At 66.7% G+C, this 220,461-nt stretch carries 205 protein-coding genes, 2 tRNA genes, 1 other RNA gene and 2 pseudogenes (2 of these 210 only partly in view); 98 read left to right on the forward strand and 112 right to left on the reverse strand.

All coding sequences use genetic code 11. From position 1 onward, the window contains the following. The 6 genes from ACSX1D_RS00250 to ACSX1D_RS00275 form a co-directional block, all read right to left on the reverse strand. Window positions 1-491, reverse strand: partial view of a hypothetical protein gene (locus ACSX1D_RS00250; RefSeq protein ID WP_439860478.1) — the 5' portion only. It extends 244 nt beyond the left edge of the window; 491 of the gene's 735 nt are visible here — the first part of the coding sequence; it begins with the start codon at window positions 489-491; its stop codon lies off the left edge, out of view. A 53-nt stretch (window positions 492-544) separates the two neighbouring features. Next, on the reverse strand, window positions 545-925 hold the full coding sequence (locus ACSX1D_RS00255; protein ID WP_208707829.1) for a RidA family protein: 381 nt from the start codon (window positions 923-925) through the stop codon (window positions 545-547). A 148-nt stretch (window positions 926-1,073) separates the two neighbouring features. Continuing rightward, window positions 1,074-3,182, reverse strand: a complete 2,109-nt coding sequence (gene spoT, locus ACSX1D_RS00260; RefSeq protein ID WP_439860479.1) for a bifunctional GTP diphosphokinase/guanosine-3',5'-bis pyrophosphate 3'-pyrophosphohydrolase — start codon at window positions 3,180-3,182, stop codon at window positions 1,074-1,076. A 59-nt stretch (window positions 3,183-3,241) separates the two neighbouring features. Then, window positions 3,242-3,505 carry a DNA-directed RNA polymerase subunit omega gene (rpoZ, locus tag ACSX1D_RS00265; RefSeq protein ID WP_208707831.1) on the reverse strand — a complete coding sequence of 88 codons (264 nt, stop codon included), beginning with the start codon at window positions 3,503-3,505 and terminating at the stop codon, window positions 3,242-3,244. 118 nt (window positions 3,506-3,623) lie between these two features. Continuing rightward, complete coding sequence (gene gmk, locus ACSX1D_RS00270; RefSeq protein WP_439860480.1) at window positions 3,624-4,244, reverse strand: guanylate kinase; 621 nt, start codon at window positions 4,242-4,244, stop codon at window positions 3,624-3,626. 65 nt (window positions 4,245-4,309) lie between these two features. After that, window positions 4,310-5,173: a YicC/YloC family endoribonuclease gene (locus tag ACSX1D_RS00275; protein ID WP_208707833.1), complete on the reverse strand. Its 864-nt coding sequence runs from the start codon at window positions 5,171-5,173 to the stop codon at window positions 4,310-4,312. A 142-nt stretch (window positions 5,174-5,315) separates the two neighbouring features. Between ACSX1D_RS00275 and rph the strand changes: the two genes are divergently transcribed. Continuing rightward, window positions 5,316-6,038, forward strand: a complete 723-nt coding sequence (gene rph, locus ACSX1D_RS00280; protein WP_439860481.1) for a ribonuclease PH — start codon at window positions 5,316-5,318, stop codon at window positions 6,036-6,038. Between the two features lie 29 nt (window positions 6,039-6,067). Then, the gene (locus tag ACSX1D_RS00285) at window positions 6,068-6,439 is read left to right on the forward strand and encodes a DUF4870 domain-containing protein (RefSeq protein ID WP_439860482.1); all 372 of its coding nucleotides are present in this window, start codon (window positions 6,068-6,070) and stop codon (window positions 6,437-6,439) included. 57 nt (window positions 6,440-6,496) lie between these two features. Here the strand turns inward: ACSX1D_RS00285 and ACSX1D_RS00290 are convergent, their stop codons facing one another. After that, on the reverse strand, window positions 6,497-7,276 hold the full coding sequence (locus ACSX1D_RS00290; RefSeq protein ID WP_439860483.1) for an exodeoxyribonuclease III: 780 nt from the start codon (window positions 7,274-7,276) through the stop codon (window positions 6,497-6,499). 93 nt (window positions 7,277-7,369) lie between these two features. Here ACSX1D_RS00290 and pyrE point away from each other — a divergent pair, with 93 nt between their 5' ends. Next, the gene (gene pyrE, locus ACSX1D_RS00295; RefSeq protein WP_208707837.1) at window positions 7,370-8,011 is read left to right on the forward strand and encodes an orotate phosphoribosyltransferase; all 642 of its coding nucleotides are present in this window, start codon (window positions 7,370-7,372) and stop codon (window positions 8,009-8,011) included. A gap of 25 nt (window positions 8,012-8,036) precedes the next feature. After that, complete coding sequence (locus ACSX1D_RS00300; RefSeq protein ID WP_439860484.1) at window positions 8,037-8,630, forward strand: DUF4124 domain-containing protein; 594 nt, start codon at window positions 8,037-8,039, stop codon at window positions 8,628-8,630. 35 nt (window positions 8,631-8,665) lie between these two features. Here the strand turns inward: ACSX1D_RS00300 and argB are convergent, their stop codons facing one another. The 4 genes from argB to coaBC are packed head-to-tail and all read right to left on the reverse strand — an operon-like array spanning window position 8,666 to window position 13,936. Then, a complete protein-coding gene (gene argB / locus ACSX1D_RS00305) occupies window positions 8,666-9,571 on the reverse strand; it encodes an acetylglutamate kinase (protein ID WP_439860485.1) in 906 nt (301 codons plus the stop codon). Between the two features lie 27 nt (window positions 9,572-9,598). Continuing rightward, a complete protein-coding gene (locus ACSX1D_RS00310; RefSeq protein WP_439860486.1) occupies window positions 9,599-12,199 on the reverse strand; it encodes a phosphomannomutase/phosphoglucomutase in 2,601 nt (866 codons plus the stop codon). 43 nt (window positions 12,200-12,242) lie between these two features. Beyond that, window positions 12,243-12,698: a dUTP diphosphatase gene (gene dut, locus ACSX1D_RS00315; protein ID WP_439860487.1), complete on the reverse strand. Its 456-nt coding sequence runs from the start codon at window positions 12,696-12,698 to the stop codon at window positions 12,243-12,245. 29 nt (window positions 12,699-12,727) lie between these two features. Continuing rightward, window positions 12,728-13,936 (reverse strand): bifunctional phosphopantothenoylcysteine decarboxylase/phosphopantothenate--cysteine ligase CoaBC, encoded by a 1,209-nt coding sequence (gene coaBC, locus ACSX1D_RS00320; protein WP_439860488.1) that lies wholly within the window; start codon window positions 13,934-13,936, stop codon window positions 12,728-12,730. Between the two features lie 137 nt (window positions 13,937-14,073). Between coaBC and radC the strand changes: the two genes are divergently transcribed. The 3 genes from radC (at window position 14,074) to rpmG (ending at window position 15,430) form a co-directional block, all read left to right on the forward strand. Continuing rightward, window positions 14,074-14,748, forward strand: a complete 675-nt coding sequence (gene radC, locus ACSX1D_RS00325) for a RadC family protein (protein ID WP_439860489.1) — start codon at window positions 14,074-14,076, stop codon at window positions 14,746-14,748. A gap of 279 nt (window positions 14,749-15,027) precedes the next feature. Then, a complete protein-coding gene (rpmB, locus tag ACSX1D_RS00330; RefSeq protein ID WP_003242523.1) occupies window positions 15,028-15,264 on the forward strand; it encodes a 50S ribosomal protein L28 in 237 nt (78 codons plus the stop codon). 10 nt (window positions 15,265-15,274) lie between these two features. Continuing rightward, window positions 15,275-15,430: a 50S ribosomal protein L33 gene (gene rpmG / locus ACSX1D_RS00335; RefSeq protein ID WP_003464575.1), complete on the forward strand. Its 156-nt coding sequence runs from the start codon at window positions 15,275-15,277 to the stop codon at window positions 15,428-15,430. A gap of 73 nt (window positions 15,431-15,503) precedes the next feature. Here rpmG and ACSX1D_RS00340 read toward each other — a convergent pair whose 3' ends face one another. The 3 genes from ACSX1D_RS00340 to ACSX1D_RS00350 all read right to left on the reverse strand — a co-directional run bounded on the left by ACSX1D_RS00340 (window position 15,504) and on the right by ACSX1D_RS00350 (window position 18,304). Beyond that, entirely contained in the window at window positions 15,504-16,412 is a 909-nt protein-coding gene (locus ACSX1D_RS00340) for a haloalkane dehalogenase (protein WP_439860490.1), read from the reverse strand. 192 nt (window positions 16,413-16,604) lie between these two features. Continuing rightward, complete coding sequence (locus ACSX1D_RS00345; RefSeq protein ID WP_439860491.1) at window positions 16,605-16,970, reverse strand: cupin domain-containing protein; 366 nt, start codon at window positions 16,968-16,970, stop codon at window positions 16,605-16,607. A 20-nt stretch (window positions 16,971-16,990) separates the two neighbouring features. Further along, complete coding sequence (locus ACSX1D_RS00350) at window positions 16,991-18,304, reverse strand: aspartate aminotransferase family protein (RefSeq protein WP_439862381.1); 1,314 nt, start codon at window positions 18,302-18,304, stop codon at window positions 16,991-16,993. A gap of 257 nt (window positions 18,305-18,561) precedes the next feature. Between ACSX1D_RS00350 and ACSX1D_RS00355 the strand changes: the two genes are divergently transcribed. Beyond that, window positions 18,562-20,055 (forward strand): aldehyde dehydrogenase, encoded by a 1,494-nt coding sequence (locus tag ACSX1D_RS00355; RefSeq protein WP_439860492.1) that lies wholly within the window; start codon window positions 18,562-18,564, stop codon window positions 20,053-20,055. Between the two features lie 142 nt (window positions 20,056-20,197). Then, the gene (locus ACSX1D_RS00360) at window positions 20,198-21,358 is read left to right on the forward strand and encodes an MFS transporter (protein ID WP_439860493.1); all 1,161 of its coding nucleotides are present in this window, start codon (window positions 20,198-20,200) and stop codon (window positions 21,356-21,358) included. A 25-nt stretch (window positions 21,359-21,383) separates the two neighbouring features. Here the strand turns inward: ACSX1D_RS00360 and ACSX1D_RS00365 are convergent, their stop codons facing one another. Further along, window positions 21,384-22,697: an NAD(P)/FAD-dependent oxidoreductase gene (locus ACSX1D_RS00365; protein WP_439860494.1), complete on the reverse strand. Its 1,314-nt coding sequence runs from the start codon at window positions 22,695-22,697 to the stop codon at window positions 21,384-21,386. A 176-nt stretch (window positions 22,698-22,873) separates the two neighbouring features. Between ACSX1D_RS00365 and ACSX1D_RS00370 the strand changes: the two genes are divergently transcribed. Beyond that, window positions 22,874-23,227 (forward strand): YkgJ family cysteine cluster protein, encoded by a 354-nt coding sequence (locus ACSX1D_RS00370; protein ID WP_208707849.1) that lies wholly within the window; start codon window positions 22,874-22,876, stop codon window positions 23,225-23,227. 9 nt (window positions 23,228-23,236) lie between these two features. On the opposite strand, the gene dadR is transcribed toward ACSX1D_RS00370, so the two are convergent. Continuing rightward, window positions 23,237-23,725: a transcriptional regulator DadR gene (dadR, locus tag ACSX1D_RS00375; RefSeq protein ID WP_159972404.1), complete on the reverse strand. Its 489-nt coding sequence runs from the start codon at window positions 23,723-23,725 to the stop codon at window positions 23,237-23,239. A gap of 155 nt (window positions 23,726-23,880) precedes the next feature. Between dadR and dadA the strand changes: the two genes are divergently transcribed. From dadA to ACSX1D_RS00400, 5 genes are all read left to right on the forward strand, one after another. Continuing rightward, the gene (gene dadA / locus ACSX1D_RS00380) at window positions 23,881-25,179 is read left to right on the forward strand and encodes a D-amino acid dehydrogenase (protein WP_439860495.1); all 1,299 of its coding nucleotides are present in this window, start codon (window positions 23,881-23,883) and stop codon (window positions 25,177-25,179) included. 193 nt (window positions 25,180-25,372) lie between these two features. Further along, complete coding sequence (gene alr / locus ACSX1D_RS00385; RefSeq protein WP_439860496.1) at window positions 25,373-26,446, forward strand: alanine racemase; 1,074 nt, start codon at window positions 25,373-25,375, stop codon at window positions 26,444-26,446. A gap of 96 nt (window positions 26,447-26,542) precedes the next feature. Beyond that, complete coding sequence (locus ACSX1D_RS00390) at window positions 26,543-27,091, forward strand: cupin domain-containing protein (RefSeq protein WP_439860497.1); 549 nt, start codon at window positions 26,543-26,545, stop codon at window positions 27,089-27,091. 123 nt (window positions 27,092-27,214) lie between these two features. Further along, complete coding sequence (locus ACSX1D_RS00395) at window positions 27,215-27,631, forward strand: c-type cytochrome (protein ID WP_439860498.1); 417 nt, start codon at window positions 27,215-27,217, stop codon at window positions 27,629-27,631. A gap of 127 nt (window positions 27,632-27,758) precedes the next feature. Further along, complete coding sequence (locus ACSX1D_RS00400) at window positions 27,759-29,894, forward strand: acetyl-CoA hydrolase/transferase C-terminal domain-containing protein (RefSeq protein ID WP_439860499.1); 2,136 nt, start codon at window positions 27,759-27,761, stop codon at window positions 29,892-29,894. On the opposite strand, the gene ACSX1D_RS00405 is transcribed toward ACSX1D_RS00400, so the two are convergent. Both ACSX1D_RS00405 and rep read right to left on the reverse strand, forming a co-directional pair. Next, window positions 29,878-30,450, reverse strand: coding sequence for a xanthine phosphoribosyltransferase (locus ACSX1D_RS00405; protein ID WP_439860500.1), 573 nt, complete (start codon window positions 30,448-30,450; stop codon window positions 29,878-29,880). The genes ACSX1D_RS00400 and ACSX1D_RS00405 overlap by 17 nt on opposite strands. 67 nt (window positions 30,451-30,517) lie before the next feature. Further along, window positions 30,518-32,530 (reverse strand): DNA helicase Rep, encoded by a 2,013-nt coding sequence (gene rep, locus ACSX1D_RS00410; RefSeq protein ID WP_439860501.1) that lies wholly within the window; start codon window positions 32,528-32,530, stop codon window positions 30,518-30,520. 179 nt (window positions 32,531-32,709) lie between these two features. Here rep and ACSX1D_RS00415 point away from each other — a divergent pair, with 179 nt between their 5' ends. Together ACSX1D_RS00415 and ACSX1D_RS00420 are read left to right on the forward strand one after the other, a co-directional pair. Next, window positions 32,710-34,374 carry a putative bifunctional diguanylate cyclase/phosphodiesterase gene (locus tag ACSX1D_RS00415; RefSeq protein ID WP_439860502.1) on the forward strand — a complete coding sequence of 555 codons (1,665 nt, stop codon included), beginning with the start codon at window positions 32,710-32,712 and terminating at the stop codon, window positions 34,372-34,374. A 216-nt stretch (window positions 34,375-34,590) separates the two neighbouring features. After that, window positions 34,591-36,270 carry a putative bifunctional diguanylate cyclase/phosphodiesterase gene (locus ACSX1D_RS00420; RefSeq protein ID WP_439860503.1) on the forward strand — a complete coding sequence of 560 codons (1,680 nt, stop codon included), beginning with the start codon at window positions 34,591-34,593 and terminating at the stop codon, window positions 36,268-36,270. A 7-nt stretch (window positions 36,271-36,277) separates the two neighbouring features. Here ACSX1D_RS00420 and ACSX1D_RS00425 read toward each other — a convergent pair whose 3' ends face one another. Continuing rightward, complete coding sequence (locus tag ACSX1D_RS00425; protein ID WP_439862382.1) at window positions 36,278-37,657, reverse strand: NorM family multidrug efflux MATE transporter; 1,380 nt, start codon at window positions 37,655-37,657, stop codon at window positions 36,278-36,280. 138 nt (window positions 37,658-37,795) lie between these two features. On the opposite strand from ACSX1D_RS00425, the gene ACSX1D_RS00430 reads away from it, so the two are divergent. Next, window positions 37,796-38,716, forward strand: coding sequence for a LysR substrate-binding domain-containing protein (locus ACSX1D_RS00430; RefSeq protein WP_439860504.1), 921 nt, complete (start codon window positions 37,796-37,798; stop codon window positions 38,714-38,716). A gap of 24 nt (window positions 38,717-38,740) precedes the next feature. On the opposite strand, the gene ACSX1D_RS00435 is transcribed toward ACSX1D_RS00430, so the two are convergent. Both ACSX1D_RS00435 and ACSX1D_RS00440 read right to left on the reverse strand, forming a co-directional pair. Further along, window positions 38,741-40,237 (reverse strand): YifB family Mg chelatase-like AAA ATPase, encoded by a 1,497-nt coding sequence (locus ACSX1D_RS00435; protein WP_439860505.1) that lies wholly within the window; start codon window positions 40,235-40,237, stop codon window positions 38,741-38,743. Between the two features lie 36 nt (window positions 40,238-40,273). After that, on the reverse strand, window positions 40,274-40,546 hold the full coding sequence (locus ACSX1D_RS00440) for an accessory factor UbiK family protein (RefSeq protein ID WP_439860506.1): 273 nt from the start codon (window positions 40,544-40,546) through the stop codon (window positions 40,274-40,276). Between the two features lie 427 nt (window positions 40,547-40,973). Between ACSX1D_RS00440 and glnK the strand changes: the two genes are divergently transcribed. The 4 genes from glnK (at window position 40,974) to sutA (ending at window position 44,544) form a co-directional block, all read left to right on the forward strand. Beyond that, window positions 40,974-41,312, forward strand: a complete 339-nt coding sequence (gene glnK, locus ACSX1D_RS00445) for a P-II family nitrogen regulator (protein ID WP_003096476.1) — start codon at window positions 40,974-40,976, stop codon at window positions 41,310-41,312. 38 nt (window positions 41,313-41,350) lie between these two features. Then, window positions 41,351-42,664, forward strand: coding sequence for an ammonium transporter (locus ACSX1D_RS00450; RefSeq protein ID WP_439860507.1), 1,314 nt, complete (start codon window positions 41,351-41,353; stop codon window positions 42,662-42,664). Window positions 42,665-42,742: 78 nt separating this feature from the next. Beyond that, the gene (locus ACSX1D_RS00455; RefSeq protein ID WP_208707863.1) at window positions 42,743-43,993 is read left to right on the forward strand and encodes an ammonium transporter; all 1,251 of its coding nucleotides are present in this window, start codon (window positions 42,743-42,745) and stop codon (window positions 43,991-43,993) included. Window positions 43,994-44,217: 224 nt separating this feature from the next. Continuing rightward, window positions 44,218-44,544 carry a transcriptional regulator SutA gene (sutA, locus tag ACSX1D_RS00460; protein WP_439860508.1) on the forward strand — a complete coding sequence of 109 codons (327 nt, stop codon included), beginning with the start codon at window positions 44,218-44,220 and terminating at the stop codon, window positions 44,542-44,544. Window positions 44,545-44,610: 66 nt separating this feature from the next. On the opposite strand, the gene ACSX1D_RS00465 is transcribed toward sutA, so the two are convergent. From ACSX1D_RS00465 to lptM, 7 genes are read right to left on the reverse strand one after another with little or no spacing between them, the layout of a single operon-like run. Then, window positions 44,611-45,306, reverse strand: a complete 696-nt coding sequence (locus tag ACSX1D_RS00465; protein ID WP_439860509.1) for an HAD family hydrolase — start codon at window positions 45,304-45,306, stop codon at window positions 44,611-44,613. Beyond that, window positions 45,303-46,199 (reverse strand): tyrosine recombinase XerC, encoded by an 897-nt coding sequence (gene xerC / locus ACSX1D_RS00470; protein WP_439860510.1) that lies wholly within the window; start codon window positions 46,197-46,199, stop codon window positions 45,303-45,305. The genes ACSX1D_RS00465 and xerC overlap by 4 nt, the downstream gene beginning before the upstream one ends. Window positions 46,200-46,220: 21 nt before the next feature. Continuing rightward, the gene (locus ACSX1D_RS00475) at window positions 46,221-46,589 is read right to left on the reverse strand and encodes a glyoxalase superfamily protein (RefSeq protein WP_439860511.1); all 369 of its coding nucleotides are present in this window, start codon (window positions 46,587-46,589) and stop codon (window positions 46,221-46,223) included. Window positions 46,590-46,644: 55 nt separating this feature from the next. After that, window positions 46,645-47,343, reverse strand: coding sequence for a DUF484 family protein (locus ACSX1D_RS00480; protein WP_208707868.1), 699 nt, complete (start codon window positions 47,341-47,343; stop codon window positions 46,645-46,647). Further along, window positions 47,340-48,170: a diaminopimelate epimerase gene (dapF, locus tag ACSX1D_RS00485; RefSeq protein ID WP_439860512.1), complete on the reverse strand. Its 831-nt coding sequence runs from the start codon at window positions 48,168-48,170 to the stop codon at window positions 47,340-47,342. The genes ACSX1D_RS00480 and dapF overlap by 4 nt, the downstream gene beginning before the upstream one ends. A gap of 5 nt (window positions 48,171-48,175) precedes the next feature. Beyond that, window positions 48,176-49,423 (reverse strand): diaminopimelate decarboxylase, encoded by a 1,248-nt coding sequence (gene lysA / locus ACSX1D_RS00490; RefSeq protein WP_439860513.1) that lies wholly within the window; start codon window positions 49,421-49,423, stop codon window positions 48,176-48,178. Between the two features lie 9 nt (window positions 49,424-49,432). Then, a complete protein-coding gene (gene lptM / locus ACSX1D_RS00495; RefSeq protein ID WP_208707871.1) occupies window positions 49,433-49,558 on the reverse strand; it encodes an LPS translocon maturation chaperone LptM in 126 nt (41 codons plus the stop codon). A gap of 364 nt (window positions 49,559-49,922) precedes the next feature. Here lptM and cyaY point away from each other — a divergent pair, with 364 nt between their 5' ends. The 3 genes from cyaY (at window position 49,923) to rnk (ending at window position 50,975) form a co-directional block, all read left to right on the forward strand. Next, window positions 49,923-50,255, forward strand: coding sequence for an iron donor protein CyaY (cyaY, locus tag ACSX1D_RS00500; protein WP_208707872.1), 333 nt, complete (start codon window positions 49,923-49,925; stop codon window positions 50,253-50,255). Between the two features lie 22 nt (window positions 50,256-50,277). Then, entirely contained in the window at window positions 50,278-50,442 is a 165-nt protein-coding gene (locus tag ACSX1D_RS00505; protein ID WP_208710092.1) for a DUF1289 domain-containing protein, read from the forward strand. Between the two features lie 119 nt (window positions 50,443-50,561). After that, on the forward strand, window positions 50,562-50,975 hold the full coding sequence (rnk, locus tag ACSX1D_RS00510; RefSeq protein WP_439860514.1) for a nucleoside diphosphate kinase regulator: 414 nt from the start codon (window positions 50,562-50,564) through the stop codon (window positions 50,973-50,975). 37 nt (window positions 50,976-51,012) lie between these two features. Here the strand turns inward: rnk and ACSX1D_RS00515 are convergent, their stop codons facing one another. The 3 genes from ACSX1D_RS00515 to ACSX1D_RS00525 form a co-directional block, all read right to left on the reverse strand. Continuing rightward, window positions 51,013-53,868 (reverse strand): class I adenylate cyclase, encoded by a 2,856-nt coding sequence (locus ACSX1D_RS00515; protein ID WP_439860515.1) that lies wholly within the window; start codon window positions 53,866-53,868, stop codon window positions 51,013-51,015. A 120-nt stretch (window positions 53,869-53,988) separates the two neighbouring features. Further along, a complete protein-coding gene (locus ACSX1D_RS00520; RefSeq protein ID WP_439860516.1) occupies window positions 53,989-54,234 on the reverse strand; it encodes a TIGR02647 family protein in 246 nt (81 codons plus the stop codon). A gap of 151 nt (window positions 54,235-54,385) precedes the next feature. Continuing rightward, a complete protein-coding gene (locus tag ACSX1D_RS00525) occupies window positions 54,386-54,673 on the reverse strand; it encodes a hypothetical protein (protein ID WP_439860517.1) in 288 nt (95 codons plus the stop codon). A 191-nt stretch (window positions 54,674-54,864) separates the two neighbouring features. On the opposite strand from ACSX1D_RS00525, the gene ACSX1D_RS00530 reads away from it, so the two are divergent. Next, on the forward strand, window positions 54,865-55,326 hold the full coding sequence (locus ACSX1D_RS00530) for a chemotaxis protein CheX (RefSeq protein ID WP_439860518.1): 462 nt from the start codon (window positions 54,865-54,867) through the stop codon (window positions 55,324-55,326). A 9-nt stretch (window positions 55,327-55,335) separates the two neighbouring features. Here ACSX1D_RS00530 and ACSX1D_RS00535 read toward each other — a convergent pair whose 3' ends face one another. Together ACSX1D_RS00535 and argH are read right to left on the reverse strand one after the other, a co-directional pair. Beyond that, on the reverse strand, window positions 55,336-56,097 hold the full coding sequence (locus ACSX1D_RS00535) for an endo alpha-1,4 polygalactosaminidase (RefSeq protein WP_439860519.1): 762 nt from the start codon (window positions 56,095-56,097) through the stop codon (window positions 55,336-55,338). 465 nt (window positions 56,098-56,562) lie between these two features. Beyond that, window positions 56,563-57,957: an argininosuccinate lyase gene (gene argH, locus ACSX1D_RS00540; protein WP_208707880.1), complete on the reverse strand. Its 1,395-nt coding sequence runs from the start codon at window positions 57,955-57,957 to the stop codon at window positions 56,563-56,565. Between the two features lie 257 nt (window positions 57,958-58,214). On the opposite strand from argH, the gene ACSX1D_RS00545 reads away from it, so the two are divergent. The 9 genes from ACSX1D_RS00545 to ACSX1D_RS00585 all read left to right on the forward strand — a co-directional run bounded on the left by ACSX1D_RS00545 (window position 58,215) and on the right by ACSX1D_RS00585 (window position 66,978). After that, the gene (locus ACSX1D_RS00545; RefSeq protein ID WP_439860520.1) at window positions 58,215-59,297 is read left to right on the forward strand and encodes a sensor histidine kinase; all 1,083 of its coding nucleotides are present in this window, start codon (window positions 58,215-58,217) and stop codon (window positions 59,295-59,297) included. Further along, complete coding sequence (locus ACSX1D_RS00550; protein WP_439860521.1) at window positions 59,294-60,040, forward strand: LytR/AlgR family response regulator transcription factor; 747 nt, start codon at window positions 59,294-59,296, stop codon at window positions 60,038-60,040. Before ACSX1D_RS00545 ends, ACSX1D_RS00550 begins: the two co-directional genes overlap by 4 nt. A gap of 130 nt (window positions 60,041-60,170) precedes the next feature. Continuing rightward, window positions 60,171-61,109: a hydroxymethylbilane synthase gene (gene hemC / locus ACSX1D_RS00555; protein WP_439860522.1), complete on the forward strand. Its 939-nt coding sequence runs from the start codon at window positions 60,171-60,173 to the stop codon at window positions 61,107-61,109. Beyond that, window positions 61,106-61,879, forward strand: coding sequence for a uroporphyrinogen-III synthase (locus tag ACSX1D_RS00560; RefSeq protein ID WP_439860523.1), 774 nt, complete (start codon window positions 61,106-61,108; stop codon window positions 61,877-61,879). The genes hemC and ACSX1D_RS00560 overlap by 4 nt, the downstream gene beginning before the upstream one ends. Window positions 61,880-61,895: 16 nt before the next feature. Then, window positions 61,896-63,041, forward strand: a complete 1,146-nt coding sequence (locus ACSX1D_RS00565; protein WP_439860524.1) for a uroporphyrinogen-III C-methyltransferase — start codon at window positions 61,896-61,898, stop codon at window positions 63,039-63,041. Next, the gene (locus ACSX1D_RS00570; RefSeq protein WP_439860525.1) at window positions 63,038-64,285 is read left to right on the forward strand and encodes a heme biosynthesis HemY N-terminal domain-containing protein; all 1,248 of its coding nucleotides are present in this window, start codon (window positions 63,038-63,040) and stop codon (window positions 64,283-64,285) included. Before ACSX1D_RS00565 ends, ACSX1D_RS00570 begins: the two co-directional genes overlap by 4 nt. A gap of 159 nt (window positions 64,286-64,444) precedes the next feature. Continuing rightward, a complete protein-coding gene (locus tag ACSX1D_RS00575) occupies window positions 64,445-64,936 on the forward strand; it encodes a disulfide bond formation protein B (protein WP_439860526.1) in 492 nt (163 codons plus the stop codon). A gap of 268 nt (window positions 64,937-65,204) precedes the next feature. Beyond that, the gene (gene rsd, locus ACSX1D_RS00580; protein ID WP_439860527.1) at window positions 65,205-65,678 is read left to right on the forward strand and encodes a sigma D regulator; all 474 of its coding nucleotides are present in this window, start codon (window positions 65,205-65,207) and stop codon (window positions 65,676-65,678) included. A gap of 367 nt (window positions 65,679-66,045) precedes the next feature. After that, a complete protein-coding gene (locus tag ACSX1D_RS00585; RefSeq protein WP_439860528.1) occupies window positions 66,046-66,978 on the forward strand; it encodes an AlgP family protein in 933 nt (310 codons plus the stop codon). Here ACSX1D_RS00585 and ACSX1D_RS00590 read toward each other — a convergent pair. Further along, a complete protein-coding gene (locus tag ACSX1D_RS00590) occupies window positions 66,975-67,439 on the reverse strand; it encodes a TIGR02444 family protein (RefSeq protein WP_439860529.1) in 465 nt (154 codons plus the stop codon). The two genes, ACSX1D_RS00585 and ACSX1D_RS00590, sit on opposite strands and share 4 nt — an antisense overlap. A 50-nt stretch (window positions 67,440-67,489) precedes the next feature. Between ACSX1D_RS00590 and ACSX1D_RS00595 the strand changes: the two genes are divergently transcribed. The 4 genes from ACSX1D_RS00595 to ACSX1D_RS00610 all read left to right on the forward strand — a co-directional run bounded on the left by ACSX1D_RS00595 (window position 67,490) and on the right by ACSX1D_RS00610 (window position 71,482). After that, window positions 67,490-69,406 (forward strand): ATP-binding cassette domain-containing protein, encoded by a 1,917-nt coding sequence (locus tag ACSX1D_RS00595; RefSeq protein ID WP_439860530.1) that lies wholly within the window; start codon window positions 67,490-67,492, stop codon window positions 69,404-69,406. Next, window positions 69,403-69,990 (forward strand): mechanosensitive ion channel domain-containing protein, encoded by a 588-nt coding sequence (locus tag ACSX1D_RS00600; protein WP_439860531.1) that lies wholly within the window; start codon window positions 69,403-69,405, stop codon window positions 69,988-69,990. The genes ACSX1D_RS00595 and ACSX1D_RS00600 overlap by 4 nt, the downstream gene beginning before the upstream one ends. A 6-nt stretch (window positions 69,991-69,996) precedes the next feature. Beyond that, on the forward strand, window positions 69,997-70,755 hold the full coding sequence (locus tag ACSX1D_RS00605) for a TerC family protein (protein ID WP_439860532.1): 759 nt from the start codon (window positions 69,997-69,999) through the stop codon (window positions 70,753-70,755). A 97-nt stretch (window positions 70,756-70,852) separates the two neighbouring features. Then, window positions 70,853-71,482 carry a LysE family transporter gene (locus tag ACSX1D_RS00610; protein ID WP_439860533.1) on the forward strand — a complete coding sequence of 210 codons (630 nt, stop codon included), beginning with the start codon at window positions 70,853-70,855 and terminating at the stop codon, window positions 71,480-71,482. A gap of 12 nt (window positions 71,483-71,494) precedes the next feature. On the opposite strand, the gene ACSX1D_RS00615 is transcribed toward ACSX1D_RS00610, so the two are convergent. Next, window positions 71,495-72,277 carry an SDR family NAD(P)-dependent oxidoreductase gene (locus tag ACSX1D_RS00615; RefSeq protein WP_439860534.1) on the reverse strand — a complete coding sequence of 261 codons (783 nt, stop codon included), beginning with the start codon at window positions 72,275-72,277 and terminating at the stop codon, window positions 71,495-71,497. Between the two features lie 145 nt (window positions 72,278-72,422). Here ACSX1D_RS00615 and ACSX1D_RS00620 point away from each other — a divergent pair, with 145 nt between their 5' ends. Continuing rightward, window positions 72,423-72,875 carry a YaiI/YqxD family protein gene (locus ACSX1D_RS00620; RefSeq protein ID WP_439860535.1) on the forward strand — a complete coding sequence of 151 codons (453 nt, stop codon included), beginning with the start codon at window positions 72,423-72,425 and terminating at the stop codon, window positions 72,873-72,875. On the opposite strand, the gene ACSX1D_RS00625 is transcribed toward ACSX1D_RS00620, so the two are convergent. The 4 genes from ACSX1D_RS00625 to ACSX1D_RS00640 form a co-directional block, all read right to left on the reverse strand. Then, on the reverse strand, window positions 72,872-73,339 hold the full coding sequence (locus tag ACSX1D_RS00625) for a thioesterase family protein (RefSeq protein ID WP_439860536.1): 468 nt from the start codon (window positions 73,337-73,339) through the stop codon (window positions 72,872-72,874). The two genes, ACSX1D_RS00620 and ACSX1D_RS00625, sit on opposite strands and share 4 nt — an antisense overlap. Window positions 73,340-73,456: 117 nt before the next feature. Beyond that, on the reverse strand, window positions 73,457-74,119 hold the full coding sequence (gene elbB, locus ACSX1D_RS00630) for an isoprenoid biosynthesis glyoxalase ElbB (protein ID WP_208707897.1): 663 nt from the start codon (window positions 74,117-74,119) through the stop codon (window positions 73,457-73,459). 13 nt (window positions 74,120-74,132) lie between these two features. Next, on the reverse strand, window positions 74,133-74,963 hold the full coding sequence (locus ACSX1D_RS00635) for a dienelactone hydrolase family protein (protein ID WP_439860537.1): 831 nt from the start codon (window positions 74,961-74,963) through the stop codon (window positions 74,133-74,135). Between the two features lie 145 nt (window positions 74,964-75,108). Continuing rightward, window positions 75,109-75,672, reverse strand: a complete 564-nt coding sequence (locus ACSX1D_RS00640; protein ID WP_439860538.1) for a DedA family protein — start codon at window positions 75,670-75,672, stop codon at window positions 75,109-75,111. A gap of 213 nt (window positions 75,673-75,885) precedes the next feature. On the opposite strand from ACSX1D_RS00640, the gene hemB reads away from it, so the two are divergent. Beyond that, window positions 75,886-76,899: a porphobilinogen synthase gene (gene hemB, locus ACSX1D_RS00645; RefSeq protein WP_439860539.1), complete on the forward strand. Its 1,014-nt coding sequence runs from the start codon at window positions 75,886-75,888 to the stop codon at window positions 76,897-76,899. A 17-nt stretch (window positions 76,900-76,916) separates the two neighbouring features. Next, a complete protein-coding gene (gene ppk1 / locus ACSX1D_RS00650; protein ID WP_439860540.1) occupies window positions 76,917-79,118 on the forward strand; it encodes a polyphosphate kinase 1 in 2,202 nt (733 codons plus the stop codon). Here the strand turns inward: ppk1 and ppx are convergent. Further along, window positions 79,105-80,607: an exopolyphosphatase gene (gene ppx, locus ACSX1D_RS00655; protein ID WP_439860541.1), complete on the reverse strand. Its 1,503-nt coding sequence runs from the start codon at window positions 80,605-80,607 to the stop codon at window positions 79,105-79,107. The genes ppk1 and ppx overlap by 14 nt on opposite strands. A 247-nt stretch (window positions 80,608-80,854) precedes the next feature. Between ppx and trxA the strand changes: the two genes are divergently transcribed. From trxA to ACSX1D_RS00675, 4 genes are all read left to right on the forward strand, one after another. Continuing rightward, complete coding sequence (gene trxA / locus ACSX1D_RS00660) at window positions 80,855-81,181, forward strand: thioredoxin TrxA (RefSeq protein ID WP_208707902.1); 327 nt, start codon at window positions 80,855-80,857, stop codon at window positions 81,179-81,181. 247 nt (window positions 81,182-81,428) lie between these two features. Next, on the forward strand, window positions 81,429-82,688 hold the full coding sequence (rho, locus tag ACSX1D_RS00665) for a transcription termination factor Rho (RefSeq protein WP_208707903.1): 1,260 nt from the start codon (window positions 81,429-81,431) through the stop codon (window positions 82,686-82,688). A 130-nt stretch (window positions 82,689-82,818) separates the two neighbouring features. Further along, window positions 82,819-84,285 carry a 4-hydroxy-3-polyprenylbenzoate decarboxylase gene (ubiD, locus tag ACSX1D_RS00670; protein ID WP_439860542.1) on the forward strand — a complete coding sequence of 489 codons (1,467 nt, stop codon included), beginning with the start codon at window positions 82,819-82,821 and terminating at the stop codon, window positions 84,283-84,285. After that, window positions 84,285-85,253: a CDP-6-deoxy-delta-3,4-glucoseen reductase gene (locus ACSX1D_RS00675; protein WP_439860543.1), complete on the forward strand. Its 969-nt coding sequence runs from the start codon at window positions 84,285-84,287 to the stop codon at window positions 85,251-85,253. The genes ubiD and ACSX1D_RS00675 overlap by 1 nt, the downstream gene beginning before the upstream one ends. A 53-nt stretch (window positions 85,254-85,306) precedes the next feature. Here ACSX1D_RS00675 and ACSX1D_RS00680 read toward each other — a convergent pair whose 3' ends face one another. After that, a complete protein-coding gene (locus ACSX1D_RS00680; RefSeq protein ID WP_439860544.1) occupies window positions 85,307-86,284 on the reverse strand; it encodes an NADPH:quinone oxidoreductase family protein in 978 nt (325 codons plus the stop codon). A gap of 157 nt (window positions 86,285-86,441) precedes the next feature. Between ACSX1D_RS00680 and ACSX1D_RS00685 the strand changes: the two genes are divergently transcribed. Then, entirely contained in the window at window positions 86,442-86,846 is a 405-nt protein-coding gene (locus tag ACSX1D_RS00685; protein ID WP_439860545.1) for a flagellar basal body-associated FliL family protein, read from the forward strand. 13 nt (window positions 86,847-86,859) lie between these two features. On the opposite strand, the gene ACSX1D_RS00690 is transcribed toward ACSX1D_RS00685, so the two are convergent. After that, window positions 86,860-87,309: an EVE domain-containing protein gene (locus ACSX1D_RS00690; protein WP_439860546.1), complete on the reverse strand. Its 450-nt coding sequence runs from the start codon at window positions 87,307-87,309 to the stop codon at window positions 86,860-86,862. A gap of 198 nt (window positions 87,310-87,507) precedes the next feature. On the opposite strand from ACSX1D_RS00690, the gene ACSX1D_RS00695 reads away from it, so the two are divergent. Continuing rightward, the gene (locus tag ACSX1D_RS00695) at window positions 87,508-87,639 is read left to right on the forward strand and encodes a hypothetical protein (protein ID WP_439860547.1); all 132 of its coding nucleotides are present in this window, start codon (window positions 87,508-87,510) and stop codon (window positions 87,637-87,639) included. A 30-nt stretch (window positions 87,640-87,669) separates the two neighbouring features. Here the strand turns inward: ACSX1D_RS00695 and ACSX1D_RS00700 are convergent, their stop codons facing one another. From ACSX1D_RS00700 to ACSX1D_RS00715, 4 genes are all read right to left on the reverse strand, one after another. Then, on the reverse strand, window positions 87,670-88,266 hold the full coding sequence (locus tag ACSX1D_RS00700; RefSeq protein WP_439860548.1) for a 5-formyltetrahydrofolate cyclo-ligase: 597 nt from the start codon (window positions 88,264-88,266) through the stop codon (window positions 87,670-87,672). Between the two features lie 50 nt (window positions 88,267-88,316). After that, window positions 88,317-88,495: non-coding RNA, 6S RNA (gene ssrS, locus ACSX1D_RS00705), on the reverse strand. Between the two features lie 30 nt (window positions 88,496-88,525). Beyond that, window positions 88,526-88,840, reverse strand: a complete 315-nt coding sequence (locus tag ACSX1D_RS00710) for a cell division protein ZapA (RefSeq protein WP_208707909.1) — start codon at window positions 88,838-88,840, stop codon at window positions 88,526-88,528. Continuing rightward, window positions 88,837-89,046, reverse strand: a complete 210-nt coding sequence (locus ACSX1D_RS00715) for a TIGR02449 family protein (protein WP_208707910.1) — start codon at window positions 89,044-89,046, stop codon at window positions 88,837-88,839. The genes ACSX1D_RS00710 and ACSX1D_RS00715 overlap by 4 nt, the downstream gene beginning before the upstream one ends. 146 nt (window positions 89,047-89,192) lie before the next feature. Between ACSX1D_RS00715 and ACSX1D_RS00720 the strand changes: the two genes are divergently transcribed. From ACSX1D_RS00720 to gcvP, 9 genes are all read left to right on the forward strand, one after another. Then, the gene (locus ACSX1D_RS00720) at window positions 89,193-89,744 is read left to right on the forward strand and encodes a YecA family protein (RefSeq protein ID WP_439860549.1); all 552 of its coding nucleotides are present in this window, start codon (window positions 89,193-89,195) and stop codon (window positions 89,742-89,744) included. A gap of 35 nt (window positions 89,745-89,779) precedes the next feature. Further along, window positions 89,780-91,114, forward strand: a complete 1,335-nt coding sequence (gene pepP / locus ACSX1D_RS00725) for a Xaa-Pro aminopeptidase (RefSeq protein ID WP_439860550.1) — start codon at window positions 89,780-89,782, stop codon at window positions 91,112-91,114. Window positions 91,115-91,118: 4 nt separating this feature from the next. Then, window positions 91,119-92,306: a 2-octaprenyl-6-methoxyphenyl hydroxylase gene (gene ubiH / locus ACSX1D_RS00730; protein WP_439860551.1), complete on the forward strand. Its 1,188-nt coding sequence runs from the start codon at window positions 91,119-91,121 to the stop codon at window positions 92,304-92,306. A 158-nt stretch (window positions 92,307-92,464) separates the two neighbouring features. Beyond that, window positions 92,465-93,682 (forward strand): 2-octaprenyl-3-methyl-6-methoxy-1,4-benzoquinol hydroxylase, encoded by a 1,218-nt coding sequence (locus tag ACSX1D_RS00735; protein WP_439860552.1) that lies wholly within the window; start codon window positions 92,465-92,467, stop codon window positions 93,680-93,682. A 170-nt stretch (window positions 93,683-93,852) separates the two neighbouring features. Beyond that, window positions 93,853-94,854, forward strand: coding sequence for an extracellular solute-binding protein (locus ACSX1D_RS00740; protein ID WP_439860553.1), 1,002 nt, complete (start codon window positions 93,853-93,855; stop codon window positions 94,852-94,854). Window positions 94,855-94,973: 119 nt separating this feature from the next. Then, window positions 94,974-96,590, forward strand: a complete 1,617-nt coding sequence (locus ACSX1D_RS00745; RefSeq protein WP_439860554.1) for an ABC transporter permease — start codon at window positions 94,974-94,976, stop codon at window positions 96,588-96,590. A 232-nt stretch (window positions 96,591-96,822) separates the two neighbouring features. Further along, window positions 96,823-97,920 carry a glycine cleavage system aminomethyltransferase GcvT gene (gene gcvT / locus ACSX1D_RS00750; protein WP_439860555.1) on the forward strand — a complete coding sequence of 366 codons (1,098 nt, stop codon included), beginning with the start codon at window positions 96,823-96,825 and terminating at the stop codon, window positions 97,918-97,920. A gap of 126 nt (window positions 97,921-98,046) precedes the next feature. Continuing rightward, window positions 98,047-98,436 carry a glycine cleavage system protein GcvH gene (gcvH, locus tag ACSX1D_RS00755; RefSeq protein ID WP_439860556.1) on the forward strand — a complete coding sequence of 130 codons (390 nt, stop codon included), beginning with the start codon at window positions 98,047-98,049 and terminating at the stop codon, window positions 98,434-98,436. Between the two features lie 85 nt (window positions 98,437-98,521). After that, window positions 98,522-101,398: an aminomethyl-transferring glycine dehydrogenase gene (gene gcvP, locus ACSX1D_RS00760; protein ID WP_439860557.1), complete on the forward strand. Its 2,877-nt coding sequence runs from the start codon at window positions 98,522-98,524 to the stop codon at window positions 101,396-101,398. Between the two features lie 54 nt (window positions 101,399-101,452). On the opposite strand, the gene ACSX1D_RS00765 is transcribed toward gcvP, so the two are convergent. The 4 genes from ACSX1D_RS00765 to ACSX1D_RS00780 all read right to left on the reverse strand — a co-directional run bounded on the left by ACSX1D_RS00765 (window position 101,453) and on the right by ACSX1D_RS00780 (window position 105,009). Beyond that, window positions 101,453-101,758 carry a DUF2388 domain-containing protein gene (locus ACSX1D_RS00765; protein ID WP_439860558.1) on the reverse strand — a complete coding sequence of 102 codons (306 nt, stop codon included), beginning with the start codon at window positions 101,756-101,758 and terminating at the stop codon, window positions 101,453-101,455. Between the two features lie 169 nt (window positions 101,759-101,927). After that, a complete protein-coding gene (locus ACSX1D_RS00770; RefSeq protein ID WP_439860559.1) occupies window positions 101,928-102,377 on the reverse strand; it encodes an NfeD family protein in 450 nt (149 codons plus the stop codon). Between the two features lie 3 nt (window positions 102,378-102,380). Beyond that, the gene (locus ACSX1D_RS00775; protein WP_439860560.1) at window positions 102,381-103,331 is read right to left on the reverse strand and encodes an SPFH domain-containing protein; all 951 of its coding nucleotides are present in this window, start codon (window positions 103,329-103,331) and stop codon (window positions 102,381-102,383) included. Between the two features lie 88 nt (window positions 103,332-103,419). Next, window positions 103,420-105,009 (reverse strand): L,D-transpeptidase family protein, encoded by a 1,590-nt coding sequence (locus ACSX1D_RS00780; protein WP_439860561.1) that lies wholly within the window; start codon window positions 105,007-105,009, stop codon window positions 103,420-103,422. A 137-nt stretch (window positions 105,010-105,146) separates the two neighbouring features. Here ACSX1D_RS00780 and ACSX1D_RS00785 point away from each other — a divergent pair, with 137 nt between their 5' ends. Then, entirely contained in the window at window positions 105,147-105,845 is a 699-nt protein-coding gene (locus tag ACSX1D_RS00785; RefSeq protein ID WP_439860562.1) for a murein L,D-transpeptidase catalytic domain family protein, read from the forward strand. A 9-nt stretch (window positions 105,846-105,854) separates the two neighbouring features. Here ACSX1D_RS00785 and ACSX1D_RS00790 read toward each other — a convergent pair whose 3' ends face one another. From ACSX1D_RS00790 to ACSX1D_RS00800, 3 genes are all read right to left on the reverse strand, one after another. Further along, window positions 105,855-107,552: a sensor domain-containing diguanylate cyclase gene (locus ACSX1D_RS00790; protein WP_439860563.1), complete on the reverse strand. Its 1,698-nt coding sequence runs from the start codon at window positions 107,550-107,552 to the stop codon at window positions 105,855-105,857. A 19-nt stretch (window positions 107,553-107,571) separates the two neighbouring features. Then, a complete protein-coding gene (locus tag ACSX1D_RS00795) occupies window positions 107,572-109,356 on the reverse strand; it encodes a GspE/PulE family protein (RefSeq protein WP_439860564.1) in 1,785 nt (594 codons plus the stop codon). A gap of 115 nt (window positions 109,357-109,471) precedes the next feature. Beyond that, complete coding sequence (locus ACSX1D_RS00800) at window positions 109,472-109,807, reverse strand: hypothetical protein (RefSeq protein ID WP_439860565.1); 336 nt, start codon at window positions 109,805-109,807, stop codon at window positions 109,472-109,474. Window positions 109,808-109,934: 127 nt separating this feature from the next. On the opposite strand from ACSX1D_RS00800, the gene ACSX1D_RS00805 reads away from it, so the two are divergent. After that, window positions 109,935-110,402, forward strand: a complete 468-nt coding sequence (locus ACSX1D_RS00805) for an Lrp/AsnC family transcriptional regulator (RefSeq protein WP_439860566.1) — start codon at window positions 109,935-109,937, stop codon at window positions 110,400-110,402. A 67-nt stretch (window positions 110,403-110,469) separates the two neighbouring features. Here ACSX1D_RS00805 and ACSX1D_RS00810 read toward each other — a convergent pair whose 3' ends face one another. Next, window positions 110,470-111,834: a CYTH domain-containing protein gene (locus ACSX1D_RS00810; RefSeq protein WP_439860567.1), complete on the reverse strand. Its 1,365-nt coding sequence runs from the start codon at window positions 111,832-111,834 to the stop codon at window positions 110,470-110,472. A 113-nt stretch (window positions 111,835-111,947) separates the two neighbouring features. On the opposite strand from ACSX1D_RS00810, the gene ACSX1D_RS00815 reads away from it, so the two are divergent. The 4 genes from ACSX1D_RS00815 (at window position 111,948) to argA (ending at window position 116,600) form a co-directional block, all read left to right on the forward strand. Further along, a complete protein-coding gene (locus ACSX1D_RS00815; protein ID WP_439860568.1) occupies window positions 111,948-112,625 on the forward strand; it encodes a TIGR00153 family protein in 678 nt (225 codons plus the stop codon). A 38-nt stretch (window positions 112,626-112,663) separates the two neighbouring features. After that, complete coding sequence (locus ACSX1D_RS00820) at window positions 112,664-113,932, forward strand: inorganic phosphate transporter (RefSeq protein ID WP_439860569.1); 1,269 nt, start codon at window positions 112,664-112,666, stop codon at window positions 113,930-113,932. 69 nt (window positions 113,933-114,001) lie between these two features. Further along, on the forward strand, window positions 114,002-115,153 hold the full coding sequence (gene argE / locus ACSX1D_RS00825) for an acetylornithine deacetylase (protein ID WP_439860570.1): 1,152 nt from the start codon (window positions 114,002-114,004) through the stop codon (window positions 115,151-115,153). A 148-nt stretch (window positions 115,154-115,301) separates the two neighbouring features. Continuing rightward, window positions 115,302-116,600: an amino-acid N-acetyltransferase gene (gene argA, locus ACSX1D_RS00830; RefSeq protein WP_439860571.1), complete on the forward strand. Its 1,299-nt coding sequence runs from the start codon at window positions 115,302-115,304 to the stop codon at window positions 116,598-116,600. A 150-nt stretch (window positions 116,601-116,750) separates the two neighbouring features. On the opposite strand, the gene ACSX1D_RS00835 is transcribed toward argA, so the two are convergent. The 10 genes from ACSX1D_RS00835 to ACSX1D_RS00880 all read right to left on the reverse strand — a co-directional run bounded on the left by ACSX1D_RS00835 (window position 116,751) and on the right by ACSX1D_RS00880 (window position 128,271). Continuing rightward, window positions 116,751-118,556: a hypothetical protein gene (locus ACSX1D_RS00835; RefSeq protein ID WP_439860572.1), complete on the reverse strand. Its 1,806-nt coding sequence runs from the start codon at window positions 118,554-118,556 to the stop codon at window positions 116,751-116,753. After that, on the reverse strand, window positions 118,553-119,044 hold the full coding sequence (locus ACSX1D_RS00840) for a DUF3304 domain-containing protein (protein WP_439860573.1): 492 nt from the start codon (window positions 119,042-119,044) through the stop codon (window positions 118,553-118,555). The genes ACSX1D_RS00835 and ACSX1D_RS00840 overlap by 4 nt, the downstream gene beginning before the upstream one ends. Further along, the gene (locus ACSX1D_RS00845; protein WP_439860574.1) at window positions 119,041-119,502 is read right to left on the reverse strand and encodes a DUF3304 domain-containing protein; all 462 of its coding nucleotides are present in this window, start codon (window positions 119,500-119,502) and stop codon (window positions 119,041-119,043) included. Before ACSX1D_RS00845 ends, ACSX1D_RS00840 begins: the two co-directional genes overlap by 4 nt. Then, window positions 119,499-120,341, reverse strand: a complete 843-nt coding sequence (locus ACSX1D_RS00850) for a DUF4123 domain-containing protein (RefSeq protein WP_439860575.1) — start codon at window positions 120,339-120,341, stop codon at window positions 119,499-119,501. Before ACSX1D_RS00850 ends, ACSX1D_RS00845 begins: the two co-directional genes overlap by 4 nt. Continuing rightward, window positions 120,338-122,401, reverse strand: coding sequence for a type VI secretion system tip protein TssI/VgrG (tssI, locus tag ACSX1D_RS00855; protein WP_439860576.1), 2,064 nt, complete (start codon window positions 122,399-122,401; stop codon window positions 120,338-120,340). The genes ACSX1D_RS00850 and tssI overlap by 4 nt, the downstream gene beginning before the upstream one ends. Window positions 122,402-122,576: 175 nt before the next feature. Next, window positions 122,577-123,095, reverse strand: a complete 519-nt coding sequence (locus tag ACSX1D_RS00860; protein ID WP_108490538.1) for an Hcp family type VI secretion system effector — start codon at window positions 123,093-123,095, stop codon at window positions 122,577-122,579. Between the two features lie 342 nt (window positions 123,096-123,437). Next, the gene (rmf, locus tag ACSX1D_RS00865) at window positions 123,438-123,641 is read right to left on the reverse strand and encodes a ribosome modulation factor (protein ID WP_208707938.1); all 204 of its coding nucleotides are present in this window, start codon (window positions 123,639-123,641) and stop codon (window positions 123,438-123,440) included. Between the two features lie 111 nt (window positions 123,642-123,752). Beyond that, window positions 123,753-125,333 (reverse strand): glutamate--cysteine ligase, encoded by a 1,581-nt coding sequence (gshA, locus tag ACSX1D_RS00870; RefSeq protein ID WP_439860577.1) that lies wholly within the window; start codon window positions 125,331-125,333, stop codon window positions 123,753-123,755. A gap of 220 nt (window positions 125,334-125,553) precedes the next feature. After that, window positions 125,554-125,940: a PaaI family thioesterase gene (locus ACSX1D_RS00875; protein ID WP_439860578.1), complete on the reverse strand. Its 387-nt coding sequence runs from the start codon at window positions 125,938-125,940 to the stop codon at window positions 125,554-125,556. 3 nt (window positions 125,941-125,943) lie between these two features. Next, window positions 125,944-128,271 (reverse strand): Tex family protein, encoded by a 2,328-nt coding sequence (locus ACSX1D_RS00880; protein ID WP_439860579.1) that lies wholly within the window; start codon window positions 128,269-128,271, stop codon window positions 125,944-125,946. Window positions 128,272-128,494: 223 nt separating this feature from the next. Here ACSX1D_RS00880 and ompR point away from each other — a divergent pair, with 223 nt between their 5' ends. Together ompR and ACSX1D_RS00890 are read left to right on the forward strand one after the other, a co-directional pair. Next, entirely contained in the window at window positions 128,495-129,229 is a 735-nt protein-coding gene (gene ompR, locus ACSX1D_RS00885) for an osmolarity response regulator transcription factor OmpR (protein ID WP_439860580.1), read from the forward strand. Window positions 129,230-129,287: 58 nt separating this feature from the next. Next, window positions 129,288-130,601: an ATP-binding protein gene (locus ACSX1D_RS00890; protein WP_208707943.1), complete on the forward strand. Its 1,314-nt coding sequence runs from the start codon at window positions 129,288-129,290 to the stop codon at window positions 130,599-130,601. A gap of 37 nt (window positions 130,602-130,638) precedes the next feature. On the opposite strand, the gene rimK is transcribed toward ACSX1D_RS00890, so the two are convergent. Together rimK and rimB are read right to left on the reverse strand one after the other, a co-directional pair. After that, window positions 130,639-131,544, reverse strand: coding sequence for a 30S ribosomal protein S6--L-glutamate ligase (gene rimK / locus ACSX1D_RS00895; protein WP_208707944.1), 906 nt, complete (start codon window positions 131,542-131,544; stop codon window positions 130,639-130,641). Continuing rightward, window positions 131,541-132,008 carry a retropepsin-like aspartic endopeptidase RimB gene (gene rimB / locus ACSX1D_RS00900; RefSeq protein WP_208707945.1) on the reverse strand — a complete coding sequence of 156 codons (468 nt, stop codon included), beginning with the start codon at window positions 132,006-132,008 and terminating at the stop codon, window positions 131,541-131,543. Before rimB ends, rimK begins: the two co-directional genes overlap by 4 nt. Window positions 132,009-132,123: 115 nt before the next feature. Between rimB and ACSX1D_RS00905 the strand changes: the two genes are divergently transcribed. Continuing rightward, a complete protein-coding gene (locus ACSX1D_RS00905; RefSeq protein ID WP_439860581.1) occupies window positions 132,124-132,522 on the forward strand; it encodes an RNA-binding S4 domain-containing protein in 399 nt (132 codons plus the stop codon). Here the strand turns inward: ACSX1D_RS00905 and ACSX1D_RS00910 are convergent. Continuing rightward, a complete protein-coding gene (locus ACSX1D_RS00910) occupies window positions 132,510-133,340 on the reverse strand; it encodes a phosphatase PAP2 family protein (protein ID WP_439860582.1) in 831 nt (276 codons plus the stop codon). The two genes, ACSX1D_RS00905 and ACSX1D_RS00910, sit on opposite strands and share 13 nt — an antisense overlap. A gap of 97 nt (window positions 133,341-133,437) precedes the next feature. Here ACSX1D_RS00910 and hslO point away from each other — a divergent pair, with 97 nt between their 5' ends. The 3 genes and pseudogenes from hslO to ACSX1D_RS00925 all read left to right on the forward strand — a co-directional run bounded on the left by hslO (window position 133,438) and on the right by ACSX1D_RS00925 (window position 138,073). Then, entirely contained in the window at window positions 133,438-134,331 is an 894-nt protein-coding gene (hslO, locus tag ACSX1D_RS00915; RefSeq protein WP_439860583.1) for an Hsp33 family molecular chaperone HslO, read from the forward strand. Window positions 134,332-134,489: 158 nt separating this feature from the next. After that, entirely contained in the window at window positions 134,490-136,031 is a 1,542-nt protein-coding gene (locus tag ACSX1D_RS00920) for a phosphoenolpyruvate carboxykinase (RefSeq protein ID WP_439860584.1), read from the forward strand. A gap of 93 nt (window positions 136,032-136,124) precedes the next feature. Further along, a pseudogene (locus tag ACSX1D_RS00925) lies at window positions 136,125-138,073 on the forward strand (RecQ family ATP-dependent DNA helicase). On the opposite strand, the gene ACSX1D_RS00930 reads toward ACSX1D_RS00925, so the two are convergent. The 4 genes from ACSX1D_RS00930 to ACSX1D_RS00945 are packed head-to-tail and all read right to left on the reverse strand — an operon-like array spanning window position 138,070 to window position 141,490. Then, complete coding sequence (locus ACSX1D_RS00930; RefSeq protein ID WP_439860585.1) at window positions 138,070-138,687, reverse strand: ABC-type transport auxiliary lipoprotein family protein; 618 nt, start codon at window positions 138,685-138,687, stop codon at window positions 138,070-138,072. The pseudogene ACSX1D_RS00925 and the gene ACSX1D_RS00930 overlap by 4 nt on opposite strands. After that, window positions 138,684-139,601 (reverse strand): MlaD family protein, encoded by a 918-nt coding sequence (locus ACSX1D_RS00935; RefSeq protein WP_439860586.1) that lies wholly within the window; start codon window positions 139,599-139,601, stop codon window positions 138,684-138,686. Before ACSX1D_RS00935 ends, ACSX1D_RS00930 begins: the two co-directional genes overlap by 4 nt. Further along, window positions 139,602-140,390 (reverse strand): ABC transporter ATP-binding protein, encoded by a 789-nt coding sequence (locus ACSX1D_RS00940; RefSeq protein ID WP_439860587.1) that lies wholly within the window; start codon window positions 140,388-140,390, stop codon window positions 139,602-139,604. Then, on the reverse strand, window positions 140,387-141,490 hold the full coding sequence (locus ACSX1D_RS00945; RefSeq protein WP_439862246.1) for an MlaE family lipid ABC transporter permease subunit: 1,104 nt from the start codon (window positions 141,488-141,490) through the stop codon (window positions 140,387-140,389). Before ACSX1D_RS00945 ends, ACSX1D_RS00940 begins: the two co-directional genes overlap by 4 nt. Before the next feature lie 263 nt (window positions 141,491-141,753). Here ACSX1D_RS00945 and ACSX1D_RS00950 point away from each other — a divergent pair, with 263 nt between their 5' ends. From ACSX1D_RS00950 to ACSX1D_RS00965, 4 genes are all read left to right on the forward strand, one after another. Then, window positions 141,754-141,915, forward strand: a complete 162-nt coding sequence (locus ACSX1D_RS00950; RefSeq protein ID WP_208707956.1) for a hypothetical protein — start codon at window positions 141,754-141,756, stop codon at window positions 141,913-141,915. A 359-nt stretch (window positions 141,916-142,274) separates the two neighbouring features. Then, complete coding sequence (locus ACSX1D_RS00955) at window positions 142,275-142,616, forward strand: cupin domain-containing protein (RefSeq protein ID WP_208707957.1); 342 nt, start codon at window positions 142,275-142,277, stop codon at window positions 142,614-142,616. A 237-nt stretch (window positions 142,617-142,853) separates the two neighbouring features. Further along, on the forward strand, window positions 142,854-143,264 hold the full coding sequence (locus tag ACSX1D_RS00960) for an HPF/RaiA family ribosome-associated protein (protein ID WP_208707958.1): 411 nt from the start codon (window positions 142,854-142,856) through the stop codon (window positions 143,262-143,264). Between the two features lie 376 nt (window positions 143,265-143,640). Then, window positions 143,641-146,964 (forward strand): EAL domain-containing protein, encoded by a 3,324-nt coding sequence (locus ACSX1D_RS00965; protein WP_439860588.1) that lies wholly within the window; start codon window positions 143,641-143,643, stop codon window positions 146,962-146,964. Window positions 146,965-147,018: 54 nt separating this feature from the next. Here ACSX1D_RS00965 and ACSX1D_RS00970 read toward each other — a convergent pair whose 3' ends face one another. From ACSX1D_RS00970 to ACSX1D_RS00980, 3 genes are all read right to left on the reverse strand, one after another. After that, window positions 147,019-149,505: a bifunctional diguanylate cyclase/phosphodiesterase gene (locus ACSX1D_RS00970; protein WP_439860589.1), complete on the reverse strand. Its 2,487-nt coding sequence runs from the start codon at window positions 149,503-149,505 to the stop codon at window positions 147,019-147,021. A 16-nt stretch (window positions 149,506-149,521) separates the two neighbouring features. Continuing rightward, window positions 149,522-150,574: a polyamine ABC transporter substrate-binding protein gene (locus tag ACSX1D_RS00975; RefSeq protein ID WP_439860590.1), complete on the reverse strand. Its 1,053-nt coding sequence runs from the start codon at window positions 150,572-150,574 to the stop codon at window positions 149,522-149,524. A gap of 334 nt (window positions 150,575-150,908) precedes the next feature. Next, window positions 150,909-152,210 (reverse strand): MFS transporter, encoded by a 1,302-nt coding sequence (locus ACSX1D_RS00980; protein WP_439860591.1) that lies wholly within the window; start codon window positions 152,208-152,210, stop codon window positions 150,909-150,911. Between the two features lie 189 nt (window positions 152,211-152,399). Between ACSX1D_RS00980 and ACSX1D_RS00985 the strand changes: the two genes are divergently transcribed. After that, window positions 152,400-155,234 carry an AMP-binding protein gene (locus ACSX1D_RS00985; RefSeq protein WP_439860592.1) on the forward strand — a complete coding sequence of 945 codons (2,835 nt, stop codon included), beginning with the start codon at window positions 152,400-152,402 and terminating at the stop codon, window positions 155,232-155,234. Window positions 155,235-155,299: 65 nt separating this feature from the next. Here the strand turns inward: ACSX1D_RS00985 and ACSX1D_RS00990 are convergent, their stop codons facing one another. The 3 genes from ACSX1D_RS00990 to ACSX1D_RS01000 form a co-directional block, all read right to left on the reverse strand. Continuing rightward, window positions 155,300-155,770 carry a glycine zipper domain-containing protein gene (locus ACSX1D_RS00990; protein WP_439860593.1) on the reverse strand — a complete coding sequence of 157 codons (471 nt, stop codon included), beginning with the start codon at window positions 155,768-155,770 and terminating at the stop codon, window positions 155,300-155,302. Window positions 155,771-155,820: 50 nt separating this feature from the next. Beyond that, complete coding sequence (locus tag ACSX1D_RS00995) at window positions 155,821-156,291, reverse strand: glycine zipper 2TM domain-containing protein (protein WP_439860594.1); 471 nt, start codon at window positions 156,289-156,291, stop codon at window positions 155,821-155,823. Between the two features lie 281 nt (window positions 156,292-156,572). Beyond that, window positions 156,573-157,661, reverse strand: coding sequence for a substrate-binding domain-containing protein (locus tag ACSX1D_RS01000; protein WP_439860595.1), 1,089 nt, complete (start codon window positions 157,659-157,661; stop codon window positions 156,573-156,575). A 202-nt stretch (window positions 157,662-157,863) separates the two neighbouring features. Here ACSX1D_RS01000 and ACSX1D_RS01005 point away from each other — a divergent pair, with 202 nt between their 5' ends. From ACSX1D_RS01005 to ACSX1D_RS01020, 4 genes are all read left to right on the forward strand, one after another. Continuing rightward, window positions 157,864-158,358 carry a formate dehydrogenase subunit gamma gene (locus ACSX1D_RS01005; protein WP_208707967.1) on the forward strand — a complete coding sequence of 165 codons (495 nt, stop codon included), beginning with the start codon at window positions 157,864-157,866 and terminating at the stop codon, window positions 158,356-158,358. Further along, window positions 158,355-159,944: a formate dehydrogenase beta subunit gene (locus ACSX1D_RS01010; RefSeq protein WP_439860596.1), complete on the forward strand. Its 1,590-nt coding sequence runs from the start codon at window positions 158,355-158,357 to the stop codon at window positions 159,942-159,944. The genes ACSX1D_RS01005 and ACSX1D_RS01010 overlap by 4 nt, the downstream gene beginning before the upstream one ends. 15 nt (window positions 159,945-159,959) lie before the next feature. Then, window positions 159,960-162,803 (forward strand): formate dehydrogenase subunit alpha, encoded by a 2,844-nt coding sequence (gene fdhF / locus ACSX1D_RS01015; RefSeq protein ID WP_439860597.1) that lies wholly within the window; start codon window positions 159,960-159,962, stop codon window positions 162,801-162,803. An 82-nt stretch (window positions 162,804-162,885) separates the two neighbouring features. Continuing rightward, a complete protein-coding gene (locus ACSX1D_RS01020) occupies window positions 162,886-163,128 on the forward strand; it encodes a formate dehydrogenase subunit delta (RefSeq protein ID WP_256625539.1) in 243 nt (80 codons plus the stop codon). Between the two features lie 271 nt (window positions 163,129-163,399). Here the strand turns inward: ACSX1D_RS01020 and ACSX1D_RS01025 are convergent, their stop codons facing one another. Together ACSX1D_RS01025 and ACSX1D_RS01030 are read right to left on the reverse strand one after the other, a co-directional pair. Continuing rightward, window positions 163,400-163,978 (reverse strand): c-type cytochrome, encoded by a 579-nt coding sequence (locus tag ACSX1D_RS01025; RefSeq protein ID WP_439860598.1) that lies wholly within the window; start codon window positions 163,976-163,978, stop codon window positions 163,400-163,402. Beyond that, window positions 163,975-165,039: a hypothetical protein gene (locus tag ACSX1D_RS01030; protein WP_439860599.1), complete on the reverse strand. Its 1,065-nt coding sequence runs from the start codon at window positions 165,037-165,039 to the stop codon at window positions 163,975-163,977. Before ACSX1D_RS01030 ends, ACSX1D_RS01025 begins: the two co-directional genes overlap by 4 nt. A 248-nt stretch (window positions 165,040-165,287) precedes the next feature. On the opposite strand from ACSX1D_RS01030, the gene ACSX1D_RS01035 reads away from it, so the two are divergent. Next, a complete protein-coding gene (locus ACSX1D_RS01035) occupies window positions 165,288-166,223 on the forward strand; it encodes a LysR family transcriptional regulator (RefSeq protein ID WP_439860600.1) in 936 nt (311 codons plus the stop codon). 149 nt (window positions 166,224-166,372) lie between these two features. On the opposite strand, the gene fdhD is transcribed toward ACSX1D_RS01035, so the two are convergent. Beyond that, window positions 166,373-167,218, reverse strand: coding sequence for a formate dehydrogenase accessory sulfurtransferase FdhD (fdhD, locus tag ACSX1D_RS01040; RefSeq protein WP_439860601.1), 846 nt, complete (start codon window positions 167,216-167,218; stop codon window positions 166,373-166,375). A gap of 124 nt (window positions 167,219-167,342) precedes the next feature. Continuing rightward, window positions 167,343-167,999 carry a GMP/IMP nucleotidase gene (gene yrfG / locus ACSX1D_RS01045; protein WP_439860602.1) on the reverse strand — a complete coding sequence of 219 codons (657 nt, stop codon included), beginning with the start codon at window positions 167,997-167,999 and terminating at the stop codon, window positions 167,343-167,345. A gap of 136 nt (window positions 168,000-168,135) precedes the next feature. Between yrfG and nudE the strand changes: the two genes are divergently transcribed. Together nudE and cysQ are read left to right on the forward strand one after the other, a co-directional pair. Next, window positions 168,136-168,702 carry an ADP compounds hydrolase NudE gene (nudE, locus tag ACSX1D_RS01050; protein ID WP_208707973.1) on the forward strand — a complete coding sequence of 189 codons (567 nt, stop codon included), beginning with the start codon at window positions 168,136-168,138 and terminating at the stop codon, window positions 168,700-168,702. Beyond that, on the forward strand, window positions 168,699-169,520 hold the full coding sequence (cysQ, locus tag ACSX1D_RS01055; RefSeq protein ID WP_439860603.1) for a 3'(2'),5'-bisphosphate nucleotidase CysQ: 822 nt from the start codon (window positions 168,699-168,701) through the stop codon (window positions 169,518-169,520). Before nudE ends, cysQ begins: the two co-directional genes overlap by 4 nt. Window positions 169,521-169,676: 156 nt before the next feature. On the opposite strand, the gene ACSX1D_RS01060 is transcribed toward cysQ, so the two are convergent. Continuing rightward, window positions 169,677-171,584, reverse strand: coding sequence for a beta-ketoacyl synthase (locus tag ACSX1D_RS01060; protein ID WP_439862247.1), 1,908 nt, complete (start codon window positions 171,582-171,584; stop codon window positions 169,677-169,679). Between the two features lie 249 nt (window positions 171,585-171,833). On the opposite strand from ACSX1D_RS01060, the gene ACSX1D_RS01065 reads away from it, so the two are divergent. After that, complete coding sequence (locus ACSX1D_RS01065) at window positions 171,834-173,486, forward strand: acyl-CoA synthetase (RefSeq protein WP_439860604.1); 1,653 nt, start codon at window positions 171,834-171,836, stop codon at window positions 173,484-173,486. A 193-nt stretch (window positions 173,487-173,679) separates the two neighbouring features. Here ACSX1D_RS01065 and dctM read toward each other — a convergent pair whose 3' ends face one another. From dctM to ACSX1D_RS01090, 5 genes are all read right to left on the reverse strand, one after another. Next, complete coding sequence (dctM, locus tag ACSX1D_RS01070; RefSeq protein ID WP_208707976.1) at window positions 173,680-174,963, reverse strand: TRAP transporter large permease; 1,284 nt, start codon at window positions 174,961-174,963, stop codon at window positions 173,680-173,682. Beyond that, window positions 174,960-175,607, reverse strand: coding sequence for a TRAP transporter small permease (locus ACSX1D_RS01075; protein ID WP_439860605.1), 648 nt, complete (start codon window positions 175,605-175,607; stop codon window positions 174,960-174,962). Before ACSX1D_RS01075 ends, dctM begins: the two co-directional genes overlap by 4 nt. A 145-nt stretch (window positions 175,608-175,752) precedes the next feature. Then, window positions 175,753-176,745 (reverse strand): C4-dicarboxylate TRAP substrate-binding protein DctP, encoded by a 993-nt coding sequence (dctP, locus tag ACSX1D_RS01080; RefSeq protein WP_439860606.1) that lies wholly within the window; start codon window positions 176,743-176,745, stop codon window positions 175,753-175,755. Window positions 176,746-177,050: 305 nt separating this feature from the next. After that, the gene (locus ACSX1D_RS01085) at window positions 177,051-178,445 is read right to left on the reverse strand and encodes a sigma-54-dependent transcriptional regulator (RefSeq protein ID WP_439860607.1); all 1,395 of its coding nucleotides are present in this window, start codon (window positions 178,443-178,445) and stop codon (window positions 177,051-177,053) included. Next, window positions 178,442-180,256 carry a sensor histidine kinase gene (locus ACSX1D_RS01090; RefSeq protein WP_439860608.1) on the reverse strand — a complete coding sequence of 605 codons (1,815 nt, stop codon included), beginning with the start codon at window positions 180,254-180,256 and terminating at the stop codon, window positions 178,442-178,444. Before ACSX1D_RS01090 ends, ACSX1D_RS01085 begins: the two co-directional genes overlap by 4 nt. A 186-nt stretch (window positions 180,257-180,442) precedes the next feature. On the opposite strand from ACSX1D_RS01090, the gene ACSX1D_RS01095 reads away from it, so the two are divergent. Next, on the forward strand, window positions 180,443-182,068 hold the full coding sequence (locus ACSX1D_RS01095; RefSeq protein WP_439860609.1) for a methyl-accepting chemotaxis protein: 1,626 nt from the start codon (window positions 180,443-180,445) through the stop codon (window positions 182,066-182,068). A gap of 16 nt (window positions 182,069-182,084) precedes the next feature. Here the strand turns inward: ACSX1D_RS01095 and rfbD are convergent, their stop codons facing one another. The 10 genes from rfbD to ACSX1D_RS01145 all read right to left on the reverse strand — a co-directional run bounded on the left by rfbD (window position 182,085) and on the right by ACSX1D_RS01145 (window position 190,179). Beyond that, a complete protein-coding gene (rfbD, locus tag ACSX1D_RS01100; RefSeq protein WP_439860610.1) occupies window positions 182,085-182,954 on the reverse strand; it encodes a dTDP-4-dehydrorhamnose reductase in 870 nt (289 codons plus the stop codon). Beyond that, complete coding sequence (gene rfbC / locus ACSX1D_RS01105) at window positions 182,951-183,496, reverse strand: dTDP-4-dehydrorhamnose 3,5-epimerase (RefSeq protein WP_439860611.1); 546 nt, start codon at window positions 183,494-183,496, stop codon at window positions 182,951-182,953. The genes rfbD and rfbC overlap by 4 nt, the downstream gene beginning before the upstream one ends. Further along, entirely contained in the window at window positions 183,493-184,365 is an 873-nt protein-coding gene (gene rfbA, locus ACSX1D_RS01110; RefSeq protein ID WP_439860612.1) for a glucose-1-phosphate thymidylyltransferase RfbA, read from the reverse strand. The genes rfbC and rfbA overlap by 4 nt, the downstream gene beginning before the upstream one ends. Window positions 184,366-184,377: 12 nt before the next feature. Next, on the reverse strand, window positions 184,378-185,433 hold the full coding sequence (gene rfbB, locus ACSX1D_RS01115; RefSeq protein ID WP_439860613.1) for a dTDP-glucose 4,6-dehydratase: 1,056 nt from the start codon (window positions 185,431-185,433) through the stop codon (window positions 184,378-184,380). 154 nt (window positions 185,434-185,587) lie between these two features. After that, window positions 185,588-185,663: transfer RNA gene (locus ACSX1D_RS01120), tRNA-Thr, on the reverse strand. A 249-nt stretch (window positions 185,664-185,912) separates the two neighbouring features. After that, window positions 185,913-187,178 (reverse strand): methyltransferase, encoded by a 1,266-nt coding sequence (locus tag ACSX1D_RS01125; RefSeq protein ID WP_439860614.1) that lies wholly within the window; start codon window positions 187,176-187,178, stop codon window positions 185,913-185,915. A 26-nt stretch (window positions 187,179-187,204) separates the two neighbouring features. After that, window positions 187,205-187,894 carry an ABC transporter permease gene (locus tag ACSX1D_RS01130; protein WP_439860615.1) on the reverse strand — a complete coding sequence of 230 codons (690 nt, stop codon included), beginning with the start codon at window positions 187,892-187,894 and terminating at the stop codon, window positions 187,205-187,207. Then, entirely contained in the window at window positions 187,891-188,586 is a 696-nt protein-coding gene (locus ACSX1D_RS01135; protein ID WP_439860616.1) for an ABC transporter permease, read from the reverse strand. The genes ACSX1D_RS01130 and ACSX1D_RS01135 overlap by 4 nt, the downstream gene beginning before the upstream one ends. A gap of 50 nt (window positions 188,587-188,636) precedes the next feature. Further along, the gene (locus ACSX1D_RS01140; RefSeq protein ID WP_439860617.1) at window positions 188,637-189,389 is read right to left on the reverse strand and encodes an ABC transporter substrate-binding protein; all 753 of its coding nucleotides are present in this window, start codon (window positions 189,387-189,389) and stop codon (window positions 188,637-188,639) included. Between the two features lie 16 nt (window positions 189,390-189,405). After that, window positions 189,406-190,179 carry an ABC transporter ATP-binding protein gene (locus tag ACSX1D_RS01145; RefSeq protein ID WP_439860618.1) on the reverse strand — a complete coding sequence of 258 codons (774 nt, stop codon included), beginning with the start codon at window positions 190,177-190,179 and terminating at the stop codon, window positions 189,406-189,408. A gap of 1,109 nt (window positions 190,180-191,288) precedes the next feature. On the opposite strand from ACSX1D_RS01145, the gene ACSX1D_RS01150 reads away from it, so the two are divergent. Next, on the forward strand, window positions 191,289-193,484 hold the full coding sequence (locus ACSX1D_RS01150; protein ID WP_439862248.1) for a putative bifunctional diguanylate cyclase/phosphodiesterase: 2,196 nt from the start codon (window positions 191,289-191,291) through the stop codon (window positions 193,482-193,484). 1,029 nt (window positions 193,485-194,513) lie between these two features. Here ACSX1D_RS01150 and ACSX1D_RS01155 read toward each other — a convergent pair. Then, a complete protein-coding gene (locus ACSX1D_RS01155; protein WP_439860619.1) occupies window positions 194,514-195,686 on the reverse strand; it encodes an iron-containing alcohol dehydrogenase in 1,173 nt (390 codons plus the stop codon). Window positions 195,687-195,866: 180 nt separating this feature from the next. On the opposite strand from ACSX1D_RS01155, the gene ACSX1D_RS01160 reads away from it, so the two are divergent. Further along, window positions 195,867-196,754, forward strand: coding sequence for an AraC family transcriptional regulator N-terminal domain-containing protein (locus ACSX1D_RS01160; RefSeq protein WP_439860620.1), 888 nt, complete (start codon window positions 195,867-195,869; stop codon window positions 196,752-196,754). A gap of 5 nt (window positions 196,755-196,759) precedes the next feature. On the opposite strand, the gene ACSX1D_RS01165 is transcribed toward ACSX1D_RS01160, so the two are convergent. Continuing rightward, window positions 196,760-197,749 carry a GlxA family transcriptional regulator gene (locus ACSX1D_RS01165; protein ID WP_439860621.1) on the reverse strand — a complete coding sequence of 330 codons (990 nt, stop codon included), beginning with the start codon at window positions 197,747-197,749 and terminating at the stop codon, window positions 196,760-196,762. Window positions 197,750-197,917: 168 nt separating this feature from the next. Here ACSX1D_RS01165 and ACSX1D_RS01170 point away from each other — a divergent pair, with 168 nt between their 5' ends. The 5 genes from ACSX1D_RS01170 to ACSX1D_RS01190 all read left to right on the forward strand — a co-directional run bounded on the left by ACSX1D_RS01170 (window position 197,918) and on the right by ACSX1D_RS01190 (window position 203,208). Continuing rightward, complete coding sequence (locus ACSX1D_RS01170; RefSeq protein WP_439860622.1) at window positions 197,918-199,108, forward strand: aromatic ring-hydroxylating oxygenase subunit alpha; 1,191 nt, start codon at window positions 197,918-197,920, stop codon at window positions 199,106-199,108. A gap of 14 nt (window positions 199,109-199,122) precedes the next feature. Then, entirely contained in the window at window positions 199,123-199,290 is a 168-nt protein-coding gene (locus ACSX1D_RS01175; protein WP_437210569.1) for a rubredoxin, read from the forward strand. Further along, window positions 199,287-200,432, forward strand: a complete 1,146-nt coding sequence (locus ACSX1D_RS01180) for an NAD(P)/FAD-dependent oxidoreductase (RefSeq protein ID WP_439860623.1) — start codon at window positions 199,287-199,289, stop codon at window positions 200,430-200,432. The genes ACSX1D_RS01175 and ACSX1D_RS01180 overlap by 4 nt, the downstream gene beginning before the upstream one ends. A gap of 15 nt (window positions 200,433-200,447) precedes the next feature. Further along, entirely contained in the window at window positions 200,448-201,575 is a 1,128-nt protein-coding gene (locus ACSX1D_RS01185; protein WP_439860624.1) for a helix-turn-helix domain-containing protein, read from the forward strand. A 115-nt stretch (window positions 201,576-201,690) separates the two neighbouring features. Continuing rightward, entirely contained in the window at window positions 201,691-203,208 is a 1,518-nt protein-coding gene (locus tag ACSX1D_RS01190) for a class I adenylate-forming enzyme family protein (RefSeq protein WP_439860625.1), read from the forward strand. Between the two features lie 894 nt (window positions 203,209-204,102). Here the strand turns inward: ACSX1D_RS01190 and ACSX1D_RS01195 are convergent. From ACSX1D_RS01195 to ACSX1D_RS01255, 13 genes and pseudogenes are all read right to left on the reverse strand, one after another. Continuing rightward, window positions 204,103-205,854: a DUF927 domain-containing protein gene (locus ACSX1D_RS01195; protein WP_439860626.1), complete on the reverse strand. Its 1,752-nt coding sequence runs from the start codon at window positions 205,852-205,854 to the stop codon at window positions 204,103-204,105. Continuing rightward, on the reverse strand, window positions 205,851-206,723 hold the full coding sequence (locus ACSX1D_RS01200) for a toprim domain-containing protein (RefSeq protein WP_439860627.1): 873 nt from the start codon (window positions 206,721-206,723) through the stop codon (window positions 205,851-205,853). Before ACSX1D_RS01200 ends, ACSX1D_RS01195 begins: the two co-directional genes overlap by 4 nt. A 132-nt stretch (window positions 206,724-206,855) precedes the next feature. After that, complete coding sequence (locus tag ACSX1D_RS01205) at window positions 206,856-207,212, reverse strand: hypothetical protein (protein ID WP_439860628.1); 357 nt, start codon at window positions 207,210-207,212, stop codon at window positions 206,856-206,858. Next, on the reverse strand, window positions 207,213-207,431 hold the full coding sequence (locus ACSX1D_RS01210; protein WP_439860629.1) for a helix-turn-helix transcriptional regulator: 219 nt from the start codon (window positions 207,429-207,431) through the stop codon (window positions 207,213-207,215). A gap of 107 nt (window positions 207,432-207,538) precedes the next feature. Further along, window positions 207,539-208,531 (reverse strand): hypothetical protein, encoded by a 993-nt coding sequence (locus ACSX1D_RS01215; protein WP_439860630.1) that lies wholly within the window; start codon window positions 208,529-208,531, stop codon window positions 207,539-207,541. Window positions 208,532-208,634: 103 nt separating this feature from the next. Further along, a complete protein-coding gene (locus ACSX1D_RS01220; protein WP_439860631.1) occupies window positions 208,635-209,843 on the reverse strand; it encodes a tyrosine-type recombinase/integrase in 1,209 nt (402 codons plus the stop codon). Next, window positions 209,830-210,282 (reverse strand): Arm DNA-binding domain-containing protein, encoded by a 453-nt coding sequence (locus ACSX1D_RS01225; protein WP_439860632.1) that lies wholly within the window; start codon window positions 210,280-210,282, stop codon window positions 209,830-209,832. The genes ACSX1D_RS01220 and ACSX1D_RS01225 overlap by 14 nt, the downstream gene beginning before the upstream one ends. Before the next feature lie 164 nt (window positions 210,283-210,446). Continuing rightward, window positions 210,447-210,522: transfer RNA gene (locus ACSX1D_RS01230), tRNA-Phe, on the reverse strand. An 89-nt stretch (window positions 210,523-210,611) separates the two neighbouring features. After that, on the reverse strand, window positions 210,612-210,884 hold the full coding sequence (locus ACSX1D_RS01235; RefSeq protein ID WP_208707992.1) for an oxidative damage protection protein: 273 nt from the start codon (window positions 210,882-210,884) through the stop codon (window positions 210,612-210,614). Next, a complete protein-coding gene (mutY, locus tag ACSX1D_RS01240) occupies window positions 210,881-211,960 on the reverse strand; it encodes an A/G-specific adenine glycosylase (protein WP_439860633.1) in 1,080 nt (359 codons plus the stop codon). The genes ACSX1D_RS01235 and mutY overlap by 4 nt, the downstream gene beginning before the upstream one ends. Beyond that, complete coding sequence (locus ACSX1D_RS01245) at window positions 211,957-214,188, reverse strand: AsmA family protein (RefSeq protein ID WP_439860634.1); 2,232 nt, start codon at window positions 214,186-214,188, stop codon at window positions 211,957-211,959. Before ACSX1D_RS01245 ends, mutY begins: the two co-directional genes overlap by 4 nt. Before the next feature lie 60 nt (window positions 214,189-214,248). Further along, window positions 214,249-214,434, reverse strand: a pseudogene (locus ACSX1D_RS01250) (NAD(P)/FAD-dependent oxidoreductase); the annotation flags it as partial. 108 nt (window positions 214,435-214,542) lie between these two features. Then, window positions 214,543-214,941 carry an acetyl-CoA sensor PanZ family protein gene (locus ACSX1D_RS01255; RefSeq protein ID WP_439860635.1) on the reverse strand — a complete coding sequence of 133 codons (399 nt, stop codon included), beginning with the start codon at window positions 214,939-214,941 and terminating at the stop codon, window positions 214,543-214,545. 366 nt (window positions 214,942-215,307) lie between these two features. Here ACSX1D_RS01255 and hisB point away from each other — a divergent pair, with 366 nt between their 5' ends. From hisB to ACSX1D_RS01295, 8 genes are all read left to right on the forward strand, one after another. Then, window positions 215,308-215,901, forward strand: a complete 594-nt coding sequence (hisB, locus tag ACSX1D_RS01260) for an imidazoleglycerol-phosphate dehydratase HisB (protein ID WP_208707997.1) — start codon at window positions 215,308-215,310, stop codon at window positions 215,899-215,901. Then, entirely contained in the window at window positions 215,902-216,540 is a 639-nt protein-coding gene (hisH, locus tag ACSX1D_RS01265; protein ID WP_439860636.1) for an imidazole glycerol phosphate synthase subunit HisH, read from the forward strand. Next, a complete protein-coding gene (locus ACSX1D_RS01270; RefSeq protein WP_439860637.1) occupies window positions 216,541-216,801 on the forward strand; it encodes a DUF2164 domain-containing protein in 261 nt (86 codons plus the stop codon). 38 nt (window positions 216,802-216,839) lie between these two features. Further along, the gene (hisA, locus tag ACSX1D_RS01275) at window positions 216,840-217,577 is read left to right on the forward strand and encodes a 1-(5-phosphoribosyl)-5-[(5-phosphoribosylamino)methylideneamino]imidazole-4-carboxamide isomerase (RefSeq protein ID WP_439860638.1); all 738 of its coding nucleotides are present in this window, start codon (window positions 216,840-216,842) and stop codon (window positions 217,575-217,577) included. 83 nt (window positions 217,578-217,660) lie between these two features. Beyond that, window positions 217,661-218,431, forward strand: coding sequence for an imidazole glycerol phosphate synthase subunit HisF (hisF, locus tag ACSX1D_RS01280; protein WP_439860639.1), 771 nt, complete (start codon window positions 217,661-217,663; stop codon window positions 218,429-218,431). A gap of 145 nt (window positions 218,432-218,576) precedes the next feature. Continuing rightward, on the forward strand, window positions 218,577-219,311 hold the full coding sequence (locus ACSX1D_RS01285) for a substrate-binding periplasmic protein (RefSeq protein WP_439860640.1): 735 nt from the start codon (window positions 218,577-218,579) through the stop codon (window positions 219,309-219,311). A gap of 103 nt (window positions 219,312-219,414) precedes the next feature. After that, a complete protein-coding gene (locus tag ACSX1D_RS01290) occupies window positions 219,415-220,170 on the forward strand; it encodes a substrate-binding periplasmic protein (RefSeq protein ID WP_439860641.1) in 756 nt (251 codons plus the stop codon). A 130-nt stretch (window positions 220,171-220,300) separates the two neighbouring features. Continuing rightward, a protein-coding gene (locus tag ACSX1D_RS01295) for a substrate-binding periplasmic protein (protein ID WP_439860642.1) crosses the window boundary here: on the forward strand, window positions 220,301-220,461 show its 5' portion. Its footprint extends 595 nt past the window's final position; only the first 161 of its 756 coding nucleotides appear in the window; it begins with the start codon at window positions 220,301-220,303; its stop codon lies off the right edge, out of view.

A 220,461-nucleotide genomic window follows, 5' to 3' on the forward strand; every position in this document is an offset into this window, starting at 1 on the left:
GCATGGAACAGCACCAGGCCGCCTTCACCCAGGCCCTGGCGAATGCTCCAGGTGCCACCCAGGTAGGCGCCGTACAGCGCCTGCTCGAAGCGGCTGCCGGGCGGGGCATAGCTGCTGCCGGCGGTCGGGGCGCGGACGAAACGCTGTTCGGGCCAGGTACCGCTGGCCGCCTGCACCAGTTCGGCATCATCGAGGCTGAGGTATTCGTGGTAGTCGCCGTAGAAGTCGACCCGCAGGCGCTGCTCGGTTTCGCTCACCAGCTGGCCCTCGTCGTGCTCGTAGCCATTGCTGAAGCTGGCGCGCCGGCGTTGCGGTTCGATCCGCCACTCCAGGTTCGGCCCGTAGGCGAGCAGGGCCTCGCGCAGATGGCCGCCCTGGCGCGCGGCGTCGATCGCCGCCTGGTTGATCCAGATGCCGTCGGGGTCGCCGGGCTGGCTGGCGCAGCCGGCGAGCAGGCAGATGAACAACGGCGCAATGAGCAGCGGGCGCATCGGTGACTCCTTGCACGCAGTAGAAAGGCGGGGCCTGGGCCCCGCCGGCGGACTTATTCGAGTACCAGAATAGCGTCCATTTCCACTTGCGAGCCGCGCGGTAGGGCGGCTACACCGATGGCGGCGCGGGCCGGATAGGGCTGCTGGAAATAACGGCCCATGATCTCGTTGACGGTGGCGAAGTGGGCCAGGTCGGTGAGGAAGATGTTCAGCTTGACGATGTCCTTGAACGAGCCGCCAGCAGCCTCGGCCACTGCTTTGAGGTTCTCGAACACCTGGACGGTCTGCGCTTCGAAGCCTTCGACCAGCTCCATGGTCTTGGGGTCCAGCGGAATCTGCCCGGACATGTAGACGGTGTTGCCGGCCTTGATCGCCTGGGAATAGGTGCCGATGGCGGCAGGGGCCTTGTCGCTGGTGATGACGCTCTTGCTCATGGGAACTCCTGAAACTGTTGCTCTGAATGGGGCACTGCGTCGCGCCGGGTGCGCGCCGCGCAGCCGCGGGCGACTAGGGTCGGCGAAAGCCGGGGGCGCTGTCAAAGTACAGCTGCAAGAAAGTGACCGATTGGTCCGACGTCGGCGTTCAGGCGCGCACGCGGGTGATGCGGATGACGCCGGCGAGGGCACGCAGCTTCTTGATCACCCGGGCCAGGTGCACACGGTCATGCACGCTGACCACCAGCTGGACCACGCTGATGCGGCCGTCGCGCTCGTCCATGCTGATCTTCTCGATGTTGCCGTCGGCGGCGTTGACGCTGCCAGCCAGCAGGGCGATCAGGCCACGCTGATGCTCCAGCTCGACGCGCAGCTCGACGTTGAACTCGCCGGTGACGTCCTTGGCCCAGGACAGCTGGATGCACTTCTCCGGGTTGTGGCGGATCTCGCCGATATTGCGGCAGCTCTCCAGGTGCACCACCATGCCCTTGCCGGCCGACAGGTAGCCGACGATGGGGTCGCCGGGGATCGGCGTGCAGCACTTGGCGTAGCTCAGCACCAGGCCTTCGGTGCCGCGAATCGCCAGCGGGCCTTCGGCGTTCGGCAGTTCGTCGCCGCCCTCGGCCAGCAGCCGGCGGGCGACCACATAGGCCATGCGATTGCCCAGGCCGATGTCTTCCAGCAGGTCCTCGATCAGCTCCAGGCGGTACTCGCCGAGTACCGTCTTGACGCGCTCGCCCGGAATCTTCTCCAGGTGGCTGTCGAAGCTGGCCAGCACCTTGTTCAGCAGGCGCTCGCCGAGGCTGATCGACTCGGAGCGGCGCTGCAGCTTGAGGGCGTGACGGATGTGGGTGCGCGCCTTGCCGGTGACTACGAAGTTGAGCCAGGCCGGGTTGGGGCGCGCGCCAGGCGCGCTGACGATCTCCACGGTCGAGCCGCTCTGCAGTGGCTCGGACAGCGGCGCCAGGCGGCGGTTGATGCGACAGGCGATGCAGGTGTTGCCGACGTCGGTGTGCACCGCATAGGCGAAGTCCACCGCGGTGGAGCCCTTCGGCAGCTCCATGATGCGGCCCTTGGGCGTGAACACGTAGACCTCGTCCGGGAACAGGTCGATCTTCACGCTCTCGATGAATTCCAGCGAGTTGCCGGCGCGTTGCTGCATTTCCAGCACGCCCTTGACCCACTGTCGCGCGCGGGCGTGGGTGCCCTTGGGCTGGTCGTCGCCCTCGGACTTGTACAGCCAGTGGGCGGCGATGCCGTTGTTGGCCATCTCCTCCATCTCGCGGGTGCGGATCTGGATCTCGATGGGCACCCCGTGCATGCCGAACAGGGTGGTGTGCAGCGACTGGTAGCCGTTGGCCTTGGGAATCGCGATGTAGTCCTTGAAGCGCCCGGGCAGCGGCTTGTACAGGTTGTGCACGGCGCCGAGCACGCGGTAGCAGGTGTCGACCTTGTCGACCACGATGCGGAAGGCGTAGACGTCCATGATCTCGTTGAACGCCCGGCGCTTGCCGCGCATCTTCTGGTAGATGCTGTAGAGGTGCTTCTCGCGGCCGACCACTTCGCCTTCCAGGCCGTCGCGGGCCAGGCAGTGGACCAGCGATTCCTCGATCTTGTTGACGATTTCCTTGCGGTTGCCGCGGGCGCGCTTGACCGCGGCGCGGATGCGCTCGGAGCGCATCGGGTGCATGGCCTTGAAACCGAGGTCCTCGAACTCCACGCGCAGGCTGTGCATGCCCAGGCGGTTGGCGATCGGGGCGTAGATCTCTAGGGTTTCCTTGGCGATGCGCCGGCGCTTCTCGCCGGACAGCACTTCCAGGGTGCGCATGTTGTGCAGGCGGTCGGCCAGCTTGACCAGGATCACGCGGATATCGCGGGCCATGGCCATGGCCATCTTCTGGAAGTTCTCGGCCTGGGCCTCGGCCTTGGTCTCGAAGTTCATCTGGGTCAGCTTGCTGACCCCGTCGACCAGTTCGGCCACGGTCTCGCCGAACTGCGCGTTGAGCGCTTCCTTGGCGATGCCGGTGTCTTCGATCACGTCATGCAGCATCGCCGCCATCAGGCTCTGATGGTCCATGTGCATGTCGGCGAGAATTCCCGCCACGGCGAGCGGGTGGGTGACGTAGGCTTCGCCGCTACGGCGGCGCTGGCCGTCGTGGGCTTGTTCGGCGTAGAAATAGGCGCGGCGGACCAGGTTGACCTGGTCGCCGTCGAGATAGGTCGAAAGGCGATCGGCGAGGGCGTCTATGTTCGCCATGGGTGTTCCCCCTGGCGAGCCTTGTGAGTCCGCGTCGTGCCGCTTCGACCAGGCATGGCTTACAGAGGCTCGTTGGCCTCTTCCTCGAAGGCGGCGAACAGCGGCTCTTCTTCGACGATCTCGTCCTGGGCGATGACGTCATAGTCGACCAGGCCAGCGGCGATTTCGCGCAGGGCGACCACGGTCGGCTTGTCGTTTTCCCAGGCCACTTTCGGCTCCTTGCCGCCGGTGGCGAGCTGGCGCGAACGCTTGGTGGCGAGCATGACCAGCTCGAAGCGGTTATCAACGTTGTCCAGGCAATCTTCGACGGTTACGCGGGCCATGGTGTTCCTCGTAGCAAATGCAAATAAAGAGCTGGGCCCGGATGGGCGAGCGGACTGAATAGTCTAAAAAATCACCAGCATTAAGGGAAGCACTGTTTTCTCTGCGGGCGCTTGGGATTCAGGCCAGCAGCTCGCCGAGCAGGCCGCTGTGGCGCTGCTGTTGCACCCCCTGCAGCAACTGGTTGGCGCGGAAGATGGCCTTCAGGTCGCTGAGGGCGTGGGCGAAGTCGTCGTTGATCACCAGGTAGTCGTACTCGACGTAGTGGCTCATCTCGCTGACCGCCTCGCGCATGCGCCGCTCGATGATCTCGCCGCTGTCCTGGCCGCGGTTGGTCAGACGGTGGCGCAGGGCCTCCTGGGTCGGCGGCAGGATAAAGATGGACTTGGACTGCGGCATCAGCCTGCGCACCTGCTGGGCGCCCTGCCAGTCGATCTCGAGGATCAGGTCGTAGCCTTCGGCGAGGGTCTGCTCGACCCAGTGCTGGGAGGTGCCGTAGAGGTTGCCGAATACCTCAGCATGCTCGAGAAAGGCATTCTGGTCGAGCATGCCGTGGAACTGCTCGTGGCTGACGAAGTGGTAGTTTACCCCGTCCACCTCGCCGGGGCGCATGGCGCGGGTGGTGTGCGAGACCGAGACGCGGATCATCGCTTCGCTGTCGATCAGTGCCTTGACCAGGCTGGTCTTGCCGGCGCCGGAGGGCGCGGAAATGATGTAAAGGGTGCCGGTGGTGAGGCTCATGGCTGGGTCCTGGAAAAAGCGTGGGTCGTAGGGTGCGGCGTACTCGCCCGGGCGTCGGGCTGCGGCTACTCGATGTTCTGTACCTGCTCGCGCATCTGCTCGATCAGCACCTTGAGGTTGACCGCCGCCTGGGTGCTGCGTGGGTCGAAGGCCTTGGAGCCCAGGGTGTTGGCCTCGCGGTTGAGTTCTTGCATGAGGAAGTCCAGGCGCCGGCCGGCCGCGCCGCCGGCCTTGAGCACGCGGCGCACTTCGCTGACGTGGGTGCTGAGGCGGTCGAGTTCCTCCGCCACATCGCTCTTCTGCGCGAGTATCACCAGTTCCTGCTCCAGGCGCTGGGGATCGAGGTCGGCCTGCATCTCGCGGCAACGCTCGAGGATCTTCTGCCGCTGCGCGTCGAGCATCTGCGGCACCAGTTCGCGCAGGGCCGCGACTTCCTCAAGGATGCCGTCGAGGCGTTCGCCGAGCAGCTTGGCCAGCTCGGCGCCTTCACGGGAGCGGCCGCTCTTGAGCTCGCCCAGGGCCTGGTTGAACAGCGCCAGCGCGGCCTTGTTGAGCGCCTGCGGGTCGGCGGCATCGGCCACCAGCACGCCCGGCCAGCCGAGCACTTCCAGGGGGTTGAGCGGTGCCGGCTGCTGGATCAGGCTGGCGACGCTTTCCGCGGCGGCGACCAGCTGTGCGGCGCGTTCGCGGTCGACCTGCAGCGGCTTGCCGGCGCTGTCCTCGGCGAAGCGCAGGGTGCATTCGACCTTGCCCCGCGACAGCCCCTGGCGCAGCGCCTCGCGCACGGCGCCCTCAAGGTCGCGGAATGCCTCCGGCAGGCGCAGGTGCGGTTCCAGGTAGCGATGGTTGACCGAGCGCAGCTCCCAGCTCAGGGTGCCGTTTGGCCCGGCCTGTTCGGCGCGGGCGAAGGCCGTCATGCTGTGGATCATGGGGGCGAACCTCGCGGAATGTCGGGACGAAAGGCGCAGGATTGTAGCGCAGTGAGTCGGTCCCTCCCAATTGGTCATGTCGTCGCCGGGCCATGGCCCCTATAATGCTGGGCAGATTTAACTCCAGAGCAGGTATTCCTTGATGAAACGTCCCAGTGGCCGCGCGGCCGACCAGTTGCGCTCGATCCGCATCACCCGCAACTACACCAAGCACGCCGAGGGTTCGGTGCTGGTGGAGTTCGGTGATACCAAGGTGATCTGCACGGTCAGCGTCGAGTCGGGAGTGCCGCGCTTTCTCAAGGGCAAGGGCCAGGGCTGGCTGACCGCCGAGTACGGCATGCTGCCGCGGGCCACCGGCGAGCGTAACCAGCGCGAGGCCAGCCGCGGCAAGCAGGGCGGGCGCACCCTGGAGATCCAGCGGCTGATCGGCCGTTCGCTGCGCGCGGCGCTGGATATGTCCAAACTCGGCGAGAACACCCTGTATATCGATTGCGACGTGGTCCAGGCCGATGGCGGTACCCGCACTGCGTCGATCACCGGGGCCATGGTCGCCCTGGTCGATGCGCTGAAGGTGATCAAGAAGCGCGGCGGTCTGAAGGCTGGCGACCCGCTCAAGCAGATGATCGCCGCGGTGTCGGTGGGCATGTACCGGGGCGAGCCGGTGCTCGACCTGGACTATCTGGAGGACGCCGCCGCCGAGACCGACCTGAATGTGGTGATGACCAGCGCCGGTGGCTTCATCGAGGTGCAGGGTACCGCCGAAGGCGCGCCGTTCCAGCCCGAGGAGCTGAACGCCATGTTGGCGCTGGCGCAGAAAGGCATGGGCGAGCTGTTCGAGCTGCAGCGGGCGGCGCTGGCCGACTGAGGCCTTTTACCGAGCGGAGGAGGGTGACGATGGACGAGCATGCACAGGCGCCGGTGCCGGTCCCGAGCCAGGAAGCGCGGCAATGGGCGATGTTCTGTCACTTCGCCGCCTTTCTCGGCTTCGTCTTCCCCTTCGGCAACTTGATCGGTCCGCTGATCGTCTGGCAGATCAAGAAGGATCTCGACCCCTTCGTCGACGCCCAGGGCAAGGAGGCGCTGAATTTTCAGATCAGCGTGGCGATTGCCTTCATGCTCAGCGTGCTGCTGATGCTGGTGGTGGTCGGTTTCCTGCTGGCCGGCCTGGTCTCCATCGGCGCCATCGTGTTGACCATCATCGCCGGGATCAAGGTCAACGAGGGGCAGGCCTACCGCTACCCCTTCAACTGGCGGTTGATCAAGTAGGCGCGCTGCAAGACACAAAAAAGCCGGCAGAAGCCGGCTTTTTTGTGTCTGTTCGTCCTACAGGCTGAGAATCCAGTCGTAATCGACGATCAGCGGCGCGTGCTGCGAGAAGCGCGGCTGGCGCGGCAGGCGCGCGGTGCGCACGCTGCGACGCATGCCCGGGGTGAGCAGCTGATAGTCGAAGCGATAGCCCAGATTGAGCATCTCGGCCTGCTCGCTGTCCGGCCACCAGCTGAACTGGTCACCTTCGCGGCTGACTTCGCGCAGGGCATCGACGTAGCCCATGCTGCCGATTACTTCATCCAGCCAGGCTCGTTCCGGAGCGAGAAAGCCGGGTGACTGCTGGCAGTCGCGCCAGTTCTTCACGTCCAGCTTCTGGTGCGCCACGTACAACGAGCCGCAATAGATGTACTCGCGGCGCTTGCGGCGCTGCTTGTCCAGATAATGGGTGAAGTCGTCCATGAACTTGAACTTCTGGTTCAAGCCCTCGTCCCCGCTCTGCCCGGATGGCAGCAGCAGGGTGGCGATACTTACCTTGTCGAAATCGGCCTGCAGGTAGCGCCCGTAGCGATCGGCCATTTCAAAGCCGAGTCCACTGATTACCGCCTTGGGTTGCAACCGCGAATAGAGTGCCACGCCACCTTGGCTCGGCACTTCAGCATCGCAGGCATAGAGGAAATAGCCATCCAGTTGGAAGGCTTGGTCGTCCAGCTCAAAGGCGGAGGCGCGGGTGTCCTGCAGGCAGATGACGTCGGCATTCTGTGCTTGCAGCCAACTGAGCAAACCGCGCTCGACTGCAGCATGAATACCATTCACGTTCACACTGATGATCCGCATAAATGGCCCCCAAAAACACGTGCGTGTATGATACCCGAGCTCGACTTCAATTAGCTAAATTCCTAGCCAAATCCGTGCCGTCCGGGACTTCCCATGCAAGCGTACCAGCGCGAATTCATTCGTTTTGCCATCGAGCGCGGGGTGCTGCGCTTCGGTGAGTTCACCCTCAAGTCCGGGCGCACCAGCCCCTATTTCTTCAACGCCGGGTTGTTCGACAGCGGTCTGGCACTGGCCCAGCTCGGGCGTTTCTATGCGGCGGCGGTGGTCGATAGCGGGATTCCCTTCGACGTGCTGTTCGGCCCGGCGTACAAGGGGATCCCCCTGGCGGCGACCACCGCGGTGGCCCTCGCCGAGCACCATCAGCGCGATCTGCCCTGGTGCTTCAACCGCAAGGAAGCCAAGGATCATGGCGAGGGCGGCACCCTGGTCGGCGCCCCGCTGGCCGGCAAGGTGCTGATCATCGACGATGTGATCACCGCCGGCACCGCGATTCGCGAGGTGATGCAGATCATCCGCGCCCAGGGCGCCGAGGCCGCCGGTGTGCTGATCGCGCTGAACCGTCAGGAGCGCGGCCAGGGCCAGTTGTCGGCGATCCAGGAGGTCGAGCGTGACTTCGGCATGCCGGTAGTGAGCATCGTGTCACTGCAGCAGGTGCTTGAATACCTGGCAGGCGATGCGCAACTCAAGCAGTATCTACCGGCAGTTGAGGCGTATCGCGCCGAATATGGAATCTAACCTGCGCACATAGGGTGTTGCTTCGATGCCAAGACTGGTCGTGATGCGTTGCCTGCTGCTTCTCGGACTGGCGCAGCCGCTGGCGGTAGCGGCGGCCGAGTTCTATCGCTATGTCAACGATCAGGGTGTCACGGTGCTCAGCCGTCAGGGCGTGCCGCCGGAATTTATCGCCAAGGGCTACCAGGTGCTGAATGAGCAGGGGCGGGTCATCCAGGTGGTGCCGCCGGCACCGAGTGCCGATGAGCGTCGGCGCCTGCTCGCAGAGAAGGCTCGCGCCGGCAGCGACGCGCAGCTGCTGCGCCTGTATACCAGTCCCGAGGACGTCGATCGGGCCCTCGAGCGCAAGTTGGCCGAGCTGGATGCGCTGATTGGCGTGGCCCGCGGCAACCTGCAGTCGGCGCGCACCCAGCAGGGCAACCTGCAGAGCCAGGCGGCCGAACATGAGCGCGCCGGCCGAGAGGTACCGGAGCACCTGATCACGCAGATCGACAATCAGATCGCCGAGCAGCAGCGGCTGAAGAAGGACATCGCCCGTTATCAGGGCGCGCGCAAGCAGGCCCAGGCCAGCTTTGCCGCCGACCGGGCGCGCCTCAGCGAACTGCTGGGGGCACGCCCTTAATCCTCATTTAAGACTGGTCGGCCGCTGTCCTTGGCTCAGGGGCGCTTGCGGTTGCAGATCAGGGTGCCGACGCCGCTGTCGGTGAAGATCTCCAGCAGTACCGCGTTGGGCACCCGACCGTCGATGATGTGCGCGCTGGTCACCCCGGCCTGCACCGCTTCCAGGGCGCAGCGGATCTTCGGCAGCATGCCGCCGTAGATGGTGCCGTCGGCGATCAGGGCGTCGACCTGCTGGGTGGTCAGTCCCGTCAGGACCTCACCCTGCTTGTCCATCAGCCCGGCGATATTGGTCAGCAGCATCAGCTTCTCGGCCTTCAGCGCCTCGGCGACCTTGCCAGCGACCAGGTCGGCATTGATGTTGTAGGACTCGCCGTCGGCGCCGACGCCGATCGGCGCGATCACCGGAATGAAGTCGCCCTTGACCAGCATGTTCAGCAGGTCGGTGTTGATCCCGGTGACCTCGCCGACATGGCCGATGTCGATGATCTCCGGCTGGGTCATCTCCGGGGTCTGGCGGCTGACCTTGAGCTTCTTGGCGCGGATCAGGCCGGCATCCTTGCCGGTCAGGCCGATGGCGCTGCCGCCATGCTGATTGATCAGGTTGACGATGCTCTTGTTGACCTGGCCGCCGAGCACCATCTCTACCACGTCCATGGTGGCGGTGTCGGTGACGCGCATGCCGTCGATGAAGTGGCTCTCGATCGACAGGCGCTTGAGCAGGTCGCCGATCTGCGGGCCGCCGCCGTGCACCACCACCGGGTTGATGCCGACCGCCTTCATCAGCACGATATCGCGGGCGAAGCCTTCCTTGAGTTCTTCGCTCTCCATGGCGTTGCCGCCGTACTTGATCACCAGGGTCTTGCCGACGAAGCGGCGGATATAGGGCAGGGCTTCGGATAGAACCTTGGCCACCTGGGTGGCGGCATCACGCTCGAGGGTCATGCGGGACTCCAATGCTGAATCGCTCATTCAAAACGGTAGATTAATGTCGGCGGCAACGCGCTGCAGCTGGCCGCGGAACACGGCCTTGATGCGTTCCAGTTCCTGTTCGCTGTCGGCCTCGAAGCGCAATACCAGCACCGGCGTGGTGTTGGAAGCGCGCACCAGGCCCCAGCCCTTGGGGTAGTCGACGCGTACGCCGTCGAGGCTGGTGATGTTGCCCTCGCCCCACACGCCGTCGCGCTGCAGGCTGTCGATCAGGCCGAACTTGCTCTGCTCGGTGACCTGGATGTTGATTTCCGGGGTCGAGATGTCGCTGGGGAAGGCGGCGAATACCTGTTCGGCGTCGCGCTTGTCCTGGCTGAGGATCTCCAGCAGGCGGGCGGCGGCATAGATGCCATCGTCAAAGCCGAACCAGCGCTCCTTGAAGAAGATGTGCCCGCTCATCTCGCCGGCCAGCAGGGCGCCGGTCTCCTTCATCTTCTTCTTGATCAGCGAGTGGCCGGTCTTCCACATCACCGGGCGACCGCCGTAGCCGCTGATCAGCGGGGTCAGGCGACGGGTGCATTTGACGTCGAAGATGATGTCGGCGCCGGGGTTGCGCGACACCACGTCCTTGGCGAACAGCATCAGCAGGCGGTCGGGGTAGACGATGGTGCCGGCGTTGGTCACCACGCCGACACGGTCGCCGTCGCCGTCGAAGGCCAGGCCGACATCGGCCTGCTCCTCCTTCACCTTGGCGATCAGGTCGACCAGGTTCTCGGGCTTGCCCGGGTCCGGGTGATGGTTGGGGAAGGTGCCGTCCACCTCGCAGTACAGCGGGATCACCGTGCAGCCGAGGGCCTCGATGAGCTGCGGGGCGATCACCCCGGCGGCGCCGTTGCCGCAGTCCACCACCACCTTCAGTGGCTTGGCCAGGGCGATGTCGTCGCGGATCTGGCGGAAGTAGCGCTGCAGCACCTCGACCTGCTCGACCGTGCCGACGCCGCTGGCCAGGTCGTTGCTGTCAATGCGCGTCTTGAGCGCCTGGATCTGCTCGTTGGCCAGGGTGTCGCCGGCGATGACGATCTTGAAGCCATTGTAGTCCGGCGGATTGTGGCTGCCGGTGAGCATCACCGCGGACTTGCCGCTGAGGACGTGGGCGGCGTAGTACACCACCGGGGTCGGCACCATGCCGACGTCGCTGACGTTGCAGCCGCAGTCCAGCAGGCCCTGGATCAGTTGCTGCATCAGTTCCGGCCCGGACAGGCGGCCGTCACGACCCACGGCGATATTGGCTTCGCCCTGTGCCAGGCTCTGCGAGCCGATCGCGCGACCGACCCAGTAGGCGGTCTCGGCGGTCAGGCTGCTGCCGACCACGCCACGGATGTCGTAGGCGCGGAAGATATCGGCGGGGAGGGTCGGGGCGGTTTGCGGAGTACTCATTGCGGGTGTCTGCTCCAGTCCCAGGAGATCCTGGTCGTCGTCGAGAATGTCGATATCGAGGATATCGGTGTCTTGAAACAGCGGATCGATCAGGTCCGCCGGCGTGTGTGCTGCCGTCGCGGCAGCCGCGGAGTGGGCGCCCTGGGGGCGCTCTTTTGCCGCTGTGCCCTGCGCCCCCTCATGGGTACGGCGCGGCATGCGGGCCAGGGTCTGGGCCAGGCCGTCCAGTGCCGGCAGGCTCAGGCTGAAGGCTTTGACGGCCTTGCCGGCCGAGAGTTCGCCGACCAGCTGGCCGAGCTGTCGGACGTCGGCGCGCAGGCGGCGCTGCAAGCCGTTGTGCAGCAGCATCAGGCCAGTCAGCGCACCAGCCAAGACCAGCATGGCGGCCAGGGCAAGCAGTGGCAGGGAAATGGGGGTAGGTTCCAGGGCCGTTCCTGGGGTAAAGCTGAGCTTCCAGTTGCGGTTGCCGCTGTCGAAGCTCTGCCCGGTGCCCTGGCCCTGGCCGCGCTGGGCCAACAGCTGTGGGGCGGCACCACTGAACTGCTGGAACAGCTGCAACTGGCCGACTCCGGCCGGCAGCGACGGCAGGCTGCTCAGCAGGTGGTTGAGGTCGAACGCCAAAAGCAGGGTGCCCTGCAGCGGCTGGTCGTCGCTCAGACGCACCGGCGCGACGCTGTACAGCAGCCAGCGTTCGCCGACCTTGTAGGCTTCTACCGCGGGCGTCTGGCCGTTTTCAGCCCGGCGCAACAGGTCCAGGGCGGCGAAGTTCATTGGTGCGTCGCGCTGCATGTCCTGGGTTGCCTGGCCGTGACCGTTGAGGTGGGCGTCGACCACGCCGCCCCAGTAGCGAAGGTCGCGCTCGGCGGCGCGAATCCGCTCCGGCTCCTGGCTCTGCAGGGCTTCCAGCAGGCCGGGGTTGCGTGCGGCGCTGTGGGTGTCGCCGGCCAACTGGACCAGCGACTGGCGCAGCGCCGCGGCCTGCCCTTCGCCCCAAGCCTGGACCAGTTGCTGCTGATGCTGCAGGGCGTTGCTCAGCACGCCAAACCAGAGCAGTCCAGCGGCCAGTACCGCGCCTAGCGTGGTGGCCAGCAGGCCGGGCAGCAGTGCCCGCAGAAGCTGCCGGTCCGCGCCGGCGGCCCCTTTCGCCGTCGTGCCTGGCGAGGGGCTGGCGTGGGCGTCCTTGGCGGTGCGCTTGAAGAGTTTCATCGAAGGGCTCCTCGGCGGTTCATCCTAGAATGGTTAAGTGCGCTCAATGGCTGCCCGAGTGTCCGAAGCCGCCCGCGCCGCGTTGGCTCTCGTCGAACTCCTCGACCAGCTCGAAGTGCGCCTGTACCACCGGTACCAGGATCAGCTGAGCGATGCGCTCGCCGACGGCGATGGTGAAGGCGCTCTGGCCACGGTTCCAGCACGAGACCATCAGTTCACCCTGGTAGTCCGAGTCGATCAGGCCGACCAGATTGCCCAGCACGATACCGTGCTTATGGCCGAGCCCCGAGCGTGGCAGGATCATCGCCGCCAGGCCCGGGTCGCCGATGTAGATCGACAGGCCGGTGGGGATCAGCACGGTCTGCCCGGGTTCCAGGGTCAGGTCCTGCTCGAGCATGGCGCGCAGGTCGAGCCCGGCCGAGCCCGGGGTGGCGTACTGCGGCAGGGGGAACTGGTCGCCGAGGCGCGGGTCGAGAATCTTGGCTTGTAGGGCGTGCATGTCGGGCTCTGTAGTCGGTGAATGGGGCGTCAGGCGCGGGGCAGGCGCTCGGCGATGAAGGCCAGCAGCTGGCGCGCGATCTTGCTCTTGCTGGTCTGGGCGAAACCGTTCTGCTGCAGCTCGCGGTCGATCACCGTGATGGCGTTCTCCTCGCTGTTGAAGCCGATGCTCGGGTTGGCCACGTCGTTGGCGACGATCAGGTCGAGGTTCTTGTCCTTGAGCTTGCGCGAGGCGTATTCCAGCAAGTTCTCGGTCTCGGCGGCGAAGCCGACGCTGAACGGGCGGTCGTCGCGGCGCGCCAGGGTGGCGAGGATATCCGGGTTGCGCACCATCTGCAGGAGCAGGCCATCGCCGTTGGCCGGGTCCTTCTTCAGTTTGTGCTGGGCGACCACTTCCGGGCGGTAATCGGCGACGGCGGCGGCGGCGATCAGCAGGTCGCAGGGCATCGCGGCTTCGCAGGCGGCGAGCATGTCGCGGGCGCTGATCACGTCGATGCGCTGGACTCGGTCCGGTGTCGGCAGGTGCACCGGGCCACTGACCAGGGTGACCTTGGCGCCCGCCTCGACAGCCGCCTCGGCCAGGGCGAAGCCCATCTTGCCGGAGCTGTGGTTGGTGATGTAGCGCACCGGGTCGATGTTTTCCTGGGTCGGGCCGGCGGTGATCAGGACATGCATGCCGGTCAGCGAGTGGCGCTCGAAGCAGTCGGCGGCGCACTGGGCCAGCTGCTCGGCCTCGAGCATGCGGCCGAGGCCGACGTCGCCGCAGGCCTGCTCGCCGGCGGCCGGGCCGAACAGGCGCAGGCCGCGCTCGGTGAGCGTGCGGGCATTGGCCTGGGTTGCCGGGTCGCGCCACATCGCCTGGTTCATCGCCGGCGCCAGGGCAACTGCGGCGTCGGTGGCCAGCACCAGGGTGGTCAACAGGTCGTCGGCCACGCCCTGGGCCAGGCGGGCCATGAGGTCGGCGGTGGCCGGGGCGATCAGCACCAGGTCGGCCCAGCGCGCCAGTTCGATATGGCCCATGGCGGCTTCGGCCTCCGGATCGAGCAGGTCCAGGTGCACCGGATGGCCGGACAGCGCCTGCAGGGTCAGCGGGGTGATGAACTCGCGGCCGCCCTGGGTCATCACCACCCGTACTTCCGCGCCCTGATCCTTGAGGCGGCGGACCAGTTCGGCACTCTTGTAGGCGGCAATGCCTCCCCCCACGCCGACGATGATGCGTTTGCGATAAAGCCGCTGCATAGGCCTGCCTTTTATAAGAGGTGGATGTGCGTCGCGGCGATGCCGCCTCCCCAGGCCGATCGCCGCGCAAAAAGATGGGCTACGATAGCACAGCGGCCGCAGCGGAGTAGCGGCGCCCAGCTCGACACGGAGGTGCGATGAGCATTCGCGACTGGCCCGCGGCGGAGCGTCCGCGGGAGAAACTGCTGGCCCTGGGGGCCGCCACCCTGAGTGACGCCGAACTGCTGGCGATCTTCCTGCGTACCGGCGTGGCCGGGCAGAGCGCGGTGGATCTGGCGCGCCATCTGCTTGGCGATTTCGGCGGCCTGCGCGCCCTGCTGCAGGCCGATCTGCCGGCCTTCAGTCGGCGCCTGGGGCTGGGCCCGGCGAAGTTCGCCCAGTTGCAGGCGGTGCTGGAAATGGCCCGCCGCCACCTGGCCGAACAGTTGCGGCGGGACTCGGCGCTGGAGAGTCCGCAGGCGGTGCGCGACTACCTCAAGGCGCTGCTGCGTCATGAGCCTCACGAGGTGTTCGGCTGCCTGTTCCTCGACGCCAAGCATCGGGTGCTGGCCTTCGAGGCGCTGTTCCACGGCTCCATCGACAGCGCCAGCGTCTATCCGCGCCAGGTGGTCAAGCGCGCGCTGGCGCACAATGCGGCGGCGCTGATCCTGACCCACAACCACCCCTCGGGCGTGGCCGAGCCGAGCCAGGCGGACCGCCTGCTGACCCGAAGATTGAAGGATGCGCTGGAACTGGTGGATGTGCGGGTCCTCGATCATTTCATCGTTGGCGACGGCGAGCCGCTGTCTCTGGCGGAGTATGGCTGGTTGTAGCTCGGTCGGTGCGACGAGCGGTCGAGTGCTGCGGTAGCCCATGCCCGTGGCCGGATGGCGAGGACGGGGCGTCCGTGGAAAAATGCGGAAAGTGCGTTTTGCCTTGTTGCTCAGGGGGCTTTCTGGTATAAAGCAGCGCTCTTTTCTAGGGGCCCGGTTGTTGCGCTTTCAGGTGTGACCGGTAAGACCCTCGAGAAACGCGGCGCAGAGCGCCAATGACATTGAGTTTAAGCGGCCAACCCATGCCGGGTTGGGCATGTGGTTTTAGAGGGCTGAGGCATGTCGAGAGTCTGTCAAGTTACCGGTAAGGGTCCGGTAACCGGGAACAACATTTCCCACGCAAACAACAAAACCCGTCGTCGTTTCCTGCCGAACCTGCAGCACCATCGCTTCTGGGTCGAGTCCGAGAAGCGCTTCGTGCGTCTGCGCGTATCCGCCAAGGGCATGCGCGTTATCGACAAGCGTGGCATTGACGTAGTGCTGGCCGAGCTGCGCGCTCGCGGCGAAAAGGTTTAAGGAGCAAATCATGCGCGAACTGATCCGTTTGGTGTCCAGTGCCGGTACCGGCCACTTCTACACCACCGACAAGAACAAACGCACCACCCCCGACAAGATCGAAATCAAGAAATTCGATCCGGTCGTGCGCAAGCACGTGATGTACAAGGAAGCCAAGATCAAGTAATTGATCCGCAGCCTTGTCGAGAAAGCCCGCCTATATGGCGGGCTTTTTCTTGGCCGGATTTCGTTGCCGGCAATCAGCTCGTCGCGGCGATGAACTGCACCACAACCTCTGCGAGCCTTTCGCCCTGGTCTTCCTGCAGAAAGTGACCGCCATTGACGATAGTGGTGTGGGCTTGGCCCTGGGAGCCGGGAATCAGTTTCTGCATCAGCTTGTCGCCGCCGGCAGTGATGGGGTCCGAGTCGCTGAAGGCGGTGAGAAATGGCTTCTGCCATTGCCGCAGCAGGGTCCAGGCCTCGCGGTTCTTGGCGGCCGCCGGGTCGTCGGGGGTGATGGGCACCAGCAAGGGAAATTGGCGCGCGCCTTCCTTGTAGCGTTCCTCCGGGAAGGGGGCATCGTAGGCGTCGATGACGGCCTGGGGCAGCTCCGTGGTGGTGGCGCCCTTGATGATGCCGCCGGCCGGAAACACCGTTACTTCCTGGGAGAACTTCTGCCAGCTGCGGAACGCCGCGCCAGGATCGTGATCACCCGTCGGCAGCATGGTGTTGGCGGCGACCACCCGGGCGAAGCGCGCGGGATTGTCCGCCACCAGGCGCAGGCCGATCAGCCCGCCCCAGTCCTGGCAGACCAGGGTGATGTCCTCGAGCTGCAGCAGCTCGAGCAGCGACTGCATCCAGTCCACGTGGCGCTGGTAGCTGTAGTCGGCGCGCCGGCTGGGCTTGTCGGAGCGACCGAAGCCCACCAGATCGGGGGCGATCACGCGATGCCCGGCCGCCACCAGGATGGGGATCATTTTCCGGTAGAGATAGCTCCAGGAAGGCTCGCCGTGCATCAGCAGCACGGGAGGCGCCGTGGCTGGCCCCTCGTCCAGATAGTGCACCCGCAGCTGGCCGCCCTCGGTGTCATCGACCATCAGGTAGTGCGGGGCAAAGGGGTATCCAGGCAGGTTGGCAAAGCAGGCCTCTGGCGTGCGCAGGAACTCCATGACGCGGTCCTCCGTATAGTGGTCTGCGCATTCTGGTCGCCCCCGGTGTCGCCGGACAGTCCGTTGGACGCGCCGAATGCCGCGTCATCACCCGCACTGCTGCCCCCGAGGCCAGGCCGTACCGGTCGATTATCCCGTCGGCAGAAAAAAGCCCGCGCAAGGCGGGCCAAAGGCTGATGCATGAATGGCTAGTCAGGGCTGCGTCTGTTCGAAGATGACGTAGACCTTGCGGCAGGGCTCCAGCACCTCCCAGGTGCCTTCGAACCCGGCGGGGATGACGAAGCGGTCGCCGGCGCGCACGGTCTTGGCGTTGCCGTCCGCATCGCGCAGCACGGATACGCCCTGGAGGATCTCGCAGTATTCGTGCTCGCTGTAGCTGACGCTCCACTGGCCCACCGCGCCTTCCCAGACGCCGGCGCTGAACTGGCCGCAGGGGCTGGCGTAGTGGTTGCGCACGCTCTGCTCCGGGTTGCCCCTGAGGACCTTTTCCTGCACCGGACGGTAGTGCTCGGCAGCGCTGTTGGCCTGGGCGAAATCGACGATCTGCTGGATATTCATCGGCGTGTCCTTTGAACGGGTTATTGGGCCCTGCGGATCGAAGCGGCGAGCTTCTCCACCAGGGTGTCGATCTGGGCTTTCTCGACGATCAGCGGTGGCGACATGGCCAGGGTGTCGCCGGTCACGCGGACCATCAGGCCGTCGTGGAAGCACTGCTCGAACACCTGGTAGCCGCGCTTGCCGGTGCCCTGATCGCTGGGCGCCAGCTGCACCCCGCCGACCAGGCCGACGGCGCGGATGTCGATCACGTTGGGCAGGTCCCGCAGGCTGAGCAGGGCATCCTGCCAGTAGTCCTCCAGCTCGATGGTCCGTTCGAACAGGCCCTCCTGCTGGTAGATGTCCAGGGTCGCCAGGGCCGCGGCGCAGGCCACGGGGTGGCCAGAGTAGGTATAGCCGTGGAACAGTTCGATGCCGTCCGGACCCTGCATGAAGGCGTCATGGATCTTCTCGTCGACGAACACAGCGCCCATGGGGATGGCGCCGTTGGTCAGGCCCTTGGCGCAGGTGATGATGTCCGGGGTGACGCCCCAGCGCTGGGCGGCAAAGGCCTTGCCGACGCGGCCGAAGCCGGTGATCACCTCGTCGAAGATCAGCAGGATGCCGTGCTTGCGGGTGATCTCGCGCAGGCGTTGCAGATAGCCCACCGGAGGCAGCACCACGCCGGCCGAGCCGGACATCGGCTCGACCATCACCGCGGCGATGTTCTCGGCGCCGTGCAGGGCCACCAGGCCCTCCAGCTCGTCGGCCTTGTCGACGCCGAACTCCGGCAGCCCCTTGCTGAAGGCATTGCGGGCGATATCCAGGGTGTGCGGCAGGTGGTCGACGCCGGGCAGCTGCAGGGCGAAGGCCTTGCGATTGTTGACCATGCCGCCGACCGAGATGCCGCCGAAGCCGACGCCGTGGTAGCCCAGCTCGCGGCCGATCAGGCGGGTGCGGGTGCCCTGGCCGATGGCGCGCTGGTAGGCCAGGGCGATCTTCAGGGCGGTATCGGCCGACTCGGAACCGGAATTGGTGAAGAACAGCTTGTTCAGCCCGGGCGGGGCGATCTCGGCCAGTCGGCTGGCCAGCTCGAAGGGCAGCGGGTGGCCCATCTGGAAGGTCGGGGCGAAGTCCAGGGTGGCGATCTGTCGGCTGACCGCTTCGCTGATTTCCCGACGACCGTGGCCGGCGTTGCAGCACCAAAGTCCGGCCGTGCCGTCCAATACCTGACGGCCGTCGTCGCTGGTGAAATACATGCCGGCGGCGCTCTTCAACAGGCGCGGTCTGGCCTTGAACTGGCGGTTGGCGGTGAAGGGCATCCAGAAATCGTCGAGGCCGTGGGTTTTTCTGTTCATCTGCTGGTGGCTATCGATGGTCATGCGGGCTGTCCGAACGAGCGAGAGAGGAGCGTGGGAAAGTGATTTCGCCCAGTCTATGTTCGATAAAATGAACATTACAAGAGGATCGCTGGTGGCTTTGTCAAAAATATTGAAAATCTGTGGCCCTCTGGTTTAGTGTTGCCGGCAGGATTCGGCCCGCTCGGGCCTTGCAGAATTATTGACAGTGCGGGAGCCTGCTCCATCGCGCTTTTTACTGATAAGAGGATGCTTGCATGACTAGCCTGACTCGCGCCGACTGGGAACAACGCGCCAAGACCCTGAACATCGAGGGTCGTGCCTTCATCCACGGCGAATACCGTGGGGCGGCGTCTGCTGCGACTTTCGAGTGCATCAGCCCGGTGGATGGGCGCCTGCTGGCGAATGTCGCCAGCTGCGATGTGGCCGACGCCGAGCTGGCGGTGCAGGATTCCCGGGTGACCTTCGATTCCGGCGTCTGGTCGCGTCTGGCGCCGGTCAAGCGCAAGGCCGTGATGATCCGCTTCGCCGAGCTGATCGAGCAGCACGGCGAGGAGCTGGCCCTGCTGGAAACCCTCGACATGGGCAAGCCGATCAGCGACTCCCTGGGTATCGACGTGTCCAGCGCCGCCCGCGCCATTCGCTGGAGCGGCGAGGCGATCGACAAGATCTACGACGAGGTGGCCGCCACGCCGCATGACGAACTGGGCCTGGTGACCCGCGAGCCGATCGGCGTGGTCGCGGCCATCGTGCCGTGGAACTTCCCGCTGCTGATGAGCTGCTGGAAGCTCGGCCCGGCGCTGTCCACCGGCAACTCGGTGATTCTCAAGCCGTCCGAGAAGTCACCGCTGACCGCCATCCGCCTGGCCCAGCTGGCCATCGAGGCCGGCATCCCGGCCGGGGTGTTCAACGTGCTGCCGGGCTACGGCCACACCGTCGGCAAGGCCCTGGCCCTGCACATGGACGTCGATACCCTGGTGTTCACCGGCTCGACCAAGATCGCCAAGCAGCTGATGGTCTACGCCGGCGAGTCGAACATGAAGCGTGTGTGGCTGGAGGCCGGCGGCAAGAGCCCCAACATCGTCTTCGCCGACGCCCCTGACCTCAAGGCCGCCGCCGAAGCCGCGGCCGGCGCCATCGCCTTCAATCAGGGCGAGGTGTGCACCGCTGGCTCGCGCCTGCTGGTGGAAAACTCGATCAAGGAGCAGTTCGTGCCGCTGGTGGTCGAGGCCCTCAAGGCCTGGAAGCCGGGGCATCCGCTGGACCCGCAGACCAACGTCGGCGCCCTGGTCGATCAGCAGCAGCTCAATACCGTGCTCGGCTACATCGAGGCGGGGCAGGCCGACGGTGCCAAGCTGGTCGCAGGCGGCAAGCGCACCCTGGAGGAGACCGGCGGCGTGTATGTCGAGCCGACCATCTTCGATGGCGTCAGCAACGCGATGAAGATCGCCCGCGAGGAGATCTTCGGCCCGGTGCTGTCGGTGATCGGTTTCGCCGATGCCGAGGAAGCCGTGCGCATCGCCAACGACACGCCCTACGGCCTGGCCGCGGCGGTGTGGACCAGCAACCTGTCCAAGGCCCATCTGACCGCCAAGGCGCTGCGCGCCGGCAGCGTGTGGGTCAACCAGTACGATGGCGGCGACATGACCGCGCCGTTCGGCGGCTTCAAGCAGTCGGGCAACGGCCGCGACAAGTCGCTGCACGCGTTCGACAAGTACACCGAGCTGAAGGCCACCTGGATCAAGCTGTAAGCTCGGGCTACGACGGGCGGGCAACCGCCTGAAGGTCCGCCCTTCGGGGCCGGCTCCCATGAGCCACACCTGCGGCCGGGTTCCCTTGGGAAACCCGGCCGTTTCGTTTTCACCGGCCACGATGACAGGAAGGAGTCGGGTAATGCGTTGGGGTACCTATTTCGCCGTCTGTTCGGCGGTGATCAGCATCGGCCTGGCCCTCGGCGTGACCATGCCGCTGGTGTCGCTGCGCCTGGAGGGCTGGGGCTATGGCTCCTTCGCCATCGGCGTGATGGCGGCCACCCCGGCGGTGGGGGTACTGCTCGGCGCCTCGCTGGCCGGTCGCCTGGCCGGCTGGTTGGGCACCACCCGGCTGATGCAGGCGAGCCTGTTGTGCAGCGCGCTGTCGGTGGCCTTGCTGGCACTGTTGCAGGACTATGTCATCTGGCTGGCGTTGCGTCTGCTGATCGGTGTGGCCCTGACCCTGGTATTCATTCTTGGTGAGAGCTGGATCAATCAGCTGGCGGTGGAGAAGTGGCGCGGCCGGCTGGTGGCGCTGTACGGCACCGGCTACGCCTTGAGCCAGCTCTGTGGGCCGCTGCTGCTGACCGCGCTGGGCACCGCCAGCGACCGCGGTTTCTGGGCCGGCACCGTGCTGCTGATCGGCGGCTCGCTGTTGCTGGTGGGCCGCAGTGGCGCGCCCCGGGTCGATGCGCAGAGCGCCTCGGGGCGGGGCCTGCCGGCCTTCTGCCGCAAGCTGCCGGCGATCGCCTGGGCGGTGATGCTGTTCGCCGCGTTCGAGGCGATGATGCTCACCCTGCTGCCGATCTACGGCCTGCGCCAGGGCTTCACCCAGGAGGTGGCGCTATTTATGGTCAGCGTGGTGGTGGTCGGCGATGCGGCCCTGCAGCTGCCGATCGGCCTGCTCGCCGACCGCTTGTCGCGGCGCAGCCTGTTCCGCGGTTGTGGGGTGATCCTGCTGGGCTCAAGCCTGGCCATTCCGCTGCTGCTGCACTCGTCGCTGATCTGGCCGCTGCTGGTCCTGTTCGGCGCCAGCGCCGGTGGCCTGTTCACCCTGTCGCTGATCCTCATCGGCGAGCGTTACCGCGACGACCAGCTGGTACGGGCCAATGCCCATGTGGCGCAGCTGTGGGGCATCGGCTGCCTGCTCGGCCCGCTGGCCACCGGGGCGGCCAGCCAGTGGCTGAACAGCCATGCGCTGCCGCTGCTGATGGCCCTCGGCGCCGCGGTGTTCGTGGCGTTGGCCTGGCGCGACAGCGGCTTCGAAACGCCCCTCGCCACCGCGTCGACGGCGGGCGATTAGTCCGGTTGGCGCGTACCGTCGCGCCTTAAACCAGCTCCTTGAGCCGATGCCAGAGCATGCCCAGGGCCAGCAGTGGCGAGCGCAGCAGGCGGCCGCCGGGGAAGGTCAGGTGCGGCACCTTGGCGAACAGCTCGAAGCCGCCGCCGGCCTGGCCGGCGATGGCCTCGGCCAGCAGCTTGCCGGCCAGGTGGGTGGCGTTGACCCCGTGGCCGGAATAGGCCTGGGCGTAGAACACATTGGCCTGCTCCTTGAGCCGGCCGATCTGCGGCAGACGGTTGGCGCCGATACCGATCATGCCGCCCCACTGGTAGTCGATCCGGACGTCGCGCAGCTGCGGAAACACCTCGAGCATCTTCGGTCGCATGTAGCCGGCGATGTCCGCCGGGTCGCGTCCGGAGTAGTGGCAGGCGCCGCCGAACAGCAGGCGGCGGTCGGCGGACAGGCGGTAGTAGTCGAGTGCCACGCGCTGGTCGCACAGGGCCATGTTGCGCGGAATCAGCGCCCTGGCCTGGTCTTCGGAGAGCGGCTCGGTGGCGATGATATAGCTGCCGGCCGGCAGCACCTTGCCGCCCAGGGTCGGGTTCAGCTCGCCCAGGTAGGCGTTGCAGCCGAGCACCAGCTGGGCGGCGCGCACTGTGCCGTGGGCGGTGTGCACCTTGACCTCACGGCCGTAGTCGATACGCGTCACCGGCGAGTTCTCGAATAGTTGCACCCCCAGGGCCTGCGCCGCGGCGGCCTCGCCGAGGGCCAGGTTGAGCGGGTGCAGGTGCCCCGAGCCCATGTCGATCAGGCCGCCGACATAGCGGCTGGAGCCGACCACCTCATGCACCTGCTCGGCCTGCAGCAGGCGCAGTTCGTGGCGGTAGCCGAGAGACCTGAGCTCTTCCAGATCCTCGGCGAAGGCGGCCAGGTGGCTGGGCTTGTTGGCCAGGTCGCAGTAACCCCAGGTCAGGTCGCAGTCGATGGCGAAGCGCTCGACGCGCTGGCGGACCAGTTCCACCGCCTCCAGGCCCATCAGCTTGAGCTGGCGCACGCCGTCGGTGCCGATCACCGGCTCGAACTGCTCGACCCCGTGGCCGACCCCGCGGATCAGCTGGCCGCCGTTGCGTCCGCTGGCGCCCCAGCCGATCTTGCGCGCTTCCAGCAGCACCACCGAGAAGCCCTTGTCGGCCAGCTCGATGGCGGTGTTCAACCCCGAGAAGCCGCCGCCTACCACGCAGACGTCGGCCCGCAGCTCGCCGCCCAGGGGCGGGAAGTCGAGCTGGCGATTGGTGCTGGCAGCGTAGTAGGAGGCGGCATGCTGGGTGCTGTGCACGGGCTGGCGAACGCGGGCGTTCATGTGTGAAATCCTGATTTTAGTGTTTGGAAAATTTTACGAAGGATAAGCGCGGTTTCCGTCCGGCGCCAAGGGGCAGGGGCAAAAAACTCGACGCTGGTCGGCAAATCAGCCGAGCGGGCAGCCTCCAGGGACAACCGGGGGTAAGATGCGCGGATTTTCTCCCGGACCCTTCTGCGATGAGCTGCACCAGCCGCAAGATCGACTACCTGCGTTTGCAGATTCCCTCGTTCACCTGCGAGCCGGGCTGCCACGACTGCTGTGGCCCGGTGACGGCCTCAAGCGAGGAGATGGCGCGGCTGCCGGTCAAGAGCGTTGCCGAGCACGACGCCGCGCTGGCCGAGTTCAACTGCGTGCACCTCGGCCCCCAGGGCTGCCAGGTGTACGACCAGCGTCCGCTGATCTGCCGCTTGTTCGGCACCACCCCGAGCCTGCCCTGTCCGCGCGGCCGCGGGCCGGAGCAGCCGACCGAGGCCGCCGTCGAGCGCCAGGTCCACCGGCTGATCGCCAGTACCCGCCAGGTGCTGGTCTGAGCGTGCCGGCTATTCCGGCACCGGCAGGGCCAGGGACTCCTTCACCTCTTCCATGACGATATAGCTCTTCGATTCCCGCACATGGGGCAGCTTGAGCAGGATGTCGCCGAGCAGCTTGCGGTAGCTGGCCATCTCGTTGATCCGCGCCTTGACCAGGTAGTCGAAGTCGCCGGACACCAGGTGGCACTCCAGCACGTGGGGCAGCTTGAGCACCGCGCGGCGGAACTCCTCGAAGGTGTCGCCGGACTTGTAGTCCAGGCTGATCTCGACGAACACCAGCAGGCTGGCCTTGAGGTTCTGCGGGTTGAGGCGCGCGTGGTAGCCCATGATGATGCCCTCGCGCTCCAGGCGCCGCACCCGCTCGGTGCAGGGCGTGGTGGACAGGCCGACGCGCTCGCCCAGCTCGGTGAAGGAGATGCGCCCGTCCTCCTGGAGGATGCGCAGGATGTTGCGGTCGATCTTGTCCAGCTCGCGCCGGCTCTGGTGCTGGGTGCGCATGGTGGATGCCCCTCCGTGAAAGTGGTTTTTGCCGAGAAATCTCGCCAAATATAGTAGTCAATATAGTGAGAAACACTGGCTGCTGCTCAATATACTGTGCCCATCAACTCTCTGGACAACAAACGCCAGCGCATAGTCGCGGCGAGGAGTGAAGCATGCGGGTTCTGGTTCTGGGCAGCGGTGTCATCGGTACGGTCAGCGCGTACTACCTGGCTCGTCAGGGCTTCGAGGTGGTGGTGGTCGATCGCCAGCCCGCGCCGGCCATGGAGACCAGCTTCGCCAACGCCGGCCAGGTATCGCCCGGCTATGCCTCGCCCTGGGCCGCGCCCGGCGTGCCGCTGAAGGCCATCAAGTGGCTGCTGCAGAAGCACGCACCGCTGGCGATCAAGGCCACCGCCGACATCGACCAGTACCTGTGGATGGCGCAGATGCTGCGCAACTGCACCGCCAGCCGCTACGCGGTGAACAAGGAGCGCATGGTGCGCCTGTCCGAGTACAGCCGTGACTGCCTCGACGAACTGCGCGCCGAAACCGGCATCGCCTACGAAGGCCGTCGCCTGGGTACCACCCAGCTGTTCCGCACCCAGGCCCAGGTGGACAACGCCGCCAAGGATATCGCCGTGCTGCAGCAGTCCGGCGTGCCCTTCGAGCTGCTCGATCGCGATGGCATCGCCCGCGCCGAACCGGCCCTGGCCCAGGTCAAGGACAAGCTGGCCGGCGCCCTGCGTCTGCCCAACGACCAGACCGGCGACTGCCAGGTGTTCACCACCAAGCTGGCCGAGATGGCCAAGCAGATGGGTGTCGAGTTCCGCTTCGGCCAGAACATCCAGCACCTGGACTTCGCCGGCGACCGGATCAACGGCGTGTGGATCGACGGCAAGCTGGAAACCGCCGACCGCTACGTGCTGGCCCTCGGCAGCTACAGCCCGCAGATGCTCAAGCCGCTGGGCGTCCGTGCGCCGGTCTACCCGCTCAAGGGCTATTCGCTGACCGTGCCGATCGTCAATCCGGACATGGCGCCGGCCTCGACCATCCTCGACGAGACCTACAAGGTCGCCATCACCCGCTTCGACAACCGCATCCGGGTCGGCGGCATGGCCGAGATCGCCGGTTTCGACCTGAGCCTCAACCCGCGCAGGCGCGAGACCCTGGAGATGATCGTCGGTGATCTCTACCCCCAGGGCGGCGACCTGAGCCAGGTGGACTTCTGGACCGGCCTGCGCCCGGCGACCCCGGACGGCACGCCGATCGTCGGTGCCACCAGCTTCCGCAATTTGTTCCTCAACACCGGTCACGGCACACTGGGCTGGACCATGGCCTGCGGCTCCGGTCGCTTGCTCGCCGACCTGATGGCCAAGAAGCGTCCGCAGATCAGCCCCGAAGGCCTGGACATCTTCCGCTACAGCAACAAACAGGAGACGCCCAAGCAGGTCAGTCCGGTGCCGGCGCACTGAGACCGGCCAGGCGTCGGGGCCCGCATGTTCTTAGCGGACAGGCGGGTCGAGGTGATGGCGGCGGCGAGCGTCTGCGCCATCATGAGCGAATAGGCGTCGCGTTCCCTCGGCCACGAATGCGACGCACAATCCTGCTTGGCCCGGCTCTGCCGGGCTTTTTTATTCACCGTGCCCCGTTAGAAGTGTGAGAGCCATGCGTCCAGCCCGCGCCCTGATCGACCTGCAAGCCCTGCGTCACAACTACCAGTTGGCCCGCGAAGTTTCGGCCGCCAGGGCGCTGGCGGTGATCAAGGCGGATGCCTACGGGCATGGCGCGGTGCGCGTCGCCCAGGCGCTGGAGGAGCAGGCCGATGGCTTCGCCGTGGCTTGTATCGAGGAGGCCCTGCAGCTGCGTGAGGCCGGCATCCGCGCGCCGATCCTGCTGCTCGAAGGCTTCTTCGAGGCCGACGAGCTGGCGTTGATCGAGCTACACGAGCTGTGGTGCGTGGTGCATGCCCAGTGGCAAATCGAGGCGATCGAATGCAGCGCCCTGAGCAAGCCGCTGACCCTGTGGCTGAAGATGGACTCCGGGATGCACCGGGTCGGCCTGGCGCCGGCCGACTACCAGGCGGCCTACCGCCGCCTGCTGGCCAGCGGCAAGGTCGGCAAGATCGTGCTGATGAGCCACTTCGCCCGGGCCGACGAGCTGGACTGCCCGCGCAGTGACGAGCAGCTGGCGATATTCGAGCAGGCCCGCCAGGGCCTGGTGGCGGAAGTCAGCCTGCGCAACTCGCCGGCCGTGCTCGGCTGGCCCAACATCCCCAGCGACTGGGTGCGCCCCGGCATCATGCTCTACGGCGCCACGCCGTTCGAGCAGGAGCAGGCCCTGGCCGCGCGCCTGCAGCCGGTGATGACCCTGGAGTCGAAGATCATCAGCGTGCGCGAGCTACCGGCCGGTGAGCCGGTCGGCTACGGCGCGCGCTTCGTCACCGAACGGCCGACCCGGGTCGGGGTGGTCGCCATGGGCTATGCCGACGGCTACCCGCGGCACGCGCCGACCGGCACCCCGGTGACCATCGACGGCCAGCCCAGCCGGCTGATCGGCCGGGTGTCGATGGACATGCTCACCGTCGACCTCAGCGACCTGCCTCAGGCCGGCCTCGGCAGCCGGGTCGAGCTGTGGGGCAAGCAGGTGCTGGCCAGTGACGTGGCGATCCGTGCGGGCAGCATTCCCTACCAGCTGTTCTGCAACCTGCGCCGAGTGCCGCTGATCTACTCCGGGGATTGAGCCGGGCAGGATTTGCAACTGAGCTGTTGTAAATACTGAACGCTGTTGCCATGATACGGGCACTCTTTCCGTATCTTCCCCAGGGGGACTCCAGCATTGGACGTCGGTGCACGACTGCAATCCATTCGCAAGCTCAAAGGCCTTTCCCAGCGTGAACTCGCCAAGCGCGCGGGCGTCACCAACAGCACCATTTCGATGATCGAGAAGAACAGCGTCAGCCCCTCGATCAGTTCGCTGAAGAAGGTGCTGGCCGGCATTCCCATGTCCCTGGTGGAGTTCTTTTCCCTGGAAATGGAGCAGGACGGTCACAACCAGGTGGTCTACAAGGCCGGCGAGCTGATCGACATTTCCGATGGTGCGGTGACCATGAAGCTGGTCGGCAAGGCCCATCCCAGCCGCGCCCTGGCGTTTCTCGACGAGACCTATCCGGTTGGCGCCGATACCGGCGACGAGATGTATACCCACGATGGCGAAGAGGCCGGGATGCTGGTCGAGGGGCGTCTGGAGCTGACCGTGGGCAGCGAGGTGTTCATCCTCGAGCCCGGCGACAGCTACTACTTCGAGAGCAGCAAGCCGCATCGTTTCCGCAACCCCTTCGACGAGCCGGCGCGGCTGATCAGCGCCACCACCCCCGCGAATTTCTGAGCGTTCGGCTCAGCAACCCTGCGACAAACTGGGTTGTTTCGGCCCGGCGGCCTTCCCGTTATACTGTCGCCCGCTCGCGAAACCGTGGCCGCGGGCGTGACTAGCCACGATGAGGGTGTATCCGTGAATCTAATTAACAAGATGCTGCTGGCGCCTGCCGCCGTGTTGGCCCTGTGGGCAGTGACTGCTCAGGCCACGACCAATGACGAGATCGCCGAGCGCCTCAAGCCGGTCGGTGAAGTCTGCGTGATGGGCGAGGAGTGCAAGGGCGTCGAAGCGGTCGCGGCCTCCGCCGGCGGCGGTGCACGCACCGCTGACGACATCGTCGCCAAGCACTGCGGCGCCTGCCACAGCGCCGGCGTGCTGGGCGCGCCGAAGATCGGCGACACCGCCGCCTGGCAGGCGCGTGCCAGCAACGGTGTGGATGGCCTGCTGGCCAATGCCATCGCCGGTATCAACGCCATGCCGCCGAAAGGCACCTGTGGCGATTGCTCGGATGACGAGCTGCGCGCCGCCATCGAGAAGATGTCCGGCCTGTAAGGCGAGGCCGTCGTTCTCGCAAAGCCGCCTTCGGGCGGCTTTTTGCATTGTGTCGGTCGCGGTGCAGCAAAAGCCCGGGATTTGCAGTCCAACCTGACATGCCAGGGATGCCGTCAGGAGTCGCCAGATGCCAGAGGTGTGTTCCATCGAGCAGGCCGTCGATCGCGTGCTCAGTGCGATCGACGGGCCGATCCATCTGGGCCTGCCCCTGGGCCTGGGCAAGCCGAACCGCTGGGTCAACGCCCTGTATGCGCGGATCAGGCAGCTGCCGGAGCGCCAGCTGACCATCTACACGGCGCTGTGCCTGGGCCGCCCGCGCGCCACCCAGGAGCTGCAGCGGCGCTTTCTCGAGCCCTTCGTCGAGCGCGTCTACGGCGACTATCCGGAGCTGGATTTTCTCGCCGACCTGCATGCCGACCGGCTGCCGGCCAATGTGCGCATCGAGCAGTTCTTCCTGCAGCCCGGCAGCCTGCTGGACAGCGCGGCGGCGCAGCAGGACTACAACAGCTGCAACTACAGCCAGGTCACCCGCGACCTCGATGCCAAGGGCATCAACCTGATCGCCCAGCTGGTCGCCCGTGACCCGCAGCGTCCGGGCTGCTTCAGCCTGAGCTGCAACCCCGACATCACCCTCGACCTGCTGCCCTTGCTGGAGCGGCGTCGCGCGGCCGGCGAAACCATCCTCTGCCTGGCCCAGGTGCATGAGGGCCTGCCCTATATGCCGGGGCCGGCGGAGGTCCCCCGCGAGTGCTTCGACCTGCTGTTGCAGGAGCCGGAGCGCAGCACCCTGTTCTCCACCCCGAGCCTGCCGGTGAGCCTGCAGGACCAGTGCATCGGCCTGCATGCCAGCAGCCTGGTGCGCGACGGCGGCACCCTGCAGATCGGCATCGGTGCCATGGGCGACGGGTTGACCGCGGCGCTGCTGGCCCGGCATGTGGACAACGCGGCCTACCGGGCCGGACTCGAGGCCTTGCAGGGCGACGCCTGGGCCGCGCAGGTCGACGCGGTGGGCGGCCGAGAGCCCTTCGCCGAGGGCCTGTACGGCTGCAGCGAGATGTTCGTCAATGGCCTGCTGGCGCTGCTCGAGGCCGGTGTGCTGCGCCGGCGGGTCTACCCCGAGCTGCGCCTGCAGCAGCTGGCCAGCGCCGGTGCGCTGGATGGGGAAGGGCGGCCGCACAGCGTGCAGGCGCTGCTCGACGCCGGCTTGCCGGCCCGCCTGGATGCCGCCGGCCTGGCCTGGCTGCAGGGCAACGGCCTGCTGGGCGCAACCCTGCAGGTGCGCGACGAGCGCCTGCGCCTGGCCGATGGATGCGAGCTGTCGAGCGACCTGCAGGACCCCTATACCCAGTCCGCGCTGCAGCCCCACCTGGGCTCGGCGCGCGGCGGCGTCCTGCTGCACGGCGGTTTCTTCCTCGGCCCCGCCGATTTCTATGGGCGCCTGCGCGGGCTGGCGCCCGAGCGCCTCGGGCAGATCGCCATGACCGGCATCGGCTACGTCAACCAGCTGTATGGCGAGGAGGCGCTCAAGCGCCTGCAGCGCCGCGATGCGCGCTTCGTCAACAGCGCGTTCTGCATGACCCTGCTGGGTGCCGGGGTGGCCGACCAGCTGGAGGATGGGCGAGTGCTCAGTGGCGTCGGCGGGCAGTACGACTTCGTCGCCCAGGCCCAGGCGCTGGAAGGTGCGCGCTCGATCCTGCTGCTGCGCAGTTGGCGCGAGTCGGGCGGGCGGCTGAGCTCCAACATTGTATGGCGCTACGGCCATGTCACCATCCCCCGTCACCTGCGCGACCTGGTGGTGACCGAGTACGGCATCGCCGACCTGCGCGGCAAGACCGACGCCGAAGTGATCGAGGCGCTGCTGGGCATCAGCGATTCGCGCTTCCAGCCCGAGCTGATCGAGCAGGCGCAGCAGGCCGGCAAGCTGCCGCGCGACTTCCGCCTCGCCCCGCACTTGCGCGACAACCGCCCGGAGCGCCTGCAGGCCGTGCAGGCGCGCCATCCGCGGCTGTTCGACGAGTACCCGCTGGGCAGCGACTTCGGCCGCGAGGAGCGCGACCTGCTGCGGGTGCTGAACTGGCTGAAGGGCAAGTTCAAGCTCAGCGAGGCGCTGGAGCTGGGCAAGGCCGCCCTGGAGGCGCCGCCGCCGGCCGACTTCGCCCGTCACCTGGCGCGCATGGGCCTGGCGCAGCCGGACGGCTGGCGCGAGGAACTGTACCAGCGCTTAGTGCTGGCCGGCCTGCACGCGACTATTCCAGAAAGCTGACGGTGCCGCCGGCCAGGGAGCTGATACGGGCCAGGGACTCGACCCGGTAGCCGCGGGCATCGAGGTCGGTGCGGCCGCTCTGGAAGGACTTCTCGATCACCACGCCGACCCCCGCGATGCTCGCGCCGGCCTGGCCGATCAGGTCGATCAGCGCCCGGGCGGCGTGGCCGTTGGCCAGGAAGTCGTCGATCAGCAGCACATGGTCGTCGGCATTGAGGTGCTTGGCGGAGATGGCGATGGTGCTCTCGGTCTGCTTGGTGAAGGAGAACACCTTGGAGGTCAGCAGGTCGTCCTTGAGCGTCAGCGACTGGTACTTGCGGGCGAAGATCACCGGCACGCCCAGTTCCAGGCCGGCCATCACCGCCGGGGCGATGCCGGAGGCCTCGATGGTGACGATCTTGCTGATGCCCTGGCCGGCGAAGCGCCGGGCGAATTCATGGCCGATCTGCTGCATCAGCCGCGGGTCGATCTGGTGGTTGAGGAAGGCGTCGACCTTGAGCACCTGCTCGGAGAGTACGCTGCCTTCTTCGCGAATCTTCTGCTTCAGTGCTTCCACGCGGATTCCCTCTTGGTTCTTCGTCTGATGCCCGGTCTGCGCCGGAGTCTTTGCATGTAGCGCTGCTTTAGGCCTTTTTCAGCAGGGCGCGCATATTGGCCAGGGCCGAGTTGCCGGTGGCGGCCTTGACCTCGGCCGGGGCGTCTTCCTGGCCTTCCCAGACCAGGTCCTCGGGCGGCAGCTCGTCGAGAAAGCGACTCGGCGAGCACTCGATGATCTCGCCGTACTGCTTGCGCTTGGCGGCAAAGGTCATGGTCAGGTTGCGCTTGGCCCGGGTGATGCCGACGTAGGCCAGGCGCCGCTCTTCCTCGACGGTGTCGGCCTCGATGCTGGAGCGATGGGGCAGGATGTCCTCTTCCACGCCGAGGATGTACACCGAGGGATATTCCAGGCCCTTGGAAGCGTGCAGGGTCATCATCTGCACGCCTTCGGCGCCTTCCTCTTCCTCCTGCTGGCGCTCGAGCATGTCGCGCAGCACCAGCTTGCCGATGGCGTCCTCGATGGTCATGTCGCCGTCTTCGTCGCGCTCCAGGGTGTTCTTCAGCGCGTCGACGAGGAACCAGACGTTGCCCATGCGCGCGTCGGCGACCTTGTCGCTGGAGGCGTTCTGCCGCAGCCAGTTCTCGTAGTCGATGTCCATCACCATGCTGCGGATCGCGGCGATCGGGTCATTCTGCGCGCACTGCTGGCGCACCCCGTCCATCCAGCGGGTGAAGCGCGCCAGGCGCTCGGTAAAGCGGCTATCCAGCACTTCCTGCAGGCCGATCTCGCCGGCGGCGGCATACATGCTGATCTTGCGCTCGGTGGCGTAGTTGCCGAGCTTTTCCAGGGTGGTGGAGCCGATCTCGCGGCGCGGCACGTTGATCACCCGCAGGAAGGCGTTGTCGTCGTCCGGGTTGACCAGCAGGCGGAAGTAGCTCATCAGGTCCTTCACCTCCTGGCGGGCGAAGAAGCTGGTGCCGCCGCTCAGGCGATAGGGGATCTGGTGGTGCTGCAGCTTCAGCTCCATCAGCTTGGCCTGGTAGTTGCCGCGGTAGAGAATGGCGTAGTCGCTGTAGGGGCGCTGGGTACGCAGGTGCTCGGTGAGGATCTCCAGGGCCACCCGCTCGCACTCGGCGTCCTCGTTGCGGCAGCGGATCACGCGAATCTCGTCGCCCATGCCCATCTCGCTCCACAGCTGCTTCTCGAAAGCGTGGGGGTTGTTGGCGATCAGCACGTTGGCGCACTTGAGGATGCGGCTGGTGGAGCGGTAGTTCTGCTCCAGCATCACCACCTTCAGCGACGGGTAGTCCTCCTTCAGCAGCATCAGGTTTTCCGGCCGGGCGCCGCGCCAGGCGTAGATCGACTGGTCGTCGTCGCCGACCACGGTGAACTGGTTGCGCGTGCCCACCAGCAGTTTCACCAGCAGGTACTGGCTGGCGTTGGTGTCCTGGTATTCGTCGACCAGCAGGTAGCGGATGCGGTTCTGCCATTTCTCCAGGATGTCGGCGTGCTCCTGGAACAGCTTCACCGGCATCAGGATCAGGTCGTCGAAGTCCACCGCGTTGTAGGCCCTGAGGGTGCGCTGGTAGTGCAGGTAGACGATGGCCGCGGTCTGCTCCTTGGGGTTGCGCGCCTCGGCCAGGGCCTGCTCGGGCAGGATCAGGTCGTTCTTCCAGCTGCCGATGTAGTTCTTCACCTCATCGATGCCGTCGTCGCCGGCATATTCCTTCTGCATGATGTCCGACAGCAGCGCCTTGATGTCGCCTTCGTCGAAGATCGAGAAGCCCGGCTTGTAGCCGAGGCGCGCGTATTCCTTGCGGATGATGTTCATCCCCAGGTTGTGGAAGGTCGACACCGTCAGGCCGCGTGCCTCGGCGCCCTTGAGCAGGCTGCCGACCCGCTCCTTCATCTCGCGGGCGGCCTTGTTGGTGAAGGTCATGGCGACGATGTGCTGGGCGCGGATGCCGCAGTTCTGCACCAGATGGGCGATCTTGCGCGTGATCACGCTGGTCTTGCCGGAGCCGGCGCCGGCGAGCACCAAAAGAGGGCCGCCGACGTAGTTCACGGCTTCCTGCTGCCGAGGGTTCAGTCGGGACATGGGCGGTCTGGGGTCTGGTAAAAAGGTCGCAAATTCTATCAGCAATGCATGCTGCGGCGCAGGCGGCGACCCTGGCGGTTGGTCGCCTGAGGAATCTCGCGTATAAATTTTGATGCTTAATTAGGTTAGTGCAGCTATAAGTTAAAGTAAGTTCTTAGGTTGTGAGCTGCGGAGGTGTCGTGTCCTGCCAAAGCGATTTCTGCCGACTGCTGGTTTTGACGACAGAAAACCATTGGGTAAGCCTGCTTGACGCCATGCTGGCGGAGCAGGACGAGCCCGCTTGGTTGCTGGTCGCCAGCAGCTGGCAGGAGGCCCTGCAGCGCTACGCCCATTGCCCCCCCGACTTCGTCTTCAGCACCCTGCAGTGCCAGCCCAGCGCCGAGCAGTGCCCGCAATTGCCCATCCTGTTGCTCGAGCGCCCGCCCCAGGGCCCCTTGCTCGGCGCCCAGGACTGGCTGGCGCGCGACAGCCTGAGCGCCGAGGTGTTGCGCCGCTGCCTGGATTACAGCCGACAACGCCAGGCCTTGCAAACCCTGGCCGACCGCGACCCGCTCACCGGGGTGGTCAACCGCCAGGGCTTTCAGAACCTGCTGCACAAGCGTCTGCAGCACAACCGCGGGCGCGGACTGCTGCTGGGCTATCTGGACCTGGACAATTTCAAGCATGCCAACGACAGCCTGGGGCACCGCGGCGGGGATCAGCTGATCCAGCAGGTGGCGCAGCGCATCCGCGACGTGCTCGCCCCCCACGACTGCCTGGCTCGCCTGGGCAGCGACGAGTTCGCCCTGCTGCTGGACGTCAGTCAGTCCAGTGCCAGGGTCGAACCCACGGCCCAGGCGCTGATGCAGGCCCTGGCCGAGCCTTACTGGGTCCAGGGCGAGAGCCTGACCCTGGGCTGCAGCCTGGGGCTGGCCTATGGCCGTGCCGGGGAGGACGCCGACCCGCTGCTGTGGCACGCCCATATGGCCATGCAGCAGGCCAAGCACAAGGAAGGCTGTACCTACCACCTGTACGACGAGCGCATCTCCAGCCAGGTACGTAGCCTCGCCGATGTCGAGGCCGAGCTGCGCCGGGCCCTGCGCCGCGACGAGCTGGAGCTGCATTACCAGCCGCGCCAGGACCTGGTCAGCGGTGCGATAGTCGGTGTCGAGGCGTTGATTCGCTGGCGCCACCCCGGCCGCGGCCTGCTCTACCCGCTGGACTTCATTCCGCTGGCCGAGCAGAGCGGGTTGATCGTGCCGCTGGGCTACTGGGTGGTGGACCGCGCCCTGCGCGACCTGCGCTGGCTGGCCGAGCGCGGCATGCTCCTGCACCTGGCGATCAACCTGTCGTTCAGCCAGTTCCAGGACAGCCAGCTGCTGCCCACGGTCAAGCGCCTGATCGAGAGCTGCGGGGTCGATGGGCGCTGGCTGGAGTTCGAGCTGACGGAGACCGCCATGATGCGCCGCAGCGACTACGTGCTGGACACCATGAGCACCCTCGGCGACCTGGGCGTGCGCTTCTCCCTGGACGATTTCGGCACCGGTTTCTCCTCCTTCGTGCACCTGGCCAGCCTACCGATCTCCCTGCTGAAACTGGACAAGAGCTTCGTCTCGGGCATGGCGGTGCGCCCGGACCAGTCGCGGCTGGTCAATGCGATGATCAGCTTGGCGCGCAACCTCGGTCTGGAAGTGGTCGCCGAGGGGGTGGAGAGCGAGGCGGAACTGGCGCTGCTGCAGCAGTTCGGCTGTGATCAGGGCCAGGGCTACCTGATCAGCAAGGCCCTGCCGCTGGCCGAGCTGCAGCAGTTTCTCCTGCGCCAGCCACGGCGCGAGGAGCCGTTGCTCAGCCTCTCCCTGGGCTGAGCCGAACCGGCCACGCTGTTCGGTTCCGGCCGCCGATCTGCCCGCCGGGCATGATCTCGCTCACAGCTTGCGGTCCTGTCGCTGGCCGCCATCAGCGTAGTTCGGTAATTTGTCGCGCTCTCCGGCATCACTGGCCGGGCCCGTCACCAGGAGGTGCGGGTGGGACAGCGCCGACCGCCGGCGCCGTCAGTTCCCCCATCCAGCCAAGGAAGTCGTGTGGCCGCGTCAGCCCAACCCCTGCGTTTGCTCCTGTTGACCGATTCGGCGCCCTGGACCGCCAGGCTGCGCGCGCAGCTGATCGCCCTGGGCGCCGAGCAGGGACTGATCACCGCGCCGACCTGGGCGGCGGCCCGCGGATTGTTCGAGGGCTCCGGCCAGGCGCTGCTGCTGTGCACGCCCGAGCACCTGCCGACGGCGGGGGGCTGCGATCTGCCAATCGTGCTGCTGCTGGAGCGGGAGCCCGAGGCCGGCCAGGCGCCGGCCGGGGTCAGCGACTGGCTGGTGGCCGAGACCTTCGGCACCGACGCCTTGCGCCGCTGCCTGCGCTATGCCTGCGAGCGCAGCGGTTTGCAGGCCAGCCTGCGGCGTCTGACCGAGCAGGACGCCCTGACCGGGGTGGCCAACCGCCAGGGCTTCCATAACCTGCTGGCGGCCCGCCTGGCCGAGAGCGGGGGCGCCGGACTGGTGCTGGGCCATCTGGACCTGGACAACTTTCGCAGCGTCAACGATGCCCTCGGCTATCAGGCCGGCGATCGCCTGATCCTGCAGGTGGTGGCGCGCCTGCGGGCGCAGCTGCAGCCCGGCGACCAGCTGGCCCGCCTGGGCAGCGACGAATTCGCCCTGCTGCTCGACGCTCGCCGTGGCGCCGGCTACGTCGAGCGCCTGGCCGCGCGTATTGGCGAGGCCCTGGGCGAGCCCTACTGGGTCGATGGCGAGAGTCTGCTGCTGGGCAGCAGCCTGGGCCTGGCCCAGGCCCGCGCCGGAGGCAGCGCCGATGCGCTGATGTGGCACGCGCATATCGCCATGCAGCAGGCCAAGAGTCAGCAGGGCTGCACCTTCCATGTGTTCGACGAACGCCTGCATCGCGCGGCGCGCAGCCAGTCCGAGCAGGAAAGCGAACTGCGCCGGGCCCTGCGCCGCGACGAGCTGGAGCTGCACTACCAGCCACGGCTGTGCCTGAAGAGTGGCCGCATCGTCGGCCTGGAGGCGCTGGTGCGCTGGCGCCACGGCGAACGCGGCCTGCTGGCGCCGAGCGAATTCGTACCGCTGGCCGAGGAGAGTGGCCTGATCGTGCCGCTCGGCTACTGGGTGATCGCCCGCGCCCTGCGCGACATGCAATGGTTGCGCGGACGCGGCCTGCCGCCCCTGCACATGGCGGTCAACCTGTCGTTCCGTCAGTTCCAGGACGGCCAGTTGCTGGCCACCCTGGCCCGGCTGATCGAGTCGCGCGGGGTGGACGCCGAGTGGCTGGAGTTCGAGCTGACGGAAACCGCGGTGATGCGGCGCAGCGATCGGGTGCAGCAGACCATGCTGGCCCTGGGCCGGCTCGGCGTGCGCTTCTCCCTGGACGACTTCGGCACCGGCTTCTCCTCCTTCGTCCACCTCAACAGCCTGCCGATCACCCTGCTGAAGATCGACAAGAGCTTCGTCGCCGGCATGGCCGTGCGCCCGGAGAATCGCCAGCTGGTGCGGGCGATGATCAACCTGGCGCACAACCTCGAGCTGCAGGTGGTCGCCGAGGGGGTGGAAACTCCCGAGCTGCTCGAACTGCTGCGCCAGTTCGGCTGCGACCAGGTGCAGGGCTACCTGATCAGCAAGCCGCTGCCGCTCAGCGAGCTGGCGCGTTTCCTGGTATTCGACCAGCGCCAGGCCTTGCTCGGCATGCCGATCGCCTAGGCATCCGCTAGACGGGCAGCGCCCGCGCTGGCACCGGCCGCAGCAGGCGCGCGGTCTTCCACTCGAAGCCCAGGCTCAGGCCGAGCGCCGCGCAGGCCAGGCCGCCGGCCAGGCCCCACCACACCCCCGCGGCGCCCCAGCCCAGCGGGAAGGCCAGGGTCCAGGCCAGGGGCGCCCCGACCGCCCAGTAGCAGGCCAGGCCGACCAGCAGGGTGGTCTTGGCATCCTTGAGGCCGCGAATGGCGCCCATGGCGATGGTCTGGATGCCGTCGAACAGCTCGAACCAGGCGGCGATGGCCAGCAGCCCGATCGCCAGGGCGACGACTTCGCGGTAGGCCGGGTCGTGCGGGTCGAGAAACAGCCCGACCACCCAATGCGGCGCCAGCCAGAACAGCGCGGCGAAGGCGAACATGCACAGCGCGCCGAGGCCGATGCCCAGGCGTCCGGCCAGGCGTGCCTGGCGCAGGCGCCCGCCGCCGTAATGCTGGCCGATGCGGAAGGTGATGGCGTAGGAGATGCCCACCGGCACCATGAAGGCCACGTACACCGACTGGATGGCGATCTGGTGTGCGGCCAGCTGATCGCTGCCGAGCGCGCCCATGCACAGGGCGGCGAAGGCGAACAGCCCGGACTCCACCGCGTAGGTGCCGCCGATCGGCAGGCCCAGGCGCAGCAGCTCCTGCAGCTCGGCCCACTGCGGGCGCAGCAGGCCGCGCAACAGCGGGTAGGCGGCCGCGCCCGGCCCGCGCAGCAGTTGCCAGGCCAGCAGCAGCGCCATGGCGTTCATCACCAGGGCGGTGACCAGGCCGATGCCGGCCAGGCCCAAGGCCGGCAGGCCGAACCAGCCCTCGATCAGCGCGTAGTTGAGGACGAAGTTGGCCAGGGCGCCGCCGATGCTGATGGCCATCACCGGGCCGGGGTTGCCGATGGCGCTGGTGAAGCCGCGCAGGGCCATGAAGCTCAGGTAGCCGGGCAGGGCGAATACCAGGGTGGACAGGAACTGCGTGGCGCCGGCCACGCTCTGCGGCGCCTGGCCGAAATACAGCAGCAGCGGTCCCAGATTCCACAGCAGCAGGCCGGCGCCCAGGGCCAAGGCCCAACCCAGCCACAGGCCATTCTGGGTCAGGTGGATGACCCCGGCCCTGTCATCGGCGCCATGCCGGATGGCCACCAGGTTGCCAACCGCGCCGATCACGCCGACGCAGAAGATCGACACGAAGGAATAACTGGCCGCGCCCAGGCCGCCGCCGGCCAGGGCCCCGGGGCCGAGCAGGCCCATCATCACCGTATCGGTGAAGACCATCAGCACATGGGCCAGCTGGGCGGCGATCAGCGGGCCGGCCAGGCGCAGGATGGCCAGGAGTTCGCTGCGAAGGGCTTGCTTCATCATGAGTCTGGCTCAGTGTTAGGCTTGCCGGGTATTCCCGGCATGGGACGAGTAGCAGCTATTTTGCTGGGCTGGATGAGGTCGGCACAAAGGGATAAATGCGATGCCTTGGATGACTAATACTCATGGTTGCGGACGATGACCCGGCGCCTGCCGCCGCTCTATGCCCTGCGCGCCTTCGAGGCCGCGGCTCGACATAGCTCCTTCACCCGCGCCGCCGAGGAGCTGGCCATCACCCAGAGTGCGGTCAGCCGGCATATCCGCACCCTGGAGGAGCACTTCGCCTGCCGCCTGTTCGAGCGGCGCGGGCGCAGCCTGCGGCTGACCGAGTCGGCGCGCCTGCTGCTGCCGGGGCTACGCGACGGCTTCGATGCCCTGGAGCGGGCCTGCACCACGTTGCGGGTGGACGACGCCATCCTGCGCCTGAAGGCGCCCTCGACCCTGACCATGCGCTGGCTGCTGGCGCGCTTGTCGCGTTTGCGCCTGCAGCACAGCGACATCGAGGTGCAACTGACCAGCGCCTGGATGGACGTGGACCGAGTGGACTTCCACCGTGAGCCCTTCGACTGTGCGGTGCTGCTCGGCAGTGGCGGTTTCGACGATGAGTGGGACAGCACGCTGTTGTTTAGCGAGTGGCTGATCCCCGTGTGTGCCCCGGCTGCGGCGGGTGCGGGGGAGTGGGACCTGGCGCGGCTACAAGAAGCGGAGCTCCTGCACCCGACCCCTGACCGCCGTGACTGGCGCCAGTGGCTGCAGGCCATGGGCCTGAGCGAGCAGGTGCCGCTCAAGGGCGGCCAGGTGTTCGACACCCTGGAGCTGGGCATGGTCGCCGCGGCGCGTGGCTATGGCGTGTCGATCGGCGACCTGGTGATGGTCGCCGAGGACGTCGAGCAGGGGCGCCTGGCGCTGCCCTGGCCCTGCGCCGTGCCCAGTGGCAGCAGCTACTACCTGGTCTGGCCCAAGGCCCGGCGTGGCCAGGAGCGTTTCCGTCTGCTGCGTGACTTTCTCCTGGCCGAGGTGGCGGCAATGCACTTGCCGGCGGTCGAGCGGCGCGTCTGACGGCCGGCTGCGCGCCGGCGAGCCTCAGCGCTGCGGCTCGCCGCGATACTGCAGGGCCTCGGCCAGGTGGCTGCGGGCGATGTGCTCGGCCTGCTCCAGGTCGGCCAGGGTGCGCGCCACCTTGAGCACCCGGTGGGCGGCGCGCAGGGACAGGCCGAGGCGCTCGCAGGCGCCCTCCAGCCAGCGCTGGTCCTCGGTCGCCAAGGCGCAGTGCTGGCGCAGCCCTGCCAGGTCGAGGAAGGCGTTGGCCAGGCCCTGGCGCGCCAACTGTCGTTGCCGCGCCGCGGCGACTCGGGCGGCGGCGCTGGCGGTGTCGATACCGTCGCTGGCCGGCGCCTGCAGGGACGTGGTTTCGCGGGCTACGGTCAGGTGCAGGTCGATGCGGTCGAGCAGCGGGCCGGAGAGCTTGCCGCGGTAGCGGGCGACCTGCTCCGGGGTGCAGCGACAGCGGCCGCTGGGGTCGCCGAGGTAGCCGCAGGGGCAGGGGTTCATCGCCGCCACCAGCTGGAAGCGCGCCGGGAAACGCACCTTGTCGCGGGCCCGGGCGATGACGATCTGCCCGCTTTCCAGGGGCTCGCGCAGCACCTCGAGGACCTTGCGGTCGAACTCGGGCAGTTCGTCGAGAAACAGCACACCCTGATGCGCCAGGGTGATCTCGCCGGGTTGCGGGCGGCTGCCGCCGCCGACCAGGGCCGGCCCGGAGGCGCTGTGGTGGGGCGTGCGGAACGGTCGTTGCGGCCAGGCGTCCAGCGGCGCGTGGCTGGCCACCGAGTGTATCGCCGCCACTTCCAGGGCCTCCTGCTCGTCCAGCGGCGGCAGCAGGCCGGGCAGGCGGCTGGCCAGCAGGGTCTTGCCGGTGCCGGGCGGGCCGCTGAACAGCAGGTTGTGCGATCCGGCGGCGGCCACCAGCAGGGCGCGCTTGGCGGCGGCCTGGCCCTGCACCTCGGCCAGATCCGGATAGGGGCGGGTCTGGCGCAGCAGGCCACGGGACTGGAAGGGCTCGAGGGGCGTCTGGCCGCTGAGGTGGGCGGCCAGCTCCAGCAGGTGCTCGACGGCGATCACCGTCAGTCCCGAGGCCAGGCTGGCTTCCTCGGCATTGGCCCTGGGCACCACCAGGGTGCGGCCGGCGGCGCGGGCCGCCAGGGCGGCGGGCAACACCCCCTGCACCGGGCGCACAGCGCCGGACAGGGCCAGCTCGCCGAGGCACTCGAGCGACTCCAGCGCGGCGCCGGGCAGCTGGCCGCTGGCGGCGAGAATCCCCAGGGCGATGGCCAGGTCGAAGCGCCCGCCGTCCTTCGGCAGGTCGGCGGGGGCCAGGTTCAGGGTGATGCGCCGGGGCGGGAAGTCGAAGGCCGAGTTGAGGATGGCGCTGCGCACGCGATCCTTGCTCTCCTTCACCGCCGTCTCGGGCAGGCCGACCAGCGCCAGGGACGGCAGGCCGTTGGCCAGGTGGGCCTCGACGGTGACCGCGGGCGCCTCGACGCCGACTTGGGCGCGGCTATGGACTATGGCCAGGGACATCGATCACTCCTTGATCGTCTGCCTCGCGGGAGCGCGTTACTCGGCGGGCGGTTGCGGCTCGCTGGCGAGGCGGGCTTCGAGTTCGGCCACCTTGGCCTCCAGCGCCTCCAGGCGGGCGCGGGTACGCGCCAGCACGGTCATCTGGCTGTCGAACTCTTCCCGGCTGACCAGGCCGAGCTTGCTGAAGCCGCTCTGCAGCAGCGCCTTGAACTGGGCTTCGAATTCGCTGCGCGGCAGCGGCGTGTCGCCGTTGAACAGGCGCGAGGCATGGGCGCCGAGGGCGTCGAGCAGGGCTTTGGGTGGCAGCATGACGGGGGTTCCAGTGACAAACGGCGGCAGTGTAGCACGCGCCCCGCAGCTGGGCGCCGGCCACCGGTTAGGTCAGCGCCGCGCACGATTATCGCGCGTCCGGCGCCGGGGGCATGCACCGATATTGTGCGTTTGCCGTGCGGCAAACCCAGGGCGAAAGCCACACGCAGGGGTTAACTGCCTGAAAAAAGGCGTATTTCAATGAACTGGCAAGGTTTCTGCTTATGCCTTATTAACCATGCACCAATGCGGTTTCGGTGCGCCAGTCGAGGCGGTGGAGTGCCTCGACTGCAGCGGTTGACGGAGATTGGTGCCGTAGCGGCCGAGTTAGGGCGGTCGATGCATTACAAAAGCCAGGCACTGCGCATAGACTTGAGCCGGGTTCGTAATTCCTGGGGCAAGTCCACCTTACACGGGAGAAAGTTACATGAAGCTAGTCACTGCCATCATCAAGCCGTTCAAGCTGGACGACGTCCGTGAGTCACTGTCGGAGATCGGCGTGCAGGGCATTACCGTCACCGAGGTCAAGGGCTTCGGTCGGCAGAAGGGTCACACCGAGCTGTACCGCGGCGCCGAATACGTGGTCGATTTCCTGCCGAAGGTGAAGATCGACGTGGCCATCGCCGACGACCAACTGGATCGCGTGATCGAGGCCATCACCAAGGCCGCCAACACCGGCAAGATCGGTGACGGCAAGATTTTCGTGGTCAACCTGGAGCAGGCCATCCGCATCCGTACCGGCGAAACCGATACCGACGCGATCTAAGCGCCCTTCGAACCCCCCAAAGCCCCAGGAGTTAAACCATGACTCTGCGAACATTCGCAGGGCTAGGAGCCCTATTGTCTCTCGTTCCGGGCCTTGCCCTGGCCGACGAGGCAGGCCTGAACGGCGGCGATACAGCCTGGATGCTGGTCGCGACCGTCCTGGTCCTGTTCATGACCATACCCGGTCTGGCGCTGTTCTACGCGGGCATGGTGCGTTCCAAGAACGTGCTGTCGGTGCTCATGCAGTGCTTCGCCATCTGTGCCCTGATCAGCCTGCTGTGGGTGGTCTACGGCTACAGCATGACGTTCGACACCACCGGCATGGAGCAGGGGGTGGTCAACTTCAATTCCTTCGTCGGCGGCCTGTCCAAGGCCTTCCTAACCGGTCTGACCCTCGACAGCCTGGTGGCGGGCGTGCCGGAGAGCGTGTTCATCACCTTCCAGATGACCTTCGCCATCATCACCCCGGCGCTGATGGTCGGTGCCTTCGCCGAGCGTATGAAGTTCTCGGCCATGCTGGTGTTCATGGCGATCTGGTTCACCCTGGTCTACGTGCCCATCGCGCACATGGTTTGGGGCGGTGACGGCGCGCTGATGTGGGATTGGGGCGTGCTGGACTTCGCCGGTGGCACCGTGGTGCACATCAATGCCGGGATCGCCGGCCTGGTGGCCTGCCTGGTGCTGGGCAAGCGCAAGGGCTTCCCGACGACCGCCATGGCGCCGCACAACCTGGGCTACACCCTGATCGGCGCGAGCATGCTGTGGGTCGGCTGGTTCGGCTTCAACGCCGGCTCGGCGGTGGCCGCCAATGGCACCGCGGGCATGGCCATGCTGGTCACCCAGATCGCCACGGCCACGGCGGCCCTGGGCTGGATGTTCGCCGAGTGGATCACCCACCGTAAGCCCAGCGTGCTGGGCATCGCCTCCGGCGCGGTGGCGGGCCTGGTGGCGATCACCCCGGCCTCGGGTACCGCGGGGCCCATGGGCGCCCTGGCGATCGGCCTGGCGTCCGGGGTGATCTGCTTCTTCTGCGCCACCAGCCTGAAACGCAAGCTGGGTTATGACGACTCCCTGGACGTCTTCGGCGTGCATGCGGTCGGCGGCATGGTCGGGGCCGTTCTTACCGGTGCGTTCGCCGCACCGGCCCTGGGGGGCTTCGGCGAGGTGGAAAACATCCCGGCGCAGCTCTGGGTACAGGTCGAGGGCGTGGTCTTCACGGTGGTCTACACCGCGGTGCTGACCTTCCTGATCCTGAAAGTGATTGAGTTGGTAATGGGCCTGCGCGTCAGCGACGAGGAGGAGACGGTCGGTCTCGACCTCGCCCTGCACAACGAGCGTGGCTACAACCTGTAAGCACACGGAGCGCGTCCGTCATCTGGGCGGGCGCCCTAACCGAACGGCGCGATGACGCGTCACGGCAAGAGGTGAATCATGGACAACACGGCATTGACTGCTTTGCAGTACGGTTTCGATACCTTCTATTTTCTGGTCTGCGGCGCCCTGGTGATGTGGATGGCGGCGGGTTTCGCCATGCTCGAGGCGGGGTTGGTGCGGGCCAAGAACACCACCGAGATTCTCACCAAGAACATCTCCCTGTATGCGGTCGCCAGCGTCATGTACCTGCTGATCGGCTACCACATCATGTACTCCAGCCCGGAGGGCGGCATCCTGCCGAGCCTGGGCTTCCTGCTCGGCGCGGAGAATGGCGCCGACGCGGTGCTCGGCGGCGCTGACGATGCGCCTTACTACTCGGCGCGCTCCGACTTCTTCTTCCAGGTGGTGTTCGCCGCCACCTGTATGTCGATCGTTTCCGGTGCGGTGGCCGAGCGCATGAAGCTGTGGGCGTTCCTCGCCTTCGCGGTGGTCATGACCGGCTTTATCTACCCGGTGCAGGGCTTCTGGAAGTGGGGCTCGGGCTTCCTCAACGAGGCCGGTTTCCTCGACTTCGCCGGCTCCGGTGTGGTGCACATGGCCGGTGCCTCTGCCGCCCTGGCCGGGGTCCTGCTGCTCGGTGCGCGTAAAGGCAAGTACGGTGCCGGCGGCCAGATCAACGCCATCCCCGGTTCCAACCTGCCCCTGGCGACCCTCGGCACCTTCATCCTGTGGATGGGCTGGTTCGGCTTCAACGGCGGCTCGCAGCTGAAGATGAGCACCGTCGAGGACGCCAACGCGGTGGCCCAGGTGTTCGTCAACACCAACATGGCGGCCGCCGGCGGCCTGATCGCGGCGATGATCGTGGCGCGCATCCTGTTCGGCAAGACCGACCTGACCATGGTCCTCAACGGCGCCCTGGCCGGCCTGGTGGCGATCACCGCCGAGCCGCTGACCCCGAGCGCGATGCAGGCGACCCTGATCGGCGGGGTCGGTGGCGTGCTGGTGGTGTTCTCGATCCTCGGTCTGGACAAGCTGAAGATCGACGATCCGGTCGGTGCCATCTCGGTGCACGGCGTGGTCGGCATCTGGGGCCTGCTGGCGGTCTGCCTGACCAACGGCGATGCCAGTCTCGGCGCTCAGCTGCTGGGTATCGCTTGCATCTTCGCCTGGGTCTTCGTCGCCAGCCTGATCGTCTGGTCGATCCTCAAGGCGGTGATCGGCCTGCGGGTCAGCGAGGAGGAAGAATACGAAGGTGTGGACCTCGCCGAATGCGGCATGGAAGCCTATCCGGAGTTCACCAAATCCTGATCGGCCGGGCTTTCCACGGGGGCGCCTTCGGGCGCCCTTTGTTTTTTCTCACGGCACGCTAGAATGCCCGTCGTTGAGCACGCTGCCGCTGGCAGCGGCGCCTTGGAGGCGACTTGCCCCCGGCTGTGGTAGCGGGCAAGGGCATTGGAAATTTTCCGGCGGTGTGCGATAGGTTACGCAGCTGGGCTATAACTAACCTGCTTTTGCAAGTCATGAGGTTGAACATGAGCGACGACGATCTGGAACAAGACGACCTGGACGGGGCCGACGAGGACGACGGCGAGGAGCTGGCCGCAGCGGACACCGGCGACAGCGGTGATGACGGCGACGACGAGGCGGCAACGCCGGTCAAGAGCAAGGCCAAGAGCAAGGCCGCGGCCGACGCCGAAGAACTGCCGAGCGTCGAAGCCAAGCAGAAGGAGCGCGATGCCCTGGCGCGCGCCATGGAAGAATTTCTCGCGCGCGGCGGCAAGGTGCAGGAGGTCGAGCCCAATGTGGTCTCCGACCCGCCCAAGAAGCCCGACAACAAGTACGGCAGCCGCCCCATCTGAGGGCTGCGCCGCGCTGTCAGAGCCCGCCTGCCGGCGGGCTTTTTTATGCCTCGCCGGCGCCCGGGCTCAGGACCAGCGCTGCAGCAGCGCCGGCAGTTCGGCCAGGCTGGCGATTTCCGCGTCCGGCGTGCCGGCCGCCTGCCAGGCCTTGCCCTCGGGATTGAACCAGATCGCCCGCAGGCCGGCGGCCTGGGCGCCGCCGATGTCGTCGCTGGGGTGATCGCCGATATGCACCGCGTGCTCGGCCTTCACCCCGGCGCGGGCCAGGGCTTCGGTAAAGGGCTTGGGGTCGGGCTTGCCGACGCCCAGCTCCTCGGCGCACAGGGCGAACTGGAAATAGTCGGCCAGGCCCAGGCGGCGCACATCGGCGTTGCCGTTGGTGATCACCGCGAGCTTGAAGCGGCTGGCCAGGGCTTCCAGGGTCGGATGCACCTCGGCGAACAGCTCGACCTGATGGCGCGCGGCGAGGAATACCTGGAAGCCACATTCGGCCAGGGTGGCAGCGTCCTCATGGGGGTAGCCGGCGCTCTCCAGGGCGTTGAACAGGATGCGCCGACGCAGTTCGCTGAGGCGGTGCCTGAGCGCCGGCTCGTCATCCAACAGCTGGGCGCGAATGGTCCACAGGTGATCCACCGGCATGGCGCCCAGGCGCGGGGCGTGCAGGGTCAGCCAGTTGCGCAGCGCCGCTTCGGCATCCTGCATCACCGGGGTCACGTCCCACAGGGTGTCGTCGAGGTCGAAGGTGATCAGTTCGATGGTCATTCTGCGCCGCCTTTGCGTTTGGCCCGGGGGTGAGCACGGTCATACACCGTGGCCAGGTGTTGGAAGTCCAGGTGGGTGTAGACCTGGGTCGTGGCGATGTCGGCATGGCCGAGCAGCTCCTGCACCGCCCGCAGGTCCTGGGAGGACTCCAGCAGGTGGCTGGCGAAGGAGTGGCGCAGCATGTGCGGGTGCAGGTGCTGGCCGAGCTCGCGCACCCCGGCCTGGCGCACGCGCAACTGCACGGCGCGCGGGCCGAGGCGCCGGCCCTGCTGGTTGATGAACAGCGCGCCGTCGATGGGGCCGGCCAGGGCGCGCAGGGCCAACCATTGTTCCAGGGCCTGGCGGGCCATGCGCCCGAGTGGCAGTTCGCGGGTCTTGTTGCCCTTGCCGCAGACCCGCACCAGCCCCTCGGTCAGGTCGAGGCCGTCGAGATTCAGGCCGACCAGCTCGGACAGGCGCAGCCCCGAGGAGTAGAACAGCTCGAGCATGGCCTGGTCGCGCCGGGCGAGGAAGTCGTCCTCCACCGCGCCGTCGAGCAATTGCGCGGTGCGGTCGGCGTCCAGGGTCCTGGGCAGGCGGCGCTCGCCCTTGGGCGGGGCCAGGCCACTGGCCGGATCGTGTTCGGCCAGGCCCTCGCGGATCAGGTAGCGGTACAAGCCGCGCACCGCCGAGAGCAGGCGCGCCAGGCTGCGGCCGGACTGCCCCTGCTGGTGCAACTGGGCCACCAGGCGGCGCAGCTGGCGGCTATCCAGGGCGGTCCAGGCGGGCAGCGCCTGGGCCTCGCAGAATGCCAGCAGCTTGCCGAGGTCGCGGCGATAGCCGTCCAGGGTGTGGGCGGACACCTGGCGCTCGCTGCGCAGGTGTTCGAGGTAGGCGTCGAGGTGGCTGTGCATGGAGGCTCCCGACGGGGCGGCTCAGCCGCCGGCCGAGCTGGTGAATATCAGTCGATTGCCGAAGGGATCGCAGATCGGCATGTCGCAGCTGCCCCAGGGCATCTGCGCGACGCTCGGCCGGGCATAGCCATAGTCCTTGGTCAGCAGCTCCTGGTGCAGCGCCTGCACGTCGTCGGATTCGATGCGCAGCGCCGCGCCGGGACAGCAGTCGCCGTGATGCTCGGAGAGGTGCAGCACGCAGCCGCTCCGGGAAATCTGCAGGTACAGGGGCAGGCCCGGTTCGAAGCGGTGCTGCCAGTCGACCCGGAAGCCGAGGAAGTCGAGGTAGAAGGCGCGGGCCTTGGCCTCGTCGAATATCCGCAGGATGGGCGTGGTGCAGCTGAGCTTCATACGGGGTTCTCGTGGTGCTGGAGCTGAGCGGCAGCGACCCCGCGTCGGGCGCGGGCTAGCGCACCGAGCGCAGCGGGGTGGCGAAGCGCGGCAGTACGCGGGCCAGGACTTCGGCGATATAGCCGAGGAACAGGGTGCCGAGGGAGCTCTTGTAGTGCTGCGGGTCGGCGCTGCCGATGGCCAGCACGCCGTGCAGGCCCTGGTGCGCCACGGCCACCACGGCGGCCGAGCCGACCTGCTCGGCGTCCTCGGCGCCGAACAGGAACGCCAGTTCATGCTTGCGCAGTACCCCGCAGATGGTCTTGCCGCCGGCCAGCAGGCCGCCGATGGCCTGGTGCGCCTCGGCGCCGCTGACCGTGCGGCCGACCGGCAGCGGCGTTTCGCTGAACAGGATCAGGCTGACGAAGGGCACCTTGAACTCGCTGCGCAGGCTGTCCTCGACGGCGCTGACCACTTCTTCCAGGCTGCCGGCATCGAGCAGGTCGAGCACCAGGCGGCGGGTCTTGTCGAACAGCCGGTCGTTCTCCCGGGCCACGTCCATCAGCTGCGACAGGCGGTGGCGCATCTCGATGTTGCGCTCGCGCAGCAGCTTGACCTGGCGCTCGACCAGCGACACGGTGTCGCCGCGCTGATGGGGAATGCGCAGCTCGGGGATCAGCTCGTCGTGGTCGATGAAGAATTCCGGATGCAGGCGCAGGTAGGCGGCGACCGTCTCCGAATCGAGTGGCTTGGGCGAGCTCTGCTGGTCGGTCATAGGCGAACCTGTCCTTCGAAGACGCGGACTGCGGGCCCGGTCATCATAACGGGCTGGCCGGGGCCTGCCCACTCGATGGACAGGCGCCCGCCGGGCAGCTCGAGCTGCACCGGCGAATCCATCCAGCCCTGGCGAATCGCCGCCACCGCCGCGGCGCAGGCGCCGGTGCCGCAGGCCTGGGTCTCGCCGGCGCCGCGTTCCCACACCCGCAGGCGCGCGCGCTGGCGGTCGATGACCTGGAGAAAACCGACATTGACCCGCTGTGGAAAGCGCGGGTGATGCTCGAGCTTCGGCCCCAGTTCATGCACCGGCGCGCTGTCGACGCTGTCCACGCGCAGCACCGCGTGGGGGTTGCCCATGGACACGGCGGCCAGTTCGACCGTCTGCCCGTCCACCTGCACCGGATAGCTCAGCGCCTCGTAGTCGGCCTGGAAGGGGATCTGCTGCGGCTCCAGGCGCGGCGCGCCCATGTTGACGCTGACCTGGCCATCGTTACGCACGTCCAGTTCGATGATGCCGCCCTTGGTCTCCACGCGGATCTGCTTCTTCACCGTCAGGCGCTTGTCCAGCACGAAGCGGGCGAAGCAGCGCGCGCCGTTGCCGCACTGCTCCACTTCCGAACCGTCGGCGTTGAAGATGCGGTAGCGGAAGTCGACGTCCGGGTTGCTCGGCGGCTCGACGATCAGCAGCTGGTCGAAGCCGATCCCGGTGTGGCGGTCGCCCCACTGCTTGGCGTTCTTCGGCTGGATGTGCGCGTGCTGGCTGACCAGGTCGAGGACCATGAAGTCGTTGCCCAGACCGTGCATCTTGGTAAAGCGCAATAGCATCGAGGTCACTCCGGCAGGCGGCTTTCGCCCGCAAAGAGTTCGTCGAGGGGCTCGCGGCGGCGCACCTCGAAGGCCTGCTGGCCGTCGACCATCACCTCGGCGGCGCGGCCGCGGGTGTTGTAGTTGGAACTCATGACGAAGCCGTAGGCGCCGGCCGAGCGCACCGCCAGTAGGTCGCCCTCGGCCAGGGCCAGCTCGCGTTCCTTGGCCAGGAAGTCGCCGGTCTCGCAGATTGGTCCGACGATGTCGTAGGCGCGGGCGGCGCCGTCGCGCGGCTGCACCGCCACCACGTCCATCCAGGCCTGGTACAGGGCCGGGCGGATCAGGTCGTTCATCGCCGCGTCGACGATGGCGAAGTCCTTGTGCTCGGTGTGCTTGAGGTATTCGACGCGGGTCAGCAGCACGCCGGCGTTGGCCACGATCGAGCGGCCCGGCTCGAACACCAGGGCCAGGTCACGACCGGCCAGGCGCTCGCGCACCGCCTTGATGTAGTCACCGGCCAGCGGTGGCTGCTCGTCGCGGTACTGCACGCCGAGGCCGCCACCCAGGTCCAGATGCCGGATCTGAATACCCTGTTCGGCGAGGCGGTCGATCAGCCCCAGCAGGCGATCCAGGGCATCGAGGAAGGGTGGCAGGTTGGTCAGCTGCGAGCCGATATGGCAATCGACACCAACCACCTCCAGGTTCGCCAGCGCGGCGGCGCGGGCATAGACCGCCTCGGCGTCGGCGATGGCGATGCCGAACTTGTTTTCCTTCAGCCCGGTGGAGATATAGGGGTGGGTGCCGGCATCGACGTCCGGGTTGACCCGAAGGGAAATGGCGGCGGTCTGGCCCAGCTCGGCGGCGACCTGCTGCAGGCGTTCCAGTTCGTCGGTGGACTCGACGTTGAAGCAGTGCACGCCTACTTGCAGGGCGCGGCGCATGTCGTCACGGCTCTTGCCGACACCGGAGAAGACGATCTTGCCAGGCTCGCCGCCGGCGGCCAGGACGCGTTCCAGTTCGCCCCGGGAGACGATGTCGAAGCCCGCGCCGAGGCGCGCCAGGGCATTGAGCACGCCCAGGTTGGAGTTGGCCTTGACGGCGAAGCAGACCAGGTGCGGCATGCCCTGCAGGGCATCGGCGTAGGCGTGGTACTGCGCCTCGATGTGCGCGCGCGAGTAGACGTAGGTGGGCGTGCCGAAGCGCTGGGCGATGGCGGACAAGGCCACGCCCTCCGCGAACAGCTCGCCGTCGCGGTAGTTGAAGACTTCCATGAGCCGTCCTTATTCGTCTTGCGTGGAGGCGGAAGGACTGTCGTCCGGCAGGTACAGCGGGCCTTTCTGGCCGCAGCCCGCGAGCAGGGAGGTGACGGCGACGAGCGCAATGAGGGCAGTTAGCAGCCGCTTCATGGGGAAATCCTTGTAAAAAAGCATGATTGGCCCGGAGTATACCGGCCCCCCGAGGCCTTGCCTATGCGCTGGGATTCCCGTCCGGCGGGGCTTTGCCGCTGTTCGCCAGGCCTCGCCGAGCAGGCGCCGAATCGCCGGGCAAATGCACCGTGCGCGCGGCCGCGCGGTCGCCGGCCGCTAAAACAGGGGCGCCAGTTGGGCGAAGTCGGTTTATCCTTCCGCCAGTTGCCGGAGGCGACAGGCCGGCGGCCGGTGCGGCAACTGTGCGCCGACCAGGCCTTGCAGCCTGGCGTGATCGCCCGCCGTACTGGTCGGCGCCTCCAGAGCCCGCCTGATAGACCCGAATTATTCCGAGGACAGCCCAATGAGTTTGACCGAAGCCCGCTTTCACGACCTGGTCGACGCCACGCAGCAAGCGGTGGAAGACATCTTCGATGACAGCGACCTGGACCTCGACCTGGAGAACTCCGCCGGGGTGCTGACCGTGCGGTTCGAGAACGGCAGCCAGCTGATCCTCAGCCGCCAGGAGCCGATCCGCCAGCTGTGGGTCGCGGCCCGCTCCGGCGGCTTCCACTTCGACTACGACGCGGCCAGCGAACGCTGGATCTGCGACAGCAGCGACGAGCAGCTCGGCGAGATGCTGGCGCGCATCACCCTCGACCAGGCCGGGGCCGATCTTGAGTTCGACGAACTCTGAGGCGCGAGGCGCCGCAACCGAGGTGGTCGCCTCGCCGTGCCGGCGCCAGTGCTGCCTGGACCCTGGGGACATGTGCATGGGTTGCGGGCGGCTGCTGGCGGAGATCCTCGAATGGGGCCGCGCCGACAATGCGCGGCGCCGGCTGATCTGCCAGGAGGCCCAGGCGCGCCTGCAGGCGCGGCGCTGACCGGCTGGTCTTGTTTAATTGCCCGGCTGTGTTACGGTCGCTCGAAATCACTCGCAAAACCCCGCCGTCCTGGCGGGGTTTTGCTTTTTTCGCCTCCCGACAAGGAGATCCGCACGACCATGAACAGCGCACCGCCGATCACCATTACCCGCCTCGACCTGCAGCGTCTGGAGCGTCTGCTCGACAGCCTGGAGGACTTCGGCGCGGGCGCCGTCGCCCTGCAGGCCGAGCTGGATCGCGCCGAGGTGGTCGGTCACGACGAGGTGCCGGCCGGGGTGGTGACCATGAATTCGCGGGTGCACTGTCGTGAGCAGAGCACTGGCAAGGACTATCACCTGACCCTGGTCTATCCCCAGGATGCCGGCAGTGAGGGCCGGGTGTCGATCCTCGCCCCGGTCGGCAGCGCCTTGCTCGGCCTCAGCGTCGGCCAGCACATCGACTGGGTGGGGCCGGGCGGCAAGCCGCTGAAGTTGGCCCTGCTGGCGGTGGAGTACCAGCCCGAGGCCGCTGGCGAGTATCGCCGCCAGGGTTGAGCGCCCGGTGCCGGCGCTAACCGGACCCCAGGTGCGCTCAGGCCCGTTCCAGGGCGCTGTTCAGCGCCGCTTCCAGTTCGGCCTTGTAGCGCAGGTACTGAATGGTCTGGGCCTGGCCGTTGCCGAGCACCGCGGACAGGTCCAGGTCGGTGATGTAGCAGCGATAGCGCTCGCCGGTGCGGCGCTGGGCGAGAATGTGGCGGGCCGCGGCGGCGAACAGGCCGCCGCGGTATTCCAGCTCGGAAAACTCGCGATGATTGCAGTACAGGGTGACGCTGGGGCGTCGTCCTGCGGCCGGCTCGACTATCGCCTGGACGTCATAGAACGGATGGTTGACCGGTGCCTGCGGCGGCGGGCGCCGCTCCAGGCGTTGCGCGCGCAGCGGCGCGGCCGGCAGCACCTGGTAGTAGAGCACTTCCGGCGGCGCCTGCGGCACCGGGCTGTCCAGCGGCAGCACAGCGTTGCGCCGGTACAGGAAGGCGCGCAGGAAGCGCTGCAGCGGGTTCAGCAGGCTCTGTTCGTCGTGAAACGGCACCGACTGGCGCCACAGCGCGTTGTGCTCGTCCAGCACGGTCAGCTCCGCCGTCGCCTCGCTCTCGTGCAGGCGGTAGAACACCTGGATGCACTGGGGCCGGCCGAGGGGCAGGATCAGCGCCAGGTCTTCGCCCTCCAGGGCGTTGCGGTCGAGGTGCAGCGGGCTGTAGTCCGGCTGCGGGTTGCCCAGGTGGGCGAGCAGCGCGGGCAGGTCGTGCAGCACCGTGTGGCGCGTCTGGCCGGGGAGCAGTTCGAGCACATGGTAGTGCTGCTGGATCTGCAGCAGGTAGCGGTTGCGCTGCTTCGCGCTGAGGTGCTGGAGAATATCGCGCAACAGGCCGTCGACCCGTTCGGCGATGGCCATAGCGCGGTTGCGGCAGAAGCAGCGCACCTGCAGGCGCGGCTTGGCCGCGGCGGCCGGCAGGCTGTCGAGCAGGCCGCGCAGGCACTCGAGCAGGGCGTTCGGCCCGGTGTAACGGCGCACGGTCAACTCGTTCCAGCTGTTCAGGCTGACCTGATCGAGGGTCAGAATCAGGTTTTCCCGGGTCCCCGAGTAGCCCAGCGCATCGGTGCGTTCGCTGGTCATGTGCAGGTCCATCTGGCTGTGCTGGCGCAGCGGGTCGAGGCCGACATTGACCAGCAACAGGACCTCGCATGGCGCGCTGGGGCGCAGCAGCGCGGTTTCCTCGAGCGGCGCCAGGGGCAGCGGCAGGGCCTGCTGCAGACTGCCCAGCAGGTTGTTCAGTTCGGACTCGCTGAGGTCGCTGCTGCCCGGGTGCAGCGACAGCCGGGTGCCGCTGTCGATCACCCCGTTGCGGTGGCACCAGGCGAGCAACTCGATCAGCTCGCCGGCGCGCTTGAGCGGGGCGAAATCCGTCCACTCCTGGGCGCCCAGGCTGCCGCGGAACAGCGCCCATTGATTGTCCTTGGGTGCGTGCGGGCTCGGACAGTGCACCAGGGTGAGGATGTCTTCGCCCAGGTCCGGGGCGATGCCCGGGTTGATGATCTCGATCTTGCCGGCCTTGCGCTCGAAGGCGGCATACAGGCGCCGGCCGAGGACCCCGAGGTCGCGGCGATTGAGCGAGCTGCCGGCCTGCTCGCGGCGGGCGAATTGCGAGAGGAAGCGATAGCTGTAGGTCAGCTCGTTGACCAGCATGCGCCGCTCGGCGCTGACCTGGCGCAGCTTCCACTGGCTGCGGCTGTCGAGCATCGCCAGCTGCTGGGTGTCCCACTGCCATTCGTCGATCAGGCGCTCGAGCAGCAGGCGTTGCCAGCTCTTGCGCGAGTCGCGCGGCGCGCGGCTGAGCTTGCGGTTGACCTTCAGGTACAGGCAGCGCCGCACCAGGGCCAGGCGCTCGGTTTCGCCGCGCCCGCTCAGGTACTCCTCCAGGCGCCGGTAGACCAGCACGTAGGGGTCCAATTCGTCGAGGTCCAGGCGGTTGGCGTAGACCGCCTGCTTGAAGCGCAACGACAGGCATTCGACCTGGGGATGCTCGCTGGCGTAGACCTCGGTGAGCAGCAGTTTGAGCACCGACTTGTAGGGTGATTCGATGCCCTTGTACAGCTGCCACATGCCGGCGCCGATGAACTCCTGCGGCGGGATGCGCGCCAGGTGGCCGAGATCGAGTACCTCCTCGGCGCGGATGAAGCGCTTGCTCAGCAGGGCGCAGGTGTAGTCGTGGTAGCGCGCCTCCTCGTACACCGGCACCAGCCACCACAGCGGCGTGCGCCCGGCCAGCCAGATCGCCGAGCGGTAGAACTCGTCGAGCAGCAGGTAGTGCTGGGTGGTGCCGCAGTCGTCCGAGGTCAGCTGGGCGTCGCGGTCACCGATGCTGAAGCGGGCCGGGTCGACCAGGAAGAAATGCGCCTCGGCGCCCTGGGTCGCGGCCCAGGCCTCGAGCAGGGTGCATTTCTTGCCCAGCTCGGCGAGCTCCTGGGGGGCGAGGTCCGGGGCGTGGCAGACCCACAGGTCCATGTCGCTCTGCTCGGCCTGGGCCACCGTGCCCAGGCTGCCCATCAGGAACAGCCCGTGAATCGGTTGCGGCGTCGGGCCGCGGCGCGGCTTGTAGGCGAAGGAGCGGGTCAGGCGTTGCGCCTCGGCGAGCAGGGCGTCATCGGGCTCGAAGCCGGACAGCCCGGCCGGGGTCAGGCCCGAGACATAGCCGGGGAGCAGCGGGTGGTTGACGTGGAACAGCAACGGCAGCAGGCGCAGGACCAGTTGCTGGCGGCTCGACAGCGCCTGCAGGGCGCGCTGCAGGCGGCCGTCGTTGACCTTGAGAAAGCGCGCGCGCAGCTGCGTCAGCACCTTGCGGTCGATGCCGTCGTCGATGTCCGGGCGGATTTCCTGGTTGCTGCTCATGTCGGGGCTCTGCGGGGATAGACGTCGCGGCTAGCGGCCGTCAGGGCCTCGCGGCGCAGTACGGAATGCGCTCCAACCGCCGCTCGCGCTGCCGAGCGGCGGCTTGGCTGGCGCAGTGGGTCAGGCCGTTTCGCTTACGTTGAGGATGGTCAGCAGACTCTGTGCATGTTCGGCCGCGTCCAGCCCGAGGCTGGTCAGGTAGCCGCCGTCGGCCTGAGTGACCAGGCCCTTGTCGTGCAAGCGTTGGGCCGCGGCGATGGCCTGGGGTGCGGCGACGTGATGAACCTTGAGGCCCTCCTGGGTGTTGCCCAGGTTGAACAGCGCAAGCAGTTCCAGTTCGGCGACCAGATCAGGGGTGAAGGTCATAGATGCTCCCGGTTCTTGTTGTCTTGCGCCGGACACCGCTGGTGCCCGACTGGTAGGTGCCCGCCACGGTCATTCGCCGCGTCGGGTGCGTGCAGTGTAGCGACCCCGGTGTTGGCGTGCCGGCTGCCACGACTAGCGTAGTGGGGCGAACTCACGCCGGCTCTGACGGATCATCCGGCAGCTCGGGCAGCGCGCGCAAGGCCTGCTCGTAGGTGGCGCCGTCGAACGGCCGGTCTGCGGCGAGCATGGCCTTGACCTCGTGGGCCAGGACCAGGGCCATCATCTGCAGGATATCTTCGCGTTCGAAGCCGATCAGGGTCAGCTTGTTCAGCACGGCGCGGGCGGCTGGTGGCTCGCCGGCTTCGATCTGGTTTTCGATGGCCTGCAGCAAGGCTGCTTCGGCGAAGGCTTCGTCTTCTGCTTCTGGGTGTTCGCTCATGGCGTGCGTCCTGGGGCTGAGCCGACAGTGTGCCACGGCCGGCGCCGGTGCGCCCTGGCATTCTCCTCGGGATAGGGGCGGCCGGACGCTGGCCAATGGTCGCGTGCTCGGCGTAGTCTGTGGTCCTGATTATTCTCGAAGCGGACGCCGTGCCCGGCATTGGCGCGGCTGCAGACCTGGAGGCAGCACCCATGCGGGCGGAATTCGTCAACCCCTTCCTGGCCTCGATGCTCGAGGTGATGAGCACCATGGCCAATCTCGAGCTGACGCCCGGCAAGCCGCAGCGCAAGACCGACGAGCGGGCGCTGGGCGATGTCTCCGGACTGATCGGCATGCTGGCCCCGCAGACCCGCGGCTCGATGTCCGTGACCTTCCAGAAGTCGCTGGCCCTGGAGGCCATGCGGCGCATGCTGGGCGAGGCGCCGGCGGAGATCAACGACGAGGTGACCGACATGGTCGGCGAGATCACCAACATGGTCACCGGTGGCGCCAAGCGCCGCCTGGCCGAGCAGGGCTTCGACTTCGAGATGGCCACCCCGGTGGTGGTGGCCGGAGCCGATCACAGCATCCGCCACCATGCCCAGGGGCCGCGCATCTACATGCCGTTCGAGTCGAAGTACGGCCGCGCGATCATCGAGATCTGCTTCGAGTAACCGCAGCGCTTACTTGCAAGGCGTGCCAACGCCCTTCAGCGAGCGCTTGAAGAACTGCAGGCGATAGCCCGATGCCGCGGCCTGTGTGCACAGGTTGCTGCTGTAGGCGCGGTAGTCGGCGATCAGCACCGCCTTGCCCTGCTGGCGGAACAGCCGGTAGCCGTCGCATTCCTTGTAGACGTAGCAGCTTTCGTTGATGGCGAAGTCGAAGTCGTCGACCAGCTGCGGCAGCAGTTCCACGGCGTTCTTCAGGCCGACGGCGAGGTCGCGTTGGTGCGCTTCGCGGGCCAGCCAGCGGTTGAAGTCGAGCTGATCGGCCGCGGTCAGTTGCAGGCCGTTGGCATTGCTGTAGCCATCCACATTGTCCGGGTCGACGCCGTGGCAGCCCTTGCTGACCGCCAGGTCCAGGCGCTTGCTGAGCAGGGCGCGCACGTCGGCGCGGCGAATGTCCAGCCAGCGCTCGCCCGGCCAATCGGCCAGCGGTGCGCCGAGCGCGGCGGCCGGGTAGTCCGCGGCATCCGGGCGCCAGTCTTCCCAGGTGCCGGCGCTGAAGTAGCAGATGACGATGCGCCCGACGGCCTTGAGGTCGCCGATGGTTTTCGCCGGCGTGTCGTACAGGTCGATGTCGTATAGCTGGCGGTCGGGCTTTTGCAGCCTGCCGTCCAGTTGCATATGCCAGCTCACCTGGCTGGGAATCACCAGCGGCGTGGCGCAGGCCGGGAGCAGGCCGAGGCCGGCGAACAGGAGAAGGCTGAGTAGGATCCGTTTCATTGCGCTGTACTCCCGGGCAGGCGCCGTTTCGCGCGAGATGGCCCGGACGATCCGGGCGTGCTTGGCAGTCAGCCTAGAGCCTAGAACGATCTGTCGTGCGGTACTGCGTCACGATTCTGGCGTATTGTTTGTTGACGCTGTGATTGCGGCGAGCCTGTCGCCTCTCTCCTGTGCGCCAGGCCAGCCTCGCGCGCTGCGGGCGGGGACATCATTCGGCCAGGCTGATGCCGGAGTCGCCCAGGTCCTCGGCTACGCCCCACCACTTGGGCAGGCCATCCTCGATCCGCAGCGCAGGCCTCCTGCTGGTGCACATGCATGCCCGGACTGAGGGCGAGCGCCGGGATGAGCGCGGCGTAGACGTCGACCAGGGCCTTGTCCGGGTGCTCGGTGAACAGGTGTCCGCCGCACGCCTTGCACCATTGCCGTGATCCGGCGGCGCCTTGCGCGCCGCCGTTCAGGCCGCTGTCAGCGGGTGGCCAGCAACGTTTGGCCGCGCTTGACCGCCGCGCGCACCTGATCGGGGGCGGTGCCGCCGATATGGTTGCGGGCATTCACCGAACCTTCCAGGGTCAGCACGGCGAACACGTCCTGCTCGATCTGGTCGCTGAACTGGCGCAGTTCGTCCAGGCTCATCTCGGCCAGGTCCTTGCCGTTGTCGACGCCGTACTTCACCGCATGGCCGACGATTTCGTGGCAGTCGCGGAACGGCAGGCCCTTGCGCACCAGGTAGTCGGCCAGGTCGGTGGCGGTGGAGAAGCCGCGCAGCGCCGCCTCGCGCATGATCGCGTGCTTGGGCTTGATCGCCGGGATCATGTCGGCGAAAGCGCGCAGGCTGTCGCGCAGGGTGTCGGCGGCGTCGAACAGCGGTTCCTTGTCTTCCTGGTTGTCCTTGTTGTAGGCCAGCGGCTGGCCCTTCATCAGGGTCAGCAGGCCGGTCAGGGCGCCGAACACCCGGCCGGTCTTGCCGCGCACCAGTTCCGGCACGTCCGGGTTCTTTTTCTGCGGCATGATCGAGGAGCCGGTGCAGAAGCGATCCGGCAGGTCGATGAACTGGAACTGGGCGCTGGTCCACAGCACCAGCTCCTCGGAGAAGCGTGACAGGTGCATCATCGCCAGGCTGGCCGCGGCGCAGAACTCGATGGCGAAGTCACGGTCCGAGACGCCGTCCAGCGAGTTGCCGCCGATGGTGTCGAAGCCCAGCAGCTGGGCGGTGATCTGCCGGTCGATCGGGTAGGTGGTGCCGGCCAGGGCGGCGCTGCCCAGGGGCATGCGGTTGGTGCGCTTGCGGCAGTCGACCAGGCGCTCGTAGTCGCGCGAGAGCATCTCGAACCAGGCCAGCAGGTGGTGGCCGAAGGTCACCGGCTGGGCGGTCTGCAGGTGAGTGAAGCCGGGCATGATGGTCTCGGCCTCGCGCTCGGCCTGCTCCAGCAGGCCCTGCTGCAGGCGGGTGAGTTCGGCGAGGATCAGGTCGATCTCGTCGCGCAGCCACAGGCGGATGTCGGTGGCCACCTGGTCGTTGCGGCTACGTCCGGTGTGCAGCTTCTTGCCGGTGACGCCGATGCGCTCGGTGAGCTTGGCCTCGATATTCATGTGCACGTCTTCCAGGTCGACGCGCCAGTCGAACTGGCCGGCCTCGATCTCGCCCTGGATCTGCGTCAGGCCGTCGATGATGCTGTCGCGCTCGGCGTCGGTGAGCACGCCGACCTGGGCCAGCATGCTGGCGTGGGCGATGGAGCCCATGATGTCGTGGCGGTACAGGCGCTTGTCGAACTCGACGGAGGCGGTGAAACGGGCGACGAAGGCGTCGACGGGCTCGCTGAAGCGGCCGCCCCAGGATTGGTTGGTCTTCTCTGTGCTCATGGGATTCGCTCGGCTGGTGCGCAGATTCGTGCGGGCCGTGGATAACGGCCGGCGCGGCGGAAAAAGTCCGTCGATAATAACAGGGTCGCGGGCAAATTCGCCGCGCCGCTTTTTCCCTGGCTCAGGCGGTGGTTGAGGCGCGTCCAGTGTAGGGCGGATCACAAATCCGGGTGCCGGCACGTGTTTTCAGGGATTTATTTCACCCGGCCGGAGCCGGCCAGCTTGCCGCCCGGGCGCGCTAAACGGAAACTGCGCCGATGCATATTCAATGGTTCAACAATAAAAATAGCGACGAGCCGGACGATGACTTCTTCATCCCGGAACTCTGCCAACCGGAAGCGCTGCTGAGCATGGTCCTGCTCGCCGAGTTGCTGGTACTGGTGCTGGTGCTCGCCGAACCCATGCTGCCCGGTTTCAACTGGGTACGGCTGGCGCTGACATCGCTGTTCGTGCAGTGGATCGTGCTGCTGTCGGCGGCCCTGCTGTGCCGCCTGCGGCCATTGCTGGCGCGCCTGCGCGCGGCGCTGGCCGGGGGACTGTCCTGCGCGATAGTGGTGGCTCTGACCCTGGCCTGCACCGCGGTGGCCGATTATTACCAGCTCGGCGGGCCGCTGCCGCACGACGGCGAGGTCAACCTGTACCTGCGCCACGCCCTGATCAGCATGATCATGTCGGCACTGCTGCTACGCTACTTCTATCTGCAGAGCCAATGGCGTCGGCAGGAGCAGGCTGAATTGCGTGCGCGCATCGAGTCCTTGCAAGCGCGGATCCGCCCGCATTTCTTGTTCAACAGCCTGAACAGCATCGCCAGCCTGGTCGCAGTCGATCCGTACAAAGCCGAACAGGCGGTACTGGATCTGTCCGACCTGTTTCGCGCCAGCCTGGCCAAGCCGGGCAGCCTGGTGCCCTGGATTGAGGAGCTGGAACTGGCCAAGCGCTATCTGTCGATCGAGCATTACCGGCTCGGCGAGCGGCTACAGTTGCAGTGGGAGGTAGCCGACGTGCCGAATGATTTGCCGATACCGCAGCTGACCTTGCAGCCGTTGCTGGAAAACGCCCTGGTCTACGGTATCCAGCCGCGCATCGAAGGGGGGCTGGTGCAGGTCGAGGCGAGCTACACGGATGGGATCTTCCGCCTGTGCGTGAGCAATCCCTACGAACAGCAGGGCGAACCGCAGACTTCGCGCGGAACGCACCAGGCGCTGAACAATATCGATGCGCGCCTCGCTGCACTCTTCGGGTCACGCGCCAGCCTCAGCGTGGAGCGTCGTGACGGCCGCCACTACACCTGTCTACGCTATCCTTGTGCGAGACTCATGCAGGAAGCCAGTGCATTATGAATGTCCTGATAGTCGATGACGAACCCTTGGCCCGTGACCGCCTCAGCCGTATGGTCGGCGACCTCGATGGCTATCGAGTCCTCGAGCCTGCTGCCAGTAACGGCGAAGAGGCGCTGACCCTGATCGACAACCTGAGGCCGGATATCGTGCTGCTGGATATCCGTATGCCGGGCCTCGACGGTCTGCAGGTCGCGGCGAAACTCTGCGAGCGCGAGGCGCCGCCGGCCGTGATCTTCTGTACCGCCCACGACGAATTTGCCCTGGAGGCGTTCAAGGTCAGCGCGGTGGGCTATCTGGTCAAACCGGTGCGCCCGGAGAACCTCAGCGAGGCGTTGAAGAAGGCCGAGCGGCCGAACCGCGTGCAGCTCGCCGCCCTCACCCGGCCGGCCGCCGAGACCGGTGGCGGGCCGCGCACTCACATCAGCGCGCGTACCCGCAAGGGCATCGAACTGATTCCGCTTGACCAGGTCATCTACTTCATCGCCGACCACAAGTACGTGACGCTGCGCCATGAGGGCGGTGAGGTGCTGCTCGACGAACCCCTGAAGGCCCTGGAGGACGAATTCGGCGAGCGTTTCGTGCGCATCCACCGCAATGCCCTGGTGGCCCGCGAGCGCATCGAGCGCCTGCAGCGTACGCCGCTCGGCCACTTCCAGCTGTACCTCAAGGGCCTGGATGGCGACGCGCTGATCGTCAGCCGCCGTCATGTGGCCGGGGTGCGCAAACTGATGAATAGCCTCTAGCGGCGCGCATCGGCCCGCGCCCTGGTGAATCGGGCGGCCGCCGGCGCGCGGCCACGCAAGGCATTCGGCCGCAGGCTTCCGGCCGATCAGCCTGTTATCATCCTCGGCGGTTCGAATTCTGGAATTGCCCATGTCCCGTGAAATCCGCATTGCCACCCGTAAAAGCGCCCTGGCCCTGTGGCAGGCCGAACACGTCAAGGCCCGCCTGGAGCAGGCGCACCCGGGCCTCAAGGTCAGTCTGGTGCCCATGGTCAGCCGCGGCGACAAGCTGCTCGATGCGCCGCTGGCGAAGATTGGCGGCAAGGGCCTGTTCGTCAAGGAACTGGAAACCGCGCTGCTGGAGGATCAGGCCGACATCGCCGTGCATTCGATGAAGGATGTGCCGATGGACTTCCCCCAGGGGCTGGGGCTGTACTGCATCTGCGAGCGCGAAGACCCGCGTGATGCCTTCGTCTCCAATCGCTTCGACAGCCTCGACGAACTGCCGGCCGGTAGCGTGGTCGGCACCTCCAGCCTGCGCCGCCAGGCCCAGCTGCTGGCCCGGCGCCCCGACCTGAAGATCCAGTTCCTGCGCGGCAACGTCAACACCCGCCTGGCCAAGCTCGATGCCGGCGACTACGACGCCATCATCCTCGCCGCCGCCGGGCTGATCCGCCTCGGTTTCGCCGAACGCATCCGCGCCTCGATCAGTGTCGAGGACAGCCTGCCGGCTGGCGGGCAGGGCGCGGTGGGCATCGAATGCCGCAGCGCCGACAGCGAGATCCACGCCTTGCTGGCGCCCCTGCACCATGTCGACACCGCCCTGCGGGTGACCGCCGAGCGCGCGTTGAACAAGCGCCTGAACGGCGGCTGCCAGGTGCCGATCGCCTGCTACGCGGTGCTCGAAGGCGGGCAACTGTGGCTGCGCGGTCTGGTCGGTCAGCCGGACGGCGGGCTGCTGCTGCGCGCCGAGGGTCGCGCGCCGGAGACGGCAGCCGAGCAGCTCGGCGTGCAGGTCGCCGAAGCCCTGTTGGCGCAGGGGGCGGCGGGCATACTGCAGGCGATCTACGGCGAGGCCGATCCCGAGTGAGTGCCTGGCGCCTGCTGCTGACCCGTCCGGCCGAGGAGTGCCCGGCACTGGCGGCGACGCTGGCCGCCGAGGGCATCCACAGCAGCAGCCTGCCGCTGCTGGCCATCGAGGCGCTGGCGGAAACCGCCGAGCAGCGCGCCACCATCCTCGACCTGGATCGCTATTGCGCGGTGATAGTGGTGAGCAAGCCCGCGGCCAGATTCGGCCTGGAGCTGCTCGATCGCTACTGGCCGCAACCGCTGGCCGAACAGCCCTGGTTCAGCGTCGGCGCGGCCACCGCGCAAATCCTCGGCGACTACGGCCTGCCGGTGCATTGCCCGGACGAAGGCGACGACAGCGAGAGCCTGCTGGCCCTGCCGCAGCTGCAGCAGGCGCTGCGCGCGGCTGTCACGCCGCGGGTGCTGATCCTGCGTGGCGATGAGGGCCGCGAGCTGCTCGCCGAGCGACTGCGCGAGCAGGGTGTGCAGGTCGACTATCTGCCGCTGTATCGCCGGCGGCTGCCGGACTATCCCGAGGGTGTCCTGTATGAACGGGTGCGCGTCGAGCGGCTGAACGGCCTGGTGGTCAGCAGCGGCCAGGGCTTCGATCATCTGCGCCAGCTGGCGGCCGCGCACTGGCCCGAACTGGCTCGGCTACCCTTGTTTGTACCCAGCCCGCGCGTCGCCGAGCAGGCGCGCGCCGCGGGCGCCGAGATTGTTGTGGACTGCCGCGGCGCCAGCGCCACGGCGTTGCTGGCGGCGTTGCAGGCGCAACCTGCCCCTGACCTCTGATGCAAAGGATGGACACGTGAGCGAAGCGACTTCCCCGAACGAGCAAGAGCAACCGACGCCGGATGTACCCGAGGCGGCACCGGCAGGCAAAGCCGAAGAACCGTCCAAGCCGGGCAAGGTTGTCCTGCTGCTGGCCATTCTGGCCCTGTTGCTGGCCATCGCCGCGGTGCTGGCCGGCGGATGGGGCCTGTGGCAGTTGCGCGCCCTGGAGGCCAGGGATCAGCAGCGCCTCGAGCAGTTGCAGGCAGCGCGCGAGCAGGCCGAGGTTGCGGCGCAACGGGCCGAGGGCCTGAGGGCACGGCTCCAGCAGCTGCCCGCGGCGGCGGAGCTGGAGGAGCGCCGGCGCCTGCTCGCCCAGCTGCAGGGGGATCAGCAGCTGCTCAACAAGCGGCTGGAGACCGTACTTGGCGCCAGCCGCCAGGACTGGCGCCTGGCCGAGGCCGAGCATTTGCTGCGCCTGGCCAGCCTGCGCCTGTCCGCCCTGCAGGACATCGACAGCGCCAAGGCGCTGGTGCTAGGCGCCGACGAGATCCTCCGCGACCAGGACGACCCGGCGGCCTTCGCCGCCCGCGAGCAGCTGGCGAAGAGCCTGGAGGCCTTGCGCGCGATCCCCAACCCGGATCGCACCGGACTGTTCCTGCAGCTCGGCGCCCTGCGTGATCAGGCCGCACAGCTCAGCGCCCTCAACCCGGTGTTCGAAAGCCAGGGTGGCGTGCTGAGCGACCTGGCCGCCCAGGGCGATGGCGCCAGCTGGTGGTCCCAGGGGCTGCATACCCTGTCGCAGTACTTCCGTATCGACTTCAGCGCCGACCAGAACATCCGGCCGCTGCTCGCCGGGCAGAGTCTGACCCAGGTGCGCCTGGCGCTCAGCCTGGCCCTGGAGCAGGCGCAGTGGGCCGCGTTGCATGGCCAGACCCCAGTCTACCGGCAGGCCCTGCTGCAGGCCGCCGAGGTGCTGGATGCCCATTTCGACCGGGAGAATCCGGCGAGCCGGGCCCTGCGCACGCGCATCGATGAGCTGATCGGCCAGACCGTCGAGGTCGTGGCGCCGGACCTCGGCAACTCGCTGACTGCCGTGCAGGCCTACCTGGAGCGCAAGCAGTCGGCGCGTGAGCCGCTGGCGCCCGAGGGCGCCCAGAGCGACGAGGAGGCGCGTCCATGAAGCGTGTCTTGGTATTGCTCGCCGTGCTGCTGGTAGTGGCCGGCGTGGCGCTGCTCGGCGTGGCCATCGTCGAGCACAAGGGCTACGTGCTGTTCGCCTATCAGGGCTTCCGTTACGAATCCAGCCTGTGGGCCTTCCTCGCCCTGCTGGTGGCGCTCTGGCTGCTGTCGCGGGTGCTGCGCCTGCTGCTGCGCCTGTTGGTGACCTCCGGGCGGCTGATCAACCCCTGGTCGGGCCTGCACCGCAGCCGCCGCGTGCGTGTGGCCTCCGAGCAGGGTTTCGTCGACCTGGCGGAAGGCCGTTGGGTACCGGCCCTGCGCTACCTGCGCAGAGCGGCCGAAAGCGACCCGCAGCCCTTGATGTATTACCTGAGCGCGGCGCGGGCGGCGCACAAGCTGGGACAGCACGAGGACAGCGATGCGCTGCTGGAACGGGCGCTCAAGCGTCAGCCGGATGCCGAACTGGCGATTGCCCTGACCCATGCCAGGCTGCAGCACGCACGCGGGCAGAGCGATTCGGCCCGGGAAACCCTGGAGATCATGCGCGAGCGCCACCCGCAGAATCGCCAGGTGCTGCGCCAGCTGCAGCGCCTGTATCTGCAGGCCGGCGACTGGTCGGCGCTGCTCGGTCTGTTGCCGGAGCTGCACAAGCACAAGGTCCTCGGCGCCGCCGAGCTGTCCGAGCTCGAGCGCCAAGCCTGGCGCGGCCGCCTGACTGCCGTCGGCGAGGGCGCCGCGGGCGATGTGCCGGGCGCCCTGGAGGCGCTCAAGCAAGCCTGGGAGCAGCTGTCGTCAGCGCATCGCCAGGAGCCCGAATTGCTCGCCGTGTACGCCGAACAGTTGCGCGTGCTGGGCGCCGAACAGGAGGCCGAGGCGCTCCTGCATCACGCCCTGAAGCGCGATTACGACGGCCGCCTGGTGCGTCTCTACGGGCTGCTCCGCGGCAAGGATCCGGCGCGTCAGCTGCAGGCGGCCGAAGGCTGGCTGAAGCAGCACCCGCAAGACGCCGGCCTGCTGCTGACCGTCGGCCGGCTGTGTCTGCAGAATCAGTTGTGGGGCAAGGCCAAGGAGTATTTCGAGAGCAGCCTGGTGTTCCAGCGTGACCCGGAAACCTGCGCGGAGCTGGCGCGTCTGCTGGCGCGGCTTGGTGAAGTCGAGCGCAGCAATCAGCTGTTTCAGGAGGGCCTCGGCCTGCTCGATCAGCGCCTGGGCGGCCTGGCGCTGCCACAGCCGGCCCTGAACTAGTCGCGCGGAACCGGCGTGGCCGAGGGCAGACCGCCCCCGGCACTGGACGTACGGCACGTTTCGGCCGATGGCTAACCGCTCTGGCCGGTTGGTTTGCCTTGATCGGCCGAGGCGCTTTCCTCTACCGTAGGCGGCTTCGTTTTCCATCCCGGAGCCGTCATGCCCTTGGCCAGCCCCCGTTCTCTCTATTCCCTCGCGTTTCTCGGCTGCCTGGCGCTGATGGCCGCGGCGCTCTATCTGGAACACGTGGTCGGCCTGGAGCCCTGCCCCCTGTGCATCGTCCAGCGCGTCTGCGTGATCGGTTTCGGCCTGGTTTGTCTGGTCGCCGCGTTGCACGCGCCGGGCCGCGGCGGTCGTCGGGCCTATGCCGGGTTGGGGTTGCTGTTCGCCGCTGCGGGTGGCGGCACGGCCGCACGCCAGATCTGGCTGCAAGGGGTGCCGGCGGACCAGCTGCCCGCCTGTTTGCCAAGCCTCGACTACATGATGGAGGCCCTGCCGTTCCAGGAGATCGTGCGCCTGGTGCTGCACGGTTCGGCCGATTGCGCCGAGGTCAGCTGGACCCTGTTCGGCCTGAGTATCCCGGAGTGGAGCCTGCTCGGATTCGTCGCCATGCTGGGCTTCGCGTTGCTCCAGTTGTTGCGCCGCGACTGATCCTGCGGTGACATCGCCGGACGCGCCGGCACAAGGCTCTTCGCGAATGGACGTCCCGGCGAGGTGCAGAGCGCTGATTAAACGACCGTATGAAATTTTCTCCCGCCTGTGCCTTGTCGATGTCGGCCCCCGGGCATAATCTGGCTCGCACGCACCGCCGGAAAGTTGCCATCACGCGGTTGCCTTCCCAAGACCATGCACCGATTGACAAAAAACCGTCTCGGATCGGACGAATAACAGGAATACCGATAAGGGAAGAGAGGTCGTCATGCTCGAGAGTTGTCAGAACGCCCAGGAACGTTGGGGTGGGGTTCACCTGCTGATCGACCGCTGGTTGCAGGAGCGCCAGGAACTGATCGCCGCCTTTGCGGCCATCAGCGACTCAGGGCGCGCCCCCAGTGCCAATGCGCAAAGCTTGCAGCGCTTTTGTGAAGTGCTGGTCGACTACGTGTCGGCCGGGCATTTCGAGGTCTACGAGCAGTTGACCAACGAGGCCAAGGCCTTCGACGATCAGCGCGGTCTCGAGCTGGCCAAACAGATCTACCCGCGTATCGAGGCGATCACCGAAGTGGCGCTGTCGTTCAACGACCGTTGCGACAATGGCGACTGCCGCGACAGCGTGTCGCTGGGCGAGGAAGTGCAGCGCCTCGGCCAGCTGCTGCACGAGCGCTTCGAGCTGGAGGATTGCCTGATCGAGGTGCTGCACAACGCCCACCAGCAGCAGGCTGAAGCCGCCGTTTGAGTCGTTCGCGGCGCCGCTGGGCGGCCTTCGCGCTGAAGGCTGGGATCAGGGCAGGCCGCCTTCGCCGATTCGAGCAAGTGACTGCCGGGCGTTGTCACGCGCCCGCCCTCATTCCTCAGCAGAGCCTTTTGGCGCGTGCAGTCCCTGGCCGGGCTGCGCCGTCTGCCCCCTGATCATGTCTTCGCCCAGGGCCTCTTCTTCTAGGGCGTGGTGACGAGCCGCGTGTTATGTCCATCCCGCATCCACTTCGCATTGGCGCGCCCATTTTTGCTGGTCGACCCAGTGGCGCCGGGGCAATAACTGAACTAGCGACCGGCGGTGCGGGCGACTAGTATGGGCTGCATCTACACCCGCCAGGAGGCGCGACATGTCGGCCAAGAAAAACCCTAAGAAGTCTGCGGTTGGTACCCCCCTGCATCTGCTTCAGCAGCTATCCCACAGTCTGCTCGAGCATCTGGAAAAGGCCTGCTCGCAAGCGCTGAGCGATGCCGAAAAGCTGCTGGCCAAGCTGGAGAAGCAGCGCGGCAACGCCCAGGAAAAGCTGCACAAGGCGCGTGGCAAGCTGCAGGACGCCGCCGCCGCCGGCAAGGCCAAGACCCAGGCCAAGGCGAAGGCCGTGGTGGCCGAGCTGGAAGACCTGCTCGACACCCTGAAGACCCGGCAGACCGAGACCCGCAGCTATATCCAGCAGCTCAAACGAGATGCCCAGGAGAGCCTCAAGCTCGCCCAGGGAGTGGGTAAGGTCAAGGAAGCGGCGAACAAGGCGCTGAGCAACCGTGAAGCCAAGGCCCCGGCTGCGAAGGCGCCAGCCAGGGCGGTGGCCAGTACGGCCACGGCCAAGGCAGCCGCCAAGCCTACGAGGAGCACCGCGGCCAAGCCGGCGACGAAGAAGCCGGCTGTTGCCAAACCGGCTGCCGCAGCGGCGACCGGCGCGACCGCGGCGAAACCGGCTGCCAAGTCCGGCGCCCGCACTGCCGCCAAGGCGCCCGCCAAGCCGGCGGCAGCCAAGACCACCGCGAAACCCGCGACGCGCACTGCGGCCAAGCCAGCCGCCAAGCCCGCGGCGGCAAAAACCACCCCCGCGAGCGCTGCAGCCGGCAAAGCGGTCGCCAGCAAGGCACCGCGGAAAACTGCAGCAAAGCCTGCGGCCACACCGACCGCCAAGCCGGCGCCGAGGAAACCGGCGGTGCGCAAGCCGGCGGCGGCCAAGCCTGCCGCCAGCCCCTCGGCGGCCCCGGCTGCGCAGCCAGCGGCAGCCGCATCGGGTGCGGCGCCGGATACGCCGCCGGCCGAGTCCTAAGTTTGCCGGGCGGCGCTGCGCAGTTGGCGCAGCGCCTCGTCGTCCGCGCTCACCCCAGCGGGCGCCAAGGCGCCCAGCCAGGCATCCAGCGTTTGCCCGTCGACGGCCGGCCAATCGTGGCTGGCCACCGCCAGGCGCTGCAGTTGCACCCGCTCGGCTTGCAGTTCCAGGCGTTTGACCTGCTCGCGCAGCGCTGCCAGCGCCTCGTCGCCCTGGGCGTCGTCGCGCCAGTCCCGACGTACCTGGCGCAGGCGCTCGACCACCAGGCGCTGCCAGGGCTGTGCGATCGCTTGCAGTTGTCCGCTGCGCGCTGCGCTGCAGGCGACGCCGCGGCACCCGAGCCAGATGGCGCAGATCAGCAGGCAGACATCGGCGCCGCGCGCCTGCAGCCGCAGGCAGGCCGCCTCGACGCCGGGGCGTTGGTAGTACTCTTCGGCGAAACGCCACAGATCAGCGGGCATGGTGCTTTCCGGGTGTGCGGCGGGCGACTCTGATAGACTTCGCCGCCATTATGATCCGACTCCAGAACCTCACTCTACAGCGTGGTCCGCAGCGCCTGCTAGAAGGCGCCGAACTGACCCTGCACGCCGGCCAGAAGGCCGGACTGATCGGCGCCAATGGCGCCGGCAAATCCAGCCTGTTCGCTCTGCTGCGCGGCGAGCTCGGTCCCGACGCGGGCGATTGCCTGCTGCCGGCGGACTGGCGCATCGCCCACATGCGCCAGGAGGTCGACAACCTCGAGCGCCCGGCGGTCGACTACGTGCTCGACGGCGACGCCCACCTGCGCGGCCTGCAAGCCGAGCTGGCGGCGGCCGAGGCCGCCCAGGATGGCGCCGCGATTGCCCGCCTGCACACCGAGCTGGACAGCGCCGACGGCTACACGGCCTCCACCCGCGCGCGCAAGCTGCTGGCCGGCCTGGGTTTCGAGCATGGCCAGATGGATCGCCGCGTCGGCGACTTCTCAGGCGGCTGGCGGATGCGCCTGAACCTGGCCCAGGCGCTGATGTGCCCATCGGACCTGTTGCTGCTGGACGAGCCGACCAACCACCTGGACCTGGACGCGATCCTCTGGCTGGAAGGCTGGCTGAAGAGCTACCCCGGCACCCTGCTGCTGATTTCCCACGACCGCGACTTCCTCGACGCCGTGGTCGATCACGTGGCCCATCTGGATCAGCAGAAACTGACCCTGTATCGCGGCGGCTACTCGGCCTTCGAGCGCACCCGTGCCGAACGCCTGGCGCAGCAGCAGCAGGCCTACGAGAAGCAGCAGGCGCAGCGCGCGCACATGGAGAAATACATCGCCCGCTTCAAGGCCCAGGCGACCAAGGCCCGTCAGGCGCAGAGCCGGATCAAGGCCCTGGAGCGCCTCGAGGAGCTGGCCCCGGCCCATGTCGACTCGCCCTTCGACTTCAGCTTCCGCGAGGCCAGCAAGATCTCCAGCCCGTTGCTGGACCTGGCCGAGGGGCGTCTCGGCTATGGCGACAAGGCCGTGCTGGAGCAGGTCAAGCTGAGCCTGGCGCCGGGCGCACGCCTGGGCCTGCTGGGGCCGAACGGAGCGGGCAAGTCGACCCTGATCAAGAACCTGGCCGGCGAGCTGCAACCCCTTGGTGGTCGCCTGCAGAGCGGCGAGAACCTGGTGGTCGGCTACTTCGCCCAGCACCAGCTCGACGCCCTCGATGACAAGGCCAGCCCCTTGCTGCACCTGCAGCGCCTGGCGCCGAGCGAGCGCGAGCAGACCCTGCGCGACTTCCTCGGCGGCTTCGATTTCCGCGGCGCCCGCTGCGACGAGCCGGTGCTGAACTTTTCCGGCGGCGAGAAGGCGCGCCTGGCCCTGGCGCTGATCGCCTGGGGCCGGCCCAACCTGCTGCTGCTCGACGAGCCGACCAACCATCTCGACCTGGAGATGCGCCTGGCCCTGACCCTGGCCCTGCAGGAGTTCGCCGGGGCGGTGGTGGTGGTGTCCCACGACCGCCACCTGCTCAAGAGCACCACCGATGAATTCCTCCTGGTCGCCGATGGCCGCGTGCAACCGTTCGACGGCGATCTCGAGGACTACGCCCGCTGGCTGCTCGACTACCGGGCTCGCCAGGCGCCGGTGCCGGCGAACGCCGCCGAGGGCGGACTGGACAAGACCGACAAGCGCGCCCAGCGCCAGGCCGCAGCGGCGCTGCGCCAGCAGCTGGCACCGCACAAGCGCGAGGCCGACAAGCTGGAGCGCGAGCTGGGCCAGTTGCACGAGCGGCTCGCCGCGGTCGAAGCCCGCCTGGGCGACAGCGCCCTGTACGAGGCGGGGCGCAAGGACGAGCTGCGCGACCTGCTGGCCGAGCAGGCCAAGCTGAAGGGCCGCGAGGCCGACCTCGAGGAGCGCTGGATGCTTGCCTTGGAAAGCCTCGAAGCCTTGCAGGCCGAGCTCGAGGCCGCCAGTTGAATCCGCTGCTGCTCGAGTGGCCCTGGCTGGCGACCTGGAGCGAGCCGCTGCTGCGCGCGGGCCAGGTGCTGCTGATCCTGTTGCTCGCCTGGCTGCTGCAGCGCCTGCTGGCACGCGGCCTGCGGCGACTGGGCGCACGCTACCCGCAGGTGCCGGCGACGGTGCTGGCGTCCCTGCGCAACGGCCTGCGCTGGCTGGTCGTCGGCGGCGCCGTACTGCTGGTGCTGGAGCGCCTCGGCGTGTCCGCCCAGGTGCTGTGGACCGCACTGAGCGGTTTCATGGCGGTGGCGGCGATCGCCTTCTTCGCCATCTGGAGCGTGCTGTCCAACCTGTTCTGCGCGCTGCTGATCTTCACCCTGGCGCCGTTCCGTCTGGGCGACAGTGTCGAGATCATCGAGAGCGCCGAGAAGCCCGGGGTCAAGGGCCGGGTGCTGGCGATCAACCTGTTCTACACCACCCTGGAAGACCAGGGCGGCGAAAGCCCCGGGGCGCTGGTACAGGTGCCCAACAGCCTGTTCTTTCAGAAGGCCGTGCGCCGCTGGCGCAACGGCACCTATCCCACATCCCGCAACTACGAGATCTAACGCATCATGGAATGGCTACTAAGCCCGGAAATCTGGGTCGCATTTCTCACCCTGACCGCCCTGGAGATCGTCCTCGGCATCGACAACATCATCTTCATTTCGATCCTGGTCAGCCGCCTGCCCAAGGAGCAGCAGCCCAATGCACGCTTCTTCGGCCTGGCCCTGGCGATGGGCACGCGGATCGCGCTGCTGCTGTCGATCACCTGGGTGATGCGCCTGACCGACGACCTGTTCCAGGTCTTCGGCATGGGCGTCTCCGGGCGTGACCTGATCCTGTTCTTCGGCGGTCTGTTCCTGCTGTTCAAGAGCACCATGGAGATCTACCACAGCCTGGAGGGCGCCGAGGAGGCGCAGCAGGCCGGCGGCAAGGCCTATGGCTTCATGGGCATCATCGTGCAGATCGCCATCATCGACATCGTCTTCTCCCTGGATTCGGTGATCACCGCCGTCGGCCTGGTCGACAACGTGCCGGTGATGGTCGCCGCCATCGTCATCTCGGTGATCGTGATGATGCTCTCGGCCGGCACCATCAGTGACTTCATCGACAAGCACCCGAGCCTGAAGATGCTCGCCCTGTCGTTCCTGATCATGGTCGGCACCCTGCTGGTGGCCGAGTCGTTCGGCGTGCATGTGCCCAAGGGCTACGTCTACTTCGCCATGGCCTTCTCCCTGGCGGTGGAGGCGATCAACATCCGCCTGCGCGGCGCCATGGCGCGCAAGCGCGGCGAGGAGCCGGTGCACCTGCGCAAGGGCTCGCCGGACTGAGCGGCGAGGCTGGTCGTCGCCTGTAGCAAGGGGTAGGCTGAGAAGCCTGCCCTTTTTTCTGGGCCGCCCTTCAATCATTCGTTTCGAGGTATTCGCCATGGCCCTGCAGACCTGGCTCGCGTTTTTTGTCGCCTGTTGGGTGATCAGCCTGTCGCCCGGGGCCGGGGCCATCGCCTCGATGTCGTCCGGCCTGCAGTACGGTTTCTGGCGCGGCTACTGGACCGCCCTGGGCCTGCAGCTCGGCCTGGCCCTGCAGATCGCCATCGTCGCCGCCGGGGTCGGGGCGATCCTCGCCACCTCGGCGCTGGCCTTCAGCCTGATCAAGTGGTTCGGCGTGCTGTACCTGGTCTACCTCGGTTACCGGCAGTGGCAGGCGCTGCCCGCCGACCTGGCCACGGCGCCCGAACAGCGCCCCATCGGCCGGCCGCTGACCCTGGTGCTGCGCGGCTTTCTGGTCAATATCAGCAACCCCAAGGCGATCATCTTCATGCTCGCGGTGCTGCCGCAGTTCCTCGATCCGCAGGCGCCGCTGCTGGCGCAGTACCTGCTGATGGGCGTGACCATGATCTGCGTCGACCTGCTGGTGATGGCCGGCTATACCGGCCTGGCCTCGCGGGTCCTGCGCCTGCTGCGCACGCCGCGTCAGCAGCGGCTGATGAACCGCAGCTTCGGCGCCCTGTTCGTCGGTGCCGCCGCGCTGCTGGCCACGGTGCGCCGCACCGCCTGATGCGCGGCCCGCCTACCATTCGATCGGCTGGCCGTCCCAGGCCCAGAAGCTGCCGGATTGCTCGGGACCATGGCGCGCCACCTGCTCCAGCAGTCGCTCGGCGGCGAAGCTGGCGTGGAACAGCTGCGCGGCCGGCACATTGGCCTGAAAGGGCCGTGACAGCTCGGTGTCGGTGGTGCCCGGATGCAGCGCCAGCACCGTGCTCTGCGGATTGAGGCGGCTCAGTTCGATGCTGGCGGTGTGCAGCAGCTGATTGAGCGCCGCCTTGCTCGCCCGGTAGCTGTACCAGCCGCCGAGGCGGTTGTCGCCGATCGAGCCGACCCGCGCCGAGAGTGTCGCCACGGTGCACGGGTGGCGCCCGCGCAGCAGCGGCAGCAGGTGCTTGAGCAGCAGGATCGGGGCGAAGGCGTTGACCCGGAAGGTCGCCTGCAATCCGGCCAGATCGAGCTGAGCCAGGCCCTTCTCGGCCTTCGCCGCGCCGTGCTGCAGCACGCCGACTGTGCACAGCAGCAGGTGCAGTCGGGCAATACGCGGCTTGAGCCGAGGCGCCAGTTCGGCCAGCTGCGCCTCGTCCGTGGCATCGACGTCCAGCAGGTGCAGGCGCTGGCCATGCTGCCGGGCCAGCGCGGCGAGGCCCTCGGACTGGCTGGCCTGGCGGGCCTGGCGGGCCAGGGCCCACACGCCGGCTACGTCGGCGCGGGCCAGCAGCTGTTCACAGAGGGCCAGGCCGATGCCGCGGCTGGCGCCGCACACCAGCACCTGCGCGGGTTCTTCCAGGCGTTGCCAGTAGGACATGGGGGCGCTCCTGTCACTCGCCCGGCGGCCGGGGGTGGCCCGCCGGTTGCGTCGGCCAGTATGGACTCATCGGCGAAAGCCGGCATCATGGGCGTCTGGCGGGCCACACCCGTTCGCCATTTCAGTCAGAGGAGAGTGCCGGTCGATGCGTATCTGGATAGATGCCGATGCCTGCCCGCGGGCGGCGCGGGATCAGGTGGTGAAGTTCGCCTTGAAGCGCGCCTACGAGGTGGTGCTGGTGGCCGGGCAGCCGGTGGCGCGGCCCAGCTTCGCCTGCGTGCGCCTGATCGTGGTGCCGAGCGGTCCGGATGCGGCCGACGACTACCTGGTCGAGCATGCGGTGCCCGGCGAACTGGTGATCTGCAGCGACGTGCCGCTGGCCGACCGCCTGGTGAAGAAGGGCGTCGCCGCCCTCGATCCGCGTGGTCGCGAGTTCGACGAGCGCAATATGGGCGACAAGTTGGCCACCCGTAACCTCTTTACCGAGCTGCGCGAGCAGGGCCAGGTCGGCGGCGGCCAGGGCGCCTATTCGGACAAGGACCGCCAGGCCTTCGCCAACGCCCTGGACCGCATCCTCACCCGCCTGAGCCGCGCTTAGCCGCACAGATAGGTGCCGGTGCCCACCGCGACCAGGACGCCCTCGTCGTTGTGCAGCTCGCTGCGTACCACCGCTACCTTGTTGCCCGAGCGCAGCAGCACGGCGTTGGCAGTGAAGCTGCGGCCGCGACCGGGGCGCAGGTAGTCGATGCGCAGGTCGATGGTGCCGAGCTTGGACAGCCGGTTCAGGCGCTCGGCGCCTGGCAGCTGATGGTGCCGCTCGAAGGCGCCGATCAGCGCCATGGCGCCGCCGGCGACGTCGAGCAGCGAGGCAATCACCCCGCCATGGAGGATGCCGTGGAGGAAGTTGCCGATCAGCTCGTCCTTCATCGGCAGGACCATCGTCACTCGCTCCGGCGACAGCTGCTCGAGCTGAATGCCGAGCACCTGGTTGAACGGGATGCGCTGCATGAAGCTGCTCACCGCCTCTTGCAGCTCCGCGGTGAATTCGTAGGGTTGGGTCATGGAAGTGCGCGCCTATGCTGGATTGCCCGCCACGCTGCCGCAGCGCGGCGGACTTGGCCAGTGGCGCGGCGGGAGTGCCGCGCGCATTGGCCGGATCGACCTGCGCGGTCGGCCGTCTCAGTCGTGGTGGGTCAGTTCGAGGATGCGGTCGACCAGCTTGTTGATCCCCGAGGCGGCCTCGCTGATCGACTGGGCGAGCATGTAGGCCGGGGTGCTGACCAGCTTGCGCGGGCCGTCTTCGATGATCTCGCTGACCTCGCACTCGCGGTGCACCGCGCCCATCTGGGTCAGGGTCGCGGCGGTGTCGTGGTCGTTGCCAATGGTGCATTCCACGCCATTGCCGAAGATCCGCGCCGCCAGCACCGGCGAGATGCAGATCAGGCCGACCGGCTTGCCGGCACTGGCGAAGGACTTGGCCGCGTTCAGCACGTCCGGCTGCACCTTGAGGTTGGCGCCGCTCAGGGCGAAGTCCGAGAGGTTCTTCGCCGCGCCGAAGCCGCCGGGCATGATCAGCGCATCGAAGTCGTCGGCGTGCAGCTCGCGCACGTCCTTGATCTTGCCGCGGGCGATGCGCGCGGATTCCACCAGCACGTTGCGGGTCTCGTCCATCTCGTCGCCACTGTAGTGATCGACCACGTGCAGCTGCTCCACGTTCGGCGCGAAGCACTGCACCTGGGCGCCGCGCTGGTCGAGGCGCAGCAGGGTGATCACGCTTTCATGGATCTCGGCGCCGTCGTAGACGCCGCAGCCGGAAAGAATCACTGCGACTTTCTTGTTCATCGAATACTCCTGGTCATGGGGCTCGGCCAAGGTGGCTGCGCAGGAAGCTTGTGGCCCGCTGCTGGGCATCCTTGGCGAGTTGTGGTTGGTAGGTGGCCAGATCGCTGAGGTGGTCGAACACGTGATCGGCGTGGGCGTAGCGCTGTACCTGGACCGCCCCCGGCTGCAACTGCTGCACGGCCTCCAGGCACTGGCGGTGATCGGTGATGTGGTCTTCGCCGGCCAGCAGCATCAGCTGCGGCGGCTGCGCACTCATGTGCCGGCGCAGCTGGGCGGGAAAGCCGCAATAGGGGTAGTAGAGAATTGCCGCCCTGACCCGCTCGAGCCCCTGTCGTCCGGGCGCGGCGAAGCCATGACCGGCCGCGCCGGCGTAGGCCAGGGCATCGAGGACGCTCCAGCCGCCATGGGAGAAGCCGAGCAGGGCCAGGCGCCGGCCGTCGACCCGCGGCAGCTCGGCGGCCAGCTCGATGGCGGCATACACGTCCAGGGCACGCTGGTTGCCCCACAGCTGCTTGCCGGCACACACCGGACGCCAGTCGTCGATGCCGCGGGCCCCGTGGCTGTCGACGAACAGCGCGGCGTAGCCGGCGGGCAGCAGCCAGTCGTTGACGCTGTCGAGCAACGCCTGGCGCTGACCGCTGCAGCCGTGGAACACCAGTACGGTGGCGAAGGGGCCGCTGCCGGCCGGGGTGAACAGGCGCAGGTGCGGGGCCAGGCGGGCCTTGGCGCTGGCCAGGTCGTCGGCTTCTGGCAGCAGCGCCGTGCGATAGGGGTAGAGACCGAGCAGGGCGGCAATGCTCAGCAGGGCCAGGGCGATCAGGAGCCAGCGAAGGGGTTTGCGCATACGGTCTTCACGTGTCACTCGGGCGGTCGCCGGGCCTCGCCTGAGGCGCCGGCGGAGGGTTTGCCATCCCTAGCAATCCTAGTCGCAGACTGCGCCGCGCGATACGCGCCGGGGTGAATTCGCCCGCGCCCGGCCGGCAGGCAGCCTAGTGTTCGGAATCGGCCCCTCGGCGCAGGCGCCGGCGCAGCCAGAGCGCCAAGACGACCAGCAGCAGTGCGGCGAAGACATACAGCTGATAGCGGCGCAGATCGTCGAGCAGGGTTTCCAGGGCCGCGCCCAGATGGTAGGCGGCCAGGCCCAGGCTGCCGGCCCACAGCGCCGCGCCTATACCATCGAGCAGCAGGTAGCGGCGCCAGGAATAGCCGGACAGGCCGATGGCCAGCGGCATCACCGTGCGCATGCCGTAGAGGAAGCGAAAGCTCAGCACCCACAGGTCCGGATAGCGGCGCAGGTGGCGCAATGCCTTGTCGCTCAGGGCGTGCCAGCGCGGCCGGCGATCGAGAATCTCGCGGCCGTGGCGCCGGCCCAGGTGGTACCACAGCTGATCGCTGGCATAGGTGCCGCAGAAGGCGCACAGCACCACCCATTCGAGGCTCAGGTAGTCGCGCAGGGCCAGGTAGGCGGCCAGCAGCAGCGACACCTCGCCCTCGAGGAAGGTGCCCAGGACCAGGGCCGGGTAACCGAATTGGTGCAGCAGGTCTTCGAGCATGGGGTCAACCGCAGGATCAGGGGGTAGCCTACTCCCTCGTGCGCCTCGGGGAAAACCGTGGCCGGCATCGACGGACGGGCGCCGGCATGGCCACAATGGGCCTCCGGCCGCTGCGACCCGCCGTCGCAGACTCGATCCCGCTGTCATCTATTGGTCATAATGACCGCTTATAACTGTCACACTCGCCCGTTCGCGCGGGCTCTGGAGTCTGCCGTGAGCTTTACCCCCGCCAATCGCCTGTTCCCTGCCACTCGCCTGCGCCGCAATCGTCGCGACGATTTCTCCCGGCGCCTGGTGCGCGAGCATCGCCTGAGTGTCGACGACCTGATCCTGCCGGTGTTCGTCCTCGACGGCGAAGGCCGCCGCGAGGCGGTGGAGTCGATGCCGGGCGTCGAGCGCCTGTCCATCGACCTGCTGCTGCAGGAGGCGGAAAAATGGGTGGCCCTGGGCATTCCGGCGCTGGCACTGTTTCCGGTGACGCCGCTGGAGAAGAAGTCCCTGGATGGCGCCGAGGCCTGGAACCCGGACGGCATCGCCCAGCGCGCGATCCGCGCCCTGCGCGCGCGCTTCCCGGAACTGGGGCTGATCAGCGACGTGGCCCTGGACCCCTTCACCACCCACGGCCAGGACGGCATCCTCGACGACAGCGGCTACGTGCAGAACGACATCACCGTCGATGCCCTGGTCAAGCAGGCGCTGTCCCATGCCGAGGCCGGTGCCCAGGTGGTCGCGCCCTCGGACATGATGGACGGCCGCGTGCAGGCGATCCGCGAGGCGCTGGAGCTGGCCGATCACAGCAACGTGCGCATCATGGCCTATTCGGCCAAGTACGCCAGCGCCTACTACGGCCCGTTCCGCGACGCGGTCGGCTCGGCGGGCAACCTCGGCAAGAGCAACAAGTACAGCTACCAGATGGACCCGGCCAACAGCGACGAGGCGCTGCACGAGGTGGCCGCCGACCTGGCCGAAGGCGCCGACATGGTCATGGTCAAGCCGGGCATGCCCTACCTGGACATCGTCGCCCGGGTGAAAAGCGAATTTCGCGCGCCGACCTTTGTCTATCAGGTCAGTGGCGAGTACGCCATGCACATGGCGGCGATCCAGAACGGCTGGCTCTCCGAGGCGGTGATCCTCGAGTCGCTGACCGCCTTCAAGCGCGCCGGCGCCGATGGCATCCTCACCTATTTCGCCGTTCGCGCGGCAGAACTCTTGCAGCAGGGGCAGTAGTCCCCCAGGACCAGACGATGAATACCGAAGGACTCTCCCAGAGCGAACTGCTCGAGCCGCAGGCGCCAGCCGTCGAGTTGCCGGAAGTGCCGGAGCCGGCGCCGGTCGAGGCGCCCACCCCGGCGCCGCCTCTGGTGGTGCCGAGCCTGGACGACAGCAGCCTGTACATCCATCGCGAGCTGTCGCAGCTGCAGTTCAACATCCGCGTGCTGGAGCAGGCGCTGGACGAGTCCTATCCACTGCTGGAGCGGCTGAAGTTCCTCTTGATCTTCTCCAGCAACCTCGACGAGTTCTTCGAGATTCGCGTCGCCGGGCTGAAGAAGCAGATCAACTTCGCCCGCGAACAGGCCGGTGCCGACGGTCTGCAGCCGCACCAGGCGCTGGCGCGGATCAGCGAGCTGGTGCACGAGCAGGTCGGCCGCCAGTACGCGATCCTCAACGACGTGCTGTTTCCGGCGCTGGCCAAGCACAACATCAACTTCATCCGCCGCCGCCACTGGAACACCAAGGTCAAGGCCTGGGTGCGCCGCTACTTCCGCGACGAGATCGCGCCGATCATCACGCCGATCGGCCTCGACCCGACGCACCCGTTCCCCTTGCTGGTGAACAAGAGCCTGAACTTCATCGTCGAGCTGGAGGGCGTCGACGCCTTCGGCCGCGACTCGGGCCTGGCGATCATCCCGGCTCCGCGCCTGCTGCCACGGGTGATCCGGGTGCCGGAGGAGGTGGGTGGCGCGGGCGCCAACTACGTGTTCCTCTCCTCGATGATCCACGCCCATGCCGATGACCTGTTCCAGGGCATGAAGGTCAAGGGCTGCTACCAGTTCCGCCTGACCCGCAACGCCGACCTGTCGGTGGACACCGAGGACGTCGAGGACCTGGCCCGCGCCCTGCGCGGCGAGCTGTTCTCCCGGCGCTACGGCGACGCGGTGCGCCTGGAGGTGGTCGACAGCTGCCCGAAGAACCTGTCCGACTACCTGCTCAAGCAGTTCGGTCTGACCGAGGGCGAGCTGTACCAGGTCGGCGGCCCGGTCAACCTGACCCGGCTGTTCAGCATCACCGGCCTGGACAGTCATCCGGAGCTGCAGTACACGCCGTTTACCCCGGTGATTCCCAAGCTGCTGCAGAACAGCGAGAACATCTTCAGCGTGGTCAGCAAGCAGGACATCCTCCTGCTGCACCCCTTCGAGTCGTTCACCCCGGTGGTCGACCTGCTGCGCCAGGCGGCGAAGGACCCCCACGTGCTGGCGATCAAGCAGACCCTGTACCGCAGCGGGGCGAACTCGGAGATCGTCGACGCGCTGGTGGAGGCGGCGCGCAACGGCAAGGAGGTCACCGCGGTGATCGAACTGCGCGCGCGCTTCGACGAGGAATCCAACCTGGCCCTGGCCAGCCGCCTGCAGGCCGCCGGCGCGGTGGTGATCTACGGTGTGGTCGGGTTCAAGACCCACGCCAAGATGATGCTGATCCTGCGTCGCGAGAACGGCGATATCGTCCGCTACGCCCACGTCGGCACCGGCAACTACCACGCCGGCAACGCCCGCCTGTACACCGACTACAGCCTGCTCACCGCCGATGTGGCCCTGGGCGAGGACGTGGCCAAGCTGTTCAGCCAGCTGATCGGCATGGGCAAGACCCTGCGCATGAAGAAGCTGTTGCACGCGCCCTTCACCCTGAAGAAGACCCTGCTCGACCTGATCGCCAAGGAGACCGCGGCCGCCGCCGAGGGCAAGCCGGCGCAGATCATCGCCAAGTTCAACTCGCTGACCGATGCCAAGATCATCCGCGCGCTGTACAAGGCCAGCCAGGCCGGGGTGAAGATCGACCTGGTGGTGCGCGGCATGTGCTGCCTGCGCCCGGGCATTCCCGGGGTGTCGCACAACATCCAGGTGCGTTCGATCATCGGCCGCTTCCTCGAGCACACCCGGGTGTTCTACTTCCTCAACGAGGGCGAGGAGAAGATCTACCTGTCCAGCGCCGACTGGATGGAACGCAACCTGGACAAGCGGGTCGAGACCTGTTTCCCGGTCGAGGGCAAGAAGCTGGTCACCCGGGTGAAGAAGGAGCTGGAAAGCTACCTCACCGACAACACCCAGGCCTGGGTGCTGCAGCCGGACGGTCGTTATCTGCGCTGCAGCCCGACCGGCAATCAGAACCCGCGCAGCGCCCAGGCGGGCCTGCTGGAGAAGCTGACGGCGCCGGTGGTCAGCGCACGCTGAGGTCGATGCCGACGCGCTTGAGCCACTCCGCTTCCTGGGTGAAGTCGGCCTGGGTCAGCGGGTTGGCGGCCAGCCAGTCGTCCGGGAAGTGGATCTCCAGGCTGCTCTCGGCCGCGCGCAGCTGCACCTTGGGCATCTCCTGGGTACCGCGGATGTGATGGAAGAGGATGGCGAAGCGCAGCAGCACGCACAGGCGCACCAGCTTCACACCCTCGGCGCCGAAGTCGGCGAGCTTGTCCTTGGGGATGTTGCGCCGATGGCCGCGTACCAGCAGCGCCAGCATCTGCTGGTCGAGGCGTGAGAAGCCGGCCAGGTCGGAATGCTCGACCAGGTAGGCGCCGTGCTTGTGGTACTGGTAGTGGGCGATGTCCAGGCCGATTTCGTGGACCCGCGCAGCCCACACCAGCAGTTCGCGGTGCCAGTCGTCGCTCAGGCCCCAGCTGTCCTTCACCTGCTCCAGCGCTTCCAGTGCCTTGCTTTCGACCCGCGCGGCCTGCTCCAGGTCGACGTGGTAACGCTCCATCAGTGCGCTGAGGGTGCGTTCGCGCACGTCCTCGTGATGGTGGCGGCCGAGCAGGTCGTAGAGCACGCCTTCGCGCAACGCCCCCTCGGAGTGGCTCATGCGCTGGATGTCGCAGGCATCGAAGATCGCCTCGAGAATCGCCAGGCCAGCGGGGAAGATGCCGCGCCTGTCCGGCTTGATGCCATCCAGGTCGAGCTTGTCGACGTCGCCGAGCTTGAAGAGCTTGCGCTTGAGCCAGGCCAGGCCTTCGGGATTGACCTCGCCGCTGCCCAGGCCGGCGGCCTGGATGGCCAGGCCGATGGCCTTGATGGTGCCCGAGGCGCCCACCGCATCTTCCCACTTGTGCCGGCGCAGGGCGTGCTCGATGCCCATCACCTCCAGGCGCGCCGCGGTGTAGGCCTGGGCGTAGCGCGCCGGGGTGATCTTGCCGTCGCGGAAGAAGCGCTGGGTATAGCTCACGCAGCCCATCTGCAGGCTCTCGCGCAGCAGGGGCTCGAAACGCAGGCCGACGATGAACTCGGTGCTGCCGCCGCCGATGTCGGCGACCAGGCGTTTGCCCGGGGTGGCGGCGATGCTGTGGGACACGCCGAGGTAGATCAGGCGTGCCTCCTCGCGTCCGGAGATGACCTCCACCGGATGGCCGAGTATCTCCTCGGCGCGGCGGATGAACTCGCCACGGTTGCGCGCCTCGCGCAGGGCATTGGTGCCGACGATGCGCAGCGCGCCCTCCGGCAGGCTGGCAGTCAGCTGGGCGAAGCGGCGCAGGCAGTCGAGGCCGCGGACCATGGCCTCTTCGCTGAGCAGGCGCTCCTCGTCGATGCCAGCGGCCAGCTGGACCTTGTCGCCGAGGCGCTCGAGCACGCGGATCTCGCCGTGATCGGCCTTGGCCAGAACCATGTGGAAGCTGTTGGAGCCCAGGTCGATAGCTGCAATCAAGGGAAAAGACTCGGCTGGAGTGTGCGGCATGGGGCATAGGTCTCGGTGCGGAACCATGCCATCCTGCCACGATAGGCCGGGTGAGCCAACGCATACCGACGCCGCAGGCGCCCCCGCGGCCCGCACAACTGACCGCCTTCAATCTCGGCTGGCAACGCCTGCGCGCAGGTGAATTTGTGCGGGTCCATAGTTAAGCTCAATGGTGTCTGCCTTCCTGTGCCAGGCAAGCCGGGCTATGATGTCGATCACTTTTTGCTTCCGAACACGGAGACTTTCCATGAGCGAATTCATCACCAACGTCAGCGATGCTAGCTTCGATGAAGAAGTTATCCAGGCTGAGGGTCCGGTATTGGTCGATTACTGGGCTGAGTGGTGCGGCCCATGCAAGATGATTGCCCCCGTTCTCGACGAGATCGCCCAGACCTACCAGGGCAAGCTGAAGGTGTGCAAGCTGAACATCGACGAGAACCAGGATACCCCGCCGAAGTACGGTGTGCGTGGCATCCCGACCCTGATGCTGTTCAAGAACGGCAACGTCGAAGCGACCAAGGTCGGCGCACTGTCCAAGTCGCAGTTGGCAGCCTTCCTCGACAGCAACATCTAAAGTCGCTGTGTGGCAAAAAGGCCTCGTATTTGCGGGGCTTTTTTCCGTCTGAAGGCTAGACGCCTTCGTCAGGCCGGTGTTACATTCGGCCTCGCTGCATTTCCTATGCAGCCCTCTGCAAGCCGTCGCCGACGCATTCCTACTCGAATACTCTCGCTACACCAGTAGGCGATCCGTTCGCCTTCTCAGCGGCGCGGCCTCCCAAGCTAATAGCTTATTCTCCCTCCTTCATGATTACGTCATTCCTATGAATCTGACCGAACTCAAGCAAAAGCCGATCACCGAACTGCTGGAAATGGCCGAACAGATGGGCATCGAGAACATGGCCCGTTCGCGCAAGCAGGACGTGATTTTCTCGCTGCTGAAAAAACACTCGAAAAGCGGCGAGGAAATTTCCGGTGATGGCGTGCTGGAGATCCTCCAGGACGGTTTCGGCTTCCTCCGCTCCGCAGACGCCTCCTACCTGGCCGGCCCGGACGACATCTACGTCTCGCCCAGCCAGATTCGCCGCTTCAATCTGCGCACGGGCGACACCATCGTCGGCAAGATTCGTCCGCCGAAAGAAGGCGAGCGTTACTTCGCGCTGCTCAAGGTCGATACGATCAACTACGATCGCCCGGAAAACGCGAAGAACAAGATCCTGTTCGAGAACCTGACGCCGCTGTTCCCCAACAAGCGTCTGGTCATGGAAGCCGGCAACGGCTCCACCGAAGACATCACCGGTCGGGTGATCGACCTCTGCGCGCCGATCGGCAAGGGCCAGCGTGGCCTGATCGTGGCGCCGCCGAAGGCCGGCAAGACCATCATGCTGCAGAACATCGCGGCCAACATCACCCGCAACAACCCCGAGTGCCACCTGATCGTCCTGCTGATCGACGAGCGCCCGGAAGAAGTGACCGAGATGCAGCGCACCGTGCGCGGCGAAGTGGTCGCCTCGACCTTCGACGAGCCGCCGACCCGCCACGTGCAGGTCGCCGAGATGGTGATCGAGAAGGCCAAGCGCCTGGTCGAGCACAAGAAGGACGTGGTCATCCTGCTCGACTCCATCACCCGCCTGGCGCGCGCCTACAACACCGTGATCCCGAGCTCCGGCAAGGTGCTCACCGGTGGTGTCGACGCCCACGCCCTGGAGAAGCCCAAGCGCTTCTTCGGCGCCGCGCGCAACATCGAGGAAGGCGGGTCGCTGACCATCCTCGCCACCGCGCTGGTGGAAACCGGCTCGAAGATGGACGAGGTGATCTACGAGGAGTTCAAGGGCACCGGCAACATGGAGCTGCCGCTGGACCGGCGGATCGCCGAGAAGCGCGTGTTCCCGGCGATCAACATCAACCGTTCCGGCACCCGCCGCGAAGAGTTGCTGACCGCCGAGGACGAGCTGCAGCGCATGTGGATCCTGCGCAAGCTGCTGCACCCGATGGACGAGATCGCCGCCATCGAGTTCCTCATCGACAAGCTGAAGGCGACCAAGACCAACGACGAGTTCTTCCTGTCGATGCGTCGCAAGTAAGTCGCTGGGCTGTCGCAAAGGCCGGGGAAACCCGGCTTTTGTGCATCTGCATCCCCGCTATCCTTCTGAATAACCCAGTTCGGCGCTAAACTTCGCGCCCCCACTGGCCTGCCCGAGACGAGGCTCCTGCATGCAGTATCGCGACCTGCGCGACTTTATCCGCGGTCTGGAACAGCGCGGTGAACTCAAGCGAATCCATACCCCGGTTTCCCCGGTGCTGGAGATGACCGAGATCTGTGACCGCACCTTGCGCAAGGCCGGCCCGGCGCTGCTGTTCGAGAACCCCACGGGCTTCGCCATGCCGGTGCTCGGCAACCTGTTCGGCACGCCCAAGCGGGTGGCCCTGGGCATGGGCGCCGAAGAGGTCGCCGAGCTGCGCGAGATCGGCAAGCTGCTGGCCTTCCTCAAGGAGCCGGAGCCGCCGAAGGGTCTGAAGGACGCCTGGTCCAAGCTGCCGATCTTCAAGAAGGTCCTGGCCATGGCGCCCAAGGTGCTCAAGGACGCGCCCTGCCAGGAGGTGATCGAGGAGGGCGAGGATGTCGACCTGGGCAAGCTGCCGGTGCAGACCTGCTGGCCCGGCGATGTCGGGCCGCTGATCACCTGGGGCCTGACCGTCACCAAGGGGCCGAACAAGGAGCGGCAGAACCTCGGCATCTACCGCCAGCAGGTGATCGGCCGCAACAAGCTGATCATGCGCTGGCTCAGCCACCGCGGCGGCGCCCTGGATTTCCGCGACTGGTGCGAGAAGTACCCGGGCCGCCCCTACCCAGTGGCGGTGGCCCTGGGCGCCGATCCGGCGACCATCCTCGGCGCCGTCACCCCGGTGCCCGACAGCCTTTCCGAATACGCCTTCGCCGGCCTGCTGCGGGGCAACAAGACCGAGCTGGTCAAGTGCCGCGGCAATGACCTGCAGGTGCCGGCCAGCGCCGAGATCGTCCTCGAGGGGGTGATCCATCCGGGCGAGATGGCCGATGAGGGGCCCTATGGCGACCACACCGGCTACTACAACGAGGTGGATCGTTTCCCGGTGTTCACCGTCGAGCGCATCACCCGCCGCCGTGAGCCGATCTACCACAGCACCTACACCGGGCGGCCGCCGGACGAGCCGGCGATTCTCGGTGTGGCGCTCAATGAAGTCTTCGTGCCGATCCTGCAGAAGCAGTTCCCCGAGATCACCGACTTCTACCTGCCACCCGAAGGCTGTTCCTACCGCATGGCGGTGGTGACCATGAAGAAGCAGTACCCGGGCCATGCCAAGCGCGTGATGCTCGGCGTCTGGTCGTTTTTGCGACAGTTCATGTACACCAAGTTCGTTATCGTCACCGATGACGACGTCAACGCGCGGGACTGGAACGACGTGATCTGGGCCATCACCACGCGCATGGACCCCAAGCGCGACACGGTGCTGATCGACAACACGCCGATCGACTACCTCGACTTCGCCTCGCCGGTCTCGGGGCTAGGCTCAAAGATGGGCCTGGATGCCACCCACAAGTGGCCGGGCGAGACCACGCGCGAATGGGGTCGCGCCATCGTCCAGGACGAGGCGGTGAAGCGACGGGTCGATGAACTGTGGAACGAGTTGGGAATTGATTGATGCGTGTCACTCTGCAACCTTCTGGTGCGGTGCTCGAGACTCAGCCGGGTGAGCGCATTCTCGATGCCGCCCGGCGCCTGGGCTACGACTGCCCGCAAAGCTGTCGCAACGGCAATTGCCATGTCTGCGCGGCGCTGCTGGTCGAGGGGCGCGTGCAGCAGGCCGGCGCCGAACTGGACCATGGCGAGCTGCTCACCTGTCTGGCCGAGCCGTTGGGCGACTGCGTGCTGCACTGGGACGGGGTGATGGCGCCCGGCGAGCTGGCGGTGCGCGAGCTGAGCTGTCAGCTGGTCGATTGCGTCGACGTTGGCGGCGATGTGTTCCGCGTGCACCTGCTCACGCCGGCTGGCAAGAGCCCGCGCTACCATGCCGGCCAGTACCTGCTGCTGCAGCGCGAGAATGGCGAGTACGCCGCCTTCTCCCTGGCTTCGGCGCCGCACCGTGGCCGCGAGCTGGAGTTGCATATCCTCGCGCGCGACGAGGCGACCCGTGGCTTGCTGGCCTTCCTCCGTGGCCAGGGCTTCGCCCGGGTGCAGCTGCCGTTCGGCGACACCCACCTGGCCGAGCTGCCGGAAGGGCCGCTGGTGCTGATCGCCGCCGGCACCGGCATGGCGCAGATGCACAGCCTGATCGAGCACTGCCGCGCCGCCGGCTTCAGGCATCCGGTGCACCTGTACTGGGGTGCCCGGCGCCCCGAGGACTTCTACCGGCTGCCGTGCTGGAGCGATTGGCAGGGGCTGGACAATCTGTTCCTGCATCAGGTGGTCAGCGACCAGTGCGGCTGGTCCGGGCGCTGCGGCCTGCTGCACGAGGCGGTGCGCGAGGACTTCGCCGACCTCAAGCCGCTGCACGTCTACGCCAGCGGCTCGCCGGCGATGGTCTACGCGACCCTGGATGCGCTGGTCGAGGCCGGCATGGACGCGCACCAGATGCGCGCCGACGTGTTCGCCTATGCGCCCAGGGGCTGAGCGCCGTTCATGAAAAAGGCCGCCAATCTGGCGGCCTTTTTCGTTGGCGCGGTCTACCTGATCTGCACCACCAGCTTGCCCACCGCCTGGCGCCGGCCGAGGCAGTCGATCGCCGCGCCGGCCTGCTCCAGTGCGAAGGTCTGCGAGACCAGCGGCTTGAGCTTGCCCTCGGCATGCCAGGCGAACAGCTGCTGGAAGTTGGCGGCGTTGTCCTGGGGCTGGCGTTGGGCGAAGGCGCCCCAGAATACGCCGACCACCGCGGCGCCCTTGAGCAGGGCCAGGTTGACCGGCAGCTCGGGGATGCGCCCGCTGGCGAAGCCGACCACCAGCAGGCGGCCGTTCCAGGCGATGCTGCGTACGGCTGCGTCGAACTGGTCGCCGCCCACCGGGTCGTAGATCACGTCGGCGCCCTGGCCGCCGGTCAGGCGCTTGACCTCGTCTTTCAGGCTCTGCTCGCTGTAGTTGATCAGCTCGTCGGCGCCCGCGGCCCTGGCCACTTCCAGTTTCTCCGCGCTGCTGGTCGCGGCGATCACCTTGGCGCCCATGGCCTTGCCGATCTCCACCGCGGCCAGGCCGACGCCGCCGGAGGCGCCAAGCACCAGCAGGGTCTCGCCGGCCCGCAGGTTGGCCCGCTGCTTGAGCGCGTGCATCGAGGTGCCGTAGGTCATGCCGAAGGCGGCGGCGCTGACGAAGCCCATGCTCGGCGGGATCGGCATGGCGTTGTAGCCGGGCACGGCCACCTGCTCGGCGAAACTGCCCCAGCCGGTCAGGGCCATCACCCGGTCGCCGACCTTGAGGTGGCCGACCTTCTCGCCGACCGCGCTGACCACGCCGGCGGCTTCGCCGCCCGGGGAGAAGGGGAAGGGCGGCTTGAACTGGTACTTGCCCTCGATGATCAGGGTGTCGGGGAAGTTGACCCCGGCGGCGTGCACCTCGAGGAGGATCTCGTTCTTCTTCGGCTCGGGGCTGGCGACTTCGTCCAGGACCAGGGTTTCGGCGGGGCCGAAGGCTTTGCACAGCACGGCTTTCATCGGGCGTTGTCCTCTGTGGTTATGCCCCCGCAGTGTAGGAAGCCGGCGGCGGCGGTCAACGAGCATGGTCGACCCTGATTGCGCGGCATAAGCGCCGGGCTTGGGTGCCGGCCCGGCAATGGCTATGCTAGGCCGCAATCTAGTGGAGATCTCGCTCGTGAAAGTCCTTATCGCTGCACTGCTCGCCCTGTCGCTGCCCCTGTCGGCCCTGGCCGAAGAGGAGGAGAAGGCCGCCAAGCCGCAGGTGATCTACCACAACCTGTTCCCGGCACTGGTCGGCAACTTCGGCGGCGGGCCGAAGCTGAAGTTCTACAAGGCCGATGTGGCCCTGCGCGTCAGTGGTCCCGAGGCCCAGGCCAAGCTGAAGCACCACGAACCGCTGATCCGCAATCAGCTGGTGATGCTGTTCGCCCAGCAGACCGAGGAGGGCCTGAGCGCGGCGGATGCCAAAGAGGTGCTGCGCCAGGAGGCGTTGAAGCAGGTGCAGCAGGTGCTGGCCCAGGAAGAGGGCCAGCCGGTGGTCGAAGACCTGCTGTTCAACAACCTGATCCTGCAGCGCTGACGAGGGCCTGCGCCTAGCGCAGGGCCAGGATCGCCGCCCACTGCTCGGTGCTGACCGGCATCACCGACAGGCGGCTGCCGCGCTGCACCAGGGGCAGCTCGAGCAGGGCGCTCTGCTGCTTCAGCTCGGCCAGCGGGATGACGCGGGCGAAGGCCTCGACGAAGCTCACGTCGACCGCGCTCCAGGGGTTCTTCGTGGCGCTGGCCTTGGCGTCGAAGTAGTGGCTCTGCGGGTCGAGCGCGCTCGGGTCGGCATAGGCCGGGCGGCTGATGCGGGCGATGCCGGCGATACCGGGCTCGGGACAACTGGAGTGATAGAAGAAGAATGCGTCGCCGGCCTGCATGGCGCGCAGGAAGTTGCGTGCCTGGTAGTTGCGTACTCCGTCCCAGCGGGTTTCACCGAGACGCTGCAGGTCGTGGATGGAGAGTTCGTCCGGTTCCGATTTCATCAGCCAATAAGGCATGAACTTTGCTCCATTTGGTCGGTCCGTTTATCGGGCTGATGGTCGCACGAGCCACCGACAACCGTTTGGCGCCAGATATTGCGAGGCTGCCGCAGTTGGTCGACAATGCCCGGCCTCGTGCCAGGCGCCTCGCGCGACCGATAAAAATAACGCCGCCGGTCCACCGCGCGCAGTGTGCCTTGAAGGAGGAGGCATTCGATGAAACGCAAGCCAGATCTATTGTGGGTATTGGTCATCCTGTTCAGCCTGGGCATGGTTACCACGGGTTACACCCAGAGCCTTTGGGATCGCCAGAGCCAGCCGCCGGTCGAGGCCGCTCAACAGCCCTGAGGCCCTCGCCCGGGGCCGCTTCGCCTGCCGTCAGTACCAGCCCTTGTCCGTTACCGTCGCCTCGAGCGGCACATCCCAGCTGGCCATGGTCAGCCGATCCACCTGCTGGCATTCGTGGGCCAGGCCCAGGAGGGTCGGCTTGTGCCAATTTTTGCGCATGTCGCGATAGCCCAGGCTGCGATCGTAGAAGCCGCCGCCCATGCCGAGGCGACCGCCATGGCGGTCGAAGCCGACCAGCGGCAACAGAATCAGGTCCAGCGCCCAAACCTTGCGTTGCTGTGCCCGATTGCGCCTGGGCTCGGGAATGCGGAAGCGGTTCGGGCTCATCTTCTCGTGGGCGCGTACCCGCTGAAACACCATCTTGCTGCGCGGCCAGTCGCTGAGCACCGGCAGGTAGGTGGCCTTGCCCCGGCGTTGGGCGGCGCGTAACAGTGGCCTGGGGTCGATCTCGCCGTCGTTGGGCAGGTACAGGGCAATGTGCCGGGCCCGGCGGAACAGCGGGTGCTGCGCCAGCTGGCGATACAGGCCCTGGGCGGCGCGGCGCTGGGCCTGGGGGCTGAGGCGGCGGCGGGCCTGGCGTAGCAGGCGGCGCAGTTGCGGGCGAGACAGGTCGTTGGCGTCGTGCATGATTCAGGCGGGTAAACCATCGCCGCGGACGGGCGCTGGGTAAAGAAGGGTGACTCCCCGACGTGCCGCTGTCGGTTTAGCCCTTGAACCCGAGAGTTCAAGGTGGAGGTTGCAGGAGGCGTTAAGGCTTTCCGTCAGGCGGACATGCACACCTGCCTCAACATGCAACCCCCGGGTTTGTGCGTATCGGCTCAGGGACATCACCAACTGGCGCACACCCCAGGGAGTGGCGGCCAGTATACCCGAATCGAGGCTGACGTCAGCCATTGTGACCATCGCCGTCGCTGCCCAGGGCGGTATCGACCCGCTCGAGCAGGCTGCGCACGTGGTCGCGGGTGCTGCTGGTGTGCTGTTCCAGGTGCTGCTGCTTGTGCAGCAACTCGTGGGAGATGTTCAGGGCGGCCATCACCGCCACGCGGTCGGCGCCGATGACCTTGCCGCTCGAGCGGATCTCGCGCATCTTGCCGTCCAGATAGCGGGCGGCGCTCTCCAGGTTGGCGCGCTCATCCGGCGGGCAGGCGATGCAGTATTCTTTGTCCAGGATATGGACGGTGACGGTATTCGACTGGGTCATGAGTCCTGCTCCAGGGCTTTCAGGCGCGAAATCATCGATTCGACCTTGTGCCGGGCCATTTCGTTCTTTTCGATCAGATGGGCGCGTTCCTCGCGCCAGGCCTTTTCATTCGCCAGGAGAAGTCGGTTGTGGGCCTTAAGCTGCTCGACGCGCTGGATCAGCAGGTCCAGCTTGGTCGTAAGGGCGTGCAGATCGGCGTCTTCCATGGGCTCTCGCTAAGGCAAGGATTGACCGGACTATATAGGAGCGGGCGGCCTCAAGGTCAAACCCTCGGATGGTCTTGCCGCGCCTGCCGGTGCTAGGATACGAGGCCTTCATTCTAGTGATTGCGCCGTCTGGCGCCTAGTTATCTATGCCGACTTCCAGTTCCGCCTATGCCGCCTTCGCCGCGTTGCTCGCCAGCAGCGCCAATCCCGTTTCTCCCGCCGAACTGCACGGCCTGCTGCTGGGGCGCAGTTGCGCCGGTGCCGGCTTCGAGGTCGCTCCCTGGCTGGCGGATGCCGCCGAGCTGCTCGGCGGCGCCCCCGAGGACAATGTACGCCAGGCGCTGATCGGCCTGCAGGAGATGGTCAAGGGTGAATTGACCGGCGAAGAGGTCACCGTGGTCCTGCTGCTGCCTTCCGACGAGGCGCCGCTGCAGGAGCGGGCCAAGGCGCTGGGCCTCTGGTGCCAGGGCTTTCTCGGCGGCTTCGGCCTGACGGCCGGCGACCGCGCGCTGAGTGCCGAAGCCATGGAGGTGCTGCAGGACCTGTCGGCCATCGCCCAGGTGCAGAACGCCCTGGAGGAGTCGGAAGACGGCGAGAACGACTATATGGAAGTGATGGAATACCTGCGCGTCGCGCCGCTGCTGTTGTTCAGCGAATGCGCCAAGCCGGTGGCGGCCGCCAAACCGTCGCTGCACTGATTCTTCATGCCCCCCACACCGGACCCTGCCTGCCAATGACCAGCATCCCCAAGTCGGAATACGCCCGTCGGCGCAAGGCGCTGATGGCGCAGATGGAGCCCAACAGCATCGCCATCCTGCCGGCCGCGCCGGTGTACATCCGCAACCGCGATGTCGAGCACGTGTACCGCCAGGACAGCGACTTCCAGTACCTATCCGGCTTTCCCGAGCCCGAAGCGGTGATCGCCCTGATTCCGGGGCGCGAGCACGGCGAATACGTGCTGTTCTGCCGCGAGCGCGACCCCGAGCGCGAGTTGTGGGACGGCCTGCGCGCCGGTCAGGACGGTGCGATCAGCCAGTACGGCGCCGACGATGCCTTTCCCATCGGCGACATCGACGACATCCTCCCCGGCCTGATCGAAGGCCGCGAGCGGGTCTACTACGCCATGGGCACCAACCAGGAATTCGACCGCCACCTGATGGAGTGGATCAACGTGATCCGCTCCAAGGCGCGCCAGGGCGCCCAGCCGCCGAACGAGTTCGTCGCCCTCGACCACCTGCTGCACGACATGCGTCTGTACAAGAGTGCCGCCGAGATCAAGGTAATGCGCGAGGCCGCGCAGATTTCCGCCCGTGCCCATATCCGCGCCATGCAGGCCAGCCGTCCCGGCCTGCACGAGTTCCACCTGGAAGCCGAACTGGACTACGAATTCCGCAAGGGCGGGGCGAAGATGCCGGCCTACGGCTCGATCGTCGCCGCCGGCCGGAACGCCTGCATCCTGCATTACCGCGAGAACGACGCGCCGCTCAAGGACGGTGACCTGGTGCTGATCGACGCCGGCTGCGAAATCGACTGCTATGCCAGCGACATCACCCGCTGCTTCCCGGTCAACGGCCGCTTCTCGCCGGAGCAGAAGGCCATCTACGAGTTGGTGCTGGCGGCCAACGAGGAGGCGTTCAATCACATCGCCCCGGGCAAGCACTGGAACGAGGCCCATGAAGCGACGGTGCGGGTGATCACCGCCGGCCTGGTCGAACTCGGCCTGCTCGCGGGTGAAGTCGACGAACTGATCGCCAGCGAGGCCTACAAGCCATTCTATATGCACCGCGCCGGCCATTGGCTGGGCATGGACGTGCACGACGTCGGCGACTACAAGGTCGGCGGCGTCTGGCGCGAGCTGGAGGTCGGCATGGCCATGACCGTCGAGCCGGGCATCTATATCGCGGCCGATAACCCGAACGTGGCCAAGAAGTGGCGCGGCATCGGCGTGCGCATCGAGGACGACGTGGTGGTGACCAAGGAGGGTTGCGAGGTACTCACCACCGGCGTGCCGAAGACCGTCGCGGAGATCGAGGCGCTGATGGCCGCGGCGCCGCGCGAGGTGGCCTGAGGCCATGCAGCGCGCCCATCTCGCGATCATTGGCGGCGGCCTGGTCGGCGCCAGCCTGGCCCTGGCCCTGCAGGGCGCGGCCAAGGCGCGCGGCTGGCAGATCTGCCTGATCGAGGCCTTTACCCCCGGCGACGCTTACCAGCCCAGCTACGACGCGCGCTCCACCGCGCTGTCCTACGGCTCGCAACAGATCTACCAGCGCCTGGGCATCTGGCAGCAGGTGACCAAGCGCGCCGAGCCTATCCGGCAGATCCACGTCTCCGACCGCGGCCGCTTCGCCGCGGCGCGCCTCAGTGCGATGGAGGAGGGCGTGCCGGCGCTCGGCTACGTGGTGGAGAACGCCTGGCTCGGCCAGTGCCTGTGGCAGGCCCTGGATCCGGAGGTGGTCAGCTGGCGCAGCCCGGCCCAGGTCACGCGTCTCGAGGCGCTGCCGGCAGGCTATCGCCTGACCCTGGACGATGACTCCAGCCTGGAATGCGAGCTGGCGGTGCTCGCCGAAGGCGGCCGCTCCGGTCTGCGCGAACAACTCGGCATCGGCGTCAGCCACCGCCCCTACGGGCAGAGTGCGCTGATCGCCAACCTCAGCCCGCAGGAAGCCCATCGCGGCCAGGCCTTCGAGCGTTTCACCGAAGACGGGCCGATGGCCCTGCTGCCGCTGCCGGACAACCGCTGTGCGCTGATCTGGACCCGGGCCGAGGCCGATGCCGAGCGTTTGCTGCGCCTGGATGAGGCGGCCTTTCGCGCTGAGCTGCAACAGGCCTTCGGTTACCGCCTCGGCGCCATTGGCCAGGTCGGCGCCCGTCATCTCTATCCGCTGGCGTTGATCGAGGCCCAGGAACAGGTGCGCCCGCACCTGGTGGTGCTGGGCAACGCCGCCCACAGCCTGCACCCGATCGCCGGCCAGGGTTACAACCTGTCGCTGCGCGACACTCAGGCGCTGGCCGAGGCACTGTTGGCCAGTCGCGCACCGCTCGGCGATTTCGCCGTGCTGCAGGGTTACCTGCAGCGCCAGCAGAGCGACCAGCAGCTGACCCTGGGCTTCTCTGACCGGGTCACCCGCCTGTTCAGCAATGGCGAACCGCTGCTCGCCGCCGGGCGCAACCTCGGCCTGCTCGGCCTGGACCTGTTGCCGCCGGCCAAGCGCTGGTTCGCCCGTCAGGCCATGGGCCTGGGCACCCGCGCGCAGTCTTGAGCCGGCGCATGGACAAGAACCGCGCGAGGGCCTTGTCGCCCTCGACTGCGCCGCTCTCCCCCTGGTGCCTGGGCGGCGGTCAAGCGCCGGCACGGGTATACACGACTCTCTACTTGCGGCTCGAGCCCCACGCGCGTCGCGCCGCCTAAGGAATGGACATGGATGCGGATCTGATCATCGTCGGCGCCGGTATGGTCGGCAGCGCCCTGGCGCTGGCGCTGCAGGACGCGGGCCTGGAAATTCTGCTGGTCGATGGCGGGCCGCTGAGTGTCGCGCCGTTCGACCGCAACGGCGCCTTCGAGCCGCGCGTCAGCGCGCTCTCGGCGGCCAGTCAGCGGGTGCTCGAGCGCCTCGGCGTATGGCCGGGCATCGCCGCACGGCGGGCCAGCGCCTACGGCGAGATGCAGGTGTGGGACGGTGCCGGCACCGGGCATATCCACTTCAGCGCGGCCAGCGTGCATGCACAGACCCTCGGTCATATCGTCGAGAACCGGGTGGTGCAGGAGGCCCTGCTCGAGCGCCTGCACGACAGCCGGGTGGGCCTGCTGGCCGGTGCGCGCCTGGAACGCCTGCGCCGCTCCGGCGACGGCTGGCTGCTGAACCTGGAGGATGGCCGTGAGTTGCGCGCGCCGCTGCTGGTGGCTGCCGACGGCGCCAACTCGGCGGTGCGCCGCCTGGCCGGCTGCGCCACCCGCGAATGGGATTACCTGCACCATGCCATCGTCACCAGCGTGCGCTGCAGCGAGCCGCACCGGGCCACGGCCTGGCAGCGCTTCACCGATGACGGTCCGCTGGCCTTCCTGCCCCTCGCTTCGGGCGACGGGCAGCACTGGTGCTCGATCGTCTGGTCCTGCGTGCCGGAGCAGGCCGAGCGCCTGATGAACCTGCCAGACGAGGCCTTCTGCGAGGCGCTGGGCAGGGCCTTCGAGCATCGCCTGGGGCGGGTGCTGCAGGCCGATAGACGCCTGCGCATTCCGTTGCGCCAGCGGCATGCCAAGCGTTACGTCGAGGACGGCCTGGCGCTGATCGGCGATGCCGCGCACAGCATTCACCCGCTGGCCGGGCAGGGGGTCAACCTGGGCTTTCTCGATGCCGCGGTGCTCGCCGAGGTGCTGCTGCACGCTCTGGGGCGCGGCGAGCGCCTGGCCGAAGAGCGGGTGCTGAGCCGCTACGAACGCCGGCGCATGCCCCACAACCTGGCGATGATGGCGGCGATGGAGGGTTTCGAGCGGCTGTTCCAGGCCGATCCGCTGCCGCTGCGCTGGCTGCGCAATGCCGGGCTCAACTGGGTCGACGGCCAGCCCGAGGCCAAGGCGCTGTTCGTGCGCCAGGCCCTCGGCTTGTCCGGCGACCTGCCCGAGTTGGCGCGACCCTGATCCGTGGCAGGGTCACTGCAGGCATTGCCTGCCGCCCCAGGTGCTCGGCCGCCGCTGTTCGCGATCTTGTCGTTGCCGGGACGGTGGCGTCGGAAATGCCTGGTTGAGAAACTAAATAGGATTCACTACTATTTGCCGACTGAGTTCACCTTCGACCAAGAGGCAGATCCATGCAAGTAAGCAAGCGTTTGTTCGCCGCCCTCACCCTCACCGCGCTGGCCGGCGCCGTGCAGGCCGCTGATGAAGTGGTGGTCTACTCCGCGCGTATCGACGAGCTGATCAAGCCGGTGTTCGACGCCTACACCGCCAAGACCGGTGTGCCGGTGAAATTCATCACTGACAAGGAGGCGCCGCTGCTGGCGCGCCTGAAGGCCGAGGGCGAGAACACCCCGGCCGACATGCTGATCACCGTGGATGCCGGCAACCTCTGGCAGGCCGAGCAGGAAGGCGTGCTCAAGCCGATCGAGTCGGCCGTCATCGAGCAGAACATCCCGTCGCAGTACCGCTCCAGCACCAATAGCTGGACCGGCCTGTCGCTGCGCGCGCGGACCATCGTCTACTCCACCGAGCGGGTCGAGCCGAGCGAACTGACCACCTACGAGGCCCTGGCCGACGAAAACTGGGAAGGCCGTCTGTGCCTGCGCACCAGCAAGAAGGTCTACAATCAGTCGCTGACCGCCACCCTGATTGAGAACCATGGCGCGGCCAAGACCGAGGAGATCGTCAAGGGATGGGTCAACAACCTGGCCACCGACGTGTTCTCGGATGACACCGCGTTGATCAAGGCCATCGACGCCGGCCAGTGCGACGTGGGCATCGTCAACAGCTACTACTTCGTCCGCCTGCTCAAGCAGAAGCCGGACCTCCAGGCCAAGCTGTTCTGGCCGAATCAGGACGGCCGCGGCGTGCACGTCAACCTGTCCGGTGCCGGTGTGACCAAGCATGCACCGCATGCCGAGGCGGCGCAGAAGCTGCTGGAGTTCATGACCACCGCCGAACCCCAGGCGATCTTCGCCAACCTGAATCAGGAGTTCCCGGCCAATCCGCAGATCGACCCGTCGCCGGATGTCGCCGCCTGGGGCCGCTTCAAGGCCGACAGCGTGCCGGTCGAGGTGGCGGGCAAGCGTCAGGCCGAGGCCACCATGCTGATGGATCGCGCCGGCTGGAACTGATGAAGGCCGGGTAGGGGGGATGGCGCTTTTTACATCCACCCTACCGCCAACCGGCTTTATACTCCCGACGCCCCGGCCTAGTCCGGGGCGTTGTGCTTTCTCAGTTCCGAGGATTCTGCGTGGCCCACCCTGCCCAGCGTCGCTGGTATCCCATCGCCTTTGCCGTTGCCCTTCTGGTGCTGTTACCTCTGAGCGTGCTGCTGTTCAGCTGGCACGAAGTGGACCGGCAGATCTGGGCCCACCTGTGGCAGACCCAGCTGCTGCGGCTGATCGGCAATACCCTGGTGCTGGTGCTCGGGGTGGCTGTCGGGGTGACCCTGCTCGGGGTCAGCCTGGCCTGGCTCACCAGCCTCTGTGAGTTCCCGGGTCGGCGCTGGCTGGATTGGGCGCTGATGCTGCCGTTCGCCATCCCCGCCTATGTGCTGGCGTTCGTCTTCGTCGGTCTGCTGGACTTCGCCGGGCCGCTGCAGAGCCTGCTACGCGAGCTGTTCGGCAGTGGCCTGCGGCTGCCGCCAGTGCGCTCCACCGGCGGGGTGATCATCGTCCTGGTGCTGGTGTTCTACCCCTACGTCTACCTGCTGGCGCGCAATGCCTTCCTGGCCCAGGGCAAGGGCCTGATGGAGGCGGCGCGGGTGCTGGGCCTGAGTCCCTGGCAGGCGTTCTGGCGGGTGGCCCTGCCGGTGGCGCGACCGGCCATTGGCGCCGGCCTGGCCCTGGCGGTGATGGAGACCCTGGCCGACTTCGGCGCGGTCTCGGTGTTCAACTTCGACACCTTCACCACGGCCATCTACAAGACCTGGTACAGCTTCTACAGCCTGACCAGCGCCACCCAGCTGGCCAGCCTGCTGCTGTTCGCGGTGATGCTCGCGCTGTATGGCGAACGCCGCGCCCGTGGCGCGGTGCGACCGAGCAACGAGCGGCCGCGCGGCAAGGTGCTGTATCACCTCACCGGCGGCCGGGCGCTGGCAGCCAGTGCCTGGTGTGGCCTGGTGTTCGCCTGCGCCTTCGTCATCCCGGTGCTGCAGTTGCTGGTGTGGTTCTGGCAGCGTGGGCGTTTCGATCTGGATGAGCGCTACAGCGCGTTGATCCTGCACACCCTCTATCTGGGCGGCCTGGCGGCGCTGGTCACCGTCAGCGTGGCCCTGCTGCTGGCCTTCTCCCGGCGCCTGGCGCCGACCCGGCTGATGCGCTCGGCGGTCGGCCTGGCCAATCTCGGCTATGCCCTGCCCGGCTCGGTGCTGGCCGTGGCGATCATGCTGGCGTTCAGCTATCTGGATCGCCACCTGGTGATACCGCTGTCCGGCTGGCTGGGCGGAGCCGGTCAACCGATGTTGCTGGGCAGCCTGTCGGCGCTGCTGCTGGCCTACCTGATCCGCTTCCTGGCGGTGGCCTATGGGCCGCTGGAGAACAGCCTGGCGCGAATCCGCCCGTCGCTGCCGGAGGCCTCGCGCAGCCTCGGCGTCGGCGGCGTCGGGCTGTTCCTGCGGGTCTACCTGCCGCTGCTGGTGCCCGGCGCCTTGTCCGCGGCGCTGCTGGTGTTCGTCGACGTGCTCAAGGAGATGCCGGCCACCCTGCTGATGCGCCCCTTCGGCTGGGACACCCTGTCGGTGCGGGTCTTCGAGATGACCAGTGAGGGCGAATGGGCGCGCGCCGCGCTGCCGGCCCTGACCCTGGTGCTGGTCGGCCTGCTGCCGGTGATCCTGCTGATTCGTCGCTCCGCCCGGCGCGTCGGTTAAGCGCAGCGGGCGGCGCCCCAGCCGCGCCTTTCCGGCCGGCTCATGGGCGCCTCCGACCGGTGAGCCGCCGGCCGAGATGACCCGCCCCGACCTTGCGGCTACAATGCGCGCCATTCGCTGCGACCGGTCATTGCCATCGGGAGGGCGGAATCCCCGCAAGCGCCCGACTCATGGGCGCAGCGCGGATTTCAGCGCCTGCTCGCAGCCCTGCCAAGCCCGGAAGGAGATACCTATGGGACAGCGCACAGCTCTTTACGACCTGCACCTCGCCTTGGGGGCCAAGATGGTCGACTTCGGCGGCTGGGACATGCCGCTGCACTACGGTTCGCAAGTCGAGGAGCATCATCAGGTGCGTCGCGACTGCGGGGTCTTCGACGTGTCGCACATGACCGTGGTGGACGTGTCTGGCGAGCAGGCCAAGGCCTATCTGCAGCACCTGCTGGCCAACGATGTCGAGCGCCTGCAGGTGCCCGGCAAGGCCCTCTACAGCGCCATGCTCAACGAGCAGGGCGGGGTGGTCGACGACCTGATCGTCTACCTCACCGGTGCCTCGGCGGTACAGCCCAGCTACCGCCTGGTGGTCAACGCGGCCACCCGCGACAAGGACCTGGCCTGGATGCGTCTGCAGGGCGCCGGCTTCGCCGTCGAACTGGATGAGCGCGCGGAGCTGGCCCTGCTGGCGATCCAGGGCCCGCGGGCACGGGCCAAGACCTCGGAGCTGGTGACCCAGGCGCGCGCCGCGCTGATCCACGAGCTGAAACCCTTCCAGGGCCTGGCCGAAGGGGACTGGTTTATCGCCCGCACCGGTTATACCGGTGAGGACGGCCTGGAAATCATGCTGCCGGCCGACCAGGCGGTGGCCTTCTTCAACGACCTGGTGGGTGCCGGCATCTCGCCGATCGGCCTCGGCGCCCGCGACACCCTGCGCCTGGAGGCGGGCATGAACCTGTACGGCCAGGACATGGACGAGCAGGTCTCGCCGCTGGCCGCCAACATGGCCTGGACCGTGGCCTGGGAGCCGGCCGCGCGCCGCTTTGTCGGGCGTGGCAGCCTGGAGGCGCAGCGCGCGGGCGCCGGCCAGGCCAAGCTGGTCGGCCTGGTGCTCGAGGAGCGTGGCGTGCTGCGCGCCCATCAGGTGGTGCGGGTCGAGGGCGTGGGCGAAGGCGAGATCACCAGCGGCAGTTTCTCCCCGACCCTGAACAAATCCATCGCCCTGGCCCGCGTACCGGCGGCCACCGCCGAGCGCGCCGAGGTGGAGATCCGCGGCAAGTGGTACCCGGTGCGCGTGGTCCAGCCGACTTTCGTGCGCCATGGCAAGGCCTTGATCTAGGCTTGGCCAAGGGCCTGGCGCAGCGCCAGCGGCTCGATTTCTTAGAGGCAGGTCCGCCGCGATCACCGGCGCCTGCTAAATTTTCCAGACGGCGCGGTCGCCGTCATGTCAGATGAGGAACGACACATGAGCACTATCCCCGCCGATCTGCGCTACGCCGCCAGCCACGAATGGGCCCGCCTGGAGGCGGACGGCAGCGTCACCGTGGGTATCTCCGACCATGCCCAGGAAGCCCTCGGCGACGTGGTCTTCATCGAGCTGCCGGAAGTCGGCAAGACCCTGTCCGCCGGCCAGGAAGCCGGGGTGGTGGAGTCGGTCAAGGCCGCGTCCGACATCTATTCGCCAATTGGCGGCGAAGTGATCGCCATCAACGAGTCCCTGGCCGACAGCCCCGAGAGCGTCAACGGCGACCCCTATGGCAGCTGGTTCTTCAAGCTCAAGCCGAGCGATGTCAGCGAGCTGGACAAGCTGCTCGACGCCGCCAGCTACAAGGCCAACGCCGACGCGGACGCCTAATCGTCCGGGCAGAACTCTGAGTTTTTCCTAAGCTGATAGAGCCTCGCATCGTCGAGGCTTTGTCTTTTTTAGCAGAGTGATGGCCATGCCCCAGACGCCCCGCCTTTCCCAGCTGCAGCAGCCCGACGCCTTCCTGCGTCGCCACCTCGGTCCGGATGCCGCCGAACAGCAGGCCATGCTGGCGAGCCTAGGCCTGCCCAGTCGCGCCGCGCTGATCGAACAGACGGTGCCGCCGGCGATCCGCCTGAACCGTCCGCTGGAGTTGCCGGCGGCCCTCGACGAACAGGCCGCCCTGGCCAAACTGTGGGGCTATGCCGAGCAGAACCAGGTGTGGACCAGCCTGATCGGCATGGGCTACCACGCTACCATCACCCCCACGGTAATCCTGCGCAACGTGCTGGAGAGCCCGGGCTGGTACACCGCCTACACGCCCTATCAGCCGGAGATCGCCCAGGGGCGCCTGGAGGCACTGCTGAATTTCCAGCAACTGACCATCGACCTGACCGGTCTGGAGCTGGCCAGCGCCTCGCTGCTCGACGAGGCCACCGCCGCCGCCGAAGCCATGGCCCTGGCCAAACGCGTGGCCAAGAGCAAGAGCAACCTGTTCTTTGTCGACGAGAACTGCCATCCGCAGACCATTTCCGTGGTGCAGACCCGCGCCGAGGCGTTCGGCTTCGACCTGGTGGTCGAAGCCGTGGACAAGCTGGGCGAACACCAGGTATTCGGTGCGCTGCTGCAATACCCGGATACCCACGGCGAGATCCGCGACCTGCGGCCACTGATCGAGCTGCTGCACGCCCAGCAGGCGCTGGCCTGCGTTGCCTGCGACCTGCTCAGCCTGTTGCTGCTGACCCCGCCGGGCGAGCTGGGTGCCGACGTGGTGTTCGGTTCGGCGCAGCGCTTCGGCGTACCGATGGGCTACGGCGGCCCCCACGCGGCCTTCTTCGCCACCCGCGACGCCTTCAAGCGGGCCATGCCCGGGCGGATCATCGGTGTGTCCAGGGACACCCGCGACAACGTCGCGCTGCGCATGGCCCTGCAGACCCGCGAGCAGCATATCCGCCGCGAGAAGGCCAACTCCAACATCTGTACCGCCCAGGTGCTGCTGGCCAACATCGCCAGCTGCTACGCGGTGTACCACGGCCCCGAGGGCCTCAAACGCATCGCCCAGCGCGTGCACCGGCTGACCGCGATCCTCGCCGCCGGCCTGGCGCAGAACGGCATCGCCCGCGACAACCGGCATTTCTTCGACACCTTGACCCTGGAGGTCGGTGGCAGCCAGGCGGCGATCATCGAGTCGGCCAAGGCGGTGCGGATCAACCTGCGCATCCTTGGCCGCGGCAAGCTCGGCGTCAGCCTCGACGAGACCTGCGACGAGCGGACGGTGATGCAGCTGTTCGCGGTCTTCCTCGGCGCCGACCACGGCCTCAGCGTGGCCAAGCTGGACCAGGGCGAGGTCGCCGACGGCATTCCCGCGGCGCTGCTGCGTAGCTCCGGCTACCTGAGCCATCCGGTGTTCAACGCCCACCACAGCGAAACCGAGATGCTGCGTTACCTCAAGCAGCTGGAGAACAAGGACCTGGCGCTGAACCAGGCGATGATTCCGCTCGGTTCCTGCACCATGAAGCTCAATGCCACCAGCGAGATGATCCCCATCACCTGGCCGCAATTCGCCAACTTGCACCCCTTCGTGCCGCAGGACCAGGCCCTGGGCTACAAGGCGATGATCGACGAGCTGGAGGCCTGGCTGTGCGCCATCACCGGCTTCGATGCGGTGTCCATGCAGCCCAACTCCGGGGCCCAGGGCGAATACGCTGGGCTGCTGGCGATCCGCCGCTACCACGAGAGCCGCGGCGACAGCCAGCGCACCATCTGCCTGATTCCGGCCTCGGCCCACGGCACCAACCCGGCCTCGGCGCAGATGGCCAGCATGCGCGTGCAGATCGTCGAGTGCGACGTCGAGGGCAACGTCGATCTCGACGACCTCAAGCGCAAGGCGGCCGAGGCCGGCGAGCAACTGGCCTGCCTGATGGCCACCTACCCCTCGACCCATGGCGTCTACGAGGAAGGCATCCGCGAGATCTGCGAGGTGATCCACCGCCATGGCGGCCAGGTGTACATGGATGGCGCCAACCTGAACGCGCAAGTGGGGCTGACCCGTCCGGCCGATATCGGCGCCGACGTGTCGCACATGAACCTGCACAAGACCTTCTGCATTCCCCACGGCGGCGGTGGTCCGGGCATGGGGCCGATCGGCGTGCGCGCGCACCTGGCGCCCTTCGTCGCCAACCACCCGGTGGTCGAGCTGCAGGGGCCCAACCCGCAGAACGGCGCGGTCAGCGCGGCGCCCTGGGGCAGCGCCAGCATCCTGCCGATCAGCTGGATGTACATCGCCATGATGGGCCCGCAGCTGGCCGATGCCACCGAACTGGCGATTCTCGGCGCCAACTACCTGGCCAACCAGCTGGGTGGCGCCTTCCCGGTGCTGTACAGCGGCCGCAACGGCAGGGTGGCCCACGAGTGCATCCTCGACCTGCGCCCGCTCAAGGCGGAAACCGGGATCAGCGAGGAGGACGTGGCCAAGCGCCTGATCGACTACGGCTTCCACGCCCCGACCATGTCCTTCCCGGTGCCTGGCACATTGATGATCGAGCCGACCGAAAGCGAGAACAAGCACGAGCTGGACCGATTCATCGAGGCCATGTTGAGCATTCGCGAGGAGATCGCCAAGGTGCAGCGCGGCGAATGGCCGGCCGAGGACAACCCGCTCAGGCACGCCCCGCATACCCTGGCCGACATAGTCGGGCCCTGGCAGCGGCCCTACAGCACCGAGGAGGCGGTGACCCCGACGGCCCACTGCCGAGCCCACAAGTACTGGCCGACGGTCAACCGGGTGGACAACGTCTATGGTGACCGCAACCTATTCTGCGCCTGCGTGCCGCTGGATGCTTATCGGGAGTGAAGATGCTCAAACGCCTGCGGCCAGCCATGGGCGGCCGCAGGCGCTGTGCCGCGATTAGTGTGGCTCGGCGGCGAGGATGGCGCCGGCCAGCTCCATGTCGCTGGCCTGCAGCTCGGGGTGTTCGCGGCGCACCTGCTGCAGCGCCGCCTCCAGATAGGGTCCGCGAATCTGCCCGGCGCTGGCGATAAAGCTGCTGGCGTCGTCCTGGGCCGGCACGATGAGCTTCTTGTCCTTGAAGGTCAGGTAGGTCGAGGCCGTGGTCGCCCCGGACGAGAGGATGTCGCGCCAGGTGGTTTCGGCGAATGCCGGCGCGGCGGCCAGGGACAGGGCGGCAAGGAGGGGCAGGCTGAAGTGGTGCATGCGAATGACTCCCGGGCAGTGGTGATATAGCTCAGAGTCCCAAGGGGGGCGCGGGTTCCGGCGATATGACCAATTGCATCGGCAGCCGGCTCGGGTCTACCCCCAATCATGCTGGCGCAGCCGCGAGCGACCGTAGCCTACGGCCCTCGCGGACAGGCTAGGCGCGTCCTCATGCCGCCGCTTCGACCTTGAGCAGCACGCCCTCCTGGCCGATCACCTTGACCGTGCTGCCGGCCGGCAGGTCCGGGCCGCTGACCAGCCACAACGAGTCACCGGCCTTGATCTTGCCGCGCCCACCGCTGATCGCCTCATGCAGGACGAACTGGCGACCCAGCAGTTCGCTGCCGCGATCGTTCAGCCCGGGCTGATCGGACGGTTTAGCCGCGGTGCGCTGGCGCCGCCACCAGAACACTGCGGTGAGTACCGAGAGGCTGCCGAACAGGAGAAACTGCACCGCCCAGGGCAGGTCGGGGAACAGGTAGGTGAGCACGCCGACGCCGGCGGCGGCCATGCCGATCCACAGCAGGTAGCCGCCGGCGCCGAATACCTCGAGGATCAGCAGCAGGGTGCCGAAGGCCAGCCAGTCCCAGAACGACAGGTGTTGCAGGTACTGCCACATCGCTTAGCCCTTCCGCTCGCTCGAGGCCGACCCGGCATGGGCCGTCCCGGCGAAGGTGGCTTTGACGATCTCGCCGATGCCGCCCACCGCGCCTATCACCTGGCTGGCCTCCAGTGGCATGAGGATCACCTTGCTGTTGTTGGCCGAAGCCAGCTTGCCCAGGGCGTCGACATATTTCTGCGCGACGAAGTAGTTCACCGCCTGCACATTGCCGCTGGCGATCGCATCCGACACCACGCGGGTGGCTTCGGCTTCGGCGGCCGCGGCACGTTCGCGGGCCTCGGCTTCGAGGAAGGCGGCCTGGCGCTCACCCTCGGCCTCGAGAATCTGCGCCTGCTTCTTGCCTTCGGCCGTGAGAATCGCGGCCTGGCGCAGCCCTTCGGCCTCGAGGATCTGCGCGCGCTTGATGCGCTCGGCCTTCATCTGGCCGGACATGGCGGCCATCAGGTCTTCGGGCGGGCTGATGTCCTTGATCTCGATGCGGGTGATCTTGATGCCCCAGGGCGCGGTGGCCTCGTCGACGGTCTTGAGCAGACGCTCGTTGATCGCATCGCGCTGGCTGAGCATGGCGTCCAGCTCCAGGGAGCCGAGCACGGTGCGGATATTGGTCATCACCAGGTTGCGGATCGCATGTTCGAGGTTGTTCACCTCGTAGGCGGCCTGGGCGGCGTTGATCACCTGGAAGAAGCACACCGCGTCGATCTGCACGGTGGCGTTGTCGGAGGTGATCACCTCCTGCGGCTCGATGTCCAGCACGCTCTCCATGACGCTGAGCTTGCGGCCGATGCGGTCCATCACCGGCACGATGATGTTGAGCCCGGGTTTCAGCGTGGTGGTGTAGCGGCCGAAACGCTCCACCGTCCACTGGGAGCCCTGGGGCACCACCTTGAAACCCATGAAGACCACGGCCACGGCGAGGCCGACGAAGAGAAAGATGACACTGCCGATTTCCATTAAAAGCTAGCTCCTTGTGCTGTGCGGATCGGGCGCGATTGTATGCCTATAGTCGCTGCTTTGCCGGAGCGCCAGGCCGGGCTGTGATTCAGTGCCCAGGCTTTTGCAGGGCGGCGAGCAGGCGGGCGTCGCGGGCATAGATGTCGTTGCGCAGAATCAAGGTGCCGTCCGGGTCCACGTGGGCGGTCCAGTAGGCCATGACGATCGGCAGGCGCCGCTTGATCGGGTAGTTCTGCGTGCGCTTGCTGGCCAGGCGCCGGAGGATCTCCGCGCAGTCCTCGGCCGGCAGCAGGGTCTGCAGCAACTGCAGAATCCCTTCGATGCGCACGCAACCCGAACTGAAGGCCCGTGGCGACTTGGCGAACAGGTGCTGGCTCGGGGTGTCGTGCAGGTACACGGCGAAGGGGTTGGCAAAGCGGATGGTCAGCTGGCCGAGCGGGTTATCCGGCCCGGCGTCCTGACGCAGGATGATGCGCCCCGGGTTCTCCCAGTCGATGCCGGCCGGGTCGAGTGGATTGCCGGCATAGTCGAGCACGCGCATGTTGTGCTGTTGCAGATAGTCCGGGTCGCGGAGGATCTCCGGGACCTTGTCCTCGCGCAGGATGGTCGGCGGCACGCTCCAGGTGGGGTTGAGCGTCAGGCGGCTGACAAGCGACTTGAGCTGCGGCGTCTGCCGGTCCGCGCGGCCGACCACGGTGCGGCCCTGCCAGCGCAGCTGCCGATTGCGGTAATAGCTGAGCAGGCCGCCGGCGATATCCACCAGCAGGGTCTCCGCCTCGATGTCGCCGGCCAGCCAGCGCCAGCGCTCCAGGTTGACCCGTAACTGACCGAGGCGGTCGGCGGCAGGGGTGTTCAGCGCGCTCAGGGTGTCGGGGCCGACCAGGCCATCGGCCTGCAGGCCGTGACGGCTCTGGAACTGCTCTACTGCCGCCAGCATGGCGGGGTCGTACAGTGTGTCGTCGGCCTGCGGGCGTTCTCCGAGGTAGCCGCCGGCCACCAGGCGCGCTGCCAGCAGCGCCACCCGTTCATCACGCGTGCCCGGGCGCAGCAGGCGTCCGGGAGGGATCGGCGTCCATTCGATCACGGGCTGGCGCCGACGCTCGGCGTAGGCGCGACGCAATGCCTGGTACTGCGCCAGTTGTGGGCGCGCGGCGGCGAAGGCCGCCGCCGGCCGTTCCAGGCCGCGCCGGGCCAGCTCGAGCAGCGCGGGGCGTGGTGTTGGCGAGGCGCTCTGCGGGGCGCGCCAGAATGGCTCGAGGGTTTCCTGTGGCAGGCGCCCGAGCGACAGGTGCTGCAACGCGCGAAGGTAGCTGCGACTGGCCTGTAGTTCGGCGCAGACGCTTTGCTGTTCGGCGGATGAAGAGGCGTGGGCGGGCCAGTCCAGAGGGTAGTCAGTCGGGTCGAGCCCGTCGTCGCGCAGCTGCTCCAGCTCGCTCAGCAATGCCGCTCGTCGGCTGGGCTCCTGCCAGAGCGGGGCGAAGGCGCGACGCTGGTAAAACTCATGGAGTCGGCCGGACGCCTCTAGCTCGGTGGCTGCAAGCCCGGGCGCGCAGGTTTCGGCGCGTTGCTCGAATGTCAGGCGGATGCTTTCCTGCAGCGGCTCGCTGGCTGCGCAGGCAAGGGTGACGGCGAACAGCAGACAGCCGGTGATGAGGCCATGTGCGGTTTTTTTGTACACTTGTCGACTCCAGCCCATGGTTCGCTAGCAAGCCTAGTCGAACAGGCTTTCATCCATTACGCAAACCATGGCCGCAGTCGATCGGAGCCCGGCACCCAACGGGGCGGGACTAGGAGCAAGGCTTTGATGGGGGGAGTGTGACCAGACTGCTTCGGCGCCTGTGCCTTTTCGGTGTGTGGATTTTCCTGTTTGCGTCGCCACTGCAGGCCGGCGGAGCCCCGGCCGCGGGCCTGTCGGATAGCCTGGCACGGGTGGCCCCCGGACTGGATCGCCAGGTCCTGCAGCATGCCGTGGCGGCCATGCAGTGCGCGGTCAATCATGGCGCCGACCCGGCGCGTCGCCTGGCGGTGATCGACTATTCGCTGCCGTCCACGGCCAAGCGTCTGTGGATCTTCGACCTCGAGCGAAAGGAGCTGGTGCTGCACGATCTGGTCGCCCATGGGCGCCTGTCCGGGGAAAACCACGCCAGGCGCTTCTCCAATGTGGTCGACAGTTTCCAGTCGAGCCTGGGCCTGTTTCGCACCGCCGAAAGCTACCGCGGCAAACATGGCTATTCATTGCGCATGGATGGCCTGGAGCCGGGGGTCAACGATCGCGCCCGGGAACGGGCCATCGTCATCCACGGCGCCGCCTACGTCGATCCGCGCCTGGCCAGCACCCAGGGGCGCATCGGCCGCAGTTTGGGCTGCCCCGCGGTGCGCCCGCAGGTGGCGCGCCTGGTGGTCGACCAGCTCAAGGGCGGGCAGTTCATGTTCGCCTGGTATCCCGACCAGGGCTGGTTGCGCAGTTCCGCCTACCTCAACTGCCGGCCCCAGCAGCTCGCCACCCTGCGCTGATTCCGGCGCTCAGCCGTAGCTCGCCTGGGGGCCGCAAACCCGGTTACGGCCGTCCTGTTTGGCCTGGTACAAACGCTCATCCGCGGTGTTGATCAGCTGTTCCAGGTGGGGCTGCTGCTCGCGGCTGACCACGCCGAAGCTGGCGCTCGGGGTCAAGGGCGCATCGCGGCCATGCAGGCTCAGGCCGGCGATGGCCTGGCGCAGTCGCTCGGCCAGCACCAGGGCCTCGTCGAGGCTGGTATTGGGCAGCAGCAGCAGGAATTCCTCACCGCCCCAGCGCGCCAGCAGGTCGCCGGTGCGGCATTGTTGGGTGAGCAGGCGGGCGGTGGCGATCAGGCAACTGTCGCCCGTGTCGTGACCATGGCGGTCATTGATGTCCTTGAAGTGATCCAGGTCGAACATGATCAGCGCCAGCGGCTGCGCATGACGCCGCGTCGTGCTCCACAGGGCATTGCCCTGTTCGAGAAAGGCGCGGCGGTTGAGCAGGCCGGTCAGCGGGTCGGTGCGCGCCAGGGATTCGGCCTGACGCCGGGCGTGCTGGTGCTGGCGCATCTGGTAGGCCAGGGCCAGGGCCAGCAGGGTGGCTTCCAGGGCAATGCCGATATCCACGGCGCGGTAGGTCAGCTCGGTGAAGGGCAGCAGGCCCCATACGCTGAGATCGGTCAGGGCGGTCCCGAGCATGCCGCACAGGGTCGCCGCGAGGAAGTAACGGGCGGCTAGCCGACCGCGGCGCAGGCTGATGACGCCCAGAACCACCATCAGCAGGGTGTAGATCAGCACGCTGGCGAAGGCCAGCCAGAGGGCCGTGGCGTGCCAGTCGAAGGCGATGCAGGGCAACAGCAGTAGCACGCTGGCCGTGGCGCCACGACTGACGGCGCGGGCCAGACGCGGCGCATGGGCATCCAGGTCGAGGAAATGACGGGCGAAGTGCAGGCCGAGCCAGGCGACCGCGCTCATCAGGGCCGGGTTGGCGTAGCGTTTGAGCAGCAGAGAGTCCGGCCACAGCCAGGTCCCGGCATGGCCGGTATAGGACAGGTTGAGCAGGATGAAGGCGGCGAGGTAGAGCGAGTAGTTGAGGTTGTTGCGGTCCTTCAGGCCGGCATAGAGCATCAGGTTGTAGGCCATAAGCGCCAGCATGAAACCGTACAGGGCGCCGTAGCCGTATTGCGTGCTGGTGCGCGCGTGCTCGAGGTCGCTGTCGCTCAGCAGGCGCACGGGAAGGATCAAGGGGTCCCCGCTGTGGGCCTGCACGTAGAGTTCCGAGCGCCCCGGCGGCAACTCCAGCGTCAGCAGATAGTCCATGCCGGGGGTGGCCTGCAGCCCCTGTAGTTGCCCGTCCCCGGCCTTGACCCGATGCAGCACGCGGCCGTCGCTCAGCAGATGAATATTCAGCTGGTCGATCCAGGCCTTGCCCAGTTGCAGGGTGCGCCGCAGCGGCTGATCGGACGGATTGATCAGCGGCAGGTACAGCCAGTGGGCGGCTGCGCCGATGCCCAGGCGCGGCACGGCGTGCGGCGAAGGTTGGAAGGCGCCGGCCTGGCGGGCGCGGATGGCGGCCTCGAGGCCGATGGGCTCGGGCGTGCTGAGCAGGCTGAGGTGCCGGCCGAGGGGCTGAGTCTGCTCGGTGACTTCGAGCCAGGCCAGGGCTGGCGCCGGCAGGCACAGCAGCCAGGCCAGGCAGAACAGCCGGAGCAGGTGCGCGCTCATGCGGACGTGCGCCTGCTCATCAGCGCTGCTCGCTCTGCGGGGTGACGCGCAGTACTTCCTCGATGGTGGTCTGGCCCGCGGCGATTTTTTGCGCGCCGGACAGCCTCAGGCTGCGCATGCCTTCCTTGAAGGCCTGGCGGCGCAGGGCGATGAGATCGGTGTCGGCGGTGATCAGCGGCTTGATCGAGTCGCCCAGGAGCATGATCTCGTAGACCCCGGCGCGACCGCGGTAGCCGGTGTCGCGGCATTCCAGGCAGCCCACGGCCTGGTGCGCGCCGCTCGGCATGGGGGTTTTCCAGGGTTTGGTCAGGCTCAACCAGTCGTTCTCGTCCAGGCTGTGCGGCGCCTTGCAGTGCGGGCACAGGGTGCGCACCAGGCGCTGGGCCATGACCCCGAGCAGGGTGGCCTTGAGCAGGTAGTGCGGCACGCCGAGTTCGAGCAGGCGGGTGATGGCGCTGGGGGCGTCGTTGGTGTGCAGGGTGGAGAGCACCAGGTGGCCGGTGAGCGCCGCCTGGATCGCCATCTCGGCGGTCTCCAGGTCGCGGATCTCGCCGATCATGATGATGTCCGGGTCCTGGCGCATCAGCGCGCGTACGCCGCTGGCGAAGGTCAGGTCGATGTTGTGCTGCACCTGCATCTGGTTGAACGCGCCCTCGATCATCTCGATCGGGTCTTCGATGGTGCAGACGTTGACCTCGTCGGTGGCCAGCTGCTTGAGCGTGGTGTAGAGGGTGGTGGTCTTGCCCGAGCCGGTCGGCCCGGTGACCAGGATGATGCCGTTGGGCTGGCTGGTCATGCTCTGCCAGCGCTTCAGGTCATCGGCGGAGAAGCCCAGCTGGTCGAAGCCCTTGAGCAGCACCTCGGGATCGAAGATGCGCATCACCATCTTCTCGCCGAAGGCGGTGGGCAGGGTGGACAGGCGCAGCTCGACCTCGCCGCCTTCCGGGGTCTTGGTCTTGACCCGGCCGTCCTGGGGCTTGCGCTTCTCGGCGACGTTCATTCGCCCCAGGCTCTTCAGGCGGCTGACCACCGCCATGGTCACCTGGGGCGGAAATTGATAGACGGTGTGCAGTACGCCGTCGATGCGAAAACGCACGCTGCCCTGCTCGCGGCGCGGCTCGATGTGGATGTCACTGGCGCGCTGCTGGAAGGCGTATTGGAACAGCCAGTCGGTGATGTTGATGATGTGCGCGTCGTTGGCGTCAGGCTCCTGGTCCTGGGCGCCGAGGCTCAGCAGCTGCTCGAAGTTGCCGCTGCCGCTGATCTTCTGGTCCACCGCGGTGGCGCCGCTGACCGACTTGGCCAGGCGATAGAACTCCACGGTGAAGCGCTGGATGTCCGCCGGGTTGGCCACCACCCGCTTGATCGGGCGCTTGAGCACGTGGGTCAGGTTGGCTTCCCAGCTGTGTACCAGGGGCTGGGCGCTGGCGATGGTGACCTGCTCGCTGTCCACCGCCACGGCGAGGATCTTGTGGCGCTGGGCGAAGGCGTAGGACATCAGCGGGGTGACGGCGGCGACATCGATCTTCAGCGGGTCGATGCGCAGGTAGGGCTGGCCGGCGAATTCCGCCAGCCAGACCGTGAGGCCTTCCAGGTCGAGCTTCTTGCCCGGTCGCTTGAGGTCGTCGAGCTGCTGCGCGGCGAGGAACTCCAGGGGATGCTGCTGGTTATTCACCGCGCTGCGGCGGATCGCCAGGCACTGCTCGGCGCTGTCCTGGTCGACCCGGCCCTGGCCGACCAGCTCACGCAAAAGGTCGTTGAGTTCGAGCACCCGGTCTTGGGTGGTGGGGGCAAAGGCGGACATGCGGGCTCCTCGGTAGCGCGGCCTGGGGTCAAGCATAGCCAGGGGGGCGTCTTCCGTGGCTAGCGCTAGGATGCCCGAAAACCCCTGCTGGAGCGAAGTGCTGCGACGTGACCCATTACCCAGTGCGAGCGGCACCCGGCGCCAGGCTGTGATCCAGGTGTCGCCAGTCGACCTGCCAGACGCAGACCAGGCCGCGCAGCTTGTTCGCCAGCACCCCGGCGCGGTGCAGCGACAGGCCCGGCAGCCGTAGCTGAACATGCAGGTCGCCGTCCTGCTGGTGTGCCTGCAGGTGTTGGGGCAGCAGCTGCAACTGGGCGAACAGGCCGAGCAGGCGGCACAGCACGTCGGCGTCGGCCTCGGTGCGCAGCCGGTATTCGACGCTGTGCTCGGGGCGCTCCTGCCAGGGATCGCGGCGGTTGCAGGGGGTGGGCAAGGGCGTGGTGTCGGGCATGGCGGTATCTCGGGGCGACTTTTTCCCAGTTTCATTCTTTCCGGAGCAAAAGTTCTGCCTGGTTTTCTGTCGTGCTGGGTCATTTGTGGATAGTCTTGCCGGATACTGTCGATCTAGAGGAAATTTTATGTCCGTTACCCTGGATGCCTACGATCGGCGCATTCTCGCCCTGCTGCAGGAGGATGCCGGGCTTTCCACCGCCGAGATCGCCGAACGCGTCGGGCTGTCGCAATCGCCCTGCTGGCGGCGCATTCAACGGCTCAAGGAGGAAGGGGTGATCCGCCGCCAGGTGACCCTGCTCGAGCGCAAGAAGGTCGGCCTCAACGCCCAGGTGTTCGCCCAGGTCAAGCTCAACGCCCACGGCCGTTCCAACCTCACCGAGTTCGCCGCGGCCATGGATGGGTTTCCCGAGGTGCTGGAGTGTCACGTGCTGATGGGGTCGATGGACTTCATGCTGCGCATCGTCACTCGCGATATCGAGGCCTACGAGCGTTTCTTCTTCGAGAAGCTGTCACTGCTGCCGGGGATCCAGGAGGTCAACTCCATCGTCGCCCTGTCGGAGATCAAGTCCACCACCAGCCTGCCCCTGGGCTAGGGGCAGCAGGGGGCGGCGCCCCCTTGTGGGAGGGCGTCGGCTGGCGTCTGGGGGCCGCGTGCGGGGGCTACCTGACCAGCGTCTTCCAGGCCTTCAGGCTTTGCAGGATCTGCGCCTGGCTGGCGCGCAGCTGGCGCTGCTCCTCGTCCAGCGGCTGCAGGGCCAGCAGCTGGTACTTGTTCAACTCGCCGTACAGGCGGTCGACCTCCGGTATCTCGAGCAGGCCCCTGGCCAGGCGCAGCCAGACGAGCAGGCGCTCGATGCGCGGCAGCTGCTCGCCGAGGTCTTCCGGCTGTTGCTGGTAGCGCTTGAGTTGCAGGGCGGCGCCTTCCTCGGCGAGCAGGGTCGGCAGCCAGTTGCCCAGCGGGGCGGCGCCTTGGCGGTTGCCGCGGTTGTTGCGCTCGGCGGTCCAGCTGCGGGCCAGCAGCCAGCGCGAGGCGTGCAGGGAAAACTGGCCCCAGCGGGTGTCGTCCAGTTCGCCTGCGAACTGCCCCGGGGCGTTGTGCCGCACGGCCTCGTCGTGCTGGCCGGCCTGAACGCGTGGGCGCCAGTCGTTCAGCAGGGCGTCGAGACGCTGGCGCAGCTCGCTGCTGCTGGCCCGCGGCGCCGCCTGACCAAGGCTGCCGAGCAGCGCGCGCAGGTCGACCAGCTGCTCCAGCCAGTCCACCAGCAGGCGCCAGTGGCCGTTGAAGCGGTACTGTTCGGCCAGGCGCTGGCTGCTGCCCAGCAGGTGCCAGGCCAGGGCGGCGAAGCCGTCGTCCAGGCTGGTTTCTGCCGTCAGTTGCGGCGCCGGCAGGCTGAGGGCGTAGCTGCCGGCATCGAACAGCCGATAGCCGCGCTCGGCCTTGCTGATGTCGCACGGCATCAAGGGCAGGTCGGCCGCCAGCTCGGCGGCCAGCTCCAGCAGTGCGCCGGGCTCGCCCTGGCGCAGCTCCAGTTCCAGTTCGCAGATTTCCTCCTGCTGGTCGCTGGCGACGACTTGGCCGAGGTCCAGCGCCGCCTCGATCACCACCTTGGCCTTGCCTCGGCCCCAGGCGATCTCGGCGCGCTGGCGGACGAAGTCGGTGGTGAACAGCGGCTTGAGCTGCTGCTTGTCGAGTTCGGCCAGGCTTGCCGGCCAGCAGCTGTCGTCGAGCTTATTCAGGTCCAGCTTGGCCTTGCCCAGGGACCAGTCCCACTCGTTGCGCTCGGACAGCCCGGCGATGCTCTGACCGCGGGTCTTCAGGGTCTGGATGAACTGTTCGCCGTCGCGACGCAGGCGCAGCGCGACCTTGGCCTGGGCCAGGTCGCGCTCGGGGGTGTCGAAATACTGGTTGAACAGCTCGCGCCGTTCCCAGCCGCTCTTGTTGCGCTTCTTCAGCAACGGGTGTTCGCGCAGGGCGGCCAGGGTGTCGCGGCTGACCCGCAGTTTGATTTCGGTTTCTTTGACCATGGTGGGAAACTTAAGCGCCTACTATGAAATTGTGACGGTGCGATGACGTGCGATGGCGGGCACCGGGAACGATCCGTATACTTGCCGCCTTTGGAAAAACCAGGGTTCACCCTATGCCAGTCAATCCCTTTGTCAGCCTGTTTGGTCGTTCGCCGATCGGACCGATGCAGCAGCACATTGCCAAGGCCCACGAGTGCGCGGCGAATCTCGTACCCTTTTTCGAGGCCGTGATGGCCGAGGACTGGGCCAAGGTGGAGCAAGTGCAACAGGAGATGTCGCGCCTGGAGCACGAGGCCGACAAGCTCAAGAAAAGCGTGCGCCTGCACCTGCCCAAGAGCCTGTTCCTGCCAGTACCGCGCTCGGATCTGCTCGAACTGCTGAGTGTACAGGACAAAGTCGCCAACCGCGCCAAGGACATCGCCGGGTTGGTGCTGGGCCGCGAGATGATGATTCCTCAGGCTCTGCAGCCGATCATGCGCAGCTACGTGCAGCGCACCGTGGATGCCAGCGCCCAGGCGCTGAAGGCCATGAACGAGCTGGACGAGTTGCTGGAAACCGGCTTCGCCGGTCGTGAGGCGGTGCTGGTGGAAACCTTGATCGAGGAGCTGGGTGTCATCGAACAGGACACCGACAACCTGCAGATCGACGTGCGCCGCCAACTGTTCAAGCTGGAGAAGGAGCTTCCGCCGGTCGATGTGATGTTTCTCTATCAGATCATCGACTGGATCGGCGATGTAGCCGACCGTGCCCAACGAGTGGGCAACCGACTGGAACAACTGCTGGCGCGCTAAGCGCCAGTGTCCTTTCTGGGATCAACGGAATCTAAATTATGTCTCTGATTGCGGACTACGGCCTCGTACTCCTGTTGCTCGCCTGCCTGTTCGGCTTCTTCATGGCCTGGGGCGTGGGCGCCAACGATGTCGCCAACGCCATGGGCACTTCGGTCGGCTCCCGGGCGCTGACCATCAAGCAGGCGATTCTCATCGCCATGGTCTTCGAGTTCTGCGGCGCCTACCTGGCCGGTGGCCAGGTCACCGAAACGATCAAGAGCGGCATCGTCGACGCATCGATAATCAGCCCCGAGCTGATGGTGCTGGGCATGATGTCGGCGCTGCTGGCGGCCGGTACCTGGCTGCTGGTGGCCTCGACCCGCGGCTGGCCGGTCTCGACCACCCACTCCATCGTCGGTGCGGTGATCGGCTTCGCCGCCTTCGGCGTGTCCATGGACGCGGTGCACTGGAGCAAGGTCGGGCCGATCGTCGCCAGCTGGGTGGTCTCCCCGGTACTGTCCGGCGTGGTGGCGTTCGGCGTGTTCGTCAGCGTGCAGAAGTTGATCATCGACACCGACAAGCCCTTCCTCAATGCCAAGCGCTATGTCCCGGTGTACATGTTCCTCACCGGTTTCATGGTGTCGATCATGACCGTGACCAAGGGCCTCAAGCACATCGGCCTGAACCTGTCCGCCGGCGAGGGCTTCTTCATGTCGCTGGCCGTCGGCGTCGCGGTGATGCTGCTCGGTATCGCCCTGCTCAGCCGGATCAAGATCGACATCGAGGCCGACAAGGGCTTCCATTACGCCAGCGTGGAGAAGGTCTTCGCCGTGCTGATGATCTTCACCGCCTGCTCCATGGCCTTCGCCCACGGCTCCAACGACGTGGCCAACGCGGTCGGCCCGCTGGCGGCCATCGTCGGGGTGATCCAGTCCGGCGGCGAGGCGGTCGGTGCCAAGGCGGCCCTGCCGAGCTGGGTGCTGCTGCTCGGCGCCATCGGTATCGTCATCGGCCTGGCCACCTACGGCTACAAGGTGATCGCCACCATCGGCAAGGAAATCACCGAGCTGACCCCGAGCCGCGGTTTTGCCGCCGAGCTGGCCACCGCCACCACCGTGGTTGGCGCCTCGGCCATCGGTCTGCCGGTGTCCACCACCCACACCCTGGTCGGTGCGGTGCTGGGCGTCGGTATCGCCCGCGGCATCGGCGCGCTGAACCTGGGTGTGATCGGCAAGATCTTCATGTCCTGGATCATCACCCTGCCGGTCGGCGCGGTGCTGTCGATCCTGTTCTTCCTGATCCTGCGCGCCATCTTCGGCGGCGTCTGATCGGACTCGGCGGTTTCATCTGTGCTGGCGATGGTCCTATGATGGGAGCATCGCCAGCGGAGACCGTCGATGACCCTGCCTTCCTTCAAAGAGCAATTCGCCGCGCTGATCGCCGCGCCCTCGGTGAGCTGCACCCAGGCGCAGTGGGACCAGTCCAATCGCCCGGTGATCGAGTTGCTGTCCAGCTGGCTCGGTGACCTCGGCTTCGCCTGCGAAGTGCAGGAAGTCGAGCCCGGCAAGTTCAACCTGCTGGCCAGTTACGGCAGCGGCGCGGGCGGCCTGGTGCTGGCCGGGCACAGCGACACCGTGCCCTTCGACGCCGAGCTGTGGCAGACCGATCCGCTCAAGCTGACGGAAGCCGATGGCCGCTGGTTCGGCCTCGGCAGCTGCGACATGAAGGGCTTCTTCGCCCTGATCATCGAGGCCGTGCAGCCCCTGCTGACCCAGCGCTTCCAGCAGCCGCTGCTGATTCTCGCCACCTGCGACGAGGAGAGTTCGATGTCCGGCGCCCGCGCCCTGGCCGAGGCTGGCCGGCCGCTGGGCCGCGCCGCGGTGATCGGCGAGCCGACTGGCCTGCGGCCGATCCGCCTGCACAAGGGCATCATGATGGAGCGCATCGACATCCTCGGGCAAAGCGGCCACTCCTCCGACCCTAGCCTCGGCCACAGCGCCCTGGAGGCGATGCACGGGGTGATGGGCGAGCTCATGCAGCTGCGCCGCGACTGGCAGCGCCAGTATTGCAACCCGCAGTTCAGCGTGCCGCAGCCGACCCTCAACCTTGGCTGCATCCACGGCGGTGACAACCCCAACCGCATCTGCGGCCAGTGCTCCCTGGAGTTCGACCTGCGGCCGCTGCCGGGCATGCAGCCGGAGGCGCTGCGCGCGGCGATTCGGCAGAAGCTGCAGCCGCTGGCCGAGCGCCATCAGGTGAAGATCGATTTCGCCCCGCTGTTCCCCAGCGTGCCACCCTTCGAGCAGGCCGCCGATGCCGAACTGGTGCGCCTGGCCGAGCGGTTGACCGGCCATCCGGCGACCGCGGTGGCGTTCGCCACCGAAGCGCCTTATCTTCAACAGCTCGGCTGCCAGACCCTGGTGCTTGGCCCGGGAGACATCGACTGCGCGCACCAGCCCAACGAATACCTGGAGATGTCACGCATCGAGCCGAGCGTGCGTCTGCTGCGTGAACTGATCCAACACTACTGCCTGAGCCCGGCCCCTTGAGCCCGGCCCCGACTCTTGCCAGCGGAAGGAGAGAACGCGTGATGCTGCCCCAACTGCGACGATAAAGCGGGTGCCGCTGGCTGCTTCACCGGGCGCGTGCCGCGCTCCGTTCATGCGTTCCTTTCTCGGCTTACAGGTTTCCTCAGCAATGCACGACTACGTCAACTGGCTCCGCCACGCCTCGCCCTATATCAACGCCCACCGCGACTGCACCTTCGTGGTGATGCTGCCGGGCGATGGCGTCGCCCATCCGAACTTCGGCAATATCGTCCACGACCTGGTGCTGCTGCACAGCCTCGGCGTGCGCCTGGTGCTGGTGCATGGTTCGCGCCCGCAGATCGAGGCGCGCCTGGCCGCGCGTGGCCTGACTCCGCACTTTCACCGCGATCTGCGGGTCACCGACGGGGCCACCCTGGAGTGCGTGATCGACGCGGTCGGCCAGTTGCGCATCGCCATCGAGGCGCGCCTGTCGATGGACATGGCCGCCTCGCCCATGCATGGCGCCCGGCTGCGGGTGGCCAGTGGCAATTTCGTCACCGCCCGGCCCATCGGCGTGGTCGATGGCATCGACTACCACCACACCGGCGAGGTGCGCCGCATCGACCGCAAGGGCATCGGCCGCCTGCTCGACGAGCGCAGCATCGTGCTGCTGTCCTCGCTCGGCTATTCGCCGACCGGGGAGATCTTCAACGTGGCCTGCGAGGATGTGGCCACCCGCGCCGCCATCGACCTGGGCGCCGACAAGCTGCTGCTGTTCAGCCCCGAGCGCGGCCTGCTCGACGAACAGGGCAAGCTGGTGCGTGAACTGCGCCCGCAGCAGGTGCCGGCCTACCTGGCGCGCCTGGGCAACAGCTACCAGGCCGAGCTGCTCGATGCCGCCGCCCAGGCCTGCCGCGGTGGGGTCAAGCGCGCGCACATCGTCGGCTATGCCGACGACGGCTCGCTGCTCACCGAGCTGTTCACCCGCGACGGCGGCGGCACCCTGGTCGACCAGGAACAGTTCGAATCGCTGCGCGAGGCGACCATCGAGGACGTCGGCGGGCTGATCGAGCTGATCAGCCCGCTGGAAGAGCAGGGCATCCTAGTGCGCCGCTCGCGCGAGGTGCTGGAGCGGGAGATCGAGCAGTTCAGCATCGTCGAGCGCGACGGCATGATCATCGCCTGCGCCGCCCTGTACCAGATCGCCGACTCGGATTTCGGCGAACTGGCCTGCCTGGCGGTCAACCCGTCCTACCGCCACGGCGGTCGCGGCGACGAACTGCTCGAACGTATCGAGGAACGCGCCCGCGCCCAGGGCATCAAGACCCTGTTCGTCCTCACCACCCGTACCGCCCACTGGTTCCGCGAACGCGGCTTCGTGCCCAGCAGCGTCGACCGCCTGCCGGCGGCGCGCGCCTCGCTGTACAACTTCCAGCGCAATTCGCAGGTGTTCGAGAAGGCGTTGTAGTCGAGCGGGGCCGCTTAAGCTCTAGCCGCGGCACGTCCAGCCCGCACTCGCGTTCAAGGTCGATCAGACGGGTGGTGGTGCCGTCGACTTTGGGCTTGCTGGTTAGAAGGTGAGGGGGCGGTTAGCCCGGCCGTCCCTTGCTTGCCAGGCTTAACTGGGTAAATCAAACCCTCGAATGTCGAAGAAGTTTTGCCCCCCCAGTTGGGTCAATGAGCGCTGGGCCGCACCCACTGCGAGGCGGTCGTGGACAAAGTGACCAAATAGCCGATGCAAGGGCTCGCTCACCGCTTTTGGCCGTTCGTCGAACCATTCCGAAAGCAATACCACCCATAGATCTGCCTGCTCCCGTGTCCCGGCGGCGCGCCAGCCTCGAACGGGGTTTCTCAGCGCTGAGCGCATACCTGTAGCTTCTTCGTTGACCTCTTCCAGCCAGCCCAGGTCGGTGCGCAACGCCTCGCTTTCCTGGTGGAGTGCCTGCAGGCGCTGTTCGCGGGCTTGACGCTGTGCGGTGCTTTCTCGAGAGATACCGAGCATGCCCGTGATACTGCCGAGCGCGCTGGCATGCAGCCGATCTTCCTCTTCACTGAGTTGCCGCATGCGTTCCTGGTAAGGGTTCCAGAGCGCGGCGAGCCAGCGAATGTACAGGCGCATATGGGCGGTAAACAGCTGCTGCTCCCGGCGCATCGGGGCGCCACCGTAAAGGGGCTTGAATGCCTTGAGCTCGGCGATGCTGGTTTGTGCCTCGCGCTCATAGTGCCGGCTTAGCCCTTTGGCACTGGCTTGCTCGAAGTGGTCGTTGAAAATAAAGAGCTCGGCCGTATCCGCATCTTTCTCGTACAGCTGATCGAGCTCCGGAAATGGCGCACCCGCCCGGCGGGCCGCGCGGTACATCTCATGCAGGCTTACCAGCGCCAGTTCGGCGCTGGGTTTCTGTTCTCCCGGGAGCAGGCTGCCCCCGACATCCTCACTCACGCCGGGCACCCACTTTTCCCGCCAGTGCGCCTTGTCACTGCCGAGCAACCGCGCGCGACGGTAGAAGCGCCGCTCATGGGCGGCCACCAGATGCAGGGCCTGCTTCACTCGGTCGGGTAACGGCCCGCCATCGTCCAGCACGGTACGCAGGGGCAGCGGCAGGTAGGGGAAATCCAGATGGCTGCGATCAACGCCGTCGAACAGGCCGGCAAACAGAATGCTCAGCCCTTTACCCTGGTAGCGATACGACCCAGCGGCGGGTTGTGGCTCGCGGCTGAGCAGTTCGTGCAGAAAGGCCCGCGCCAGCGTGGCCCCGTAGTCGAAGCCGTATACGGTCAGCTCGATATGCTTGAGCGGGGCCCGATCGCGTTGTGCTTCGATCTCACGAATCTCCCCGTTCAGGAAGTCAATAGCGCCTTGAATACGCGTATCAGCACCAGTTTTCAGCAATTCGGCCGCGAATCGGTTATCGCGCACCGGCGCCAGGGCTTCGAGGCTGGCGTCGATCACCGCGCCTTTAAGCAGCCCCGCTAGCTTGAGCGGGTTATGCAACAAGGCTTTAAGGTTGTGGCTGATGCGCTCCCACCAGTTGCGCCTGGGGTCGAGCGCGTCCTTGGCTGTCTCTAGTGCTTGCTCCTTGGCCACATCGGCGGGTACATCGCTGGCCGTGTGACCGAAGCTGGTCAGGGCACTGTTGACGGTGACATTCAGCTCGGCAGAAAAGTCTTCGCCGAGGCCGGATGCATAGAACTTTCGATAACTGAAGAGAGCGCCATCTTCACCGTAATCGGCATGAACCATATAGAGCTTGCCGATATTGCTGACCCGGCCGGTCTGCATGTCCTTGAGGCGATGGCGACCGAAGCCATCGAAAAAAAAGCCGACTCTAAGGGTATGTTCACAGTTTGTGACATGCGGGCCAGCTATCGAAGGGCGGCAGCGAGCGGCCATGGCGGCTGCCTGTTCGGTGGTGCTACTGCTCATGGGGTGTGAACCTCCTTGTCCGGCGCTTTCTTGAGCCCCTTGTAGGGGCTGCCTGGGGTGGGGCTCCAGAACAGACGCACCTGATCGCCGGGGAAGAAGTGCACGTGCAGATACTTGTCCTGGCGTGAACGCAGCGGGTTAGGCACCTGCCGCGTAATGGTTTCTTTCTTCACGCCTTTGCGCAATTGTTTACCAGTGCGACCTTTGATCCATTGAACGGTTAGCACTTCGCCCTCGATACGAGAGCAACAAGTAACACCGCCACCACCATAGGCGGAGGCATTGCCACCCCAGGCCTCGTTGACGAAGTAGCTGAAAATGGGGCGATCCGTATGGTTATGCACATACAGCATGGCGCCAGGCATTCGGGTATAGGCCCAGGCCACATAGCTGAGTACCAACAGGGCCATAAGCCCCAAGTTGAGCAGGGATTTAACGAATGCCGGCAGGGCCTGCCAGCGCTTGAACAACGAGTTGGCTGGCTTCATTTTTGAACCTCCTTGTCCGGCGCTTCCTTGAGCCCCTTGTAGGGGCTGCCTGGGGTGGGGCTCCAGAACAGGCGCACCTGATCGCCGGGGAAGAAGTGCACGTGTAGATACTTGTCCTGGCGACTGCGTGGTGGATTGGGCAGCTCCTGCGTGATGGTTTCCTCACGGAGACCCTCTTCATGCTGGTCTTGAGTGATGCTTTTGATCCATTGCACTGTCAGCACATCGCCCTCTATGCGCGAGCAACAAGTAGCACCGCCACCGCCATAGGCGGAGGCATTGCCGCCCCAGGCCTCGTTAACGAAGTAGCTGAAAATGGGGCGATCCGTATGGTTATGCACATACAGCATGGCGCCAGGCATCCGGGTATAGGCCCAGGCCACATAGCTGAGCGCCAGCAGGGGCAAAAGCGCCAGGCTCAATCGGCTTTTGTGCTGCGATATTTCTCGCCAGTTCATCCTTGTTCATCCAGCTCGAGTTGGACGTGGGCCAGTGCCTGGCCCTCATGCTCGACCCGGTGCCGCATGGTGGGCCAATTCGGGTTCTGGCTGATCGATTTACCGCTTAGCAGGCTGTACAGCGCATGGAAATATTGGTCTTGGTCCCGGGTCAGGCCGGCCTCTCGCGCCTGCGACAGTGCGTGGCCGGCCTGGTTCAGCCGCTCTCCATGGCATTCGCTGGCAAAGACCTCAGGGGCGTGGCTCTGCAGTTCGGCGACCAAGGCCTGCGCATGCGGGTCGGTGCCCAGCTCATCCACAAGCCGCTGGTCGAGCTCAATGGGCTGATACGGCGGCACGCCGCTCTGCGCCATCCCGTGCAGACGCTGCCAGCCTTCAGTGGTGGGCAACCACCAATGGACGATGGGGCCGAACAGCCATGTGTGCCAGGGCTGCTCCTGTCGCGCGTGCAGTTTAGGCAGCACGTTGTGGGCATAGCTGCGGATCAGCAGTGCCTCGCCGTCAACGTTGCGGCAGGCCAGGGCATCTCCGAGGTGCTTTTGCAGCTCCAGTATGCTCAGCCGGCTGCTCAACCAGCCATGCTGGGCACTGCGAGTAAGCTGCTCATGGTGCTGTATGTGCGTGGTAAAGGGCTGGGCGCTCAGTTCGACAAGGGCTGGCCCTTCGGTGCTCAAATGGGCCACCTCCGCCTGCTGCAGCAAGGGCCAGACCGCGTGCTCGGTAAAAAGCCCCAGGCGAAGCTCTGGAGACAGCAGTCCAAGCTCTACCACCAGTGCCAAGGTATGGCCGTTGGCTAGTGCCGCTTCCCAGTCGGCGCGGGCGAGGTCCTGAACACTCATGCGGAGGCTCCTGCAAGGGTCGCGCTACCCTCGCGCATGGCCTTGCGTAGACAGTCGAGGCATATGCCCTTGGGCGGAGCCAGCCTCAGGCCGGCTTCGGTTTTGTCCAGCAAGTTCCCGGCTTGGTCGCTATCCGCCGCCTTGACCTTGCCTGGCAGTATTGGCGCTGCCCCCGAGCCGCTGCCCGGCCCGCCGCCGGAGTTGATCTTGATCACCGGCCCGACCAGGGTGATGCCGCCGGCATCCAGCTTGATAAAGCTGCCGGCGGCCTTGAAGGTCAGTTCGCTGCCGGCTTCGAGCACCACTTTCTGGCCGCTGGACAGGTGGATCTCTTGGCCGGCGCTGATGAACTGGCCGGTGCCGATCTTGATGTGCTGGTTGTTGCCGACGCTGAGGTGGTCGTTGGCCTTGATCTCGCTCTTGCGGTCGGCGTGGGTGGTGCGGTGTTCTTCGGCTTTGAACTCGCTGTAGCTGTTGGCCTCGACGGTGTCGTGGCGCTCAGAGCCGATGCGGATCTTCTGGTCGTGCTCGATGTTCTCGTCCCAGTCGCGCTGGGCGTGGATGTAGATCTGTTCCTGGCCCTTGCGGTCCTCGATGCGCAGTTCGTTGTAGCCGCCTCCGCCGGGGCTGCTCAGGGTCTTGAATACCGTGCGGGTCTTGTTGGCTGGCAGGTCGTAGGGCACCACATGTTCCTTGTGGTACAGGCAGCCGGTCACCAGCGGCTGGTCGGGGTCGCCTTCGAGGAAGGTGATCAGCACCTCCATGCCGATGCGCGGGATGGCGATGCCGCCGTAGCGGTCGCCGGCCCAGCTGCTGGACACGCGCAGCCAGCAGCTGGTCTTGTCGTCGGCCTGGCCCTCGCGGTCCCAATGGAACTGAACCCTGATTCGGCCGTACTGGTCGCAGTGGATCTCCTCGCCCGCCGGGCCGGTGACCACGGCGCTCTGGCTACCGAGGATGCGCGGCTTGGGGTGGCTCACGCGCGGGCGGTAGGGCACGGTCCAGGGCGTGGCGCTGAAGCGGTTGCGGTAGCCCTGTTGGAAACCGTCGGCCTTATCGGTGTGGCTGGTCACGGCCTCTTCCAGCACCTGAGGCTGCTTGCCCTCGTGGTGCACTTCGGTGAGCAGCCAGAGGTCGTTCCAGCTGGGCCGTGGGTGGTCGGTGAAGGCCAGGAAGTGGCCGCTGACCAGCAGGCTCTGATCGCTCTCGCCCTCGGCCAGTTCGAAGTCGTGGCGGTGGCGTTCCAGGGCGCGCTGGCTGAGGTGCTTGCCGCGCTCACGCTCGACGAAGCGGCCGGGGTAGTCGTAGTCCTCGAGGTCGGGCACGAACGCACTATTGGCGCCGGCCTCGAGCAGCAGCTTGGGCTTCTCGAAGTCGTAGTCGCGGCGAGTCACCCGACTCGTGCGGGTTTCCACGCGCACGCCGAAACGCTTGATCACCGGTTCGTCGGCCACCAGGCCGCTGTCCTGCTGGTAGGCGGTGGGGGCCAGTTTGGGGAAGGGCGTCTGGTCGTCGCCGAAGACCAGTACATGCCCGTCTGTGCTGTGCTGGAAGTGGTAGTGGATACCTTCCTCCTCGCACAGGCGCTGGACGAAGTGCAGGTCGGACTCGTCGTACTGCACGCAGTACTCGCGCTCGGGGTACACCGAGCCGAGTTGGAAGCGGTAGGCATTGGCCTGGATGCCGTGTTCCTCGAGCACCTGGCCGATGATATTCACAACCGAAAGGTGCTGGAAGATGCGCTGGTTGATGCGATGGGCCAGGTAGGCCAGTTGCGGGCGCAGGCTGAGGTGGTAGCGGGTCAGGCGCTTGCCGGACTCGCCCTGGGCGATGCGATAGATGTTCCCGTGGATGCCGTTGCCGGTCGGCGACAGGGCGAGGAAGGCCGGCCGATGCAGCAGGGCTTCCAGGTCGAGGTCGGGGCGTTCGCTGACCAGTTCCACCTCGAACTCGAAGGGCTGGTTGAGCGCCTCGCGGCCGCTGAACGCGAGGACCTGGAAATCGTGGGCCACGCCCGCGATCTCCAGGCTGAAATGGGTCTGGTTGGCCTGGGCGAACATCCGTTGTTCCTCTTCCATCGTTCCATGAGCCGCGTCAGTACGCGCAGCGCCGCCGTTATAACCCAGGCGCTGCCAGGTGAACGTGCGGACTCGACTTTTTCGCGGATTTCCTTGCTGCTGAAACACCTCGGCCAGGACGATGCCTGGCCGAGGTCAGCATTACCGCACGATCACCTTAGGCGGAGATCGGGGTACGCCAGTCGTCGGAGCCGGAAGTGCCGGAGACTTCATGGGTCCAGACGATCTTGCGGTAGGTGAAGTAGACGTCTTCCAGGTGAGTGAAGTGGGACATGTTCGGGTCCTGGCAGTTCGGCATGCGCGACTGCACGTCGACGATCACCGCGTCTTCCAGTTCGATGGTGAAGTAGTGCTCCTGGGTACCGGTGGAGGAGGTGCGGTACCACTCCAGGCGGCACTTGCTCAGACGCTCACCGGAGGTCAGGGAGTTGAAGATCAGCGGCGAGGACTTGTCGAACACCTTGGTGATCATCAGCGGCTTGTGCACGCGCTGGCCGGTCGGCTGGCCGGACTGCGGGTCACGCGGGATGATCACCTGGTGGTTGAAGGCTTGAACCAGAATCTGATCTTCGTGACCTTCCTGGAAAATGTTGCCGACCGAGTCCTCGGTGAAGGTGCCAGCGGTGATCAGACCTTGTTTGGTGCCTTCGAGGGACAGATACGCGGGTGTTGGCATGAGTGCTCTCCTTGCCTGGTTCATGGATCCAGTTGATCCGGGAGCCGGGTCTATAGCGAGTACCGTGCCATCAATTAAAAATCATTTAAAAACAATTACTTGCGATATCTGTTCGATTGCCTTGCCAGGCTGTTGCGAAGGGCGTCACGAAATATTGCGCAGAGTCTGGCGCAGGCCTGCGCAGGAGCTTGCGCAGTACCGCTAAGGGGCAGCCAGGGCAGGCGCTCGGCGGGCTTATCCACAGTCTTGTGTGAGGTGGGGTGCGCAATAAATTGCGCACTCGGCGACAGCGCGGGGGGCTGTAGGTCTGCAGCTTGATGGGCCAGGGCGAGCGGCGTTGGTTCAGGCGCTCTTCTGCTGGCGCAGCAGTTGGCCGTGGCCGTCATCCCAGCCGGCCTCCCAGGCAGCGCTGGGAACTTCCGCGGTATAGGGCAGGTTGCTGGTGGGTTGGCCGGTCAGGCCGGCCATGTAGCCCTGCTGGTAAGCCTTGTTCAGGCTCTCCAGGCTCCACTGGCGGTCATCGTCGGGTTGGGCGTCGGACGCCATGGGCACAGCTCGCGTTACGTTCACTGTGCCCATGCTAGCCGCGCCGGCCGGTGATTACCGGGCCGCCGGTCCCGGTTTTGACGCCGCTGGCGGTTTTTGTGAGCGGATCGACTAAACCGCCAGGGCCAGGATGCTGGCCTGGTAGGCCGCGGCGAAGCTGTCGAAGTCGCCTTCTTCCTGGGCCTCCAGCTCCGCCTGGTCGCGTAGCGATCGGGCGGTTGCCGCCTCCAGTGCGGCCTGTTGCTCGGCGCTCAGCGGCTGGCTGCGGAAGTACTCGGCGTGCTGCTTGCTCTGGCGCAGGGCGAACTGGGTGAAGCTTTCGCCCTGCTGCAGCTGGGCCAGCACCTGGGCCGAGGGCGTCAGGCTGGTGTCGGCGACCTTGGCGCGCTGCGCCTGCAGGGCCTGTTCATGGGCGTCGCCGCCCAGGTTGCGGTCGAGCAGTTCGGCCAGTGGCTGGATCTGCGCGAGCAGTTCCTCGGCCCATTGCTGCAGGGCCACCGGTTGGCCCTGGCGCTGCAGCTGCAGGCCGGGACGACGACCCTCCTTGACCACCGAAAGGAAGTTGTCGGTGCAGGCGTGGCACTCGTCACTCTCCAGCAGCGGGCTGTCCTGCAGGGCGCAGAACAGCAGGAAGGCGTCGAGGAAGCGCGCTTCGTTCAGGTCGATACCCAGGGGCAGGAAGGGGTTGATATCCAGGCAGCGCACCTCGACGTACTGCACGCCGCGAGCCATCAGCGCCTGGATCGGCCGTTCGCCGCTGGCGGTGACGCGCTTGGGGCGGATATTCGAGTAGTACTCGTTCTCGATCTGCAGGATGTTGGTGTTGAGCTGCTGCCACTCGCCATCCTTGTGGGTGCCGGCTTCGACGTAGGCGGGGTAGGGCGTGGCGACCGCCTGGCGCAGGCTGTCGATATAGCTGCCGAGGTCGTTGTAGCAGGGCGTCAGGCCGGCCTGGGCGTTGCTCTGGTAGCCCAGGTCGCTCATGCGCAGGCTGGTGGCGTAGGGCAGGTACAGGGTGTCGGCGTCGAGCTGCTGCAGGCCATGGGGGCGGCCGCGCATGAAGCCGGCGTCCAGCGCCGGCGAGGCGCCGAACAGGTACATCAGCAGCCAGCTGTAGCGGCGGAAATTGCGGATCAGGCCGATGTAGCGCGCCGACTGGTAGTCGCGCGGGCTGCGCGGGTCGCCTTCGGCTTCCTGCAGCACGGCCCACAGCCGGTCTGGCAGGGAGAAGTTGTAGTGGATGCCGGCGATGCACTGCATGGTCTTGCCGTAACGCAGCGCCAGGCCCTTGCGGTACACGTACTTGAGCCGACCGATATTCGAGTCGCCGTAGCGGGCGATCGGGATCGTCTCCTCGTCCGGCAGGGCGCAGGGCATCGACGGGCTCCACAGGTATTCGCCGTCGAGCTTGCTGTAGGCGTAGCGGTGGATCTGTTCGAGGTCGGCCAGGGTGGTGGCCGGGTCGGGCTCGGCCGGGGTGATGAACTCCAGCAGCGCCTCGGAGTAGTCGGTGGTGATCTGCGGGTGGGTCAGTGCCGAGCCCAGTTTCTGCGGGTGCGGAGTCAACGCCAGCTGGCCGTCACTGTCGACGCGCAGGCATTCGCGCTCGATGCCGTGCAAGCACTGGGAAAGCAGGGAGAGGTTGGCGCGCTCGCCGAGCAGGGCCAGGCGGCGGGAGAACAGTTCGCTCAAGATTGCATTCCTTCACGCGTCGATCGGCCCAATATGGGGGTGGAACGCTTGCTCTACAAGGGGGAATCGGTAATGGCGATTTGCGCCGTGGCCCGCCGCAGCGGACCGCCGTCTGCCTACCCTAGACCAGCCGGGACGGACGCAGTTATACCCAGGCGAAGGTCGCTTGCGCCTCAGCGACCCGCTTCTCGCCCCGATCCATCCCGGCCCCAGGTGCGGCTCATTTGCAGATGAAGGTGGCCTGGGCCGTGGCGACCAGTTTGTCGCCCTGCTGCACCCGCGCCTCCAGCACATGCACCTTGCGCCCGGCATTGAGCACGCGGGCGTTGCAGATGATTTCGCCTTCTTCGACCGCGCGGATGTAGTTGACCTTGCACTCCAGGGTCATGCTGCCGGCCTGGCCACCGAACAGGCTGTGGCTGGCCTGGCCGAGCGCGGTGTCGATCAGCGAGAACAGCGCGCCGCCGTGCATGCGCCCGTGCAGGTTGAGCAGGTGATCCTGCATACTCATGCGCACCTGGGATTCACCGTTCTCGGCCTTGTCGATGGTCATGCCGAGCAGCTTGCTGAACGCGCTGTCCTGGCCGACCGGGGAGCTGGTGCTCATGGCTTACTTCCTCAATTGCTTGGCGTTGGCGAACAGCGCGGCCATGGCGTTGTTGCCCTCGGCCGGCTTGTCCTGGCTGGAATGGCGCTCGCTGCGCGGGGTGTTGCCACGCTTGCCGCCACCGCGGGATTGCCCGCCACGCGTCCCGTCGACCTTCTCGCCGGGGGTGTCGCCCATGCGCATGGACAGGGCGATGCGGTTGCGCGGGATGTCCACCTCCATCACCTTGACCTTGACCACGTCGCCGGCCTTGACCGCCTCGTGCGGGTCCTTGATGAACTTCTCCGACAGCGCCGAGATGTGCACCAGACCGTCCTGGTGCACGCCGATGTCGACGAAGGCGCCGAAGTTGGTGACGTTGGTCACCACGCCCTCGAGGATCATTCCCAGTTCGAGGTCCTTGAGGGTCTCGACGCCTTCCTGGAACGCGGCGGTCTTGAACTCCGGGCGCGGGTCGCGGCCGGGCTTCTCCAGCTCGGCGAGGATGTCGCCGATGGTCACCAGGCCGAAGCGCTCGTCGGTGAACTGCTTGGGGTCGAGGCGCTTGAGGAAGGCCGCATCGCCGATCAGCGAGCGGATGTCGCGGCCGGTGTCGGCGGCGATGCGCTGCACCAGCGGATAGGTTTCCGGGTGCACCGCCGAGGCGTCCAGCGGGTTGTCGCCGTTCATCACACGGAGGAAGCCGGCGGCCTGTTCGAAGGTCTTCTCGCCCAAGCGCGAGACCTTCTTCAGTTCGTCGCGGGTCTTGAACGCGCCGTTGGCGTCGCGGTGCGCGACGATGTTCTGCGCCAGGGTCGCGTTGAGCCCGGAGATGCGCGCCAGCAGGGCGGCGGAAGCGGTGTTGACGTCGACGCCGACGGCGTTCACGCAGTCCTCCACCACGGCATCGAGGCTGCGCGCCAGCTTGAGCTGGGAGACGTCGTGCTGGTACTGGCCGACGCCGATGGATTTCGGGTCGATCTTCACCAACTCGGCCAGCGGGTCCTGCAGGCGGCGGGCAATGGACACCGCGCCGCGCAGCGAGACATCCATGTCCGGAAATTCTCTGGCGGCCAGCTCCGAGGCGGAGTACACCGAGGCGCCGGCTTCACTGACCATCACTTTGGTCAGCTTGAGGCCCGGCAGTTTTTTGATCAGATCGGCGGCCAGCTTGTCGGTCTCGCGGCTCGCAGTACCGTTGCCGATCGAGATCAGGTCGACGGCGTGCTTGGCGCACAGCTTGGCGAGGACCGCCAGGGTGCCGTCCCAGTCATTGCGCGGTGCATGGGGATACACGGTGGCGGTTTCCAGTACCTTGCCGGTGGCATCCACGACCGCCACCTTGCAGCCGGTGCGCAGACCCGGGTCCAGCGCCAGGGTGGCGCGCGGGCCGGCCGGGGCGGCCAGCAGCAGGTCGTGCAGGTTGCGCGCAAAGACGTTGATGGCTTCGTCTTCAGCCGCTTCGCGCAGCTCGCCGAGCAGGTCGGTTTCCAGGTGGGTGTAGAGCTTGACCTTCCAGGTCCAGCGCACCACCTCGCCCAGCCACTTGTCGGCGGCGCGGCCGCGCTGCTCGAGGCCGAAGCGTTCGGCGATCATCACCTCGCACGGATGCAGGGTGCCGGGCAGTTCTTCGCCGACCTTCAGGCTGGCGCTGAGGATGCCCTCGTTGCGCCCGCGGAAGATCGCCAGGGCGCGGTGCGACGGCGCGCTCTTGAGCGGCTCGTCGTGTTCGAAGTAGTCGCGGAACTTGGCGCCTTCCTCTTCCTTGCCGGCCACCACCCGGGCGCTGAGGGTGGCGTGGTCCTTGAGGAAGCTGCGCAGGCTGCTGAGCAGGGTGGCGTCCTCGGCGAAGCGCTCCATGAGGATGTACTTGGCGCCTTCCAGCACCGCCTTGACGTCGGCGAAGCCCTTCTCCGCGTCGACAAAGCGTGCGGCTTCCTGGTCCGGGGTCAGGCTCGGGTCGTTGAACAGCGCATCGGCCAGTTCGCCGAGACCGGCTTCCAGGGCGATCTGGCCCTTGGTGCGGCGCTTCTGCTTGTACGGCAGGTAGAGGTCTTCGAGGCGGGTCTTGGTGTCGGCCAGGTTGATTTCGCGGGCCAGTTCCGGGGTCAGCTTGCCCTGCTCCTCGATGCTGGCGAGGATGCTGGCGCGGCGATCGTCCAGTTCGCGCAGGTAACGCAGGCGCTCTTCCAGATGGCGCAGCTGGGTGTCGTCCAGGCTGCCGGTGACTTCCTTGCGGTAGCGGGCGATGAAGGGCACGGTCGAGCCTTCGTCGAGCAGCGCCACGGCGGCGGCGACCTGTTGCGGGCGCACGCCCAGTTCTTCGGCGATGCGGTTGTTGATGCTGTCCATATAGAGCTACCCACACTGAAACGAAAAACCGGCCACGCAGACCACGGGCCAGACAAGAAGCGGCGCATTATAAACACCGCCCGCCAGGCTGCTGGGAACCGTTCGGGGAAAAATCTGCTAACAATGGCCGGCCCGCCGCGCCCGGTGGCTGAGCCATAATGCCGAGCATGCAAGCTGTTTGCGCCTTCCACGGGCCAGACAGATCCCCGGTCAAGGAGCCTCTATGAGCAGCACCGCCCCCTCCCTTGAAGGCGAGAAAATCCTCGTCGTCGACGACGACGCCCGCCTGCGTCGCCTGCTCGAGCGCTTCTTCGACGAGCAGGGCTATCGGGTGCGCACGGTGGAGAACGTCGAGCAGATGGACCGCCTGCTGTCGCGCGAGCTGTTCAACCTGGTGGTGCTCGACCTGATGCTCCCCGGCGAGGACGGCCTGTCCGCCTGCCGCCGCCTGCGCGAGAGCAACAACCAGGTGCCGATCATCATGCTTACCGCCAAGGGTGACGAGGCCAGCCGCATCCAGGGCCTGGAGCTGGGCGCCGACGACTACCTGGCTAAGCCGTTCAACCCGCGCGAGCTGCTGGCGCGGATCAAGGCCGTGCTGCGCCGCCAGGCGCCGGTGGTGCCGGGCGCGCCGGGCAGCGAGGACGAGACGGTGAGCTTCGGCGACTACCAGCTGTCGCTGGCCACCCGCGAGCTGAAGAAGGGCGAGCAGGTGCACATGCTCACCACCGGCGAGTTCGCAGTGCTCAAGGCCCTGGTGCAGCATGCCCGCGAGCCGCTGACCCGCGACAAGCTGATGAACCTGGCCCGCGGCCGCGAGTGGGACGCCCTGGAGCGCTCCATCGACGTGCAGATCTCGCGCCTGCGCCGGCTGATCGAGCCGGACCCGTCCAAGCCGCGCTATATCCAGACCGTCTGGGGCGTCGGCTATGTCTTCGTTCCGGACGGTAACAAGTAGTGCCGGGCGCTCCCTACCTTTGCGTTGCGGGCCGCCGTCAGGCGGTCGTCGAACAGCCATGAAGACCCCGCTATGGTTCCCGCAAAGCTTCTTCGCCCGCACGCTCTGGCTGGTGCTGGTGGTCGTGCTGTTTTCCAAGGCGCTGACCCTGGTCTACCTGATGATGAACGAGGACGTGCTGGTCGACCGCCAGTACAGCCACGGCGCGGCGCTGACCCTGCGCGCCTACTGGGCGGCCGACCCGGAGGATCGCCAGACCATCGCCCGCGCCGCCGGACTCAAGCGGGTGGCCGAGCATCGGGTGCCGGCCAGCGAGCAGCACTGGCCCTACAGCGAGATCTTCCAGCGCCAGATGCAGGCCGAACTGGGCCCGGATACCGAGGTGCGGGTGCGTGCCAAGAGTCCGCCGGCGCTCTGGGTGCGGGCGCCGGCGCTGGGCGAGGACTGGCTGCGGGTGCCGCTGTATCCGCATCCGCTGCGCGGCCAGCGGATCTGGAGCGTGCTCGGTTGGTTCCTCGGCATCGGCCTGCTGTCCACCGCCGCGGCCTGGATCTTCGTGCGCCAGCTCAGCGCGCCGCTCAAACGCCTGGTGTTCGCCGCCCGGCAGATCGGCCAGGGGCGCAGCGTGCGCCTGCCGGTGAGCGACACACCGAGCGAAATGACCGAGGTCTACCGCGCCTTCAACCAGATGGCCGAGGATGTCGAGCAGGCGGCGCGCGAGCGTGAGCTGATGCTCGCCGGGGTGTCCCACGACCTGCGCACGCCCCTGACCCGCCTGCGCCTGTCCATGGAGTTCCTCAACAGCGACTCGGAGCTGACCGACGACATGGTCCGCGACATCGAGGACATGGATGCGATTCTCGACCAGTTCCTTGCCTTCATCCGTGACGGGCGCGACGAGCCCCTGGAAGAGATCGACCTGCGCGAGCTGATCCGCGAGGTGGTCGCACCCTACAACCAGCAGCGGGAGCTGGTGCGCCTGTGCCTGGAGCCGCTGCCGGTGATTCCCGTGCGCCGGGTGTCGATCAAGCGCCTGCTGGTCAACCTGATCGAAAACGCCCTGCGCTACGGCGGCGATGCGGTGGAGGTGGCCGCCTCGCTGTCCGGCACGCACAACGCGCCCTACGTGGTGCTGAGCGTGCTCGACCGTGGCACGGGCATCGATCCGGCGGAACTGAGCAGCATCTTCAATCCCTTCATCCGCGGCGACCGTGCCCGCGGTGGCCAGGGCGCCGGGCTCGGCCTGGCCATCGTCAAGCGCATCGCCGCCCTGCACGGCGGCAGCGTCGAGCTGCGCAACCGCTCCGGCGGCGGCCTGGAAGCGCGGGTGTGCCTGCCGCTGGGCCTGCTGCTGCCGCGCGACGCGGCGTGAGCGCCGGCAGAGTGCGGCAGCGACCCTGGAGGCGGGGCTAGCCGCGGCCCTTGGTGCGGGTAAGGTGCGGCATGGCGGTCTTCTCCATGTACTCGATGATCATCCCGGCGACGTCCTTGCTGGTGGTGGTCTCGATGCCCTCCAGGCCTGGGGAGGAGTTCACCTCCATCACCAGGGGGCCGTGATGGGAGCGCAGGATGTCCACCCCGGCGACCGACAGACCCATGACCTTGGCCGCGCGCAGGGCGGTCATGCGCTCCTCCGGGGTGATCTTGATCAGGCTGGCCTCGCCGCCACGGTGCAGGTTGGAGCGGAACTCGCCCGGCTTGGCCTGGCGCTTGATCGCCGCGATGACCTTGTCGCCGACCACGAAGCAGCGGATGTCGGCGCCGCCGGCCTCCTTGATGTACTCCTGCACCATGATGTTCTGCTTGAGGCCCATGAAGGCCTCGATCACCGACTCGGCGGCCTTCTGGGTTTCACACATGACCACGCCGATGCCCTGGGTGCCCTCCAGCACCTTGATGATCAGCGGTGCGCCGTTGACCATCTGGATCAGGTCGGGAATGTCGTCCGGCGAGTGGGCGAAGCCGGTTACCGGCAGGCCGATGCCCTTGCGCGAGAGCAGCTGCAGCGAGCGCAGCTTGTCGCGCGAGCGGGTGATGGCCACCGACTCGTTGAGCGGGAATACCCCCATCATCTCGAACTGGCGCAGCACCGCGCAGCCGTAGAAGGTCACGGAGGCGCCGATGCGCGGAATCACCGCGTCGAAGCCTTCCAGCGGCTGGCCGCGATAGTGGATCTGCGGCTTGTGGCTGGCGATGTTCATGTAGGCGCGCAGGGTGTCGATCACCACCATCTCGTGGCCGCGCTGCTGCCCGGCTTCGACCAGGCGGCGAGTGGAATAGAGGCGCGGGTTGCGCGACAGGACAGCGATTTTCATGGGGCACCCGGAAGGTCGAGAAGCGAGGGTTTGTCTTGAACATAGGTCAGCGCCGGGTTGACCACCAGCTGGCCGTCGATCAGCGCCTTGGAGCCGAGCAGCACGCGGTAGCGCATGGTCTTGCGGCAGGTCAGGGTGAATTCCACCGGCCAGTGGCGGTCGCCGAGGATCAGCAGGGTACGGATCGTGTAGCGGCTCTGCACGTGGCCGGTGGAGCTCTTGATCCGCTTGACCGCCACCAGCGGCGCCTCGCAGCGATGGCGCCGCTGCACCAGGGTGCCGAGGTGCGCGGTGAAGCGCACCCAGTCGGCGCCGTCGCGCTCGAACGGCTGGATGTCGCTGGCGTGCAGGCAGGAAGTGCTGGCGCCGGTGTCGATCTTCGCGCGCAGGCCGACCATGCCCAGTTCCGGCAGGTTGATCCATTCGCGCAGGCCGATCACGCTGAGATGGTCGAAGGTCTTCACACTGGGCAGATTCCGTTGGGCCTGACTGGCCTATGGTCCCGGCATTCTAGTTGTGCCCCGGGACAACTGCATCAGGCAGAATCGTGGCTTGGCAGCATTTTTTATCGAGAGAGCGATGAGCGAGAAAGATGACGACAAGGTGCGCCTGGACAAGTGGCTGTGGGCGGCGCGCTTCTACAAGACCCGCGCCCTGGCCAAGGCGGCGATCGAGGGCGGCAAGGTGCATTGTCGGGGCGAACGCTGCAAGCCGAGCAAGGAACCGAAGGTCGGCGATGAGCTGCAGATCCGCAGCGGCTTCGACGAGCGCACCGTGGTGATTCAGGCGCTGTCGGCGGTGCGGCGGGGGGCGCCGCAGGCCCAGGAGCTGTACACCGAGACCGCCGACAGCCTTGCCCGCCGCGAACTGGCCGCGGCGCAGCGCAAGGCCGGCGCCCTGGGCGTGCAGACCGATGGTCGGCCGACCAAGAAGCAGCGCCGCCAGCTGCACCAGTTTCGCGGCAGTCAGGACGACTGAGGCGCGCCCGACTGTGGCGTGTGCTGCGGCGAAACCACCTGCAATCGGTTGATCAGCGGCAGCCGTTGCAGCGGCGCCCATAGCGGCTGACAGGCCCATTCCAGGCCCCTGGCGATATGCCCGGCGAGCGGCGTGCAGTAGCCCCAGGCGAAGCTGATCAGGGCGATGAACAGCCCGCCGACCGCCACGTCCACCAGCCAGTGGGCGCCGGCGACCAGGCGCGGCAGCATGAACAGCACCACCAGTGTCAGGCTCACCGCCAGCTTCCAGCCGCGGCTGAACAGGGCCATGAACAGGCCCCAGAGCAGCAGCACCGAGGCATGATCGCCGGGGAAGCTGCGGCTGGAGCGGTCCTTGAGTTCGAACAGGCGCTCCAGCTCGGGGAAGGCGCCGCTCAGATGGAAGCTGCCAGGCACCTGCATCGAGGGGCTTTCGTGCTGCCAGCCGAGCAGGGCGACCAGCTTGCTGAACACCACGCGCACCACCAGCAGCACCAGCAGCAGGGCAATGAAGGTGAACAGCGCCGGGCGCAACTCGCCTGCGCGGAACGCCCAGCGCGTGTGCAGGAGCAGGCTGAGCATCAGGCCGCCGATCAAGGCGTCGCTGGGGCGCAGGCTGGTCAAGGCCCAGAACCAGTCCCATAGCGGGTAGTGATTGAGCGAGCCATTGAGGCTCTGGAACAGCCACAGGTCGGCGGCGTCCCACAGGGCGCGGGTGGCTGGCAGCAACCAGCTGGCGAGCAAGGCGGCGGCCAGCAGGTTGAGGCCGAGCAGGGCCGGCCATCGCCAAGTGGCTTGGATACGGTTGTCTTTATTCATAGAATGTCGCTCCTTAATCTTCCCTGATCGTAATGGCGCCGCGCTTTATATAGATGCAGCGTCATTTTGTCATCTGCTGTTCACATCTGGTTGCCCCATGCACGATTTCGATCACACCCAGCGTTTCCTGTTCGACGATACCGATGTCCGCGGCGAGCTGGTCGGCCTGGGCGCGAGCTACCAGCATGTGCTGGCCAAGCACCCCTATCCGCAGCCGGTCGCCCAGCTGCTCGGCGAATTGCTGGCCGCGGCCTCGCTGCTGATCGGCACCCTGAAGTTCGACGGCCTGCTGGTGCTGCAGGCGCGCGCGTCCGGGGCGGTGCCGCTGCTGATGGTCGAGTGCTCCAGCGATGGCGAGTTGCGCGGCATCGCCCGCTACCACGCCGAGCAGGTGGCCGGCGATGCCGGGCTGGTCGAGCTGATGCCCGATGGCGTGCTGGCGATCACCGTCGACCCGAAGAATGGCCAGCGCTACCAGGGCATCGTCGATCTGGAAGGCGCCACCCTGGCCGACTGCCTGACCAACTACTTCGCCACCTCGGAGCAGCTGCCCACGCGCTTCTGGCTGTGCGCCGACGGTCAGCGCGCCCGCGGTCTGCTGCTGCAGCAGCTGCCGGCCGACCGCCTGAAGGAAGCCGAGGCCCGCGAGGCCAGCTGGCAGCACCTGGTGACCCTGGCCAGCACCCTGACCACCGAGGAACTGCTCGGCCTGGACAACGAAACCCTGCTGCACCGCCTGTATCACGAGGAGGCGCTGCGCCTGTTCGAGCCGCGCCAGCTGTGCTTCCGTTGCAGCTGTTCGCGCGAGCGCTCGGCCCGGGCGCTGATCAGCCTGGGGCAGGCCGACGCCGAGTTGCTGCTCAGCGAGCATGCCGGGCGGGTGGTGATCGACTGCCAGTTCTGCAACCAGCAGTACGGCTTCGATGCCGCCGATGTCGCCCAGCTGTTCGCCGGCGGCGGCAGCGAGGAGCCCTCGGATACCCGCCACTGAGACGATAGCGGGCGCCTATCGGCCCGCTTGGCGGATCGGGTACTGCCAAGGAATGTGCTTTCTGGCATACTCCCGCGACTTTTTATCGCTGTAGTAGTGCGCAAACCTTTACTACAAAACGTTTGGAAGACTCGGCCCGCGGGCCGACGGGGACTCACATGACGCAAGCCAACAACGCCGTGTACACCGACATCAGCGCCGCCCAACTGGTCGAAGAAGCCCTCCGTCGCGGCGAAGGCGAACTGGCCGCCAACGGTTCTCTGGTGGTCCGCACCGGCCAGCGCACCGGCCGCTCGCCGGCCGACCGCTTCATCGTCCAGGAGCCGAGCAGCGAGGCGAAGATCGCCTGGGGCCCGATCAACCGGCCATTCCCGGCGGACAAGTTCGATGCCCTGTGGGACCGCGTGCAGGCCTTCTCCGATGCCCAGGACAGCTTCGTCTCTCACGTCCACGTAGGCTCCGCCGAGGCCCACTACCTGCCGGTCAAGATGACCACCGCCACCGCCTGGCAGAACCTGTTCGGCCGCTGCCTGTTCATCGAGCCGGAGACCTACAATTCGTCGGCCAAGGCCGAGTGGCAGATCCTCAACGTCGCCAACTTCGAGTGCGTGCCCGAGCGCGACGGCACCAACTCCGACGGCTGCGTGATCATCAATTTCGCCGCCAGGAAGGTACTGATCGCCGGCATGCGCTACGCCGGTGAGATGAAGAAGGCCATGTTCAGCGTGCAGAACTTCCTGCTGCCTGAGGCCGACGTGCTGCCGATGCACTGCGCGGCCAATATCGGCGAAGACGGCGACGTCACCCTGTTCTTCGGCCTGTCCGGCACCGGCAAGACCACCCTGTCGGCGGACGAGTCGCGCTACCTGATCGGCGACGACGAGCACGGCTGGGGCGAGGGCGTGGTGTTCAACATCGAGGGCGGTTGCTACGCCAAGTGCATCGACCTGTCGGAGAAGAACGAGCCGGTGATCTGGAAGGCCATCCAGTTCGGCGCCGTGCTGGAGAACGTGGTGCTCGATGAGCAGCGCAACCCGGACTACGCCGACGACAGCCTGACTCAGAACAGCCGCGCGGCCTACCCGCTGAGCCATGTCGAGAAGCGCAGCGAGCGCAACCTCGGCGGCGAGCCGAACGCGGTGATCTTCCTCACCTGCGACCTCACCGGGGTGCTGCCGCCGGTGTCGATCCTCGACGAAGAGCAGGCCGCCTACCACTTCCTGTCCGGCTACACCGCGCTGGTCGGCTCCACCGAAATGGGCTCGGGCAGCGGCATCAAGTCGACCTTCTCCACCTGCTTCGGCGCGCCGTTCTTCCCGCGCCCGGCCGGCGAGTACGCCGAGCTGCTGATCAAGCGCATCCGCGGCTTCGGCTCCAAGGTCTACCTGGTCAACACCGGCTGGACCGGCGGCGGCTATGGCGTCGGCAAGCGTTTCAACATCCCCACCACCCGCGGGGTGATCGCCGCCATCCAGAGCGGCGCGCTGATCGGCACCGAGACCGAGCACCTGCCGATCATCAACCTCAACGTGCCGAAGTCGGTGCCGGGCGTCGAGACCAATCTGCTCAACCCGCGCAACACCTGGGCCGACCAGAACGCCTACGACGAGGCCGCCAAGGCCCTGGCCAAGTTGTTCATCGACAACTTCCAGAAATTCGAGGTCAGCGACGCGATCAAGAACGCCGGCCCGCAGCTCTAAGCCGGGCCCGGTCCATGAAAGCCGCCTGCGGGCGGCTTTTTTCATGGCCGCCACGGGCCATGTTCCATGCTAGGAATCCAGGAGTGACAGTTGGTGTTCGACACGCTCAAGGATGTATTCGGCTACGACGGTTTGCGCCCCGGCCAGGCGGCAGCGATCGGCGCGGTGCTGGCCGGGCGCTCGGCGGCGGCGATCTTTCCCACCGGCTCCGGCAAGTCGCTGTGCTACCAGCTGCCGGCCCTGCATCTGCCGCACCTGACCCTGGTGGTGTCGCCGCTGCTGGCGCTGATGCAGGACCAGCTGGCCTTTCTCGCCCGTCACGGCATCAATGCCGCCAGCATCGACTCGGCGCAGAGTCGCGAGCAGACCGCCGAGGTGATGGAGCGCGCCCGCTCCGGCGAGCTGAAGATCCTGATGATCTCGGTGGAGCGCCTGAAGAACGAGCGCTTCCGTAACTTCATCGGCCAGGTGCCGATCTCCCTGCTGGTGGTCGACGAGGCTCACTGCATCTCCGAGTGGGGCCACAACTTCCGCCCGGACTACCTCAAGTTGCCCGACTACCAGCGCCAGTTCGCCATTCCCCAGGTGCTGCTGCTGACCGCCACCGCCACGCCGCAGGTGGTGGCCGACATGCAGCGCAAGTTCACCATCGCGGCGGCGGACGTGATCACCACCGGCTTCTACCGGGCCAATCTCAACCTGCTGGTCGAGCCGGTGCGCGGCGACGACAAGCGCCGCCGCCTGGTCGAATGGCTGGCGCCCCGGGCCGGGCCGGGCAGCCGAGCATCGTCTACGTGACTCAGCAGAAGAGCGCCGAGCAGATCGCCGAGCACCTGAGCCGGCACGGCATCGCGGCCAGCGCCTACCACGCCGGCATGGCTCACGAGCAGCGCGAGGCGATCCAGCGCCGCTTCATGGCCGGCCAGGACAGCTGCATCGTCGCCACCATCGCCTTCGGCATGGGCATCGACAAGAGTGACATCCGCAATGTGGTGCACTTCGACCTGCCCAAGTCGATCGAGAACTACAGCCAGGAGATCGGCCGTGCCGGGCGCGACGGCCGCCCCTCGGACTGCCTGGTGCTGGCCAATCGCGACAGTCTCAGCCTGCTGGAGAACTTCGTCTACGGCGACACCCCGGAGCTCGCGGGCATCCTGCGGGTGCTCGAGGAGCTGCTGGGCGCCGCGCAGGATGGCCAGTGGGAGCTGATGCTCGGTGCCCTCAGCGAGCAGAGCAACATCCGCCCGCTGCCGCTCAAGACCCTGCTGGTGCAGCTGGAGCTGCGCGGCATCATCGCCCCGCGCTACGCCTATTTCGCCGAGTACCGTTTCAAGTACCTGATCGAGCCGCAGGCCCTGCTGGACCGCTTCGACGGCGAGCGCCGGCAGTTCGTCGAGGCCCTGGTCGCCAGCGCGGCGCGCGCACGGACCTGGTGCACCCTGGACTTCGAGGCGCTGTATCAGCGGCACCGCGCCGAGCGCAGCCGGGTGGTCAAGGCGCTGGACTATTTTCAGGAACAGGGCTGGATCGAGCTGGAGAGCAAGCAGATGACCGAGGTCTATGCGCTGCTCGACCCGCACTTCGACCCGCAGGCGCTGGGCGCCGAGCTGCATCGGTATTTCCGCCAGCAGGAGGGCAGCGAGATCGCCCGCATCCACGCCATGCTGGCGCTGTTCGAGAGCGCGCAGTGCCTGAGCCGGCGCCTGGCCGACTACTTCGGCGACGAGCAGGCGCCGCAGCGCTGCGGCCACTGTTCCGTATGCGCCGGGCGGGTCGCCCGGCTGCCGCAGCCGCCGGATCTGCCGGCGCTGGCCGGGCAGGACCTCGAGCGGCTGTGTGGCGATTTCATCCAGCGCCACCGCCAGGCCCGCGGCGAGGCGCCCAGCGGCGAATGCCTGACGCGCTTTCTCTGTGGCGTCAGCGCGCCGCTGCTGACCAAGCTCAAGGCGCGCAGCCTGCCCGGCTTCGCCGCGCTGCAGGCCTACCCCTACGCGACGGTGCGCGACTGGGTGCGGGACGGGCTGCAGTCGGCTGCCGACTAATCCCGGGCGCGGGTGGCCTGGCCCTGTTCCAGGGTCCACTGCACCAGTTGCGCGGTCAGCCGGTCCGCGGCCGCGCCGAGGGCGCTCACCATCGCCGCTACCGAGCGCCCGGACGCCGCCTGGCGCACCTCGAAACGGCGGCTGGCGAGGATGCGCCGGCTGCCGCCCTGCACCAGGCGCGCCTCCAGGCGGATGTGGGCCTCGGGCCGCTCGCCCTGGTATTCGCCGTGGAAGGCCCGCAGGTCGCTGTCCAGCAGCAGGTCGGCGCGCAGGCCGCTGCTGTCGCTGCTCAGCGCGGCCAGGCGGCCGTCGTCGCGAAAGCCATCGAGCAGCCGGTCGCGCAGCAGCAGGCTGGCGCGGTCGACCCAGCGCGCGCCCTGGTAGGCGCTGAGGCGGTCGCCCTGGGGCCGCACGGCGATCCGCGTGCTGTCGAGCAGGGCGCTGGCGCTGGGCGTGTTGACCCGCAGCGCCCAGTCGTTGCGCACCCCGGCGTGCGCCTGGCTGGGCAGGACGCTGGCCGGCAGGCGATAGAGGTCCAGCGGTTCGCTCTCCGGCAGTACCGAGCAGGCGCCGAGCAGGCCGCCCAGCAGCAGGGTGCCCAGCAGCCGGCTCATGGCTGGAACTCCTGTAGCCGCTCGCCGCGCAGCAGGAAGCCGGCGGGGTCCTGCTCCAGGCGGCGGGAGAACGAGCGCAGCGCGCCGAGGGTGTCGCGCAGCTCGTGGATGGCCGGGCCCAGCTCGCCGAGGCCTTGCAGGCCGCTGTCGAGCGCCTCGCGATTGTCGCCGAGCAGGCGCTCGAGGTTCCGGCTGCTGCGCTCCAGCGAGGCCATCAGCCGCTCGGTGTTGGCCAGGGTCTGGCGGCCCGGGCCGTCCAGCAGCTGGTTGGCGCTGCGCATCAGCTTGGCCGTTTCCTGGCTGGCGGCGCCGAACTCTTGCAGGGTCAGGCGCAACTGGTCGCGGCGCTCGGCGACGCTGGCGGTGGTCCGTTCCAGGTGTTCGAGGGTGCGCGACACGCGCTCGATATTGGCGTCGGAGAGCAGTCGGTCGGCGCGCTTGAGCAGGCCGCCGAGGCTCAGCAGCAGGTCGTCGCCATTGCTCATCAGCTGTGCCAGTACCGAGCGTTCGGCGATGATCCGCGGCGGCTGCTCGCCATCGCCCAGGAGCCTGGGGCTCTGCGGCGTGCCGCCGAGCAACTGGATCACCGCGATGCCGGTGATGCCGGTGATCGTCAGGCGCGCGCGGGTGTCCTGCTTGATCGGTGCCTGGCTGAGCACGCGAATGCGCGCGTGCACCTTGCGCGGGTCCTCGGGGTCGAGCTCGAGGCTGGCCACCTCGCCGATGGTGATGCCGCTGTATTGCACCGCGCTGCCCTTGGACAGGCCGCTGACGGTCTCGTCGAAGACCACCACGTAGTCGCTGAGCGCCTGGTCGACCGTGGACTTGTTCAGCCATAGGGCGAACAGCAGCGCGGCGGCGAGGCTCAGCACGGCGAACAGGCCGATCAGCACATGGTGGGCGCGCGGTTCCATTCAAGGACTCCCCGGCGCGCCGGCGGCGGCCCGTTCGGCCGCGCGTCCACGCGGGCCGTGAAAGTAGTCGCGAATCCACGGGTCGTCGAAGGCGGCGACCCGCTCCAGGCGGTCGGCCACCAGCACCCGCTGCCGCGCCAGCACCGCCACCCGGTCGCACAGGCTGTAGAGCACGTCGAGGTCGTGGGTGACCAGCAGCACGCTCAGCCCCAGGGCATCGCGCAGGGTGCGCAGCAGCTGGTCGAAGGCGCCGGCGCCGATCGGGTCGAGGCCCGAGGTCGGCTCATCGAGAAACAGGATCTCCGGGTCCATGGCCAGGGCGCGGGCCAGGGCGGCGCGCTTGACCATGCCGCCGGACAGTTCGCCCGGGTACTTGCCGCCGGCCTCCAGCGGCAGGCCGACCAGCGCCAGCTTGACCCGGGCCAGGCGCTCGGCCGCCGGACGGGGCAGGCCGGCATGCTCGATCAGCGGCAGGGCGATGTTCTCGGTCACCGTCAGCGAGGAGAACAGCGCGCCGCGCTGGAACAGCACGCCGAAACGCCGCTCCATGCGCGCCCGCCGGGCTGGCGGCAGATTCAACAGGTCCTCACCGAACACGCGGATCTGACCGGAAGTGGGCTGGCGCAGGCCGAGGATGCTGCGCAGCAGCACCGACTTGCCGGTGCCCGAGCCGCCGACCACGCCGAGCACCTCGCCGCGCAGCAGCTGCAGGTGCAGGTTCTGGTGCACCACCTGGGCACCGAAGCGGTTGCACAGGTCGTGCACCTCGATGATCGGCTCGGCGCTCACCAGCCCATCTCCATCAGGAACAGCGCGACCACGGCGTCCAGCACGATCACCACGAAGATCGACTGGACCACGCTGGAGGTGGTGCGCTCGCCCACCGACTGGGTGCTGCCGGTGACCTTGAAGCCTTCCAGGCAGCCGATCACCGCGATCAGGAAGGCGAACAGCGGCGCCTTGGCCATGCCCACCAGGAAGTGCCGCACGGCGATGTTCTCCTGCAGGATGGCCAGGTACATGCTTGGCGTGATGTCCAGGCTCAGGGCGCAGACCACGGCGCCGCCGAGGATGCCGCTGAGCATGGCGACGAAGGTCAGGATCGGCAGGGCGATCAGCAGCGCCAGCACCCGTGGCAGCACCAGCAACTCCAGGGGGCTGAGGCCGAGGGCGCGGATCGCGTCGATCTCCTCGTTGGCCAGCATCGAGCCGATCTGCGCGGTGAAGGCGCTGGCCGTGCGGCCGGCCATGAGGATCGCGGTGAGCAGCACGCCGAACTCGCGCAGGAAGGAGAAGGCCACCAGGTTGACCGTATAGAGGGTCGCGCCGTAACCGGCGAGCACGGTGGCGCCGAGGAAGGCCACCACGGCGCCGACCAGGAAGGTCAGCAGGGCGACGATGGGCAGCGCGTTGAGCCCGCTGTGCTCCAGGTGCACGACCAGCGAGGTGACGCGCCAGCGACGTGGGCGGCACAGGGTGGCGAACAGGGTGGCCAGGGTCAGACCGATGAAACCGAGCAGTGCTCCGCTCTGCCGCCACAGCCCCTCGAGGGCCGCGCCTATGGTGCCGAGCAGCTCGAGCAGGGTCGAGGGCCGCCGCGCCGGCTGCCCGCCCGCCACGCCGGCCATGGCCTGGCACACCACCTGCAGCAGGGCGCGGCGCTCCTCGGGCAGTCCCGGCTCGCGGGCCGCCAGTTCGGCCAGGCGCTGGCTGCCGAGCAGCTCGACCAGCAACGCCGCGCCGGCGGTGTCGAGCGCGCCCAGTCCGCCCAGCTCGACCGCCGCGGCGTCCGGCAGGCTGCCGCGCAGCGCCTGCACCTGGGCTTGCAGCGCGGTGTAATGGGCCAGGGTCCAGTCGCCGCCTATCTGCAGGCCCGGTGCGGCATGCATGGCGCGCGACTGGCACGGGGTGATGTACGGGGTGGTGCTCATAGCCCCAAGCTTAGTTCGCGGTGTTGACCTGCGACGGTTCGACTCTATGGGTAGCGCCTTAGGCATGGCGCTTGGTTTGCGCCGGTGAGTCCTGCGCTCACCCGATTGGGGGGGCTTTGCCGGCGGCGGCGGGTCGGCTATCCTGCGCGACGTGCGTCACAAATCGGCCTGCTACACGCCGACCCACCTGTTCGATTGGCAATGGAAGAAAGGACTCGACCATGAAAGAACAACGCAAACTCCCGGCGCTACGCGCGCACATCGACCAACTGCTCGGCAAGGGCTGGGTCATTGCCGGCCGCAATCCGCTGGCGCTGCGCAAGGGCCGCAAGAGCTGGGTGGTGAACCACGGCATGCTGATCAGCGAAGACCTCGCCGCCTGACTTCCCCTCCCGAGCGCTGATGCACCCAGGCCTATGGCCGGCGGCGCTTCGGCGCTCGCTCCGGCCGATGCAATACTCGCGCAGCTGCGACCGCGAGATCTTCCTGACCCCCGACGCATTAGCCCGGTCGCGGCGCCCGCAGCGGTCGGCTGGACATCCGCCGCGCAATTCGAACAACAAAGGGCATGCCGCGGGCGTGCCCTTTTCGTTGGCGCTTGTGGCCGGTGCAGAACTCGTTGGTGGGCGGTCGATGGGCTGCGCGTTTCCAGGCAGTTGGGGGTCGACTTCAGACATTCGCGCCACTCGTTGCAGCGCTAGCTTAGTCGGGTGCTATTTCAGCCCGACAACTTGGAGCAGACATGCAACCGATCACCGTTCTTCGTGACACCACCCCCGTCCCGGTCCTCGACGCCTGCAAGTGGGAGCGCATCGGCGGCGACCCGCACACCGTCAACCTCAACGCCTACACCTCGGAAGACGGCAAGAAGATCATGGGCACCTGGATCTGCACCCCCGGCAAGTGGCGGGTGGCCTACGACAAGTGGGAGTACTGCCACTTCCAGGAAGGCTACTGCATCATCACCCCGGACGGTCAGGAGCCGATCCACCTCAAGGCCGGCGACATCTTCGTGGTCGAGCCGGGTATGACCGGCACCTGGGAAGTGGTCGAGACCGTGCGCAAGTACTTCGTCTTCGCCTGATTGGCTGGCCGAAGCGTCCGGCTCGGCGATTGCGGGTCGGCCGCTTGCGGCGCTGGCTTGTTCGGCGCGCATCTGTTAATCATGGAGGCGTCGGTGTTTGTTGGCCGATTGCATCTGGCTAGAGCCGTGCGCTGCAGTCCCACGCAGCCGGCGCCGCGACAGGAGGGCATGCAATCGACTGTAACCCCGGCCCCGCAACACCTCGAACGAACACCCAGGTCAAAACGAGGAAGCCCTATGCAAGTACAAGTGAACATTCATCAGATCGAAGGCGACGCCCGACTTCAGAAGTGGATAGGTTCGACCCTGACCGACAGGCTCGAGCGCTACTCCGATCTGCTCACCCGCATAGAAGTGCACATCAGCGACGAGAACGCCCACAAGTCCGGGCCGGATGACAAGCGCTGCCAGATCGAGGCCCGACCCAAGGGGCAGCAGGCGATTTCGGTGACCCACAAGGCTCAGGACCTGGAGCAGGCCGTCGACGGCGCCAGCGAAAAGATGCGTCACGCGCTCGAGCATCTGGTCGGCAAGCTAGAGGCCAGGGCGACTTCGGCCAAACGCCTGGACAACGGCGAAGAGGAGCCGGTCGACGCCTTGCTGCAGGAAGAGTTTCTGGCCAAGCAGGAAGAGCTGGACCGGGCGTAACCCGTCCCCTGACCCAACTGATTAGCAAGAGGGGTTCCCACGCAGGTGGGAACCCCTTTTTCGTGGGCCGCTTCGCCGTTCCCTGGGCAGGTCCGTCTGCCTTCGGCGCTACGACCATTGGCGGCTTGACGCCCGGCATACCGATCCGCAGAGACTGTGCGGGGCTCGTGCATAGCCGAGCGGTGCCCGCGGGCGCGCCGCTCGGCCACCTTGCAGAGCGGAGTCCGCCGCGAAGTGGCGCTGCCTGCAATGGGTGGCATAATCATGGCGCCATTATTTTGTGTGGCACTGTTTATGCCAGGCCCGCTGCCTTGTTCTCCAGCGGGTGGTCATGGCTCGAGGGTTTAGTCGATCTATAGAGCAGCAGGTGATAACAATGAAAGAACCAGAGCTGCCGAACAAAGAATCCGAACGCATGGCCGCCCTTATGGCCACTGGCCTGCTGGACTCCCCGGCCGAGGAGCGCTTCGACCGGATCACCAGGCTCGCCGCCCAGTTTTTTGACGTGGGCATCTGCCTGGTGTCCCTCGTCGATGGTGAACGGCAATGGTTCAAGTCCCGGCACGGACTGGACGAGGCGCAGACTCCCAGGCGTCTCTCCTTCTGTGCCCATGCCATTCTCGGCGCCGATACTCTCGAGGTCCCCGACGCCCGGCTCGACCCGCGCTTCGCCGACAACCCGGTGGTAACCGGTGCACCCTTTGTCCGCTTCTATGCCGGTGCGCCAATCAAGTCGCGCAATGGCCATGCGCTCGGCACCCTGTGCCTGGTCGACAGCCGGCCCCGGCGGCTGAGCGAGGCGCAGCGACGGGCGCTGCGCGACTTCGCCGATTGCGTCGAGCAGGAGATCAATCTGCTCAGCGACAACGCCCTGCAACGGCAGCTGGCCGTCAGCCGCGAGCGCAGTGCGGCGGTTCTGCAGGCCCTGCCGGACATCGTCCTGCTGGTGAGCCGCGACACCCGGCTGATCGAGTGCATGGAGCATCCGGACCTGCCGGCCGCGCCCGAGCAGCTGATCGGGCGCACGCTTGCCGAGGTGCTGCCGCCCGCCGCTGCCCAGATTCTTTCCAGCAGGCTCGACGAGGCCTTCGCCACGGGGCGACTGGTCTGTTTCGACTACGAGCTGGACGTCTCCGGCGGGCGCGCCAGCTTCGAAGCGAGAGTCCGCCGTATCGATCCCGACGAGGCGGTGCTGATCGTGCGCAACACTTCGCACATCACCCGCGCCCAGGCCGAGCTCGGGCGTCTGTCCGAGGTGGCCCGGCAGACCACCAATGGCGTGGTGATCTGCGCCGCGGATGGTCGGGTGATGTGGATCAACGAGGCGTTTACCCAGCTCACCGGCTTCGCCCTCGACGAAATGCTCGGGCGGCGCCCCGGCGACCTCCTGCAGGGGCCGGACACTGACCCCGAAGCGGTGGTGAACATGCGCCAGGCATTGCTGGCGCGGCGCAGTTTCAAGCTCGATGTACTCAACTACCACAAGAGCGGCACGGCCTACTGGGTGCGTATCGCCTGCAACCCCCTGCTCGACCGGCATGGCAACTTCGACGGCTTCATCGCCATCGAATCGGACGTTACCCAGGAGAAGCGCGACGCCGAGCGGATCGCCAACAGCGAGCGCCTGCTCGGCGCCGTGGTGGACGCCAACCGCATCGGTACCTGGAAGGTCAACCTCAAGACCGGTGAGCTGACCGTCAACGCTATCTGGGCTGGCCTGCTGGGCTATACGCTCGAGCAGTTGCAGCCGATCAGCATGGACACCTGGGAGCGCCTGACCCACTCCGAGGACGTCGCCCAGTGCAAGGCGCTACTGCAGGGCTTTGGCCGGGAGTCCGAGGACTACTTCCAGGCCAATGTGCGCATGCGCCATGCCGATGGACACTGGGTGTGGATCAACATGCGCGGGCGAGTGGTGGCCCGGACGGCGGCCGGCAAGATCGAGGTGATGCTGGGGACGCACTTCGACATCAGCAGCCAGGTGCGCGCCGAGCAGAGTCTGCGCGAGCAGTCCGAGCGCATGCGGGTCATCGTCGACAACATGCTCGATGGTGTCATCTCGATCGATGCCAGAGGCACGATCAAGTCGTTCAACGCCGCGGCGCAAGGGATCTTCGGCTACTCCGCTGCCCAGGTGCTGGGGGAGAACATCAGCATGCTGATGCCGGAGCACCGTCATCCGCGCCAGGACTTCTATGTGAAGAACTACCTGGCCAACTATATGCGCGGTATCGCCGGGACTCAGTTGCAGCTGGACGGTGTGCGCGCGAACGGCCAGCGTTTCCCTGCGGAAATAGGGGTGTCACAGGTTCAGCAGGACAGCGAGCGGCTGTTCATCGTGATAGTGCGCGATATCACCCAGCGCCGGCAGGACGAGCACGAGATTCGCCAGCTGGCCTTCTATGATGCCCTGACCCTGCTGCCCAACCGCCGGTTGCTGCTGGACCGACTGGAGCAGGCCCTGGCGGCCAGCAAGCGGCACCGGCGCTACGGCGCGTTGCTGTTCCTCGATCTGGACAATTTCAAGAAGCTCAACGACACCGCCGGGCATGCCCAGGGCGACCTGCTGTTGCAGCAGGTGGCCGGGCGCCTGCGCCGCGCGGTCAGGGAGGGCGATACCGTTTCGCGCCTGGGCGGCGACGAGTTCGTGGTGATGATCGAGGAGCTCGGCGCCGATGTGGATGAGACGGTGAACCACGCCGAGCATATCGCGCAGAAAGTCCTCGCGGCGCTGAGCAGAAGCTTCGACCTGGCGGGAAACGACTATCACAGCACGCCGAGTATCGGCGTCACGCTGTTCCAGGGCAGCTCCAGCAGCGAGGATGTGCTCAAGCAGGCCGACATGGCGATGTACCAGGCCAAGGCCTCGGGGCGCAACAGCATCCGCTTCTTCGATCCGGCGATGCAGATCGCCGCCATGACCCGGATCAGTCTGGAAAGGGATCTCCACGATGCCCTGCAGCAGCGCCAGTTCGAGCTCTACTATCAGCGCCAGGTCGATCGATCCGGGGCCACCGTCGGCGCCGAGGTGCTGTTGCGCTGGCGCCACCCGCAGCAGGGCTTCGTCTCCCCGGCGAACTTCATTCCGGTGGCCGAGGAAACCGGGCTGATCGTGCCCATCGGCCGCTGGGCGCTGGAGGAGGCGTGCCGCTGCCTGGCACGCTGGGCGGCGGATGCGCAGAAATCGGCGCTGACCATCGCGGTGAACATCAGCGTGGCGCAGTTTCTCCGCGAGGACCTGGAGCAGACGGTGCTCGCCGTGTTGCAGGAGACAGGCGCCAATCCGGCGCGGCTCAAGCTGGAAATCACCGAGAGCCTGCTGGCCAGCGACATCCACCGGATCACCGCGCAGATGGCGGCGATCCGCCGTCACGGCGTGGTCTTTGCCCTGGACGACTTCGGCACCGGCTACTCGTCGCTGACCTACCTGAAGCGCCTGCCGCTCAACCAGCTGAAGATCGACCAGAGCTTCGTGCGCGACATCCTCAGCGACAGCAACGACCTGGCCATCGCCCAGACCATCGTCGCCCTGGCCGAGACCATGGGCCTGGACGTGATCGCCGAGGGCGTCGAGACCCAGGCGCAGCGCGCATTGCTGCATGAGATCGGCTGCAACCACTACCAGGGCTACCTGTACGGCCGGCCACAGTGCCTGGCGGAATTCGAGCAGGGCTTCCGTGCCGTCTGCCTCGCCGATTGATGCGCCTCGACTGCCGGTGGCGCCGTCAATCCGCCGGCTCCGGCGGCCGGCGTCCTAGCCTGGCCCGACAACGCCGCAGGCCACGACGGCGTCCTGGCGCGCCTCGGGTAGCGCCTGGCCGATCAGCTGCTCGATCTCCTCGGCCGAGCGCGGGCTGCTGAACAGGTAGCCCTGCAGCAGGTCGCAACCTTCGGCGAGCAGGAAGGACAGGTGGCTCTGGTCTTCCACGCCCTCGGCGACCACCTGCATGCCGAGCGAATGGGCCATGGTGATGATGGCCGAGAGGATCACCCCGTTGTTGTTCTCCTGCAGGTTGAGGATGAAGCTGCGGTCGATCTTGAGGATATCGATCGGCAGGGTCTGCAGGTAGCTGAGCGAGGAATAGCCGGTGCCGAAGTCGTCGAGGGCGATCTGTATGCCGAGCTCGCGCAGGGCGTGGAGGTTCTCCAGCACCTGTTCGCGGCCCTGCAGAACGGCGGTCTCGGTCAGTTCGACATAGAGTTCGTCGGCGCCCAGCTGGTGCTTGCGCAGGAGCCGGGCGATCTGCCTGGCGAAGTCCGGCTGGGCCAGTTGCACGCTGGAAACGTTGACCGCGACCCGCAGCCGCGGCAGGCCGCGCTGTTTCCAGGCGACCAGCTGGCGCGCGGCCTGTTCCAGAACCCAGTCGCCAATGGGCAGGATCAGGCCATTCTCCTCGGCAATCGGGATGAACTGGTCCGGCGGCACCATCCCCAGCTCCGGGTCGTTCCAGCGGATCAGCGCCTCCACCGACTTCATGCGCAGACTGCGGCTGTCGACTATGGGCTGGAACTGCAGGTGGAAGTTGAGCGCCTCCACCGCGCTATGCAGGCGTTGGTCGAGCAGCACGCGCTCCTGGGAGCGTGCGGCGATGGCGCTGGAGAAGAACTGGTAGGTGCTCTTGCCGCGTGTCTTGGCCTGATACATGGCCAGGTCCGCATGCTTGACCAGGTCTTCCACGCTCCTGCCGTCGTCGGGGTAGATGGCGATGCCGATGCTGCAGCCAACGTAGCATTCACTGCCTTCGAGGTCGATCGGCTCGGCCAGCGCCGCGATGATGCGCTCGGCCACCGGGCCGGCCAACTGGTCCGCCTCCGGGTGGGTGAGCAGCAGGGTGAACTCGTCGCCGCCCAGGCGCGCCATGTCGCGGCTGACCTCGATGCCCACGGGGCGGCTCAGGTAATCGTAGCCGCGCAGTTTGGCCTGGAAGATCTCGGTCACCTTGACCAGCAGGCGGTCGCCGGCGGGGTGGCCGAGGGTGTCGTTGATGTGCTTGAAGTTGTCCAGGTCGAGGAACAGCAGGGCGAAGCGCCCGCCGTACTGGCGTGCCTGCTCGATCTCGCGGCGCAGGGTCTTGATGAACATCAGGCGGTTGGGCAGCCCGGTCAGGCTGTCGCTATAGGCCAGGCTGCGGATCTGCTCGTTGGAGCGGTACAGGGCGAGGCTCATCTGGTTGAAGGAGCGGCTCAGCTCGCCGATCTCGTCGTCGTTCTGCACCGGCACCTGCACCAGTTGCTGGCGCTGGCCGAGCGATGCCAGGGCCTTGTTGAGGCGCTCCACCGGCCGCAGGAACTGGCTGCGGATCACCAGCAACAGCAGGGGCACGGCCAGGCCGATGGCCGCCAGGCAGATCAGCAGTACCAGCACGCCGATCCTGCGCGACTCTCGGAGCAGCTCGGCCTCGGGCACCAGCAGATGCACCCACAGGCCAGCGGCCAGGCGTTTGACGTGGTGCTGGTAGGCCTGGCCATTGAATACGCTATGACGCACCCCTTCCGGCGCCGTGGTCAGCGCTGGCAGCCGGCTCAGGTCGAGGGGCGCGGCGCGCTCGAGCTCCTGTGAGGCGGCCAGCAGCGTGCCGTGCTCGTCGCTCAGCAGGATGCCGCCGTGCGGCCAGGGCGAGGGGGTCAGCTTGTTCAGCAGTGCCTGCAGGCTGATGGTCAGGCCCAGATAGCCGCGCAGTTCGGGCTCGGCGTTGTAGGAGTCGACTGCCGGGTTGATGATGCAGATGGCGCGCGATACGTACAGGGCCAGCTGCTGGTTGTCGGGGTTGACGGCGATGCGGCTGTAGCCGCCGGGAACGGCCTCCTGCATGGCCACGAAGAGCGGGTTGTGTCCTTCATCCTCGGTCAGGTTGGGCAGCTTGCCGTCGTCGATGCGCAGGTCCTCGAAGCCGTCGGGTAGCAGGATGCGGATCTCGTAGTACTCGGGAAATACCTGCTGAATGCTGCTGAGCTTGCGTTGCAGGGGACGCTGCAACAAGGCGTAGCGCTCTTCGGCATCCGCGGTCAGCAGGTATTTCTTCACCAGCGGGTCGTCGGAGAAGACCGCCAAATTGGCGCTGGCGGTGGCGATCAGTTGCTGCACTTGTTCGTCTAGGCTGCGCAGTAGCACGTGGTTCTGTTCGTCGCCCTTGCGCTGGGCGCTGTCGCGCAGCTCGATAAATGCAAGGAATCCGGCCAGCAGCAAAGGCGCGGTGATCAGGGGGATCACCAGCAGCGGCAGACGGGTGCGTAGTTTCATACGGATCTGGGCCTGACTAGCGCAGGACGCGCGCGCCGATCTGGTTGCGCAGACGGAGGGCGCGAGGCGGCAGGGGCTGGTAGAACTCCGAGGATGCCAGGCCGGTTGCATCGGGATAGATGATCGGGTCGCTCAGCATGGCCTCGGGCAGCAGGCGTTGGGCCGCGCGATTGGGCGTCGCGTAGTGGACGTATTGCGCCAGCTGTGCGGCATGTTGCGGCTCGTTGATGAAATTGAGGAAGGCATAGGCCAGGTCGGGGTTGCGGGCCTTGTGGCCGAGGGCGAAATAGTCGGCCCAGAGATTGCCGCCCTCGCTGGGTAGCACATATCGCAGGTGCTCGTTGTGCGCCTGCAGCATCAAGGCGTCGCCGCTGTACATCATGGCGGCGACGATCTCGCCGCTGAGGATGGGCGAGGTTTCGTCGAGGGAGATGTAGGCGTAGCTACGCACATGGGGCTTCTGCTCCAGCAGTAGGGCCTGCGCGGCCTTGAGCTGAGCGGCGTCGCTGCTGTTGGCCGAATGCCCCAGGGCCTTGAGGCTCATGCCGATCAGGTCGCGGGAGTCCTCGAGCATGGAGATCTTGCCTTGCAGCTCCGGGGCGGGCCGGAACAGCTGCTGCCAGCTGGTCAGGGGCGTGCTCAACAGGTCGCTGCGGTAGACGATGCCCAGGGTGCCCCAGAAATAGGGGGCCCCGTGGCTCTGCGCCGCCGGAAAGGCCTGGAGCCAACGCGGCTCCAGGTGGCTGAAGCCAGGCAGGCGCGCATGATCCAGTGGGGCTATCCAGCCGCGCTTGGCGTAGGGAGCCAGGTCGACGCCGGAGGTGAGGATCAGGTCGTAGCCCTCGGCATCGTTCTCCAGCAGGATCTGGGTGCGCACCTCGTCGGAGCTGTAATAGCTCTGGACCACCTTGGCCCCGTGCTGGCGCTCGAAGGCCTCGACCAGCTCGGGATCCAGGTAATCCGACCAGTTGAGAATCAGCAGTTGGCGTTCGCTGGCGGAGCCGAGCGAGGGCAGCTGAAGCAGCAGGAGGCTGAGGGTCAGGGCGAGGAGGACGGGGCGGCGCGGCATGATCCAGGATTCCTCTGCAAGGCTAGGCTCTAGAAGGCTAGCCGCTTTTTTGTAGCGCCAGTCCGGTGGCGAGTGGTTTTCTATCGGTCTGCCGCATGCCCCCAGGGGCTGCCCCCGACGGACGTGTCGAAGGCATAGGATTGCCGCGTCGGTGCGGTGCCGGCTGGTAACGGCGCTGCGGCCGAAATACGCAAAATCTATAGGGACTTTCCTGAGCTTAGATTGGTTGCTGGCCACTGGCTGGCAGTGCGGGGTGTGGGGGTATTAGACCAAGGTAGTAGTCGCGGCAGGCGCTCGCCGCTCTCGACTGCGGAGCGCTGCCGGTCGAAGCGCTCTAGTCATTCGCGAGTCGCTCGGCCAGGGCGGCGCGGCGGCCGCGCCTGAGGTCGACGCTGGCGAGGATCAGCAGGCCGAGGACGAAGTAGCCACCGGTGATCAGGATCGCCAGGCGATGGTCGCCGCCGGACAGCCAGCTGGTAAGGCCGTAGGTCATCGGGCCGAGGATCGACGACAGCTTGACCGCCTGGCCCCACAGGCCGAAGAACTCCGCCAGGCGCGTCGGCGGCGCGAGCAGGCCGACGATGGCACGCCCCGCCGATTGGCTGGCGCCCATGCACAGTCCGGCGACATTCGCCGACAGCCAGAACAGCGGCGGGCCCTCGGCGGCCCAGGCCAGGCCGACCATCAGCAGCCAGCCGAACAGGGTCAGGGCCAGGGTGGCGCGGTGGCCGAGGCGATCCTGCAGGTAGCCGAACAGCACGGCGCCGATGGAGGCGGTGATGTTGACCAAAAGGATCAGCAGCAGGGTGTCCTGGGTGGAAAAGCCCATCGCCTGGTCGGCATAGATCGCCGCCAGGGTGATCACCGCGGCGATGCCGGCCTGGTAGCAGACGGTGCAGGCGAGAAAGCGCAGCAGGTCGCGGTAGCGCCGGGTCTCGCCCAGGGTGCGGGCGAAGCGCCGCCACGCCACGCCCGCGTCATGCCGCGCGCCGGGCTGCAGCTGCGGCAGGCTGCGCTCGCGCAGGAAGAGGAAGGTCGGCAGGCTGGCCAGGGCGAACAGCGCGGCGGTGATCAGCATGCACACCGGCACGAACTGCGCGGCCGTGTGGCCCTGGGCCTGGGCCCAGGCGACATAGGCCAGGCAGCTGCCGAGGCTGACCAGGCCGCCGATATAGCCCAGGCCCCAGCCCCAGCCGGAGACCCGGCCGATGGCGTCCTCGCGGGCGATTTCCGGGAGAAAGGCGGCGATCAGGTTCTCGCCGCAGCCGAAGCAGAAGTTCGACAGCAGCAGGAACAGCAGCGCCAGGCCCAGGGCCCCCGGACCGGCCAGGGCCAGGGCGGCGGTGCCGGCGACGCAGCCCAGGGTGCTGTACAGCAGCAGGCGCTTCTTGCAAGCGAAGGCGTCGGCGTAGGCGCCCAGCAGCGGCGCGCCGATGATCACCAGGGCGTAGGAGAGCGACAGGCCGCTGGTCCAGGCCAGGGTCGCCCAGCTGGCGCCACCCGCGACCACGGCGACGAAATAGGCGCTGAACACCGCGGTGATCACCACCGTGGTGTAGCCGGAGTTGGCGAAGTCATACATCGCCCAGGCCCAGGCTTCTCGGCGGTCGACGCCGCGGGCGAGGCTGGCTGACATGGTTGGGGACTCCGTTCGGTTGAGGCGATTCGGCAAGCCTAGTCGTGGCAGGCGCAGGCAGCGAGAGGGGCTGCGGCTATAACCACGGGCCTGTTATGGGGCAGAGTTATTATCGCCCCGGCCGGCAAAGGCTTATGGTGCTTAGGCGAGGGTGTTCGCCAACGACCGCCCATTGCTGAGGAGTCGCCGATGAGTCGCCTGCCTCATGCCACAGCCAGCGATGCGGATGACCGAGGGACGGCGCAGAAGTTGCTGGAGATAGTCCGGCAAACCGTGCTCGAGTTGCGCCCGCATGCCGCCGATGAGGCGGCCATCAGCCTGCACAGCGTGCTCGATCGCGACCTGGGCCTGGACAGCCTGGGCCGGGTCGAGCTGTGGTCGCGCATCGAGCGCGAGTTCGGCGTGCGCCTGCCCGAAGCGCTGTTCGCCAGCGCGGACACCCCCCAGGACCTGCTCGTGGCCCTGCGCGCCGAGCGCGGCGCTGAGCTCGAGCCGGCGCCCGCCAGCGAGTCCGAGAGGGCCGCGGCGGCGGATCTGCGCACCCCGGAGCAGGCGCAGACGCTGATGGAGGTGCTCGACTGGCATGTGCGCGCGCATCCGCAACGCTGCCATGTGCGCCTGCTGGGCGATGGCGAGGCGAGCGACGATATCAGCTATGCGGCGCTGCAACGGGGTGCCTGGGCGGTCGCCGTCGGTCTGCAGCAGCGCGGGCTGGAGGCCGGGCAGCGGGTGGCGCTGATGCTGCCGACCGGGCGCGACTTCCTCTACGGCTTCTTCGGCATTCTCCTGGCCGGTGGCGTGCCGGTGCCGATCTATCCGCCGATGCGCCTGTCGCAGATCGAGGAGCACCTGCGCCGCCAGGCGGCCATCCTCGGCAACGCCGAGGCCAGCATGCTGATCACCGTCAGCGAGGCCAAGCTGCTCGCCCATCTGCTCAAGCCCCAGGTGCCGAGCCTGGGCGAGATCGTCAGCGTCGCCGAGCTGTCCGCGGGCAGCGGCACTCTGCGCGAGCAGCCGCGCCAGGCTGGGGATCTGGCCTTCCTGCAGTACACCTCCGGTAGCACCGGCCAGCCCAAGGGGGTGATGGTCAGCCACGCCAACCTGCTGGCCAACCTGCGCGCCATGGGCAAGGCCCTGAAGGTCGACGCCGAGGATGTGTTCGTCAGCTGGCTGCCGATGTACCACGACATGGGCCTGATCGGCGCCTGGTTCGGCAGCCTGTACTACGGCTTCAACCTGGTGCTGATGTCGCCACTGGCCTTCCTCGCCCGCCCGGCGCGCTGGCTGCGGACCATCCATCAGTATCGCGCGACCCTGTCGGCGGCGCCGAACTTCGCCTACGAGCTGTGCCTGAGCAAGCTCGACGCCCGCGACCTCGAAGGCCTCGACCTGAGCAGCTGGCGCCTGGCGCTGAACGGCGCCGAGCCGGTCAACCCGGATACCCTGCAGCGCTTCGCCGAGCGCTTCGCTGGCTACGGCCTGTCACCGGCGGCGCTGATGCCGGTCTATGGGCTGGCCGAGGGCACCCTGGGGGTGACCTTCCCGCCGCTTGAGCGTGGCCCGCTGATCGACTGGGTGCGCCGCGGGCCCTTCCAGGCCAGCGGCCAGGCGCAGCCGGTCGAGCCGGACAGCGCCGATGCGCTGCGTTTCGTCTGTTGCGGGCGGCCGCTGCCGGGGCATCAGGTGCGCGTGGTCGACGGCCACGACGTGGAGCTGCCCGAGCGCACCGAGGGCCATGTGCAGTTCAGGGGGCCTTCGACCACCGCCGGCTATTTCCGCAATGCCCAGGAGAGCGCGCGGGTTCGGCACGACGAGTGGCTGGACTCCCTCGATCTCGGCTACATGGCGGCCGGCGAGCTCTACCTCAGTGGCCGCGCCAAGGACCTGATCATCCGTGGCGGGCGCAACATCTACCCCTACGACCTGGAGACCGCCGTCGGCAACCTGCGGGGCCTGCGCAAGGGCTGCGTGGCGGTGTTCGGCAGCGGCGACGCCAGCCATGGCGGCGAGCGCCTGGTAGTGCTGGCCGAGACCCACGAGCAGGACAGTGTGGCGCGGCGTAACCTGCAGCAGGCGATCCGTCGGGTCGCCGTGGACCTCACCGGGGTGGCGCCGGACGATGTGGTGCTGGCGCCGCCGCACAGCGTGCTGAAGACCTCCAGCGGCAAGATCCGCCGCGCCGCCAGTCGCGAGCTGTACGAGCGCGGCGAGGTCGGCCAGCCGCGCCGCGCCGTGTGGCGGCAGCTGCTGCGCCTGGGCCAGGCGGCGCTGGGTGCCCAGGCCGGACGTCTGCTGCGGGCGCTCGGCGCCTTGCTCTACGCCGGTTACTTCTGGGCTCTGCTGCTGATCATCGCCAGCCTGACCTGGCTGGCGGTGGCGCTGCTGCCGCGGCGCAGCTGGTGCCGTCGCCTGACCCGGGTGGCGGCGCGGGCCTTCCTGCGCCTGGCCGGGCTGCCGCTGAGCACCAGCGGCCTGGCCCAGCTGCGTGCGCCCGAGGTGCGGGTGCTGGTCGCCAACCACGCCAGCTACCTGGATGGAGTGGTGCTGTGCGCCACGCTGCCGCCGACCTTCAGTTTCGTCGCCAAGCGTGAGCTGGCCGAGCAATTCGTCGCCGGGCGCTTCCTGCGCCGGCTCGGCACCTGCTTCGTCGAGCGCTTCGACGTTCAGCGCGGCGCCGCCGATGCCGAGGCGCTGGCCGCGACCCTGGCCAGTGGGCAGTCGCTGCTGTTCTTCCCCGAGGGCACCCTGAGCCGCGAGCCGGGGCTGCAGCCGTTTCGCATGGGTGCCTTCGTTCTCGCCGCGCGAGCCGACGTGCCGCTGCTGCCGATAGCCCTGGGCGGCACGCGCATGGTGCTGCGCGACGGCCAGTGGTTCCCCCACCGGGGTGAGGTCCGGGTCAAGCTGTGCGGCCAGTTGCTGGCCGACGGTCACGACTGGCTGGATGCGATCAAGCTGCGCGACAAGGCGCGGGCGGTGCTGCTGCAGCAGCTGGATGAGGCGGATCGGCTGCTGCTGGCCGGCTGAGCCCGGCAATCGCGCCCAGCAAAAAGCCCGCAGCAGGCGGGCTTTTTGTGTGTCGGCCGAGGGGCTCAGTGGTGTTTGTGCTTCTTGTGCTTCTTGTGTTTGTGGCCATGGTGATGGCCGTGGTCGCCGTGAGAGTGGCGATGGCCGTCATGGTAATGGCCACGGTCATCCTGGCGGTTGTCGTTGGCGATGACGTTGCCCAGGGCGCCGCCGGCGGCGCCGCCGAGGCCGGCGCCGATGGTCGAGCCGGTGCTGCCGCCGACCTTGCCGCCGACTACCGAGCCGCCGGCGGCACCCAGGCCACCGCCGATGGCCGCCTCGGTCTTGTTGCCGCGTGGCGCGGTGATCACCCCGCCGGCCGCGCCGCCGAGGCCGGCGCCCACGGCGGCGCCGGTGCTGCCGCCGACCTGCTGGCCGATGACGTTGCCCAGGGCGCCGCCGACGCCGCTGCCGATGGCGACCTTGCTGCTGTCGCCGGCGAAGGCGAACGGGGCCGTCAGGACGCTGAAGGCCAGTGCGGTGAGAAGTATGCGCATAGGGTCGATCTCGCTAAGTTGAAAAGGGCTTGGACCGGGGACGGCCGGTATCAGTCGTCGTGGTCGTGACCACGATGCCAGCCGTGGCGCTTGCCGTGCTTGTGGCGGTGGTGCCGGTGGCCATGGTGATGGTTGTCGCGGTAGTGGTGGCGGTCATCGTAGCGGCTATTGTTGCCGTAGTAGTTGCCCAGGGCGCCGCCACCACCGCCGCCGATCGCGGCACCGATCAGGCCGCCGGTGGTGCCGCCGACCTGGCGACCGATGACGTTGCCGCCGGCACCGCCCAGGGCGCCACCGATGGCGGCCTCGGTGCGGCTGCGGCGGTCGGCGCCGACTGCGCTGCCGGCAGCGCCACCCACGCCGGCACCGATGGTCGCGCCGGTGTTGCCGCCGACCTGCTGGCCGAGCACCGCGCCCAGTACCCCGCCCAGGGCACCACCGATTCCGGCTTCGCTGGTGCCGGCCATGGCCGCGCCACTGAGCAGGCCCAGGGACATCAGGAGGATCGAGAAATACTTCATGGCTGGGAGGACCTCTTGGTGAACATGGCGGCGATCCTCGGGCCGTGTGGCGGTCCGCGCAAGCGCCTGCCGACGAGCTGCACGACTTTGCTCGCAGTTCATAAATATTTGTTTTTTGGGGAGAACTCCGGCGATCTATGGCGGTCTGAGGCTTCTTGGTCTGGCCGGTAAATGGCCTTTCTCGTCGCGCCGGCACTGGCGTATTGATGGCTAGGCCCGGCCCGCTCCCGGCATCTGTCGGAATGTTCCAAGCCTTGCCGAGCGGGTCGAGTGGCGCGTGGTTAGAGCAGGTCTTCCTTGCGCCATTGCTCCAGAGCCTGGGTCAGTGGCAACACCTCGCCGGGACGGCTCAGGGCGTAGCCCGGCAGCTGGCTGATCTGCGCCTGGAACTGCGGGTTCTGCAATACCTTGAGCAGGGCGCCCATGGCCGGCAGGCCGAGGCTGTCCTCGCGGCACAGCAGGCAGTAGTTTTCCCGGGCCATGGGGATGAAGGTCAGGCCGAACTGGCGCGCCGCCGCCTCGACGCCGAAACCGGCGTCGGCCATGCCGCTGGCGACATAGGCGGCCACCGCGGCGTGGGTGAACTCCTCGTTGTGGAAACCCTTGATCGCCGCGCTGTCCAGGTTGTCGCGGCGCAGCAGGCTCTCCAGCAGCATGCGCGTGCCCGAGCCCTGCTCGCGGTTGACGAAGCGCAGGTCGCCGCCCGCCAGGTCGGCCAGGCCCTCGACGCCGCGCGGATTGCCGGGAGCGAGGATCAGGCCCTGGGTGCGCATGACGAAGGTGATCACCCGCAGGTCCGGCCGCAGCCAGGGCTGGATGCGGCTCATGCTCAGGGCGCCGAGCGGGCCGAAGGGCACATGCAGGCCGGCCACCTCGCAGTCGCGGCGGTGCAGGGCGATCATCGCCTCGCTGCCGCTGCGGAACTGCACGTCCCACTCCCAGCTCGGGTCCTGTTCCAGCCATTCGCGCAGCGCCGCCACGGCGAAGCCGTGGCTGGCGAAGATGCGCAGGCCCGGGTTGCCGGCCTGCAGCACCCGGTTGAGCTCCAGTTCCAGCTCGCCGGCCAGGTTGTCCAGTTGCGGCGACAGGCGTGCGCGAATCCGTTGGTCGGCCCACAGCAGCTTCTCCCCTAGCGGCGCCAGGCGTGCGCCCTTGCCGCGCTCCAGGTCGATCAGCGGGCTGCCGAAGAACGCCTGCCACTTGCCCAGCAGGTTCCAGGCGTGACGGTAGGAGTAGCCGACCCGGGCGGCGGCCTCGGTGAGCTTGCCGGTGTCGTGCACCGCCTGCAGCAGTTCCAGGCCCTGGGGGTCGAGGCTGCTGCCGTCACCCTGGTGGAAGCGCCAGCGAGGTTGGATTTCGATACGGATCATATGCTCGGTACTTCATATTTGATCGGGGGGTAGCCCATGATACTTTGCCTCATCGGGACTTTTCTGTACCCGAGTATAAGAACTTTATTTCATATGTGGCGAGCCGATAGGCACCGCCAGAGATAACCGGTCCATCTACCGTGAATGGATCGAGTCGTCTCCCCGACAGCACCGGCTATGCCTGCCGGCTGGAGCAACGAACATGGCCACTCTTCCCCAGCGCTTCGACCCCGAGCAGTGCCAGGCCGTTACCCGTGAGGTACTGGCCGCCCACCGTGGTCAGCCCGGCGCACTGCTACCCATCCTCCACGACATCCAGGACCGCCTCGGCGCCGTGCCGCCCGAGCTGCTGCCGATGATCGCCGAGGACCTCTGCCTGTCGCGCGCCGAGGTGCATGGGGTGGTCAGCTTCTACCACGACTTCCGCGCCAGCCCGCCGGGCCGCCAGCACCTCAAGCTGTGCCAGGCCGAGGCCTGCCAGTCGATGGGGGTCAAGGCGCTGACCGCCGAGCTGGAGGACAAGCTGGGCCTGCAACTGGGCGAGACCCGCGAGGACGGCAGCCTGACCTTCGAGGCGGTGTACTGCCTGGGCAACTGCGCCTGTGCGCCGAACGCCATGCTCAACGGTGAGCTGCACGGCCGGGTCGACGCCGAGGACCTGCTGGCCCTGCTGGCAGAACAGGAGGCACAGGCATGAGCGAGGCGAACATGAAAGCAGGCACCCTGACCGTCTACGTACCGCGTGACGCCACCGCCCTGAGCCTAGGTGCCGACCGCGTGGCCCAGGCCATCGCCGCCGAGGCCAAGGCGCGCAACCTGGACATCAAGCTGGTGCGCAACGGCTCGCGCGGGCTGTTCTGGCTCGAGCCCATGGTGGAGGTGGCGACTCCGGCCGGCCGCGTGGCCTATGGCCCGGTCAAGGCCAAGGACGTGCCGGGCCTGTTCGACGCCGGCTTCCTCGAAGGCAAGGAACATGCCCTGGGCCAGGGCCTGACCGAGGAGATCGACTACCTCAAGCGTCAGGAGCGCCTGACCTTCGCCCGTGCCGGTATCACCGATCCGCTGTCGCTGGAGGACTACATCGCCCACGACGGCTACCGCGGCCTCAAGCGCGCCCTGGGCATGAGCCCCGAGACGATCGTCGCCGAGGTCACCGAGTCCGGCCTGCGCGGCCGTGGCGGCGCGGCCTTCCCCACCGGGATCAAGTGGCGCACCGTGCTCGGCTGCCAGGCTGAGCAGAAGTACATCGTCTGCAACGCCGACGAGGGCGACTCCGGCACCTTCTCCGACCGCATGGTGATGGAAGACGACCCCTACGTGCTGATCGAGGGCATGACCATCGCCGGTCTCGCCGTCGGCGCGACCAAGGGTTACATCTACCTGCGTTCCGAATACCCCCATGCCGAGGCGGTGCTGCTTGAGACCATCAGCCGTGCCACCGCCGCCGGCTACCTGGGCGACGACGTGCTCGGCAGCGGCAAGGCCTTCCACCTGGAGCTGCGCCGCGGCGCCGGCGCCTACATCTGTGGCGAGGAAACCGCGCTGCTGGAGAGCATCGAAGGCAAGCGCGGCACCGTGCGGCCGAAGCCGCCGCTGCCGGCCATCGAGGGCCTGTTCGGCCAACCGACGGTGATCAACAACGTGATCTCCCTGGCCTCGGTGCCGATCATCCTCGACAAGGGCGGCGCCTACTACAAGGACTACGGCATGGGCCGCTCGCTCGGCACCCTGCCGATCCAGCTGACCGGCAACATCGCCCGCGGCGGCCTGATCGAGAAGGCCTTCGGCGTCACCCTGCGCGAGCTGCTCTACGAATACGGCGGCGGCTCGGCCAGCGGTCGGCCGATCCGCGCGGTACAGGTCGGCGGCCCGCTGGGCGCCTACCTGCCGGAGTCGCAGTTCGACACCCCGCTGGACTACGAGGCCTTCGCCGCCCTCGGCGCGGTGCTCGGCCACGGCGGCATCGTGGTGTTCGACGACACCGTCGACATGGCCGACATGGCCCGCTACGCCATGGAGTTCTGCGCGGTCGAGTCCTGCGGCAAGTGCACCCCGTGCCGGATCGGTTCGACCCGCGGCGAAGAGCTGCTCGAGCAGATCATCGTGGCCCGTTCCGAAGGCCCGCAGCCGGGTCGCATCGAGCTGCTCAAGAGCCTCTGCGACACCATGCTCGGCGCCTCGCTCTGCGCCCTCGGCGGCATGACGCCTTATCCGGTGATGAGCGCTATCAACCACTTTCCCGAGGACTTCGGGGTGTCGCCAGACACCACCGAAGCCCGCTGATCCGGAGGCGTCCTCATGGCCCTGTATCGTGAACTCGACTATGGCACCCCCGCCCGTACCGGCGCCCCGGTAACGGTGGAAATCGACGGCACCGCCATCACCGTGCCGGCCGGCACCTCGGTGATGCGCGCGGCCCAGGAGGCCGGTATTTCCGTGCCCAAGCTGTGCGCCAGCGACAGCCTCGAGCCGTTCGGCTCCTGCCGCCTGTGCACCGTGGAAATCGAAGGCCGCCGCGGCTATCCGGCGTCCTGCACCACCCCGGTGGAGCCGGGCATGAAGGTGCGCACGCAGAGCCCGAAGCTGGCCGAACTGCGCCGCGGCACCATGGAGCTGTACATCTCCGACCACCCGCTGGACTGCCTGACCTGCTCGGCCAACGGCAACTGCGAGCTGCAGGACATGGCCGGCGTGGTCGGCCTGCGCGAGGTGCGCTACGACCCGGTGAAGACCCACCTGGCCGAGGCCAAGGACGAGTCCAACCCCTATTTCAGCTACGACCCGGCCAAGTGCATCGTCTGCAACCGCTGCGTGCGCGCCTGTGAAGAAGTGCAGGGCACCTTCGCCCTGACCATCGACGGTCGCGGCTTCGATTCGCGGGTGGCCGCCGGCCAGGACGAGGACTTCCTCGACTCCGAGTGCGTGTCCTGCGGCGCCTGCGTGCAGGCCTGCCCGACCGCCACGCTGATGGAAAAGTCGGTGATCGAGATGGGCCAGGCCGAGCGCAGCGTCACCACCACCTGCGCCTACTGCGGCGTCGGCTGCTCGTTCAAGGCCGAGGTCAAGGGCAACGAAGTGGTGCGCATGGTGCCGAACAAGGATGGCCACGCCAACCACGGTCACTCCTGCGTCAAGGGCCGCTTCGCCTGGGGCTACGCCACCCACCCGGACCGGATCAAGGCGCCGATGATCCGCGACAGCATCGACCAGCCCTGGCGCACCGTCAGCTGGGACGAGGCGATCGGCTACGCGGCCAAGCGCTTCAAGGACATCCAGGCACAGTATGGGCAGAACGCGGTCGGCGGCCTGACCTCCTCGCGCTGCACCAACGAAGAAGCCTACCTGGTGCAGAAGCTGGTGCGCGCCGCGTTCGGCAACAACAACGTCGACACCTGCGCCCGCGTCTGCCATTCGCCGACCGGCTACGGCCTCAAGGTCACCCTCGGCGAGTCCGCCGGGACCCAGGACTTCGACTCGGTGCTGGCCGCCGACGTGGTGCTGGTGATCGGCGCCAACCCCACCGACGGCCACCCGGTATTCGCCTCCCAGCTCAAGCGCCGCCTGCGCGAGGGCGCCAAGCTGATCGTCGCCGACCCGCGTGGCATCGACCTGGTGCGCAGCCCGCACATCAAGGCCGAGCATCACCTGCAGTTGCGCCCCGGCAGCAACGTCGCCCTGCTCAACAGCCTGGGCCACGTCATCGTCACCGAGGGCCTGGTCAACGAAGCCTTCGTCGCCGAGCGTTGCGAGGCCGAGGCCTTCGAGCAGTGGCGCGACTTCGTCGCCGACGCACGCCACAGCCCCGAGGCCATGGAAGCCAACACCGGCGTGCCGGCCGCCTCGGTGCGCGCCGCGGCGCGTCTGTACGCCACCGGCGGCAACGCGGCGATCTACTACGGCCTGGGCGTGACCGAACACAGTCAGGGTTCCTCGACCGTGATGGCGATCGCCAACCTGGCCATGGCCACCGGCAACATCGGTCGCGCCGGCGTCGGCGTCAACCCGCTGCGCGGGCAGAACAACGTGCAGGGCTCCTGCGACATGGGCTCCTTCCCCCATGAGTTGCCGGGCTACCGCCACGTCTCCGACCCGGTGATCCGTCCGCAGTTCGAACAGGCCTGGGGCGTGTCCTTGCTCGACGAGCCGGGCCTGCGCATCCCCAACATGCTGGCCGCCGCCCATGCCGGCACCTTCAAGGGCATCTACATCCAGGGCGAGGACCCGGCGCAGTCCGATCCGGACACCCAGCACGTCACCGACGCGCTGAAGGAAATGGAATGCGTGGTGGTGCAGGACCTGTTCCTCAACGAGACCGCCAAGTTCGCCCACGTGTTCCTGCCGGGCGCCTCGTTCCTCGAGAAGAACGGCACCTTCACCAACGCCGAGCGGCGTATCTCGCCGGTGCGCAAGGTGATGCCGCCGCTGGCCGGCAAGGAAGACTGGGAAGTCACAGTGGCGCTGTCCAATGCCCTCGGCTACCCGATGAACTACAGCCACCCGTCGCAGATCATGGACGAGATCGCCAGCCTGACCCCGACCTTTACCGGGGTCAGCTACGCCAAGCTCGAGCGCATGGGCAGCATCCAGTGGCCGTGCAACGACGAGGCGCCGGACGGCACGCCGATCATGCACGAGGACGCCTTCGTGCGCGGCAAGGGTCGCTTCATGGTCACCGAGTACATCCCGACCGAGGAGCGCACCTCGCGCAAGCGCCCGCTGATCCTCACCACTGGGCGCATCCTCTCGCAGTACAACGTCGGCGCGCAGACCCGCCGCACCTCGAACAGCTCCTGGCACTCCGAGGACGTGCTCGAACTGCATCCGGTGGACGCCGAGGACCGCGGCATCAAGGACGGCGACTGGGTCGGCATCAACAGCCGCGCCGGCGAGACCGTGATGCGCGCGGTGGTGACCGAGCGCATGCAGCCGGGGGTGGTCTACACCACCTTCCACCATCCGGAGTCCGGCGCCAACGTGATCACCACCGACAACTCGGACTGGGCGACCAACTGCCCCGAGTACAAGGTCACCGCGGTGCAGGTGAGCAAGGTCGAGGCGCCGTCCGAATGGCAGAAGGAGTTCCAGAGCTTCACCCAGGAGCAGCTCGACTTCCTGCCGCGGATCAAGGTGACCCAGCTCTGACCGACGCCGGCGGGCCCTCCGGGTGAGGGCCCGCCGACATTCTTCCTCCACTCTTCGAGCGCAAAGAGGTTCGCAGATGGGCATGAACGCCACGCAACTGATCAAGATGGCCAACCAGATCGGCGCCTTCTTCGCTTCCCAGCCGAATCCCGCGCAGGCCCGCGCGGATTTCGCCCTGCACCTGAAGAAGCAATGGGACCCGCAGATGCGCACCGCGCTCTACGCGCACATCGACGCCAGCAGCGGCGAGGGCCTGAGCCCCTTCGTCCTCGAGGCCATGCAGGGTGAGCGCGAGCATATCGAGCCGGTGGCCCGCAGCGCCTGATCGATCATTCGGCACCTGGCGTGGTTCAGGTACCACGCAAAACAAAGAGCCCGCGAAATGCGGGTTTTTTGTTCGCGGTTATGGACGGCGAAAAAGGGCTGCTGACCACGCAGGCAGCTCATGCCCGATTAGGTGGCTACGCCCCTTCAGTCCGTTCTAGGCGTAAACCTCGTCGTTTAGCGATCTTTGATGAGCGCACAGTACAAAGCCCAGCGTTGACTGGGCTCTGTACTGTGCGGGCAAGGGGTTAAGAGATTTGTCGACCGCTTGCTTATTCTTCAGCAGTGATCGGCGTGGGAACCCGGTTGTTCACCGCGGGAATGCTCTGCAGGTAGGCAAAGATCGCTGCCAGGTCGCCGTCCGTCATATTCCGGTACACCTGAATCGGCATGGGCGGTAAGACCGGCCTTCCACGGCCCAGGTGACGGCCCGTGCGGATGGTCTCGATAAAGTTGCGTTCGGTCCACTTGCCCAGCCCCGTTTCCTTGTCCGGCGTCAGGTTGGCCGTGAAGCTGACGCCCCAGGGGCCCGCCCAGGCGGTGTTGGTGGCCGCACCGCTGACCAGCCAGGGGCCTTCGGGCAGCTTGGGCGCGGGGGGCATCTGCAGCGACTGGGGATGACCGGACAGCGCCCGGCTCATGTCCGGCGCCGGACCGTCCGGCCCCATGACCCAGGGCGTATGGCAATCATGGCAGCCCGCTGTATCGACCAGGTATTTGCCACGGGTCACGCTGGCCGTCGAGTACTCGGAATGGCTCTGCACCGTGTCACTCGCCGCCAGCGCGGCGCTGGTCATGAAAGCCAGATACAGCACTGAGGCACTGTGAAGAACTGCGCTTGTGATTCTCATGGTGAAATCTCCTGTAGGAATGGAAGGTCGTGCACGATCCACTGCTCGATCAGAGCGTTGGCTTGGGCATCCGTCCGCGCCGTGCCGAGCGGAGGCATTTGCAGTACGGGGTTGCGTGAGCGCATCCGCGCCAAGAGCAGGCTGCGTGCTGCGTCACCGGGAACGATGCGCGTGTCCAGATTGTTCAGGCGCGACTCGCTCAACCGGCCTACGGTGGCGCGCAGGCTGCGTTCGGCGTCGGCGGCCGAGCCGGCGCCCTGGTTCAAACTCAGCTCCAGCAGCGCCAGCGGTCCGGACGCGTTATGACAGTGGCCACAATTACCGTGTAGATAGCCCAGGGCTGCCCGTTCCGTCGGTGTCCTGGCGGCGATGCGCGGCGGCTGCTCGAGCAGTGCCCGTGGCAGGTTGCGCAGCAGTCCGCGCGTCAACAGTTGCTCAAGGTCGACAGTGTCGGCCTCGTCAGTTGCGCTGTGCAGTGCCAGCCCATCCCGGTCCGGTGACAGCTGCAGGGCGCTGAAACCCAGTACCGGCACCGGGCCGGCCTCATGGCAGCCGCGGCAATCATCGCGCGAGGGCACGGCGTAGCGGCCGCCCGGCGCCGCGGCGACGGCCAGGGCCGCGCCAATTTCCGGGGCCAGCGTCGCATCCCGGCCATCGGCTTCCCAGATATAGGCCGCGTAGCGCCAGGAACCGTCCGCCAGGCGCTCGATAAAGCGCGTTTCCACCGGCCGGCCGGCGTAGGCAAACTCCTTCCACAGTCTTGTGCCCTCGGGGAAAACCCAGGAATCCGGGGTCGCGGCATCGATGGCCAAGCCCGTTGGCAATGACAGCCAGCGGCGTTTGTCGGCGCCGTCGGACCACAGGGGGTATTGCGGTGCGAAGGGCAACAGGCCGTTTGCTATAGCGCGGGATTCCGGTGCGAACAGCCCGGTTTCGCTGAGCAGCTTCGGAGGGGCGCTCGCCGGATCTGTCGCCGGCCGCGCGAGGCTTAGGGCCGGCGAAAGGCCAAGCGCCGCGGCGAGTACGGCAGGCCACCAAGGCATCTCGGCCCGCTGTTTCATGGCCGTGGGTCCGCCAGCAGCGCACGAATCAGGGCGCCTTGCAGGGCGCCGTCGGAGGCGACAACGGCAATGCACGGACTTGGGCTCATGGCAGCGTTCTCCACACTCATTGTGTCTGCTGGCCAGCGCTACGGCACCGCCAGCGCCGACGTCTCTACAGTGGCTAGATGGGCGCACTCTATTGGCACTTAGCAGCGGGATAAACGGCGATACACTGAACGAATAATTCGTCGATTCGGAACAATGAGATGGACCAGCTGGCCTGCATGCGGATCTTCGTCAGGGTGGTCGAACACGGCGCCTTCGTCCGGGCCGCCGATAGCCTGAATATGTCCCGTGCTTCGGTAACCACCGCCGTGGCGCAACTGGAGGAGCGCCTGGGCGTGCGCCTGTTAAACCGCACGACACGGCGACTCAGCCTGTCCGAGGAGGGGCGCGCCTACTATCAGGACTGCGTGCGCATACTCGGGGATATCGCGGAAGCCGAAGACAACCTGTCCAGCGCACGCGCCCTGCCCCGTGGCCGCCTGCGGGTGTCCGTCGCCCAATCCATCGTGCCCCTGGCCTTCTTTGTGAATCTGGCGCAATTCATGGCGAACTACCCCGATCTTGCGGTAGATGTGATCATCACCGATCGCTCGGTAAACCTCGTCGAGGAGGGCATCGACTGCGCGCTGCGCAGCGGCAGAATTCCGGAGGACGCCGATCTGGTCGCGCGAAAACTGACCAGGGTGCGCTGGCTTGTTTGCGCTGCACCCAGCTATCTCGCGGGGCGCGGCGTACCGGAGTGCATCGCGGACTTGTCCCGGCACGACTGTATCCAGTTCGTGTCACCCTCGACTCGGCGTGGGTGTGACTGGCAGTTCGAAGAGAGCGGTAAACGGGTCGCCTTTACGCCTCGGGGCAGGCTGCGGCTCACCTCCCTGGATGCGACGATCGCCGCGGCGGTCGCCGGGTTGGGGGTGGCCCACGTCCCGGAGCCACTGGTGCAGGACGCCATTCTGAGCGGCCAGTTGCATCCGTTCCTGACCGAGCATGCGGTCGAGGCCCTGCCGCTGATGCTCGTCTATCCGGGTAGTCGCTACCTGCCGGCGAAGGTGCGCGCCTTTGTCGAGTTCTTCGAGAGAGCCTATCCGAAGGAGGGGGCGTGGCCGAAGATTGCAGCCGGCCTCAGGAGGGACTGAAAGGTTTCGTCGCGCAATTTAGTTCGTCGCTTCAAAGGCGAGTCATCCATCAGGATTGACGGCACGAACGGCCCAGCCGCCTGCTCTGGACCTTTGGCCTGCCAGTCGGGCCGTACCTTCACCTAAGCAGGCGGACAATGGCCGCTACCTTAGGCTTCAGTCTCTGCTTCGGCCGGCGCCGGGCTGTACACCCGCGGGGCGCTGTGGTGCGGCAGGTGGATCAGGTTGAGGTGGTGGCGGCGTGCCCATTGCACGGTGAGGCTGGTCGGTGCCGACAGGCTGACCAGGGTGCCGATCCTGGCGCGCACCGCCTTGTGGATCAGTTCCAGGCTGCAGCGGCTGGTGACCAGGGCGAAGCCCGGCTGCGGCTCAAGGCGCTCGCGCAGCAGGGCGCCGATCAGCTTGTCCAGGGCGTTGTGGCGGCCGATGTCCTCGCGGCACAGGCGAATCTCGCCGCTGCCGTCGACGAAGGCCGCGGCATGCAGGGCACCGGTCTGCCGGGCCAGGCGCTGCACGCTGCCGATGCGCTCGCGCAGCCCCTGCAGGTGTTCGGCCGGCGGCAGCGGGCTGGCGGTCAGGGTGTCGAGTTGCGGCAGTGCCTGTTCCAGTGCCTCGACGCCGCACAGGCCGCAGCCGCTGGTGCCGGCCAGGTTGCGCCGTTGCTGCTTGAGGGCCCAGAAGGCGCGGCTGCTGATCTGCACCTCGGCGCTCAGGGCGGCGCCGGCGCGCTTGACCTGGATGTCGTAGATGTCGTCGAGGCCGTCGACCAGGCCGCCGCTGAGGCTGAAGCCGGCGACGAAGTCCTCCACCGCCGAGGGCGAGACCATCATCACCGCGTGGCTGATGCCGTTGTAGCTGATCGCCAGGGCACACTCCTCGGCCAGCACCGCCTCGCCGCGCGCGCCGGCGCCATCCAGTTCCTGGTAGGCGTAGGCATCCCGGGGCTGGTCGTTGCTGCTTTCGCCTGTCGGCGATTCGAGTGCGGCGCGCGGCATGTTCGGCGTTCCGTAAGGGCTATGGGCCTAGCCTAAGCCCGTGGGGCGCGGGCGTCTAATGTCGCGCGCGGCGATGCCGAGCGCAGGCAGCCGCGGGTCGCTTTTGCCGACGGCCGGGGGCGGTTCATGGCAGCAGCGCGCGGTAATCCTCGACCGCGGCGAATTCCTCGGTGTCCTTCGGCCCCTGGCGGCTGTCCGGCTGGCGCACCGCTAGCAGGTGGGCGACGCCGAACTCGCGGGCGCTGCGCAGCACCGGCAGGCTGTCGTCGATGAACAGGCTGCGCGCCGGGTCGAAGGTCAGGTCCTGGCGCAGGGCGTGCCAGAACTGCTGGTTCTCCTTGGGGAAGCCGTAGTCGTGGGAGCTGATCAGGCGCTCGAAGTAGGGCGCCAGCTCGATGCGCTCGAGCTTCAGCGACAGCGAGTCGCGGTGGGCGTTGGTGATCAGCACCACCTGCTTGCCGGCGGCGCGCAGGGCTTTGAGGAAGGTGTCGGCGTCCGGGCGCAGGGCGATCAGCTCGGCCACCTCGCGCTTGAGCTCGCGGATCGACAGCTTCAGCTCGCGGGTCCAGAAGTCGGTGCAGTACCAGGTCAGCTGGCCGGCATGTTCGCGGAACAGCGGCAGCAGCTCGGCGTCGGCCAGTTCACGGCTTATGCCGTGGTGCTCGGCGTAGCGCCGCGGCAGGTGCTCGAGCCAGAAGTGGTTGTCGAAGTGCAGGTCGAGCAGGGTGCCGTCCATGTCCAGCAGGACGGTGTCGATCTCGCTCCAGGGTAACGGCGGCATGGCAGGGTCTTCGGCGTCTGGTGCGGAGTCTGTCGCGATTCGGTCGGCGGCCGTCGTCCATCGCGCAATCTCCGGCGGGGCTAATGGAAAAAGCCGGGGTATGATAACCCGCCCGGTCATGCCAAGGAGCCGCACCATGCGCCAGAAGCCCACCGTACTCGCCCGCGAGATAGTCGCCAGCAGTCGCCTGTTCCGCGTCGAGGAGTTGCAGCTGCGTTTTGCCAACGGCGTGGAGCGCACCTACGAGCGCCTGGTCGGCAAGGGCGTCGGCTACGGCGCGGTGATGGTGGTGGCGATGGCCGACGCCGAGCATGCGCTGCTGGTCGAGGAGTATTGCGGCGGCACCGACGCGTACGAGCTGTCGCTGCCCAAGGGCCTGATCGAGCCGGGCGAGGACGTGCTGGCGGCGGCCAACCGCGAGCTCAAGGAGGAGGCTGGCTTCGGCGCCCGCCAGCTCGAACACCTCACCGAGCTGAGCCTGTCACCCGGCTACATGAGCCAGAAGATCCAGGTGGTGCTGGCCCGCGATCTCTACGAGGAGCGCCTGCCGGGCGACGAGCCGGAGCCGATGCGGGTGGACCGGGTCAACCTGCGCGAGCTGTCGAGCCTGATGCAACATCCCCAATTCAGCGAGGGGCGCGCCCTGGCCGCCCTGTACCTGGCGCGCGACCTGCTCAGCCAACGAGGAGACTTCGTCCTGTGAACCACCCCCTGATTCCCGCGGTGATCCAGCTGGTCCGCGCCGCCGGCAAGGCGACCCTGCCGCACTGGCGCGCCGGCGTGACCGTCACCGAGAAGGCCGATGCCTCGCCGGTGACCGCGGCCGACATGGCCGCCCACCATCTGCTGGCCGATGGCCTGCGGGCGCTGGACGCGAGCATCCCGGTGTTGTCCGAGGAGGCGGCCAACATTCCCCTGAGCGAGCGCAGCGGCTGGAGCCGTTGGTGGCTGGTCGACCCGCTGGACGGCACCAAGGAGTTCATCGCCGGTTCGGAGGAGTTCACCGTCAACGTCGCGCTGATCGAGCGCGGACGGGTGGTGTTCGGCGTGGTCGGCATCCCGGCCAGTGACCGCTGCTATTACGGCGGCGCCGGGCTGGGAGCCCGCAGGGTCGAGGCCGATGGCACGGAGCAGGCGATCAGCGTGCGCCTGGCGCCGGCGCAGGCTTTCACCCTGGTCGCCAGCCGCCGCCATTCGAGCCCGGCCCAGGAGCGCCTGCTTGAGGGCCTCGGCGAGCGTTTCGGCGACCTGCAGCTGACCAGTGTCGGCAGTTCGCTGAAGTTCTGCCAGCTGGCCGAGGGCTTGGCCGACTGCTATCCGCGCCTGGCACCGACCTCGCAGTGGGATACCGCCGCCGCCCAGGGCGTGCTGGAGGGGGCCGGTGGCGAGGTGCTGACGCTCAAGGGCGAGACGCTGACCTACGAGGCCCGCGAGTCCCTGCTCAACCCGTCCTTCCTGGCCCTGCCGGTCGCCGCCGAATGGCGCGCCGAACTGATCCAGCTGGCCCGCGCCCTGGACTGATACTCAGTGGGATGAGGTAGCCCGGATTGCATCCGGGCTACGGGGTTTCGCTGCGCTCAACATCTCTCGCAAGGCCGCCTAAAGCCGCCGTAGGGTGCGCCGCGCGCACCACAGCAGGGGCAATCAATGCGCCGCGCAGGACTGACCCTGCGCGGATCAGTCGAGCATGTCGCGGTAGCGGTCGTCCTGCTTGAACACCAGGGGCTGGGCGAAGCCGGGCACCTTGACCTGGGTGTCGCCCAGCTCGATGGCCTGATCGTCGATCAGGTCGTTGCCGAAGTTGTAGATGATGTCCAGCTGGCCCAGCAGCGCCTGCTGGTCGTACTGCCGGGCGGCGGCGCGGGTCTGCTCGCGGCGCGCGCAGTAGTCGGCGAAGGCCGCTTCGCCATGGCGCTTGCGCAGCATGCGCTCGACCACATGGGGCGCCAGCACCACGCCGCTGGCGTTGTTGCCGCCGAAGCCCTTGGAGTTGATAAAGCACACGTCCAGCGCCTGCTCGCCGACTTTGCGGTCCTCGGTGGCGATGCTCAGGTGCTGCTGATGGACGTCGTCGGCGACCCCGTCGATGGTCTTGATCCCCGGAATCACCCCGTACTTGAAGCTGCCCAGGGCGGCGATCAGCTGGTCGCCGCTGGCGGTGGCCAGGGAGTGGCCGACGAACGCCTTGACCGCGGTGACCGGCCACTGCTCGATGGCGAAGGCGGCGGCGATGCGGTCGAGCAGCTCGGACTCGGTGACCCGGTTGGCCGGGGTGCTGGAGCCGTGGGCGTGGATGAAGCTGCGCTGGCGCACGGCGTCGCTGCCCAGCAGCTGCACGGCGCTGGCCACGGCCTTGGCCATGGTCAGGTAGTTGCCCGGGCCGGGGGCGGAGATGGACTTCTTGAAGCCGTCGGCATTGATGAACACGTCCGGCACCGCGCCGTGGATGTCGGCGCCCAGCTCGAGGGCCAGGGCGTCGTCCATCAGCACCACGAACTGGCAGGCCTCGGCCAGGGTGAAGCCGCAGTTCTCGCCGAACGGGCGGCTGGCGCGGCGGAAGTCCACCTGCTCCTTGCCCTCGATCTGGCGCAGGCCGTCTTCGGTGGCCAGGGCGCCCATGGCGCCGTAGCCCTCGATGCACTCCTGGTTGATCGGCGCCTCGCTGCTGCCGACTATCACCACCCGCGCCTTGCCGGTGGCGATCTGCTCGATGCCCTTCTGCAGGTTGTAGAGGAAGGTGGCGCAGGCGCCGGTGATGGCGCCGGTGGTGCCGACGCTGCCGAGCACGTAGGCGTTGATGAAGTCCGCCGGCATGGTGTTGAGGCCCAGGGCCAGCTGCTTGGCGGTGACCCGGCCGCCCTTGAGGCGCGACTGCATCAGGCCGCCGAAGCCGTTCTCGTCGAGCTGGCTCATGATGCAGCTGGCGAACACGGCGATCTCGTCCGGGGCCACGCGGTCGACGATCGACTGCCAGGGCAGGCCGGTGGAGCGCAGGGCGTCGGTCACCCCGACTATGGCCATGCTCAGGCCGCGCGGGTGGAAGCGCGAGTTGTACAGCTCGGCCGGCTCGAAGCCGCTGGGCAGCTGGCCAGCGGACTTGACTGGCAGGGCGCGGTAGCTGTCGACCTTGAATTCGCAGTTGTCGTGCAGGGTGACGCGCACCTCGGCGGCGTTGAGCTCCTCGACCGTCCAGTTGGCCGGCAGCGGTTCGGGCAGTTGCTTGCGGCTGGCGATAAAACTCAGCTGACTGCCCGGGGTCTCGCTGAGGGTGATGCTCTTCTGCCAGTGGGCGGCGTCGACGTCCAGGTAGCTCTTCTCGATGCGCCGCACCAGGGTCGAGGCGAGGATCTGTTCACCCAGGCGCGCGTCGATCTCGGCCAGGCTCAGGCTCTTGCCGTCCTGGTCCTGGTAGACGCCGTCGACCACCCGCAGCAGCTTCATCATCACCGCCAGGCCGGCGAGGGTTTCCTGGCGCGCCTGGGTATCCATGGATTCGAGCACGGTGCGACGGAAGCCATGGTGAAAGGAGCTGCGCCCGGCAGCGTTGTAACCACCAAAGCCAACGATCACGGGTAAGCGAGATATCACGTGGGAAACTCCTTCAAATGAATTCGTCAGGACAGGCGCGGCTGACGCGGTGCCGGCTTGTCGCACGGGACGGGAGCCCTCTGGCCCGCGCAAGGGCCGTAGGGGCGAGCGCCGGCTCGACTGTTCGGATGCCTATGCTGACGAGGTTAATGACCTGTGAGTCACGGCTTCGACCAAGGTAGGGCTTGGATAAAGCCCTACCGCTGCTAGGGTTAATGGCGCCCAAGCTTGAGCTGGAGAACAACAATGAACAGCGTCAACCCTTACGAACACGGCATGCCGCGCGATGCGGCGAACTTCCAGGCACTCAGTCCGCTGAGCTTCATCGAGCGGGCGGCCAGCGTCTACCCGCAGCGCCTGGCGCTGATCAACGGTCGTCTGCGCCAGTCCTGGGGCGACACCTACAGCCGCTGCATCCGCCTGGCCTCGGCTCTGGCCGGGCGCGGCATCGGCCTGGGCGACACGGTGGCGCTGATCGCGCCCAACGGCCCGGCACTGTTCGAGGCACACTTCGGTGTGCCCATGTGCGGCGCGGTGCTCAACGCCATCAACACGCGCCTGGATGCCGAGGCGATCGCCTTCATTCTGCAGCACGGCGAGGCCAAGGTACTGCTGGTCGACAAGGAGTTCGGCGAGCTGGTGCAGCGCGCCGTCGCCCAACTGAGCAATCCGCCGCTGATCATCGGCATCGACGACCCGGAATATGCCGCCGGCCTGCTGCTCGGCGAGCTGGACTACGAGGCGCTGCTGGCCGAGGGCGATCCCGATTACGCCTGGCAGATGCCGGCAGACGAATGGCAGGCCATCGCCCTCAATTACACCAGCGGCACCACCGGCAACCCCAAGGGGGTGGTCTACCACCACCGCGGCGCCCATCTCAACGCACTGTCCAACGCGCTGTGCTGGGACATGCAGCGCTTCCCGGTATACCTGTGGACCCTGCCGATGTTCCACTGCAACGGCTGGTGCTTCCCCTGGGCCCTGGCCGCCTACGTCGGCACCAGCGTATGCCTGCGCCAGGTGCGCGCCGAGGCGATCTACCCGCTGCTGGCCGAACACGGCGTCGACCACTTCTGCGGCGCGCCCATTGTGCTGAACATGCTGGCCAACGCCGCCGATGAACTGAAGGCGCTAAAGACCCGGCCGGTCAAGGTGCTGACCGCCGGTGCGGCGCCACCGGCGGCGGTAATCGAGGCCATGGAGGCCCTGGACTTCCGCGTCACCCACGTCTACGGCCTGACCGAGACCTACGGCCCCAGCGTGGCCTGCGAGTGGAAGGCCGAGTGGGATGGCGAGAGCGCGGAACAGCGCGCGCGCCTCAAGTCCCGCCAGGGCGTGCGCGCGCCGCTGCTCGACGGCCTGATGGTGGCCGACCCGGATACCCTGCAGCCGGTGCCCAAGGACGGCCAGAGCATCGGCGAGATATTCATGCGCGGCAACGTAGTGATGAAGGGCTACCTGAAGAATCCCACGGCCACCGCCGAGGCCTTCGCCGGCGGCTGGTTCCACTCCGGCGACCTGGCGGTGTGGCATGCCGACGGCTATGTGGAGATCAAGGACCGCTCCAAGGACATCATCATCTCCGGCGGCGAGAACATCTCCTCCATCGAGGTGGAGGACGTGCTCTACCGCCATCCGCAGATTCTCGAGGCCGCGGTGGTGGCCATGCCCAGCGCCAAGTGGGGCGAGACCCCCTGCGCCTTCGTCACCCTCAAGCCGGGCGCAGAGCTCAGCGCCGAGGCGGTGATCGCCTTCTGCCAGGAGCGCATGGCGCGCTTCAAGGCGCCGGGCTGTGTGGTATTCACCAACCTGCCGAAGACCAGCACCGGCAAGGTGCAGAAGTTCGTCCTGCGCGAGCAGGCCAGGGCCATGGCGGCGGGCGGGCAGACGGCGGCCTAGGCGGTTCCGGGCGCCGCTTAGCTAAGCGAAGGCGCAGTAGCTACAGGTAGCCCGGATGCAATCCGGGGTTGGTTGGCGGCATGGCACCGCCGCCCCGGATTGCAGCCGGGCTACTGGGTCTGGATATCAGTGAAGAAAAGCCCGGCGCTAAGGCCGGGCGGAGTGGCTACAGGAGGAGCCAGGGTGGCGGGGTTCAGTTCATCCCCAGCCAGTTCGGCAGGGCCATGGATACGGCCGGGATGTAGGTGATCACCAGCAGGAAGCTCAGCAGCAGCATCAGCCACGGCCAGGCGGCGCGGATCACCGAGGTCAGCGGCATGCCGGTCACCGCCGAGGTGACGAACAGGTTCAGCCCCACCGGCGGGGTGATCAGGCCGATCTCCATGTTCACCACCATGATGATGCCCAGGTGGATCGGGTCGATGCCCAGCTGCACGGCGATCGGGAAGAGGATCGGCGCGAGGATCAGGATGATCGCCGAGGGCTCCATGAAGGCGCCGGCGATCAGCAGCACGATGTTCACCACCAGCAGGAACTGCCAGGGCTGCAGGCCCATCTCGATCACCCAGGCGGTGATGGTCTGGGGGATCTGCTCGGTGGTCAGCACGTGGGCGAAGAGCATGGCGTTGGCGATGATGAACATCAGCATGATGGAGAGCTTGCCCGACTCCAGCAGCACCTTGGGGCACTCGCGGATGGTCATGTCCTTGTACACGAACAGTGCCACGAAGCCGGCGTAGACCGCCGCCACCGCAGCCGCCTCGGTGGGGGTGAACATGCCCGAGTAGATGCCGCCGAGGATGATCACCATCAGCAGCAGGCCCCAGATCGCCTTGCGCCCGGTGGCGATCAGCTCGCGCAGGCTGGCCCGCGGCATGGCCGGCAGGTTCATCTTGCGCGCGACGATGTAGATCGCCACCATCAGCGCCACGCCGAGCAGCAGACCGGGGACCACGCCGGCCATGAACAGCTTGCCCACCGACTGCTCGGTGGCCGCGGCGTACACCACCATGACGATCGATGGCGGGATCAGGATGCCCAGGGTGCCGGCGTTGCAGACGATGCCGGCGCCGAAGGCCTGGGGGTAGCCGGAGCGCACCATGCCGGCGATGGCGATGGAGCCGACCGCGGCCACGGTCGCCGGCGAGGAGCCGGACAGCGCGGCGAACAGCATGCAGGCCAGCACCGCGGAAATCGCCAGGCCGCCGCGGATATGGCCGACGCAGGCGTTGGCGAAGTCGATCAGGCGCCGGGCCACGCCGCCGGTGGTCATGAAGGCGCCGGACAGCAGGAAGAACGGAATGGCCAGCAGGGTGTAGTGCTCGCTGGTCTCGAACAGCTTGATCGCCAGCGAGCGCACCGAGTCGGGACTGAACAGCATGATGGTCATGGAGCCGGCCAGGCCGAGGGACACGGCGATCGGCACGCCGATGAACATCAGCAGGAACAGCAGGGCGAAGAGGAACAGGATGGTCATGGCTTGGAGTCCTTCTTCGTGTCGTCATCGTGCTCGGTCAGCTTCATCGCCTCGGCGGCCTCGTCGGCCAGGCCCAGGCCGGTCTGCTGGTTGCGCAGGATGCGCACGAAGATTTCGAGGAAGCGGATGAACACCATGGCGTAGCCGAACGGCACGATGGCATTGATGTACCACTGCTGGATGCCGTAGTGGCCGAGGTCCTCGGCGCCGATGTCGGCGATCAGCAGGGTGCGCACCCAGTCGAAGCTGGCCACGCTGATCAGGCCGGCGTAGCCCAGGCAGCACAGGCAGGCGATCAGGCCGATGATCCGCTGGGTGGGCTTCTTGGCCAGCTTGACCAGGGCGTCCACGCCGATATGCCCGGCCGTGCGTACGCCATAGGCCAGGCCGAAGAAGATCAGCCAGGCGAACAGCGCCTTGGTCAGGGCGATGCTCCAGGTCATGGCCTGGGCCATCTCGATCACGTTGTCACCGATGGCGAAGAACAGCTCGCTGGCCGCCGGCCAGCTGTCGCCGAGGCTGTAGAACACCGTGTAGAGGTTGTTGAGGATCACATAGACGAATGTCACTAGCGTCATGGTGCCCAGCAGGAAGGCGATAAAGCCCTCCTCGAAGTGGTCCCAGACGCGCCGCAAGGCGTTCATCGTTCGAGTCTCCCGGTGAACAGAAAGGAAAAGCACGGGGTGGGTCGGGCGTAGGCGTCGACCACACCGGGTGTGGCGAGGCGCTGTCGGCGACAGCGCCGTTATGCCGCCCGGGCGGGAAGTCCGGCCGCGGGCGGCGTCGCCCTTACTGCTGGTTCGCCGCGTCGGCCGCCTTGATCAGGTCGGCGCCGATTTCCGCTTCGAACTTGCTCCAGACCGGCTTCATGGCGTCGCGCCACTGGCCGCGTTGCTCCGGGGTGAGCATGATGATCTCGCTGGTGCCGGCGGCGACGATGGCCTGCTTGGCTTCCTGGTTCAGGGCGTCGGCCTGCTTGTTCACCTCGGCGGCGACTTCGACGTTGATCTTCTCCAGTTCGCTGCGCACATCGGCCGGCAGTTCGTTCCAGAACTTGGTGTTGGTGATCAGCATATAGTCCAGCACGCCGTGATCGGACTCGGTGATGAACTTCTGCACTTCGTGCATCTTCTGCGAGTAGATGTTCGAGTAGGGGTTCTCGGCACCGTTGACCACGCCGGTCTGCAGGCCCTGGTAGACCTCGGCGAAGCTCATCTTGCGCGGGTTGGCGCGCACGGCCTTGAACTGCTCCTCGAGCACGGCGCTGGCCTGCACGCGGAACTTCAGGCCGCGGGCATCCTTCGGCTCACGCAGGGCCTTGTTGGCCGACAGCTGCTTCATGCCGTTGTGCCAGTAGCCGAGGCCGGTGATGTTCTTGCTTTCCATGGATTTGAGCAGCGCCTGGCCTTCGGCGCTCTGCTGGAAGCGGTCGACCGCATTGATGTCGTTGAACAGGAAGGGCAGGTCGAATACCTGCAGCTGCTTGGTGTACTGCTCGAACTTGGCCAGGGACGGCGCGATCAGCTGCACGTCGCCGAGCAGCAGGGCTTCCATTTCCTTGCCGTCGCCGAACAGCGAGGAGTTGGCGTAGACCTCGACCTGGACCTTGCCCGGCAGACGTTCTTCGGCGAGCTTCTTGAACAGCAGCGCGCCCTGGCCTTTCGGGGTGTTTTCGGCGACCACGTGGGAGAACTTGATGACGATGGGATCGGCCGCCTGGGCCAGGCCGGCGATGGTCAGGGACAGGGCGCACGCCAGCGCCTTGGCAGTCAGTTTGAACATGTGAGTGCTTCCTCTTGTTGTGCTTATCGCGTTGAGCGCCGCAGCGCCGGAAACGGGCGAACAGGTTCCAGTCTAGGCGGCCTGTCGGAACACGACGGACGCTGGGCAGCATTGGCCTGGACTCGAGCCTGGTGGATCGCCTGAGAGGAGCAGAGCAACCGCCGTGCCAGTCCATGGGCAGGCGCTGCGCCAGGCCCTTTTACAGCTGGTGGATGGCGCATTAGAGGGGGGGCGGGACGCTTACCGGGGAACAGGGGGCAGCCAACTCGAGGGCTGCGCCCGCGGATCTGGCGGATATCCGCCAGTCATTCGGTCTCGTCTGGCGAGCTTCCGCCAGCATCGGCGAAACTCAGGCCGTGCTTGCGCAGCTTGTCGTGCAGGGTCTTGCGCGGCACGCCGAGGGCCTCGGCCAGGCTGCGCAGCGAGTTGTGGGGGCGGCTCAGCTCGGCGGCGATCAGGGCGCGCTCGAAGGCTTCCACCTGCTCGCTGAGACTGCCGCTCGGCGTCGCGTCGTCGCTTCGTGCCTGGGATTCGAGTTGCAGGCCGAGGTCCAGATCCAGGCCCAGGGCGAAGCGCTCGGCGACGTTCTGCAGCTCGCGCACGTTGCCCGGCCAGGGATGGCGCAGCAGCTGCGCGCACTGGGCCGATTGCAGCTCGCGCAGCGGCAGGCCGTGGCGGCTGCCGGCGGCGTCGGCGAAGTGCTGGAACAGCAGCAGGATGTCGTCGCCGCGCTCGCGCAGCGGCGGGATGCGCAGCGGCGCGACGTTCAGCCGGTAGTACAGGTCGGCGCGAAAGCGTCCCTGGTCGGCGGCCTGGCGCAGGTCTTCCTTGGTCGCGGCGATCACCCGGATGTCCAGGGGGATCAGCTGGTTGCCGCCTAGGCGTTCGACCACCCGTTCCTGCAGCAGGCGCAGCAGCTTGACCTGCACCTCCAGGCTCATGCTCTCGATCTCGTCGAGGAACAGGGTGCCGCCGTTGGCGAACTCGAACTTGCCGATGCGGCGCTTCTGCGCGCCGGTGAAGGCGCCCGGCTCGTGGCCGAACAGCTCGCTTTCCACCACCGACTCGGCCAGGGCGCCGGCGTTGATCGCCACGAAGGGCCCGCCGCGGCGACTGGACAGATCGTGCAGGGCGCGCGCCACCACTTCCTTGCCGGCCCCGGTTTCACCGAGGATCAGCACGTCCGCGGCGATTCCGGCCAGGGCGCCGATCTGCTCGCGCAGGCGCAGCATGGCGGCAGACTGGCCGACCAGGCGGGCCGACAGCTCGTTGCGGTCGCTCAGGGCCAGGCGCAGGCTGCGGTTGTCCAGCACCAGGCGGCGCAGGGCCAGGGCGCGGCGCACGCTGTCGAGCAGGTGCTCGCTGGGGAAGGGCTTCTCGAGGAAGTCGTAGGCACCGGCGCGCATCGCCTGGACCGCCAGGGGCACGTCGCCGTGGCCGGTGATCAGCAGCACCGGCAGCTCCGGGTCCTGCTGGTGCAGCTGTTCGAGCAGCTGCAGGCCGTCGATGCCCGGCATGCGGATATCGCTGACCACCACCCCCGGCCAGTCGCGCTCGATGCGCGCGGCGGCGCCCTGGGCATCGGCCAGGCTGGCGACCTTGAGGCCGGCCAGGTCGAGGGTCTGGCTCAGGGCCTGGCGCAGGTGGGGATCGTCGTCGATCAGCAGGACCTGGGTGCGGGCGTCGAGGGGCAGGGTCATGGGGCAGAGTCCTCAGGCGGCTGGATATTCACGCCGTGCTCGGCGGTGCGCAGGCGCAGGGTCAACAGAGCGCCGCCGGCGGGGTGGTTGGCCAGCAGCAGCTCGCCACCCAGGGCACGCATCAGGGTATCGCAGATCGCCAGGCCCAGGCCGAGGCCCTGGGCACTGGTCTTGGTGGTGAAGAAGGGCTCGCGGGCGCGTTGCAGGGCCTCGGCGGAGAAGCCCGGGCCATTGTCGCGCAGCTGCAGTTCGACGCCCTCGGCGGTGCGTCCGGCGCTGAGCCACAGGCGCCGCGGCGGCGGCACTTCGGCCAGGGCATCGAGGGCATTGGCCAGGAGGTTGCCGAGCACCTGGCGCAGGCGGGTCTCGCCGGCCTGGACCCACAGGGTGGCGTCCGGCAGGTCGCGAATCAGCTCGACCTGCAAGCCCCGCCGGCGCTTGGCCAGCAGCGCCAGGGCATCGTCGATGGCCGGCTGCAGGGCGACGCTCTCCGGGGCGTGGCGATCGCGGCGGGCGAAGGCGCGCAGGTGGGCGATGATCGAGGCCATGCGCTCGGTGAGCTGGCTGATCAGCCGCAGGTTCTCGCGGGCGTCCGCGCCGCGCTGGTGGTCGAGCAGCACGCCGGCGTTGTCGGCATAGCTGCGGATCGCCGCCAGGGGCTGGTTGAGCTCGTGGCTGATGCTCGCGCTCATGGTGCCGAGGGCCGACAGCTTGCCGGCCTGGACCAGCTCGTCCTGGGCGCGCACCAGCTCCTGCTGGGCCTGCTCGCGTTCCAGCACCTCCTGCTTCAGGCGGCTGTTGAGCCGCTCCAGGTCCTGGGTGCGCTCCTGCACGCGCTGCTCCAGCTGCTGGCGGGCTCGCGCATCCAGGGCGATGCGCTCGAGGTAGTGGCGGCGCCGTTGCATCAGCAGGCCGAGCAGCAGGATGAGCACCAGCAGCGCGGCGCCGCCGATGGCAACGGCCGCGCGCACGGGGCGGTCGAGCAGGCTGCGCGGCGCGAGAATGCTGGCCGTCCAGCCGATGTCCTCCAGGTCGCGGGTCTGGCGCAACCAGGCGCTTTCATCGAGGCGCAGCGGCGGCGGCGACTGGATCAGGTAGGGCTGGGTGTCGGCGATGGTCGCCCGCTCGGCCTTGTCCAGCTTGCGGGTGGCATGGAAGCGCCAATCGGCGTTGGAGGTGAGAATCACCACGCCATGGTTGTCGGTCACCAGCAGCTGTTCCGGGCGACTGCCCCAGAGGGTTTCGCTGTGGTCCAGGTCGACCTTGACCACCAGCACGCCGATGATCTGCCGCCCCTCGCGCACCGGAGAGGCGAAGAAATAGCCGCGCTTGCGCGAGGTGGTGCCGAGGCCGAAGAAGCGCCCGGCGCGGCCCTGCATGGCCTCGATGAAATAGGGCCGGTAGGAAAAATTGCGCGCGACGAAGCTGTCCGGCCGCTGCCAGTTGGAAGCCGCCAGGGTCTGGCCGTCGACGTCCATCAGGTAGATCACGTCGGCGCCGGTCTGCTGCTGCAGGTCGTCGAGCAGACGGTTTGCGCGCTCGCGCAGCGGGGCCTGGTCGGCCTCCAGCAGCAGCTGGCGCAGCGCCGGCAGCTGGCTGAGGATCGGTGGCAGCACCTCATAGCGGCGCAAGGTGCCGAGCAGGTTGGCCACGTAGAGATCGAGGGTCTGGCCGCTCTGCCTGTCCAGCGCGTCATGGTAATAGCGTTCGGCCAACTGCTGCAGGGGCCAGAGCAGCGACGCCAGGATGAGCGCCAGCAGGGCCAGGCTGCGCCAGCGCGGACGGTGAGGGTGGGCGGGCGTGGAGGGCATGGGACTCTGTCTTGGTTTCGGGAAACTGGGGTGAGGGAAGGCCTACTAGCCGACATGGCACAAAAAGCAATTTCTAGACCATACTCCGCTGGGGCTCAGGCAGTACGACTCGCGTCGTGGTGAGTTCCCATCTTCGCGCAATTCAAGGATGGGCAAGCGCAGTTCTGAACCTGTGGAGGGTTTGAGATGCTAGCTCAACTAACGGTGCGTACGCGCCTGTTCCTATTGGCCCTGGTTCCCCTGCTGGTATTGCTGGTGGTCATCACGCTGGCACTGTCCAATGCCAGTCAGCTGAACCAGAAATTCGCCGAGCTGTTCGCCAATCGCATGCAGCCGATCAGCGAGCTGAAAACCGTCTCCGACGCCTACGCGGTGAGCATCGTCGATGCCTCGCACAAGTACCGTGCCGGGGTGTTCGACGAGGCGACCTTCCGCGATGGCATTCACGAGGCGCGCGAGCGGATCAGCAAGCATTGGGCGGACTACCGGGCGAGCAACCTGACCCGGGAGGAAGCGGCCCGCGCCGAGCGCGCCCAGGCACTGTTCGTCCAGGCCAATCGGCTGATCGACGAGTTACTGGCCGAGGTCGACAAGGGTACGTTGCGCGGCCATGAGGCGAAGGGATTCAACGAGCGTCTGTACGGGGCCATCGATCCCCTGAGCGGCGAGCTGGAGGCCTTGATCAAGCTGCAGCTGGACGAAGGGGTCAAGCTCAACGACGAGGCCCAGGTGCAGTACCAGGGGATCAGGACCGGCTTTCTGCTGGCGGGGGCTCTGGCGCTGATCCTGGTGCTCGGCGCGGCGTTGCTGGTCGGCCTGTCTATCATCCGTCCCCTGCTGCGCCTGGGCGCGGTGATTGACGAGGTGCAGCGCTCATCGGACCTGACCCTGCGGGTCCCCGTTGAAGGGCGTGATGAGTTGGCCAGCACGGCCCAGGCGTTCAACAGCATGCTCGAGCACCTGCAGGGATTGATTCGCCACTTTCGCGATGCGACCACGCAGCTGGCGGCGTCTTCGGAGCAGATGAGCACCGTCAGCCTGCAGGTCAGCCAGGCGGCGACTTCCCAGGGCCAGCAGACCGACATGGTGGCAACCGCGGTGCATGAGATGAGCGCGGCGGTGCTGGAGGTGGCGCGCTCGGCCCAGAGCACTGCCCAGGCCGCCAGCGCCGCCAGTCAGGACGCGCGGCGTGGTAGCGGCCTGGTGCGGGCCAACCTGCAGGCCATCGAGCAGCTCTCCCGCTTGATTCAGGAGGGGGGCGAAGTGATCGATCGCCTGCACAGCCAGAGCGATGAGATCGGCAAGGTACTGACGGTGATCCAGAGCATTGCCGAGCAGACCAACCTGCTGGCGCTCAATGCCGCCATCGAGGCGGCGCGGGCCGGCGAAGCGGGCCGCGGATTCGCCGTGGTGGCCGATGAGGTGCGTAGTCTGGCGAGCAACACACAAAAGGCCACCGAGTCGATCCGCGGCATGATCGATGCCCTACAGGGCGGCGCGCGCCAGGCGGTCGGCGCCATGCAGCAGTCGCGTGAACAGGCCGAGGCCAGCGTCGACCATGCGCGGCGCTCGGGCGAGGTGCTGGAGCAGATTGCCGGTGCCATCCTGGGCATCGCCGATGGCAATGCCCAGGTTTCCAGCGCGACCGAAGAGCAGACGGCGGTGGCCAGCGAGATCAGCCAGAACGTGAGCAGCCTCAACGACAGTATCGGCGGTGTGGTCAGCGGTGCGGAACAGAGCTCGCTGGCCAGTCGCGACCTGGCTCAGCTCGCCTCGGATCTGCAGTCGCAGGTGGAGCGCTTCACGGCGTAGTCTGGGCAGACCGCACTCAGCGCGGGCTGGCCAGGCACTCCAGCAAGGCGTCATGCCAGTCCGGCAGCTGGGTATGCCAGTCGCGCTGCAGGCGCGTGCAGTCGAGCCGCGAGTTGAGCGGCCGCTGCGCCGGGGTCGGATAGGCGCTGGTGGGAATCGCTTCGAGCCGGGCGACAGGCTTGCCCTGGGCGCGCAGTTGCTCGGCGATGGCACTGGCAAAGCCGAACCAGGAGGTCTCGCCCTGACCCGTCAGGTGGTAGGTGCCCCAGGGGCCGGCCCGGCCGGCGCGCCAATGGGCGATCAGTTCGGCGCTGGCGCGGGCGATGCTACCGGCCCAAGTGGGAGCGCCTATCTGGTCGGCCACGACCTTGAGCGTGTCGCGCTCCTGCAGCAAACGCTGCATGGTCAGCAGGAAATTGCGCCCATGCAGCGAATACACCCAGCTGGTGCGCAGGATCAGGTGCTCGCCACCGACGGCCCGGATGGCCTGCTCGCCAGCCAGCTTGCTCTGACCGTAGACGCCCAGCGGATTCGGCGTGTCGTCCTCGGTGTAGGGGGCCGCCTTGCCGCCGTCGAACACGTAGTCGGTGGAGTAGTGAATCAGCGGCGCGCCCAGGGCCGCCGCCTCCTCGGCCAGTACGCCGGGGGCCGTGGCATTGATCGCGAAGGCCAGCTCGGGCTCGCTTTCGGCCTGGTCGACCGCGGTGTGCGCGGCGGCATTGATGATCAACCCGGGGCGCAGCGCGCGAAGCTGCTGGCGGATCTGTTGCGGGTCGGCCAGATCCAGCTGTTCGCGGCCACGGACGAGCAGCTCGCCCTGGCCCGCGAGGCACAGTTGCAGTTCGCGGCTGACCTGGCCGCGCTGTCCGAGCAACAGAATCTTCATGGGAACAGCTCCGCCTCGTTGAGCGTGAGGCCGGCCTGGTCCTTGGCCGACAGTTGCGGCGCCGTGGCGAGGGGCCAGTCGATGGCCAGGTTCGGGTCGTCCCAGCGGATGCAGCGCTCATGGGCCGGAGCGTAGTAGTCGGTGGTCTTGTAGAGGAATTCGGCGAACTCGCTGAGTACCAGGAAGCCGTGGGCAAAGCCTTCCGGTACCCATAGCTGGCGCTTGTTCTCGGCTGACAGCTGCACGCCGATCCAGCGGCCGAACGTCGGCGAGGCGCGGCGGATATCCACGGCCACGTCGTAGACCTCGCCGGCGGTCACCCGCACCAGCTTGCCCTGGGCTTGCTGCACCTGGTAGTGCAGGCCGCGCAGCACGCCGCGCTGCGAGCGCGAATGGTTGTCCTGGACAAACTCGCGGGTCAGGCCGGTGGCCTCGGCGAAGGCGAGGGCGTTGAAGCTCTCGTAGAAGAAGCCACGCTCATCGCCGAACATCTTGGGCTCGAGGATGAGTACGCCGGGAAGATCGGTCTGGATGACGTTCATGCATGCTCCTCCGCCAGCTTGAACAGGTACTGGCCGTAACCGGTCTTGCCGAAAGCCTGGGCCTGGCTGAGCAGCTGGTCGCGATCGATCCAGCCATTCTGGAAGGCGAGCTCCTCCAGGCAGGCGACCTTCAGGCCCTGGCGGTGCTCGATGGTCTGCACGTATTGCGACGCCTCCAGCAGGCTGTCGTGGGTGCCGGTGTCGAGCCAGGCGAAGCCGCGGCCGAAGCGCTCGACCCGCAGGTCGCCACGCTTGAGGTAGGCATTGTTGACGTCGGTGATCTCCAGCTCGCCACGGGCCGAGGGTTTGACCGCCTTGGCGATCTCGACCACGTCGTTGTCGTAGAAATACAGGCCGGTGACTGCATAACTGGACTTCGGCTTGGCCGGCTTCTCCTCGATGGAAACGGCGTGGCCCTGGGCGTCGAATTCGACCACGCCGAAGCGCTGCGGATCGCTGACCCAGTAGCCGAACACGGTGGCACCTTCGTCGTGGCTCGCCGCGCGCTTGAGTTGTTCGCCAAAGTGCTGGCCGTGGAAGATGTTGTCGCCGAGGATCAGGCACACCGAGTCGTCGCCGATAAACGACTCGCCGATCAGGAAGGCCTGGGCCAGACCATCCGGTGTAGGCTGCTCGGCGTAGCTGAAGCGCACGCCGAACTGGCTGCCGTCGCCGAGCATCTTCTCGAACTGCGGCAGGTCGTGGGGGGTGGAGATGATCAGGATGTCACGGATGCCGGCGAGCATCAGTACCGAGATCGGGTAGTAGATCATCGGCTTGTCGTAGATCGGCAGCAGCTGCTTGGACACGCCCAGGGTGATCGGGTGCAGGCGGGTGCCGGAGCCGCCGGCGAGGATGATGCCTTTCATGGGTGCTGCTCCTTAGAGGGCGCCGAGGCGCTCGCGTTGATAGCTGCCGTCCTGCACGCGGCGGCACCAGTCGAGGTTGTCCAGGTACCAGTGCACGGTCTTGCGCAGGCCGCTGGCGAAGGTTTCCTCGGGCTTCCAGCCCAGTTCGCGCTCGATCTTGCTGGCGTCGATGGCGTAGCGCTGATCGTGGCCGGGGCGGTCGGCGACGAAGGTAATCTGCTCGCAGTAGGCGCCGCCCGGTTGACGCGGCGCCAGTTCATCCAGCAGCGCACAGATGCTCTCCACCACATGCAGATTCTTCTGTTCGTTGTGGCCGCCGATATTGTAAGTCTCGCCGACCCGGCCCTCGGTCACCACCTTGAGCAGGGCGCGGGCGTGGTCTTCGACGTACAGCCAGTCGCGCACCTGCTGACCGTTGCCGTAGACCGGCAAAGGTTTGCCATCCAGGGCGTTGAGGATCACCAGGGGGATCAGCTTTTCCGGGAAGTGATAGGGACCGTAGTTGTTCGAGCAGTTGGTCAGCAGCACCGGCAGCCCGTAGGTGCGCTGCCAGGCGCGCACCAGATGGTCCGAGGCCGCCTTGCTCGCCGAATAGGGTGAGCTGGGGGCGTAGGGCGTGGTTTCGCTGAACAGGTCGTCGACACCGTGCAGGTCACCGTAGACCTCATCGGTGGAAATATGGTGGAAGCGGAACGCCTGCTTGCGCGCTTCTGGCAGCGCCGACCAATAGCTGCGGGTCGCTTCCAACAGGCTGTAGGTGCCGACGATGTTGGTCTGGATGAACGCGGCCGGGCCATCGATGGAGCGGTCGACATGGGATTCGGCGGCCAGGTGCATCAGCGCATCTGGCTGGAATTCGGCGAGGGCCTCGGCCACCTTGGGCTGGTCGCCGATGTCGGCCTGGAGAAACTGATAGCGTGGGTTGTCGGCGACACTAGCCAGGGACTCGAGGTTGCCGGCGTACGTCAGCTTGTCCAGATTGAGCACCTGGTGCTCGGTTTCGTTCAACAGATGGCGGATCAGTGCCGAGCCAATAAAGCCGGCGCCGCCGGTGACCAGTATGCGCATGAGAGAGACTTGCCTCGTAGTCCAGGCCGCGGGTGCACCGCCTAGCTTGTCGGCTGAAAGTGGCGGCTGCAAGCATTGCTTGGCAGGGCGCCCCAATCATACCGGGGCGCAGAAACGACAAAGGCCTGCATCGCTGCAGGCCTTTTGGTCTTGATGGTGCCGGCACCAGGAGTCGAACCCGGGACCTACTGATTACAAGTCAGTTGCTCTACCAGCTGAGCTATACCGGCACTGAAGGGTCGCCATTATATCCATTAGTCTGTGCGAGTAAAGCCGTTCCGGCGCAGAACGAAACAGTCTTGGCTATCAGCAGCCAGGTGCTTATGCACAATGGGTAGGCGGGCGTGGTTGATGCCGAGGCAATCTGTGAGGTTGCTCACGGTTTTTCGTAAGGGGCTGTTTTTGTTGATATTTATCAGCTGGCCAAAAAAGCAGCAGATAGCGCGCGGGGTGATAGGCGGGGCCTTGCAGGCGTTTGCTCAGAATCTATCAACACAGTTATCCACAGATTGTGTGGGCAACTCGCCGGCGGGTCGTTCGGCGAGCAGCAGCAGGTTGCGCGGGCTGAGCTGTCGCGGGCAGAAGGTGCCCAGGCGCACGGCGAAGCCCTGATCCTGCAGGTAAAGGGCGCGGTCGAGCAGCAGCCACAGTTCCAGTGGTCGGCGGAACAGGCCGCGCAGCAGCTCGAGGTTGCGCACCTCGGCCAGGCGCTGCCAGCCCTGTGTCTCCAGTCCGGCCCAGTCGTGAAGTGGGCCGGGGTCGGCCAGGCCCTTGAGGGCGGCCAGGTCTCGGCAGTAGGTGGCGAAGTCCTTGTCCAGCCAGGCCGGTGGCAGGGAGGGCGTTGGCAGGTATTCATCGACGCCGCGCAGCCGTCGCTGCAGCAGGTCGAAGGCTAGCCGCCGGGCCATGGACAGGTCCCGTTGGCGGCGTACCCGGGCGCCGGCGGTGACGGTCTCCTTGAGTGGCAAGGCCAGGTCTTCCCGCGACAGGTGCAGGGCCGAGGCCTTTGCGACGGCCGATAGGGGCCGATAGTCGGGGGTGGCGATGCGGTTGTAACAGCAGGGCGCGATCGCCAGCTGGCGGCAGCCGGCCTGGCTGGCCAGCTGCATCAGCCGCATATGGAGTTCACCACAGGCGTGCAGGGCGACCGGGGTGTGCTCGGCTTGCAGCCGCTCGGCGGTATCCACGGCCAGCACGTCCTGGTGCAGATGTCGGGCGGCGAGCCCCAGGCGCTGACTGAGCCGCTGGCCGTCGGCCACCAGCAGCGGGTCGTGCTCAAGGCAGGTCAGCGGGCGGCCGTCGTGGGCCAGCAGGCGGCCGAGGTGGCCCTTGCCTGCGCACCAGTCGAGCCAATGGCGCGGTTCGCCGTGAAACTGCAGGCGGCTGGCGAAGGCCTGGATCTGCTGCCATTTGCGGCCCGGCACATCGAGCGAGAAGCGTGGCGGCGGTTCGGGCAGGGGCCGTTGCGGCAGTTCGCCGAGCTGAGCCAGCAAGCAGGCCTGTCGGGCGAGTCCGGCAAAGGGCTCTGGGGCATCCAGCAGATGGGGTTGGCCATGGTCGGCTTCGGCCTGCTCCAGGCTGCGGGCGCGCAACCAGCGCGACAGCTCGGGATGGCTGTCTTCCCAGGGCAGCCGGTGCTGGGTGAAGGGTTGCGGTCGCCAGAGGTGCTGATGCCCAGTCAGCAACGCATCCAGCGCCTGGAAGCGCTGGAGCAGGGCGTCGTCGCTGAGGGGGCGTGCTGGCATGGTGGGCAGGGTCGCTGGCGACAGCGTCAGCGACCCTGGCAGGCGTCGACGCGCAACCAGCGCTCCAGCAGCTTGAAGGCGCGCACTAGGAGGAAGGCGATGCCCAGGTAGAACAGGCCGGCGGCGAAGAAGATCTCCACCGGCAGGTAGGTGCGGGCGATGATCGTGCGAGCCATGCCGGTCAGTTCCAGCAGGGTCACGGTGCTGGCCAGGGCGCTGGCCTTGAGCATCAGGATCACTTCGTTGCTGTAGGCCGGCAGGCCGATGCGCGCCGCCCGCGGCAGGACGATGTAGAGCATGGTCTGCCAGCGCGCCATGCCCAGCGCCCGCGCCGCCTCGACTTCACCCGATGGCACGGCCTGGATGGCGCCACGCAGGATCTCGGCGATATAGGCGGCGGTGTGCAGGGTCATGGTGATGATGGCGCACCAGTAGGCGTCGCGCAGGTAGGGCCAGAAGGGGCCTTCGCGCACCGTGTCGAACTGCGCCAGGCCGTAATAGACCAAGAACAGCTGCACCAGCAGCGGCGTGCCGCGGAAGAAGAAGATGTAGCCGTAGGGCAGGGCGCGCACGTACCAGTGCTTGGACGCGCGGGCGATGCCCATGGGGATCGCGAGGATCAGTCCGGCGATTACCGCGATGCCGACCAGCTCCAGGGTCAGCATGGCGCCCTCGGCCAGGCGTGGCAGCCACTTGATGATGACTTCCCAGTTCATGCGGCGCTCCGGACGAAGCCACGGCTGGCGCGTTTCTCGAGGAAATACAGGCCGATCATGGCGAGGATGGTCAGGCCGAGGTAGATGAACGCGGCCACCAGGAAGAAGGTGAAGGGTTCCTTGCTCGAGGTCACGGCGATCTGCGAGCGGCGCATGATTTCCTCCAGGCCGATCACCGAGACCAGCGCGGTGTCCTTCATCAGGATCATGAACAGGTTGCCCAGCCCCGGCAGGGCGATGCGCCACATCTGCGGCAGGATCAGGCGCCAGAGAATCCGCGCCTTGGACAGGCCGAGGGCCTGGCCGGCCTCACGGTGGCCCCTGGGAATGGCCAGGATGGCGCCACGGAACACCTCGGTGGCGTAGGCGCCGAAGCACAGGCCGAGGGCGATGGTGCCGGCGGCGAAGGGCGACAGCTCCAGGCTTTCCATGCCGAGCAGGTCGGCCAGTTCGCGCATCAGGCTGACCGTGCCGAAATAGATCAGCAGCACCCAGAGCAGCTCGGGTACGCCGCGCACGATGGTCGAATAGGTGCCGCCGAGCCATTGCAGTGGCTTGTACGGCGAGGTCTTGGCCAGGGCGCCGAGCAGGCCGAGCACCAGACCCAGGCAGAGCGCACTGAGCGCCAGCTTGATGGTCATCAGGGTGCCGGCGGCCAGGGCGGGGCCGAATCCGTAGAGGTCTAGGGTCATGGAGGCTCAGGTGCCTGCGCCGCCGGCAGCGGCGACGCAGGACAGGCTGCTCAGTAGATGCTGAACGGGAAGTACTTGTCGTTGATCTGCTTGTAGGTGCCGTCGGCGACGATTTCCTTCAGCGCCGCGTTGAGCTTCTCGCGCAGCGGGTCGCCCTTGCGCACGGCGATGCCGATCTTGTCGTTGTCGAACACCGGCTCGCCCTTGAACTCGAAGCCCTTGCCGGCGTCGCTCTTGAGCCATTCCCAGTTGACGAAGGTGTCGGCCAGTACGCCATCGAGGCGCCCTGAGGACAGGTCGAGGTAGGCGTTCTCCTGGGTGTCGTAGAGCTTGATGTCGACCACGTCATCGAGGTTGTCTTCCAGCCAGGTGCCGGCGATGGTCGCGCGCTGGGCGCCGATCACCTTGCCCTTGAGGCTGGCTTCGTCGGTCTTGAAGTCACTGCCTTTCGGGGCGATGAACTGCAGCTTGTTGGTGTAGTAGGGCTCGGTGAAGTCGACCGCCTGCTGGCGCTCCTCGGTGATTGACATCGAGGCCACCAGGAAGTCGAACTTCTTGGCGTTCAGCGCCGGGATGATGCCGTCCCAATCGGAGGTGACCACTTCGCACTCGGCCTGCATCTTGGCGCACAGGGCCTGGGCGATCTCGATGTCGAAGCCGACCACCTGGCCGCTGGCGTCGATCAGGTTGAACGGCGGGTAGGCGCCTTCGGTGCCGATCTTCAGCTTGTCGGCGGCTACGGCGCTGGTGCCGAAGGCCAGGGTGGCGGCCGCAGCCAGCAGGATCTTCTTATATTTCTGCATGCGATGTAGCTCCATTTTAGTGATTGCTGGACATGAACTGTTTGCAGCGTGCCGATTGCGGGTTGTCGAACACCTGCGCCGGCGGGCCCTGCTCCTCGACCAGACCCTGGTGCAGAAACACCACCTCACTGGATACCTGGCGGGCAAAGTTCATCTCGTGGGTCACCAGCAGCATGGTGCGACCCTCTTCGGCCAGGGCGCGGATCACGCTGAGCACTTCCTGGACCATCTCCGGGTCGAGGGCCGAGGTCGGCTCGTCGAACAGGATCACCTTGGGCTCCATGCACAGGGTGCGGGCGATGGCCGCGCGCTGCTGCTGGCCGCCGGACAGCTGGTTGGGGTAGACGTGGCGCTTGTCGGCGATGCCGACCTTGGCCAGCAATGCCTCGGCGCGCTCGGTGGCCTCGGCCTTGCTCAGGCCCAGCACCCGGCGCGGCGCCTCGGTGATGTTGTCGAGCACGCTCATATGCGGCCACAGGTTGAAATTCTGGAAGACGAAGCCCAGTTCGCTGCGCAGGCGATTGATCTGCCGGTTGTCCGCCGCGACCAGCTCTCCCTGCTTGCCGGGCTTGAGCTTGAGCTCTTCTCCGGCCACGAGTATCTGCCCCTGGTTGGGGTTCTCCAGCAGGTTGATGCAGCGCAGGAAGGTCGACTTGCCGGAGCCGGAGGAGCCGAGGATGGAAATCACGTCGCCATCCTGGGCCGTGAGGGAGATGCCCTTGAGCACCTCGAGGTCGCCGTAGCGTTTGTGCAGATTACGAATTTCCAGCGCGGGCGTGGCCTCGGCCATGGGGGGTCCTCTTCTTGTGCGGATGCGCTCCGGGCTATGGTCAGGCCTTCCTGGCGTGGCGCCAAGCTAGCATAGCGTTTCGCTGACCGCCAAGCCGTTTGCTGGGCGGGTTTGGCCCGATCGGTCACGGGTGTCGCCTGGTTGCAGCTGCCTGTCGCGCGAATGCAAGAATGCTGGTGCGGTGTTGCTCGTGGGGGCTTGGCGATGGCTGAGGTGCGTCTGTTGGCCGGCAGTCGGTCGCGACTGGTGTCGCTGTCCCGTTGTCAGCGGCAGTCGCCAAGTTCTATCTGGAAAGGGGCGGTCCGTTGCGCTCTGCTGCAACGGCACCATCCAGGCCCGGGGCGGCTAGGCGGCTTTATGCTCGCTGATCAAGATGCCGTGACGGACCACGCAGGTACGGCCCGCGGACTCGAGGCGCAGCGGGTCTCGGCCGGTGATCGACCAACCTCTCGCCACCATCAGGTCGATGTGTTTGCGCATCGAGTGAAGTGTGCGTTGTTCCGATGCCGTGCTTTGCATGCTGAATGGCCTATTGTTGCGTTCAAGCGCTCGGCTAGAGGAGGAGCGCGCCAGTGTATGCGCTTGTGGGCGCCCAGGTGTTTGCATTCGCGCGATGATAAACCAGCCGCGTGGTTTCTTAGATCGGATAAAACGTGATGCGTTCCGCATTTCCGGATCTATGCCGGATTGCTGGGACATATGTCCCAAGTCGCTTCGCCTGACAGGGCGATCAGTCAGTCGGTGCCTGCCTGTCGGCGAGGGTGGGGCAGGGAGGGCTACTGCCCGGTAAGCAGGGCGGTCCGGCGCCGTACGAAGGCTTCTCACGGTGCCAGTGCGGAGGGTGATTAGAACGCCCCTCCAGGTCGCCCAACTGACGCAGATCAGTAGCGCCACGCCCGGCGCATGCTCCAATGCGCTCGTGGCGAGCACATGCTAGTTGGCAATGAATCTCTGCCCATGGCTAATCGACTGATATCACTGCTCAGGCGGAGGGACTCGCAAACGTGTTCTACGATCTTGTTCAAGGCGTCGCAGTGCTCCTGTCGCTGTGCTGGTTGCAAGCGCTCAACTTACGCTTCTGGGGGGCCACGAGCACCGCCGGCCAATTGATGGCGGCGTTGCTTTTCGCGGGCACCTGCGTGTTCGGCATGCTGACCCCGGTCACCCTGGCGGATGGGCTGATCCTGGATGCCCGCAGCGTCATCCTGAGCATGGCTGCGCTGTTCGGCGGGCCGCTGGTTGCGGGCGTGGCTGGGTTGATCGCGGGCGGCTTTCGGGTCTGGCTGGGCGGCGTCGGCATGTGGTCCGGTCTGGCCGAGATCCTTCTATCGGTAGTCTTGGGTCTGGCCTATCGGCAGCTCTACCTGCGTCGGCAAGTCGGCGTTGGTCCCTCTCAGTTGCTCGCCTTTGGCCTGATCCTTCAGGTATTGGGGCTGCTGCTCTACAGCCTGCTACCCAGCGAGTATGTCGCGTTCGCCCTGCAGCAAGTGGGCGTGCCGGTGCTGCTGGTAATGCCGGTTGCCACGCTGTTGCTGGGGCTGATGCTCAAGGAGATATCGCAGCGCACAGATGACGAGCGAGAACTGCGGATAGCGGCCACCGCCTTCAACTCGCTGCAAGGCATGCTCATTACCGATGCCAGCAATCGCATCCTGCGAGTCAACGAGGCGTTCTGCGCCATCACCGGTTACAGCCGTGAGGAGGTCATCGGCCAGAAGACCAGTCTGCTCAGCTCCGGGCGGCAGAGCCAAGCCTTCTATCGGGCGATGTGGCATCAGCTCAAAGAGACGGACTCCTGGCACGGCGAGGTGTGGAACCGGCGAAAGAACGGCGAGGTGTTTCCCGAGTGGTTGTCGATCAACGCAGTGCGCAACGCGCAGGGGCAGGTCATCAATTACGTCGCCTCGTTTGCCGATGTCACAGAGCGCCAGGCGGCCCAGGAGCATATCGAGCGACTGGCCTTCTTCGATCCGCTCACCGGGCTGCCCAACAGGCGCCTGCTGCTCGACCGCCTGCAGCATGCGATGGCCACCAGCGTGCGCAGCTCGCAGAGTTCGGCGCTGATGTTTCTCGACTTGGACAATTTCAAGAACATCAACGACTTCCATGGGCATCAGGCCGGAGACGATCTCTTGCGATTGGCCGCCGAGCGCCTCATTGGCGCCGTGAGGTCCAGCGATACCGTGGCGCGCCTGGGGGGCGACGAGTTCGTGGTGATGCTGGAGGGGCTTGCCGGTCCGCCGGAAGCGGCGGCGGCTCAGGCGGAGCACGTAGCCGAGCAACTGCTGAGGGCCATCGGCGCGCCTTATCGGGTCGGCCCATTGACCCTGCGCAGCGGCACCAGCATCGGGGTCGTACTGTTCGGCGACGACGCCTGCCCGGTAGAGGAGTTGATGAAGCGCGCCGATATGTCGATGTATGCCGCCAAGGCAGCGGGCAAGAATGCAGTGCGCTTCTTCGATCCGCTGATGCAGGAGGCTGTCAGTAAGCGCTTGCGCCTCGAGGAGGAAATTCGCGAGGGGCTGCAAGCGGAGCGTTTCATCCTCTATCTGCAACCGCAGCTGGATAGGAAAGGCGACTTGATCGGTGCCGAGGCGCTCGCTCGCTGGAAGCACCCGCAGCGCGGTCTGCTTTCCCCCATTGCCTTTATCGAGGTCGCTGAGCAGGCAGGGCTGATCGACGAGCTGGACTTCCAGATGCTGAAGCAGGCCTGTCGTCAGCTGGCGCTTTGGCGCAACCATCCGAAAGCGGAGTCGCTCAGTCTGTCGGTCAACGTCAGTGCCCGGTTTCTTTATCAGGCAGATTTTGTCGAGCGCCTGATCCAGCTCCTAGAGCAGAGTGGCGCGAATCCGCAGCGGCTCAAGCTTGAATTGACTGAAACGCTGCTGCTGGACGATCTGCCGGGCGCGGTCATCCGGATGAATGCGCTAAAGGCGCTGGGCATCCGGTTCTCGATCGACGACTTCGGCACCGGCTACTCATCGTTGGCCTATCTGCAGCGCCTGCCCCTCGATCAGCTCAAGATCGACCAGTCCTTTGTTAAGGCCTTGCCGGGGGACGGAAACAGCGAGGCGATCATTCGCGCCATCTGCGCTCTGGCCAGCAGCCTTAAGCTGGAGGTGATAGCCGAAGGCGTCGAGACCGATGAGCAGTGCTGGGCGCTGTTGGGTATGGGGTGCCACAGCTTCCAGGGGTATCTGTTCGGCCGGCCGATGCCCGTGCAAGAACTCGAGCGCCTGATGGCGGTTGGCGCGGAGGGGGAGTGTCGCGTGCTGCCACCTTGCGTGGCTGTTCCGCCGGCCTAGTAGGCGTGTTGGCCTACATCGGGCGTGAATCGATGCCGAGATCGGGTCATTTTCCAAGTGGGGCATGGCTTTGCAGGCGGTGCTTTCGGTCCGGCGTGGTGCGTTGTGGCGAATCACTGCTCCGTCAGTGTTTCGAATGTAAGTCGCGAGGATCTTCGCGCTAGTTGGGCGGTTTTTCTCTGTTCGGCGGGCAGGGATCGTGTCCCGGGAAGGCTGGGGAACTGTGGGCAACAAAAAACCCGCACTAGGCGGGCTTCTTGTGGTCTTTCGGGTGATTTTGGCACCACCTGAAAACGAAAGATGGTGCCAGGGACGGAACCGAACCAACGTCTGCAGGCCGCGTATTTACTGGTTGCTTTGGATTTTGTCGCTCGTAGATGCCCCCAAAAATACCCCCAAAATCAAAAGTATCCCCTCGGGACATGCGTTTTGCTTCCTGCAATGCCCAAGCATTACCGGGAAGCACGCATGCTTTGTAGATACCACCTTTTATGGCAAGAGATAGATCGGCGTTGGGCAAGGTCTGGGCCCACTGCCGTGAAGCATGAAATGGTACGAAATTATGCTCAATGTGCTTCCCGAGCGGTCTTTGAGTCGAAAGCTCCAGACTTTTGCCCTCCCCCTCCCTCACGCCCCTGCCAAGCAGCAATGACTTGCCTCCAGTTGCGTTAGCCACCTTGACGCTCAATATAGGCTCGATCTCCTCGCATGGTGACCGGCGAAGGTCGATACGAAGTTGCCCTCGACGCCCGGCAGAAAACGGCCAATTTCGGCCATTGAGTTTCTACAGAATTCGGAGCGATTCAGTCGTGCATGAGTGCATCGCGAATTTCTTGATACTGGTCTGTGAGCGCTTGAGTTTGCGCTACAGCAGGTTGGGTGATATTTGCAGTTCGCCGGTCCTTACTCGGCGGATAGCCACGCCTGCTGGCATGCAGCTTTAGCAGTTTGCGCGCTGGATAGAGGAAGGGCGCGGCGCCATGTCGGTACATTGCAGGCACACAGCAAGCGCTGTGTGCCTGCGAGTGCTTACAGCGCCAGTTCCAGCACTTGGCGGGAAACGTCTAGCGTCACATCGCCGCGTTCGGACAGCGCAACCATGCCGTGCTTTTCCAGTGCTTGCAGCACGCGCTTGACGCCTTGCTGGTCGATGCCGTGTGCCGACAGACGGGTGGCAATGCCCAGGCTGTTAAAGAAGGCCTCGGTGTTGGCGATGGCCGCGTCGATGCGTGCCTCGTCACTGCCTTCGCGGATGCCCCACACGCGTTCGGCGTACTGCAGCAGCTTCTCGCGCTTGGGTTCGCGACGCACCCGCCACATCGACGGCAGCACCACCGCCAGGCTCTGCGCGTGGTCGACGCCGAACAGCGCGGTCAGCTCGTGGCCGAGCATGTGCACGCTCCAGTCGTGCGGCACGCCCGAGCCGATCAGGCCGTTCAGGGCCATGGTGGCGCTCCACACCAGGTTCGCGCGCGCGGCATAGTTGCTCGGCTCATCCACGGTGGTCTTGCCGATTTCCAGCAGGGTTTGCAGGATGCCTTCGGCGGCGCGGTCCTGAAAACGCGCATCCACCGGGTAGGTGAGGTACTGCTCGACCACATGCACGAAGGCATCGACCACGCCGTTGGCGACCTGAGTCGCCGGCAGGCTGTAGGTCAGCTCGGGGTCGAGAATCGAGAACCTGGGGAAGGTCAGCGGGCTGTACACCGGCAGCTTGTCTTCGCCACGGCTGATCACCGCGAAGCAGTTCATTTCCGAGCCGGTGGCCGGCAGGGTGGCGACGGTGCCCAGGGCAATCGCGCTGTTCACCGGCACCGGGTTGAAGCCGTGGATCAGCAGCTGGTCTTCCTGGCCCCGGTAGTCGGCATTGGCCGCGGCGAGGGCGATGAATTTGGTGGCGTCCATCACTGAGCCGCCACCGACGGCGAGCAAAAAGTCGATCTGCTCGGCGCGCACGCGCTCAACAGCTTGCATGGCGGTGGCGAACTTGGGGTTAGATTCAATACCGCCAAACTCGCTGACGCTGCGCGCCGATTTGGCCAGCTCGGCTTTCACTTGGGCGAGCACGCCGTTTCGTACCACGCTGCCGCCGCCGTAGGTGATCATCACCCTGGCGTTTTTCGGCACTAGGCTATCCAGCTGGCTGAGCTGGCCCTGACCAAAGACGATCTGCGTGGGGTTGTAGAAGTTGAAATTCAGCATGGCGTTACCCTCGGTTGTTGCAGAGACTCATGGTGACTCGATGGCCTGCATTGTGGGTAAAAGGGCCGGTGGGGCGAACGCCCATTTCTGGCTAAAGTTTGCCTAAAACTACTCGTAGGTGTGGGTGGTTGCATTTAACTGCTAGATTTGTTGCCTAATCCTGTTTGGTGGTAATCGCCTATGCAATCGTTAGCGGCTTTGATGCAGGCACTCAACCTGCCGGATGGCTTCTCCGAAACCGGCCTTGAAGGTGTGCGCTTCTTTGCCTCGCGTCAGGCCATTCCGCGCGCACCGCTGGTGTATAACCCGGGCATTTGCATCGTGGTGCAGGGCACTAAGGTGGGTTATCTAGGCGGCAAACAGTTTGTCTATGACGCCAATTCATACCTGCTGGTGTCGGCCACCTTGCCGTTTGAATGCGAAACCTTCGCCAGCCCGGAAAGCCCTTTGCTCGGCCTGTATATCGACATTGACCTGCCACAGCTCAATGCGCTGATCGACGAGCTGGGCACAGCCGCGATGACGGCCCATGAAGCCGAGCAAGCTATGCCGCGCGCCATTGCCCCGGTGCCGCTGGAGGCCGACATGCTCGATGCCATCGCGCGGCTGATTCGTTGCCTCGGTAATGCCCACGAGCGGCGCATTCTGGGGCCCGGCCTGCTGCGCGAGATCCTCTTTCGCGCCCTGCAAGGCGGGCAGGCCACCGCCCTCTATGCACTGGCCGCGCACAACGGCCACTTCGCCCGCGTGGCGCGGGCGCTGCAGCTGATCCAGCACAACTACGCCCAGCATCTGGATGTCGAGCAACTGGCGCGCCAGGCCAACATGAGCACCTCGGCGTTTCACCGCGCCTTCAAGCAGGTCACCGATGACTCGCCGCTGCAGTACCTGAAGAAGATCCGCCTGAGCAAGGCGCACGACTTCATCGTGCAGCAGGGCATGAAGGCCTATGTCGCCGCCGACCAGGTCGGCTACGAAAGCGCCTCGCAGTTCAGTCGCGAGTTCAAGCGCTACTTCGGCCATAGCCCGGCGCAGCTGATGCGTGATAGCCAGCAGGAGCGGGTTTAAAGCCGCTACTTGCTGCTCGGCAGCGTCTGCCGGTACTCGCGCGGCGTCTGCGCGAAGGCCTGTTTGAAGTTGCGGCAGAACACCGTGGCCGAGGCGAAGCCGGCCTGCTCGGCGACCTGCTGGATCTGCAGATCGGTGGACTGCAGCAGGCGCCGGGCGATCTCCAGGCGCTGCTTGCTCAGGTAGTGCATGGGCGTCAGCCCGGTGGCGCTGACGAAGCGCCGCGACAGGGTGCGTGAGGTGACGTTGAACTGCCGGGCCAGCTCGTCGAGCGACAGCTCCTGGGCGTAGCTCAGGCGGATTCGGTCGCGCGCGGCGTCGACCAGCTTGTCGTTGCAGCTGGGTTCGAGAAACACCGGCAGCGGCGCGTCCTTGTCGCGGATGGTGAAGTAGTGCGAGGCGAACTCCGCCGAGCGGTCGCCGAGAAAGCGCTGGATCAGCAACAGCAGGGCATCGAAGGTGGCCGGCGTGGTCGAGGTGGTGATGATGTTGTCCGACTCGATCATCTGGATCTTCGGGCTGACTTTCACCCCCGGGTAGCGCTGGCGGAACAGGTTGGCCGAAGCCCAGTGGATGGTCGCCTCGCGGCCATCGAGGATGCCGGCCTCGGCGAGAAACCACACCCCGGTCACCAGCCCGACCACTGCGCAACCCTGCGCATGCTGTCCGCTGAGCCAGGCCAGCGCCGGTCTGGCGCGCTCCAGGCTGTCCATCGACAGGCCCCACACCGAGGGCACTATCACCACATCGAAGCGCTTGCGCCCGGCGCGGCTGGCGAAGTGTTCGGTATCGAAACGCAGCCCGGAGAAGCCGCTGACCCTGGCCCGGGTGCAGCGCAGCAGGGTGGTATTGAAGCCGCGAAACTCGCTGCTCTGGAACAGCTTGGGGGTCAGCGTCATGCCGTGGAACACCTCCACCATGCTGCTGATGGTGCTGCTCCAGAACTGATCGGGAATCAGGTAGGCGATCTCGATGGCGCGTTGCGGTTTGGGCATCGGTTCTATTCCCGGCGCGGCTGCATGTGTCGCGTGTTGTCCAATTGCGTTGAGAATACGTCATTTTAGGTCGATTTGGGTTTATTGCGGCTTGCTAGAGTGAAAACCACTGAGAGCAACCCAGCGCCGCGAGCCCCGCAGGCTTGCCGCCGAGATGAGGACCCGAGCATGGACCGAACCACCGAGATTCGCCTGATCAAAGAAGTGTTGGAACTCAAGGCCCGCGGCGAAACCCAGTACCACGAGTCGACCCAGACCCACTCCACCGAGCGCTATATCAGCGCGCAGTGGTTTGCCCGTGAACAAGAGCAGATCTTTCGCGGCCAGCCGCTGGCCATCGGCTCGGCCAACGAGGTGCCCAACCCCGGCGACTACCTGGCCCTGGACTGGCTCGACGGCGTGTCGCTGCTGATGGTGCGTGGTGAGGATAACCAAGTACGCGTGTTCGCCAACGCCTGCCGCCACCGCAATGCGCGCCTGGTGGCTAATGGCGAAAGCGGCTGCAAAAAGAAATTCATCTGCCCCTACCACGCTTGGACATACGGTACCGAGGGCAATCTGGCCGGCGCGCCGGATTTCGAGCGCGGCTTCAGCGGCCTGGACAAGGAAAAGCTCGGCCTGATCGAGTTCCCCAGCCGGGTCATTGGCGGCATCGTCTTCGTGCATATGGATCGCGAGCAGCAGGTGCCCGAAGACCTGCTCGCCGAGGAAATGCTTTCCGGCATGCGCTATCTGGATATCGACAACCAGCAGGTCTACAAGCGCCGCAGTTACGTGATCAAGGCCAACTGGAAGATCCTCCTCGAAGGCGGCATCGAGGCCTACCACTTCAACGTCGCGCACAAGAACACCCTGGCGCCGTTCTTCCTCGGCAACCTGTCCACCTGGGAAAGCTGGGGCGGCCTGTACATGCGCATGATCCTGCCGAAGAAGCCCATGCTCGAGGCGCCGAATCTGCCTGAGGCGCAGTGGGATATGCGCAAGATGGCCAACATCATCTACACCCTGTCGCCCACCGTGCTGCTGCTCGCCCAGCCGGACAACATCTCGCTGATCCGCATGGTGCCGCTGTCGGCCGGGGAGACGCGCATCGAAGAGGTGCTGCTGGTCGATGGCCCCCAGGACGGCGGCGCCGAGTGGTCGGCCGACGAACTGAAGGTGCACGAGACCAACCACAACCTGGTGAACAAGATCCTCATGGAGGACTGGGTACTGGGTGAAACCATCCAGGCCAACATGCAGAGCGGGGTGGTGAACGAAATCCACTTCGGCCGCTTCGAGTCGGCGCTGACCTGGCTGCACGACGAATACGAGCGCGCTATGGATATCAACCCGACGATGATCGCCCGGCAGGCCTGAGCGAGGAGGGCAGCATGAAGAAGTGGCAATGCGTGGTATGCGGCATCATCTATGACGAGGCCCTGGGCTGGCCGCAGGAAGGCATCGCTGCGGGTACTGCCTGGCAGGATGTTCCTGAAGACTGGCTGTGTCCGGACTGCGGGGTGAGCAAGGCCGAATTCGAGATGGTGGAAGTGGCATGAACGACGTCCCCATCATCATCATCGGTACCGGCCTGGCCGGTTACACCCTGGCCAAGGAGCTGCGCAAGCTCGATGCCGAGCAGGCCATCGTTCTGCTCAGCGAAGACGACGGGCATTTCTATTCCAAGCCGCTGCTGTCCACAGGGCTGGCCAAGGGTAAGGACGTCGACGAGCTGATCGGCAGCGACCGCGCGCGCATGGCAGACGAGCTCAAGCTGGATATCCGTCCGTTCAGCCGCGTACGCGCCATTGACCCCGAGCGCCGGCAACTCGAGCTGGACGGGCAAAGCCTGAACTACCGCCAACTGGTACTGGCCACCGGCGCCGTGCCGCTGCGCCTGGATATCCCCGGCTTCGACAGCCCCGGCGTGATGGCGGTGAACAACCTGGCGGACTATCGCGCCTTTCGCCAGCGGATCGAAGGCAAGCAGCGGCTGCTGATCATGGGCGCCGGTCTGATCGGTTGCGAGTTCGCCAACGACCTTCTGGCGGCCGGCAAGTCGGTGACCCTGGTGCATCCGTTCGCCGCGCCGCTCAGCGGGCTGGTGCCCGAACCGGCCGGGCAGGCGCTGCGCGCCGGCCTGGAGCGGGCCGGCGCGGTGTTCGAGCTGGGCAAGATGGTCAGCGCCATCGCCCCGCACGGCGACGGGTTGCGCGTGCAGCTGAGCGATGGCCGCGCGCTCGAGACCGACTTGGTGCTCAGCGCCGTGGGCCTGGCTCCGCGCATTGACCTGGCGCAGGCCGCGGGCATCGCTTGCCGCCGCGGCATCTGCACCGACGCCTATCTGGCCACCGACCAGCCGGACATCTATGCCCTGGGCGACTGCGCCGAAGTCGAAGGCGAAGTGCGGCTCTACGTCCTGCCGCTGATGCAGGCCGCCCGCGCGTTGGCGCAAACCCTCAGCGGTACGCCGACTGCGGTGCACTATCCCTTGATGCCGGTGATGAGCAAGACCCCGGCCTGCCCGGTGATAGTGCTGCCGCCCCAAGGTGAAGGCGGCAGCTGGCAACTGCAGGGCGAGGCGCTGGATGTGCGTGGCGAATACCGCGATGCGCAGGCGCAGCTACAAGGCTTCGTGCTGACCGGCAGCGCCGTCGCGCACAAGCAGGCGCTGCTCAAGGCGATGGCTGACGCTGGCTGAGTTGGGGGAGGAGCGATGAAGACTCAACACCCGTGGTCTGCTGCCGGCACTCAGGCCTGCCGCGTCAGACGCGGACCCTGGATCGCGGACGCAGGGGCGACCGTACCCTCGCGCTTCGCTCGCGAACTGCTGGCGCAGCTTTCCCTCGACTCCGCCACGCAGGCTGCTCTGCTTGAGCGCTGTGGCCTGTCGCTCCAGGTGCTGGAGAGCGACGCGCGTATCGCTCCTGCCCAGTACCGAACGCTGGTCCGCCAGGCCTGTTGGGTCGGCCGTGACGAGGCCTACGGCTATTTCGCCCGCCCGGTGCCGCCGGGCAGTTTCGAGCGCTTGCTGCGCCTGCTTGTGCATCAGCCCGATGTCGGTAGTGCTCTGCATGAGGCGGCTGGTTTCTACGCGCTGTTCAGTGATGCTGAACCCTGGTCTGTCGAGTCGTGCGGGAGCGTAGCGCGGCTCAGGCTCAACCTTGCCGAGCCCCGCCATGCCGAGTCGGCCATGTGGGTGCTGATGCTGCTCCTGGCGTTATGGCATACCGCCGGCTGGCTTAGCTGCCAAACCATCCAGCTGCTGCGTGTGGCGCTACCGCAGGCACTCGTCGAACACGCCTCACAGGCACGCTTTCTATTCGGGACGAAAGCCGATTTCGCCGAGGCCGCCATGCTCGAGCTACCCCTGGCCAGCCTGAGTGCTCCGCTTGGCCGCGCGTCTGAGCAGGTGCAGCCGTTCGCCCGTCAGTTACCCAGCGCGCTGCTGGCCCCCGGTTTGCCGTGCGGCTTGGAGGCGCGCCTGCGCAGCCTGTTGGCCTGTGCAGAGCCTTATGCCGGCCTGACTGCAAGCCAGGCCGCCGAGGCCTTGGGCCTGTCTCGGCAAACCCTGAACCGCAGGCTCGCTGAGATGGGTACCCGCTTCAGTGCGATACGCGACGAGTTGCGCCGCGATATGGCCTGCACGCTGTTGGCGCGCGGCAGGCCCGCCATTGCCGAGATCGCCGAACTCCTCGACTACTCCGAGCCCAGTGCCTTTCATCGTGCGTTCAAGCAGTGGACCGGCATGGCCCCCGGGGCCTATCGCGACTGCAAGCCACGCTTTGGAATGGAGTTTGGTGAGGACTCCAGTCTCGCTCAAGCGACGGCGTGGTCCGCTTGATGATGCGGTAGAGAACACCGACATCTCAATTGCCGCAGCGGCCGTTTAGGCGCTCGGCTTGACCCTAACAACAATCAGACCAGACCCGCAGCAGGCGGGCATAAGGAGCAGTGCAATGACGATCGGCATACTCGAGGTGCTGGCAGCGCACAGTCAAAACCGGCCAGAGGCAGCTGCCTGTGTCGATCATGAGCGCAGCTGGAGTTTTCGCCAGCTGCAGCTACTCAGCGATCTGCTGTCCGAGCGGCTGCAGGCCGAGGGGGTGGCGACGGGGGACCGGGTGGCGGTGCTGACACGTTCGCACCTGGACGCGCTGGTGGTCCTGCTCGCGGCACTGCGCCTCGGGGCGATCTTTATGCCATTGAACTGGCGGCTGGCTTCGGACGAGTTGGCCTTCGTGTTGCAGCACGGCGCACCGCGTCTGGTCATCGCCGATGCCGACCTGAGCGACGGTTACGCCGAGGCTCTGGCCCAGGTGCCCCACTGGCGTGACGCGGTGCGGGCGCTCAGTGCCGAGCAATACGCCGAGGCGCCGTCGCGCGCATTGCCGGCGCCGTCCGCCGAGGCGGGGCTGCTGCTGTATTCCTCTGGTACCACCGGGCGGCCGAAAGGCGTGCTGTTGTCCGCGGACGGGGTGATGTCTGCGGTGCGGGCGGCGACCGCGGTGAGCACCTTTGGCGCGGGCGACAGCATGGCCAATGCGCTGCCGGTGTTTCATATTGCCGGGGTGATTGCCATGCTGGTGCCCCTGGTGGTCGGTGGGCGCCTGGAGGGCATGGACAAGTTCGAGCCGCGTGCCTTTGTCGAAACCCTTGGCCGGCGCCGCATCTCCCACACCATCCTGGTGCCGTCGATGATCCAGATGCTGCTGGCCGAGTTGACCGCCTGTCCTGCCGAGCTGAGCAGCTTGCGCCAGATTCTCTATGCGGGCTCGCCCATCGGCGAGCCCGTGTTGAAGGCGGCGATGGATGCGCTGGCCTGCGACTTCACCCAGATATACGGTCTGACCGAGGCGTCTGGCGTGGCCACGGTGCTGAGCGCGGCAGACCATCGCGACCCGGCGCTGTGGCGCGCGGCGGGTCGGCCGGCCGCCGAGGCCGAGTTGCAAATCGTCGATCCCCAAAGCGGTACGCCCCTGGCCGAGGGTGAAGTCGGGGAGATCTGGGTCCGTTCTGTGCGCACCATGCGCGCGTACTGGAACGACCCCGAGGCGACGGCCCAGGCCTGCACCGCCTCCGGCTGGTTGCGCACCGGAGACTGCGGTCATGTACGCGACGGCTACCTGTACATCACCGACCGGTTGAAGGACCAGATCGTCAGTGGCGGGGAGAATGTCTACCCCGCGGAGGTCGAGCGGGTGCTGTACCAGCATCCGGCCGTGGCCGACTGCGCCGTGATCGGTGTGCCGGACGCCAAATGGGGTGAGACGGTGAAGGCCTGCGTGGTGCTGCGCCCGGGCACCGAGGCGACCGCCGCCGAGCTGATGAGCTACTGCCGCGAGCGCCTGGCGCACTACAAATGCCCGCGCTCGGTGGACTTTCACGACGCCTTGCCTCGCAACGCCTCGGGAAAAGTACTCAAGCGCGAACTGCGGGCGCCATATTGGCAGGGCCTGGCGCGCTCGGTCTCCTGAGACGCCCGGAGCACGTCGGTATCGCCCGGCTCCGAGGCCCTGGGCGTTAAGGCGTGCGCCCGCCACGCGCAGGCAATCGGCTAGCTTGTCTTGCATGGCGCTTTCGATCAGCAGCTAGCGAATCAGCTTCAACCTAGGGTGGCGTTGCTATTGAGCAGCTTTCTAGGCTGCGGCCGAGTCCGGTCTGGGGTGAACAATGACTCCGGCAACAGCGGCGCGGCCAATTCGGCTTGAACAGCAGCGGCGATGTTCTCAAACCCTGGGCTGGCGAACACCTGCTGGCATGTGAGCCCCTGCGCGCTTCAGATCGGCCAGGTACAGCAGCTTATTCGCTTGATCCAGGCGCTGGCGACGACAAAGGCTGATTTAGAGCTAGCTATAGGTCGTTATGCGATGAGTGAATCGCCCCATTTTCCACAAATACGGATTGACCGCTTTTGGCCGGTTTCTGCCCGTAAAGCGTGCTCAAAGAGACTGGAGGGGGAAGGCTTGCTCATAAGTGCTGGCCTGCACAGATGCTCTAAGGGCGGCCAGTGTGAGCGCGCAGTTCGCTGTCGTGCCCCAATTCAGCGGGCTGAGGAGTCAACGACCAGGCGATTATTGCTTGCGTTGGCTCGGGCATGCTCGATAGCTCCAGACGCTCGACGAGCTGCGGCAGTTGGCCCATTTCAATTTCCCTTTTGATATTGGCCTGGGGAACTGGGGGAGCCGAGGGAACAGCCAGTAACGACGTGGGCTGCAGCGGTTCCCTCTGCTTTTAGGGCGGGGGAACTGGGGGAGCTATTACCGGCCAGGTTCCCTTGCCATGTTGATTCGGGGGAACCGCTGGAAACCCCACGGCTCTAGACAGTTCCCCCGATGCCCTCGGTTCCCCCTCAAATAAACCGAATGCATTTATCTTTCCGGCTCCAGCTTCGCCGGGTCGATCCAGTAAAAGCGCGGCTTCGTCCCGTCCGGTAGGCATTTTTTGTGCTGGTGCTTGCCGTGCTCCCGCTTGGCGATGGCCCCGACTGAATCAAGCGCCTGCACCACGCGGTCCAGGTCGTATCCCTTGGCGGCCTCCTCCAGGCCGGGACGGTTGAACAGGAACAGGCGCCCAGTTGGCGTGTCTACCCAGTAGCCGGCACGGTCGCGGGCTTGGCCGTTTGGGTCGTCGGCATTTGAAAAGCGGGTGTCACCATGCCGGTCGATGTAGTCGGAGATGCACTTGAGTATCTGCATATCCTCGCTCAGGCCAGTACCACGACCAGTGCGCCACAGGTCGAATAGCCCCAGCATAGCGGCTTGAATGTGCCCGGCTGGTAGAGGGAGCACGCCATACTTGATGGCCAACTCCCCAGCCATCGCGACTAGGGCAAAGCGTTCTGCGGCGCGGCCTTCCTGTCCGCTGGCGCTGGGGTACTTGGCTGTCATTGCGGCCAGCCACTCAGGCAGCTTGCCCACGTCACCGGACGCCAGCAGCTGACGGATGAACTCCGGCCCGGCGTGGCCGAAGTGAGTCACGCTGGCGCGCTGGATGGCATCAGAGAACTCCCGTCCCCCGGCCATGCCGTGCAAGTGGTCCCAGGCGCCGTAGGTACGGCGTGCGGGAATTTCCAGAAGGCGGATTTCCTGGCCGGCGCGACTGCGCTTACCGCCCTCGGCCATCAGTGCCGATAGCCCCAGTTCGCCGGATGAAAACAGCATGATGCGCCAGCGCCGGGCGGCGCGCGCGCTACCGCTGCGGCTGGCCCTGGCCTTGCCGGTGCCGTTGGCCATCGCATAGACGACAGCGCCAATCTCCCGAGGGTCGGCCTCACCTATTTCATCCAGGGCCAGCAGAGTGTCGTTTCGCTGGGCGGCGATGCCTTCCAGGCCGTTACCGGTGGCGCGCCAAGTGCGCTTGAAATCGTCGCCGTGGCCCCATACCGAGGCGCCGGCAAGGATGGCGCTGCTCTTGCCGGTGCTGGAGTCGCCGACAATGTGAAAGCCTCCGCCCTGGCGCTGGACGTGATACAGCAGCGGCCCGGCCAATGCGGCGCACACGCTCAGTAGCAACAACGGGTTACCCTCGCACTTGGTGGCAATGCTCGATTGCCATCCGTCCAGGGTGCCGCCCTGGCGATAGTCGTCGCCATTGGCGGTCTCGGTCTGAAAGATCGCCTCGCCATTGCCGATGCGCTCCCTTGGCATGATGAACAGCTCGGGCGTGTGCCAACCGGTCGAAGTGGCCGCAATAACCCGGCGCTTTGGGTGTTGCGCAGCGATGTACTGGCAAACCTGAGCGCGGCGCTTGTAGTCCAAGTTAAGGCCCATGCTCAGCAATACCGCTAGGATTGCGTCAGGCCGACCGGCCAGCAGCTCGTTGGGCATGGCCCAGGTCAGCCACTTGTCATCCTCATTGCGCAAGCGCAGCAGGCGCCCATAGTCGCCGTCCTGGCCTTCGTTGCGAGTCACGGCATCCACATGCAAAGGCCCGCACAGCCATTCATCGAACGGCAAGCGGTCACCGGTCTTGGGGTCTTCCCGATGGCCGTGGAACCACACGCCGGGGCGCAGCTTGGTTCCCTCCAGGGTGATAGGGTGGTCGTAGACGCGATATACCGGGCGGTCGATCTTGGCCGCCTCTGCCTCGGGCACCAGCGGGGTTGCGGTCGCTGCGGTCATTGGGCGGCCCTCCAGTTGGCAAGGTCGTTGAAGTCGGTAAGGGTCAGCGGCTCGGCACCCGACCAGGGCGGCATGACCAGACCACAGCCCAGCGCTGCAGCAGCCTTGGTCGCGGCGGCTCGCCCAGGGTTGCCTTCGGTCATGCGGTCGTCATCGCCAGCTACGATCAGCACGGCGTTGGGGTGTTCGCGCTGGAGTTGTTGGCCGACCGCCAAGAGGTTTCCGACAGACATGGCGCAGGCTGCGGCAGCGCCGGTTTCGGCGTGGAGCGTGGCACCGGTTGCCCAGCCCTCGCATATGTACAGCGGCTGGCCGGGTGTGATGCTGCCCAGCAGAGAGCAGCAGCCCTTGACCATGCCGCCGAATAGAAAGCGCTTGTCGCCGTCCGGCTTGATGCGTTGCAGATTGACCAGTTGCCCGCCATAGGTCAGCGGCACCAGAAGCACGTCACCCGACTGGCGCAGGGCATAGGGACGGCAGCCCTTGCGTGCCAGGTAAGGATGAGCGGAGTCGGCGCGGCGGGCATCACGCCACAGTCGGACGGCATACTCGGCAACAGCTTGCTGACGCTGGCGCTGCTCGGTTTCGTATTGGCGTCGTGCCTGCTCGATGCGCTGGGCGAACATCTGCGCTTCTAAGTAATCGACAGGCGCGCGGCTGCTCCAAGTATGCCAGTTGCCGCCATCCTTCCAGGTGCCGAACCAGCCCGAGGCAATGCCATCCAGGAAAAGCTGATAAGCACCGTTCAAGGTGCCGGGCTTATCGCCTGGCACGTGGAAGCGGCGGATGGTGCCATCTGCTATTGGCAGCCAATCAACCGGCCCGTAATGCTCTTGCAGGGCGTCGCGGAACAAACTCAGGCAATCCATACCAGTACCTCCACAGTGATAAGCCGCACGAGTTCCGAGCCGACGGGGGCGAGGGTGAGTTGCGCGCAGGGCTAAATTCGGACAAGCCTTTGGCGTCCCCGCTGCTTTGCAGGGTTGGAAAGCCATCATGGGTTAGGCCCTCAGTTCAGAGCGAAGGGGGCGTGCGGTGTTTCGTTGGTTCAGGAGCAGCAGCACGGTTTGGGTACGGCGGTGTTCGCTGCTCTGCAGCCTGCAGCGGATAACGCCGCAAGGTGCGCCCCAATGGTTCGGCACCTTCTCCGTGGTGCGCACGAATCTCAAACCATAGTTATGCGTGAAGCTACTGATAGTGCTGTGCAAGCAATGCTCACCAATACGCTCGGCCTCGAAGCGATTTAGCGAGCAGCTGTGGAACAGATGCTGCAGGACGCGGGAAATCTTGCCCGGGGCTTGGCTATTCAGGCCTTGCGGTGGGCAGCATTGTTCTCCGGTTCGGGGGGGCATGTTCATTTAAGCCACCTCGCGTTGTGCGACCAGTTCATCACACCACGCCAGTACCTCGGCCTCAATCCAGGCAACTGACTTTGGGCCAAGGGTTACTTGAGCCGGAAAGGTGCCAGCGGCGATGCGCCGATAGATTTCGGATGTGGAAAGGGTGGTCAGTGCTTTGACCTCCACCAGCTTGATAAAGCGGCGGGGGAGTTGGGCGGGGTTGGGGTATGCAGCCATGTCATGTGCCTCCTTGGGTGGCGTTGTTGACATGGGGCATAGGTTGGCGGGGCTTGGATGCTGTGAAAATTTCCACTCCGTAACGGATATGGGGTTATCCGTTACGGCTAAGGGGTATTTCGGCGGCGACCACCTAAACGGGCATATGCGGGTGCAACGGGTTTTATCCACTCCTTGATGCGCTCGACGGAGGGGAGGCCAACCATGCCTTCGCGTTCCAATATTTCGGCGACCAGGGCAGCCATATCCTTGACGCGATACTCCTGCCGCTCGGCGTCGGCCTTCCACAGCTCTTTAGCAATTGCAATCGCTCTGTCAATGGTTGCGGACTTCAGGCTGTTCAACTCCAAGAGCCCCGCCATTCGTTTGGCGGTTATTATCTTTTCAGCCTTATTTTTTTCCTTGTTATGCTCTGTAAGAATAAGAAGAATCGCATACTGGATATGCTGGGCGGCGTACATCAGGTGCGCTGCTGCGTTTTGCACGTTACTGCGTGACCGATAAGCTGCCCTCACTAGTCTATTGTGCTCGCTCCTCCTAGTGGGCAGTTCGACCTTGAGCCCGATCTCCACCATGTCTTCCATGATGCGGCTTGCAGACGGCGTTTCTTGTGTACTGGGGAACATCGGTATGTCAATCAACCGTAAGGCCTCAGCGACCTCTTCCACCGCAAAGACTGCCCATACGTGGTGCTCGTTGAGCTGCTTGCCTGTGGAAAGCAGTCTGCTTTCAGGGGGAAACTGCCTGAGGAGTCCAGGTTTGTCGTGGTCATGCATGTTCTTTGCGGCGGTTGCGTAGATTTCTTCCGGGTGACCAGGTTGGGCGTTTCGGAGGTGCTCAATAAATTTTTCTTTCCCGCCCTCGATGGCGTGTTTAAGCACCTCCCTGATTTCGCCGACCTCCCGCGTGCTGAAATCATCAAGCACCATGACGGCGTCGTTGTAGACGGTATCTATGCGCATGTCGTAGGGGCAGTAAAAGTAGGGAGCGAATGGGTCGGTCTCGTTCCGGGGGTAGCCCTCCGGGGATGGATCGAAGCGCTTCAAGCAATGAAGTCGGTCTTCAAAAACCAAATCCTTCGGGTCGATACTCTCAAACAAGCCCCTCATATGCGCCCCCAGGTGCCTCCGCATTCTGAATAGATCAGCTGGCAGGCGTGCGGATTTCGGTTCACACCCCGTCGGCCTAGGCCAGCCATGCCCGTTAAACCGTGCGCTTGATGCTCACCACATTGGTGCCAGCGGCAGTCGCGTCTATCGAGTCGGCCCAGGCTTGCATCATCTCCCGGCGCTGCTCCAGATAGGTAGCATGGTTGTATGTGTCCCGGATTTCGTCCTTGTCGCCGTGGGCTAGCTGGCGCTCGATCCAGTCGCGGTTGTAGCCGCGCCCGTTAAGCTCGGTGCTCAGCAGGTGGCGGAAGCCGTGGCCGGTCTGGCGGCCTTCGTAGCCCATCAGGCGTAGTGCCTTGTTAATGGTATTTTCTGACATGGGGCGCTCGGCATTCTGTTGTCCGGGAAACAGCAGGGCATAGGTCCCGGTGATCTCATGGAGCTGGCGCAGGGTGGCTACCGCCTGGCGGGGTAGGGGCACCACATGCGGGCGGCGGGCCTTCATGCGCTCCTTGGGGATTGTCCAGGTGGCAGCGTCTAGGTCGAACTCACTCCAACGGGCGGCGCGTAGTTCGCCGGGGCGTGTGGCGGTCAGTACCAGCAGCTGGATGGCGCAGCGGGTCAGGGTGCTGATGTTGGTCGAGTCGATCTTGCCCAGCAGCTCCGGCAGCTCGGCGAAGCTGACGTGCGGGTGATGGCGTGCGGCTTCGGCTGGTGCGGCCACCACGTCCAGATCGGTGGCTGGGTTGGCGTCCACCACGCCGCTGGCCAAACCAAAGCGGAATATCTGGTGGAGCCACTGGCGAATCTTGCCGGCGGCGTTCAGCGCGCCGCGCGCCTCCACCTTGCGCACCAGCTTCACCAGCTCGGGGCGGGTGATGGCCTTGACCGGGCGCGAGCCGATGCCGGGGATGATGTCGTTATCCAGATACAGCTTGGCCTTGTAGCGCGTGCTTTTTGCCCAGCGTGGCGCGTTGTAGGCGTACCACTCCTGCGCTAGCGATTCGAAAGTAACGCCTGAGGTCCTATGTGCTTGTTTGGCAGCTTTTTTCTGCTCGCTCGGGTCTCCGCCTTCCGCGAGCTGCTTTCGTGCTTCCTCGCGCTTCTGGCGAGCTTGGGCGAGGGTGACGGTGGGGTAGGCGCCCAAGGCTAACCCCTTCTCTTTGCCGTTAACCCTGAATTTCAGGCGCCACAGTTTCGACCCATTCGGATTAACGAGCAGGTACAGCCCGTGGGCGTCGCTCAGCTTGTAGGGCATTTCCTTGGGCTTGGCAGTCTTGATTGCGCTATCAGTCAGGGCCATGGCTTTTGCCCTCCGGTTCAACGACCAGCAGGAAGGCGCGAACGGCGGCGGTCTGCTCGGGCGTCAGGGTAAGAATCTGGCGGGGCTTTTCGATGGTCAGCGAGTTTTCCAGCGTCATGACCAGACGAAAGGCTTTCGCTCTGGTGCGCTGGGTTGCGCGGTCGGAACGTTCGGCTTTGCGGATGGCGGCGGGGTCGTTGCCGGCTTTGATGGTCGCGCGGGTGCTGTCTCTTAGCTTGACGGCCTGCGCCAGCGATACGGCAGGAAAGGCGCCCAGGGCCAGTCGTCTCTCCCTGCCCTCGAGGTAGTACTTGATGCGCCACAGCTTGGAGCCGTTCGGCATTACCTCGAGATGCAGGCCGGCCCCGGCTCCAACCTTGTAAGCCTTCTCTTTCGGCTTGAGTGCTCTAAACGCTCTGCTGTCCAGCTTGGCGTCCATTCTGGGGGTACCGTTATAGACCGAACCGGTGGTACCACCAGATATACCCCCAATATTTGGGGCTTACAAGGGAAGGCTGGGGAATCACAGGCAACAAAAAACCCGCACTAGGCGGGTTTCTTGTGGGCTTTCGGGTGGTTTTGGCACCACCTGAAAACGAAAGGTGGTGCCCAGGGACGGAATCGAACCGCCGACACGGGGATTTTCAATCCCCTGCTCTACCGACTGAGCTACCTGGGCAACGGGGCGCTATTAGACGGTTTTGGCTTATGCCTGTCAAGCGCGAGGTTGAAAAATATTTAACTATTTCGGGTGTTTACGTTCAGGGCTTATTCGCTGGGCGGCACATAGCCTTCAGCCTGGGCGTATTCCTCGCCGGAGAGGAACTTGTCCATCTCGGCCTGGAGGAACTTGCGGTCCTCGGCGTTCATCATGTTCAGACGGCGTTCGTTGATCAGCAGGGTCTGGTGCTTCTGCCATTCGTCCCAGGCTTGCCTGGAGACGTTGTTGTAGATGTCTTCGCCCTTGGCGCCCGGATAGGGTGGGCGATCCAGGCCGGGCAGTTCTTGCTTGTGCTTGCGGCACATCACGGTGCGGGTCATGGCTGCTCTCCAGAAATGGGATGGGCATTGAGGGTGTCGGCCGCGCGCTTCAGCAGTTTCTTCACCGGGGCGGCGAGGCCCAGGCGCGGCGGGGTGGCGAGGTTATACCAGAGCCAGTCGGCCTCGGCCACGGCGTGGGCGGCGACCTCCGCGTGGATCAGCCAGGGCTCGATGGTCAGTTGGAAGTGGCTGAAGGTGTGGGTCAGCCCGTCCAGCTCGTGGCGCGCGCCGAGGCGCAGGGCGTGGCGCTCGGCCAGGGCCTCGAGGGCCTGCAGGTCGTCGAGTTCCGGGAGGCTCCACAGGCCGCCCCACAGGCCGCTGGAGGGGCGGCGGTAGAGCAGGATCTCGCCGGCGCCATTGGTCAGCAGCGGCATCAGCGTGCGCTTCTGCGGCAGGGCCTTGCGTGGCTTGGGCATCGGGTAGCGAATCTCCAGGCCGAGCAGGTGCGCCTGGCAGCCGCCGCGCAGCGGGCAGAGCAGGCAGCTCGGTTTGCTGCGCGTGCAGAGGGTGGCGCCCAGGTCCATCATCGCCTGGGTGTAGTGATTGACCCGGGTCTGCGGGGTCAGACGCTCGGCGATCTGCCACAGCTGTTTCGCCACCTTGGGCTCGCCGGGGTAGCCCTGCTGGGCGACATAGCGGGCCAGCACGCGCTTGACGTTGCCGTCGAGAATCGGTGCGCGCAGGCCCATGCTCAGGCTGGCGATGGCGCCGGCGGTGGAGCGGCCGATGCCCGGCAGGGCGGTCAGGGCCTCGACATCGCGGGGGAACTCGCCGCCATACTCGGCCATGACGATGCGCGCGGCCTTCTGCAGGTTACGGGCGCGGGTGTAGTAACCCAGCCCCGTCCACAGGTGCAGCACTTCGTCCTCGGCCGCCTCGGCCAGGTCGCGCACGGTCGGCAGCGCGGCCATGAAGCGGTCGAAATAGCCGAGCACGGTGCTGACCTGGGTCTGCTGCAGCATGATTTCCGAGACCCACACGCGGTAGGGGTTGATGCCCTGTTGCCAGGGCAGGTCCTTGCGTCCGTGGCTGTCGTACCAGTCGAGTACCGCCGCGGAAAACTGCTCGGGACTCATTGCTTGAACAGGCCTTTGAGCGCGTCCTTGAGTTCCGGGCTGACCTTGTCGCCGAGCTTCTCCTCGAGCTTCTCGGTGAGCTTGCCGCCGGCCAGGCGCGCGGCGATCTTGCCCAGGCCCTCCTGATCCAGCCGGCAGGCCTTGGCGCCGAGCTCCAGGGGGCCACGGCAGCGCAGTGGCCACTCGATGCCGACGTAGCGCTCATTGACCTGGCAGGCCGGGTCGGGCATGGCGCGCTGGTCGCCCTCGATGGTGACGCCGACGCGGTAGTCGAGGCCGAGCACGCGCAAGTCGAGGTCGCCGTCGCCCTTGGCGCTGAGGCCGGGGATGCTGGCCTTGAGGTCGTTATTGCTGGCCACACCATTGCGCAGGGTCAGGGTGCCCTGCAGGGTTTCGAATGGTGTGTCCTTGCCGCCTGGCTGATTACCCGGGACCTTGCGGTTGAGGGTGGCAATGCCCCGGCACAGCTGATGCTCGAGGTTGGCATCGACCAGCACGCCGTCCGCGAGGGCGAAGCTGGCGGTGCCGTTGAGGCCGTCGATCCAGGCTTTCTCGCTGTTGCCGCTGGTGCTCAGGTCGGCCTGCAGGTCGAGCAGCCCCTTGATCGGCGAGGCCTGCTCGTCGCTCTTCAGGAAGGGCTCGAGGGGGATTCGCTTGAGGCGCTGCTGCAGGCTGAGCAGGGGAATCGCCGGGCGCACGTCGATGCGGCCCTTGGCGTCGAAGCTGCCGCCGCCGAGCTTGCCGCGCAGCTCCTCCAGGGTCAGGACGCCGGCGGCGCCCTTGGTCTTGAGGTTCAGTGCGTCGATCACCTGCTGGTCGAAGGTGAGCTGGTCGAGGTCGAGGGCCAGCTGCAGGTCGAGCTTGCGCAACTGGTCGATCGGCAGCAGCGCCTTGGCGCTCCAGGCTTGCTGGGTCGGCGCATCGGGCAGCGGGCTGCTGCCATTGCTGCCGGCGCGGGAGACGGCCTCCTTGACCTCGACCCGGCGCGCGCTGTCGGCGCCCTTGGCGTCCTTGGTCGGCGGCGGCAGGTAGCGGTCGAGGTTCAGGTGGTCGCCCTTGAGCTTGACCCGCAGCGCCTGCTTGGTGAGGTCGCTGACCGCCAGTTGGCCGCTGAAGCTGCTGTCGTCGAGCTTCAATTGCAGTTCGTCTAGGCTCAGGCTGTTCGGGCTGCCGCTCAGGCGGGTGACCAGTTCGAACTCGCCGAGGGCCTTGGCGTCGCTCATCGGCGGCAGTGGCTGGCCGATGCCAGTGAGGAAATCACGCAGGTTGAGCGGCGCGATGGACAGGCCGCCGGACAGCTTGGCCGTCTTGTCCAGGTCGCGCACCTTGAGCTCGCCGAGGGCGCGCAGCTGGTTGGCCGAGAGCTTCAGGCCATTCCATTCGGCGACCTGGGCGGCCAGGTCGACCAGCAGTTCGCCCTGCAGTGCGTAGGTCAGGGTCTGGCCATCGAACGGCTCGCCCGACGCCTCGCCGGAGAGGCGGGTGCCCTCCAGCTGGTAGCGCTTGAGCGCGCGGTCGAAGCGCAGCCGGCCCTGCAGTTCGCTGCGCGCACGCAGCAGCGGCTGGTTGGTGCCGAAGAAGGCGCTGAGCTTGACCGGGATGCTGGCGCCTTCGCGGATGGCGCCGGTGGTCAGCTGGATGCTTTCGGCGCTGAACTGCTGGCCCTTGCGCTCGTCGCGGTAGTCGATGCGCGCGTTGTTGACGATCAGGCTGTCGATGTCCAGCTTGATCGGCTGGCTGCGTTCGGCCGGGCTGGCCGGCGCCTCGCCGTTCGCCTCGTTGCCGGCGCCCGTGCTCGGCGCGGGCATGGTGCCGGCGACAGGCGCGGGGCGGCCGACGTCTTCCCAGTTGCCGCGGCCCTTGGCGTCACGCTGCAGGCTGAGGTTGAGGCCGTCGATGCGGATATCGCTCATCTGCACTTCCTTGCGCAGCAGCGGCAGCACGCGCACCGACAGGCCGAGCAGGCGCAGGTCGGCGAACGGCTGGTTCGGCGTGGTGGCGCTGGCCAGGGTGGCGTCGGTCAGCTCCAGGCCGAGCCAGGGGAACAGGCTCCAGCCGATGTCGCCCTTGAGCGTCAGCTCCAAGTTGGCCTTGTCGCGGGCCAGCTGACGGATCTCGTCTTTGTAGTCGTTGGGATCGAACAGGTGGGTCAGGGCGAAGCCCAGGGCCACGATGATCAGCAACAGTCCGAGGAAAAACAGACCCAGGATCTTGCCGAGCGCTTTCATGGACGATTCCTTGTTTTGAATGGCATGGAGGGAGAGCGCGAAAGTATAACGCCGCGTGGATCAAAGCGACTGCGCCACGCGTTCGGCGATGGCCAGGCTGGCGGTCAGCCCCGGCGACTCGATGCCGAACAGGTTGACCGGCCCGGCCAGGCCGTACTCGCCAGGCCGTTGGATGATGAAGTCGGCGGGTGGTTCCCCGGGGCCGCAGAGCTTCGCCCGGATGCCGCTGTAGGCGGGCGTCAGGCGGGCGCTGTCGGGGGCCGGCCACGATGGGCGTCGCCCTCAGCGACGGCAGCAAGAGGAGGCCCCGGGCCGCCCCTGTTGGCCGGCCGCGCGGAAAGGGGCTGTCTGCGGTCAGAGGTTGTCCAAGGGCAGGCCGCGACGCGCAGCCAGTGCGTGCGCCTCCAGCTGGTCCTCGGGGGCGACCAGGTGCAGCGGCTTGCCGGCTTCGCGAGCCAGGCGGCTGGCCTCGTCCAGCAGGCGCCGGGCCACGCCGCGGTTGCGCGTAATGGCGCGCACGCACAGGTGGGACAGTCGCCAGCAGTCCTCGCCGCGCTCGAGCAGGGCGGCGCCGAGCAGGCGGTCGTTGAAGCGCCCGGCGAGCAGTCGGCCGCTGTTGAGGTTCGCCTGGATCAGCGCCTCGCCGTCGGCATAGGGCGGCAGCAGCCAGTCCGGCGCGTCCCGGTAGATCTTGGCCAGGTCGATGAGGTCCTGGGCGCTGGCAGGGGAGGGGCGTTCGACGATAACGGGCATGTTCCGACCTGTAGCTATTCGATTGATTGATGGCGCCTTGCCGGTTGGGGTGTGGGCAAGGCAGGTAGCGGCTTCGGCATCCGGTGGGGAGAGACTGCTGACGACTGTTGCGCCGTCGCGTCTGCCCTTGTGCCTGCCAAGAGAATAGCGCTTATGGCTGCTCTTCTCGTACCGCTCGGGCCCCTTGGACAGCCGGTTTTTCTGCTCAGCAGATGCATGCTCGCCTCCCCGGTCCGCGAGCGCTGGCTGGCTGGTGCTGGGGTTGCGCGCCTGCAGTTCCTTGCAAATGGTCGGCTTGCTTCAAGCTTTCGAGCATATCGGCCTATAATGTCGCCCCTTTCGCACACTGATTTTGTGGAGCAGGTGATGGCCGAACGTACGGCATTCGTCGAGCGCAACACCCTGGAGACCCAGATCAAGGTCTCGATCAACCTGGATGGCACCGGCAAGGCGCGCTTCGCTATCGGCGTACCCTTCCTCGAGCACATGCTCGACCAGATCGCCCGTCACGGCCTGATCGACCTGGATATCGAGTGCCAGGGCGACCTGCATATCGACGACCACCACACCGTCGAGGACGTCGGCATCACCCTCGGCCAGGCCTTCACCAAGGCCATCGGCGACAAGAAGGGCATGACCCGCTACGGCCATTCCTATGTGCCGCTGGACGAGGCGCTGTCGCGCGTAGTGATCGATTTCTCCGGTCGTCCCGGCCTGCAGATGCACGTGCCGTTCACCCGCGCGGTGGTCGGCGGCTTCGATGTCGACCTGTTCCAGGAGTTCTTCCAGGGCTTCGTCAACCACGCCCTGGTGTCCCTGCATATCGACAACCTGCGCGGCAGCAACACCCACCACCAGATCGAAACCGTATTCAAGGCCTTCGGCCGCGCCCTGCGCATGGCCGTGACCCTGGACGAGCGCATGGCCGGGCAGATGCCGTCGACCAAGGGTTGCCTGTAAATGCAGACGGTCGCTGTTATCGATTACGGCATGGGCAACCTGCACTCGGTGGCCAAGGCGCTGGAGCATGTCGGTGCCGGTCGGGTGCTGGTGACCAGCGACGCCCAGGTGATCCGCGAGGCCGACCGGGTGGTGTTCCCCGGGGTCGGCGCGATCCGCGACTGCATGGCCGAGATCCGCCGCCTGGGCTTCGATCAGCTGGTGCGTGAGGTCAGCCAGGATCGCCCCTTCCTCGGCATCTGCGTCGGCATGCAGGCGCTGCTCGAGCGCAGCGAGGAGAACGAGGGGGTCGACTGCATCGGCCTGTTCCCCGGCCAGGTGCGTTTCTTCGGCAAGGGCCTGGTGGAAGAGGGCGAGCAGCTCAAGGTGCCGCACATGGGCTGGAACCAGGTGAGCCAGTCGGTCAAACATCCGCTGTGGCACGACATTCCCGACCAGGCCCGCTTCTACTTCGTGCACAGCTACTACGTCGAGGCCGGCAAGGCGCAGCAGGTGGTCGGTCGCGGCCATTATGGCAAGGACTTCGCCGCGGCGCTGGCCGACGGGTCGCGCTTCGCCGTGCAGTTCCACCCGGAGAAGAGCCATACCCATGGTCTGCAGCTGCTGCAGAACTTCGCCGCCTGGGATGGCCGCTGGTAGATGAACCGGGGCAAGCTACGGGCGCCGCAGTTGCGCCTGGAGGCCGAGCAGGAGCAGGCCGCGCTGCGCCTGCTCAAGGACTTCATGGCCGAGCGCTTCGAGCTGCAACTGGGCAGCTTCGAGGTACAGGAGCTGCTCGACCGGTTCGCCCGCGACATAGCCCCACAGTTTTACAACAAGGCGATCTTCGATGTGCAGGCGCACCTGAAGGACAGGTTCGACAGCATCGAAAGCGACTTGTGGGCGCTCGAGAAGAGCTGACCCGCATCGACTTCCACAGACTCGAACAGGTTCACCCAATGCTGATTATCCCCGCTATCGATCTCAAGGACGGCGCCTGCGTGCGTCTGCGCCAGGGCCGCATGGAAGACTCCACGGTGTTTTCCGACGACCCGGTGAGCATGGCCGCCAAGTGGGTGGAGGGCGGCTGCCGCCGGCTGCACCTGGTTGACCTCAATGGCGCCTTCGAGGGCCAGCCGGTCAACGGCGAGGTGGTCACCGCCATCGCCAAGCGCTATCCCAACCTGCCGATCCAGATCGGCGGCGGCATCCGCTCCCTGGAAACCATCGAGCACTACGTCAGGGCCGGGGTCAGCTACGTGATCATCGGCACCAAGGCGGTGAAGGAGCCGGAGTTTGTCGCCGAGGCCTGCAAGGCCTTCCCGGGCAAGGTGATCGTCGGCCTGGATGCCAAGGACGGATTCGTCGCCACCGACGGCTGGGCCGAGGTCAGCAGCGTGCAGGCCATCGACCTGGCCAAGCGCTTCGAGGCTGATGGCGTCTCGGCGATCGTCTACACCGACATCGCCAAGGACGGCATGATGCAGGGCTGCAACGTCGAGGCTACCGCCGCGTTGGCGGCCGCCAGTCGTATCCCGGTGATCGCCTCCGGCGGCATCCACAACCTCGGCGACATCGGCAAGCTGCTGGCCGCCAAGGCGCCGGGGATCATCGGCGCCATCACCGGCCGCGCGATCTACGAAGGCACCCTGGACGTGGCCGAGGCCCAGGCCTACTGCGACGCCTACAACGGCTGAGGTCGGGCGTGCGCGGCCGCCTGGGCCGCGCGCACCTGTGACGGTTTTCGGTGCGCGCGGCGCACCCTACGAGAGAGATTGCCATGGCCCTCGCCAAACGCATCATCCCCTGCCTCGACGTGGACAACGGCCGCGTGGTCAAGGGCGTCCAGTTCGAGAATATCCGCGACGCCGGCGACCCGGTGGAGATCGCCCGCCGCTACGACGAGCAGGGCGCCGACGAGATCACCTTCCTCGACATCACCGCCAGCGTCGATGGCCGCGATACCACCCTGCACACGGTCGAGCGCATGGCCAGCCAGGTGTTTATCCCGCTGACAGTCGGAGGTGGGGTCAGGACTGTTCAGGACATCCGCAATCTGCTCAACGCCGGCGCCGACAAGGTGTCGATCAACACCGCCGCGGTGTTCAACCCGGAATTCGTCGGTGAGGCGGCGCAGCGTTTTGGCTCCCAGTGCATCGTCGTCGCCATTGACGCCAAGCGCGTCTCGGCGCCGGGCGAGCCGGGGCGCTGGGAGATCTTCACCCACGGCGGGCGCAAGCCCACCGGCCTGGACGCCGTGCTCTGGGCGAAGAAGATGGAGGACCTCGGCGCCGGCGAGATTCTCCTGACCAGCATGGACCAGGACGGCGTGAAGAGCGGCTATGACCTGGGCGTGACCCGCGCCATCAGCGAGTTCGTCGGCATCCCGGTGATCGCCTCCGGTGGCGTCGGCAACCTCGAACACCTGGCCGCCGGCATCCTCGAGGGCAAGGCCGATGCGGTGCTGGCGGCGAGCATCTTCCACTTCGGCGAGTACACCGTGCCGGAAGCCAAGGCCTACCTGGCCAGCCGCGGCATCGTGGTGCGCTGATCGCCTCGGACGGGCCTCGCCAGGGGCGCAGTGCGGCCGAGTCGACAGACCGGCCGCCTGGCCCCGGTTAGAATTTCAGCGTCCGCGCACCGGCCGTTCAGGCCGCTTGTGCCCCCCTACGCTGTTTCTCGACACGGAGTCCCCGATGCCTGCCGTACGGCTGCTCGCTGTTGTTGTGCTGCTGCTTGGCGCCAGCCTGGCGCATGCCCAGAACCTGGTCCTGCTCACCGAAAACCTCGCCCCCTTCAATCAGTCGGTCAGTGGCCGCAATTTCGCCAAGAACGATGGCATCACCGGCATCAGCTCCGACACCCTGCGCGCGGTCTGCAAGCGCGCCCAGGTCGAGTGCCAGCAGATCCTCAGGTTTCCCTGGGAGCGGGTCTATCAGCAGGCGCTCAACGAACCGGGCTATGGCCTGTTCTCCGCCGCCCGCACGCCGGCGCGGGAGAAATTGTTCAAGTGGGTCGGGCCGATTGCCAGCAACGACTGGGTGCTGATGGCCAAGGCCGACAGCCCGATCCAGCTGGGCGACCTGCAGGCGGCGGCGCAGTACCGCATCGGCGGCTACAAGGGCGATGCCATCAGCCAGTACCTGATCGATCGCGGCCTGCCGGTGCAGACCGCGCTGCGGGATAACAAGAACGTCGAGAAGCTGCTCAAGGGCCAGATCGACCTGTGGGTGACCGCCGACCCGAGCGGGCGCTACCTGGCCAAGCAGGAGGGCCTGGATGGCCTCAGGGTGGTGCAGCGCTTCCATACAGCCGAGCTCTATCTAGCGCTGAATCTCGCCACGCCCGATGACCTGGTGCGGCGCCTGCAGACGGCCCTGGACGCCTTGCGCACCGAGGGGGAGCTGAGCGCGATAGTGGCGCGCTACTGAGGTCCGTCACGCGCATGGCCGCGATTTGCCGATGGAGGCTGGGCGAAGCGGGGCGGGCTGGGTATGCTGGCCGGCCTGTGCATCAATAACTACGGGAGCATCCATGTTCAAACGCCTGTGGCTGGCCTTGGCCGGCACCCTGATGCTGACGACTGGCGCGGTCCAGGCCGAGATCGACCCCGACTACCGCATGGTGCTGCTCACCGAGAACTTTCCGCCCTACAACATGGCGGTCAATGGCAAGAATTACGCCCGTGAAGAGAACCTCGACGGCATCGCAGTGGATATCGTCCGCGAGATGTTCAAGCGCGCCGGCATCCAGTACAACCTGACCCTGCGCTTTCCCTGGGCCCGTATCTACAAGCTGGCGCTGGAGAAGCCGGGCTACGGCGTGTTCGTCGCCGCACGCCTGCCGGAGCGCGAGGCGCTGTTCAAGTGGGTCGGGCCGATCGGTCCGGATGACTGGGTGTTGCTGGCCCGGGCCGACAGTTCGATCCGTCTGAATAGCCTGGAAGAAGCCAAGCAGTACCGGGTTGGCGCCTACAAGGGCGATGCGATCGCCGAGCACCTGGAGGAGCAGGGCCTGCAGCCGATCACCGCGCTGCGCGACCAGCTTAATGCCGAGAAGCTCATGGAGGGCAAGATCGACCTCTGGGCCACCGGCGACCCGGCCGGCCGCTACCTGGCGAAACAGGCGGGTATCGCCGGGCTGAAGACCGTGCTGCGTTTCGACAGCGCCCAGCTCTACCTGGCGCTCAACAAGGAGGTGCCGGACGAGGTGGTGCAGAAGCTGCAGGGTGAGCTGGACAGGATGCGTGACGAGGGGGGCGTCGACGCTGTCCTCGACAAGTATCTGTAAAACCTGTGTGCCGGCCACAAGCCGGCGCACTGCCAGGGATGGCCGACGCCGAGCGTCATACGTCGCCGGGGCTTCGCCCGAGCAGGGAAGCCGCTAGCCATAATCACAAATCAAGCGAGCGGGGAGACTTATGTTGAAAACTCTGAAAATCGGCCTGTTGTTCGGCCTCATCCTCAGTGCCTGTGCGGCCCAGGCCGAGCTGCCCTATGGCTACAAGGTGGTGCTGCTGACCGAGAACTTCCCACCGTTCAACATGGCGGTGGACGACAAGAACTTCGCCCGCGATGACGG

Origin of the sequence: Pseudomonas sp. MBLB4136 (genome assembly GCF_051904765.1) — a bacterium.
Lineage (GTDB): Bacteria > Pseudomonadota > Gammaproteobacteria > Pseudomonadales > Pseudomonadaceae > Aquipseudomonas.

Coding starts and splice junctions, on each gene's coding strand:
- ACSX1D_RS00255 (WP_208707829.1), bottom strand. CDS start 925: ATGAGCAAGAGCGTCATCACCAGCGACAAGGCCCCTGCCGCCATCGGC.
- spoT (WP_439860479.1), bottom strand. CDS start 3,182: ATGGCGAACATAGACGCCCTCGCCGATCGCCTTTCGACCTATCTCGAC.
- rpoZ (WP_208707831.1), bottom strand. CDS start 3,505: ATGGCCCGCGTAACCGTCGAAGATTGCCTGGACAACGTTGATAACCGC.
- gmk (WP_439860480.1), bottom strand. CDS start 4,244: ATGAGCCTCACCACCGGCACCCTTTACATCATTTCCGCGCCCTCCGGC.
- ACSX1D_RS00275 (WP_208707833.1), bottom strand. CDS start 5,173: ATGATCCACAGCATGACGGCCTTCGCCCGCGCCGAACAGGCCGGGCCA.
- rph (WP_439860481.1), top strand. CDS start 5,316: ATGAAACGTCCCAGTGGCCGCGCGGCCGACCAGTTGCGCTCGATCCGC.
- ACSX1D_RS00285 (WP_439860482.1), top strand. CDS start 6,068: ATGGACGAGCATGCACAGGCGCCGGTGCCGGTCCCGAGCCAGGAAGCG.
- ACSX1D_RS00290 (WP_439860483.1), bottom strand. CDS start 7,276: ATGCGGATCATCAGTGTGAACGTGAATGGTATTCATGCTGCAGTCGAG.
- pyrE (WP_208707837.1), top strand. CDS start 7,370: ATGCAAGCGTACCAGCGCGAATTCATTCGTTTTGCCATCGAGCGCGGG.
- ACSX1D_RS00300 (WP_439860484.1), top strand. CDS start 8,037: ATGCCAAGACTGGTCGTGATGCGTTGCCTGCTGCTTCTCGGACTGGCG.
- argB (WP_439860485.1), bottom strand. CDS start 9,571: ATGACCCTCGAGCGTGATGCCGCCACCCAGGTGGCCAAGGTTCTATCC.
- ACSX1D_RS00310 (WP_439860486.1), bottom strand. CDS start 12,199: ATGAAACTCTTCAAGCGCACCGCCAAGGACGCCCACGCCAGCCCCTCG.
- dut (WP_439860487.1), bottom strand. CDS start 12,698: ATGCACGCCCTACAAGCCAAGATTCTCGACCCGCGCCTCGGCGACCAG.
- coaBC (WP_439860488.1), bottom strand. CDS start 13,936: ATGCAGCGGCTTTATCGCAAACGCATCATCGTCGGCGTGGGGGGAGGC.
- radC (WP_439860489.1), top strand. CDS start 14,074: ATGAGCATTCGCGACTGGCCCGCGGCGGAGCGTCCGCGGGAGAAACTG.
- rpmB (WP_003242523.1), top strand. CDS start 15,028: ATGTCGAGAGTCTGTCAAGTTACCGGTAAGGGTCCGGTAACCGGGAAC.
- rpmG (WP_003464575.1), top strand. CDS start 15,275: ATGCGCGAACTGATCCGTTTGGTGTCCAGTGCCGGTACCGGCCACTTC.
- ACSX1D_RS00340 (WP_439860490.1), bottom strand. CDS start 16,412: ATGGAGTTCCTGCGCACGCCAGAGGCCTGCTTTGCCAACCTGCCTGGA.
- ACSX1D_RS00345 (WP_439860491.1), bottom strand. CDS start 16,970: ATGAATATCCAGCAGATCGTCGATTTCGCCCAGGCCAACAGCGCTGCC.
- ACSX1D_RS00350 (WP_439862381.1), bottom strand. CDS start 18,304: ATGAACAGAAAAACCCACGGCCTCGACGATTTCTGGATGCCCTTCACC.
- ACSX1D_RS00355 (WP_439860492.1), top strand. CDS start 18,562: ATGACTAGCCTGACTCGCGCCGACTGGGAACAACGCGCCAAGACCCTG.
- ACSX1D_RS00360 (WP_439860493.1), top strand. CDS start 20,198: ATGCGTTGGGGTACCTATTTCGCCGTCTGTTCGGCGGTGATCAGCATC.
- ACSX1D_RS00365 (WP_439860494.1), bottom strand. CDS start 22,697: ATGAACGCCCGCGTTCGCCAGCCCGTGCACAGCACCCAGCATGCCGCC.
- ACSX1D_RS00370 (WP_208707849.1), top strand. CDS start 22,874: ATGAGCTGCACCAGCCGCAAGATCGACTACCTGCGTTTGCAGATTCCC.
- dadR (WP_159972404.1), bottom strand. CDS start 23,725: ATGCGCACCCAGCACCAGAGCCGGCGCGAGCTGGACAAGATCGACCGC.
- dadA (WP_439860495.1), top strand. CDS start 23,881: ATGCGGGTTCTGGTTCTGGGCAGCGGTGTCATCGGTACGGTCAGCGCG.
- alr (WP_439860496.1), top strand. CDS start 25,373: ATGCGTCCAGCCCGCGCCCTGATCGACCTGCAAGCCCTGCGTCACAAC.
- ACSX1D_RS00400 (WP_439860499.1), top strand. CDS start 27,759: ATGCCAGAGGTGTGTTCCATCGAGCAGGCCGTCGATCGCGTGCTCAGT.
- rep (WP_439860501.1), bottom strand. CDS start 32,530: ATGTCCCGACTGAACCCTCGGCAGCAGGAAGCCGTGAACTACGTCGGC.
- ACSX1D_RS00425 (WP_439862382.1), bottom strand. CDS start 37,657: ATGAAGCAAGCCCTTCGCAGCGAACTCCTGGCCATCCTGCGCCTGGCC.
- ACSX1D_RS00430 (WP_439860504.1), top strand. CDS start 37,796: ATGACCCGGCGCCTGCCGCCGCTCTATGCCCTGCGCGCCTTCGAGGCC.
- ACSX1D_RS00435 (WP_439860505.1), bottom strand. CDS start 40,237: ATGTCCCTGGCCATAGTCCATAGCCGCGCCCAAGTCGGCGTCGAGGCG.
- ACSX1D_RS00440 (WP_439860506.1), bottom strand. CDS start 40,546: ATGCTGCCACCCAAAGCCCTGCTCGACGCCCTCGGCGCCCATGCCTCG.
- glnK (WP_003096476.1), top strand. CDS start 40,974: ATGAAGCTAGTCACTGCCATCATCAAGCCGTTCAAGCTGGACGACGTC.
- ACSX1D_RS00450 (WP_439860507.1), top strand. CDS start 41,351: ATGACTCTGCGAACATTCGCAGGGCTAGGAGCCCTATTGTCTCTCGTT.
- ACSX1D_RS00455 (WP_208707863.1), top strand. CDS start 42,743: ATGGACAACACGGCATTGACTGCTTTGCAGTACGGTTTCGATACCTTC.
- sutA (WP_439860508.1), top strand. CDS start 44,218: ATGAGCGACGACGATCTGGAACAAGACGACCTGGACGGGGCCGACGAG.
- ACSX1D_RS00465 (WP_439860509.1), bottom strand. CDS start 45,306: ATGACCATCGAACTGATCACCTTCGACCTCGACGACACCCTGTGGGAC.
- xerC (WP_439860510.1), bottom strand. CDS start 46,199: ATGCACAGCCACCTCGACGCCTACCTCGAACACCTGCGCAGCGAGCGC.
- ACSX1D_RS00475 (WP_439860511.1), bottom strand. CDS start 46,589: ATGAAGCTCAGCTGCACCACGCCCATCCTGCGGATATTCGACGAGGCC.
- ACSX1D_RS00480 (WP_208707868.1), bottom strand. CDS start 47,343: ATGACCGACCAGCAGAGCTCGCCCAAGCCACTCGATTCGGAGACGGTC.
- dapF (WP_439860512.1), bottom strand. CDS start 48,170: ATGCTATTGCGCTTTACCAAGATGCACGGTCTGGGCAACGACTTCATG.
- lysA (WP_439860513.1), bottom strand. CDS start 49,423: ATGGAAGTCTTCAACTACCGCGACGGCGAGCTGTTCGCGGAGGGCGTG.
- lptM (WP_208707871.1), bottom strand. CDS start 49,558: ATGAAGCGGCTGCTAACTGCCCTCATTGCGCTCGTCGCCGTCACCTCC.
- cyaY (WP_208707872.1), top strand. CDS start 49,923: ATGAGTTTGACCGAAGCCCGCTTTCACGACCTGGTCGACGCCACGCAG.
- rnk (WP_439860514.1), top strand. CDS start 50,562: ATGAACAGCGCACCGCCGATCACCATTACCCGCCTCGACCTGCAGCGT.
- ACSX1D_RS00515 (WP_439860515.1), bottom strand. CDS start 53,868: ATGAGCAGCAACCAGGAAATCCGCCCGGACATCGACGACGGCATCGAC.
- ACSX1D_RS00520 (WP_439860516.1), bottom strand. CDS start 54,234: ATGACCTTCACCCCTGATCTGGTCGCCGAACTGGAACTGCTTGCGCTG.
- ACSX1D_RS00525 (WP_439860517.1), bottom strand. CDS start 54,673: ATGAGCGAACACCCAGAAGCAGAAGACGAAGCCTTCGCCGAAGCAGCC.
- ACSX1D_RS00530 (WP_439860518.1), top strand. CDS start 54,865: ATGCGGGCGGAATTCGTCAACCCCTTCCTGGCCTCGATGCTCGAGGTG.
- ACSX1D_RS00535 (WP_439860519.1), bottom strand. CDS start 56,097: ATGAAACGGATCCTACTCAGCCTTCTCCTGTTCGCCGGCCTCGGCCTG.
- argH (WP_208707880.1), bottom strand. CDS start 57,957: ATGAGCACAGAGAAGACCAACCAATCCTGGGGCGGCCGCTTCAGCGAG.
- ACSX1D_RS00545 (WP_439860520.1), top strand. CDS start 58,215: ATGCATATTCAATGGTTCAACAATAAAAATAGCGACGAGCCGGACGAT.
- ACSX1D_RS00550 (WP_439860521.1), top strand. CDS start 59,294: ATGAATGTCCTGATAGTCGATGACGAACCCTTGGCCCGTGACCGCCTC.
- hemC (WP_439860522.1), top strand. CDS start 60,171: ATGTCCCGTGAAATCCGCATTGCCACCCGTAAAAGCGCCCTGGCCCTG.
- ACSX1D_RS00570 (WP_439860525.1), top strand. CDS start 63,038: ATGAAGCGTGTCTTGGTATTGCTCGCCGTGCTGCTGGTAGTGGCCGGC.
- ACSX1D_RS00575 (WP_439860526.1), top strand. CDS start 64,445: ATGCCCTTGGCCAGCCCCCGTTCTCTCTATTCCCTCGCGTTTCTCGGC.
- rsd (WP_439860527.1), top strand. CDS start 65,205: ATGCTCGAGAGTTGTCAGAACGCCCAGGAACGTTGGGGTGGGGTTCAC.
- ACSX1D_RS00585 (WP_439860528.1), top strand. CDS start 66,046: ATGTCGGCCAAGAAAAACCCTAAGAAGTCTGCGGTTGGTACCCCCCTG.
- ACSX1D_RS00590 (WP_439860529.1), bottom strand. CDS start 67,439: ATGCCCGCTGATCTGTGGCGTTTCGCCGAAGAGTACTACCAACGCCCC.
- ACSX1D_RS00595 (WP_439860530.1), top strand. CDS start 67,490: ATGATCCGACTCCAGAACCTCACTCTACAGCGTGGTCCGCAGCGCCTG.
- ACSX1D_RS00605 (WP_439860532.1), top strand. CDS start 69,997: ATGGAATGGCTACTAAGCCCGGAAATCTGGGTCGCATTTCTCACCCTG.
- ACSX1D_RS00610 (WP_439860533.1), top strand. CDS start 70,853: ATGGCCCTGCAGACCTGGCTCGCGTTTTTTGTCGCCTGTTGGGTGATC.
- ACSX1D_RS00615 (WP_439860534.1), bottom strand. CDS start 72,277: ATGTCCTACTGGCAACGCCTGGAAGAACCCGCGCAGGTGCTGGTGTGC.
- ACSX1D_RS00620 (WP_439860535.1), top strand. CDS start 72,423: ATGCGTATCTGGATAGATGCCGATGCCTGCCCGCGGGCGGCGCGGGAT.
- ACSX1D_RS00625 (WP_439860536.1), bottom strand. CDS start 73,339: ATGACCCAACCCTACGAATTCACCGCGGAGCTGCAAGAGGCGGTGAGC.
- elbB (WP_208707897.1), bottom strand. CDS start 74,119: ATGAACAAGAAAGTCGCAGTGATTCTTTCCGGCTGCGGCGTCTACGAC.
- ACSX1D_RS00635 (WP_439860537.1), bottom strand. CDS start 74,963: ATGCGCAAACCCCTTCGCTGGCTCCTGATCGCCCTGGCCCTGCTGAGC.
- ACSX1D_RS00640 (WP_439860538.1), bottom strand. CDS start 75,672: ATGCTCGAAGACCTGCTGCACCAATTCGGTTACCCGGCCCTGGTCCTG.
- ppk1 (WP_439860540.1), top strand. CDS start 76,917: ATGAATACCGAAGGACTCTCCCAGAGCGAACTGCTCGAGCCGCAGGCG.
- ppx (WP_439860541.1), bottom strand. CDS start 80,607: ATGCCGCACACTCCAGCCGAGTCTTTTCCCTTGATTGCAGCTATCGAC.
- trxA (WP_208707902.1), top strand. CDS start 80,855: ATGAGCGAATTCATCACCAACGTCAGCGATGCTAGCTTCGATGAAGAA.
- rho (WP_208707903.1), top strand. CDS start 81,429: ATGAATCTGACCGAACTCAAGCAAAAGCCGATCACCGAACTGCTGGAA.
- ubiD (WP_439860542.1), top strand. CDS start 82,819: ATGCAGTATCGCGACCTGCGCGACTTTATCCGCGGTCTGGAACAGCGC.
- ACSX1D_RS00675 (WP_439860543.1), top strand. CDS start 84,285: ATGCGTGTCACTCTGCAACCTTCTGGTGCGGTGCTCGAGACTCAGCCG.
- ACSX1D_RS00680 (WP_439860544.1), bottom strand. CDS start 86,284: ATGAAAGCCGTGCTGTGCAAAGCCTTCGGCCCCGCCGAAACCCTGGTC.
- ACSX1D_RS00690 (WP_439860546.1), bottom strand. CDS start 87,309: ATGCCTTATTGGCTGATGAAATCGGAACCGGACGAACTCTCCATCCAC.
- ACSX1D_RS00695 (WP_439860547.1), top strand. CDS start 87,508: ATGAAACGCAAGCCAGATCTATTGTGGGTATTGGTCATCCTGTTCAGC.
- ACSX1D_RS00700 (WP_439860548.1), bottom strand. CDS start 88,266: ATGCACGACGCCAACGACCTGTCTCGCCCGCAACTGCGCCGCCTGCTA.
- ACSX1D_RS00710 (WP_208707909.1), bottom strand. CDS start 88,840: ATGACCCAGTCGAATACCGTCACCGTCCATATCCTGGACAAAGAATAC.
- ACSX1D_RS00715 (WP_208707910.1), bottom strand. CDS start 89,046: ATGGAAGACGCCGATCTGCACGCCCTTACGACCAAGCTGGACCTGCTG.
- ACSX1D_RS00720 (WP_439860549.1), top strand. CDS start 89,193: ATGCCGACTTCCAGTTCCGCCTATGCCGCCTTCGCCGCGTTGCTCGCC.
- pepP (WP_439860550.1), top strand. CDS start 89,780: ATGACCAGCATCCCCAAGTCGGAATACGCCCGTCGGCGCAAGGCGCTG.
- ubiH (WP_439860551.1), top strand. CDS start 91,119: ATGCAGCGCGCCCATCTCGCGATCATTGGCGGCGGCCTGGTCGGCGCC.
- ACSX1D_RS00735 (WP_439860552.1), top strand. CDS start 92,465: ATGGATGCGGATCTGATCATCGTCGGCGCCGGTATGGTCGGCAGCGCC.
- ACSX1D_RS00740 (WP_439860553.1), top strand. CDS start 93,853: ATGCAAGTAAGCAAGCGTTTGTTCGCCGCCCTCACCCTCACCGCGCTG.
- gcvT (WP_439860555.1), top strand. CDS start 96,823: ATGGGACAGCGCACAGCTCTTTACGACCTGCACCTCGCCTTGGGGGCC.
- gcvH (WP_439860556.1), top strand. CDS start 98,047: ATGAGCACTATCCCCGCCGATCTGCGCTACGCCGCCAGCCACGAATGG.
- gcvP (WP_439860557.1), top strand. CDS start 98,522: ATGCCCCAGACGCCCCGCCTTTCCCAGCTGCAGCAGCCCGACGCCTTC.
- ACSX1D_RS00765 (WP_439860558.1), bottom strand. CDS start 101,758: ATGCACCACTTCAGCCTGCCCCTCCTTGCCGCCCTGTCCCTGGCCGCC.
- ACSX1D_RS00770 (WP_439860559.1), bottom strand. CDS start 102,377: ATGTGGCAGTACCTGCAACACCTGTCGTTCTGGGACTGGCTGGCCTTC.
- ACSX1D_RS00775 (WP_439860560.1), bottom strand. CDS start 103,331: ATGGAAATCGGCAGTGTCATCTTTCTCTTCGTCGGCCTCGCCGTGGCC.
- ACSX1D_RS00790 (WP_439860563.1), bottom strand. CDS start 107,552: ATGAGCGCGCACCTGCTCCGGCTGTTCTGCCTGGCCTGGCTGCTGTGC.
- ACSX1D_RS00795 (WP_439860564.1), bottom strand. CDS start 109,356: ATGTCCGCCTTTGCCCCCACCACCCAAGACCGGGTGCTCGAACTCAAC.
- ACSX1D_RS00800 (WP_439860565.1), bottom strand. CDS start 109,807: ATGCCCGACACCACGCCCTTGCCCACCCCCTGCAACCGCCGCGATCCC.
- ACSX1D_RS00805 (WP_439860566.1), top strand. CDS start 109,935: ATGTCCGTTACCCTGGATGCCTACGATCGGCGCATTCTCGCCCTGCTG.
- ACSX1D_RS00810 (WP_439860567.1), bottom strand. CDS start 111,834: ATGGTCAAAGAAACCGAAATCAAACTGCGGGTCAGCCGCGACACCCTG.
- ACSX1D_RS00815 (WP_439860568.1), top strand. CDS start 111,948: ATGCCAGTCAATCCCTTTGTCAGCCTGTTTGGTCGTTCGCCGATCGGA.
- ACSX1D_RS00820 (WP_439860569.1), top strand. CDS start 112,664: ATGTCTCTGATTGCGGACTACGGCCTCGTACTCCTGTTGCTCGCCTGC.
- argE (WP_439860570.1), top strand. CDS start 114,002: ATGACCCTGCCTTCCTTCAAAGAGCAATTCGCCGCGCTGATCGCCGCG.
- argA (WP_439860571.1), top strand. CDS start 115,302: ATGCACGACTACGTCAACTGGCTCCGCCACGCCTCGCCCTATATCAAC.
- ACSX1D_RS00835 (WP_439860572.1), bottom strand. CDS start 118,556: ATGAGCAGTAGCACCACCGAACAGGCAGCCGCCATGGCCGCTCGCTGC.
- ACSX1D_RS00840 (WP_439860573.1), bottom strand. CDS start 119,044: ATGAAGCCAGCCAACTCGTTGTTCAAGCGCTGGCAGGCCCTGCCGGCA.
- ACSX1D_RS00845 (WP_439860574.1), bottom strand. CDS start 119,502: ATGAACTGGCGAGAAATATCGCAGCACAAAAGCCGATTGAGCCTGGCG.
- ACSX1D_RS00850 (WP_439860575.1), bottom strand. CDS start 120,341: ATGAGTGTTCAGGACCTCGCCCGCGCCGACTGGGAAGCGGCACTAGCC.
- tssI (WP_439860576.1), bottom strand. CDS start 122,401: ATGTTCGCCCAGGCCAACCAGACCCATTTCAGCCTGGAGATCGCGGGC.
- ACSX1D_RS00860 (WP_108490538.1), bottom strand. CDS start 123,095: ATGCCAACACCCGCGTATCTGTCCCTCGAAGGCACCAAACAAGGTCTG.
- rmf (WP_208707938.1), bottom strand. CDS start 123,641: ATGGCGTCCGACGCCCAACCCGACGATGACCGCCAGTGGAGCCTGGAG.
- ACSX1D_RS00875 (WP_439860578.1), bottom strand. CDS start 125,940: ATGAGCACCAGCTCCCCGGTCGGCCAGGACAGCGCGTTCAGCAAGCTG.
- ACSX1D_RS00880 (WP_439860579.1), bottom strand. CDS start 128,271: ATGGACAGCATCAACAACCGCATCGCCGAAGAACTGGGCGTGCGCCCG.
- ompR (WP_439860580.1), top strand. CDS start 128,495: ATGAGCAGCACCGCCCCCTCCCTTGAAGGCGAGAAAATCCTCGTCGTC.
- ACSX1D_RS00890 (WP_208707943.1), top strand. CDS start 129,288: ATGAAGACCCCGCTATGGTTCCCGCAAAGCTTCTTCGCCCGCACGCTC.
- rimK (WP_208707944.1), bottom strand. CDS start 131,544: ATGAAAATCGCTGTCCTGTCGCGCAACCCGCGCCTCTATTCCACTCGC.
- ACSX1D_RS00905 (WP_439860581.1), top strand. CDS start 132,124: ATGAGCGAGAAAGATGACGACAAGGTGCGCCTGGACAAGTGGCTGTGG.
- ACSX1D_RS00910 (WP_439860582.1), bottom strand. CDS start 133,340: ATGAATAAAGACAACCGTATCCAAGCCACTTGGCGATGGCCGGCCCTG.
- hslO (WP_439860583.1), top strand. CDS start 133,438: ATGCACGATTTCGATCACACCCAGCGTTTCCTGTTCGACGATACCGAT.
- ACSX1D_RS00920 (WP_439860584.1), top strand. CDS start 134,490: ATGACGCAAGCCAACAACGCCGTGTACACCGACATCAGCGCCGCCCAA.
- ACSX1D_RS00930 (WP_439860585.1), bottom strand. CDS start 138,687: ATGAGCCGGCTGCTGGGCACCCTGCTGCTGGGCGGCCTGCTCGGCGCC.
- ACSX1D_RS00935 (WP_439860586.1), bottom strand. CDS start 139,601: ATGGAACCGCGCGCCCACCATGTGCTGATCGGCCTGTTCGCCGTGCTG.
- ACSX1D_RS00945 (WP_439862246.1), bottom strand. CDS start 141,490: ATGCATGCCGCACCGGGCCTGCAGATAGGCGGCGACTGGACCCTGGCC.
- ACSX1D_RS00950 (WP_208707956.1), top strand. CDS start 141,754: ATGAAAGAACAACGCAAACTCCCGGCGCTACGCGCGCACATCGACCAA.
- ACSX1D_RS00955 (WP_208707957.1), top strand. CDS start 142,275: ATGCAACCGATCACCGTTCTTCGTGACACCACCCCCGTCCCGGTCCTC.
- ACSX1D_RS00960 (WP_208707958.1), top strand. CDS start 142,854: ATGCAAGTACAAGTGAACATTCATCAGATCGAAGGCGACGCCCGACTT.
- ACSX1D_RS00965 (WP_439860588.1), top strand. CDS start 143,641: ATGAAAGAACCAGAGCTGCCGAACAAAGAATCCGAACGCATGGCCGCC.
- ACSX1D_RS00970 (WP_439860589.1), bottom strand. CDS start 149,505: ATGAAACTACGCACCCGTCTGCCGCTGCTGGTGATCCCCCTGATCACC.
- ACSX1D_RS00975 (WP_439860590.1), bottom strand. CDS start 150,574: ATGCCGCGCCGCCCCGTCCTCCTCGCCCTGACCCTCAGCCTCCTGCTG.
- ACSX1D_RS00980 (WP_439860591.1), bottom strand. CDS start 152,210: ATGTCAGCCAGCCTCGCCCGCGGCGTCGACCGCCGAGAAGCCTGGGCC.
- ACSX1D_RS00985 (WP_439860592.1), top strand. CDS start 152,400: ATGAGTCGCCTGCCTCATGCCACAGCCAGCGATGCGGATGACCGAGGG.
- ACSX1D_RS00990 (WP_439860593.1), bottom strand. CDS start 155,770: ATGCGCATACTTCTCACCGCACTGGCCTTCAGCGTCCTGACGGCCCCG.
- ACSX1D_RS00995 (WP_439860594.1), bottom strand. CDS start 156,291: ATGAAGTATTTCTCGATCCTCCTGATGTCCCTGGGCCTGCTCAGTGGC.
- ACSX1D_RS01000 (WP_439860595.1), bottom strand. CDS start 157,661: ATGATCCGTATCGAAATCCAACCTCGCTGGCGCTTCCACCAGGGTGAC.
- ACSX1D_RS01005 (WP_208707967.1), top strand. CDS start 157,864: ATGGCCACTCTTCCCCAGCGCTTCGACCCCGAGCAGTGCCAGGCCGTT.
- ACSX1D_RS01010 (WP_439860596.1), top strand. CDS start 158,355: ATGAGCGAGGCGAACATGAAAGCAGGCACCCTGACCGTCTACGTACCG.
- fdhF (WP_439860597.1), top strand. CDS start 159,960: ATGGCCCTGTATCGTGAACTCGACTATGGCACCCCCGCCCGTACCGGC.
- ACSX1D_RS01020 (WP_256625539.1), top strand. CDS start 162,886: ATGAACGCCACGCAACTGATCAAGATGGCCAACCAGATCGGCGCCTTC.
- ACSX1D_RS01025 (WP_439860598.1), bottom strand. CDS start 163,978: ATGAGAATCACAAGCGCAGTTCTTCACAGTGCCTCAGTGCTGTATCTG.
- ACSX1D_RS01030 (WP_439860599.1), bottom strand. CDS start 165,039: ATGAAACAGCGGGCCGAGATGCCTTGGTGGCCTGCCGTACTCGCCGCG.
- ACSX1D_RS01035 (WP_439860600.1), top strand. CDS start 165,288: ATGGACCAGCTGGCCTGCATGCGGATCTTCGTCAGGGTGGTCGAACAC.
- fdhD (WP_439860601.1), bottom strand. CDS start 167,218: ATGCCGCGCGCCGCACTCGAATCGCCGACAGGCGAAAGCAGCAACGAC.
- yrfG (WP_439860602.1), bottom strand. CDS start 167,999: ATGCCGCCGTTACCCTGGAGCGAGATCGACACCGTCCTGCTGGACATG.
- nudE (WP_208707973.1), top strand. CDS start 168,136: ATGCGCCAGAAGCCCACCGTACTCGCCCGCGAGATAGTCGCCAGCAGT.
- ACSX1D_RS01065 (WP_439860604.1), top strand. CDS start 171,834: ATGAACAGCGTCAACCCTTACGAACACGGCATGCCGCGCGATGCGGCG.
- dctM (WP_208707976.1), bottom strand. CDS start 174,963: ATGACCATCCTGTTCCTCTTCGCCCTGCTGTTCCTGCTGATGTTCATC.
- ACSX1D_RS01075 (WP_439860605.1), bottom strand. CDS start 175,607: ATGAACGCCTTGCGGCGCGTCTGGGACCACTTCGAGGAGGGCTTTATC.
- dctP (WP_439860606.1), bottom strand. CDS start 176,745: ATGTTCAAACTGACTGCCAAGGCGCTGGCGTGCGCCCTGTCCCTGACC.
- ACSX1D_RS01085 (WP_439860607.1), bottom strand. CDS start 178,445: ATGACCCTGCCCCTCGACGCCCGCACCCAGGTCCTGCTGATCGACGAC.
- ACSX1D_RS01090 (WP_439860608.1), bottom strand. CDS start 180,256: ATGCCCTCCACGCCCGCCCACCCTCACCGTCCGCGCTGGCGCAGCCTG.
- ACSX1D_RS01095 (WP_439860609.1), top strand. CDS start 180,443: ATGCTAGCTCAACTAACGGTGCGTACGCGCCTGTTCCTATTGGCCCTG.
- rfbD (WP_439860610.1), bottom strand. CDS start 182,954: ATGAAGATTCTGTTGCTCGGACAGCGCGGCCAGGTCAGCCGCGAACTG.
- rfbC (WP_439860611.1), bottom strand. CDS start 183,496: ATGAACGTCATCCAGACCGATCTTCCCGGCGTACTCATCCTCGAGCCC.
- rfbA (WP_439860612.1), bottom strand. CDS start 184,365: ATGAAAGGCATCATCCTCGCCGGCGGCTCCGGCACCCGCCTGCACCCG.
- rfbB (WP_439860613.1), bottom strand. CDS start 185,433: ATGCGCATACTGGTCACCGGCGGCGCCGGCTTTATTGGCTCGGCACTG.
- ACSX1D_RS01125 (WP_439860614.1), bottom strand. CDS start 187,178: ATGCCAGCACGCCCCCTCAGCGACGACGCCCTGCTCCAGCGCTTCCAG.
- ACSX1D_RS01130 (WP_439860615.1), bottom strand. CDS start 187,894: ATGAACTGGGAAGTCATCATCAAGTGGCTGCCACGCCTGGCCGAGGGC.
- ACSX1D_RS01135 (WP_439860616.1), bottom strand. CDS start 188,586: ATGACCCTAGACCTCTACGGATTCGGCCCCGCCCTGGCCGCCGGCACC.
- ACSX1D_RS01140 (WP_439860617.1), bottom strand. CDS start 189,389: ATGCAGAAATATAAGAAGATCCTGCTGGCTGCGGCCGCCACCCTGGCC.
- ACSX1D_RS01145 (WP_439860618.1), bottom strand. CDS start 190,179: ATGGCCGAGGCCACGCCCGCGCTGGAAATTCGTAATCTGCACAAACGC.
- ACSX1D_RS01150 (WP_439862248.1), top strand. CDS start 191,289: ATGGCGGCGTTGCTTTTCGCGGGCACCTGCGTGTTCGGCATGCTGACC.
- ACSX1D_RS01155 (WP_439860619.1), bottom strand. CDS start 195,686: ATGCTGAATTTCAACTTCTACAACCCCACGCAGATCGTCTTTGGTCAG.
- ACSX1D_RS01160 (WP_439860620.1), top strand. CDS start 195,867: ATGCAATCGTTAGCGGCTTTGATGCAGGCACTCAACCTGCCGGATGGC.
- ACSX1D_RS01165 (WP_439860621.1), bottom strand. CDS start 197,749: ATGCCCAAACCGCAACGCGCCATCGAGATCGCCTACCTGATTCCCGAT.
- ACSX1D_RS01170 (WP_439860622.1), top strand. CDS start 197,918: ATGGACCGAACCACCGAGATTCGCCTGATCAAAGAAGTGTTGGAACTC.
- ACSX1D_RS01175 (WP_437210569.1), top strand. CDS start 199,123: ATGAAGAAGTGGCAATGCGTGGTATGCGGCATCATCTATGACGAGGCC.
- ACSX1D_RS01180 (WP_439860623.1), top strand. CDS start 199,287: ATGAACGACGTCCCCATCATCATCATCGGTACCGGCCTGGCCGGTTAC.
- ACSX1D_RS01185 (WP_439860624.1), top strand. CDS start 200,448: ATGAAGACTCAACACCCGTGGTCTGCTGCCGGCACTCAGGCCTGCCGC.
- ACSX1D_RS01190 (WP_439860625.1), top strand. CDS start 201,691: ATGACGATCGGCATACTCGAGGTGCTGGCAGCGCACAGTCAAAACCGG.
- ACSX1D_RS01195 (WP_439860626.1), bottom strand. CDS start 205,854: ATGACCGCAGCGACCGCAACCCCGCTGGTGCCCGAGGCAGAGGCGGCC.
- ACSX1D_RS01200 (WP_439860627.1), bottom strand. CDS start 206,723: ATGGATTGCCTGAGTTTGTTCCGCGACGCCCTGCAAGAGCATTACGGG.
- ACSX1D_RS01205 (WP_439860628.1), bottom strand. CDS start 207,212: ATGAACATGCCCCCCCGAACCGGAGAACAATGCTGCCCACCGCAAGGC.
- ACSX1D_RS01210 (WP_439860629.1), bottom strand. CDS start 207,431: ATGGCTGCATACCCCAACCCCGCCCAACTCCCCCGCCGCTTTATCAAG.
- ACSX1D_RS01220 (WP_439860631.1), bottom strand. CDS start 209,843: ATGGCCCTGACTGATAGCGCAATCAAGACTGCCAAGCCCAAGGAAATG.
- ACSX1D_RS01225 (WP_439860632.1), bottom strand. CDS start 210,282: ATGGACGCCAAGCTGGACAGCAGAGCGTTTAGAGCACTCAAGCCGAAA.
- ACSX1D_RS01235 (WP_208707992.1), bottom strand. CDS start 210,884: ATGACCCGCACCGTGATGTGCCGCAAGCACAAGCAAGAACTGCCCGGC.
- mutY (WP_439860633.1), bottom strand. CDS start 211,960: ATGAGTCCCGAGCAGTTTTCCGCGGCGGTACTCGACTGGTACGACAGC.
- ACSX1D_RS01245 (WP_439860634.1), bottom strand. CDS start 214,188: ATGAAAGCGCTCGGCAAGATCCTGGGTCTGTTTTTCCTCGGACTGTTG.
- ACSX1D_RS01255 (WP_439860635.1), bottom strand. CDS start 214,941: ATGCCCGTTATCGTCGAACGCCCCTCCCCTGCCAGCGCCCAGGACCTC.
- hisB (WP_208707997.1), top strand. CDS start 215,308: ATGGCCGAACGTACGGCATTCGTCGAGCGCAACACCCTGGAGACCCAG.
- hisH (WP_439860636.1), top strand. CDS start 215,902: ATGCAGACGGTCGCTGTTATCGATTACGGCATGGGCAACCTGCACTCG.
- ACSX1D_RS01270 (WP_439860637.1), top strand. CDS start 216,541: ATGAACCGGGGCAAGCTACGGGCGCCGCAGTTGCGCCTGGAGGCCGAG.
- hisA (WP_439860638.1), top strand. CDS start 216,840: ATGCTGATTATCCCCGCTATCGATCTCAAGGACGGCGCCTGCGTGCGT.
- hisF (WP_439860639.1), top strand. CDS start 217,661: ATGGCCCTCGCCAAACGCATCATCCCCTGCCTCGACGTGGACAACGGC.
- ACSX1D_RS01285 (WP_439860640.1), top strand. CDS start 218,577: ATGCCTGCCGTACGGCTGCTCGCTGTTGTTGTGCTGCTGCTTGGCGCC.
- ACSX1D_RS01290 (WP_439860641.1), top strand. CDS start 219,415: ATGTTCAAACGCCTGTGGCTGGCCTTGGCCGGCACCCTGATGCTGACG.